Annotated in this window: 195 protein-coding genes, 4 tRNA genes, 1 other RNA gene, 1 pseudogene and 2 CRISPR repeat arrays (2 of these 203 only partly in view); of the genes and pseudogenes, 146 read left to right on the top strand and 55 right to left on the bottom strand. The window is 32.0% G+C overall.

The window, feature by feature from the left end; translation table 11 throughout:
• The 3 genes from MRU_RS03670 to MRU_RS11895 form a co-directional block, all read left to right on the top strand.
• Nucleotides 1–6,052 carry the 3' portion of a chitobiase/beta-hexosaminidase C-terminal domain-containing protein gene (locus tag MRU_RS03670; protein WP_012955525.1) on the top strand. Its footprint begins 1,676 nt before the window's first position, so the window shows 6,052 of its 7,728 coding nt (coding positions 1,677–7,728); the start codon falls outside the window, past its left edge; the stop codon is at nt 6,050–6,052.
• A 380-nt stretch (nt 6,053–6,432) separates the two neighbouring features.
• Entirely contained in the window at nt 6,433–6,999 is a 567-nt protein-coding gene (locus tag MRU_RS03675; RefSeq protein WP_012955526.1) for a hypothetical protein, read from the top strand.
• 282 nt (nt 7,000–7,281) lie between these two features.
• Entirely contained in the window at nt 7,282–7,425 is a 144-nt protein-coding gene (locus MRU_RS11895; protein WP_171776161.1) for a hypothetical protein, read from the top strand.
• A 36-nt stretch (nt 7,426–7,461) separates the two neighbouring features.
• On the opposite strand, the gene MRU_RS03680 is transcribed toward MRU_RS11895, so the two are convergent.
• Nucleotides 7,462–8,820: a hypothetical protein gene (locus MRU_RS03680; RefSeq protein ID WP_012955528.1), complete on the bottom strand. Its 1,359-nt coding sequence runs from the start codon at nt 8,818–8,820 to the stop codon at nt 7,462–7,464.
• A 296-nt stretch (nt 8,821–9,116) separates the two neighbouring features.
• On the opposite strand from MRU_RS03680, the gene MRU_RS03685 reads away from it, so the two are divergent.
• Entirely contained in the window at nt 9,117–12,908 is a 3,792-nt protein-coding gene (locus tag MRU_RS03685) for a C1 family peptidase (RefSeq protein ID WP_083777630.1), read from the top strand.
• A 406-nt stretch (nt 12,909–13,314) separates the two neighbouring features.
• Complete coding sequence (gene prf1, locus MRU_RS03690; protein ID WP_012955530.1) at nt 13,315–14,559, top strand: peptide chain release factor aRF-1; 1,245 nt, start codon at nt 13,315–13,317, stop codon at nt 14,557–14,559.
• 294 nt (nt 14,560–14,853) lie between these two features.
• Here the strand turns inward: prf1 and MRU_RS03695 are convergent, their stop codons facing one another.
• Nucleotides 14,854–15,507: a DUF655 domain-containing protein gene (locus MRU_RS03695; RefSeq protein ID WP_012955531.1), complete on the bottom strand. Its 654-nt coding sequence runs from the start codon at nt 15,505–15,507 to the stop codon at nt 14,854–14,856.
• 221 nt (nt 15,508–15,728) lie between these two features.
• Here MRU_RS03695 and MRU_RS03700 point away from each other — a divergent pair, with 221 nt between their 5' ends.
• From MRU_RS03700 to MRU_RS03730, 8 genes are all read left to right on the top strand, one after another.
• A complete protein-coding gene (locus MRU_RS03700; protein WP_012955532.1) occupies nt 15,729–16,154 on the top strand; it encodes a hypothetical protein in 426 nt (141 codons plus the stop codon).
• 209 nt (nt 16,155–16,363) lie between these two features.
• On the top strand, nt 16,364–17,167 hold the full coding sequence (locus MRU_RS03705) for a hypothetical protein (RefSeq protein WP_012955533.1): 804 nt from the start codon (nt 16,364–16,366) through the stop codon (nt 17,165–17,167).
• 341 nt (nt 17,168–17,508) lie between these two features.
• Entirely contained in the window at nt 17,509–17,988 is a 480-nt protein-coding gene (locus MRU_RS03710; RefSeq protein WP_048812405.1) for a hypothetical protein, read from the top strand.
• Nucleotides 17,989–18,106: 118 nt separating this feature from the next.
• A complete protein-coding gene (locus tag MRU_RS03715; RefSeq protein ID WP_012955535.1) occupies nt 18,107–18,529 on the top strand; it encodes a hypothetical protein in 423 nt (140 codons plus the stop codon).
• A gap of 77 nt (nt 18,530–18,606) precedes the next feature.
• On the top strand, nt 18,607–19,218 hold the full coding sequence (locus tag MRU_RS03720) for a 5-formyltetrahydrofolate cyclo-ligase (protein WP_012955536.1): 612 nt from the start codon (nt 18,607–18,609) through the stop codon (nt 19,216–19,218).
• 181 nt (nt 19,219–19,399) lie between these two features.
• Nucleotides 19,400–19,945 carry a rubrerythrin gene (rbr, locus tag MRU_RS03725; protein WP_012955537.1) on the top strand — a complete coding sequence of 182 codons (546 nt, stop codon included), beginning with the start codon at nt 19,400–19,402 and terminating at the stop codon, nt 19,943–19,945.
• Nucleotides 19,946–20,100: 155 nt separating this feature from the next.
• Nucleotides 20,101–20,259, top strand: a complete 159-nt coding sequence (locus MRU_RS11900) for a hypothetical protein (RefSeq protein WP_012955538.1) — start codon at nt 20,101–20,103, stop codon at nt 20,257–20,259.
• 52 nt (nt 20,260–20,311) lie between these two features.
• The gene (locus tag MRU_RS03730; RefSeq protein WP_012955539.1) at nt 20,312–20,740 is read left to right on the top strand and encodes an NUDIX hydrolase; all 429 of its coding nucleotides are present in this window, start codon (nt 20,312–20,314) and stop codon (nt 20,738–20,740) included.
• A gap of 86 nt (nt 20,741–20,826) precedes the next feature.
• Here MRU_RS03730 and MRU_RS03735 read toward each other — a convergent pair whose 3' ends face one another.
• Together MRU_RS03735 and MRU_RS03740 are read right to left on the bottom strand one after the other, a co-directional pair.
• Nucleotides 20,827–21,333 carry an SseB family protein gene (locus tag MRU_RS03735; protein ID WP_012955540.1) on the bottom strand — a complete coding sequence of 169 codons (507 nt, stop codon included), beginning with the start codon at nt 21,331–21,333 and terminating at the stop codon, nt 20,827–20,829.
• A gap of 43 nt (nt 21,334–21,376) precedes the next feature.
• Nucleotides 21,377–21,781: an SseB family protein gene (locus MRU_RS03740; protein ID WP_012955541.1), complete on the bottom strand. Its 405-nt coding sequence runs from the start codon at nt 21,779–21,781 to the stop codon at nt 21,377–21,379.
• A gap of 520 nt (nt 21,782–22,301) precedes the next feature.
• Between MRU_RS03740 and MRU_RS03745 the strand changes: the two genes are divergently transcribed.
• On the top strand, nt 22,302–22,781 hold the full coding sequence (locus MRU_RS03745; protein ID WP_012955542.1) for a type II toxin-antitoxin system antitoxin SocA domain-containing protein: 480 nt from the start codon (nt 22,302–22,304) through the stop codon (nt 22,779–22,781).
• A gap of 440 nt (nt 22,782–23,221) precedes the next feature.
• The gene (locus tag MRU_RS03750) at nt 23,222–23,944 is read left to right on the top strand and encodes a zinc-ribbon domain-containing protein (protein ID WP_012955543.1); all 723 of its coding nucleotides are present in this window, start codon (nt 23,222–23,224) and stop codon (nt 23,942–23,944) included.
• Nucleotides 23,945–24,255: 311 nt separating this feature from the next.
• On the opposite strand, the gene MRU_RS03755 is transcribed toward MRU_RS03750, so the two are convergent.
• The 11 genes from MRU_RS03755 to MRU_RS03805 all read right to left on the bottom strand — a co-directional run bounded on the left by MRU_RS03755 (nt 24,256) and on the right by MRU_RS03805 (nt 37,179).
• On the bottom strand, nt 24,256–25,104 hold the full coding sequence (locus tag MRU_RS03755; RefSeq protein WP_012955544.1) for an SseB family protein: 849 nt from the start codon (nt 25,102–25,104) through the stop codon (nt 24,256–24,258).
• Between the two features lie 663 nt (nt 25,105–25,767).
• Nucleotides 25,768–26,196 carry a hypothetical protein gene (locus MRU_RS03760; RefSeq protein ID WP_012955545.1) on the bottom strand — a complete coding sequence of 143 codons (429 nt, stop codon included), beginning with the start codon at nt 26,194–26,196 and terminating at the stop codon, nt 25,768–25,770.
• 674 nt (nt 26,197–26,870) lie between these two features.
• Complete coding sequence (locus tag MRU_RS03765; protein WP_012955546.1) at nt 26,871–28,316, bottom strand: ATP-binding protein; 1,446 nt, start codon at nt 28,314–28,316, stop codon at nt 26,871–26,873.
• Nucleotides 28,317–28,819: 503 nt separating this feature from the next.
• On the bottom strand, nt 28,820–29,512 hold the full coding sequence (locus tag MRU_RS03770; RefSeq protein WP_012955547.1) for a CPBP family glutamic-type intramembrane protease: 693 nt from the start codon (nt 29,510–29,512) through the stop codon (nt 28,820–28,822).
• Between the two features lie 1,161 nt (nt 29,513–30,673).
• Nucleotides 30,674–32,266 carry an ABC1 kinase family protein gene (locus MRU_RS03775; RefSeq protein ID WP_012955548.1) on the bottom strand — a complete coding sequence of 531 codons (1,593 nt, stop codon included), beginning with the start codon at nt 32,264–32,266 and terminating at the stop codon, nt 30,674–30,676.
• A gap of 167 nt (nt 32,267–32,433) precedes the next feature.
• Entirely contained in the window at nt 32,434–32,931 is a 498-nt protein-coding gene (locus MRU_RS03780; protein WP_012955549.1) for a DUF308 domain-containing protein, read from the bottom strand.
• Nucleotides 32,932–33,302: 371 nt separating this feature from the next.
• The gene (locus MRU_RS11990; RefSeq protein WP_012955550.1) at nt 33,303–34,097 is read right to left on the bottom strand and encodes a hypothetical protein; all 795 of its coding nucleotides are present in this window, start codon (nt 34,095–34,097) and stop codon (nt 33,303–33,305) included.
• Between the two features lie 56 nt (nt 34,098–34,153).
• On the bottom strand, nt 34,154–35,167 hold the full coding sequence (locus MRU_RS03790) for an ADP-ribosylglycohydrolase family protein (RefSeq protein ID WP_012955551.1): 1,014 nt from the start codon (nt 35,165–35,167) through the stop codon (nt 34,154–34,156).
• Nucleotides 35,168–35,170: 3 nt separating this feature from the next.
• Nucleotides 35,171–35,605 (bottom strand): hypothetical protein, encoded by a 435-nt coding sequence (locus tag MRU_RS03795; protein ID WP_143714300.1) that lies wholly within the window; start codon nt 35,603–35,605, stop codon nt 35,171–35,173.
• Nucleotides 35,583–36,548: a hypothetical protein gene (locus tag MRU_RS03800; protein WP_012955553.1), complete on the bottom strand. Its 966-nt coding sequence runs from the start codon at nt 36,546–36,548 to the stop codon at nt 35,583–35,585. Before MRU_RS03800 ends, MRU_RS03795 begins: the two co-directional genes overlap by 23 nt.
• A 64-nt stretch (nt 36,549–36,612) precedes the next feature.
• Nucleotides 36,613–37,179 (bottom strand): hypothetical protein, encoded by a 567-nt coding sequence (locus MRU_RS03805; RefSeq protein WP_012955554.1) that lies wholly within the window; start codon nt 37,177–37,179, stop codon nt 36,613–36,615.
• Between the two features lie 1,012 nt (nt 37,180–38,191).
• Here MRU_RS03805 and MRU_RS03810 point away from each other — a divergent pair.
• The 3 genes from MRU_RS03810 (at nt 38,192) to MRU_RS03820 (ending at nt 41,388) form a co-directional block, all read left to right on the top strand.
• Nucleotides 38,192–39,682, top strand: coding sequence for a DUF2779 domain-containing protein (locus tag MRU_RS03810; RefSeq protein ID WP_012955555.1), 1,491 nt, complete (start codon nt 38,192–38,194; stop codon nt 39,680–39,682).
• Nucleotides 39,683–39,943: 261 nt separating this feature from the next.
• On the top strand, nt 39,944–40,291 hold the full coding sequence (locus tag MRU_RS03815; protein WP_012955556.1) for a hypothetical protein: 348 nt from the start codon (nt 39,944–39,946) through the stop codon (nt 40,289–40,291).
• 341 nt (nt 40,292–40,632) lie between these two features.
• Nucleotides 40,633–41,388 (top strand): DUF4013 domain-containing protein, encoded by a 756-nt coding sequence (locus MRU_RS03820; RefSeq protein ID WP_012955557.1) that lies wholly within the window; start codon nt 40,633–40,635, stop codon nt 41,386–41,388.
• A 445-nt stretch (nt 41,389–41,833) separates the two neighbouring features.
• Here MRU_RS03820 and MRU_RS03825 read toward each other — a convergent pair whose 3' ends face one another.
• A complete protein-coding gene (locus tag MRU_RS03825) occupies nt 41,834–42,127 on the bottom strand; it encodes a hypothetical protein (protein WP_012955558.1) in 294 nt (97 codons plus the stop codon).
• Between the two features lie 605 nt (nt 42,128–42,732).
• Between MRU_RS03825 and MRU_RS03830 the strand changes: the two genes are divergently transcribed.
• Complete coding sequence (locus MRU_RS03830; protein WP_012955559.1) at nt 42,733–43,554, top strand: BRO-N domain-containing protein; 822 nt, start codon at nt 42,733–42,735, stop codon at nt 43,552–43,554.
• A 478-nt stretch (nt 43,555–44,032) separates the two neighbouring features.
• Here the strand turns inward: MRU_RS03830 and MRU_RS03835 are convergent, their stop codons facing one another.
• The gene (locus MRU_RS03835; RefSeq protein ID WP_012955560.1) at nt 44,033–44,326 is read right to left on the bottom strand and encodes a hypothetical protein; all 294 of its coding nucleotides are present in this window, start codon (nt 44,324–44,326) and stop codon (nt 44,033–44,035) included.
• Nucleotides 44,327–44,542: 216 nt separating this feature from the next.
• On the opposite strand from MRU_RS03835, the gene MRU_RS03840 reads away from it, so the two are divergent.
• Nucleotides 44,543–45,328, top strand: a complete 786-nt coding sequence (locus MRU_RS03840; protein WP_012955561.1) for a hypothetical protein — start codon at nt 44,543–44,545, stop codon at nt 45,326–45,328.
• Nucleotides 45,329–45,752: 424 nt separating this feature from the next.
• Here MRU_RS03840 and MRU_RS03845 read toward each other — a convergent pair whose 3' ends face one another.
• Nucleotides 45,753–45,983: a hypothetical protein gene (locus MRU_RS03845; protein ID WP_012955562.1), complete on the bottom strand. Its 231-nt coding sequence runs from the start codon at nt 45,981–45,983 to the stop codon at nt 45,753–45,755.
• Between the two features lie 281 nt (nt 45,984–46,264).
• Nucleotides 46,265–47,125, bottom strand: coding sequence for an SseB family protein (locus MRU_RS03850; protein WP_012955563.1), 861 nt, complete (start codon nt 47,123–47,125; stop codon nt 46,265–46,267).
• 247 nt (nt 47,126–47,372) lie between these two features.
• Here MRU_RS03850 and MRU_RS12050 point away from each other — a divergent pair, with 247 nt between their 5' ends.
• The 7 genes from MRU_RS12050 to MRU_RS03880 all read left to right on the top strand — a co-directional run bounded on the left by MRU_RS12050 (nt 47,373) and on the right by MRU_RS03880 (nt 52,433).
• On the top strand, nt 47,373–47,582 hold the full coding sequence (locus MRU_RS12050) for a hypothetical protein (protein ID WP_143714301.1): 210 nt from the start codon (nt 47,373–47,375) through the stop codon (nt 47,580–47,582).
• 35 nt (nt 47,583–47,617) lie between these two features.
• Nucleotides 47,618–47,938 (top strand): hypothetical protein, encoded by a 321-nt coding sequence (locus MRU_RS03855; RefSeq protein ID WP_012955565.1) that lies wholly within the window; start codon nt 47,618–47,620, stop codon nt 47,936–47,938.
• 427 nt (nt 47,939–48,365) lie between these two features.
• Nucleotides 48,366–49,697, top strand: a complete 1,332-nt coding sequence (locus MRU_RS03860) for a zinc ribbon domain-containing protein (RefSeq protein WP_012955566.1) — start codon at nt 48,366–48,368, stop codon at nt 49,695–49,697.
• A 1,223-nt stretch (nt 49,698–50,920) separates the two neighbouring features.
• A complete protein-coding gene (locus tag MRU_RS03865; protein WP_012955567.1) occupies nt 50,921–51,238 on the top strand; it encodes a hypothetical protein in 318 nt (105 codons plus the stop codon).
• A 60-nt stretch (nt 51,239–51,298) separates the two neighbouring features.
• Nucleotides 51,299–51,628 (top strand): hypothetical protein, encoded by a 330-nt coding sequence (locus MRU_RS03870; protein WP_048812406.1) that lies wholly within the window; start codon nt 51,299–51,301, stop codon nt 51,626–51,628.
• A 149-nt stretch (nt 51,629–51,777) separates the two neighbouring features.
• The gene (locus MRU_RS03875; RefSeq protein ID WP_048812407.1) at nt 51,778–52,089 is read left to right on the top strand and encodes a hypothetical protein; all 312 of its coding nucleotides are present in this window, start codon (nt 51,778–51,780) and stop codon (nt 52,087–52,089) included.
• A gap of 95 nt (nt 52,090–52,184) precedes the next feature.
• Nucleotides 52,185–52,433 carry a hypothetical protein gene (locus MRU_RS03880; RefSeq protein WP_012955570.1) on the top strand — a complete coding sequence of 83 codons (249 nt, stop codon included), beginning with the start codon at nt 52,185–52,187 and terminating at the stop codon, nt 52,431–52,433.
• A 324-nt stretch (nt 52,434–52,757) separates the two neighbouring features.
• Here MRU_RS03880 and MRU_RS03885 read toward each other — a convergent pair whose 3' ends face one another.
• The 6 genes from MRU_RS03885 to MRU_RS03910 form a co-directional block, all read right to left on the bottom strand.
• Nucleotides 52,758–53,396 (bottom strand): hypothetical protein, encoded by a 639-nt coding sequence (locus MRU_RS03885; protein ID WP_012955571.1) that lies wholly within the window; start codon nt 53,394–53,396, stop codon nt 52,758–52,760.
• Between the two features lie 143 nt (nt 53,397–53,539).
• A complete protein-coding gene (locus tag MRU_RS03890; protein ID WP_012955572.1) occupies nt 53,540–54,325 on the bottom strand; it encodes a 3'-5' exonuclease in 786 nt (261 codons plus the stop codon).
• A gap of 423 nt (nt 54,326–54,748) precedes the next feature.
• Nucleotides 54,749–54,830 (bottom strand) — tRNA-Leu (locus MRU_RS03895).
• 90 nt (nt 54,831–54,920) lie between these two features.
• Nucleotides 54,921–55,868 (bottom strand): alpha/beta hydrolase, encoded by a 948-nt coding sequence (locus MRU_RS03900; RefSeq protein ID WP_012955573.1) that lies wholly within the window; start codon nt 55,866–55,868, stop codon nt 54,921–54,923.
• 740 nt (nt 55,869–56,608) lie between these two features.
• Entirely contained in the window at nt 56,609–59,890 is a 3,282-nt protein-coding gene (locus MRU_RS03905; protein WP_012955574.1) for a lectin like domain-containing protein, read from the bottom strand.
• 504 nt (nt 59,891–60,394) lie between these two features.
• Nucleotides 60,395–61,540 (bottom strand): aldo/keto reductase, encoded by a 1,146-nt coding sequence (locus MRU_RS03910; RefSeq protein WP_012955575.1) that lies wholly within the window; start codon nt 61,538–61,540, stop codon nt 60,395–60,397.
• Nucleotides 61,541–61,803: 263 nt separating this feature from the next.
• Between MRU_RS03910 and MRU_RS03915 the strand changes: the two genes are divergently transcribed.
• Nucleotides 61,804–62,004, top strand: coding sequence for a histone family protein (locus MRU_RS03915; protein ID WP_012955576.1), 201 nt, complete (start codon nt 61,804–61,806; stop codon nt 62,002–62,004).
• 677 nt (nt 62,005–62,681) lie between these two features.
• Here MRU_RS03915 and MRU_RS03920 read toward each other — a convergent pair.
• From MRU_RS03920 to MRU_RS03930, 3 genes are all read right to left on the bottom strand, one after another.
• The gene (locus MRU_RS03920) at nt 62,682–64,889 is read right to left on the bottom strand and encodes an adhesin-like protein (protein ID WP_012955577.1); all 2,208 of its coding nucleotides are present in this window, start codon (nt 64,887–64,889) and stop codon (nt 62,682–62,684) included.
• 327 nt (nt 64,890–65,216) lie between these two features.
• Complete coding sequence (locus MRU_RS03925; RefSeq protein WP_012955578.1) at nt 65,217–66,623, bottom strand: gamma-glutamylcyclotransferase family protein; 1,407 nt, start codon at nt 66,621–66,623, stop codon at nt 65,217–65,219.
• Between the two features lie 177 nt (nt 66,624–66,800).
• Nucleotides 66,801–67,859, bottom strand: a complete 1,059-nt coding sequence (locus tag MRU_RS03930) for a transposase (RefSeq protein WP_012955579.1) — start codon at nt 67,857–67,859, stop codon at nt 66,801–66,803.
• 488 nt (nt 67,860–68,347) lie between these two features.
• Between MRU_RS03930 and MRU_RS03935 the strand changes: the two genes are divergently transcribed.
• A complete protein-coding gene (locus tag MRU_RS03935; RefSeq protein ID WP_012955580.1) occupies nt 68,348–70,774 on the top strand; it encodes a DEAD/DEAH box helicase family protein in 2,427 nt (808 codons plus the stop codon).
• Nucleotides 70,775–70,861: 87 nt separating this feature from the next.
• Nucleotides 70,862–71,440 carry a class I SAM-dependent methyltransferase gene (locus tag MRU_RS03940; RefSeq protein ID WP_012955581.1) on the top strand — a complete coding sequence of 193 codons (579 nt, stop codon included), beginning with the start codon at nt 70,862–70,864 and terminating at the stop codon, nt 71,438–71,440.
• A 605-nt stretch (nt 71,441–72,045) separates the two neighbouring features.
• On the opposite strand, the gene MRU_RS03945 is transcribed toward MRU_RS03940, so the two are convergent.
• The 5 genes from MRU_RS03945 to MRU_RS03965 all read right to left on the bottom strand — a co-directional run bounded on the left by MRU_RS03945 (nt 72,046) and on the right by MRU_RS03965 (nt 76,922).
• On the bottom strand, nt 72,046–72,675 hold the full coding sequence (locus tag MRU_RS03945; RefSeq protein ID WP_012955582.1) for a zinc ribbon domain-containing protein: 630 nt from the start codon (nt 72,673–72,675) through the stop codon (nt 72,046–72,048).
• Between the two features lie 426 nt (nt 72,676–73,101).
• On the bottom strand, nt 73,102–73,641 hold the full coding sequence (locus MRU_RS03950; protein ID WP_012955583.1) for an NIF family HAD-type phosphatase: 540 nt from the start codon (nt 73,639–73,641) through the stop codon (nt 73,102–73,104).
• Nucleotides 73,638–74,474, bottom strand: a complete 837-nt coding sequence (locus tag MRU_RS03955) for a hypothetical protein (protein ID WP_012955584.1) — start codon at nt 74,472–74,474, stop codon at nt 73,638–73,640. Before MRU_RS03955 ends, MRU_RS03950 begins: the two co-directional genes overlap by 4 nt.
• Before the next feature lie 67 nt (nt 74,475–74,541).
• Nucleotides 74,542–75,162 (bottom strand): hypothetical protein, encoded by a 621-nt coding sequence (locus MRU_RS03960; protein ID WP_048812409.1) that lies wholly within the window; start codon nt 75,160–75,162, stop codon nt 74,542–74,544.
• Between the two features lie 335 nt (nt 75,163–75,497).
• On the bottom strand, nt 75,498–76,922 hold the full coding sequence (locus tag MRU_RS03965) for a gamma-glutamylcyclotransferase family protein (protein ID WP_048812410.1): 1,425 nt from the start codon (nt 76,920–76,922) through the stop codon (nt 75,498–75,500).
• A 174-nt stretch (nt 76,923–77,096) separates the two neighbouring features.
• Here MRU_RS03965 and MRU_RS03970 point away from each other — a divergent pair, with 174 nt between their 5' ends.
• The gene (locus MRU_RS03970; protein ID WP_012955588.1) at nt 77,097–77,939 is read left to right on the top strand and encodes a HEPN domain-containing protein; all 843 of its coding nucleotides are present in this window, start codon (nt 77,097–77,099) and stop codon (nt 77,937–77,939) included.
• 370 nt (nt 77,940–78,309) lie between these two features.
• Here MRU_RS03970 and MRU_RS03975 read toward each other — a convergent pair whose 3' ends face one another.
• The gene (locus MRU_RS03975) at nt 78,310–78,723 is read right to left on the bottom strand and encodes a hypothetical protein (RefSeq protein WP_012955589.1); all 414 of its coding nucleotides are present in this window, start codon (nt 78,721–78,723) and stop codon (nt 78,310–78,312) included.
• Nucleotides 78,724–79,130: 407 nt separating this feature from the next.
• On the opposite strand from MRU_RS03975, the gene MRU_RS03980 reads away from it, so the two are divergent.
• The 26 genes and pseudogenes from MRU_RS03980 to xseB all read left to right on the top strand — a co-directional run bounded on the left by MRU_RS03980 (nt 79,131) and on the right by xseB (nt 113,710).
• Nucleotides 79,131–80,153 (top strand): zinc-ribbon domain-containing protein, encoded by a 1,023-nt coding sequence (locus MRU_RS03980; RefSeq protein ID WP_048812411.1) that lies wholly within the window; start codon nt 79,131–79,133, stop codon nt 80,151–80,153.
• A gap of 178 nt (nt 80,154–80,331) precedes the next feature.
• The gene (locus MRU_RS03985) at nt 80,332–81,180 is read left to right on the top strand and encodes a potassium channel family protein (RefSeq protein ID WP_012955591.1); all 849 of its coding nucleotides are present in this window, start codon (nt 80,332–80,334) and stop codon (nt 81,178–81,180) included.
• A 51-nt stretch (nt 81,181–81,231) separates the two neighbouring features.
• On the top strand, nt 81,232–82,275 hold the full coding sequence (locus MRU_RS03990; RefSeq protein ID WP_012955592.1) for a zinc-ribbon domain-containing protein: 1,044 nt from the start codon (nt 81,232–81,234) through the stop codon (nt 82,273–82,275).
• Between the two features lie 102 nt (nt 82,276–82,377).
• Nucleotides 82,378–83,055, top strand: a complete 678-nt coding sequence (locus tag MRU_RS03995; RefSeq protein WP_012955593.1) for an Ada metal-binding domain-containing protein — start codon at nt 82,378–82,380, stop codon at nt 83,053–83,055.
• A gap of 196 nt (nt 83,056–83,251) precedes the next feature.
• Nucleotides 83,252–83,983, top strand: coding sequence for a CRISPR-associated endoribonuclease Cas6 (gene cas6, locus MRU_RS04000; RefSeq protein ID WP_012955594.1), 732 nt, complete (start codon nt 83,252–83,254; stop codon nt 83,981–83,983).
• Nucleotides 83,983–86,142, top strand: a complete 2,160-nt coding sequence (locus MRU_RS04005; RefSeq protein ID WP_012955595.1) for a hypothetical protein — start codon at nt 83,983–83,985, stop codon at nt 86,140–86,142. Before cas6 ends, MRU_RS04005 begins: the two co-directional genes overlap by 1 nt.
• A gap of 1 nt (nt 86,143) precedes the next feature.
• Nucleotides 86,144–87,103, top strand: a complete 960-nt coding sequence (locus MRU_RS04010) for a type I CRISPR-associated protein Cas7 (protein ID WP_012955596.1) — start codon at nt 86,144–86,146, stop codon at nt 87,101–87,103.
• A gap of 34 nt (nt 87,104–87,137) precedes the next feature.
• Complete coding sequence (gene cas5, locus MRU_RS04015) at nt 87,138–88,001, top strand: CRISPR-associated protein Cas5 (protein ID WP_012955597.1); 864 nt, start codon at nt 87,138–87,140, stop codon at nt 87,999–88,001.
• Nucleotides 87,983–90,808, top strand: a complete 2,826-nt coding sequence (locus MRU_RS04020) for a CRISPR-associated helicase/endonuclease Cas3 (protein WP_012955598.1) — start codon at nt 87,983–87,985, stop codon at nt 90,806–90,808. The genes cas5 and MRU_RS04020 overlap by 19 nt, the downstream gene beginning before the upstream one ends.
• A gap of 8 nt (nt 90,809–90,816) precedes the next feature.
• On the top strand, nt 90,817–91,311 hold the full coding sequence (cas4, locus tag MRU_RS04025; RefSeq protein WP_143714302.1) for a CRISPR-associated protein Cas4: 495 nt from the start codon (nt 90,817–90,819) through the stop codon (nt 91,309–91,311).
• Nucleotides 91,312–91,371: 60 nt separating this feature from the next.
• Nucleotides 91,372–92,340 (top strand): type I-B CRISPR-associated endonuclease Cas1b, encoded by a 969-nt coding sequence (gene cas1b, locus MRU_RS04030; protein WP_012955600.1) that lies wholly within the window; start codon nt 91,372–91,374, stop codon nt 92,338–92,340.
• 2 nt (nt 92,341–92,342) lie between these two features.
• Nucleotides 92,343–92,573, top strand: a pseudogene (gene cas2, locus MRU_RS04035) (CRISPR-associated endonuclease Cas2); the annotation flags it as partial.
• Nucleotides 92,574–92,608: 35 nt separating this feature from the next.
• Nucleotides 92,609–95,782: a CRISPR direct-repeat array (repeat unit 30 nt; unit sequence ATTTCAATCCCAAAATGGTCTGATTTTAAC).
• A gap of 100 nt (nt 95,783–95,882) precedes the next feature.
• Nucleotides 95,883–96,637: a CRISPR direct-repeat array (repeat unit 30 nt; unit sequence ATTTCAATCCCAAAATGGTCTGATTTTAAC).
• A 1,078-nt stretch (nt 96,638–97,715) separates the two neighbouring features.
• Entirely contained in the window at nt 97,716–98,417 is a 702-nt protein-coding gene (locus tag MRU_RS04040; RefSeq protein ID WP_012955602.1) for a hypothetical protein, read from the top strand.
• A gap of 232 nt (nt 98,418–98,649) precedes the next feature.
• Complete coding sequence (locus MRU_RS04045; protein ID WP_012955603.1) at nt 98,650–98,829, top strand: double zinc ribbon domain-containing protein; 180 nt, start codon at nt 98,650–98,652, stop codon at nt 98,827–98,829.
• A 640-nt stretch (nt 98,830–99,469) separates the two neighbouring features.
• Nucleotides 99,470–99,949 carry a hypothetical protein gene (locus MRU_RS04050; RefSeq protein WP_012955604.1) on the top strand — a complete coding sequence of 160 codons (480 nt, stop codon included), beginning with the start codon at nt 99,470–99,472 and terminating at the stop codon, nt 99,947–99,949.
• A 541-nt stretch (nt 99,950–100,490) separates the two neighbouring features.
• Nucleotides 100,491–101,696, top strand: coding sequence for a hypothetical protein (locus MRU_RS04055; protein ID WP_012955605.1), 1,206 nt, complete (start codon nt 100,491–100,493; stop codon nt 101,694–101,696).
• A 36-nt stretch (nt 101,697–101,732) separates the two neighbouring features.
• Nucleotides 101,733–101,909 carry a hypothetical protein gene (locus MRU_RS11905; RefSeq protein ID WP_012955606.1) on the top strand — a complete coding sequence of 59 codons (177 nt, stop codon included), beginning with the start codon at nt 101,733–101,735 and terminating at the stop codon, nt 101,907–101,909.
• A 170-nt stretch (nt 101,910–102,079) separates the two neighbouring features.
• A complete protein-coding gene (locus MRU_RS04060) occupies nt 102,080–102,412 on the top strand; it encodes a DUF2085 domain-containing protein (RefSeq protein WP_012955607.1) in 333 nt (110 codons plus the stop codon).
• A 497-nt stretch (nt 102,413–102,909) separates the two neighbouring features.
• A complete protein-coding gene (locus MRU_RS04065; RefSeq protein ID WP_012955608.1) occupies nt 102,910–103,590 on the top strand; it encodes a TIGR00266 family protein in 681 nt (226 codons plus the stop codon).
• 648 nt (nt 103,591–104,238) lie between these two features.
• Nucleotides 104,239–104,490, top strand: a complete 252-nt coding sequence (locus MRU_RS04070; protein WP_012955609.1) for a hypothetical protein — start codon at nt 104,239–104,241, stop codon at nt 104,488–104,490.
• 145 nt (nt 104,491–104,635) lie between these two features.
• A complete protein-coding gene (locus tag MRU_RS04075; RefSeq protein ID WP_048812412.1) occupies nt 104,636–105,487 on the top strand; it encodes an ion transporter in 852 nt (283 codons plus the stop codon).
• A gap of 196 nt (nt 105,488–105,683) precedes the next feature.
• Nucleotides 105,684–106,262: a hypothetical protein gene (locus MRU_RS04080; RefSeq protein WP_012955611.1), complete on the top strand. Its 579-nt coding sequence runs from the start codon at nt 105,684–105,686 to the stop codon at nt 106,260–106,262.
• 129 nt (nt 106,263–106,391) lie between these two features.
• Nucleotides 106,392–107,804, top strand: coding sequence for a glutamate synthase-related protein (locus tag MRU_RS04085; RefSeq protein ID WP_012955612.1), 1,413 nt, complete (start codon nt 106,392–106,394; stop codon nt 107,802–107,804).
• A gap of 98 nt (nt 107,805–107,902) precedes the next feature.
• Nucleotides 107,903–111,796 carry an adhesin-like protein gene (locus MRU_RS04090; protein ID WP_012955613.1) on the top strand — a complete coding sequence of 1,298 codons (3,894 nt, stop codon included), beginning with the start codon at nt 107,903–107,905 and terminating at the stop codon, nt 111,794–111,796.
• A gap of 92 nt (nt 111,797–111,888) precedes the next feature.
• On the top strand, nt 111,889–113,415 hold the full coding sequence (gene xseA / locus MRU_RS04095) for an exodeoxyribonuclease VII large subunit (RefSeq protein WP_012955614.1): 1,527 nt from the start codon (nt 111,889–111,891) through the stop codon (nt 113,413–113,415).
• Between the two features lie 43 nt (nt 113,416–113,458).
• Nucleotides 113,459–113,710, top strand: coding sequence for an exodeoxyribonuclease VII small subunit (gene xseB, locus MRU_RS04100; protein WP_012955615.1), 252 nt, complete (start codon nt 113,459–113,461; stop codon nt 113,708–113,710).
• A gap of 155 nt (nt 113,711–113,865) precedes the next feature.
• Here the strand turns inward: xseB and MRU_RS04105 are convergent, their stop codons facing one another.
• Complete coding sequence (locus MRU_RS04105; protein WP_012955616.1) at nt 113,866–114,600, bottom strand: archaeosine tRNA-ribosyltransferase TgtA1; 735 nt, start codon at nt 114,598–114,600, stop codon at nt 113,866–113,868.
• 607 nt (nt 114,601–115,207) lie between these two features.
• Between MRU_RS04105 and MRU_RS04110 the strand changes: the two genes are divergently transcribed.
• From MRU_RS04110 to MRU_RS04155, 11 genes are all read left to right on the top strand, one after another.
• Nucleotides 115,208–115,654: a MarR family winged helix-turn-helix transcriptional regulator gene (locus tag MRU_RS04110; protein ID WP_012955617.1), complete on the top strand. Its 447-nt coding sequence runs from the start codon at nt 115,208–115,210 to the stop codon at nt 115,652–115,654.
• Between the two features lie 511 nt (nt 115,655–116,165).
• Nucleotides 116,166–117,242, top strand: a complete 1,077-nt coding sequence (hdrC, locus tag MRU_RS12055) for a CoB--CoM heterodisulfide reductase subunit C (RefSeq protein WP_012955618.1) — start codon at nt 116,166–116,168, stop codon at nt 117,240–117,242.
• 21 nt (nt 117,243–117,263) lie between these two features.
• Nucleotides 117,264–118,148 carry a CoB--CoM heterodisulfide reductase subunit B gene (gene hdrB / locus MRU_RS04120; RefSeq protein ID WP_012955619.1) on the top strand — a complete coding sequence of 295 codons (885 nt, stop codon included), beginning with the start codon at nt 117,264–117,266 and terminating at the stop codon, nt 118,146–118,148.
• Between the two features lie 458 nt (nt 118,149–118,606).
• Complete coding sequence (locus MRU_RS04125) at nt 118,607–118,876, top strand: DUF749 domain-containing protein (RefSeq protein WP_012955620.1); 270 nt, start codon at nt 118,607–118,609, stop codon at nt 118,874–118,876.
• Nucleotides 118,873–119,400: a DUF2096 domain-containing protein gene (locus MRU_RS04130; RefSeq protein WP_012955621.1), complete on the top strand. Its 528-nt coding sequence runs from the start codon at nt 118,873–118,875 to the stop codon at nt 119,398–119,400. The genes MRU_RS04125 and MRU_RS04130 overlap by 4 nt, the downstream gene beginning before the upstream one ends.
• 352 nt (nt 119,401–119,752) lie before the next feature.
• Nucleotides 119,753–120,469, top strand: coding sequence for a metallophosphoesterase family protein (locus MRU_RS04135; RefSeq protein ID WP_012955622.1), 717 nt, complete (start codon nt 119,753–119,755; stop codon nt 120,467–120,469).
• 261 nt (nt 120,470–120,730) lie between these two features.
• Entirely contained in the window at nt 120,731–121,882 is a 1,152-nt protein-coding gene (locus MRU_RS04140; RefSeq protein WP_012955623.1) for a cation diffusion facilitator family transporter, read from the top strand.
• A gap of 347 nt (nt 121,883–122,229) precedes the next feature.
• Nucleotides 122,230–123,144: a 2-phosphoglycerate kinase gene (locus MRU_RS04145; protein WP_012955624.1), complete on the top strand. Its 915-nt coding sequence runs from the start codon at nt 122,230–122,232 to the stop codon at nt 123,142–123,144.
• Complete coding sequence (locus tag MRU_RS04150) at nt 123,128–123,526, top strand: CBS domain-containing protein (protein ID WP_048812414.1); 399 nt, start codon at nt 123,128–123,130, stop codon at nt 123,524–123,526. Before MRU_RS04145 ends, MRU_RS04150 begins: the two co-directional genes overlap by 17 nt.
• A gap of 280 nt (nt 123,527–123,806) precedes the next feature.
• Nucleotides 123,807–124,120: signal recognition particle sRNA (ffs, locus tag MRU_RS11305), an RNA gene on the top strand.
• 140 nt (nt 124,121–124,260) lie between these two features.
• A tRNA-Ser gene (locus MRU_RS04155) sits at nt 124,261–124,344 on the top strand.
• Nucleotides 124,345–124,600: 256 nt separating this feature from the next.
• Here the strand turns inward: MRU_RS04155 and MRU_RS04160 are convergent.
• Nucleotides 124,601–126,619: a transglutaminase domain-containing protein gene (locus tag MRU_RS04160; RefSeq protein ID WP_048812415.1), complete on the bottom strand. Its 2,019-nt coding sequence runs from the start codon at nt 126,617–126,619 to the stop codon at nt 124,601–124,603.
• A 530-nt stretch (nt 126,620–127,149) separates the two neighbouring features.
• On the opposite strand from MRU_RS04160, the gene MRU_RS04165 reads away from it, so the two are divergent.
• The 6 genes from MRU_RS04165 (at nt 127,150) to fwdF (ending at nt 137,180) form a co-directional block, all read left to right on the top strand.
• Entirely contained in the window at nt 127,150–128,823 is a 1,674-nt protein-coding gene (locus tag MRU_RS04165) for a radical SAM protein (protein ID WP_012955627.1), read from the top strand.
• Nucleotides 128,824–129,222: 399 nt separating this feature from the next.
• On the top strand, nt 129,223–130,338 hold the full coding sequence (locus MRU_RS04170) for a pyridoxal phosphate-dependent aminotransferase (RefSeq protein WP_012955628.1): 1,116 nt from the start codon (nt 129,223–129,225) through the stop codon (nt 130,336–130,338).
• Nucleotides 130,339–130,637: 299 nt separating this feature from the next.
• The gene (locus MRU_RS04175) at nt 130,638–131,552 is read left to right on the top strand and encodes a cation diffusion facilitator family transporter (protein WP_012955629.1); all 915 of its coding nucleotides are present in this window, start codon (nt 130,638–130,640) and stop codon (nt 131,550–131,552) included.
• A gap of 1,005 nt (nt 131,553–132,557) precedes the next feature.
• On the top strand, nt 132,558–134,864 hold the full coding sequence (locus MRU_RS04180) for a transglutaminase domain-containing protein (RefSeq protein ID WP_048812416.1): 2,307 nt from the start codon (nt 132,558–132,560) through the stop codon (nt 134,862–134,864).
• A gap of 506 nt (nt 134,865–135,370) precedes the next feature.
• Nucleotides 135,371–135,823, top strand: coding sequence for a phosphopantetheine adenylyltransferase (locus MRU_RS04185; protein ID WP_012955631.1), 453 nt, complete (start codon nt 135,371–135,373; stop codon nt 135,821–135,823).
• Between the two features lie 382 nt (nt 135,824–136,205).
• Nucleotides 136,206–137,180: a tungsten-dependent formylmethanofuran dehydrogenase subunit FwdF gene (fwdF, locus tag MRU_RS04190; RefSeq protein ID WP_012955632.1), complete on the top strand. Its 975-nt coding sequence runs from the start codon at nt 136,206–136,208 to the stop codon at nt 137,178–137,180.
• A gap of 541 nt (nt 137,181–137,721) precedes the next feature.
• On the opposite strand, the gene MRU_RS04195 is transcribed toward fwdF, so the two are convergent.
• Nucleotides 137,722–138,015 carry a class III signal peptide-containing protein gene (locus tag MRU_RS04195; protein WP_048812417.1) on the bottom strand — a complete coding sequence of 98 codons (294 nt, stop codon included), beginning with the start codon at nt 138,013–138,015 and terminating at the stop codon, nt 137,722–137,724.
• The gene (locus MRU_RS04200) at nt 138,005–138,241 is read right to left on the bottom strand and encodes a class III signal peptide-containing protein (RefSeq protein WP_012955634.1); all 237 of its coding nucleotides are present in this window, start codon (nt 138,239–138,241) and stop codon (nt 138,005–138,007) included. Before MRU_RS04200 ends, MRU_RS04195 begins: the two co-directional genes overlap by 11 nt.
• Nucleotides 138,242–139,004: 763 nt before the next feature.
• Between MRU_RS04200 and MRU_RS11185 the strand changes: the two genes are divergently transcribed.
• Together MRU_RS11185 and MRU_RS04210 are read left to right on the top strand one after the other, a co-directional pair.
• The gene (locus MRU_RS11185; RefSeq protein WP_012955635.1) at nt 139,005–141,098 is read left to right on the top strand and encodes a hypothetical protein; all 2,094 of its coding nucleotides are present in this window, start codon (nt 139,005–139,007) and stop codon (nt 141,096–141,098) included.
• A 144-nt stretch (nt 141,099–141,242) separates the two neighbouring features.
• Nucleotides 141,243–141,956, top strand: a complete 714-nt coding sequence (locus tag MRU_RS04210; protein WP_012955636.1) for a metal-dependent hydrolase — start codon at nt 141,243–141,245, stop codon at nt 141,954–141,956.
• A 340-nt stretch (nt 141,957–142,296) separates the two neighbouring features.
• On the opposite strand, the gene MRU_RS04215 is transcribed toward MRU_RS04210, so the two are convergent.
• On the bottom strand, nt 142,297–142,986 hold the full coding sequence (locus MRU_RS04215) for a vWA domain-containing protein (RefSeq protein ID WP_227717050.1): 690 nt from the start codon (nt 142,984–142,986) through the stop codon (nt 142,297–142,299).
• A 127-nt stretch (nt 142,987–143,113) separates the two neighbouring features.
• Nucleotides 143,114–143,222 (bottom strand) — tRNA-OTHER (locus MRU_RS04220).
• Nucleotides 143,223–143,387: 165 nt separating this feature from the next.
• Between MRU_RS04220 and MRU_RS04225 the strand changes: the two genes are divergently transcribed.
• The gene (locus tag MRU_RS04225; RefSeq protein WP_012955638.1) at nt 143,388–144,050 is read left to right on the top strand and encodes a hypothetical protein; all 663 of its coding nucleotides are present in this window, start codon (nt 143,388–143,390) and stop codon (nt 144,048–144,050) included.
• A gap of 161 nt (nt 144,051–144,211) precedes the next feature.
• Here MRU_RS04225 and rqcH read toward each other — a convergent pair whose 3' ends face one another.
• Entirely contained in the window at nt 144,212–146,221 is a 2,010-nt protein-coding gene (rqcH, locus tag MRU_RS04230) for a ribosome rescue protein RqcH (protein ID WP_012955639.1), read from the bottom strand.
• Between the two features lie 470 nt (nt 146,222–146,691).
• Here rqcH and MRU_RS04235 point away from each other — a divergent pair, with 470 nt between their 5' ends.
• Nucleotides 146,692–146,964 (top strand): EMC6-like membrane protein, encoded by a 273-nt coding sequence (locus MRU_RS04235; RefSeq protein WP_012955640.1) that lies wholly within the window; start codon nt 146,692–146,694, stop codon nt 146,962–146,964.
• 204 nt (nt 146,965–147,168) lie between these two features.
• On the opposite strand, the gene MRU_RS04240 is transcribed toward MRU_RS04235, so the two are convergent.
• Both MRU_RS04240 and MRU_RS04245 read right to left on the bottom strand, forming a co-directional pair.
• The gene (locus tag MRU_RS04240; protein WP_012955641.1) at nt 147,169–155,808 is read right to left on the bottom strand and encodes a C1 family peptidase; all 8,640 of its coding nucleotides are present in this window, start codon (nt 155,806–155,808) and stop codon (nt 147,169–147,171) included.
• A 463-nt stretch (nt 155,809–156,271) separates the two neighbouring features.
• Nucleotides 156,272–158,089, bottom strand: coding sequence for a DUF2070 family protein (locus MRU_RS04245; RefSeq protein ID WP_012955642.1), 1,818 nt, complete (start codon nt 158,087–158,089; stop codon nt 156,272–156,274).
• 384 nt (nt 158,090–158,473) lie between these two features.
• On the opposite strand from MRU_RS04245, the gene MRU_RS04250 reads away from it, so the two are divergent.
• The 5 genes from MRU_RS04250 to MRU_RS04270 all read left to right on the top strand — a co-directional run bounded on the left by MRU_RS04250 (nt 158,474) and on the right by MRU_RS04270 (nt 171,924).
• Nucleotides 158,474–159,004 carry a FumA C-terminus/TtdB family hydratase beta subunit gene (locus MRU_RS04250; protein WP_012955643.1) on the top strand — a complete coding sequence of 177 codons (531 nt, stop codon included), beginning with the start codon at nt 158,474–158,476 and terminating at the stop codon, nt 159,002–159,004.
• A 150-nt stretch (nt 159,005–159,154) separates the two neighbouring features.
• On the top strand, nt 159,155–163,132 hold the full coding sequence (locus MRU_RS04255) for a lectin like domain-containing protein (RefSeq protein WP_012955644.1): 3,978 nt from the start codon (nt 159,155–159,157) through the stop codon (nt 163,130–163,132).
• A 587-nt stretch (nt 163,133–163,719) separates the two neighbouring features.
• On the top strand, nt 163,720–169,917 hold the full coding sequence (locus MRU_RS04260) for a lectin like domain-containing protein (RefSeq protein ID WP_012955645.1): 6,198 nt from the start codon (nt 163,720–163,722) through the stop codon (nt 169,915–169,917).
• Between the two features lie 407 nt (nt 169,918–170,324).
• Nucleotides 170,325–170,642: a hypothetical protein gene (locus tag MRU_RS04265; RefSeq protein ID WP_012955646.1), complete on the top strand. Its 318-nt coding sequence runs from the start codon at nt 170,325–170,327 to the stop codon at nt 170,640–170,642.
• Nucleotides 170,643–170,781: 139 nt separating this feature from the next.
• Nucleotides 170,782–171,924, top strand: coding sequence for a TIGR03576 family pyridoxal phosphate-dependent enzyme (locus MRU_RS04270; protein WP_012955647.1), 1,143 nt, complete (start codon nt 170,782–170,784; stop codon nt 171,922–171,924).
• Between the two features lie 328 nt (nt 171,925–172,252).
• Here the strand turns inward: MRU_RS04270 and MRU_RS04275 are convergent, their stop codons facing one another.
• The 3 genes from MRU_RS04275 to MRU_RS12140 all read right to left on the bottom strand — a co-directional run bounded on the left by MRU_RS04275 (nt 172,253) and on the right by MRU_RS12140 (nt 175,495).
• Nucleotides 172,253–173,164 (bottom strand): biotin--[acetyl-CoA-carboxylase] ligase, encoded by a 912-nt coding sequence (locus MRU_RS04275; RefSeq protein WP_012955648.1) that lies wholly within the window; start codon nt 173,162–173,164, stop codon nt 172,253–172,255.
• A 192-nt stretch (nt 173,165–173,356) separates the two neighbouring features.
• Nucleotides 173,357–174,850 carry an acetyl-CoA carboxylase biotin carboxylase subunit gene (locus tag MRU_RS04280; protein ID WP_012955649.1) on the bottom strand — a complete coding sequence of 498 codons (1,494 nt, stop codon included), beginning with the start codon at nt 174,848–174,850 and terminating at the stop codon, nt 173,357–173,359.
• Nucleotides 174,851–175,372: 522 nt separating this feature from the next.
• The gene (locus tag MRU_RS12140; protein ID WP_265101244.1) at nt 175,373–175,495 is read right to left on the bottom strand and encodes a hypothetical protein; all 123 of its coding nucleotides are present in this window, start codon (nt 175,493–175,495) and stop codon (nt 175,373–175,375) included.
• A gap of 427 nt (nt 175,496–175,922) precedes the next feature.
• On the opposite strand from MRU_RS12140, the gene MRU_RS04285 reads away from it, so the two are divergent.
• The 33 genes from MRU_RS04285 to MRU_RS04445 all read left to right on the top strand — a co-directional run bounded on the left by MRU_RS04285 (nt 175,923) and on the right by MRU_RS04445 (nt 199,883).
• Nucleotides 175,923–176,726, top strand: a complete 804-nt coding sequence (locus tag MRU_RS04285) for an METTL5 family protein (RefSeq protein ID WP_227717052.1) — start codon at nt 175,923–175,925, stop codon at nt 176,724–176,726.
• 704 nt (nt 176,727–177,430) lie between these two features.
• A complete protein-coding gene (locus MRU_RS04290) occupies nt 177,431–178,246 on the top strand; it encodes a putative RNA uridine N3 methyltransferase (protein ID WP_012955652.1) in 816 nt (271 codons plus the stop codon).
• 909 nt (nt 178,247–179,155) lie between these two features.
• Entirely contained in the window at nt 179,156–180,166 is a 1,011-nt protein-coding gene (rpl3p, locus tag MRU_RS04295) for a 50S ribosomal protein L3 (protein WP_012955653.1), read from the top strand.
• A 10-nt stretch (nt 180,167–180,176) separates the two neighbouring features.
• Entirely contained in the window at nt 180,177–180,941 is a 765-nt protein-coding gene (rpl4p, locus tag MRU_RS04300) for a 50S ribosomal protein L4 (RefSeq protein ID WP_012955654.1), read from the top strand.
• A gap of 44 nt (nt 180,942–180,985) precedes the next feature.
• On the top strand, nt 180,986–181,246 hold the full coding sequence (locus MRU_RS04305) for a 50S ribosomal protein L23 (protein ID WP_012955655.1): 261 nt from the start codon (nt 180,986–180,988) through the stop codon (nt 181,244–181,246).
• 12 nt (nt 181,247–181,258) lie between these two features.
• The gene (locus MRU_RS04310; protein WP_012955656.1) at nt 181,259–181,984 is read left to right on the top strand and encodes a 50S ribosomal protein L2; all 726 of its coding nucleotides are present in this window, start codon (nt 181,259–181,261) and stop codon (nt 181,982–181,984) included.
• A 17-nt stretch (nt 181,985–182,001) separates the two neighbouring features.
• Entirely contained in the window at nt 182,002–182,412 is a 411-nt protein-coding gene (locus MRU_RS04315; RefSeq protein WP_012955657.1) for a 30S ribosomal protein S19, read from the top strand.
• A gap of 12 nt (nt 182,413–182,424) precedes the next feature.
• A complete protein-coding gene (locus tag MRU_RS04320) occupies nt 182,425–182,892 on the top strand; it encodes a 50S ribosomal protein L22 (protein ID WP_012955658.1) in 468 nt (155 codons plus the stop codon).
• 3 nt (nt 182,893–182,895) lie between these two features.
• Nucleotides 182,896–183,651, top strand: coding sequence for a 30S ribosomal protein S3 (locus MRU_RS04325; protein WP_012955659.1), 756 nt, complete (start codon nt 182,896–182,898; stop codon nt 183,649–183,651).
• Between the two features lie 23 nt (nt 183,652–183,674).
• The gene (gene rpmC, locus MRU_RS04330; RefSeq protein ID WP_012955660.1) at nt 183,675–183,881 is read left to right on the top strand and encodes a 50S ribosomal protein L29; all 207 of its coding nucleotides are present in this window, start codon (nt 183,675–183,677) and stop codon (nt 183,879–183,881) included.
• Nucleotides 183,882–184,226 carry a stress response translation initiation inhibitor YciH gene (yciH, locus tag MRU_RS04335; RefSeq protein WP_012955661.1) on the top strand — a complete coding sequence of 115 codons (345 nt, stop codon included), beginning with the start codon at nt 183,882–183,884 and terminating at the stop codon, nt 184,224–184,226.
• A gap of 90 nt (nt 184,227–184,316) precedes the next feature.
• Nucleotides 184,317–184,652, top strand: coding sequence for a ribonuclease P protein component 1 (locus tag MRU_RS04340; protein WP_012955662.1), 336 nt, complete (start codon nt 184,317–184,319; stop codon nt 184,650–184,652).
• A 10-nt stretch (nt 184,653–184,662) separates the two neighbouring features.
• Nucleotides 184,663–184,983, top strand: coding sequence for a 30S ribosomal protein S17 (locus tag MRU_RS04345; protein WP_012955663.1), 321 nt, complete (start codon nt 184,663–184,665; stop codon nt 184,981–184,983).
• Between the two features lies 1 nt (nt 184,984).
• On the top strand, nt 184,985–185,383 hold the full coding sequence (locus MRU_RS04350; protein ID WP_012955664.1) for a 50S ribosomal protein L14: 399 nt from the start codon (nt 184,985–184,987) through the stop codon (nt 185,381–185,383).
• A gap of 13 nt (nt 185,384–185,396) precedes the next feature.
• Nucleotides 185,397–185,738 (top strand): 50S ribosomal protein L24, encoded by a 342-nt coding sequence (rplX, locus tag MRU_RS04355; protein ID WP_012955665.1) that lies wholly within the window; start codon nt 185,397–185,399, stop codon nt 185,736–185,738.
• A 1-nt stretch (nt 185,739) separates the two neighbouring features.
• Nucleotides 185,740–186,474: a 30S ribosomal protein S4e gene (locus MRU_RS04360; RefSeq protein WP_012955666.1), complete on the top strand. Its 735-nt coding sequence runs from the start codon at nt 185,740–185,742 to the stop codon at nt 186,472–186,474.
• Nucleotides 186,471–186,992: a 50S ribosomal protein L5 gene (locus tag MRU_RS04365; protein WP_012955667.1), complete on the top strand. Its 522-nt coding sequence runs from the start codon at nt 186,471–186,473 to the stop codon at nt 186,990–186,992. Before MRU_RS04360 ends, MRU_RS04365 begins: the two co-directional genes overlap by 4 nt.
• Nucleotides 186,993–187,045: 53 nt before the next feature.
• Nucleotides 187,046–187,198, top strand: a complete 153-nt coding sequence (locus MRU_RS04370) for a 30S ribosomal protein S14 (RefSeq protein ID WP_012955668.1) — start codon at nt 187,046–187,048, stop codon at nt 187,196–187,198.
• A gap of 14 nt (nt 187,199–187,212) precedes the next feature.
• Nucleotides 187,213–187,605 (top strand): 30S ribosomal protein S8, encoded by a 393-nt coding sequence (locus tag MRU_RS04375; RefSeq protein ID WP_012955669.1) that lies wholly within the window; start codon nt 187,213–187,215, stop codon nt 187,603–187,605.
• Nucleotides 187,606–187,615: 10 nt separating this feature from the next.
• The gene (locus MRU_RS04380) at nt 187,616–188,149 is read left to right on the top strand and encodes a 50S ribosomal protein L6 (RefSeq protein WP_012955670.1); all 534 of its coding nucleotides are present in this window, start codon (nt 187,616–187,618) and stop codon (nt 188,147–188,149) included.
• A 73-nt stretch (nt 188,150–188,222) separates the two neighbouring features.
• Nucleotides 188,223–188,555: a 50S ribosomal protein L32e gene (locus MRU_RS04385; RefSeq protein WP_048812419.1), complete on the top strand. Its 333-nt coding sequence runs from the start codon at nt 188,223–188,225 to the stop codon at nt 188,553–188,555.
• A gap of 547 nt (nt 188,556–189,102) precedes the next feature.
• A complete protein-coding gene (locus tag MRU_RS04390) occupies nt 189,103–189,549 on the top strand; it encodes a 50S ribosomal protein L19e (RefSeq protein ID WP_012955672.1) in 447 nt (148 codons plus the stop codon).
• Between the two features lie 11 nt (nt 189,550–189,560).
• Nucleotides 189,561–190,142, top strand: a complete 582-nt coding sequence (locus MRU_RS04395; protein WP_012955673.1) for a 50S ribosomal protein L18 — start codon at nt 189,561–189,563, stop codon at nt 190,140–190,142.
• Nucleotides 190,139–190,780, top strand: coding sequence for a 30S ribosomal protein S5 (locus MRU_RS04400; protein WP_012955674.1), 642 nt, complete (start codon nt 190,139–190,141; stop codon nt 190,778–190,780). The genes MRU_RS04395 and MRU_RS04400 overlap by 4 nt, the downstream gene beginning before the upstream one ends.
• 11 nt (nt 190,781–190,791) lie before the next feature.
• Nucleotides 190,792–191,250, top strand: a complete 459-nt coding sequence (locus tag MRU_RS04405; RefSeq protein WP_012955675.1) for a 50S ribosomal protein L30 — start codon at nt 190,792–190,794, stop codon at nt 191,248–191,250.
• 12 nt (nt 191,251–191,262) lie between these two features.
• Nucleotides 191,263–191,706, top strand: coding sequence for an uL15m family ribosomal protein (locus MRU_RS04410; protein WP_012955676.1), 444 nt, complete (start codon nt 191,263–191,265; stop codon nt 191,704–191,706).
• Nucleotides 191,707–192,306: 600 nt separating this feature from the next.
• Entirely contained in the window at nt 192,307–193,677 is a 1,371-nt protein-coding gene (secY, locus tag MRU_RS04415) for a preprotein translocase subunit SecY (protein WP_012955677.1), read from the top strand.
• A 167-nt stretch (nt 193,678–193,844) separates the two neighbouring features.
• Nucleotides 193,845–194,402 (top strand): adenylate kinase, encoded by a 558-nt coding sequence (locus MRU_RS04420; RefSeq protein WP_012955678.1) that lies wholly within the window; start codon nt 193,845–193,847, stop codon nt 194,400–194,402.
• Nucleotides 194,403–194,746: 344 nt separating this feature from the next.
• Nucleotides 194,747–195,355, top strand: coding sequence for a DUF106 domain-containing protein (locus MRU_RS04425; protein ID WP_012955679.1), 609 nt, complete (start codon nt 194,747–194,749; stop codon nt 195,353–195,355).
• Nucleotides 195,356–195,822: 467 nt separating this feature from the next.
• On the top strand, nt 195,823–196,089 hold the full coding sequence (locus MRU_RS04430) for a 50S ribosomal protein L34e (RefSeq protein WP_012955680.1): 267 nt from the start codon (nt 195,823–195,825) through the stop codon (nt 196,087–196,089).
• Complete coding sequence (gene cmk, locus MRU_RS04435; RefSeq protein ID WP_012955681.1) at nt 196,089–196,607, top strand: (d)CMP kinase; 519 nt, start codon at nt 196,089–196,091, stop codon at nt 196,605–196,607. Before MRU_RS04430 ends, cmk begins: the two co-directional genes overlap by 1 nt.
• Nucleotides 196,607–196,774: a 50S ribosomal protein L14e gene (locus MRU_RS04440; RefSeq protein WP_012955682.1), complete on the top strand. Its 168-nt coding sequence runs from the start codon at nt 196,607–196,609 to the stop codon at nt 196,772–196,774. Before cmk ends, MRU_RS04440 begins: the two co-directional genes overlap by 1 nt.
• 613 nt (nt 196,775–197,387) lie before the next feature.
• Nucleotides 197,388–199,883 (top strand): right-handed parallel beta-helix repeat-containing protein, encoded by a 2,496-nt coding sequence (locus tag MRU_RS04445; RefSeq protein WP_048812420.1) that lies wholly within the window; start codon nt 197,388–197,390, stop codon nt 199,881–199,883.
• Nucleotides 199,884–200,302: 419 nt separating this feature from the next.
• On the opposite strand, the gene MRU_RS04450 is transcribed toward MRU_RS04445, so the two are convergent.
• The 4 genes from MRU_RS04450 to cbiM all read right to left on the bottom strand — a co-directional run bounded on the left by MRU_RS04450 (nt 200,303) and on the right by cbiM (nt 203,137).
• A complete protein-coding gene (locus MRU_RS04450; protein WP_012955684.1) occupies nt 200,303–201,136 on the bottom strand; it encodes an ATP-binding cassette domain-containing protein in 834 nt (277 codons plus the stop codon).
• A gap of 1 nt (nt 201,137) precedes the next feature.
• A complete protein-coding gene (cbiQ, locus tag MRU_RS04455; RefSeq protein WP_012955685.1) occupies nt 201,138–201,830 on the bottom strand; it encodes a cobalt ECF transporter T component CbiQ in 693 nt (230 codons plus the stop codon).
• 343 nt (nt 201,831–202,173) lie between these two features.
• Nucleotides 202,174–202,461 (bottom strand): energy-coupling factor ABC transporter substrate-binding protein, encoded by a 288-nt coding sequence (locus tag MRU_RS04460; protein ID WP_012955686.1) that lies wholly within the window; start codon nt 202,459–202,461, stop codon nt 202,174–202,176.
• A 10-nt stretch (nt 202,462–202,471) separates the two neighbouring features.
• Nucleotides 202,472–203,137 (bottom strand): cobalt ECF transporter S component CbiM, encoded by a 666-nt coding sequence (gene cbiM / locus MRU_RS04465; protein WP_012955687.1) that lies wholly within the window; start codon nt 203,135–203,137, stop codon nt 202,472–202,474.
• Nucleotides 203,138–203,671: 534 nt separating this feature from the next.
• Here cbiM and cobI point away from each other — a divergent pair.
• From cobI to MRU_RS04520, 11 genes are all read left to right on the top strand, one after another.
• A complete protein-coding gene (cobI, locus tag MRU_RS04470; protein WP_012955688.1) occupies nt 203,672–204,358 on the top strand; it encodes a precorrin-2 C(20)-methyltransferase in 687 nt (228 codons plus the stop codon).
• A 74-nt stretch (nt 204,359–204,432) separates the two neighbouring features.
• Nucleotides 204,433–205,572, top strand: coding sequence for a cobalt-precorrin-5B (C(1))-methyltransferase CbiD (gene cbiD, locus MRU_RS04475; protein ID WP_012955689.1), 1,140 nt, complete (start codon nt 204,433–204,435; stop codon nt 205,570–205,572).
• Between the two features lie 119 nt (nt 205,573–205,691).
• Nucleotides 205,692–206,447, top strand: a complete 756-nt coding sequence (gene cobM, locus MRU_RS04480; protein WP_012955690.1) for a precorrin-4 C(11)-methyltransferase — start codon at nt 205,692–205,694, stop codon at nt 206,445–206,447.
• A 61-nt stretch (nt 206,448–206,508) separates the two neighbouring features.
• Entirely contained in the window at nt 206,509–207,531 is a 1,023-nt protein-coding gene (locus MRU_RS04485; RefSeq protein ID WP_012955691.1) for a cobalt-precorrin 5A hydrolase, read from the top strand.
• Between the two features lie 231 nt (nt 207,532–207,762).
• Nucleotides 207,763–208,494, top strand: coding sequence for a precorrin-3B C(17)-methyltransferase (cobJ, locus tag MRU_RS04490; RefSeq protein WP_012955692.1), 732 nt, complete (start codon nt 207,763–207,765; stop codon nt 208,492–208,494).
• Nucleotides 208,495–208,510: 16 nt separating this feature from the next.
• A complete protein-coding gene (gene cobK / locus MRU_RS04495) occupies nt 208,511–209,269 on the top strand; it encodes a precorrin-6A reductase (RefSeq protein ID WP_012955693.1) in 759 nt (252 codons plus the stop codon).
• Nucleotides 209,270–209,308: 39 nt separating this feature from the next.
• On the top strand, nt 209,309–210,496 hold the full coding sequence (locus tag MRU_RS04500; RefSeq protein WP_012955694.1) for a bifunctional cobalt-precorrin-7 (C(5))-methyltransferase/cobalt-precorrin-6B (C(15))-methyltransferase: 1,188 nt from the start codon (nt 209,309–209,311) through the stop codon (nt 210,494–210,496).
• Entirely contained in the window at nt 210,489–211,850 is a 1,362-nt protein-coding gene (locus MRU_RS04505) for a cobyrinate a,c-diamide synthase (protein ID WP_012955695.1), read from the top strand. The genes MRU_RS04500 and MRU_RS04505 overlap by 8 nt, the downstream gene beginning before the upstream one ends.
• Nucleotides 211,851–211,962: 112 nt before the next feature.
• The gene (locus MRU_RS04510; RefSeq protein ID WP_012955696.1) at nt 211,963–212,601 is read left to right on the top strand and encodes a precorrin-8X methylmutase; all 639 of its coding nucleotides are present in this window, start codon (nt 211,963–211,965) and stop codon (nt 212,599–212,601) included.
• Between the two features lie 318 nt (nt 212,602–212,919).
• Nucleotides 212,920–213,708 carry a sirohydrochlorin cobaltochelatase gene (locus tag MRU_RS04515; RefSeq protein WP_012955697.1) on the top strand — a complete coding sequence of 263 codons (789 nt, stop codon included), beginning with the start codon at nt 212,920–212,922 and terminating at the stop codon, nt 213,706–213,708.
• A gap of 141 nt (nt 213,709–213,849) precedes the next feature.
• The gene (locus MRU_RS04520; protein ID WP_012955698.1) at nt 213,850–214,242 is read left to right on the top strand and encodes a hypothetical protein; all 393 of its coding nucleotides are present in this window, start codon (nt 213,850–213,852) and stop codon (nt 214,240–214,242) included.
• A gap of 159 nt (nt 214,243–214,401) precedes the next feature.
• Here MRU_RS04520 and MRU_RS04525 read toward each other — a convergent pair whose 3' ends face one another.
• The gene (locus tag MRU_RS04525) at nt 214,402–215,070 is read right to left on the bottom strand and encodes a class I SAM-dependent methyltransferase (protein ID WP_012955699.1); all 669 of its coding nucleotides are present in this window, start codon (nt 215,068–215,070) and stop codon (nt 214,402–214,404) included.
• A gap of 230 nt (nt 215,071–215,300) precedes the next feature.
• Here MRU_RS04525 and MRU_RS04530 point away from each other — a divergent pair, with 230 nt between their 5' ends.
• A complete protein-coding gene (locus tag MRU_RS04530; protein ID WP_012955700.1) occupies nt 215,301–216,263 on the top strand; it encodes an RNA-guided pseudouridylation complex pseudouridine synthase subunit Cbf5 in 963 nt (320 codons plus the stop codon).
• A 67-nt stretch (nt 216,264–216,330) separates the two neighbouring features.
• Complete coding sequence (locus MRU_RS04535; RefSeq protein WP_012955701.1) at nt 216,331–216,513, top strand: hypothetical protein; 183 nt, start codon at nt 216,331–216,333, stop codon at nt 216,511–216,513.
• Nucleotides 216,514–216,682: 169 nt separating this feature from the next.
• Here the strand turns inward: MRU_RS04535 and MRU_RS04540 are convergent, their stop codons facing one another.
• From MRU_RS04540 to MRU_RS11910, 3 genes are all read right to left on the bottom strand, one after another.
• The gene (locus MRU_RS04540) at nt 216,683–217,234 is read right to left on the bottom strand and encodes a hypothetical protein (RefSeq protein ID WP_012955702.1); all 552 of its coding nucleotides are present in this window, start codon (nt 217,232–217,234) and stop codon (nt 216,683–216,685) included.
• Between the two features lie 125 nt (nt 217,235–217,359).
• Nucleotides 217,360–217,698, bottom strand: coding sequence for a DUF2085 domain-containing protein (locus MRU_RS04545; protein ID WP_012955703.1), 339 nt, complete (start codon nt 217,696–217,698; stop codon nt 217,360–217,362).
• Between the two features lie 58 nt (nt 217,699–217,756).
• The gene (locus tag MRU_RS11910) at nt 217,757–217,900 is read right to left on the bottom strand and encodes a hypothetical protein (RefSeq protein ID WP_012955704.1); all 144 of its coding nucleotides are present in this window, start codon (nt 217,898–217,900) and stop codon (nt 217,757–217,759) included.
• A gap of 269 nt (nt 217,901–218,169) precedes the next feature.
• Here MRU_RS11910 and MRU_RS04550 point away from each other — a divergent pair, with 269 nt between their 5' ends.
• Nucleotides 218,170–218,673 carry an SHOCT domain-containing protein gene (locus tag MRU_RS04550; protein ID WP_012955705.1) on the top strand — a complete coding sequence of 168 codons (504 nt, stop codon included), beginning with the start codon at nt 218,170–218,172 and terminating at the stop codon, nt 218,671–218,673.
• A 108-nt stretch (nt 218,674–218,781) separates the two neighbouring features.
• Here MRU_RS04550 and MRU_RS04555 read toward each other — a convergent pair whose 3' ends face one another.
• Nucleotides 218,782–219,648 (bottom strand): hypothetical protein, encoded by an 867-nt coding sequence (locus MRU_RS04555; RefSeq protein WP_012955706.1) that lies wholly within the window; start codon nt 219,646–219,648, stop codon nt 218,782–218,784.
• 363 nt (nt 219,649–220,011) lie between these two features.
• Here MRU_RS04555 and MRU_RS04560 point away from each other — a divergent pair.
• From MRU_RS04560 to amrB, 16 genes are all read left to right on the top strand, one after another.
• A tRNA-Ser gene (locus tag MRU_RS04560) sits at nt 220,012–220,095 on the top strand.
• Nucleotides 220,096–220,592: 497 nt separating this feature from the next.
• A complete protein-coding gene (locus MRU_RS04565) occupies nt 220,593–221,042 on the top strand; it encodes a 30S ribosomal protein S13 (protein ID WP_012955707.1) in 450 nt (149 codons plus the stop codon).
• Between the two features lie 128 nt (nt 221,043–221,170).
• Nucleotides 221,171–221,707 (top strand): 30S ribosomal protein S4, encoded by a 537-nt coding sequence (locus tag MRU_RS04570; protein ID WP_012955708.1) that lies wholly within the window; start codon nt 221,171–221,173, stop codon nt 221,705–221,707.
• Between the two features lie 11 nt (nt 221,708–221,718).
• Nucleotides 221,719–222,111, top strand: coding sequence for a 30S ribosomal protein S11 (locus MRU_RS04575; protein ID WP_012955709.1), 393 nt, complete (start codon nt 221,719–221,721; stop codon nt 222,109–222,111).
• A gap of 12 nt (nt 222,112–222,123) precedes the next feature.
• Nucleotides 222,124–222,972 (top strand): DNA-directed RNA polymerase subunit D, encoded by an 849-nt coding sequence (locus MRU_RS04580; RefSeq protein ID WP_012955710.1) that lies wholly within the window; start codon nt 222,124–222,126, stop codon nt 222,970–222,972.
• Nucleotides 222,973–222,974: 2 nt separating this feature from the next.
• Complete coding sequence (locus MRU_RS04585) at nt 222,975–223,340, top strand: 50S ribosomal protein L18e (protein WP_012955711.1); 366 nt, start codon at nt 222,975–222,977, stop codon at nt 223,338–223,340.
• Nucleotides 223,341–223,363: 23 nt separating this feature from the next.
• On the top strand, nt 223,364–223,789 hold the full coding sequence (locus MRU_RS04590; protein ID WP_083777666.1) for a 50S ribosomal protein L13: 426 nt from the start codon (nt 223,364–223,366) through the stop codon (nt 223,787–223,789).
• A gap of 121 nt (nt 223,790–223,910) precedes the next feature.
• Nucleotides 223,911–224,309 (top strand): 30S ribosomal protein S9, encoded by a 399-nt coding sequence (locus MRU_RS04595; RefSeq protein ID WP_012955713.1) that lies wholly within the window; start codon nt 223,911–223,913, stop codon nt 224,307–224,309.
• A gap of 270 nt (nt 224,310–224,579) precedes the next feature.
• Nucleotides 224,580–224,750 (top strand): DNA-directed RNA polymerase subunit N, encoded by a 171-nt coding sequence (locus MRU_RS04600; protein ID WP_012955714.1) that lies wholly within the window; start codon nt 224,580–224,582, stop codon nt 224,748–224,750.
• Nucleotides 224,751–225,000: 250 nt separating this feature from the next.
• Nucleotides 225,001–225,219: a DNA-directed RNA polymerase subunit K gene (locus tag MRU_RS04605; RefSeq protein WP_012955715.1), complete on the top strand. Its 219-nt coding sequence runs from the start codon at nt 225,001–225,003 to the stop codon at nt 225,217–225,219.
• A 659-nt stretch (nt 225,220–225,878) separates the two neighbouring features.
• Complete coding sequence (eno, locus tag MRU_RS04610; RefSeq protein ID WP_012955716.1) at nt 225,879–227,126, top strand: phosphopyruvate hydratase; 1,248 nt, start codon at nt 225,879–225,881, stop codon at nt 227,124–227,126.
• A gap of 402 nt (nt 227,127–227,528) precedes the next feature.
• Nucleotides 227,529–227,720, top strand: coding sequence for an indolepyruvate ferredoxin oxidoreductase subunit alpha (locus tag MRU_RS04615; RefSeq protein ID WP_012955717.1), 192 nt, complete (start codon nt 227,529–227,531; stop codon nt 227,718–227,720).
• Nucleotides 227,721–227,917: 197 nt separating this feature from the next.
• Nucleotides 227,918–228,514 carry a 30S ribosomal protein S2 gene (gene rpsB, locus MRU_RS04620; protein ID WP_012955718.1) on the top strand — a complete coding sequence of 199 codons (597 nt, stop codon included), beginning with the start codon at nt 227,918–227,920 and terminating at the stop codon, nt 228,512–228,514.
• A 532-nt stretch (nt 228,515–229,046) separates the two neighbouring features.
• Nucleotides 229,047–229,943, top strand: a complete 897-nt coding sequence (locus MRU_RS04625) for a hypothetical protein (protein WP_012955719.1) — start codon at nt 229,047–229,049, stop codon at nt 229,941–229,943.
• A gap of 129 nt (nt 229,944–230,072) precedes the next feature.
• Nucleotides 230,073–230,297: a hypothetical protein gene (locus MRU_RS04630; RefSeq protein WP_143714303.1), complete on the top strand. Its 225-nt coding sequence runs from the start codon at nt 230,073–230,075 to the stop codon at nt 230,295–230,297.
• Between the two features lie 187 nt (nt 230,298–230,484).
• Nucleotides 230,485–230,686, top strand: the beginning of a protein-coding gene (gene amrB, locus MRU_RS04635; RefSeq protein WP_012955721.1) for an AmmeMemoRadiSam system protein B. Its footprint extends 647 nt past the window's final position; 202 of the gene's 849 nt are visible here — the first part of the coding sequence; the start codon lies at nt 230,485–230,487; its stop codon lies off the right edge, out of view.

The raw sequence follows: 230,686 nt of genomic DNA on the forward strand, positions 1-230,686 counted from the left end.
CTCAGCTTGCCTAAAAGGAGAAAACAACACCCCTCTAGCAAACAAGAATGTCAAAATCACATATGCCAATAAGAACATAACTCGAACCACAAACAGCGCAGGAAATGTCTATTATGACTTTAACGAAAATGTAGGCACTTACAATGTAAACTTTAGCTTTAAAGAGAACTATTACCAAAATGCTTCAAAAACAGTCACAGTCACAGTCAATAAGATGCCAACCAGCATCACTGCAAGCAATCTAAACATTACATATCAAGACGGCAGCAGCCTAATCGCAACACTAAAGGACAGCCACGGCAACCCAATAGCCAACAAGACAGTCAATTTCAAAATGGAAACAAACAACTATAACAGAACTACAGATGCCAACGGAAGGGCAACTCTAGCATTGAATATGATTCCAGCCACATTTAATGTAAATATCACATTCTCCCACCCATCATATCAAACATCAAGCAAATCAGTAACAGTAACAGTAAACCCTATCTCCAACAGCATAATCGCCAGCAACCTAGTGGCATATGTCAACGAATCACCAACTATAGTCGCAACCTTAAAGGATGCAAACAACAATCCCTTATCAAATAAGAATCTGACATTTAACAGAACAGGCACGCTAACAAACATCTTAACCAATGCTAATGGCCAAGCCACATACAACCTGAATGGCTGCACAGGCAATTTCAATGTAAAAATCACATTCAATACAACCGGTTATGCCATAACGTCAAAGACAGTAAGCGTAAACATAAAATTCTGGCCATCCACAATCACTGCCAATGGTGCCACAACATACTTTACAGACACAGTACAGCTCTCAGCTTGCCTAAAAGGAGAAAACAACACCCCTCTAGCAAACAAGAATATTAAAATTACATACGGCAATAAGAACATAACCCGAACCACAAACAGCGCAGGAAATGTCTATTATGACTTTAACGAAAACGTAGGCACTTACAATGTCAATTTCAGTTTTAACCAAAACTATTATCAAAATGCCTCAAAAACAGTCACAGTCACAGTCAATAAGATGCCAACCAGCATCACCGCAAGCAATCTAAACATGACATATCAAGACGGCAGCAGCCTAATCGCAACACTAAAGGACGCCCACGGCAACCCAATAGCCAACAAGACAGTCAATTTCAAAATGGAAACAAACAGCTATAACAGAACTACAGATGCCAACGGAAGGGCAACTCTAACATTGAATATGATTCCAGCCACATTTAACGTAAATATCACATTCTCCCACCCATCATATCAAACATCAAGCAAATCAGTTACAGTCACTGTTAATGAGATAGCAACCAATCTTGCAGTAAGCAATCTAAATATGATCTATATGGACGGCAGTCATCTAGCCGCCACTCTAACCGATGGCAATAACAATCCTTTAGCCAATAAGACAATCATTTATACCTTAGGCAATGTAAATTATAATTACACCACTAATAATAGCGGTCAAACCAGCTTAATGATTCATTTAAATCCCGGCACTTATCAGTTTACAGTCCAGTTCAGCGAAAGTCATTACCAATCAGCTATAAAAACAGTGACAGTAACTGTAAACCCTATTTCCAATAGCATCATTGCCAACAATCTGCTTGCTTATGTCAACGAGTCCCCACATATTCTTGCAAGCCTAAAAGACAGCAACAATAATCCTATAATCAATAAGACTTTAGTATTTAACAGATCAGGCAACATAACTAACATCATAACCAATGCCAACGGCCAAGCAAGCTACAATCTTAACGGATGCACTGGCAATTTCAATGTGACAATCACATTTAATGCCACAGGCTATGCATTCAGCTCAAAAACGGTAAATGTTAACATAAAGTTCTATCCATCAATCATATCAGCTAATGGTGCAACAGACTATTATGGCAATACCATTCATCTGTCTGCATCTCTTAAAGGAGAAAATAACACTCCTCTTGCAAATAGAACTGTTCATATTTCTTATGCCAATAAGAACATTACCCGCACAACAGACAGTGCAGGCAACATCTATTATGATTTTAGAGAGATTCCAGGAATCTATAATGTCTGTTTTAATTTTAATCAGAATTATTATCAGAACGCTTCAAAAACAGTTAGCGTAGTTGTCCTTAATCCGCCATCTCCTAATGTTAATGTAAGCAGCGGTTTTTATAATGTCTCTTATTTGCTAATTAATGTGTCCTCTAATATTTCTGGAGGAATTTTATATTCTAGTTTGGATAATGGAACCACTTGGTATACTGGAGAAGACAATATCTGTTTCAATTTAACAGAAGGCAATTGGTCTGTCTGTTCTTACTATTCTTTAAATGGTTTCAATAGTTCTATTGTTTATAATAATTTTATTATTGATGGTAGTGCTCCTTTAGTTTGGGCAAGCAATGGATCTGGGTTTTATAAACGTTCTTTAGATGTTAATTTAACAAGTTTGGATATTGTAGATAAGAATCCTGTCATATATTACACTTTGGACGGTAGCTTGCCTAATAATCTAAGTGCTATTTATACTGGCCCAATACATATTACCAGTAATTATGGCCTAACAAAATTACAGTTCTATGGTGTTGATAGATTTGGACATAATAGTTCTATTGTTTGTGTGAATTATTTCCATGGAAATTATGTGGCTAATTTGAATAGTGGAAAATATTTTGATAGTGTACAAGATGCTATTGATGATATGGACACTATAAATGGTGATGTTATTGAAGTTAATAAGGATTTATCTGGAGCTTGTGATTTGAATAAAAGTGTCTATTTGCGCTCTTCATGTCTAAATAATTTTACTTGGAGTCAGCCGAATATAGTTATTCATAGCAATAATTCTGTTATTGAGGGTTTTGATTTTGATGGAAGTTCTATGCATTCTGTTATTTTAGCAGGTGTTTCTAATTGTGTTATAATGAACAATAGATTTTCCGTTGTTGAATATGGTATTTGGTCTTCCTTAAGTGGTTATAATAATGTTATTATGAACAATAATTTTTCTTCTTATGGTTTGTCAATTTCATTCATTTATTTGTCTCCTATATATGGTGGAGAGAATACTTATCTAATTAAAGATAATATTTTTAATCATTCACGATGTGGAATATGCTTAGAATCTTCTTTGAATTCTATTATTAGTGGCAATGTTTTCATAGGTTCTAATTATGGTTTAAAAATTAACGGAAACAATAATTCCGTAGTTTATAATAATTTAAGTTTTAATTCTTATGCGGTTTGTTGTTTTGGAGACGATAATACATTAATGTATAATAATATTGTTAATAATGTTTATGGAATTTATGGAGATTATTCAAACTTGACTGTAAATTTTAATCGTTTTTATAATAATAGTGCTTTCGGCCTTTATGCATCTGGAGGTCCAATTAATGCTTGTAATAATTGGTGGGGTCATAATAATCTTTCTGTAAGCGAGGATTATGGATTTGATATTTGTCTTCAAACAGACAATATTGACTATAGTAGTTACATAATTTTAAAAAATTACAAATCCTATTTTGAATTAAGAAATAATTTTATAGATAATGTTTCTTGTGTTGTTGATTTAAATTGGAATAATTTAAAGGAGTATGTGGGAGAGTTTATTGATGGGGTAAATGTTAAGTTTGTTGATATGAAAACGGGGCCTTATCCTCATTGGATTGCTATTGAATCTGGTCAAGCATTATATAAAACTTCATGTGTAAATCAGGTTAATAATGTTATTATTAGTTTGGATGATGAGATTCAAACTTTAAATTATTCCAGTTTTTCCTCTTCGGTAAGGTTTTATATAAACACTACAGGTTTCATAAGCAATAATAGCGGAAATTTGGATAATTTTGTTGCGAACGAAAATGGATCTTATTTTACTTTTGATGTTATTTTAGATCATGATGTCGATTGGGTCAGTTATGTTTGGAGAAATATTGGTGATTTTAAATCTGAATTGGACTTGATTGTTGATGGGGATATTGTTTCCACATCAGTTGTGGAGAGTTCATTTTATAGGAATAATTTAAATAATATCTCAAGCAATGTTTTTGATGCAATATTGTTATATAATGATTGGTATTATAGTCGTTTAAATTGGGCTAAGGCAGTTGTGTATGTTTATCTTTCTTTGGAGTATAATACTACTGATCTTAATGATGTTCAATACATTTATAGTAATGTTAATTGGGGATGTTTAAGTCCTGAAAGGAAGAATCAACTGTTAAACGATCATAATATTACTTTTAATGATGCATTATGGAATTTAATACAGAACTCCTATAACTTGTCAGATGAGGATGTGATTTTTATTAAAAATCATCATAAATCTTTCAATGATTCTGTTTGCGTTTCTGCTCATTATTATGGAAATGATAATGAGATAATAAATTTAAATAATATAAATAATAATACATTAGCTTATTCCGGAGGTATGGTAATTGGCTCGTGGAAGGCACCTATTATGTATGTTGATGGTTCTTATCAACATTTTATAGGTAATAACTCGGACAATAGTACGGATATTTTTACTTATTATCATAATTATGGGAATGGCAGTATTGATTGGGCTTATTCAACTAATTATGGTAATTTAACTAATGGCACTTATGATGGCTTGATGACTTTTACTTTTGCAAATGATAAAGTTAATGGCAGTGTTTTAAATCATTATTTAAGTGAGAAAAATCGTACTGATGTTAATGGCAGTCTGGTTTATTCCAATGGTTTTATGAAAGCGGCATATGGCAGCTTTCTTGAAGGTTTGTTGGTTATCTATATGGATGATTTGGTGGCAGATCTTGTTTCTTCAAGATATAATGCCTCTTGGGAAAGGGTCAGTCCTATGGTTATGAGTGTTAGAGATGACCATGGCAGGCTAGTCATGAGCGGAGAGTCTGATTTTTATTTTGGCCGTAAGCTTTTATGTGATGATGAGAATATAATCAAGAGCTTTTATTTCGCTTGTTCAAGTGTTTTCTCTTCCATTGAACATTATGTTCACCAAACTTTATTCCCAGACCGTATAGGGTATGGTGTTACAGTTGATTTGGGCCGTCTTTTAGCTGATGGTGAATGTCTTTCTATTGTTGATGAAGGTCGTTTCATTTATATCTGTCCTAATGAATCTGATGAGATTTATTATTTGTGCTTTGATAAATTGACTGGAATCTTGATGGATGCCTCCATACTTGGCAATGATGCTTATTGCTACAGTAATCAACAGACAGAATGGGCTTTTACATTAGGGGAGGAGCTGATAGATAATTGTGATTTGATTTGGGATTATTTAAATGGATTGGATGTGGATATTTGTGCTTTGAATGTTTCCACACAAGACATGTTAAAGGTTTGTTATGGATTCAATATTCTATCTGATTTGTTTACCTGTGCTTTATTGTCCGAAGTAAATATTCTAATAGAATCTATTGGTTTGGAGGAATCTTTTAATGCCATTGTTCCTTTAGTTGGAGTATTAGTTTCTTCTTTGGAGAATATTGGATCTTATGTTTTAGATGAATACCTGTCTAATCCTAAGTTTTTAAGCGGTGTTGTAGGGGGCTTATTATTTGAGGCTGGAATGATAGCTACATGTACAGGTGTAGGGGCCCCTGTAGGCTTGGCTTTAATGGGTGCTGGAACAATATGCACAGCATATAGCTCAGGATTAATAGATTATAATGACAATGATGGGATTTACTTCAACACCACTCTTGAAAATCAGGCCAATTTCGGATTTTCAATGTCCTGTAATCTTATTAGTGGAGGTATTGGGGGTTTAGCATCTTCTTCTGCTTTTAAAGCTACAGGGTCTGAAGTTATACAAATTGCAAGTAAAAATGCTGTAATAGACTCAAAAGGATTTTATACAACAACTATTTCTACTAAATATGTTGCATATGAAGGTTCAAGTAATACTGTAAGTAGATATGTGATTAATCGAATGGTAAATTCTCAAAATCCTTCTAAAAAAATCTTTATTTTAAAAGGATGTAGGAATATTTTAGATTCTTTAATGCAAGATTGTATATGGGAAGAAAGAAATAATCTTTTAATAAAGTAAGGTGTTTAAATGCATTTAAAATCTATTTTAATAATTGTTTTACTGATTTTGGCAGTTATTGTAAGTTTATATGATCGTTATGCTGCAGCTAAATATATGGGAGGTACAAATAAAAAATTACTTTTAATATCTTTTTTTATATTATTACTTGTATTAATATTAAAAAGGTTTTAATATATCAAAATTTCATCGGAATTCAAAAAAAAAGAAATTTGGGCTTAATTAATAGTTATGGTTAAATTTGTTAATGAATGTTGGAAAATAGCATAATTTTTAGAAAAAATTTCTTTATAATTCATTTTAAAGCACAATACTGTATTTTGAATTAGAAATTTTTGGATTTTTCTATCATATAATAGGATTAATTATAAATTCAAAAGATGGGAGTATTAGCTAGTGTTGCTGGAGGCATATTTTTTGAAGCAGGCATGATTGCTACTTGTACAGGTGTTGGTTTGCCTGTAGGTTTGGCTTTAATGGGTGTAGGTACAATTTGCACTGCTTATGGCTCTGGTTTATTTGGCATGACAGACACGGGCAATTTCTATTCTAATCTAACTGATGAAAATTTAGCCGATTTTGGCTTTTCAATGAGTTTAAATCTCATTGGGGGAGGGTATAGTGCAGCTGCTGCGAAATCTACATTAAGGACTGTAGGAGGTAAATCGGTTCAGATTTCCATATCTAAAGCGGCATTTGCAAGTGACCAAAGAGGTGCATACACCACTTTTCATACAATTAGTTCTAAAACATATATTCAAAAAGTTGAAAATGGTGCATTCAGTAACTGTGGAGAATACTTAATAGAACAAGAATTTGGAACAACAGTAATTGAAAATATAAGAAAATCATTAAGAGTTTTATCAATTGATTATGCTTTAAATTTTTGTTATGATTTTCTTAAAGAAAATTATATAAAGAGCTTAGATGGAGGTTTATATGTATAAGTTAATAATTTGTATTTTTTTAGTGGGTTTATTATTGTTTGGTTTATGCCAATGGCCCTATGAATGCTGCTTATGGTAGTTTTCTTGAGGGTTTGTTGGTTATCTATATGGATGATCTTGTTGCTGATGCTGCAGGGGAGCGTTATAATGTCAATTGGACACGTGTCAGCCCTATGGTCATGAGCGTTCATGATAATATAAAAGGACATATCTTACCCGGGAAGTGATTTTCATTTTGGCCGTGAGGCTTATGGCGATGAAGATGCTGTTAAAGCCTTTTATTTGGCTTGTTCGGCTAGCTTTTCACCGATTGAGCATTATGTTGGAGAGACTCTATTTCCAGGAATTAGCGATTTAGGTTCTGTGACTAGCTCTTTAGGTTATATGCTGAATCATAATTGTTTTATGTACTGCACTAAAAATTAGTTAAATGAAAAATAAATTGGCATTTCAATTATCTATTTAATAATGAAGCAAAAAGCCAAGTATAATTGCACAAGCAACTGGAATAACCAGATTCTCCAATTCCTTTGGAACGAATGTCTCAATCAGACAGACTAGAAGCCCTACAGCTATAGAAACAAATACGTTTTGAGTAAACAATAGAAGAATAATCATTGTAACAATCAATGCCACCACAGAGCTTTCTATTGACTTATTTCCATCATTTCCAAGCAAAGACTTCATAGGGAACTTATATCTCGCATATTTGATTGCCACAGGCTCTGCTATTGCTCCTACAAAGGCCACAATTATTGTAGCGATTATTGCACTTTCTATATTGAAGTAATTCATTGCCACATATATCCAAATCAGACCGCAAGCAAGTGAGAGCACTATTGATAGGTTTTCCCTTTCAAGTCCTCTGCTGATTCCCTTATACCATGAGAATGTATCTCCTGCAAATATTGTTACTAAAACGCTTACTATAGCGCTTAATATAAGAATCAAGACTGCGCTAGAGGGTCCGTAGAAGTAGAATGCTGCAAATCCGATGAAAGCCAATAGGTGGAATAGCTTTGCCCTTATAACTGATTCGATTCCTCTTTTTTCCAAAAGCCCGCATATTCCAAGAACTATAGGGCAGGCAACAAGGGCAAATATGATCCAGAAGCATTCCGCTAACGGCACAAGGCCTGGAACGCTCATTTTAAACAGGCGCATATAAAGATAGCTTTCACCAACAGTGAATACGAATCCGAATATTCCTCCCGCTATTGCCTGAGCCATTGTATGCTTTTTAAGGGTGACCCTGCTCCAGATTAGGACAGGATATAAAAGTCCAAATAATGCACCAATAGGTCCAAGAAGCATGATTAGGGCAGCTACAGGTCCGCTTAATCCTGTTGTATGTATGCTTATTTTCCATAGGCTTGTAATGAGCATGACAATGAATGTGTTTACTGCATAACATAAGAGAAGAATTGTCAGGAAGTTTGGCAATTCGAAGAAAAATGATATTACAAAGCCAATCAGGTAGGACAACACCCCTACGATAAGGGGAATGAAGCGATCTTCACGATTTGAGATGTCCTTATCTGTATTCAGCTTCTTTGCCCAGTAGATTATGATTGCCATAGGAAGGACAGATGCAAATACAAGTGAAATGATCTCGCATTTGGCAAATAGCATCCAGTCAAAGCTGAAACTACTTGAAAACGGATTTCCGTTAGATGCAAGCACAAATGAAATCAATAAAAACAAAGGAATACAAATAATCGGAGGATTTGTAAAAGTAGAGATGGCATTAGCTATCTTAAGCTTTAGAGGACTTTCCTCGTTATATTCCCTTTTAACTTCTCTTTTTATAAGTTTTGTCATTCTTTAACTCCAATTTGCACTTGTCTTAAAAACAGTTAATCTTTTTAAATCTTTTTAATATTTTTTTAATATTTTTTTAATATCTTTTTAATACTTTTTTAATATCTTGTTATATAATTATAGTCCTTTATTAATAATAATTTTTATTATTTTCTTTGACTACTTTTCTCTTTTAAAATCCTTTTATATAGTTTTCCTTTTTATATAGTTTTCCTTTTTATATAGTTTTCTATTTAACTTTTAGTATAATCTTTATATTAGATATTGAACAAATAAAAGTTTATCTTGGAGGATAAATGATGTTGAATAAAAAAATAATAATAATTTTAACATTTATTTTAATATTGTCTATTTCTTCAGCAAGTGCATCTGCAGATTCAACAGATGAAACAATCTTATCAGATGATTCTGCAGGGCTTATCAATTTAGACAATTCTAATAATAATCTTTATTTAGATGATAATCAATTTAATTTAGCTAATTCTAATTCAGATAATTCCAATAACTTTAATCTAGATGATTCTAATTCAGATAATTCTAACTTTTATCTAGATGAAGATTTAGACAATAAAATCAATGAAAATATAAAAAACACTAAAACAATCTTAAAGGAGAATAATTCATCAATTGCTTCCTTTTCAAACCTTTCACATATTCTATCAAAGGCTTCAGCAGGAGATACAATAATCTTAGAAAATGATTATAAATATGATTCTGCCTATGATAGTCAATATCAGGGAGGAATTGAAGTCAATTCCATCACAATCGACGGAAACAACCATTATATCGATGGAAATGGAGAGGCCAGAATATTCTATTTGGCTTCAGACAATATTGTCTTAAAGAACATCAAGTTTATAAACGGTTTCAATAGTCAAGGGGGAGCAATCTATGCAAAAGGAACAAATGTCAATATAACTGACTGCATATTTGAAAACAATCTTGCCCCAGATAATGGAGGTGCAATCTATGTTGAAGGAAATGCTTCAATAAAATCCGTAAAATTCATAAATAACTCTGCAGGATATGGAGGAGCAGCATATATAAACGATTCCTCCATTCTTGAAGATCTGATATTCACAGGCAATGTGGCCAATATTGAAGGGGGAGCAGTTTACATTGGAGGCTCAAGCAATATAACTAACTGTATTTTTGATGGAAACCTTGCAGATAAGGGTGCTGCAATATTTATTCCAGCTAAAGAAAGCCCTATGACTCCAAGTGAGGATGTTCCTTTTGATGAATCAGATTTAAATTCTACAGATATGGATTTAGATTCTACAGATATGGATGATAATTCTACCGATTACAATTTCACAGATATGGATGATAATTCTACCGATTACAATTTCACAGATATGGATGATAATTCCACAGACATGGACGATTACCCTGATGAAAGCGATGAAGACTTCCCAGATGGAGGAGATTATGTTTTTCCAGATTGGTGGGAAGGTGATGAATTCGAATATGATGGAATTGAATGCATAAACGTTTTCATAACTAATTCCACATTCATCAATTCAAATGATTTCTATAGGGGAGCCATCTTCTCAGAGCACGACAATAACATATCCATTGACGGATGCCTATTTGAAAACATGAGCTCCCAGTATGCTCCGGCAATCTACTGCAACGTCATGGTAAACATACTCATAAACAATACTGGCTTCAAGAATCTCCATGCAAATGGAACAGGTGGGGCAATGGCCTTTTTGGATAATGTATATGCAATAGTAGATAACTGCAGCTTCAAAAACATATCTTCCTCTAAAAACGGCGGAGCCATATTTTATGATTCAAACAGTTGGGGACACTCCTCTCCTGTATCATTAATTGTCCTTAATTCAAGCTTCTTAAATTGCTCCAGCGACTATGGGGGAGCCATAGTTGTTTTAGGAGGAGGATTCAAATCTAAAGACAGCAGCTTCATAAACAATTCTGCAAGATATGGGGCCGGAGCGGTTCATGTCTATACAGATTATGACATTTTAGTTTATGACACTGTATTTTACAACAACCGATTGAATGAGGACAATACATCATTTGGAGGAGCCCTCTTTATTGACTCTGCCGAAAAGGCGATAATAAATAACACCCGATTTGTCAATAACTCAAATGATGCAATATATGCTTATGAATCTCGAATAAAAATAAATAACAGCTATTTCGAAAACAACGATGAATATTTGCGCAGCATCTATACAGAAGGACTGATATTAGGTGATAACAAGTATAATGATGACACATTAGTTGATTTGGATTATGACCCTACATATATCATTATAGGAACAGGAGAAGGATTAAAGCTGGATTTAATAAATAACACAATAGATGTAACTACAATTCCTTCAAGCTTTTTAGCTGCAGACTGGGGCTGGATGAGCCCATTCAAGAATCAGGATTTCTCAGGAGGATGCTGGTGCTTCTCCACCTGCGCAGCGATTGAATCTGCATTGCTTAAGTCAACCCAAAAGACCTATAGCCTTTCAATGCAGAATATGCAAAAGCTCTCCACAGAGTATTCCAAATATGGAAACAACCATATTGTAGAGGCTGGATCAACAATTGTTGCTTTGCATTATGCCCTTTCCTGGATGGGAGTATTCCCAGAGGAGTATGACACCTTTGACATGATTGGAAAATTAAGCAGACAAATCTCTACAAACGAGACCATTCACATTCAGGATGCAGCATTCACCTATCCTAGAAGCATATCCTATGATATTGACCAAATAAAGCAGACTATCATGAAGTATGGAACTGTAACCAGTGATTTCTATGCTGTGAATGAGGCTCCAAACTTCAATGAAAACACTTCAGCATTCTATTGCAACGAGACTGACGGAAGGGATGCAACCCACGCTGTAGCTGTTGTAGGATGGGACGACAACTATCCGGCAAGCAATTTCTTAGTCACACCTCCAGGAGACGGTGCATGGATTATTAAAAACAGCTATGGTGAAGAAAACTATGACCATGGATATGTCTATGTGTCCTACTACGATACAGTATTCAATATTGATGGCGGAGTTGCATATCTCTTTGAAAATACTGAAAACTACACTAAAAACTACCAAACCGACATTGGAGGAGACATATTCCTAGTTAACGACAGCGATAGCTATTCCTATAAGAACAGCTACCAGTCAATAGGAGATGATTACATTAGTGCAGTTGGAACCTGTTTCAATGATGCAGATGAGGACTATACTGTAGAAATCTATGTAAACAACGTCTTAAAAACAAGCCAAAGCGGTAAATCTCCATTTAGAGGATTCCATACAATTAAACTGGAAAACCAAATCCAAGTAAAGATTGGAGACAATTTCACTGTAGTAATGAAAACACATTCAGTGCCTATAGTAAACACATCAAGAATGCATTTCAAGGCCAATGTATCATTCATAGACAATGGAACCGGATGGAAAGACGCAAGCGATGACAATGCGACAGTGCTCTTAAAGGTCTATACCATGGAGACTCTAAGGGAAAATCTTACAGACAGAATCCCTACAAGAATAGACTGCAAAAACATGACAACAACAGCTGTAGCAGCAGAGGACGGAAGAATAGGCAAGTACTTTGTAGTCTTCTTAAAAGACGAAAACGGTACAGCCCTATCTAATAAGCCAATCAAGATAGGTTTCAATGGAAGGGTCTACGACAGGACAACAGATGAGAACGGAAGCGCCAAGCTCCAAATAAACCTTGCTTATAAGGGAACCTACACATTCGCTATAGGTTTCTTAGGAGATAATGATTATTTAGGAGCATTTGAAGTAGCTAAGATAACTGTAAAAGTCCAGACTCCTAAATTAGCCACTTCAAATAAGTCTTATAAGGCAAGTGCAAAGACTAAAAGCTTGACTGCCACATTTAAGACTGCTAATGGAAAAGTTGTTGCTAATAAGAAGATCAGTTTCACTGTAAATGGCAAAACTTATAGTGCAAAGACTAATTCCAAAGGAATAGCTACTGTAAAGGTCTCCTTAAACAAGAAGGGAACTTATAGTTTTACAGTTAAGTTTGCAGGAGATAATACATTTGCTGCTGTTAGCAAGAAGGGTAAATTGACTTTAAGCTAATTTCAACCTCCACCTTTTACTGGCCTTCGGCCAGCAAAAGCTGGACCAAAATTTTTTTCTCTAGTTGGGTCAATCCAACTGCTTTTTTCTTTTTTTCTATTTTCCATTATTTTTTATATTTTAATCTCTTTCATCAATAGTTTTTTCTTGATTTCTCATTATTTTTTCACAGTTCAGCCCCAATTTCATCACTAGTTTTATAAATGAGTAATGCCATATATAATATATGTTATAAACTTTACATTATTTGTAATATATGAAATGAATTAATTATTTCAAACAGTTAACGATTTTTTATTATTTTATCAGGAAATGATTCTATTTATTTCAACGATTAACAATCATTCTTATAAAAGCCAATCGGCTAAATTATTCAATTATTTATCAATTTTATCAGGTGTTATAAATGAGTGAGGTATCCTCAAAGGAATTATATGAGTTTAAGAAGACATTAAAAGAACTCGCAGAAAAGAAAGGAAAAGGAACAGAACTTGTTTCAATGTATGTTCCTCCAGAAAAGCAATTAAGTGATATCATTAAGCAGATGAGAGACGAATTAGGACAAAGCGCTAACATCAAAAGCAAATCCACACGTAAAAACGTTCAATCAGCTATTGAAGTAATCATGCAAAGAATCCGTATGATTACAAATGAAAACAAGGATCTCCCTAACGGTTTTGTGCTCTTTGTGGGAATGATTCCTAAAGGCGGTCCCGGCACTGAAAAGATGGAAACTGTAGTAATCGAACCGCCGGAGCCTGTTCAAACCTATTGGTACATCTGTGACAGCACATTCTTCCTAGAGCCTTTGGAAGACATGATTGCTTCAAAGGAAGTCTATGGTATTGCAGTTATCGACAGAAACGAAGCAACCATAGCAACTTTAAAAGGTAAAAGAATTAAGATTACCGCTCACTTAACCAGTGGTGTTCCAGGTAAGCATAAGGCAGGGGGACAATCACAAAGAAGGTTCGACAGGGTCATCGAACAATTGGCTCATGAGTTCTTAAAGAGAATCGGCCAGCATATGGATGACGACTTCCTTCCAATCAAGGATGAATTGAAGGGAATCGTTCTTGGAGGTCCTGGATACACTAAAGAGGATTTCTACAATGGAGACTATATGCATTATGAGCTTAAGGACAAAGTCATCACAACTGTAGACACTTCCTACACTGGAGAATTTGGTATTAGGGAAACCATTGATAAGGCTTCAGGTGCATTGGAAGAGTTAGGTGTTATAAAAGAGAAAAAACTTGTCCAAAGATTCTTTAAGGAACTTAGAGATGACAACGGCCTTTATTCCTATGGTGAAAAGGAAGTTAGAACAAACCTCCAAATAGGTGCTGTAGATATTCTTCTTCTCTCTGAAGACCTTAAATCAAAAAGATTAACCTTAGATTGTCAGGCTTGTGGATTCCATGCTGAAGTAACCCAAAAGGAAGGTCAAAAAGTAGAGGATCTAACCTGTCCTCAGTGTAATGATAAGATGAAAATCACAAAAGAAGAGGATCTTATTGAAGACCTTTCAAATATTGCTGAAGACTTAGGCACTGAAGTGGAAATCATTTCAACTGAAACCGATGAAGGTATGCAGTTATATAGAGCATTTGGTGGTATAGCGGCGATTACTAGGTATAAGGTAAACTAACTCCACCTTTTACTGGCCTTCGGCCAGCAAAAGCTGGACCAAAATTCCACCTTTTACTAGCCTTCGGCTAGCAAAAGCTGGACCAAAATTCCACCTTTTACTAGCCTTCGGCTAGCAAAAGCTGGACCAAAATTCCACCTTTTACTAGCCTTCGGCTAGCAAAAGCTGGACCAAAATTTTTTTCTCTAGTTGGGCCAATCCAACTATTTTGTTTCTAGTTGGGTCATTCCAACTGTTTATCTATTTTTTTTAATTTCAATCATTAATTTATTCTTAATTTTGCTTCTTTTTAAATTATCTAATTCTTTTTCCCTCTTGTTCAACTAAGCCCTCTCTTTTTAACTTTTCAATAAAGAAACTGTCATCATCCTCAAATTCATCCAATTCAAGAACTTCCTTTTTAGATGACCTTTTAACACTTGCAAATAAATAAGTAGGTCTTCCTTTTTTTACCTTATTAAGTTCGCTTAATTCATATAATACTCTTTTTGCAATTAGGTCTTCGCTGTCGTCAATGAAGCTGATTCTATTGTCAATGTCCTCAAAGCTTTCAAAGTCGCCATTCAATTCCTTTTCTTCAATGATTTTCATTGAGTTCTTTCGGCTGATGCCTTCCAATAAGTGAAGCTGAGTTCCGTCCTTGCTTTGCTTATTGAAAAATCCTACATACTTGTTTTCATTGGCAATCACAATGCTATGAATTGCTTTTTCAGCTTCGATCTGTTCTTCATTGCTTAAGTCATCATAGCTTAATTTTTGATCGGTCTTTTTAAGTTCTTCGCTGTCTTTTGTAATCAGAATCTTATCTTGGGGCTTTAATCTCACATCTTCATTAAGCTCTATCCTTTTCAATGTAAATTTCTCGGTCCCCATGACAACTCCCATATTTACATTGTCCTTTGTTAACTTTTGAGACAATACTATGCCATAAACCTCTTTATCACTCATTATAATCAACTTTAATACTTTTTAAGTGGCTTTTTACTTTTAATATGGTGGAATATTATTCTTATCTACTATAATATTTAATTTCTTTTTATAAATAGTTTAATTAAATCCCTAATCAAATCTCTCCATAGGCGATTTAATTAAGTTTATATATCAAAATCACTAATAATATATTTTATAAAAGTTTTATAAAATTTATAAATTATTTTTTAGGTGGACAAATGACTGATTTAAACACTTGCTCTAATGAAAAGTTATCCTTTAAATATAATGACAAATGGGAATTGGAAGCAATTCCATTGGAAAACAATCCTGACTGCATTGCTACATTAAGCTATGAGGACGGCAGCCTATTGAATGTAATTGCATTCCCATCAGAGCTAGAGTCATTAGACATCTTTAAGGAAGTTGTTGAAGCAAGCTTAAGGGATGATGGGGCAGAGATAGTATCCTCTGAGATAGCAAATGTAAACAAAAGGCCTTCAATTCAGATTCATTCCAAGGTAACAACCCCTGAAATCAGCTTTCAAATGTTTTCAGTCATCTTCCTGGAGGAAGGATTCTTATACATATTTGAACTAAGGGCGGTAAGCGAAATAGTCCACGAATTCATGGAAATTGTAAAAAGCTTTGAAATCCTAGAATAATTATAATTTTCAATCTTTTTTCCTAATTTTAATTTTTTAAGCTCTTTTTTAAAAATTCAAAAAACTTTATCTTATTTTGCAATAATCATTTTAAATCTTTAAAGTTTTATCTTATTAAAGTAATAATCTTTATAAATCTTTTAATTTTAAGACAATTTTACATTTTTTAAGTAATAATCTTTATAAATCTTTAAAATATAATATTAATTATGATTATCAAGGCTGGGAAAATCAATAAAGCTAGAGGCAATATAGTTCTCACAATTGGTAAGGAAGATGTCAACAAGCACAATCTTGAAGATGGAGACTTCATTATCCTTACAAGTGATGAATATGAGGACCTAAAGGCTTCCTCTGAAATTGAAGTCTCTACAATGGAAGTAATTCCCGATGATGAGGCAGTCATCAAATTGGAATATGACCTAAAGGAAGCAAAGTCAAAGGAAAAGATCCTTTTCTCCAAGGTTGAAGAGCTTGAAAAGCTCAATTTAGAATTGACTACAGAATTATCCAAGATTGAAAAGGAGAATTATATAAATAAAACAGTATTGACAGATTCAGAATCCGGTTCTCTTCTTGAAGAAATCAAAAATGTCAACGATAAAAACGAAGAGCTGAATTCTGAAATAAAGAAATTAAACAAGGACCTAAAGGAATCCGATGAGGAAAGAATCGAACTTCTACAGGACATGAACGTATTAAAGACAAAGATGAGCTTTGATGCAGGAGAGATTTCAAGACTTAGGGAAAGGGAATCCAAATACAGAGAAGTATTGGAGATTATCCTAAAGTCAAATAAGAACATCCTTGATGAAGCGGTCAATAAGACAGTTACAGCAACCATCCATGAGATAAACAAGGAGCTGTCACAGACAGGATTAATCAGAAGAATCAGAGGACTTACAATTGTAAGAGAGCCTGAAATAAGCAAGGAGTCCATTTCCAGCAATGCATATAAACAGCTGGAAGGAGTCATTCCAGATGAATATTTCCTGGATTCTCCAGATGAATAATCAAGGGACATAGTTTAGATTAAAGACTCTAGCCTAGTTTAAATTAGTTTTTCCAGTTTATCTAAACTTTTTTTAAATTATTATTTATAATCATAATTTTAAATTATTTTTCAAGCCATAATTTAATTATTTTTTATAATCATAATTTTAAAAATCACTTGCTAATTTATTATTTATCATTTTATTTATCAATTTATTTCAAAATTTATTTATCAATTTATTTATCAATTTATTTATCAATTTATTTATCAATTTATTTATCAATTTACTTATCAATTTATTTATCAATTATCATGTTAATTTTGTAAAATAGTTTTATGGGTTATTTTAGAGGTGAAATAATGGAAGAAATCACATTTAATGAAGAAGGAATCAAATTTAAGTATTTAAGCAATTGGAGAGAACAGGCAAAAGAGTCAGTTGGCCCAAATTGCATAAAGGCATTGGTTAAGGTTGTAGAGGGCAAGCCTTCCACAATCACAGTTTATAAAAACGATGCAGGAGATGCTAAGGCTGTTGCCCAATTGGAAGAGCCTTTCAATGAATCATTCAAAAGTCAAGGTTGGAACATTGTAAAATCAGCTATTTTAAATCTCAACGGCAATCCTGTCTTTAATATTGTATCCGACGCTCAAGAAGGAGATACAATTTTAGAAAACAATACTTCTGCCATAATAAACAATGGAAAGATGTATGTATTTGAATTGATGCATTTTAAAGACTTCCCATATGCATATAATGATTATTTGTCAATCATGGACTCTCTTGAATTTGTAAACGAAGAGGAAATCGAAGAGACTGAAGAAGAATCAGAAGAATAATAATCGAAGATTTATTTTTAAAATTGAAGAGTAATTATTTTTAATTATTCTTAATTTTCTTTTTTTTTTTTAAATTGTTAGCAATTGCACTGAATTTTTTTTTATTTAAGGAGTTCTTATGTCTAATCTATTCCAAAATGACCAATTAAGTTTCAAATATCCAAAGAATTGGAAACTAGTTTCAGATGATGAAATCGAAGGCTGTTTAGCTATCTTAGATTCCGATAGCAAACACAGCAGAGTGATGATATTCAAATACCCAGAGGAAGGACTGTCATTGGAATATCTTAAAAACGCAATTGAAGACATTCCAAGAGAAGAGAGCCTAAAAGTAATATCATCCAACCTTACAATATTGGCAAACAAGGAAACCCACGAGCTTATAGCAGAAGATACAAGCCATGAGCCTCCTTTAAGAACCCATTCCCTTACAACCATCCACAATAGGGACGCTTATGGATTCAATTTCATGGGATTCGGATTGGACAATCCAGACGAAGAGGGATTCCTTTTCATGTATAGGACTCTTAAGTTTGAATAATTTCATTTATTTTAATAATTTGGCCTTCTAAACAGATTACAATTTAATTATTACTCTTATTTTTATCCAGTGATATCATGACTTTAAAAGAAGAAAAAGACAAGGTCCGAAAGTCAATCTATGACAATCTATTCAATAATGGATTTTCCAATCGACCAAATGGTGACTATGGCAAAATCCCAGACTTTAAGGGCTCAGATATTGCAGCTGAACTTTTATCTAAAACAGAAGAATGGAAATCCTCAATTACAATATTCTCTAGTCCCGACGCTGCACAAACTCCAGTTAGATATTTAGCCTTAAAGGACAATAAGAACCTTATTATGGCAAGCCCTAATCTCACACACGGCTATCTCTTCCTGGAAGGACAAAATATAAAGGAAATCGAAGAAGCTTCAACTAAGGAAGGGGCATTTAAGCACTGCAGTAAAAAGGACATATCAAACATAAATGTCGACCTTGTTGTAGAAGGCTCTGTTGGAGTGGACAGAATGGGACATAGAATAGGAAAGGGAAAAGGATTTGCAGATATGGAAATAGAAGATTTAAAGAAAAGAAACATCATTAATAATACCACACCAATTGCAACAACCATTCATCCATTGCAATTAGTGAATCACATTCCAACTGAAAGCCATGATCAAAGAATAAACATGATTGTCACAACAAGAGAGATTATAAGGGTCTAAAGGCTTATTCTATTAAGTAATTCAATCAAATAATGATGTTAGACTATTTTTATTTTAGGTTTTCCTTAATCCAAATAAATATTAGAAATATTTATTAATGTTTAAAACTAAAATATTTTTAAGTAGTAAAACTACTAATTATTCTTAATTTTATTAAGATGTATTATTTTAGGTGATTAATATGGCAGATTTAAAAGGTACTAAAACCGAAGCAAACTTAGCAGCAGCATTTGCTGGTGAGTCCCAAGCTCATACTAAATATCAATATTTCGCAAGCAAAGCTAAAAAAGAAGGATACGTACAAATCCACGACATCTTTATGGAAACTTCCAAAAACGAAAAAGAACACGCTAAAATCTGGTTCAAACTTTTACACGACGGAGAAGTTCCAGACACTATAGCTAACCTTAACGCAGCAGCTGATGGTGAAAACGAAGAATGGACTGCAATGTACAAAGAATTCGCTGAAACCGCTACCGAAGAAGGTTTCCCTGAAATCGCAGGCTTATTCACCATGGTAGGAAATATTGAAAAAGAACACGAAGAAAGATACAGAGCTTTACTCGCTAATGTTGAAGGCGAAGCTGTATTCAAAAAAGAAGCAGAAATCGAATGGAAATGTATCAACTGTGGTCACATCGTAAAAGCTCCTGAAGCTCCTTTCATTTGCCCAGTTTGTAAACATCCACAAGCTTACTTCGAAGAAAGAGCTACCAACTTCAAATAAGTTTGTTCTTTTTAATTAAACTTTAACCAGCTATTAATGATTCATTAATAGCACTTTTTTTTATTTTTTTCAATCTAACAACTATTTTTTTAAGAATTTATCTCAGATTTGCTATTTTTTATAAATATTCAGATTTTTTCAATAAGGGTGATGAAGTGTCTAAAAAAGAAGATAATTGTCAAATAGATGATTGCTCTAGTGGAACTTGTGCACCTGTCAGTCCCTTTTCAAAAGAGGGAATATTATTTTTAATTTTCATCATTGTTTTATTCATAGTTCTGTTTTTCTTATTATGGACTAATGGATTGATTTAAAGATTCAAATGATTTGGCTAAATAGAGTTAATTTATGGTTTTAGGTGAAAAAATGAGTGACATGTGGGGTCTAACAGTCAGAGGAATATGCGAATATAATGATAAGATCTTGCTTCTTAAATTAAGATCAATCTCAGCTCACGACCCATGCAAATGGGAAATTCCTGGAGGCAAGGTTAAAAAGTGCGAATACTTTGATTCTGCATTAAAAAGAGAATATAAGGAAGAAACAGGAATGGACATAAGCATTGACTCATTATACCATGTCATTCAAAAGAATTATACTGCCTGCAAGACTGGAGAAAAAATCAAATCCATACAGCTTATCATGAAAGTTTCAACAAATTCAGATGAAGTTCTCATTAGTGATGAACATGATATGTATGGTTGGTTTACAAAGGAAGAAATTAATGATATGATTAAAAATAATGAATTAACTCCTCCGGCAAAAGCAGCTTTTTGTAAAACACTATTGGTTTAATCAATCGACTTTTCAATTAAATTAAGTAGTTTTTGACATTAATATTTTTCTAAGAATTTATCTTAGGAAAAATGGTGTTAAATTATTCAGAGTTCCTTTTTCATCATCTCAATAAACTCTTCATCATTTTCTATTTCTTTCATCAGGTCTTCAAATTCCCTATCCTCATCGAATAAATCCAAGAACTCATCTACAGAGATCTTAAAGGACTTTTCGCTTTTAGGATTAATGATTATCTGGTCAAAGCTGTCTCTTATAGGCATAATTGATTCACACAGGTCCCTCATGAACAAAGATCCTACAGTTGTATTCATCTTAAGTCTTTCAATCTCATGCTCATCGGTAAAAAGAGGGATGGTTCTTTTTTTGTCCTTGCTCTCGTATGATTTCAGTCTGAAGTTTATCTCCTGATTTATATGATTGATTTCATTTAATTGAACGTCCTTTAAGTCAAGGGAATCTAGGTCCACTTGGATTGGTATGAAAAGTTCAGACTTTCTAAATTCATTTAGAAAGAGCTCATACTCTTCATCAGTCATTTCGCTCTCTTTTTTCAGCAATTCTTTTAGTCTATAATTGGAAAGCATGCTCATCTTATCACTAAGGCTTTTTTTCTTTTAATCTTATTAATTGTTATTATTCAGTTCTGCTTTTAAACTCATCATAATCTATCTTATAGCTGTCTGGACCATATGGATTAATTACAATATAATCAAAGTCCATATCAAACTGGGATAGAATAACAGATAGCTCTTTCATATTTACAGCTATTGATGTTATCTTATAATCAGCCCTTTCCATCTCATTTGAATCGGTAAAGATATAGATGTTTCTATCTCCATTTTCCTCATCAAAGAATCCAATCTGCAGGTCTAGTGTGTCTCCATCGTTTAGGTTCTCATCTTCGTTTATTGCAATCACCGGAACAAAGAGAGTTGATTTTAGAAACTCCTTATAAAAGAGATTTGGATTATTTTCAATTTTAACTCTAGATTTGGACTTTAATAATTTCTTTAGCTTCTTATTGTCAGATAGGGTCATGTTATCACATAATCATTTTAAAAAGATATTTAATTTATCTATTGACTATTTTTTCATATTATTGAATTTATTTTTCCGTTAAGTAGTTTTTTTAATCAATAGGATTCGTTTTTCAAATTAAAGAATTTTTTTAATCAATAGGATTCGTTTTTCAAATTAAAGAATTTTTTTAATTAATAGAAATTATGTATATTTTATCTAAAATAGTTTTATGAAGTAATAAGATTTCAATTTGAAATATGAAAATTAGATTAATTTAGAAAAACTTTTTATATTTAAAAACAATAATTATATTAAGGACTAATTCTAAGCAAAAAAACCTTTTTTTTAACTTATCACCCCCTTTACATATTATAAAAATAGTTTTCAAAATTTTAGATTAGTCCTTAAAGGTTACTCTAAACTTTAAAATAATTGCGCAATCTACTTTATAGAGTAACCTTTCCCTTTTTTAAACTTATTTTTATCTTGATTCTATTTTTATGGGTTTAATTGCTACTTAAAGGCCTTAGGTTATCATATGGATTTTAAAAGAGAAAAATACATCGAAGTTTTAATATACATCATTGCAAAGACTGCCAATAAGAAGAATGTTGGAAAGACAGTCCTAGCAAATATGCTTTATTTCATTGACTTTGACTATTATGAATTATATGGTGAGTCATTGACTGGAGAGACTTATTTTAAGACAATAAACGGCCTAAAGCCTAAGCATTTCGATGACACTTTAATTGATCTTATTCAAAGGGACATAATCTATTTGAAAAGGGAAGCTGATTATGACAATAAGCTGAAGAAATATTATATTGCAAGGATTCCAGACAATAAGCTTTCAAAAAAGGAATATTTTGTTATAACCGATGCATTAGATAGATTCAGTAATCTAAGCGCAAGCAAGTTCAATTATATTCTATCAAAGGACATTCCTTTTAAGAGTGCAAAAATGGATGGGCAAATCAATTATGAGTGCGTATTCCATAGATTGGAAAAAACTAATTAAATTGATATCTTTAATCCAAGTAAAATATAATTCTCTTAAGTTTTCAGTTATTTTAGGCATAAAGTTTTTATATTAAAAGAGTTAATATTAATACTGTAGAACTAATCCTATCTAAAATTTTTTTAAACCTATCAATTACATATCACCCCCTTTACATATGTTTTTTTTTTTCATAATAGGATTAGTTCTTTAAACCTTTTTTTAACTGCTTTTTTTTACAAATTATTATTTTACTAGGTCATTTGCTATTTTTTTAGCTGCTTTTTTATTAATTATTATTTTACTAGGTCATTTGCTATTTTTTTGCTGTTTTTTTATTAATTATTGTTTTGCTTGGTCATTTGCTATTTTTTAATTCAAAACTTATATTAATTAAAATCAATAAACCTTTAATCACACTTTTTTAATTATAAGTCTTTTTATAGCTAGGATGTGATTAAATGATATGTCCAAGTTGTGGAAGTGAAAATAAGGAAGGTTCTAAATTCTGTAAAAACTGTGGTGAAAGGTTAACTGATAGTTCTAGACCTACCAGCACCAATGCTAGTGCTTCATCTCAATCAAAGAGCAATAAGAATCTTTTGATTATTTGTGCAACTATAATTATCTGTGTTGCTGTTGTTGCAGGGGCTATCCTTTTTATGAGTGGCCAGTCCACTGATTATGAGGTGGCAAGCGGTGAGGCTACTAATGATCATTCATCATCTGCCTTGAATTCCTATGACAGTTCCAATTCAAATGATGAAAGTCAGGATGATTCAGCATCAGCAAGTGAAGATTCAAGCGATTCGGCCGATGAATATAATAAGAATCATAAATGGGGAAAGAGTTTCCAAGAAGCATCAGAATATTTCCCTGAAGCATCTGAAACAGTTGTTACTCATGTTTTCTATGAAGCAGACATTGACGGAAATGGCTTTTTGACTGACAACGAGTTTAAAGACTTTAAGAGCTTGGTCAGCTTCACTAGAAAGTATGCAGCAGATGTAACTAATAATGATTATGTTGACACTCCCGACCTTTGGGAGGGAGATGGAAGCGTTAGAACAAGATACTGTGCAGATCATGGTAGAATAGCAGTTGGCAGTGATGACAGGTGTCCGTACTGTGCTAAAAAAGGTCAGGACAGTAGAACCAGAAGCGGTTCAACCAGATATGTTTAATTTGTTTAATTAGTTATTTTTAACTAATTATTCTTTTATTTTTTCTAGAATTAGTTTATTTTACTTTAATTACTCTCTATTTTTATAAAATTAGTTTTTTTTATTAAATCAGTTTTAATTTTTCTAGAATTAGTTTATTTTACTTTAATTACTCTCTATTTTTCTAAAATCAGTTTATTTTACTTTAATTACTCTCTATTTTTCTAAAATCAGTTTATTTTACACTCTATCTGGCTATTTATAATCTATTGGATATTTTTCTATCCAATAAACATATAAATATCCTTATTATTAATAAACCAGAGTTATAGCTATTCATAGAATGGCTGTTTTACACATCTCCAAACGGAAGTGTCACCATCCTCATCATAATACTTTTCAAACTCAGTTCCTGGAGCTATCAAAACATCGAAATCGGTTTGTTCCTCGTTTGGATTACCTGTATATAACACTTTCTGACCTTCCATCATCATCAGCTTATGCAATATTGGAAGGTTTGCCTGGAAGTTTGGATCGGTGCTTGCCCTTAGAGGCATCTTTGCTACAAAGACTCCATCTTTTGATTCGTTTTCCATAAATTCATAGTCTGAGCGGATGAAAAACATATAATGATTGTCAAGTTCCACATAATCGTTTTTCAATTTGTCTAGAGTCTGTTCAAGGGATCCTATAAATGGATTTTTAGGTTTTTCCATAAAGAGGCTTAAGAATGTGTTTATGCTTATCATTATTGAATGTTCGGTCTGGGGATTGATTATTATTGATGAGAAGGTATCTCCAAGGCCCATGAGAATCTTTGCAAGGTCTCTCATGTTCATTACAATATGGTCTGCCTTAAGCCCTATTTCCTTTATTATCTCCTTTCGTGTGAATGCAACAATTGATCTTTCATTTTCATTGACAGTTAGTGTCATGAAGTTGAATCCAAGTGGAGGTATAGGCTTAATGACCTCTACAACCTTTTGATTGTCTACATCAAAGACTTCTTCCTTGTTCAATTGAACTAAAATGAAAAGTTGGGCTTCTTTAAGTAATTTGAAGAACTCTTCTTCATCTGCAATGGTCAGATTGTTTACTCCTAAGCTAATTATGTCTTCCAGTTCAAAGTTGTCTATTTCTATCTTTTCATTCACATTATAATTATCAATGATTTCGTTCATTCCATTCACCTTCTCATAATTATAGTTTATATTTCAAATTAAAATAGTTTTTTAATTGTTTTTACTTTTTTTTCAAATGATATCTTGAAATCGATAATGATTTGAATGACATTAAATAAACTATTGAAGAAATATCTTCAATTAAAAAATAGTTGAAATCTAAAAAATTAAAAAAAATAGTTAAAAGTTAAAAAATAGGCTTTTAATAAAGATAAAGTAAAAATTAGAAAATAATAATCATTTAATCTTTAAGATATTCTCTATTTCCTTTCAATTTCTCACAAGTCTCCATGGGGATTGATTTTAAATATGAGTATAGTTCTTAATTAATCGAAAGGTTTTTATTATATAAAACTAAATATTAAAATGAGAACTAATTCTAAAACTTTTACCCTTAAATTAGTTTTTAAACAATATATCTTTTTATTCATTTCATTTAGGATTAGTTCTTTTTCTTTTAAAAATATGTTTTTAATTCTTTTTTTATTATATCTTTAATAAATCATTTCTTATTCTTATTTTATTCATTAGCCTTTATCGAATTCTTATTTTGATTATTGCTCTTTTTTAATTATTTTCTCACTTTATCCACAAGTTTGATTATTAATTGAGAGTTAAAAAAGTTTAAATTAAAAAAAAGCAAAAGATTAATAAATTAACCTTCTACTCTCCATCATCCTCTTTTACTCTGCTGGTATGAGGAACAAAGTCACTATCCTCCCCATCGGACTCATTGAGCTTTAAAGTCTTTTCAATATCCATACCCAATGCATCACAATCTGCCTTGATTGCATTCAAGTGCACCAGGATTCTTTCCCTTTCCTGATTAATCTGCTTAATTCTGGTATACGGATAGGTTGATTCCTTTAGCATTTCATAATCAATGGTGGTGTATGGGTATTTGTTAAGTTCCTCACAAACAGCTACGAGCACATTACTTAGGAATCTGTTCATTTCAACCTTGACCCTTTCGGTAATCATCTTGTCCTTGTCAAGGTGATCTTTCATCAATCGAATGACTTCTCCCCTTGCAAAAAGTAAGTTCTCATCATCTTTAGCTCTATTTATTTTTTTATTTGGTTCATCTTGCATAATCAATTCCCCCTTAAATTAATTGGCAAGTGAATTATCCTTCCCCCTAAAAAAAGAACCGTGTTTGCGGATAATTCATTTGCTAGCGCAAAAGCCATTGAATTTCATTTCCCCCTCAACATAAAAAAAGCATTAATTTTATTATATAAATCCCCCTTTACATAAAAAAAGCAATAGTTTTTTTTCATGTTTAAACCCAATTAACTTCTACACTATTATATATGTTTTTGTAATATATAAAGGTTTCGAATAAATTAATTTTCCTATCAATATTTTGATAGGTTTAGACAAAAACTACATAAAATATTTGGTAAACTTTTAATATTTTAAAAAGCATATCTGAAAAAATTCATTTTGTATTAATTGCATCTATATATACATCACTAATTTTTTTAAACTATAATATAAAAATTATTAAATTTATAGTTTCAATCAATATTTTTATAGTTGACACTAAGTTCATTTGATTAAATTCATGTTTCATTAAATTATATGATTTAATCAAAAGAATATATTTGCCGATTTTTATGAGCTAGAAATATGTAAAAATAGAAAAAAAGAAATTAGAAAAAGGTTTTTAATTGTTTAAAAAAAGGATTAATGACGATTTTCATTGATTCTAAACTTAAATTAATATATGGGGGAGATTGGGTTCTTTAAGCCATAAAGATTATTTAAAGCATAGAGAATGTCTTAAGAGGTAAGAATATGACATTCTCTTCTATTTTAATGCTTTGAGTCTTGTTTGAAACCACAATCCCATATTCGCTTCCATGGTCCTCCATTGAATTTATAACCTGCCTTTTGCCCTTCTTGCCATAGCCCGCTTCAATAGGTATTATCCTACCATCAATGGTATTGATTAGAAAATCAGCCCTCTCCTTTTCCTCTTCATAGAAAATTCCAAAATCCTGTTTTCTTTTGTTTTTCATCATAAATAATAATGATCCAACCAGATTCTCAGTTAGTATTCCCATATATTCTCCTTTTGTTTTAGTTGCTTGGCCGGAATTTTGATAGATTGCCGCTTTCATCTGGCTTGAAAGGAAATAATATTTCCAAGGCCTTCTGTTTCTTTTTGTAATTGCTCCATGAGGCTCTATATGGAATATCATCTGTGTGCATTCCAATGCATTCAATAAATTGCCAACGGTTTTTTTAGAGATTTCCAAGTTCTTTGCCAATTTGTTATATGACAAGGTTCCAGGCTTCTGCAATGCTAAGATATTTATTAGAGAATAGGTGTTTAGCCGTGTCTGTGAGTTTACTGAAAGCACTATGTCGAGGTCCTTTTCAACTATCCTATTTTTCATATCAAGACCTAGTTGGATTATTGAAGCATGGTTTTTTCGAGCAAATGATAATGGAAATCCTCCATATTGTATATATTCGTCCCAAATCTTGTTAATATCTCTTTTGAATTTATTATAAACATTTAATTGAATGTAGCGTTCGTCTTTTATAAGATTCTCAAAATCATTGAAGAGGATTGCATTGAATATGGAATCACTTATGCCTCTTGGAATTTCACAGCCATATTTTAAATATAAGTATTCCGCAAAATTTAGGGGATAGATTTCCTTTTTAAGAGACCTTCGGGCAGAGTCCATAGAGCTTTGAAGATTCAATGCGTCAGAACCGGTGAATATTATAAATACGTTCTTATAGTCATCAAAGATTATCTTTCCTACATGATCCCAGTTTGAGGAATATTGTGATTCATCTATGAAAATAAATAATGGCCAGTTATTGAGATAGGCTTCCTCATTGATGTCCTTTATGAAAATATCAAGATATTCTAAGAGATTGAATGGTCCTTGGTCCTTCAATCGGTCTAGATCAAGGTATAATATATGATTTGAGTTAATGTTCCTTTCATTGGTCAGGTAGTCATAAAGCTGAAAGACTATTGTAGTCTTTCCCACTCCCCTAAGGCCAGGCAATATGTAGAATCTATCATCAGTGTCGTGTTCAAGAAAATTATCAATGCTTTCCTTAAGGTCATAATAATCCTTTCTAAAATTCAATCTTGTCTGATCTTTTATTATCCTGTCTGAAACTACTTTTGGAGTTGTTTTTAATATATTAAGCAGATAGTTTATTTTGAATTCATTATCCATATTTTCACCACTTTTTATGGCTTTAGCAATGTTTAAAAAAGAATTATGAGTTATTTCTTATTTTTTTTATACTGTTCTATAGTATTGGTTATTTTTTTATCCAATCTTTTATATACTATTGGTTATTTTTTTATCCAATCTTTTATATGCTATTGGTTATTTTTTTATCCAATCTTTTATATAGTGTTGGTTATTTTTTTATCCAATCTTTTATATGCTATTGGTTATTTTTTTATCCAATCTTTTATATAGTGTTGGTTATTTTTTTATCCAATCTTTTATATACTATTGGTTATTTTTTTATCCAATAATTAATATATTTTTCGAAATCTCTTATATCCTAAGGAAATCTAATGGTGTGATTAAATAATATAAATTTTTAAAACTAATAAAGTAGAAAGAATTAAAAAAAGTACTATGTGGTGGAAATAAGAAAAAGTAAGGGATAAATTAAAAAATCAACATTTATCCAATTAATATTCTAAAAAGTAATTTTTATGTCTTTATCCAAGTCCAAGCAGTAGCATTGCAAAGATAAATGCATCTGTACAATAATGGGTTATATAGGAAACAATTATATTTTTTGTCTTGATGTATGCAAAAAACTCAAAAATTGATCCAAAGCCTTGTATGAACAATGCATATATGAACATGACCCAATTGTATGCATGCAAAGATGCAAACATGGCCATAACCAATGCGACTGAAATCACCACAGACAATTTACGGTTATCTGTGTACTTGTAAAGCACCCTTAGGAAGAATATGAATGGAAGGAACTTGATGAATTCTTCCCCCATTAATGAAAAGACGCTCTTAATAAGTACTGTCCAGTCTATGCTTCCAGGATCAATGATTCCGCTGCTCACTATTCCAACAGATTCCAATATTGCTCCCATAATTATTGCATATATAAGATATCCGATAAAAAGTGCCACTGCAAGGGCAATGTCCTTGAGAGATGGCTTTCTAAATATTGCCTTATAGTCCCAGTCTAGGAAATATAATACTGGAACGATAAAGACTATGCAACATAATATTGAATATGAAAGCTTATCGCTCATTGATAAGATGGATCCAATTATAAAAACAAAGAATAAGACAAGCCAGCCCATTTTTGAAATATGGGGATTCTTTTTATAAAATGGAAAATCGTAATCCCTATCTTCAAATTTAAACCAATCTATTTCTGTCATATTATTAAGTCTCAATAAAATCTTATTTATAATTTTTGATTTATTTTAGGGATTTAGGTTTTATTTTAAGTTTTTCTTATCTTCCTTAAGTATTTTTTGCTCTTTTCTATCCCTTAGCAATCAAAAGAATCTTATATTTGGCTTTAGTTTTATTTAGTTTTTTAAATAATTTGAGTAATAATGTTTTTTCATTTTCATTTTTAGGAATTCCTCACTTCAATTAAAAGGAAAAAATTAATAAATGAGCATACGTAGGAGGAACTAATAAAAACCTGTTCCTAATAACAAAGGGAATACATATTCTTTCATGATATTAAATTACTTATTTATCTAGTTGGTGGCTAGTTCTAATATGATTAGAATTAAACCTAAGATAATATAGGCAATTGCCTCTTTGATATCGCCCATTCTTTCTCACCTCCTTTTGAAAGAAAAGACTAGGAGACTTGTCGAAGATTCCATTAGTCCTTTCATGGCGGAAAAAATTCATCTTAATGCTTCCTTTAGTATTTTTTTATTTACCAAAAAAATAAGATAAATTATTAAAAGAGGTGAAGAACTCCGAATTATACTTTATTTCTTATATAATTTATATTTTTTCCCCCATATTAAAAATAAAGCAATATTATTATAAATAGTTATATATAGTAAACCTAAATAAAAAATACTTTTTTTTAGTTATTTTATTTAAGAAATTTTTAAAATATTTATGGGCAACTATTTAAGTCTTAAAAGAAGTAAAAAGGAATTAAATTGTAAAATAAGTTTTTTTTTAAATAAAAATAGTTTTTCTAATTTATGGGTTGTTGTTTTTGCAGTTATAAATTAACTGCAAAATTAACAACAAAATAGTTTTAAGCAATGAATTTTTGCTCAAAGACTAATTGAAATCTTCGACAATTAATTTATATTATCTAAAAACTAATATATAAAATTATCTTTTTATCCATATTTTTTCATTTTAATGTGTATTTTCATCTTTAAAAGCTAAATTAAGTATTTGGTTTACTATATATTATAAATAGTAAACTCTCCTTTTAGAAATTAAATATTTAATGTGTTAAATTAGTTGCTTTTCCTATAATAAAAATAAGTATAAGTAAAATAAGTGAAAAGAGTTAAAAAAAAGAGTAGTGGAGGAATTAAATTCCTCATTTAAATTTATTTTAATACGAACTTTCTTATGCCGACAATACTTAAGATGATTGCTATTATGTAGCCTATAATTGAAATTACCGGCATGTCAAAGGCTCTTGGTCCGAATGAGACTACAGATGAACCTACAATAAGAGCGGATACTAATGCTACTATAGATACCTTGTCTGTTATGTCCACTTCGAATCTGAACTGGAGCTCCTCGTTTTCAATCTTATGGACTGTTCTTGTAAGAAGCTGAGGCAAGGCACGGAACATATGCTCATATAGAATTATGTTGCTTTTCTTGCTCTTGAGGTATCTCTTAGGATCTAGCCTTTCTCTGGCGATTCTCTTTGCGATTGGCTTGAGGGATTCGAATATGTCAATCTCTGGGTCAAGGTTGTGTGCGATTGCCTCAACCATTGAGACTCCTCTTGCCATTGTCACAAGCTCATTTGGAAGGACTACTCCATATTCCTGCATGAGTTTAAGGAGGTCTCCAAGGATGCCGTCGAAACGGTTAAGATCCACTCCGAAGTATCTTCCGAAGAGATCGTTTAGGTCTCTCTTGAGCGGCTTTGTGTCAATGTCATAGTCTAAGATGTCCATGTACATCAATTGGTTGATTACTCCGTCAATGTCCTGGTCCATAATGAGTAAGATTGCCTCTGCGAGGTTGCGTTTGAAGTCCTCGTCAAAGGTTCCCATCATACCAAGGTCAAGGTAGCACAATACATTGTCTTCCAGAATCATGATGTTTCCAGGGTGTGGGTCTCCATGGAAGAATCCGTCTATGAGAAGCTGTTGGAGATAGGAGTCAATCACTGTTTTTGCAAGGAGTTTCTTGTCAAATTCGTCTCCTTCGCTTGCATATACGTCATTCAGTTTTGCTCCTGCAATGAATTCCATTGTAAGGACCTTTGTTGTACAGTATTTAGGATAGGTTGCTGGAATGTGGACATTTGGATTGTCTACAAAGTTCATCTCAATCCTTTGCATGTTCATGAATTCGTTGTAGTAGTCGATTTCCTTGTGGATGCTGCGGTCGAACTCTTCCATCACTCCAGGGAGATTTACCTTCTTAAGCTCGCCGCTTAATCTGTCTGCACGGTTTGCAATGTATTTCATTATCCTTATGTCCAGGTCAATCTTGTCTGTGATTCCCTCTTTCTGGATCTTGACTGCAACATGCTCCCCTGTATTTAAGGTAGCTTCGTGAACCTGTCCGATAGATGCGGTTGCAAGATGCTCATGTGAGAATTCGGCAAAGAGTTCGTCAATGTCTCCTTCAAGCTCCCTTTCAACTATTGCCTTAACCTGCTCATAGCTTATTGCAGGGTTGTCGTCCTGAAGGTTGGCAAGCTCGTTTGCAATGTCTTCCCCTACCATGTCAGGCCTTGTGCTTAAGAGCTGGCCTAGTTTGATGAAGGTTGTTCCAAGTTCCTGAAGCATAAGTCTGAACTTGACTGGAACTTCGCTATCCAATAGGAGGCTCTCTTCTTCCTCATCTTTTCCGCGTATCCTGTTTTTTGCGCTTTCGCCTAAAATCTTATCAAAGCCGTATTTCTTCATCGCAGCTCTGATTTCTCCTAGACGTTCTTTTGTTTCTTTATCCATAATTATCACATTTGATTAATCTCTGCAAATAGAGTTATTGGTATTAAATATCTTATCCTTAGTAGTTTAATTACCCTAATTAATAATATTTTTATTTTAGTTAATACATTTTTCTTAGAGTAGTGTTTAATTTAAGGGTAATCATTTTCGAGCACTTTTTTATGCATTCATTCATCAATTATGCCACTTGCTAGGAAGGTTATTCCCTCCATTATCATACAGATTCCAACGATAACTGCAGTGTATAATGGCTGTGAAAGTGAGAAGAAAGCACAGATAATGCATATTATACCTAAGATTAAAGTCAATATTGCTGTGGCTCTTGATATTCCATCTATTGCTATAAAAATACCTAGCAAACCGACAAATATCAGTATAAATCCAATTATATAGAATTGATATGCAATAATGAAGGATAATGCATCCACTTTATATAGGAACATGAATCCGATTATGGCTGCTATGATTCCCAGCAATATTTTTGCTGCTGAAACTCCAGCCATCATGCTCCATATGGAGAATCCGTCGAGGATTAAGCCAATACCAAATGCTATTAGAGCTACTCCTGCAATCCATGAGACTGCTTGGGCGCTGTAAACTGGGTAGATTGCAAAGATTAAACCCAAAATGATTAATATTATTCCAATTACTTTTCTAATATCCATATTTATCCCCTAAAATATATTTTTAATATGATCTTTTTTAAAATAATTATTCATATTCTTCAAATTGTTCAGTTTTTTCAATGAATATCTAATTTTATTTTTATATGGAAAAAACATTTGAAGAAAAATATAAATAAATATTGGACAATATTATATATTTAATAAATTTGTATATATAGATTTGTAATACAATAGGGACAAATTGGGATAAATTGGGATAAATTAGGATAATTTAGTTAAGATTTTTTAAATTAGGATAAATTTGAATAGATTGGGATAATATGGTAAAAGATTGTAAAAATGGATTTAATCTTATTGCATTTAGATGTCAACTCTAATATTAAACAAATTATGGATTGGGAGGAAATAAACTAACTATCGTATCTTAATTCATTTAAAGACTTTGTAAATTCCTCCATTAAATACAATATGTCTTTAAAATACTTTGCAGTATCTTCCCGGCCTTGTTTTGTGTGAAGGGCAATCAAATATTTTAATATGCTAAACATTTCTGGATTAAAGCCCACTTGAATCTCATGCTCCTCTAAGTATTTTATATCTTCCTTTATTGAATCCCAAAAGTCTGTTCCTGTTTCAACAGTAAGATAAAATTGCATCAAATGATTATATAATTCTTTCTCTTGCTTATCATCTAAATAGGAAAAGGCAAGTGTGAGGTATGACTCTATCAATATTTTGCTGTTATAAGAGTATTTCATGATGTCTGGAGCCAATTCCTTTATTTTTTCATTCTCATTGATGGATTGGCAGTATTTGCATAATCTAAGCAGTATTATTGCAGAGACCGGATTGATCTTATTTGCAATCTTTAAATATTTCTCTTCTTTTTCCTTATCTCCCTTTTTGCCATATGCTCTTGCAAGGGTAAAATAAATCAGCTCAAGACACTCTTCCAGATTCAGTGTCTTGACTGAATCGATATCTTCAATATAAACATTAAATAGGATTTCCTCTATGGGATTTGCGAAATGGTAGTAGTCAATCGTCTTATATTGAGGATTTTGGTCCAGATAGTTCAAGATCAGTTCAATTGCCTCATCATATTTGCCATTTTTTTCTAATTTCCTAGCTTCTTCTGCAAGTTCAAAAGCATCATCATATTTGTTTTCTCTTTCTAAATCCCTAGCCTCTTTTGCAAGTCCCATAGTTTCACCTGATTATTTTTTATGTCCATCATATGAACCTTGATTCTCTTTTTATCCTAATCAATTAAAGATTGAGAAAACTTTCCAATCATATTTTCAATATAATCTAATTTGGCCAATTGAGTAATCCAATCAGCAGGAATATCTTCATAGCCATAGAAAATCCCTGCAAGGCCTCCAACTACACAGGCAGTTGTATCTGTGTCATATCCAAGATTAACTGCAGTCAGGAGGGTATCCTTATAATTCTCATTATTCAAAAGACACCAAATGCTTGCTTCAAGGGAAGAAATACAATATCCTCCGCTTTTTATTTCATCACGCGGAAGATTTTGAATATTCAATGAAAAGACTCTATCAAAATGATGCAATTCTTCCTCAAATGAGTCATCATTAAAATAATATTCCTTGGATTTGTTTATTCCAGAGGATATAAGTTCCTCTAAGTCTAAACATTTCCCATTTTCAAAATTATCTATGAATTCAAGAGCAATGTTCACATAGATTCCACAGCACATCTGGCTTCTCTTGTGTCTGTGGGTGAGTGAAGACAAATTATGAACAGCAGTCATCTTGTCTTCTTCGATAAATGAATATTTTTTGGATAAATAATAAATAAAGAATGCAATAGGTAAGATCCTCATTAAGGAGCCGTTTCCATTGTCTCTCTCGCCGATGCCTCCACATTCCAATGGCTCCCATCCGTCATCATAGTTGTAGATTCCATCCCTTGTGGCTCCCCCTATATCAAAGGAAAATCCATATGGTGTGTATTCTCCCAAATTAAGCCAATCGGAAAAGTTTCTCATAATAATTTCCCAATCGATTATATCATTTAAGCTTGTAGAATCTACATTATCTCCATTCAGACTCTTAATCAAGCCATCCATTGTTGCAAGGATAAGGCTGCTATCATCTGACCAGCTTCCAGCTGGAAGCTCAAAAGCGCCATCCCCTATCATATCAGTCACGGGGTCTATGTCACGTTCTTCACGAGGCTGGAATTGCACAGGTAATCCAAGCGCATCTCCTACAATCTGTCCCATTATTCCGTTTTTAATGCAATCCATATCTTATTTCTCCTTTATACTTTTTTCTTCTGATAATTTTTTTAAATTTTCCTCAAATCTATTTCTGGTTTTCTTAATCCTTTTCAAATGGTCAAGGTATCTTTCCTTCAATTCTGGAGGATACCCATCATAAACGTCAATGCATTCATATGAATCATCATCAATGATGCAGATGTTATGGGAACCCATTCTTGAAGCCTTCTCGACATATAATAGGACTTTTTCATCTTCAATGGCTAAAAAATATTCAATATGTCCAAAAGGCACTGTAATTATTTCCCTTTGCCTAAATAACTCTTCTCTTATCAGTTCCTCATCTTTATCAATTCCATTTCTTTCAAGAATCTCATCGTCTAATCTGCTAAATACCCTCTCATTGAAAGTTTTTTGGATCTTTGTCAAATCATACATTTCATCATCCCCTGAATCCATCTTCAAGCCCAACAATCACTCTAAGGCGATATACTGGATAATGCCTTAAACGTTCTTTTTCAAATTGTAATTTGCAAGTGTCTCCATAGATATGTGGGCTGTCATATACCCAACAGCTATGTTTATACAGGGCTTTCATAAAATTAGGCTCTATCTTTTTATAGTCCTCCAATCTTTTCTTTAATATTTCTATAAATTCATCGCTATGATATTCAAAGAACAATTCCAATACCTTCTCTTCAAATTCCTCAAAAGTCATAGGATACTTTTTATTTTCAATATTGGTGTTTTTCTCTATTAGCTTAGTTATATCTTCATCTTTTTTTAATATGTATCTTGGCCTGCCTTTTTCAAGTAGCTTATATTTAGGTTCTTTTATCATGGGATAGCCGACCCCTCCAAAAGTGACCTTGAATTTCCCTGAAAAGAGCAGTTGCCCATCCTTTGAGTAATAGTTTCCAAAACTAGGATAGTGTGGTCCATAACCTCTGCATCTTCCATAAGTCCCTTCAAATTTTAATTGGCCGTTTGAATAAAATTCCTTTCCTTCAAGCAATCCTTTACGTTCAAATACTCCTTCATGACATTTATTTCCATTTGGAAAGTAGGATGTTCCAAGACCATAGGCTATTTCCCCATAGCCTTGTTCATAGATGGTATAACCTTCATAGATTAAATTGCCATCATTAGAATATGCCTTTTTATGAATGCTGTATTTATTATAATTGATCTTATCTAAAAAGTCCTTTTCAGAGAGTATTGGTCCTGCCAAATAATTCTTTATCTTATAGTAAATTCTCTCTATGATATTGATTACAATCACATATTCCTCTTTTTCGCTACAGTTTTCAAGATCTTTTTCATATTTGAAATTATTAAATTTAAGATAATTGATTAAATGATTCTCATTTTCAGAGCTTATTTCCACTGCATAATTTCCAAATTGCATAATATCACCCCATTTGCTTATGCTATTTTAGATATTTTAAAAAGTTTATTTTTATTAAATAAGTTCAAGCTTCCTGGAGGACTACAAGGCATTTGCAGTTTACGTAATCTTTAGAAAGCAAGACTCGGCTTGTATGGTCATTGTCTGGATGAATTCCCTTATTACGTATCTCATTAACTGAGACCATTATGTTCTCATTTGAGTCATTGAGGCTTTCCCCAAAGACTACAAATGCTCTTTCTCCTAGGAACATGTCCTTTACTCTTATAAGTCCTTGTCCATTGAATGATTTTTTGACTATTCCATCATAGATTATTTTCCATTTTGCAAATTCGAGTTTTATTAGACTTTCCCTTTTAATGATGATGCATTTGCGGCCTCTGTATTCCCTGTTAAAATCTATGTTATTTTTGCCGTCCTTGCCAAGTTCAACGGTCTTCCTAAGTATCTCATCTATTTCCAAGTTCCCATCCTTGTCTTCCTTCTTGCCGTAGGATGGAAATATTACGTATAATTGGTCTCCTATATTGGAATTATGCAGACGGATTGTTCCTCTTCCTCCGTGTCCCATCTTTACTCTGCCTTCATAGATTTTTTCCTTTCTCATTTCTTTTATATTAATAGATATCATGTTTTCGCTCTCCTTTAAAATAAAGTTTTTATCCACAACCAATAGGAAAAGAGCAAGATAATATTTAAACTCTTTTATCCTTGGCCACTACAGTTTCTTATTCTTGACCGTGCAGGTTCTATCATTCTTGGCCTAGCAATCCTAAATATGGTGTATTGAAAGATTAGCTAGCCAAGAGGGTGATGATAAGAATTTATGCTGGCAGTGACAATGTTTGGTTTTTAGTGGGTTTGTATTAGTTTGTATAAAATCTAGTGTTTGGGGAAGTATGATCAAATTACATGGTGGTTGTTTTTAATCGGTACAATTACTTTTAGCATTACTCCTATATAAATCTTTCGGTTTTGTTATTACAATTTTCATTTTTTCAATTTTCTTAAAAAATTTAAATAACTAATATTAATTCATTAATCAAAAAAGCAATGCATAGAAGTTTAAGTTTACTATTTAGAATAAATAGTAAACTTATTTTCATTTAGTCTATAAATAATGAATATTATAATATAATATTAACTTTAATTAAGTATTACAAGAGATATTATTACTATCTTATATTTGTTTAAACTAATTATTTAGAGTAAATAATTATTAAATAAATCTTATAATATGAATAAACTATTATATTGGCTGTTTAAATAAAAATAATTAATATTATTCTTTTAAAAAAATTCATTAAGTCCAAATTTATGGAAAAATAATAAAATAATAAACTTTATATGAAACAAATAGAAAAAATTATTACAATTTTATTTGATGTGTTGCAGTGTTTTAAAAGTATTTAATCCACAAAATCAAGCATCTTAAAAATATATTACATATATTTTTAACCCTCTTAATATAATTGAATTTAGGTACAATATTTTTAATACTTATTAACACAACATATCAAATAATCAATCATAAAATCAATTAAATCGATACCTTTAAATACTACCAAAACAAATATGATTATGTAGAAACTTAATGGATCCAACCAATAGGTTTTCAATTTTATGTAAAGGAGGTTATATCAATGAGCAAAATACATTTATCAAAATCCAAATACTGCAAATGCGTCCAATGTGAAAAGATCCTTTGGCTCGGCAGATACAAGCCGGAGGTGGCAGCAGTTGAGGATAAGGAAACTATTTTTGAAAATGGCAGAAAGGTAGGTGAGCTTGCAAAAGGCCTCTTTGGAGAATATGAAGACATAGAATTCGACATAACTCTCACTCAAATGATAGAGAAAACCAAAAAACTGCTTGAAGAAAAACCAAATGTCATCACAGAGGCATCATTCAGCTATGAAAACAATTTCTGCAGCGTAGACATCCTAAAAAACGATGAAGATGGTGTTGAACTCTATGAAGTTAAAAGCTCCACATCAATAAAAGAGATATACCTTGATGATGTTGCGTTCCAGTACTATGTATTGTCAAGCCTTGGCCTAAACGTTAAGAAGGCTGCTCTTGTCTATGTAAACAATGAATACATAAGGGGAGAAGACTTGGACATTAGCCAATATTTTATCATAGAGGACATAACTGAGATTGCAATGGCAAAGCAGGATGAGGTAAGGGCCAATATAGAGCATATCAACAACTTTATGGAAGCTCACGATAGGGACAATGAGCCAAATATGGAAATAGGAATGCACTGTTGCAATCCTTATTCCTGTGATTTCTGGGCATATTGTACAAAAGAATTGCCAAAGCCAAATGTATTTGACATAAGCGGAATGTATAAGTCCCAGAAGTTTGAAAGCTATGCCGAAGGCAAGGTCTCATTTGAGGACTTGAGGAGTGCAAACATCAATCCAAGATATCTTGAGCAGATAGACTTTGAACTAAACGACAGAGGGCCAAAGGTAGAAAAGCAAGCCATAAAAGACTTTTTAAACTCTCTTAAGTATCCGTTGTACTTTATTGATTATGAGTCCTGCAATTATCCAATCCCCGAGCTTGAAGGAACTAAGCCATACCAGCAAATACCTTTCCAATACTCTTTGCATATAATAAAAGAAGAGGGCGCTCCATTGGAACATAAGGAGTTTCTAGGAGACATCAATGACAAAAACATCATCAGAACATTTGCAGAGCATATGATAAATGATCTCCAAGAAGACGGTAGTGTAATCGTATATAATAAGTCTTTCGAATCAGCCAGAAATAGGGAGATTGGAGAGATGTATCCAGACTTAAAGGGCCAGATGAATAGAATCAACGATAATATGGTTGATTTGATGGTTCCATTCAGGCAAAGGAACTATTATACAAAGGAAATGGAAGGCTCCTATTCAATTAAGTATGTTTTGCCGGCTTTATATCCAGATGATCCGGAGCTTGATTACGGCAATCTGCCATCAGTTCATAATGGTGGTGAGGCGTCAGATGCATTCTTGAATCTAAAGGGCAAAAGTCCAGAAGAGCAAGAGCAAACAAGAGAAGATCTGCTTAAATATTGCTGGCTAGACACATATGCCATGGTAAAAATCTGGGAGAAATTTAAAGAAGTTGCAAAATAAAAACTTTTTTAAATTCCTTTTTTCTTAGTTTTCACTATTTTTCACTTTTTTAAATTCTTTTTTTTTTGCTGTTTTTTCTACTTTTTTTATTTTTTTATTAATTTTTTTTTATTTTTTTTCAATTTCTAATTTTCCATCCATTAAATTTTTATAAGTTTCAAAAATACAAAACTTTATAAATAAGCAATCCCTTAAAACTATTGAAAAACACTCTTTTGGAGTTTTTTCAAAAAATCAATTTAAAGTAAAGGAGGAAAAGATATGAAATTAAGAAATTTGCATTTAGACTATAAAGATGAAAATGGAGATCTCCGCTATGAGCTAAGAAACGGAGCCCATTCTATGAAAGATGCAGAAGGCTTCTCTCCAGAGGAATTCTATTCATCTTTGGATAATGTAATCAGAGTATTAAGCCCAAACAATTCATTTAGACCAATTGAAGCCTACCCTAGCAATAATGGACCAAAAGCTCTATTTGGATTCTTATTTTATTTCTTAAAAGGTATGGGCTGTAAAAAGGGCTTACAAAAAGAATTCGATTATTTAGAACAGTTCATTGACTATGAAATTGATCTCTTTATGATTGTCAATTTCTTAAGAGAATTATAAATTCTAGATGAGTGGAATCATTCAATGGCCAAACAAATCGTTTGGCATCATTCATTCATAAATCTTTTATAATTCCTAAATTCTTTTTTTTTTTAATTAAAAATATAAAATAAATACTAAACACTTCTTTTATTCCAATATTTTTTTTACCTTGTAAAATTGCTTTTTAAAAAAATGTTTGAGTAATTTAATAAAAATAGACATTTCCGTTGCCAGTCCCAAAACAGGTATTGGGTAAAATTTTATAATTAATAAAAAATATAATTTATTAAGCCTAATTTTAAGGTTATATTTTTGAAAAGTTTTTTTTTCATTTAGGATTATTGATTTTGGAGGCAATCATGCCATTGGATATAATTGAGGATATATGGAAGTATACAACAAATAATAAAACATTTCTTTTAATTATTTTGGTTTTATTCTACTTGTTTTGTATGTTCATGCAAATTTTTGATGAAATGAGGATATCCTATGCACTTTATCTGTCAATGATACCTTATATTTTCATTGCAGGCTATGGAATGGCTATAACTAAAGATGTAATTGATAATGGTAAGCGATTGCCTAAAATATTAATCAAAGATGTCATTGTTTTGGGAATAAAATCAACTGTTGTTTTTATTGTATATCTTTCTGTTCAAGGGATATTTTTTTCCCTAGTATCTTATCTATGCAATTTTCCAATAATTGATGTTGAAGACCTATTGTTAGATTTTTTTGAAACAGCACCTTTATTATTTCATCATAATCTTGTAAATACGCTTATTTTTATTGTTGTTGATTTTGCAGTATTTTATTTCACCATGTTCTTCATGGAAATGGGATTAGCTAAATTAGCAGACACTGGCAGATTTTTGGATGCTTTTAATTTGATTAAGATTAAAAAGATTATTGATATAATCGGATGGAGACTATATGCGAAACATTATACAGTAATTATATTTTTATTGTGGGTTTTCTCATTGCTTATAGACGTAGAGACTCCATTTTTTGTTCTTGATTATATTTTTAAAGTATTTTTAGGTTTATTATTGTTCATTACTCAATATTGGGGCATAGGTGCAGTTTATAGAATATATAAAATTAAAACAAACTAATTATTGCCGTTTATAGAATATATAAAATTAAAACAAACTAATTATTGCCGTTTATAGAATATTAAAATGAAACAATCTAAGAATTTACATTAGATTGCTCTCCATACTTAATATATAGAAAAAAATAAAATCAAAATAAAGCAGTTTCTGATTCTGCTGCTTATCATCCTTTCAGTGAGCTGAATCAACTAATTCTGAAAGTGAGGGTGAAATTAGTTTTGAATATGATTATAAGTATGATAAAAAATACACTGTCAATGTAAGCTACAAAAAAGACACAATAAAAACAGCTGTTAAAGTCAAGTAGATAATTTATTATCTACTTCCTTTTTATTTTTTTCTTATTTTTTTATTTCTTTTTTCTTATTTTCTTCTTATTTCTTATTTTCTTCTTATTTCTCTTATCTTTCAGATATTTTAGACGTTTCCTAATATTAGGAAACATTTATAATTCAAAATTAAAGCTTACAGTTGTAAATTTCATTCCGCTATCTCTTATCTTTTTGGATTTTATCTCAACGTCTCCATATTTATTTAAGAAAGAATTGATCTCTCTTGAAACAGAGCAGTAGTTTCTTCTCTCATAAACCCTATAGCTTCCCATGAATTTTACTGTTTCCGCTCTATTTAAGACAGTTACCTTGTCCATCCTAAATGATTCATTATATTTTTCTAAGACTGAATTTACTTTCTCTACTATATCAGATTTAATCTTTTCTTTTTCTTCGCTGCTAATCATAGTGTCCTCTTCTACTTATTCTTATAATTTGATGCTTTTCTATTAGTCGTTAATAAATTTGAGTTATTTATTTTTATTTACATTTTCATATTTTATAATTATGTCAGAAAATAGCTTATAATTATTTAAATTTGGAGTTGGTTAATTTTTCACTTTAAAATCCGATTACTATTTTTCATAAAAGAGTTCTTATTGACAGTTTGCTCTTTTAGTTTCTATAGCCATAGTTTGCTAAGAAAATTTAAGAATTAATATTTTAAAACCATATTCAATTTTAGCATTTTTGCACAAAAACACATTTGTGTTTTTTCATTTTTTCACAGAATCACATTTTCATAAAATCATTTTATCGCATTTAAAATACCTTTATTAAGTTTGAAAATAAATATATGTTTGTTTGAATAAATGGAAACTTTCTCACTTTATTCAAAAAAATTAATGATGGATAGATTAGTGCTATTGTAGGAGAAGGGTATAGGATTGATAAAAAGCAGAATTATCCTAATAATGACTAGAGAGTTAATTCCTTTACTCATAAGTTTTCATTATTAAATAGATACAAAAAGTTAAAAATTGTTATTCTTTTGGATGGGGAGAGTATATATATGGCAGAAAATGAGATAAAACTATTCAATGATAAACAAATCCGTACTAAATGGGATGAAGAGATAGGAGATTATTATTTTTCAGTAATAGATGTTATAGCAGTCCTTACAGAAAGTAGCAATCCAAGTAGGTATTGGTCAGAATTAAAAAAGAAAATTTGTGAAGAACAGGGTCAACCTTTCGAAAATATCGAAAGGTTGAAACTTCCCGCTAAAGATGGTAAAATGAGATTAACCGATGTAGCTAATACTAAACAACTATTACGTATCATACAATCAGTTCCGTCACCGAAGGCAGAACCTTTTAAGCAATGGTTGGCTCAAGTGGGAAGTGAAAGACTAGATGAGATTGTTGATCCTGAATTAGGTATGGAAAGATTAAAAAGTACTTATCGCAAAAAAGGTTACAGTGAAAAATGGATTTCTCAAAGAATGAGAAGCATTGAAATTCGAGATGATTTGACTGCCGAATGGGATCGTGTAGGTGTTGAAGAAGGTTTGGAATATGCTATATTGACTAATGAAATCAGTAAGGCTTCATTTGGATTGACTACTCGTCAGCATAAAAATTATAAAGGTTTGAAGAAAGAGAGCCTTCGTGATAATATGACCAATGCAGAATTGGTTATCAATATGTTGGGGGAGTTGGCTACTACTGAGATTAGCAAGACAGAGAATCCTGGTGGATTTGAAGAGAGCAAGCATGTTGCTAAGCGTGGAGGCAATATTGCGGGCAATGCTCGTAAGGAGTTAGAAGCTAACACAGGTCGTAAGGTTCTTAGTAAGGCTAATGCGAAGGATAAGAATTTGTTAGAAAACTGAGTGAACAAGTTTTTTGAGGGATTTGTTAAAATTTTTTAGAGGAAAATAGATTCTGAATAAATAATTTTAATTCCTTATTTCTATTTTTTAAGATATTTTAACTTTTTTTATCTGGAAGTATGAATTTCTATTGGTTTTTGATGCCTAATTTTTACTAAATTTTTAAAATTTAATCTATGAATAAACTTTATATTTAGTTAGACATTTTAAAATGAGTTTAAAAAAAGATAAGGTGTCCGACGAAGATTGGACCCTCGACAACAAGGTTAAGAACCAAGCACTCTGCCATAGTGAGCCACGCTCAGTTTAAAAAAAACTTTTTAAAAGAATTATAATATTTTCCTTTACAAGATTTAACTATTTTGTTTTTTTGCTAATTTGACGAAAATTTCTATATATTATAGGGTTTGAATTGAAAATCTATTCAATCAAATATCCCTACTTATAAATAAAATAATTATTCGCAATTAAGAAACATTTATAATTCAAAATTAAAGCTTACAGTTGTAAATTTCATTCCGCTATCTCTTATCTTTTTGGATTTTATCTCAACGTCTCCATATTTATTTAAGAAAGAATTGATCTCTCTTGAAACAGAGCCGTAGTTTCTTCTCTCATAAACCCTATAGCTTCCCATGAATTTTACTGTTTCCGCTCTATTTAAGACAGTTACCTTGTCCATCCTAAAGGATTCGTTATATTTTTCTAAGACTGAATTTACTTTCTCTACTATCTCTGATTTAATCTTTTCTTTTTCTTCGATGCTTATCATGATATCCTCTTTCGTTTATTCTTATAATTGAAGTGCAAACCACAAAAGAAGTTTCGCCCATAAGTTTTAACTTACTTAGTTTAACTATTTATATTTTCATAATTTTAAATTTATCTAAAAGGAGATTAATCATTCATATCTAAGATTAAGTTTTTAACTTATTTTAAATATATTAATTATTATGCATTAGATAAGCAATTAGTGAAGGCGTTATTTATGGATAATAGAAATATACTAATCATTATTGGAATAATAGTCCTAATCGCTGCAGCAGGGATTATTCTAGTGATGTTAACATCAGAAAATTATGAAAGAATGGAGATAGTGCCAAACGGGACAAGCATAGATGTTCCATTAAACAAGACCACATATGATGGAGAATTCCAGAGCGCTAGAGTTTGGCATTGGGACAAGGGAATATTAGTCACATACAATAGCCATGAGGATAAAAACATTTTAAGAGTAAGTGAATTGGGCATTTACACTCTAAATAAAATAATAGAAACTGGAGAAAAGGAAAATATCGATGGATTTACCTCTTATGTAATAAATGCCGATGAGATATTGGAAATCGAGCTATTCGATGCCATTAAATTACATTATACCGGCAAATTCTATTGCATTCCATTAGCTAATGGAACTACCGGCGACGTTATCATAATCTGTTCCAACGACAGGGACGAGGCAGTTCATATGGCCAAATCAATCCAGTACAAGAATGTTTTTCCAGTAAATAGCGATTTCAATAACACAATTGAAACTGTGGAGAACCTGAGCGAATATCTGGAGTCAACAGTAAATGACTATGCAAACAGCACTGATTTTGACAATGCCGTTTCAACTGTGGAAAACCTAACTGGAAATCTAGAGTCATCAGCAAAGGATTATGTAAATGATGCCAATTTAAGTGATGTCAAAACAACAGTGGAAGAGAAAACTGGAATTAATATTGATGATGCTAAATCCGATTTGGAGCAATACATTGGAAAGTTGACTTCATAATGTTCAAAATGATTGTTATTAGTAGGGGATAGATATGGATATAACTCTTTAAAAATAAATTAATTATCAATACATTTATTTTAATATCAAATACACTTCATTAAATCTATACTTGTTAATTTTATTTTAATTTAATCAACCATAAATAAAGAATAATAAAAGAAAAAATTTTACATCAAAAGCAGGTGTATCTCCTCAGTTAAAATTTTCGTTTAGCCACAGTATAACGAAATTAAATAAACAAAGAGAAATTTATTAATTAGATATTAAAAATAAAAAAAGAGAACTATTAATTAGATTTTAAAAATAAAAAAAGAGAACTATTAATTAGATTTTAAAAAAAAGAAATAATTAAATTTTAAAAATAAAAAAAGAAATTTTATTATTAAACCATTGTTTAATCAAAAATATATTTTTAATATATTTAAACCTGTCCCACGGGTGGTATGGTAATTATGCCAAATGCAATTAAAAGGATATTTATTGCAATCATAGCAATACCAACAATGATTATGTATTTTCCATGTGTTTGGTAGAATGCATCTTCCTTTTTCAAGAAGTATAATAATGCTCCGACAATTATTCCGACTATTGGGAATAGTATTGCAAGAATGTATCCTATCACTACAAATATTTTGTCCATGAGTTCTGCCATTATTTTTCCTCCATAATTTTTTAGAATAATTTAATTATTCTATATTTATATTTCTAATAAGCAGTATTTAAATTTTATATAGGGCTGTATTTTTCAATGATTTTATTCTAATTCTATAAATTTTTTCTTATTTCTTCTAAAATAAGTTTCATTGATTTCGTTTCGTTAAACCACAGCATAATGAACTATAAGTCTATTAAATGAATAAAAAACTGGTTTAATAAAACCAGTCCCTTTTTTAAAATTGGGTTTAATAAAACCAGTCCCTTTTAAAAACTATCTCATTTCATGCCATCATAGAATGGCTGATTGCCGCATTTCCACACAGTTGTAAACTCATCCACCTCTTCCACCATCTCAATTTCACATCCTGGAGCCAATAATACATTAAACGGATTCTCCTCCGTAGGCTCTCCAAAGTAGACTATCCTTTTTCCCTCATCCATCAGTATTATATTCAGGTATGGGGAAACATCCTCTTCAAACTCCTTGATTGTGCTTACGCTGAATGGTATGTTTGGAACAAAGACCCCATCGACAGCTACCTCTTTCATAAAGTCCTGAGGGCCTCGGTTAAAGAATGCAGTCTTCTCCTCAAGGGCTATTGAATGGTTTTCCAGCACCTCTAGCATACGATTCATGCTTTCAAGGAATCTTTTCTCTTCCTCGCTCATCTCTCTTTTCTTAAACATATTCAAAAAGGTAAGGATAGGCATGTCGATGCCTGTTTCAGTCATCGGATTGATTGTAACTAGCTGATAAGTGTTCTCTGTCCCTTGAAGGCTATCTACAAGGTCTTCCACATGCATTACAATTACAGAGCTTCTTAGCCCCGCCTCTTCCATTATTCTATCGCTTGTAAAGAGTGGTATGGCCTTCTCTCCTCTATTATTGGTTAGGAAGTTTATATCAAAGCCGGCAGGCTCTTTGAATTCACGAACTTCCCCAACATCTCCAGATAAGATATCTTCTATCATTGATTGGGAGTAGACAACTGGAAGATAAAGCTGTGAGCTTTTGATTTCCTCTCCAAGTTCCTGAACATTTTGAGGACTAGGGTCATCCTTAAAGAGCTGTAGAAGTTCTTCAAGTCTGCTGTTGTCTACCTTTGTTGTTTCTTCAATGTCTTGACTTTCATTCATTCAATCACCTTTTACATAGTTTTATTTTAATTTAAGATTATTTCTTAATCATATTTTATATTTTTAGTCATAATTAAACAGTACAAGTACAATATTAGTTATAAAATTATTCCATATTTATCATTTTTCAAATTATTTTTCAAATTAGATTTATAGTAATTAATTTAAGATCTTTCCAAAGAAAATTCATAATATTCTTTACCACTATCTTTAATTAATATAATCATTTAAAAAGTTTTCCTATCAGTTGATAATTTTAACATTGCCAAATCAAATAGAAAGTTTTTTATCAAAGCAAAAAAATATTATAGTTGTGGCAAAAGCCACAAATAAATATCGAGGTGATTATATAACAAGATTAAATGAAACCAAGTATGTCGAATTTAATATTGGAAATGCACCAAAGGCTATGATATTTAGCCGATGCGATATTTCAAAAGGAGGAAGAGAGACTTAAAAAATAGTTTTGTTTAGGTGATGGCATAGGTAGAAATGTCCTTCCCTACTCAAATCAGGAATGAGCAAGAATTCCGTCTTGCCCTTCTGCATTTTTTAGGCGATATCAATGTGGGTCTAGTTTATACAAAGAAATTTTTCAAGGAGTTTATGGGTCTTGACAATTCTGTACGGCAGATATTGGTAAATCAGATCAAGAACGCTTTGAAAAACCCTGGTTGCGGCAAATTCATGTCTCATAATTATAAGGGTGAAAAAGCCGTTAGGGTTGATAAACGTTATAGATTGCATTTTAAATATGATAAAAAAGAAAACTTATTTGAGCTAGTATCTTTTTATAAAAAAGACTATCAATAAGTTCTTTTTTTATCTTTCCTTCTTTTTTAGCTTTTTTTTAACTTTTAAGAAAAGATTATATATTATTATTCTTATAATAGTTATTGTGAGTACTCAAAAAGTGCACGCAATATGTTGTAGAAATTATTAGTAAGAATTCATCAGAATTCTTACTTTTAGTTTTAATTAATTAAAAATTTCTTAAAAACTATTTTTCATTTAATAATTTTCAATTTCCATCCAATTCTTGTTTTTCTGTAGATAAATTTTAATCTATTTAATAAGAAGATTTATTTTTATGATTTTACTTTTCTTGCCTATATTTCGCCATTAAAAGATTTATTTCTAAACTAAAATCCTTAGGCTCTTAAATCTTCTTTATTAGAAAATTTTATATTAATCTCCAACCAAACTATAATTATCTAATTTTTATATTGTGGGTGATAATGTGTCTAATGAATGTCTAAGATGCGGCTATGCAAATGAAGATAATGAAAAATTCTGCATTAACTGCGGTGCAAAGCTTATGGAAGCTGATTCATCTATTCCAGATGATATAATTTCCTGCTATTTTTGCGGCTATAAAAACCATGAAGACAACAAGTTCTGCATCAAGTGCGGCACAAGGATTCATCATGAATTGCCCTATGAAAACGAATTGACTGAGATTTACACTAGATACGGCGATGTTGTGGATTTCAACAAAGTTTCCTACAATATTTATTATAAATACAACTTGCCTCAAGACTGCTTTCTCCTAAATAGCGAGCTTAATAACTATGAAAAGTATCATGAGGAATATGATATGGAATGTCCCTTTTGCCATCAAAACTCCTTTTCCGTTATAGACTCTGATATCTCTATAGGAAGCGTTAAAATTACAGAGTTCCATGAAGACGAGTATCATTGCAGCAGCTGCGGTTTGGAAATTAAATTATGCAAGAAAGATGATAAAAAGATTCCCGGCCGCAGATATTTGATAGCAAATATGGACAATAAGGAACATTGGATCTGGAAGAAATACGGCAAAACTCCATTGTACAAATATGAATTGGACGAAATTTTCAATGGAGGCCTTAGTGATGACGATAAGGCAAGGCTACTCAGCATACATGCGGATTATAATCGAAAAGCCATAAAAATAGTTAATAGATTCAGCATTTATGTTTCTGTAAGGTTTGCTGCAGAAATCCTATCAGAGGAGGAAAACTCTCTAAAGCCAATTGACACCACCTTCTTTTTGGATGATGACGAGGAAGCCTATTTCATGTTCACAGATATTGATTACAGCAAGCCTATGGTCCGTTATTCCACTTTTGGGCAATCCCAAGGTACCTATGATGCAGTCACTTACGGCCAATCTTTCGATAATGCATTTTCCTATTTGAATGGCAGGTCATTCTATGCCGACACAATGGGATATTTTTCCACCAGCACATACTCTTCAACCGTATCCTATGAAAAGGTCAAGGTTGTAGACAGGGGAATTCTCCTTTTAACCAATAAAAGATTGATATTCTCAGGCTCCATCCACTCACTGGATATCGACATCGACAAGATCTTGAACCTGGTTCATGACAGACAATCCCTTATGATCCATGTCAAAGGACGAAGCAACATTGTTAAATTCTCTAATCTAGATAGTAATACATTTTATTTGAATTTAGATGGCAGACAACTTAGCCTAAACTTTACAGGCTACCTCTTAAGAACCTTGATTGTCAAGTTCATGAGTCCAAAGAAAAAGAGGAATCTTTTGAAATCAAAAGGAAGCCTTTAAGCCAAAAAGAGCATTCCTCTTATTATAAGCATATGTTTTTTTAATCCGTATTTTCCTTATTTTCCTTATTCGATATTTATTTTTCTTAAATCCATATTTCTTTAAGCTAGTTATATGGGAAAAATACTCATATTATGATAGTCTCTATATAAAAAAGACTATCAATAAGTTATTTTTTCATATTTTATTCTTTTTTAGTTTTTTTTATAATTTAAAGAAATAATTTGCATTAATAATCCTTTTCTCTAATTTTTATTAATTAAATCACCATATGCTTGATTAAAATCATTGTTCCAATATTAAATCAATTTAACACTTTGAAGTCAAAATTGTTACGATATCAAAACAATTTAACACTTTGAAATCAATATTGTAGCGATATCAAATCAATTTAACATTATCGCATCAATTTTACGAAGTAAAATCAATATTGGGGCGATAAATACCGTTTAATTTATAAATAATGAACTTTAAACTAATATTGAAGGTTTTTCTTACTTAAATAAAAATTACAACATATTGTGGAGGGTTAATTATGAAGTTCGACCGGAACGAAATCATAACTATACTTCTCGAATTGGTCAAGATCATCATTTTGATGATTAAAGACTAATTCCGCACTTAGACAGTCGAATGCCAAAAAATATTAAGTTTTTTTTAATTTTTTCTTTGGTAAGCTTTTTCCTTCATCTTTTAAGAAAAGATTATATATTATTATTCTTATAATAGTTATTGTGAGTACTCAAAAAGTGCACGCAATATGTTGTAGAAATTATTAGTAAGAATTCTTCAGAATTCTTACTTTTAGTTTTTAAATTGAATCCTTTTTTTTAAATCCTTATTTTCTTGTTCAATTACTGATTTTTTTAATCATTATTTCTTTATATAATAACTATTTTTTCTCAAATTCCCTATTTCTTTAACCTAATGATAAAAATATTCATTCTAATAAATGTTCAAGGTATTTTGCATATACATTTACTGAAATATCAATCTCCTTTGGCCTCTAAAACCCCGGAGGATGAGTAAAACTATTTAAAACTAAACTATCTTATTTCTATTCAAATAATCTCCAATATAATAATCCTCCCTTTTTATTCGATTTCTTCCATAACTTTAATTTCATTCTTAAAAAATCATAAAAAATACAAAGATTTATATGTGACTATGTCCTTATACTTTTTGAAAAAGTGAAATATGTAATTTTGATTGGAGGTAAAGTTATGAATATAAGTGAAAAAATAAAAGAAATGCAAGGGGATTTAGGCAAATATCATGCTTTGGAGAAAAAAGAAGGAGAATGTGGATTGGAAAACCTGATTATGCTCATACTAAATGACGGAGGCCAATTCGGTCCGGGCAAAATCATTGGTGAAAGCAGTGAATTTTTAGACTTTATGTTTTATAAGAGACAAGGACCGATCTTCTCTCTCAGCATAAAGAAGGAACACCTTAGCGGATTTTCAATTTTCCATAAGGCAATTGATGATGAGAAACAAGCAGCAGCCAATATTGGAATCCCCAAGGCATTGTATCAATAATTGGATAATTTATTTAAAACTAGAGCTAATATTATTATATTTAATTAATTGGGTGAGGTAATGATTATGAATTTCAGTGAAAAAATCGAAGAAATCCAAGGAAAAGTCAAGAGTTACAATTCAGAGATTAAAGGCATGAAAAACATTCCATCAGAAAAGATGATTAGGGTCATGATGGCAGAAGGAGAAATACTTGAGCCATGCATGATCATTGGTGAAAGTGATGAATATATTGATCTTATGGTTGTGGATTTAGACAAGGGACCAGTTTTTACAGTTTCCATAAAAAAGGAAAGAATAGTTGGATTTGGCACTTTCCATAAGCCTTTAGATGAGTTGGCCTATCCTGAAGAAGAGCTAAATGCAGTCCCTGCTGCATTATATCTCTAACTTTTTTTTATTTTATTTATTTTTATTTTATGCCCTAAAACAATGTTTATGAACTTAATAAAAGGATTAGTAAAAAAAAATTATCGATAAAAGTTAATTAGAGGAATTTGCAAAGAAAATTGAAAAAATAAGCAATAAATCGTGATAAGATGATGCAAATAATTGAAAAAGTGGAAAAGGAACTGGAAAAGCTTGGCCTTACAGTGGATACGGTTGCAAACGATCATATCATTGAAGCATGTGTCACCAAGGTTTCATTGGAGGACAACTTAAGCAAAGTAGGAATCGATTTCGACCAAATTGAAAAGAAGCTTTATCCCTATTCAACATTTGTCATTCAAATGATTCAACATCTCGATGAAGGGGGATCCACTGAAGATATGATTAGGGCATTCCTAATCGAAGCATTAAATTATTCACTGGAATTAGGGGATGCATTTGGAATCTCTTTAGAGGAATAGATTAATATCCATTCTCTTTTGATACATCTAGTTAAATATCAATATATAAATATTAAAATCAACATACCTATGATTAATGAAAGGAGTTGTTTTTAATGAATAAACAAAACGTATTTGCTTTGATATTATTAACAATCATTCTTTTATCTGTAGTTGCTGTCAGCGGATGCATTGGAAAATCCTCTGATAATTCTGCAAGCGATTCATCTGGAGATTCCGATGATTCCAGTAATTCCATATTTCACAGTGGCTCTGACAGTGACGATGATGATAATGATGACAATAATGATAAGGACGACAAAAACGATAATGATAAAGACGATAAAGATGATGATGACGATTGAAAGCTTTAGTCTTCAAGAATCAACTTTATGCCAAAATTATCTTTAGAGATGTCTTAGGAATCATTTGCCTTAAGGCGCTCTAGATTGAGTTGCTTATCAAAATCAAATAAACTTTTCATAGCTTTTTTTTTTATTTTCGCTATTTTTTATTTATTATTTATTTACTCATTTTATTTTTTCATTTTATTTATTCATTTTATTTATTTATTTTATTTATTCATTTATTCATTTTTTCATTTAGTTTTTTTTATCTATTAATTCTTGCAAAACTTATTTTAGCTTCCAAAAGCCTATTTTAAACTAATTTAAGCTTTAAATTAATGTTTAATCATCATACAATGTATCATAATTAATAAACTCTTTTATCACATTTTTATTATCAACATCCACTCTTTCACGGTATATGCACTCACCAGAATCAAATTGGGTTTTATATACTTCAAATATTGCATAGTCTGCCTTTCCATCAAAATAGATTATGTATGGCACTTCCCCAAGATAGCAAGTTCCCATATATTGGCTGTCATTATACAATACTTTCCCATTTTTCGAATAGAAAATAACATTTGTGGCATGCTGGCCATAGCTTCTCTCTTTGTATGTAATCTGATATCCATAATCGGTAGTGATTTTTGAGTTATACTGGTTTGAATAGATGTATCGGGTAATATTCAAATCATCCACTGTCACTGAACTGGACAATGAATTAGTAATTGCTGGAATGCCAATGTTTGCAAAAACAACTATCCCAAGAACAATTAGAATTCCTATAAGGCAGTATTTTCCAAGGCTACCGTCTTCTGAGCTTTCTGCACCAGAGGAAGATCCATAGCTGCCTCCTGATGAGTATCTTGGAACATAGTCTGAAGAGCCATCATAGCCTCTTCCATACATCTTCTCTGAGTCGCTAGCTCCATAGTGATAGTCTGCATTCTGCATAAAGAAGTCATCGTCACCTATCATGTATTTTTCCCCCTATTTTTAGTTATTTTTAGTTATTTTAGTTATTATTTAATTAATTTTATTTATTTTTTAAGCCTTTTTCCCTATATTTCTTTTTTTATAAGCCTTATTTACTATTATATTATTTCCTTTTTCCCAATATATCATATCTTAGGAAGAATATTATTTGGAGAAACCATAGAATCATTATAATAATGTTTCTTATATTCTATAAATGGGAATTTCAATCCATTAATTCCATATCTTGGATTATATCCAAAGACATTTATATATTCTCCAAGGTCATCACGTTCATCCTTCAGTGACAAACAAACTTCATACAATCCTTTTGCATCACCAATCGCCCTATGGAAATTAACATTCCTTATATCATAATGCTCAACGGCATCGCTAAACTTATGGGGATAGGCCTTTCTATCCTTAAAAACGGTCATTGGATCTAGCCATTTAACATCCTCAATGATTGCCTCTGCCTCATGAGGGTAATGTCTTTTAAGCAGACCATAGGCGAATGACAAGTCAAATTGGCAATTATATGCTATCATCAATGTTCCAGAGATTAATTTTTCCTTTAAATCCTGAGCAACGTCCCCTTCACTCACTCCTTCATCTATCAGCATATCATTAGTGATTCCGGTAATTCTTGTGATTGTGGAATCTATCCTTTCTCCAATATTGATAAGCTTATCATACTCCTCTATTATTTTCCCGTCTTCAATGACAAGCATTCCAAGTTCGATTATTTTGCAGTAATTAGGATTCAATCCGGATGTTTCAGTATCAAAGAATATTATTCTATTGATTCCATGCTCCACAATTCCTTCGTCAAGGGTTTTAGAGTGTGATACAGGTTCTAAAAAGGAGTTGCATTCCGGACAAAACATCAAGTCCCTTGGAAATTCCTTTCTACATATCTTGCAATATTTCATGCCATCCCCCTTATTTTATTTTGTTTTATAAATATCGTAAACTCTGATTAAAAATAGATTAAAATTAAATAAAAACTAATTTAAATGTTTAAGCTATAGGATTTTAGATTAATATTTACCCATCGTTCTATTGTTTAATTCTATTTTCTTATAAGTATTTATTTTTTTATATTTTTATTTTCTAAAATAGTTACAAGCCTTTCGTAAAATACTTATTTAATATTTAATGAACTGAATTAAGCGGAAATTAGGTGAATAACTGAATTAAGCAGAACTTAGGTGAAAACTGGATTAAACAGAACTTAGGTGAAAACTGGATTAAACAGAACTTAGGTGAATAAATTAAACAAAAGTTTATTTAAAATGTCTTAATCATATCAATCAGTAAAATTCAGCTTTAAATTTCATCAAAAAAAATAGAAATAGAGACAAGGGGATTCGAACCCCTGAAGAACTAATCAACAGATCTTGAGTCTGCCGCGTTTGACCGCTTCGCTATGTCTCTAAATAATGCTTTTTAAGAAATCACTTTTTTTAGTATGGTGAATTGGTTAAGTGATTCCTATTTAATATTGTGTTGTCATAGTATATAAATTTAAATTGTAAAAATCTTTGTTGTTCCAATAACCGCTTTTACAAATTCTTTCTTCTTTTCATTGTGTATGCCATGGCCACAGTCAAAGTATTCAACTTCAATATTTTCAATCAGATTCATCACCTGATTTAAGTCATCATCAGTTAAGGCGCCCTGGATAATGCCATCTTCCCCTATTTTCGTATTTGCCTTTAAAAACAGGGTTTTGCACTTTATGTTTGAAAGTAGCTCAGCATAGTCTATATCACAGTTAAAGGAGTCATTATAGAAGTTCTCTCCAAAATAAGGGTCATATTCCTCCATTCCATTAAAGGCCTCTAAAACATTTTTAGGCCAAAAGCGAACCTTCAAGGGCTTATCTGGATGTTTTTCTCTGTATTTTAATGCAGATGCTCCGGATTTATTTCTAATTTTTTCTCTTGAGCTTTCAGGGAAAAAGTTCCACATATACTGATTCATGAAGTAATAATAGACAAAGTCCTTCTCCTCATCCTGATTGATGAAATTATGGCAGACTGTGGAAAGGTCATGATAGTTGTAATAGTCAAATCTTTTCTCTCCAGAGCTTGAAAAGAGAGGAGGGTCCTCCAGTATCAGATTGTCGCAAAGGTCTGATCTTGAAGAGATATAGCAGGCGATGAGCCCTCCTGAGGAATGGCCCAGTACAGATATCTTTTCATCAGTTTTTGATTTGATAAAATCAATCAAGTCATCCCCCTGACTGACTATATTGTATTTATCCCTGTTGTGGGAGCTTTTTCCATGGCCGTAGCAATCCACAAGAATCAAATGAAATCTTTTAGACAAATCCTTTACCACATCAGAATAGCTACTTGAATTTGTGCTTTGGGCATGAATTATAAGCAGTATGGGATTGTCGTTGTCAATTTCATAATAATTTATCAAATTATTGTCATTTGTCTCGTATTTAAAGTTTTCCAGTTTCATTTTTTTCCCAATTTTTTCTCTTTTATCATTTTATTTTTTTATCTTTTTCTCTTTTTATCTTTTTTTAATTTAAACTAAGTTCAATAATCCTTTTTTCTAATTTAAATTTTCGATGATTGATCAAAGTCCTTGTTTTGATATCAAATCAATTTTACAGTTTGAAGTCAATATTGTTTTGTTATTAAATCAATTTTACAGTTTGAAGTCAATATTGTAGCGATATCAAAACAATTTAACGATATCAAATCAATTTTACGAAGTAAAATCAATATTAAATCGAAATAAACCGTTTAATTTATAAATAATGGAATTTAAACTAATATTGAAGGTTTTTGTTGCTTAAATAAAAATTACAAAACAAAATATGGAGATGTCTTATGAAATTCGAACGGAACGAAATCATAACCATTTTTCTCGAATTAGTCAAAATTATCATTTTGGTTTTTAAAGACTAATTCTGAACTCAGACTGTTGAATGCCAAAAAATATTAAGTTTTTTTTAATTTTTTCTTTGGTAAACTTTTTCCTTCATCTTTTAAGAAAAGATTATATATTATAACTGTTATAATATTTATTGTGAGTACTCAAAGAGTTCACATATTTTGTTTTGTAAAAATTTAAAGTAAGAATTCATTTGAATTCTCACTTTAAGTTTTTAATTAATTCTATTTATCTAAAAAACTATTTTTATTAATTAATTGTTAATTTTGCTTTTTTTTTATTTTAAACTAAGTTCAAATCTATTTAATTGTTAATTTTGCTTTTGTTGTAACTGCAGCAAAGGTATCATCACCAGCATATTTTACAGTAAAACTATATGTTCCCTTCTTATTTAGGCTTACCTTTACAGTAGCAACTCCTTTGGAATTGCTTGTCGCTGTATAAGTTTTGCCATTGACTGTAAATGTGATCTTCTTACCGCTTACTGGATTTCCATTTCCACTCTTAAGGCTTGCATTCAATGTTTTTGTTTTTGCTGTTAATTTATATGATTTGTTTGGACTTGCAAGCTTTGGGCTTTGCTTATTAACAGTTATCTTAGCTACTTCAAATGCTCCAAGATAGTTCTCATCTCCAAGGAATCCTATGGCAAATGTGTAAGTTCCCTTATATGCGAGGTTTATTTGCAGCTTTGCGCTTCCGTTTTCATCTGTGACTCTGTCATAGACTCTTCCATTGAAACCTATTTTTATTGGCTTATTTGCTATCACTGTTCCGTTTTGGTCTTTTAATGTGACAACAAAGTACTCTCCAATTCTTCCATCTGCACTTGCTACAGCAGTGGTGGTCATGTTACTGCAATCTATCTTAGTGGATGCTCTGCTTGGACTCACTTCCTTATCCTCCTTTACGGTATATGCCTTAAGGCATACGGTCTTATTTAAAGGTGCAAGGTCACTCCAGCTTTCACCGTCAGCGCTTGCAAGGGACATTCCTTCAATATAATGCTGTCTTGAATATGCTTGGAAAGGAATGGAATTGCTTTTAAAGACGACTTTAAACACATCCCCTGCTTTTATATGGATATATTCATCTAATTTGATTGTCCTGAAACCTGCAAATTCGCTCACTCCACTTTGTGAAAGCATCTTCTCACTATTTAGATAAACATCAAAGGAATAATCGATTCCTGATTCATTGAAGTAGGTTCCTACAGCTCCGATAAACTCATCATACTTTGAAACAAACTCATTGGAATAATAGTTGTAATTGGCATCGAATCCGACCAATCCAGTTAGGTCTGTCTGATAGTTCACATGATAGTCAATGTCATTTTCGAAGATATAGGCAACTGCAGCCCTTTGAGGGACAATTGCATAATTGTCTATAGCATCAAATTTTGTGTAATCAGCAGTTGAAAAACCGGATAAGGAGTCCTTAGTTATCCAAGCAAATTTATGAAGCGGATCGTCATCACCTTCCTCTAATTCAAAATAATTATCATCCCATCCTATAAGTGAAATGAAATGGGTTCCATGACTCATAATGGCAATGTCGTCACCTTCGGTTGGTAGTTCACCATAAGGTCCGTTTATGCCTCGCTGAACAGTGACAGCGCCATATTTCAGTATGGCCCATTTTATCAATTCCACAGCGTCATCCCTTCCGGTATCTATAAACAGCACATCCTGAACATGAATTCTTTCATCCTCAAGGTCAGTGTCTGCAATCATTCCGCGGTCATCATATCCATTGTCAACAGGCAAAACCCCATACCAGCTTAATGCATAGCCTGGACCGCTATATGAAAAGCCTGTCAAGCTGTTTCTCTTGTCTCCTGAATAGAAATATTTCAATTGGAGCTTTTGAAGATAATTCTGTGAGAGGTTATATAAAACCCCTGAGGCTTTTGCAAATGAGGTTTCCAAAGAGGATATTGATGCAAATGCCCAGCAGTCAGTATTGTCTCCCTGAATTTTTGCAGAAGTTGTCCATCCCCAGTCTCTTGCGTCAAAGTGGGATGGGAGGCTGTCGACATTTATTTCATTTCCGGTCAAGTTAAGCTTTATTCCCTTGCTTTCAACTGAAACGATATAATCATGGTTGTCCATTAGGAAGATGTCATCATTTTTATCCACATTCTCAATTTTTGAATCGCTTGCAAAATCTGCATAAACTGATACTCCTCCATTGTCAAAAGTGGAATTGGAGAAATAGGCAGCTACATCATGAGCATAGATTGCATTTGCAGTTCTCTCTCGTTCCTTAAGAGCCTTATTATCAATGAACTTACAGTCATTGATTGTCAATTTTCCCTTGTCAAAGTATAATGCCCCTGCATTTTGACTTCCTTCATTGGCAGTAAAATTAGAGCCTTCAATCTTTGCATTGGTCCATGAGGAGTAGATCGCCCCTCCTTCAAAGCTGGCGCTATTGTTTTGGAAATTGGAATAGGAAATGTTTAAATAACCGCCTAAAATGGATATTGCTCCTCCAAACTTGGAGTGGCAGTCTGTGAAGTTGGAAGATTTTACAATTAAAGTTTCTACAATACCTTCAGAGCCTGAATCAAGGTCAAGATGGATTGCACCTCCATTGCTGGAAGATGAAAGATTATAAAATGTGCAATTCTCAATCAGCATGTCATTAGAGTGACGATAGACAAATGAATCTCCTTCTTCATAGGCAATAGGGAAATATTTTACAATGATTGCTCCTCCAGTGAAGTTTGAATTGGAATTGATGAATTTGGAGTTTTTAATAGAGAAATAGTCTCCCTTGTAGTTTATTATGCTTCCATGAACCCCTGTGAAATTCTCAAAGCTGGAATTTTCAATGACTAGTTGGCCCCTATTCTCTTTAATAGCAGAATCTAAACAATTTGTCCCATCAAAATTTGAATTATAAATCTCTAATTTGTTAAATGGTCCGTCGAGATAATTTGCAAATGAATTTGAATAGAAATTACAGTTGTTTATAGTCAAATTGCTAGGAAACATTATCGCAATCAATGAAAGATTTGAGGAACAATTAGTAAAGTTAACGTTATTAAAGGTCAATTGGCTGTCACTGATTACAAATAGGGATTTATTGAAATTTGTGAAAGTCAAATCATTGATGGTAATGTTTGCTTCATTGGAAAATTTAAAGTTGAAATTTGATTTGCTGCTATCTATAATATTATTATTTCCATTTATCACCAAATTTTCCATATAAAAAACCGCTGTATTCTCTTCATCACTTTCATCATGTTTATAGCTGTGAGTTAGATTAAATTCGCCGTCGCTTTTATTTAAATCTTCACAAAGCTGTTTGAAACTTGTTGATCCCCCTTCGGAAAGCTTTAAATCATCATCAGATTTCTGTAGCTCATCAGAGCAATCTGAAATAGGTTGAGCTTTTAAATTCTGATTATTATCATAGCAATTTGATGAAATAGGCTGAGCATTCAAGTCTTGATTTAATTCCACATCACTTGCATCATTAAGCATGTCAACTTGAGCATCGTTTGCTGAAACCGTTGAAATGCTGAATAAAATAAAAACGATAAATATAACTCCAAATATTGTTTTCCTCATCATTTCATAACCTCACATTAAATAAATATAGATATGTTCATTTTGTTATAAAAAACTTCACCAAAGTAAAGTAAATAGATAAATGAGTTAAATAATAAGTGAATTATCTATTTAATTATCATTGTTTTGTTTAGAGCTTGTATTTTTTCGCCCCTTCATGTAAACTTTAGGCATTATGTCTTTGCCTAGATATTGATGATTTATGTTTTAAAAAAATAGTTTAAATGAGTAATATTAGAATATCAGAAATGGAAAAATAAAAAAATAGAAAAAATTAATAAAGAAAAATAAATTTTAAAGGATTATTAATAAAGAAAAATAATTAGAATATCAGAAATAGAAAAAAATAGAAAAAAAATAGTAAAGAAAAATAAATTTTAAAGGATTATTAATAAAGAAAAATAATTAGAATATCCGAAATAGAAAAAAAATAGAAAAAAATAGTAAAGAAAAATAAATTTTAAAGGATTATTAATAAAGAAAAATAAATTTTAAAGGATTATTCAATCATTCATTCCCAAATCCATAAATTCCAGTTTCAAAGGTTTTTGCAACATCCTTTAAAACTTCAGGTATGTTGATTTTCTGCGGACATTCCTCTATGCAGATTTCACATTCGGTGCAGTCAGAGGCTATTCCAACATCTGGAAGCTTTGAATAATTCAAGTAAGCGTTTCCATGAGGGGTCCACTCATCTGTATCAAGCAGCTTATGCTTATTATAGATGTCAAAGAGCTTTGCTATATCAATATTGCTTGAACAATTGTCAACACAGTATCTGCATTTGGTACAGTCTACAGTGATGTTCTTATTAATGATTTGAGAAACCTCCTTTAGAATCTCAATCTCATCATCATTCAACGGATCAGCATTTTTAAATTCCTCAATATTCTCTTCAAGCTGTTTGCTGTTGCTTGCACCAGTGAAAACAAGGCATACGCCATCAAGATTGGCTACAAATCTCATTGCCCATGAAATGACAGATTTGTCCGGATTATAATCTTTCATAATTTTTTCTGCCTCTTGCGGAACATCTGCTAAAAATCCTCCTTTAAATGGTTCCATAATCATAACTTTCACATTATGTTTCTTTGCAACTTCCAAGCATTTTCGGGACTCGATTGCCTCATCTTCCCAGTCAAGATAGCTTATCTGAAGTAATACAAATTCCAATTCAGGATGCTTGCTTAAAATCCCATCTAAGAATTCTGAATTTCCATGTGTTGATAAGCCAATATGCTTGATAAACCCATCTTCCTTTTTCTTTTGGATAAATGAATACAAGTCAACATTCTTCCAGGCGTTTTCTGTAAATCCGCTTACATTATGCAATAGATAATAGTCAAAGTAATCCAGACCGCAATTATCCAATTGCTGCTTGAAGAGACCTTCCAATTGTGACTCCTCAGTGATTACAAATAGAGGCAATTTAGTTGAAACGGTGAAAGAGTCCCTAGGATACCTTTCGACAACTGACTTTCTTAAGCTTTCTTCCCCAATTCCTTCATGATAGACGAATGCAGTGTCAAAATGGTTGAATCCGCTTTCCATATACAAATCGACCATCTTGTTTACTTCATCATAATCGATGCTTTTAAAATCGTTTTCATCAAGAAGGGGAAGTCTCATCATTCCCATACCTAATTTTGTCATAATAACACATCTGTTTATTTGAATCTAGTTAAAACTTTTAAATCTTAGTTAAAACTTTATTGTTCTTATTATATAATGATGATTATCCGTTTTTAAGAACAGACTAAATATTTCGTAAAACTTTGGTTTTTCAAATTTCAATTTTCAAAAAATCTTGGAAATCAACTTTCCTTTCTCAATAAGTAATATAGCACTATTATGCGATACTTTTATATATTACAAATTAAAAATATTATATCAATCATGAGTATGGAGGTGAAAATGTGAGTGAAATACCAGTTGCACCAGTTGTACGTATCTTAAAAGAAGCAGGTGCAGAAAGAATTACTGATGACGCTAAAAAAGCATTTGCTGACGCAGTGGAAGCTTCCGCTGAAGAATTAGCTAAAAAAGTCATCAAAGCAGCAGCACACGCTGGCAGAAAGACCGTAACTGTAGATGACATCAAATTCGTCTGCGAATAGACTTTTTGCTTTAATCTAAAATTATTTTTAAAATTTTTTTCTATTTTTTCTATTTTTTCTATTTTTTTATCATTTATGGATTCATGGCTATGCATGGACTAACATTCTTGAATTAACTGCAGAACCTTCCGCAAATCTTTTATTGGTTCAGCTATTTCTGGTGAAGGTTTGGTAAACGTTTAAGTGGAACCAGTAAGATACTTATGGCACCTTTAACCGGCAAACTTCTATTAAGGGATTTGCCTAAATCCGACAAATAATTGGGGAAAGTTTTTAAAAATTCTTTAACAGGCTACTTTGGATATCTTTTTAATTTTTCGTATCCTGTTAGTTAAATTATTTCTTTTAAAAAAAATTTAGGGTCCATTTGAAGTTTTATCAAAGAAAAATCAAATGATATATATCTTAATAAATCAAATCTAATTCTATAATATAGTTAAAAGAGGTGCACTTAGTAAGATATCTAAGTTAATTAAGCATTATCTTTATATTATGGGAAATAGTCTTAAAAAAAAAAATTAAACCTTTACAAATAAACTTTATCTTTTTTTTTATTAATGATTAGTTCCCATTTTTACTAATTTTCTATTTTTGAGTGCTTTAATAATATGGATTTAAATAGTCTAAAAAGAGCAGCACTCCTTAAATGCAAAATTTCTATTTTGATTAATTCTAATTCAAGTATTTTTATTATTGGAGTCATTATTAATGTCACAATCAGTAATATTCATCTTGCCTTCGTTGTATATTGCTCCATCAGATTCTTCTGCTGTGTTATTGTAGAGTGTTGATTCTGTTATTATTAACTCACCCTCATAACACATTGCTTCACTGCCCCTCTGTTTTGTAATGATAGGTTCGTATCTTTCATTATGCTTCCAGTTGTATATTGCTCCACCACTAATTTGTGCTGTGTTTTTGGATAATGAGGAATTAGAAATAGTCAACTTGCCCTTGTTATATATTGCTCCACCTTTACCATAAGATGTTTTAAAAATATGAACTTTTGCTATGTTATTTGTGAGTGTAGAATCAAATAAACTTATTTCTCCTTTATTACATATTGCCCCGCCGTACCGTTCTGCAGAGTTGTTTGTGAATGTAGATTCTCTAATGCTTAAATTCCCATCATTATTTATTGCTCCACCACCGCCAAACATTTTTACTGTGTTGCTAGTGAAGATTGATTTTATAATGTCTACATTTCCCTTGCTGTGTATTGCTCCCCCGCCATCTTGTGAGAAGTTATTTAGGAATTTACAATTTTCCACTGTCAAACTACAATTCGAGTTGGTTTTTAGGGCTCCTCCTTGGTTATTCATGAGATTGTCATAATCTTTGTATAAAAATCCATTTTTAAATATTATATTTTTTAGTTTAATATTCTTTCCAGTAATTAAGAAAATTCTTGATTTCTTAGCCCCCTCAATTGTGTGTCCCTTGCCATCAATGACTAAATTGTCCATATCTAATTCAATTCCGCCCTCATAATAATCCATTTCATAATTTTCAAATCGTATGTCTTCCTCTAGGATTATTTCCCCAGTTTTGTTATCATGGATCTTTTTATCTAAATACCCAAAATCAAATTTTTCTTCTTGTGGCTTTATATCTTTGATATTTTCAGCTAGACCTTCTCCAATTATTTTACTTTCAATTTGTGGCGATAGATTTCTTATAAATATATAATCATCATTTAGTATGTTTTTTCCATTATCTTTTATTTTAAGATTATTTAATGTTAGGTTACTTTTATTTGTAATAATATTGGAATTTTTGTGTGAGGCATTGTTTTCAAAAAGGGCATTATCTATTGAACACAAGTTTCCATCATTATAAACTATGGATGCCTTTGCATTATTTTCTATAAATTTACAATTAAAAATACCTAAACTAGATAATCCATTATCCTCATAATTATCATTATATATGATATATTGTGACTCATTAGCCTTAAAAATAGTATTATATATTCTTGAGAACTCTATGTTTAAAATTATATACTTTGATTCATTACTTAAAATTTCAGAATCACTTATCCTTAAATAACCCCCATTTGATATAACTGCATCACGTCGTGCTTTAATGGCTTTATTAACAAATACTGTCCTGGCTTTATTAACAAAATTTGTCTTTGTGTCTATCTGGTTATTAATGATTCTAGATTTATTTATAGTTAATTCCCCTCCGTTATTAGATATTGCTTTATTGCCAATTCCAATGTTCTCTTTGAGGGTGGATTTTGTTATGCTTAGCTTACCAAAGAAATTAAGTATTCCTCCAGTATGTTCTGCCTTATTTTTAGCAATTACAGATTCATCTAGGGTTAATTCACCAAGATTTAATATTCCTCCGGCTAATTTTCCTTCATTATTATTAATTGAAGATTTTATTATTGTTAACTCTCCCTGATTATTTATTGCCCCAGCCTGATGAGAAAACCCATTCTTTAATGTAATGTTTTTTATCACAATATTCCTAGCATCACAAATAAATATTTCGCTTGCTCTAAGAGCATCTATTGTGTATCCATTACCATCAATAACTAGGTTATCAAGATTTAATTTAATGCCATGTCTGGATTCCTCATCCTCATTACCATAAACAATATCCGAATCCAAAATAATCTCTTTAACTCCACTATGGATTAAATTATTTAGATATGTGAAATTTCTAGTTTCATTGGATGTTGATTCATCAAGTATTTCATCATTAATGAGGTCCTCTGAATTTTGTTGTTGTTCATCTTTTTCATTAAAATTAACATAATTACTTTTACTTTCAACAGATTCAACTTTATCTATTTTTCCAGTACCATTTCGAGGTTTAACCTCTTTATTTTCACCAGAATCAAAAATTTTTTTAACATTATCAAGGAAACCCATCTAAACACGTCCCATATATATGATAAAGTATTTAATTAAACTTATTTAATATTAACCATAAAATTTCAAATCATATAATCTTATTCAAAATTTAGTTTTAGATTCCAAGTACAAAAAAGATCAAATCCGGAGAGTTTGCATGGTCTAAGCTTTGTTTAACTAGAGTTAAGTATAAACAATTTTTATAAAAAGGAATTCGGTATGTGGGATTATTATTTCCTCGGGATAGGAAGTAACAAGAAAAGAAGTGGTTCTTTAAGTTAATCTGATTAATTTATTATAGAATAATTATAATTAAAATGGGAAAATAGTTAATTAAGGAATAATCTATTCCCTAATGCAACTATTAAGATAGTCATCTATGTCCTCTTCAGACATATCAGGCCAGTTTTCCCTAATTCCTCTTTCTAAGGTCTCCAGATATTCATCAGAAGGCCTATTATATTCCCTAAGATCCTTATTGGTGACTGTAAGCATCTCAAAGCCATCCATCTCCCCTAGATTAATGATATTTTCATACCAATAGCCATTTCCATTTGGGGGGCGTCCGCCGTTCTCTTCAGCTGCAACATGCTCAAATTGCTCTCTTGTTATAAGATATGCAGTTCCCAATGCATGGCCTTCTTTCTCGGTATCCAAAAAGGACACTCCTCCTCCATGCCATGACCCAGAATAATTTCCAAAGTACATGTCGTATGGGATGTCTATGGCTCTTTTTTCAAGAGGTCTTGTAGGATCTTCGCAAGGGTATCTATAGGAGGCACTGCCTTCAAAGCATCCTCCTTCGATGTAGTAAAGGAATCTTTCTTCTAGCATGTTGCTTCCATAGGATACATACCAGACGTAATCCTTCCATGAATCTATTTTTTCAAGTCCTTCAGTGTCTTGAGCGTATTCATAGATGTAAGCCAATTCATTGCCAGTTGTAATTTCGCATTTTCTAATGTAAAGGCTTCCTTCTCCTTCAAGCATGTCTATTGAAGCCATGTCATTTTCAGGAACTTCGTAAAGTTCCCCAATGATTCTTGAATTTCCAGGTATAATTGCAGGATACCATCCTCCTACATTATACATGTCATATCCTTCAATGGCAGCTTTTCCAAGGCATATGCTGTTTTCAAGGAAGTGATGGTTGCTTTCTCCATTCATGAGTGTTCCATAAACAAACACTTTTCTAGTGCTGAAGTATTCGTTTATTTTGAGTATGTCTTCCTTGTAGTCTTCGCCCCATGTGCCTTTAAAAATTCCTTGCTCTTCGCGAGCATCAAATTCAACCATGATATTCAATATCATTTCTGTGAATTTTGAATTTAAATCAGGATGAAGATCAATGAATTCTCTAAGCCCTCCTTTCATAAAGATGTTTAAGGCGTCGATTTGTCCTTGAAGTGAATCGTATCCATGGCCAGTTAAGTTTCTGCAGCAGCATCTTTCTAATCCGTGGATTAGTGGAGTTTCTATCTTTTGTCTTAATTCAGAATCTCCTGTTAAGTATGCTTTCATAAGAATGGATGAGCAGATGTAAGTTGGCTCATGGCAGAAGTCAACCCTTGCATCTGAAGGGATTCTGTATGTGGAGAATAGCTTGAAGCTACCGTCCTTGTCCTGGAAATCTAATATGGTGTTTAGATTTTTGAAATCTCCTTCTTCAAGGATGTTTCTGAGGGCTGATTTCATTTCGTAAAGTTTTTCAATGTTAGGTTCGTTTAATCTTGTTAATTTTAAAGTGGTCATGTTATCATCTCCGTGTATTTTTTATAAAAAAAGCTTTGGTGTAATTGTTAAAGCTTGTTACAAGATATGGTGTTACTCTTGTAACATAATATATATCTTTTTCATAGTATATATACTTTTCGGTTTTTCATATAAAAAAACTATTTAAATTAAGAAAATTATAGGGGCCTGACGATTTTAGTTTTCAGATAATTGTTGTATGGTCGTTTTTGAGTAAAATCCTTGTGATATAATCAGTGCTCCCAAAAATACATTTAGATAAACGGTTTTTTCTACTGATTTTAGAGTATATTTGTGGATTTCTCTCATATTCAAGCCTTGTTTTAATAATTTGAAAAAATCTTCTATTTTGCCCCTTATTGGTTTAAATTTTTCCCATGAATCTATTTTTTTCATTAATTCCATTTTTAAACTGTTGTATAATCTTTTTTCTTTCATTATTCTCTTTGTTTTGTTAAATACGGCTAGTGGATAAGTTAAAATGTCATCCAATCGGGTTCTGCTGAATTTTTCTTTTGGAAAAATGAAAGGAATGATTTTGTATTTGCTGATTCCGATTTGGTAGTTTTTATACCTGTAATATCCTTTATCAAAGATTAATGTGTCTCCTTTTCTGATTATTCGTCTTTTTTGAAGGTTTTCTAAAATCTCTTCAAAAAGTCCTGCATCATTTGGAGCTCCAGAATGGATTAAAATGCAAACAGGATTCATAGAATCGTAATCCATCACAACAGTCGCTTTAAATCCAATATAATAACCTTTAGAGGAAGAATAACTCCATTTGAGATTAATTTTTTCCAGATGTTCTTTAGTCTTTTTATTTCTGTGGAAATTAATATCTAAGTCCACTGGGGTCGCATCAACAATAAAAGTCTTTTTTCCTCTCCTTTTAACCATATTCCTTGAGTTTAAGATTCTGTTTAATGATTTTATAAGTTTTTCAGAGTTTATTTCTGAAAAGATTTTATAAACTTGATCTGCAGTCAGAACTTCAGAAATATTAAGGAATTTGCAGAGTCTTCTATTGGATTTGAGTTCATTTAGGATGAATGGAATGTCAATTTCAAAGAACATGCTTATAAAAATGATTTTAAAAGCAAATATTGTTCTGTTTAGGTTTTTAAATCCATAGGATACCAATATTCTTTTGGATTCTCTTGAATCCATAATTTTAAATATTTCTTTCAACAAAATATAATTTGGGTCTTTATTATCTAAATTTAATCTATGCTTCATTATTATCGCCAATAATATATTTGTAAAGCATATTATTTAAATTTAACGATATTAAAGACCTATTTTTTTATATAACTAATAATACATTTGTATTTTTAGAAATTAAACTTATTTTTTAGGAGAATGAATTAAAATAAGGAAAATTCGAGGGAATTTTCACATCAAAAAATTCAGGCCCCTAAAAATATATTATAAGCATTTCTATAGGATATTCATAAAATCATGCTAAAAACTGAACATATTTCAAATGATAATTGAGTTTCTAAGTTTAGCTGTGTTGGTTGAAGACTATTAAGTCTCTTTCTCCCGAATTAAGATTAGAGAGTGTTCTAATTTATGGGACTTATTACAAAATCAAGAGATTCAAACATTTTTTAAATGAATGTCCCTATTTCCATACACAACTCCTAATCATTTTAAAATCAATAATCAATTTATAAATACTTAAAATTATAAATCATTAATTATAATTTCATTAAGAGGATACCATGAACAATGAGACAAACGCTTTCACTGGAAACAATCCAGAATTATACAATAGGCTCAAATCAAGCATAAACAATGCAGAGAGCATTGATATCATAGTTTCTTTTCTCATGGAATCTGGAGTGAAATTGATTATCAACGACTTAAAGGAAGCCATTTCCAAAGGAGTGGAAATACGCATCCTAACTGGAAACTATCTAAACATCACACAACCTCAGGCACTTTATTTATTGCGCAAGGAATTGGGATATAATTTAGACTTGCGCTTTTACAATGTTGCAAATAAAAGCTTTCACCCTAAAGCATATATATTTCACAATGAATCAGACAGTGAAATCTATATAGGCTCATCCAATCTATCCAAGGGGGCATTGACCGACTCAATCGAATGGAACTATCATTTTAAAAGGTCAAAAAACCTAGAAGACTTCGATTCCTTTTACCAAAACTTCGAAGATCTTTTTTATAATCAATCAACCATTGTTGATGACGAGGCTTTAAGGGATTATTCCAAGAAATGGACCAAGCCTAGATTCCCAGTCAAAGAGGCTGAAAGCATAGAAGAATATACACAAACCCCTAGCGAAACCCTATTTGAACCTAGAGGCCCTCAAATAGAGGCATTATATGCTCTGGAGAGAAGCCGTGAAGAGGGCTTTGACAAGGCTTTGGTAGTGGCTGCAACAGGTATTGGAAAGACATACCTTGCTGCATTCGATTCAATAAAATATAAAAAAGTCTTATTCATAGCACACAGAGAGGAAATAATAAAACAAGCAGCAAAAAGCTTTAAAAATGTTTTTCCAACCAAAACAATTGGATTCTTTTATAACCAGCATAAGCAAACAGACAAAGACATGATATTCTCCCTGGTCCAGACATTGGGAAAGAGCAGCTATCTGAACGACAGCTATTTCAAGAGAGATGAATTCGACTACATCGTCGTTGACGAGTTCCATCATGCAGTTGCAAACAATTATAAAAAGATATTGGACTATTTCAAGCCTAAATTCCTATTGGGACTTACTGCAACCCCTGAAAGATTGGACAACAGGGATGTATTTGCATTATGCGACTATAACAACGTCTATGAAATAAGACTTAAGGAAGCGATAAACAAGGGATGGCTTGTTCCATTCAGATATTATGGAATCTATGACGATACAATCGACTATTCCACAGTCAACATGAGAAACGGCAGGTATGATGAAAAAGATTTAGAGGAAAAGCTGATGATAAACCGCCGTGCCAATCTTGTCTATCACCATTTCCTGAAGTACACCTCTAAATCAGCAATAGGATTCTGCGCCTCAAGAAACCATGCAGAATATATGGCAAGCTATTTCAACGAGCATGGAATAGCTGCAGCATCTGTCTATAGCGGCGAGCAGGGAGAGCACTCCCAAAACCGCCAAAAGGCCATAGATGATTTAAGAGATGGCAAACTCAGAATCATATTCACTGTAGACATATTCAATGAAGGTCTTGATCTCCCCTCCATAGATGAGGTTCTCTTCCTAAGGCCTACACAGTCACCTACAATATTCCTTCAGCAATTGGGAAGGGGACTTAGAAAGGACAAGGGCAAAAAGTACCTCACTGTCCTTGACTTTATAGGAAACTATAAAAAGGCGAATATGGCTCCATTCCTATTGAGCGGAAAAGACTATGATTCAAGAACCCTTCTAAGGGAAGCTGTCCTTGACTTTGAATATCCTGAGGACTGTTTCATAGACTTTGATTTCCAATTGGTGGATCTCTTTAAGTATCAAGCAAAGAGTGAACTTAAGGCCAAGGATAGGGTAGTCATTGAATTCAATTCTGTAAAGACAGAATTGGACCATCGTCCAAGCAGAGTGGAACTCTTTTTGCATATGGATGATGCAATAATAGGAGCAATGAAAAGAACTCCAAAGATTAATCTCTTCAAGGATTACATGAGCTTTCTAAATGACAACAAAGAACTAATGGACGAAGAGGAAGAGTTTCTAAACAGCCCTGCACATGAGTTCTTAAAGGCCATTGAAAACACAAATATGACCAAGTCATATAAGATGCCAATATTAAGGGCATTCTATAACAATGGAAGCATAAAGATGGCCATTTCAGATGATGATGTCTATCTTGCCATGAAGGAGTTTTATGACTACGGTTCAAATGGAGTGGACATGCTTAAGGATAAAAGCTCAAGAGACTATAAGTCATGGTCAAAGAAAGACTATGTAAATCTTGCAAAGAGAAACCCAATTAAGTTCCTCAAGAAAACCCATGGAGACTTCTTCATAGACAAGGAAGGATTCGCTTTGGCATTGGCAGACAATCTAGAACAATTCATAAATCTCGACAGCTTTAAAAGACACTTTGAAGACATTATTGAATACAGAACCCTTAGCTATTATAAGGATAGATTTGAGAAAAAACAAGTATAATAAGTAAAATTTATAGAATAATTATTATAATGATATAATAAGATTAATAGGTAAATTTTAAGAACTATTAATAAATCAGTTGATATTATGAGTGAAAATTATTATGATTCCAATGCAGATGACTTTTTCAATGGAACTGTAAATGTGGACATGAGCCCCCAATATGAGGACTTTCTAAATGAAATACCTAAAAACGGCCATATCTTAGATGCAGGATGCGGTTCAGGAAGGGACACCTTGGCTTTCAAGTCATTAGGATACAAGGTAACCTCATTTGACGGCTCAATTGAAATGTGCAGGCTTGCAAGCAATCATACCGGCCAAGAGGTCCTCCATCTTCAGTTTCAAGAAATAGATTTCAAAGAGACCTTTGATGGAATCTGGGCATCAGCATCCCTTCTTCATATACCAACAAGTGAAATAGATGATGTTTTAAAAAGATTAAAAAAGAGCCTAAAGAAAGGAGGAGCTTTCTATGCCTCCTTCAAGTATGGAAGCTTTGAAGGAGAGCGCAATGGAAGGTATTTTTATGACTTAACAGACATAACTGCAAAGGAACTCTTCACAAAAAACGGATTTAATATAAAGAAGATCTGGTTTACCCAAGATGCAAGAAAAGAAAGAGAAGATGAAAAGTGGGTAAACATATTGGCAATCAAGGATTAAGAATCAGGAATAATATTCTTAATTATGCTTTTAAAAATCATATCAATTGCAAGTATTCTTAGCAAAAAATCAAAAGATTATATTCCAATATCATCAAATCTAATATTATAGTTTTATTTACTTAATTAATTTTATATTATGGGAACTAGTCTTAAAAAAAAATTAAACCTTTTCAAATAAACTTTATCTTTCTTTTTTTATTAATGATTAGTTCCCATTTTTATAATTCTTCTATTTTTGTATATTTTTTTAAGTATTGGGATTTTAATACATTTTAAAAAAGATTATAACTAATTTTCTAGCAATATAATAACGGAAGGGGTTCTAAGTTATTTTGAAAAGTTTGAAGTGATGATATTTGATAATCTACAATTCCGTGCAGATAATGTTCAACTAAGCAAGAAAGTAGGGCTTCTGACATGAAATGTCTTGCAGAAGACAGAATAATAAAGGTGAGTAATGTACATTGGAATAATAAGTTAATTGATTAGTTGGTGGATTATATAGGTGAGATGGTTGGGAAGATGGAATAGTAGACACCATAACTGGTTCTTGCAGGTTCTGACAAGACCTAGAAGAAGAGTTAAGGCATAATTTCAAGATTCTCAATATTCTCGATAGTAATTGTATTCTCCTAATGTATTTTCTTCTATTTCACGATATTCATTTCCTCCGTAAAAAACGTCAGGTTTATCATCATATGTATGATATTGAGTATTTGTTTCGGAGTTTCTATAATATTCGTTTTCTAACATTCTTTCTTTTTCTTCTTTTTCTTTTCTTATTTTGTCTTGCTCTTTTTTTTCTTTTTGAGCTTGTCTTACTCTTATAGTTATTTCAGTTTTGGTAGTGATTTTTTCATTGTTTATATCATTTATAATTTCTTTTTTAATATTTTCTTCTATTTGGAATTTATTCACATAATCTAAAAGTATTCTTTTGGGTTGTTCTATTTTTGTTTCAAATCTTCTGTTTTCTTCTCTTGGGAAATCAGTTCCACATCTTTCACAATATTTCCGGTTAATTGCATTCTCATGTCCACAGTTTGAACAGGTTTTGGTTGGTTTTTTAATAGCAGATTTTTTAAGTTCAGCGCCACACTTAGGGCAAAATTTAAATTCATTAGATTTAAATCCACATTTAGGACAAGTTAAAGGTTCTGGTTTTTCTGCACCGCAATGTGGGCAGAAAGCAAAATTATCATTATAAAATTTGTTACAATTTGGGCATATCATACTATCACTCTCTCTACTAACTAATTTTTAATCTATTTTTATTTATCTATAAATTTTATTATTTTCTCTTTAATTTTCCATCATGATTATTGAAAATGACTGTTTTTTAGGAGAAATTATTATTGGGTAGAAATGCCAAGCGGACGCCTTTGTTGAAACCGCTGAGGATGGTGCCTATGACATTGCGGGGCAGATGTCTTAAAGTATATTAAAAAGTAGGTTTTAAAAATTTAAAACAGTAAAAAAAGATAACAAGTTTATTCAAATTCAAAAACAAGAGGCAAATGATTACTTAATTTAATCTATTCTCTTCCATCTAAAATAGGATTTTCAGCTTTACAAATAGCCTTAAAGTCTTCTCTAAATTTTCCGTTACAGTTCCAACTAACAATTTTAATTTTTTCACCTACAAAACATTTAAAATAGTTATATAAAATCACTTTTCGGTCTTGCCTCTATTCCAAACCTTGCATACATTTCTCTTGTATCCTTGTTGGATTCGAGTGCAAGATATTTGCTTGAATCATCTCCATGACTTGGCAAAACTGCTTTCTTAAGCCAGTATTCCTTTAGCTCAGGAGGACGTTTGCCAAAATTCCAATAGGATTCAGAGATTTTCAAGTCAGTATTCTCTTCAATATGCTTCAATGAATCAAAAGAGGTCTTATAAGGACTTGCTGTGATTAAAATAACATAATTGTCCTTAATTTTTTCCACCAATTCATCTTCATATTGGCGTTTAAGAATCTTTTGAGGCAATTCCTCATGTCTTATTTTCCAGGAATTAGAAATGAGAGTATAGTTCAAATCCAAAAGGATGATCTTATCCTTTGGAATTTCGAGTTTATCATCTCTGATTATTTCATTTTCCTTTTCTTCTATTAGTTTCTGTCCACAGTCTAAACAATATTTTTCTTTTATGCTGTTTTTTCTTTTGCATGCAGGACATATGGTGTATTCAGTCATTTTTTATTTCTCCTTTTTTGATTATAAATTGTATTAATATTATCAATCACATCACATATATTTTCATGATTTAATGTTTCATCTTCAAGTTCATCAGTATAAAAATGTATCTTAATTGACTTTTTATTAACCCGTAAAAGACATATAGAAGATTTTTCTGCTGTAATGGAAACTCCATCAACAATATACCTTATATCTAAAATGAAATCATCATCAAATCGTTCAAATAATATATTTTCAAAATCCTTATATAATTTCTTCACTTTATCTGATTTATTCTCTAACAGTGAACATCTAGTTATTTTCAAATCCTCTGAGCTGAAATATAATTCTCTTTTAAAATTTGAATCAACCTTTTTGTATAAAGCTCGATAAATCTTATTATTGTATTTGCATAAAGATACTGTGTAAAGTTCAAAATCAAAATCAGGATCTTTTCTGTTTTTTTGTTGCTCTGAAAATTCAGGGCCAATTATTATTGCTCTTGTCTTATCAAAGTCAAATTCAACTTCTTTATCTTTACCAAATTTTTCATAATATTTTTCGATATATGCTTCTTTTTTGTCTAGTAGATTTTTATAATAACATTTAGCTTGATCTATAACACATTTATCATACTGATTTTTATATTCTATAATAACAAATGAGTTTGTTTTATTATCAAATCCTAAACCATCAATCCTTAAGGATTCTGATTTTTTACCACATTCCTCTAGTTTTTTGCAGTCAATATCATCAGCCAATCCTGGAAGTTCGAATTCTGATGTAACAAATTTTAATTCAAATAAGTATTCCAAGTGATTGTTTGTTAACTGCTGGAGATAATATTCCATTTTAAATCTTTTTTTTCACACATTAAAATCACTTCACATATGATAATTAATTCAAAATTTTAAATCATCAAAGCTCTCTGCAAAGCCTCTTATATTTTATGTAATGCCTAAACCAATGGTTTTCCACATCATCCACAAGTTTCACATACCCTTCTTCATCTTCATAGATGTAATCAACTTCCTTCAGCTTACTGATGAATGCATTGAACTCCTCATCATCAAAGTAATCCATCTTTGACTTCAATTCATCACTATATTCATTATGCCTAATATATTTTGTAATTTCATCAAGTTTATAATATAGATAAGCACATTCTATCGGATGATTTTCGCAGTCTATATTCAAAACATCGATATAGAGTTCATAATCGCAATTCCTGCAGTAATAATTATGATTCTCCAGATCAAAGCCCATTTCATCCAGTTCCATCATTTCTTCGCTAGGACATAATGTAAGCGGCATCAGTTTGCTTCCGCAGTCTGGACATACAGTATCGTTTTTGGACTTTATAAGGCTTATCCATGAGATATATAATCCATCATCATAGTATTCTGATGTATCAATGTCATATGACTTTGAGATTCTCTTGATTCCGTCAATGGCAGTAATATCTACAGGATTTTCCATTAGCATCTTCTTATAAATTTCCAATGCTTCATCATAATTTCCTAATTTAAAAAGAGACAATGCTTTAGAGTTTAAGCATCTTTATTGTTTTCATCAAATTCTAAAATCTGATTGCACAGCTCTAAGGATTTTTCATAATCCTCAGATTCGATTAATTCGTATATTTCTAAAAGTAATTTATCAATTGACATATGATGCCCCCATAATATTAGATATTCTTTGGTTATAAATAAAGGTTTCGAAACCATCTTTTGTCAATTAATCAAAACTAAAGTATCCTTTATCTTGCATTATATCTTCTTATTATATTGGGGTTAAAGGATAATCCCAATCCATCTATTCTCATTGAATAGTATACTTATTTTAAAAGAAGTAATAGTTAATTAAGGAATAATCTATTCCCTAATGCAACTATTAAGATACCTACCTATGTCCTCTTCAGACATATCAGGCCAGTTTTCCCTAATTCCTCTTTTTAAGGTCTCCAGATATTCCTCAGAAGGCTCATTTTGTTCCCTAGGCTTCTTATTGGTGACTGTAAGCATCTCAAAGCCATCCATATCTCCAAGGCTTATGATATCCTCATACCAATTGCCTGTTCCATCTGGGTAGCGTCCGCCATTCTCTTCAGCTGCAACATGCTCAAATTGCTCTCTTGTTATAAGATAGGCAGTTCCCAACGCATGGCCATCTTTCTCGGTATCCAAAAAGGACACTCCTCCTCCATGCCATGACCCAGAATAATTTCCAAAGTACATGTCATGTGGAATCTCTACTGCTCTCACTTCAACAGGGGCTGAAGTGTCTTCGCAAGGCATTCTATAAGAGGAACTTCCTTCATAGGATCCTCCTTCTATATAGCAAATGAATCTGTCATAAAGCATATTGCTTCCATAGGACACATACCAGATGTAATCCTTCCAGGAACTTATTCTATCAAGCCCTTCAGTATCCTCCAGAAATTCATAGATATAAGCCAAGGATTTAGAAGAAGTCATTTCGCATTTGCGAATGTAAAGGCTTCCTTCCCCTTCAAGCATGTCTATTCTAGCCATGTCCTCTTGAGGAACTTCGTATAGCTCTCCAATGATCATCCCATCTCCAGGTACAATTGCAGGATACCATCCCACATTATACATCTGGTAGCCTTCTACAGTGCTTGCCCCAAGGCAATTGCTGTTTTCAAGGAAATGATGGTTTGATTCTCCATTCATGAGGGTTCCGTATACAAATACTCTTCTTGTATTGAAGTATTTGTTTATCTTAAGGATGTCTTCCTTATAGTCCTCTCCCCATGGGCCAAGTAAAGCGTTCCTCAAGCTTTCAAGCATTTCAAAATTGGATCCGCAAATATTGCTAATCATTTTGGAGAATTTTCTACTCATGTCAGGATAAAGATCAATGAATTCACGAAGCCCCGCTTTCATAAAGATATTCAATGCTTCAATCTGGCCTTCAAGTGCTTCATATCCATGCCCCATAAGATTTCTCATGCAGCAGGCCTTCAATCCTCTTCTGAGAGGCCTATCTATTTTTTTAGATAATTTAGAATCTCCAATCAGATATGATTTCATTAGAATGGCTGTGCATATGTATGTTGGCATATGGCAGAAGTCCACTCTTGCATCAGATGGTATTTCGTAGCTTGTAAATAGCTTGAAGCTGCCATCGGTGTCCTGGAAATCAAGAATAGTCTCTAGATTCTTCATCCAGTTTCGAGAGCCCATATCCTCTTTTAGGAAGTCTTTAAGTTCTCCAATCATTCTGTAAAGTTCGTCAAAATCAGGTTCGTCTTGTCTAGTAAGTTTTATTTTATTCATGGTGATGCCTCCGTATGTATTTTTTTTAAAAAAAGCTTTTTTCAAGCTGCTATGAGAACTTGGTGTCATTCTCATAACATTATTTATTTGTTTTTTCTATTATATATACTTTATGGTCATCGACAAGAAATTATTTAAATCAAGAAAAATAGATAAAGATTATAGGTGATAAAGATGGTTAATTATGGTGATGATAGTTTAGAGAATCCGGATGATATTACTCTACCTTTTTTTGCATATGGGATATTTAAACCTGGAGAAATAGCATACTCTAACATTAAAAAGTATATTGGCAAGAAAAATGAAAAAACTATTAACTATGCTATGAAACAAAGGGACGGAGTTCCAATATTACTTCCTGAAGAGAATAATGGAAAAACCCATGGTTATATATTCAAATTTAATGATAATGAAAGAGCTTATGATACAATAAACCATAACCTATCAAATAAATTATATGAATGGGGCACAATTGAACAAGGAAAGATTAATGTTTTATTTGGAAAAGACCCTGATATTGGAAGTGATGATATTGGGCCGGACTTTGATCGAGAGAACTATAAAGGGAAAGATGACCCATTTTTTAAAGAAGCGCTTGCAATAAAACAATATGTCGAATCAAATGATTTCACTTCAAAAGATGATTTTTATGATTTACAGAGGTATTACATATTATTGTGGTCTGCAATTGAAAGATGCTGTAAATTAAAATACAATAAAGAGAGTGATGGTAAAAATCGTGAGGAATTTTCAAAAGAAAAGGAATTTATAGATGCATTAGACAAATGTGATGAAACAAATTATAGGGAAATCTATAAAACAGATGATTTGACTCCTAGAAAATTTGACACAGATGAACCAAAATGGTGTATAAATTATTATTATACTCTTAGATGCAATATTGTACATAGAGGCAAATCAAATGTTAATAGAGATATGGGATTGCTTTTACAAGCAACCAAGGATTTATTAAATATATTTGAACACATACTTGATGAAACATTTAAAGAAGAATAATTAAATGTTTTAATTAAAAATAAAAAAAGATTTTTCATTGGAAAAATCTTTTCTTTTGGTTTTATTTTGCTCAGTGAATTAATATCACAACAAGCAATGTTAAAACAATGGAACCAATTAAAACAAACTGATATTATGTGGAAAACCTAAAGAATGCAAAATAAAACTTAAGATACAATCAATAATAAACCACAAAAATATAATGCCAATAAATTTAAATACGAGATAGCATCCTCGTTGATAAAAACTAGCTTAATCATCTATATGGGGTTTATCAATTTGTTTTCTACAGTAACTACAAAATTCAGAACATTCCTTGATTCTCTCACCGCAAAAAGGACATCTTAAAACTGCTAAAATTAGATTCCATTTATAATGTTGTTATTGGAGTCAGATGGTTTAACTCATTAAAGTCATGTAAGTTTTCCACAACTGTTTGAGCTTCGCTAGGACCTTTAGGAGTCCAGGAATTTACGATATATTTTTTGCCATCCTTTTCAACAATCTCTAAAATACCGCAGTCATTTTCATCATCGGCATATAAATAAAGACCATTGTTTCCTTCATACTTTTCTACAACATAGTCGGTATCATTTTCAAACCAGGTTTTGTAAAGGTTTTCAGTAAACTCAAAAATTTGAATATTATGGCCTTGTCCATCTCCGAAACCACTATTGCCTAATGGTTGCAATGGGGAAGGGGCTGTGAATATATCGACAGTTCCTGCATATGCGACACTAATCAACAAGAATAAGATACATGTTCCAAGAATTATTTTTTTCATTTTGACATATCTCCCTTTTTTTTTTGTTTTGTAAAATAAGCTAAAAAGTAATTAAACCTTTTATTCACTCATTAAAACAATTTATATTCCTTCTTTTATATAATCCTTTTGATGACTACTGTTGTATATACAGTTTCAAATGCTGTTCTACTCATGCTGTTCTACTCATGGTATAATTTATATGAAAAAGGAGTAATTTCTGAGGAAAGATTTGGAAGAAAAAGGAATTATTACAACTCTTTTTAATAATTTTTAATATCATTTTTTTTTAAAAAGCATTCTGTATAATTATTCACTTATTTTATTATTTTTTATCATATTATCTAATTTTCACAATCTTAAAAAAATTATAAATATCTTAAAATTAAATATTAATTATAAAACGATTATTTATTTAGGGTGATATTTTGACTAAATTTTGTATTGAGTGTGGGTTTGAGAATCAAGATGATGCTAATTTCTGTGCAAATTGTGGCATGAATATTGATTATGACGGCCACAACAGTACCAATCCAAACAATAATTCTATAGTTGAAAACAACAATAATAATCAACTATCTCTTCAAGTTCCTCAAAAATATGAGGATTATGACATAATAGAAGAATTACAATGCTTTAATTGCAATCAACATACTTTTATCCAATTAAATAAAAAATCTCTTTTGTCAAATAAGGTGGTTTACTACTGCACTAATTGTGGAATGTCCTTTGAAAAGCAAGGCAATGGATTCAAATTAGTGGACATATCCGATAAAAGCAATCGCATGTGGGAGTTATATAACTTAAAAACCTTAACTTGGCCTGAATGGGAAAGAATAGCAAATGGAGGATTATCTGATAAGGATCAAGCTGAAAAGGATAAGCAGCTAGCCATAGAAAAACAAAAGGAATTGGAATTGCAACGCAAAAAAGATTTGGAAATTGTAGTCCAGGAATTGGCTAAAGGAGAAGTTAATTTAAAGCCAGTAAGCTCTCCAGTTATTTTGAAAAAGAATGAAACTGCTTATCTTAGTTTACCAAACATTACATTAAGCGAGCCTCGTGCCGTTAGAGTGTCTAAAAGTGGGGGTTATGGAACTTCATATAGGTTTGCTAAAGGATTCAGTGTTCATTCTGGTGTTGGGGAAAGCAGAAGCGTTTCTCATGATGAAATTATGGCAATAGATACCGGAACATTTGTCATAACAAACAAAAGAGTAATATTTGTAGGCAATAAGAAATCTGTAAATATAGATTTAAAGAAGATATTGTCCATGACTGTATATAAGGATGGCATTTCCATTCAAAGGGAAAATAAGCAGAAAATAGAATATTTCACAAAAACAAATCGTCATTCCATGGACTTTACTATTGATGGTAGGACACATTCTTTGCCTTTGGAAGGTTATTTTATAAAAGCAATAATATTAGGTCAGATTGCTAATTTATAATAATTTCTTTATGTTTTTAATAATTTATAGTAAGTGATAAAAATTAGTGGAATCGAAATTTAGTGTATTTATGATTTAATAAGAGTAAGGAATTAAATTTAGTGTAATTATGATTTTATAAGAATAAGAAATTAAATTTAGTTTATTTATAGATTTAATAAGAGCATAGGTTGTTTATATGAGAAAGGAACGTATTAAATCCTATTTGGGAATTATATTTGATCTTTTGGTAATTTTAGACTTGATTCTAATATTTATCTCTTTGCCTATACAAGGCCTTCACTTGATTGACTATGCAGGTTTTGTAAGGGCTTTTGACTTAACAATCTGTTTTCTCCTATTAATCGAATTCTTTTATGGATTATATAAATCAGATGCTAAAGCCAAATATTTCAAAGAACATTTCCTAGATTTAATCGCTTCAATACCATTCGATTTAATCGTATTTGCCTTATTCGGTTCAAGTTCCATTATACTTAATTTGGCTCGTTTCTTACGTTTGGTCAGAGTCGTCAGAGTGTTTAGGGCTGTAAATATAGTTAAAAAATATGGTTTGGAAAAGGTTATTAGGCGTACTCATGCAGATAAGATATTTATTGTCATAGCTGTTATAGTTGTCATATTCACTATTCTCTTAACTCTTTCCGGTCATGAAAACATATCCGACAGTTTTTATTTTGTTGTGATCACCTTAACCACTGTAGGCTATGGCAATGAAGGTTTTAATGAGCCTTTAGCGAAATTTGTGACATTATTTTTAATTATTGTCGGTGTATTGGTCTTCAGTACTATCACTGGTGTAACCTCATCCTTCTTTATAGATAAGATGCTGGAAGAGGGCATCAGTGTGGATGAGAACTTACATTTCATAAATCAAAAGTTAAACTTCCATGAAAGGGAAATGGAAAAAACAAGAAAAGAATTGGCTGAAATTAAAAAGGAATTGGAAAAGTCTAATGAGAATTCAGAAGAATTAAAGCAAGAAATATCTGAATTAAAAGAGTTAATTAAAGAAAATAATAAGTAAGAAGTTCTATTCTTCAGAATTAAAGAGTTATTAAAGAAAAGGTGTTCAATTATGTTTTGTCATAACTGCGGAAGTGAAATAAGTGATGATGCTAATTTCTGCGTAAATTGTGGAGCTAAGCTAATACGACTTGATGAAGAAAAAGCTCAGCCTTCCAAATCTTCCAGTAGAGGCTTATCCAACAAGAAAACAGACGAACAAAAGGAAACATCCTCCGGCAGAGGATTATTCAACAAGAAAACAGACGAACAAAAGGAAACATCCTCCGGCAGAGGATTATTCAACAAGAAAACAAAGGAACAAAAGGAAGCCATAAAGGAAATCAAGTCTTACACTAAGGGTAATTATAAGAGATTCAGGCAGATCATTCCAAGATATGGCATATTAGCAATGGAAGTTTCACATACTAAGGTTTTCAATGGAATAATCAAAACAATCAGAAAAGAAATTGAAAACGAGAATCTGACTGCCGATCAGATTGAAGGAAGAGTCTTTCAGCTTCTAACTGAAGAGTATGGAGAGCCTATGAGTCAGGAAGAAGCTGATGAATTGTTCAATCAACAAAATCTCCAAACAAAACTTGAAAATGAAAGAAAGTTGGAACAAAAGTTCGGCGTTCCATTTCAAAATAGGGTATGGTTCAAATGCACTGTTGAAGAGATGAGGCATTCCACTTTCACCAACACTAATGACAGAGACATTGTTGACGGATATGTCTTTGTTGAAGACACTTTTTTGGAGATAGTTAAGGAATCAGTTTTCTTAAAGTCAAAAATGGGGACTAGAAAAATATTCTATGACAACATTGCAAGCATAGACCATGATGCCAAAGGCAGGCTTAACTTAAGCAGCAGTCTAGAAATCTATTTAAAGTCATCTGACAGAGTTCAGCTAAAGCATGTGAACAAAGGGATGGTAGACCTTGTCACCGGCAAGTATAATGAGTATATGGAGAATAAGATTAATGACAATGCTGAAAACGTCACCAATGGCACCAATAGCAATGTTGATGAACTGATGAAATATGCGGATTTATATGAAAGAGGCTTGTTGACCCAAGAAGAGTTTGAACAGAAGAAGAAAGAGTTATTATAGTCTCTTTTAAAGGTTTTTATCGAGGATATATATTTCAATTAGACTAATTTATAATATGTTTTTTTTTAAACTTATTACTAATCTATAAAAAAGAGGGTTATTATGAAAATTAATTTAAAAAGAGTTATTTTGGGAATTATTTTGATTTTGATTTGCATTTCCTCAGCAAGTATCATTTCAGCATATAGTATTGATTCTATGGAAATTCAAGGAGGATGCATTTCAACAGGAAGCGGATTGGAAGATAAGACTTATGCAACCATTTATGTGGGGGAAGAATACACTGGAGCAGATGTTCTTATACAGATTTATTATTCCCGTGACGGTTCACAGTTAAACCCTGGAAATAAGGTTCCAAAAACTGTTGATTCTTTAGGTTGCATTGAAGTTCCTAGTGCAAATGCATTTAAATATTATCCAGACCTTGCTGAGATTAATCTATATGATTCTGATGGATATCTGATTGATTCAAGGGATGTATCCTTATCAATCCATAGCGGAGAACAAACTTTTGGAGACTTTTATGGTTCTAGTTCATCATCAAGTTCCTATTCAAGTTCTTCATCAAGCGGAAGTTCTAGTTCTTCAGGTGATGGAAGTACAACTACCTATCATAGCGGAACCTCTAATAGCTATGTTGGAAACAGTAACACTGGAAAATTCCATGCTCCCGGCTGTGATAGCGTTGATAAGATGAAGCCTTCAAATAAGGTTTATTTCTCAAGTCGTGATGAGGCAATAAGTAGGGGTTATTCCCCTTGTGGGCGTTGTAGCCCTTAAATTTATTTAAAATTTTTTTAATTTTTTCTTCTTTTTTAATATTTTTCTTTAAAATTACGAATTTCAGCTATTTTTCATATTTTTTTTAGTAGGATTAAATTTTCAAATAGAAACTTTTAATAGAAACAAAGTTTAAATTATTAATTAAGTATAATAATTTTTATACACTTTTTATTAAAGTAATTGGGGGCTGCATATGAGATTGAAAATTATATTAAAATCTAAAAAGAATAGGTTGAAGATTCCTTTTAATTATAATCATATTGTTTCTGCTATAATTTATAACAAAATTGCGGATATAAAATATGCAGAGGAATTGCATTCTTCTAATTCTTATAAATTTTTCACTTTTTCTCAATTAAATATTCATAAATTTAAAAGAATTCATTCAGGATTTTTATCTCAAAACGGCAAAATAGATTTTTTAATTTCATCACCCGATGATTATCTGATAAAAAGTTTAGTTGAAGGATTTTTAAATGATTTGACTATTAATTTCATTGGGGAAGATCTTCTTATAGAGAAAGTAGAACTTCTACCAGTTCCCGATTTTGAAGAAGAAATTAATGTAAAAACATTATCTCCCATAATATCAAGAACTAAAAAAGAAGTGGATGGTGAATTGAAAATTTGGGATTTGGCTCCCGGTGATCATTTCTTCAAAAATTTAGAAAATACTCTTATATACAAATATTTGGAGTTTAATGGATTAGAATCAAATGATAAAAATATAAAAATTTTTTCAGAAATGAGAAATGTGAAACGTAAACGAATAATTATTGAAAAAGGTGATAAACAAACGTATCATAGGGCATATATGATGGATTTAATTCTAAAAGGTGATAAAGAATTGTTAAGATTTGCTTATGATGCGGGTTTAGGTGAAAAGTCTGGACTTGGTTTTGGCATGGTTAAGGTGATTAATTAATGATATCTGATTTAGTTGATTTCGGTAAATGGTTAGTTGAAAATAACGAAGACGGTATTGGATATATGGTTAAGGAAGATGATTATCTTCTAAAAATAACTTATAATAATGAAATTGATGATTTTGTTATAGATGGTATATTTGAGAATGACAATGAAATTGTTTTAGGTTTTTATGAAAAATCTATATTTAATGATATTTTACCGACTCCTAGAGGATCATCTGATCAAAATATCACTATTGCAAATAATACTAATTTAATGGGATTTTCACCTTTTTTACTTAATTTAGATAGTGATTTTTTAGGGCGAAAAATTAAACCAGAGAATTATGATAATGAAAGTGATTATTATAAAGTCGGTTCTGAGAGATTTTTGAAAAAAAAGGCAGGGGGTAAGTTTAAATTAGAAAAAACTCTTGACAAGTTTACTCGATCATTAGATGATAATAAAAATAATAAACAATTTAATAATGATATAATTACTAAACTATTTGATAATCCCAATGAGCTTTTTTTAAAGAATATTCCTTCACAATATGAAGATATTTTTATTCAGGAATTTTTTAACAATCTTTCAAAAGAAGAATATATTAAAATTATAAATAAATTTTATAAATTCTTGGATATGAATAAAAACGACATTTTGGATAGGGTCATAAAATTTAAATTAGAAGAAAATGTTAGCAGTAGATTTTTTATAGTGGGCGTTTTTGGAGACTATAGGGATTTAATAAATGATTTATGTTTTTTATATTGTAAATTAATTAAAACCAGAAATAAACATATAGAGAATTATGATGGGGGGATTTGTTCTATCCCAAATTGTAATAATCATTCAATAACCTATCCTTCTATCCAGTTTTATGCTGCCGATAAAAAATTTTATTTTAATTATTCAAATAATATTGAAAATTCTAGTTTAAGATTATGTGATTTATGTAATAGATATATGCTTTTTGCATTTGAAAAACTTAAAGCTAATTTTAAAGGAAATATATTAGTTATCCCAAAGACTTATGACGGAGATTATAGTGAATTTTTAGAGATTATTCAGGAGGATAATGATTTTGAAGTAATTAATGAATTACTTGAAGAGAATTCTAAAAAATTTACTTATGATTTCTTAATATATACTCCTTCAAATGCTCTTTTGAAAATAGAAAAATATATTGATAATTATCAAGCTTTCCTTACTAAATTTGATGACATCAATCTATATAATTATGGAAATTTAAATTATTTGTACAATGAAGTTCTAGTTAATGATGAAAGTTCCTTAGATGAAGATAGAATTATTATTAAGATTTCTAATCTTTTTGATTTTCAAATTATTTTTAAAGAATTATTTTATGAAGTTGATGATGGGAGATTAAAATATCCTAAAATGAATTATTTTTATCAAATTTATAACAAGGAGTTAACTGGAGAGAATGGTATATTTAATGGTTTTAGTTCAAAAACAGTTAATATATTTTCAAAATATAAAGATAATATTTTCAGTTTTATTTATGAAGCGAATTTTGATGCATTAAATAAAAATATGATTAATACAATTGTTTTAAATTCATTAACCATTTTTCAAAAAAATTCTATTAAAAAATCTATTAGATTTGAAATTGTTAAAAGATTAAATTATTGGTTTATGTTTAAAAAAGAATTTTTAGGAGATACTATGTTATTAAATGAAAATGTTTTAAAGTTAAGACAAATATTTGGACATCCTAATATTACTACTGGTGAAAATAATAATGAAAAAATTGAAGTAGTCTTTGACGATGTTGAGAAAAAACAAGTTTTAGATTTAATTAAAGAGGATAATGCCATTAAATATTATTTGATAGGTCAATTAATTGCATATATTGATGATTTCAAATATAGTTCTGGCAAAAAAAGAGAGGTTTTTACTAATTTTATTACAAATGCTCATAGGAATAATATTAAAAAACTTTTTGCAACTGAAATATTACAAAAAAATGTTTTTTATATTAATCAAATGAATAAAAAAGGAAAATTTTTATTTACTATGCTAGAATCTGATTATGGGTCTTTATTTAATGAGGAAGATTTATCTTATGAAGATTATATTTTGTTGTTATTTACTGGATATTACACAACAAAATTTTTGAAAAAAAATTATGTATACAATGGAGATGAATAAAATGACTGAAGGAACACCTGTAAGAAACTATTACCAAGGAATTTACTTAACTGAAACTATAATGGGCAATCCAAATGGGGATTTTATAGATAATTCTCCAAGAAATGTTGATGGTGCGGTATTTACTACTGATAAGTGCATTAAATATAATGTTAGGAAATATATTCATGATACTTTAGAAAACTTTGGTGAAAAAGAAAATATTGTTTTCTTTTTCCCACGTCTTATTGATTCAACAAATGAAGAAGATATGAAGTTTAAAACTAGAGATCAGGTTTTCGAACATTTTAAAAATTTTGAAGAAATTTTAAAAGTATCTCCTGATGTAAGAATGTTTGGTGGAACATTTAGTGTTGATAATAATGCTAAACAAATCTATGGGCCTATACAATTAAGTTATGGTTTAGATATTAATGGAGCACAAATCATCCGTCATCAAATTGGCGCCCCATTCGCTACAAGTGAAGGAAGCCAAAAAACTGTTGGTTCTGAATCAGTTGTTGATGATGCAATTATTGCTTATGACATTACTATCAATCCGAATAATTATAAAGATTTATTATTAGAGGATGATTTAGAACTATTTAAAAAAGCATTATGGGAAGGCACTAATTTAAGAAAAACAACTAGTAAAAAGACAGATTCCAAATTATTAATTTTAATTAAATTTAAAAATGATTCTGAAAATGATAAAGTTGATGCAATAAATATGGGAGAATTGAAACAGTTAATTTCCATAAAAGGCGGCAAATCTAAAAAAATGGATGAAAATACTATTTGTTTGGATTGTGAAAATCTAGTTAAAAAAATTAAAAAGTATGAAAAGTACATTGAATGTATTGATATTTATTGTGATTCTGATGATGTTGAATTGAATTCATTAGAAATTGATGGAGAAAATTTAAAAGACACTAATATTAAAGTCAACATCTATGAACCTTTATCATTACTTTCTGATTAAAAAAGGTCTTTTCTAAGTTATAGTTTGTGATTTTATGAAAATTATTGAAGTTGATATTTGGAGTAGTTTTGGTTGTTTTAGCAAACATTTCTCCAACACTGGAGGTGTTTTGACTCATTTAATTCCTCCAAAAACATCAATTATTGGTATTATTGGAGCTATTTTAGGTTATGATGTAAATGATTATGAAGATAATGATGATGGGACAAAAACTTATAAAATTGAGTCTTTAAACAATATAAAAGTATCTATTTATCCATTATTTGAGTTTAAAACTAAAAGAGTTATATTTAATCTGGTTAGTGGGACTAATTTAGACTTGGATATTAAAAATATTAATCAAGATGTTTTAATATCCCCAAGATATAAATTATTTATTTCATTCCCTTCAGAATTAGATGAAGTTGAAGAATTATTTTTAAATAGGGTAAAAAATAATAAAACTATTTATAATTTATATATGGGGAGAAATGAATTCCCTTTGAATTTGGAGTTTGTAAGAGAAATTAATGCTGAAAAACATATATTTAGCAATGACAATTCAGATGAGTTAAAATCCATTAAAGTTTATGGCTCATTAAACAGATCTTCCATTAAATCATTAAATTTATCTTATGAAGATAATGATTCTAAAGTTGATTCTGATGCACTCAGTTTAATAAGTTCACTTTTAATTTCTAATTCTGCTGATGGTGTGAGACATTTAAAAAGTTTTCATGAGTTTACTATTAAAGATTATCCTATTAAAAGAGAAAATTTTACAGATTTTTCTTATTCTCCAGTATCTTTTTACAGTTCAAAGAAATTTGGAGAGTGTTTTTTCTCTAATTTGCAACTTAAAGATGGTGAAATTGAATTAGTTAATATTGGTGATGATAAGTGGTTATCTCTCATTTAAATTTTAATGAAAATGAGTCTGTAATTGAGATTAATAGCGATTATTTTAAAGTATATGCTCATAAAAATGAATTATTTAATGAGCATATCTCTAAAACTTTAAACATTTTTAAAACAATTAAATCAGAGAATATTTTAATCAATTTCTATGATTGGTTTAAAGATCAGGGGTATATTCATTTAACTTTTGAGGAGTTTAATTTTTTAATTGAGGAATGTGTCAGATTTCATGATGTGGGGAAGTTATCATTTAATTTTCAGTTAAAAAGATTAAATAAAAACAACCCTGCTAAAAAGAAGGAACAAATTAATGTTTTAAAAAAATTTGGATTAGATTCTATTTTGAATCAATTTGAAGGAAATCACTCCTTGTCTGGTGCATTATCTTTTTTATCAAAATATTATGATGTTTTACCAAAAAATGAATTATTTTTTCTTATTTTAGCTTATGTTATTATAGGACACCATACAAATTTAAAAGACATTGTAAGTCAGGATGATTTTTTTTATAAGGAATTTGAAGAAAATCAAGCTCTTAGCACTACTTTAAAATTTTTTGCATTGTTTTTTGGTTTAAATCAATCCACAATTAATCAGAAGTTTTTTCAAGAAATTAATGATATAGGATTTGATTTTTTAGAGAATACTATAAATCATTATGATTCTTCCTTTTCATTTTTTTATTCATACATTTATTCTTTATTAATTAGTGCAGATTCACTAGCCACTAGTGAATATAAAAACTCTACAGACCAAATTGATTATTCAAAATTTAATCATAGAATATCAGATAAGTTATTTGCCCATATGTATAAATCATTTTATAATGTTAAACATAATAGAAATCTTTTAAATGAGACATTTAATTTAAATGATATATGCCCGGAGGATATTAATGTTTTAAGGAAAGCGATGCTTTTAGAATCATCAGAAACTTTAAATAATGCTTTAATGGATGATGATAAAAAAATATTTTTCTTAAATATGCCTACTGGAGGAGGCAAAACAAATACTTCTATGAAATTAGCTTTAGATATGGTAAAAAATACTGATGCTAATCGTATTATTTATGCAATGCCTTTTATTAACATTATTGAGCAAAATTTTGATGTAATTTGTAAATCCTTTGGTTTAAATGAAGAAGAGGGGAATATACGTCAAATATATTCCGCATCTGAGACTATTTTTAATAAAAGTGATGAAGAGACATTAGAAATAATTTTATCTGATGATTTTTTTAATTATCCGGTTATTTGCACTACTTTTGTTAGTTTATTTAATCCTATAATAAAAAATAATAAAAAATATAAATATCGTTTAAATGCGTTATCTAATTCAGTAATTATTCTTGATGAAATTCAATCTTTACCTTTGAGGAATTGGGTGAGTTTATATTTTATCATTAATGAGTTATCTGAAAAATATAATATTTATTTTTTAATTATGAGTGCAACTTTACCTAGTTTTGATAAGTTAAAATTAGAAAATATTAGGGATGATGATAATTTTTTAAACTATAATAATGTTTCATTAATTAACAATCCTGAAAAGTATTTTAATCATGATTTGTTCTCAAGAACTAATATTAATGGAGGAATTAAAAAACTTGGAATAAATGATGATTGTAGTATAGATTACTTTTTAGAAATTATTAGAGAAAATTTTAGTCAAGATTATAATAAAGGACTTATCGTCTTGAATACAATTAAATCATCTAGATTGATTTATGATAAATTAAAAGACTTTTCTCAGGAATATAATTTTGATATTGACTTATTAAATTCAAGTATTTTGCCTAATAGGCGAAAAAATATTATTCATAAAATCAATCAGGAAGATTTATCAAATTATATTTTAATTAGTACCCAAAGTATTGAAGCTGGAGTGGATGTAAGTTTTGATTTTGTAATTAGGGATTTTTCGATTTTAGATTCAATAGAACAAGTTCGAGGTAGATGCAATAGGAGTAGGGAATTAAATGATAAGTTTCATGATTCTAATATTAAAGGTAATGTTTATTTAATTAATTTGGAGGATGATAATAGTAATCTTTATAAATATATTTATAAAGATGTGGAACTTAAAACAAGAATTAAAGAAACAATTAATCTTTTTAATGAAGGTTTTGAGTTAAATGATGATTTAAATTATCAATATAGTAACATATTAACTTATTATGATAATGTTTCTTTAGATATAAATGATGTGCATGATTCTATGGATCAATCATTCTTGCGTAATGATAGAAGAAATATCGTGTTTTGGAATAAAATGAAGTATTCTAAAATTCAAAAAAAGAAAGGCATTCATATTATATTAAATGATTTAAAGCAATATTCTATATTTATTCCATTAGATATTAAAATTTATGATGATTCTTTAAATTTGGATAAAACAATAGAGGATATGGATTTGAATGAGTTAAGAGAGATTTATGACGAATTTGGGAAACATTTTATTTTTTCATTGAATGAGATTTTATTTATGAAAGAAAATAGTGATTTTTTAATAGAAGGAGATTATGTTATAGGGGAGGAGGTATTAAACCATTTTCAAACTATGGTTGCTAGAGTAAAAGATGATTATAATCAAAAATTATTAGTTGAAAAGGTATTTTCATCTATTTTAAGCAATTTTATTATGAATATTTCTTTTAATAATTCCGATCTTGAGGAACAAATTAAAGAATTAGATAAAGAAAGTTATTTCTATATTTTAGAGAAGAATATGATTGGTGATTCTGAGGAGCATTTCTATTCTGAAGAATATGGTTTTAATTTTAAACCTACTATAACAAATATATTATGAGTGACTATATGAAATCAATCAATGGAACCCAAATAAACTACTATTTCATATGTAAAACCAAGCTTTGGCTATTTTCACACAATATCCAAATGGAACAGGAATCAGATAATGTTTCTTTAGGTAAACAACTCCATGAAACATCATATAAAAAAGAAAAAGAGTTTTTAATAGACAATCTAATAAATGTAGACTTTATTAAAAACAAAGACCCAATTGAAATTCATGAGGTTAAAAAGACCCAATCTATGGAAATATCTCATGAATATCAATTACTATATTATATGTACTATCTAAAGAAAGAAAAAGACATCAGCAATACAGTGGGCTATTTAAATTATCAGAACATCAGAAAACAAATTGAAATAGAACTTACTGAAGAAAAAGAAGAAGAACTGGAAACAGTTCTTAATGATATTAAAAGTATTGTCGATTCAGATGTTCCAAGTCCTAAAAAGTCACGAATTTGTCGAAAATGTGCTTATTTTGAATTTTGTTTTGCTTAAATTTATTGTATTTTTATTATTTTTAATTTATTTATTTTTTATTTTAAAGGGGGAAAATAAATGTCTAAAAAGAATTATTACTTATTATCAGAAGGTATTCTAAAAAGAAAAGAAAACACCATATACTTTGTAAATGAAAAAGGTTCAAAACCACTTCCAATAAACAAGATATACTCTATGTATGCCTATGGCCAAATAACTATTTCTTCACAAGTGATTAGTCTGTTTGCAAAAGAAGGAATTCCAATCCATTTCTTTAACTATTATGGCTACTACAATGGCAGCTTTTATCCAAGAGAATCACTGTTATCAGGCGATTTATTAATCAAGCAAGCAGAGCACAATATTGATTTTTCAAAAAGATTAAAATTAGCCAAGCTTTTTGTTGAAGGTGCGGCTAAAAACATCTTAAAAGTGCTTGCATATTATAAAATTGAAAACAATATTAAAAACACCTTAACAGAATTGAATGAATCTTCAAAAATTACAGAAGTTATGAATGTAGAAGGTCGAATCCGTGCAGAGTATTATCAGTATTTTGATGACATACTTCCAGATGAGTTTAAAATGGAAGGTAGATCAAGACAGCCCCCTACAAATATGATAAATTCGTTAATTAGCTTTGGAAATTCTATGATGTATGCTAGCGTAATTACTGAGCTGTACAATACTCAATTAAACCCTACTATCTCTTATCTTCATGAGCCCGCTGAGAGAAGATTTTCACTCGCTCTTGATTTAAGTGAAATATTTAAGCCAATTATTGTAGATAGAGTTATTTTTTATTTAGTCAATAAGAAAATGATAACTGAAAAGGACTTTAATCAAGATCTTAACTGCTGTCTTTTAAATGATAAGGGAAGAGCCACTTTTGTTAAGGAATATAATAAAAGACTTGAGACTACCATCAAACATAAAGATTTAGGCAGAAAAGTTTCTTATCAAAGGTTAATCAGACTAGAAGCTTATAAACTTAAAAAACATGTTTTTGGTATGAAAGAGTATGATCCATTTGTTATTTGGTGGTAAGTATGTATGTTATAATAGTTTATGACATTAAAGTAGAAAGAGTAAATAAGGTAAAAAGTTTCCTTAGACAACATCTTTTTTGGATACAAAATTCAGTATTTGAAGGAGAATTGACAAATAGTGAATATAAAGCAGTAACTGATGGTTTATTGAATATTATTGAAGAAGATGAAGATTCTGTTATTATTTATCAATTAATGATGGAAGAATCTTTAACAAGAAATGTTTTAGGGGTTGAAAAGGCATCAGTGGATGATGTTATTTTGTAATTTTAATCCCAAAATGGTCTGATTTTAACATCAATATCTGAATCAATATTGATATTATTCTTGAAATTTCAATCCCAAAATGGTCTGATTTTAACGCTCCAAACTTATCAGCATTTTCAGATTTATAATAAATTTCAATCCCAAAATGGTCTGATTTTAACTCATCATTTCCATCTACGATTGGTTCGTTAAAAAATTTCAATCCCAAAATGGTCTGATTTTAACTTACGAGAGTAACATTCTTCTGAAGCACAGTTGGTAAATTTCAATCCCAAAATGGTCTGATTTTAACAGGTAATAATATGAAATTACCACTACTGTTGGAGTAGATTTCAATCCCAAAATGGTCTGATTTTAACAAAACCATTCTCCAATAATATCTTCTGTGCATATTGATTTCAATCCCAAAATGGTCTGATTTTAACCACACTTTTGACACCATAATGGACTCTTTCTTGATTTCAATCCCAAAATGGTCTGATTTTAACATTCATTCCCCCTTACTAATTCTACAAGTTTAAAAATTTCAATCCCAAAATGGTCTGATTTTAACTAGAGACAGTACAACTCAATATGGATTAAATAGTGAGATTTCAATCCCAAAATGGTCTGATTTTAACAGAATCTACGAGAATTATTCTATCATAACTGGTTATATTTCAATCCCAAAATGGTCTGATTTTAACATTCTGCTGATGGATTAAGTTGCACTTTATCTGCTAAATTTCAATCCCAAAATGGTCTGATTTTAACTAATCCTAACCTTTATCGGTAACTTGATATTGCAAATTTCAATCCCAAAATGGTCTGATTTTAACCCAAAAAAAACATAAAAAAAAGACTCGGTAGTATTTCAATCCCAAAATGGTCTGATTTTAACTCATCTATGTCTGCCCCATATTGTATGATTCCGTTATTTCAATCCCAAAATGGTCTGATTTTAACTCATCTATGTCTGCCCCATATTGTATGATTCCGTTATTTCAATCCCAAAATGGTCTGATTTTAACTATTTGGTAGAGTCAAACCACATCGGACAGTCATCTATTTCAATCCCAAAATGGTCTGATTTTAACACAAAGTAGAATTAAATCTTGGTAACTGGGTAACATTTCAATCCCAAAATGGTCTGATTTTAACGTTTGACTATCACTATCGTGGATGATATTGAGCATATTTCAATCCCAAAATGGTCTGATTTTAACATAAATTATTGTTTAATAAAGAACCTGATAAGTTTAATTTCAATCCCAAAATGGTCTGATTTTAACCTTAGTCCAGTATTGGCACCTATGACTAGTGTTAATTTCAATCCCAAAATGGTCTGATTTTAACGGTGCTGAGTTATATGATGTGGAAATTGATTTTAAATTTCAATCCCAAAATGGTCTGATTTTAACCAGAAAGCGATGTTTGGAGAGTTCTTTGAAGATGCTATTTCAATCCCAAAATGGTCTGATTTTAACTATGTATGTTCCGATGATTAGTATCATTGTGTTGAAATTTCAATCCCAAAATGGTCTGATTTTAACACGGACATATAATTTATGATACAAGCAATGTATACAAATTTCAATCCCAAAATGGTCTGATTTTAACCAGCTTACAAAGAAATAATCGCTGATATCAGTAATAGATTTCAATCCCAAAATGGTCTGATTTTAACAATGACCTTATGGATAATACTAAAACAGTTAAAAAATTTCAATCCCAAAATGGTCTGATTTTAACTGTGCTAGTTAATGCTAATCCTGCTCCTTCATATATTTCAATCCCAAAATGGTCTGATTTTAACTAGAACCTTTCAAGGAAGACATAGTCTGCTATTGTAATTTCAATCCCAAAATGGTCTGATTTTAACCTTGCAGAACTGGACTTGCTCCTAGAATACAATTAATTTCAATCCCAAAATGGTCTGATTTTAACATACATATCAAAGACCCTCATATCCGAAACAATGTAATTTCAATCCCAAAATGGTCTGATTTTAACTCTTCGATTTCGTGGAATAATTGTGTGAAATCGAATTTCAATCCCAAAATGGTCTGATTTTAACATGTCACCTTGTCCTTAAGTGGTGTCTTAAGTCCTAATTTCAATCCCAAAATGGTCTGATTTTAACCAGTAGAATTCGATGCACAAAGGACAATGAGTAGATTTCAATCCCAAAATGGTCTGATTTTAACGCTCCAAACTTATCAGCATTTTCAGATTTATAATAAATTTCAATCCCAAAATGGTCTGATTTTAACTCATCATTTCCATCTACGATTGGTTCGTTAAAAAATTTCAATCCCAAAATGGTCTGATTTTAACTTACGAGAGTAACATTCTTCTGAAGCACAGTTGGTAAATTTCAATCCCAAAATGGTCTGATTTTAACGCACTTGGAACTGCCGATGGTGTCGGAAACATCTTATTTCAATCCCAAAATGGTCTGATTTTAACGAAAAGACATCATGTCAACAATTATGAATTGGAAGAATTTCAATCCCAAAATGGTCTGATTTTAACTTGATGATTTTATACATTCTTTTAGTTTAGAACGTATTTCAATCCCAAAATGGTCTGATTTTAACCCAGAGTTGATAAAAAATGTACAAAACAGTTATTAAATTTCAATCCCAAAATGGTCTGATTTTAACGCGAGGAGTGCCTAAATTCACATTCAAGCAATACTAATTTCAATCCCAAAATGGTCTGATTTTAACGACAATGAAATTAAGAAATTAAAATCATTATTGGATATTTCAATCCCAAAATGGTCTGATTTTAACCCTTACCATCGCTTCAGATTAGCAGAAACTACTGAATTTCAATCCCAAAATGGTCTGATTTTAACTCCAAGGTTGGCTACTTCAATGATACTGACTCTTTGATTTCAATCCCAAAATGGTCTGATTTTAACTTTACGTTGTCCTGTACCGCTTTCATCATCAACCATATTTCAATCCCAAAATGGTCTGATTTTAACTCGCAATAACACCGAAATTATCTAATACGAATTCATATTTCAATCCCAAAATGGTCTGATTTTAACTGCAGAAGCCCAGTTCCAAATCTTCAACTTGGACAAATTTCAATCCCAAAATGGTCTGATTTTAACTTGTAAATTTATAGGGAATAAGACTACTGAAGAAAGATTTCAATCCCAAAATGGTCTGATTTTAACCTTTAGTAAATGGGGGGGGCAAACTTTTAGTAAAATATTCAATCCCCAAAATGGGTCTGATTTTAACCTGTGTGTATAGTTGAAGTTGCAATTGTTGATATATTTCAATCCCAAAATGGTCTGATTTTAACGTGCAAGTCCTCCAATAGATTATTTCCTCCCCTATATTTCAATCCCAAAATGGTCTGATTTTAACCCATATTCTCTCACCCAAATATAAGAATAGGATTTTGATTTCAATCCCAAAATGGTCTGATTTTAACTCCTCTGGAGCATAATAATTGAATCCTAATTTTAAATTTCAATCCCAAAATGGTCTGATTTTAACAATTCAAATCCAACGATGTAATTTCCATCGCTTACATTTCAATCCCAAAATGGTCTGATTTTAACTATTTAGGATTGAAGAAATTGTTAATGATTGTATTGAATTTCAATCCCAAAATGGTCTGATTTTAACTGAAACAAGTTCAAGCCAAGTATAACACCTTTTCAAGATTTCAATCCCAAAATGGTCTGATTTTAACAAATTTATTGATATCTTATTTTTATGCCTTTTTTTAATTTCAATCCCAAAATGGTCTGATTTTAACTGTTCAGTCTCTACAATTAAGTCCTCTAGGTTTATATTTCAATCCCAAAATGGTCTGATTTTAACCCGAACCTTACTTTGAAGATGAGGAAACCTTTGAAGATAATTTCAATCCCAAAATGGTCTGATTTTAACAAACAAGAAAACACTGCAACTAGTAATATTTTCTATATTTCAATCCCAAAATGGTCTGATTTTAACTATGTTGATGCGAAATACCCTAACAGCTTCAGGATTTCAATCCCAAAATGGTCTGATTTTAACAGGCGAGAATTTTCGCCTAAATACCCCTTTTACACATTAATATTTGTCCATTTTTTAATTTAAAATTTTCGAATGGTAAAAAAGAATTTATTTAAAACAATCAACATTTAACTTAAATCTCTTAAAATTATTAAATAATAACATATTCTTATTTAAATTTTATTCAAATTATTTTTATAATGATATTTTTCATTTAGATAATTAACAAGTTTCTAAAAGTTATTTAAAACAATTTTTAAAAATTACTTAACTAAGTTTAATTATAAAAACACTTGGATCGACAGAATTCTTAACATAAAATTATATAAAAACCAAACCACAAACTATTAACAACAAAACATAAAAGGGTTAACAATATGGTCTTTTGTTCTAGCTGTGGAAAGGAAAACACCTCTGAAAGCATATTCTGCATCGGATGAGAATCCATCCTAATCAAACAAGAATGCCTCAATATAAAATCATATCACGACTTTAACGATCTTCTGACTGTTGAAAATTAAAAAGCTCTTGAAGAGCTGTCCTTCATATAATCATACCAAACAATCTTAAATCAAGGCAAGTCAAACTATGAGGAACTGCTCGAAGACATGCCAGAGCAAAAAAGACAACCCATGGACATACTCTCAAAGATTGCACTTAAAACACTTGTTTTTACAAAGATAAACTACAAGTCACGCGGAGCTGAATTAGGCAGCTATTCATTCAATCTCATAAACATAGGCAATAGATTGAACAAGGCCAATCAGATATCCGAGCTTATCCACGAGATTACAACCACATCGTTGCTGAAATATACGAGCAGGTACTTATGTATCTTCTTGAGGCAAAGACTGATGTACTAGAGGCATTCGTATGGTTTGCTATGGAATATGGGAAATTATGCACTTTATGTGACGCAACATAGTCACTTGGAGTGATGTTGATACAATGCTTGAACTTGTTTCAAATTATGGATTAGATATTGAAGAAGGTTAGGATGTTCGTGTAGAAAGCGTTGATGAAACTGCAATGAATATTATTAAATCATATATTTAATTTTAACCAAATTAAAGAGATTAAATTATAAAAAGTGATTATCATGGACGAATGGAAAGTAGGAGACCCTTCTGATTGGGGAGACCATGTTGGAGTGCCAGACATTCCCTATATGGGATACATAAATGATGATGGATATGAAGAGGACTATTCCACATTCCCTGAGGAAAATGGTGGCAGCAAGCCTAAAAGCCTGGGCTCTCCAGAGGAAGATCATGGAAAGATATTGTTAGTAAAGGCAAAGGTATATCTGAAATGGGGAAATCTTGATGGTGCCATGAGCTGCATAAATCAGGCAATAGACATATTCAAGAATAGCAGACGGATCGGTTACTATGAGAATTCATTGCATGTAAAAGGAATGATTTATGAAAAAATGGAGCAATATGCAAGAGCTCTCTTTTTTTATCACAAGGCATTTAAAGTCGGAGAATGCGTGAGCAATGCTTTTGATGACAGAAATAAATTGATTGATGGAGACAAGATAGACATCTTGAAAGAGCAGTTCAAGGATTATCGCACTGCCTATCCCTTTGGAAGTTCTTTAAAGAGGGATGATTTCATAATCTATTGGGATTTGGCATGGCGCATAAACGAGGATAGTAGCGACACTGAAAAATTGGAATTGGCATTGGAAGTGATTGGTTTTGTCAAAAGAATGGCGCCGAGTATTGAATTTGTAGGAAGGGAAAAGGAACTTTATGAAAACCTTGAAAAGGAGATTCTAGAGAAGATCAATAAATAAATGTCATTTTAATTTACTTTCCTGCGAGAATCTGACATCATATGCTAAATCACTCATTTAGATTATTGTATCTAGCAGGCACTTCTCACTAAAATTCCTAAAAAAATTAAATTTTTATTCGCTCCAAGTATCGAGTGCCTATGTTTTGGCCTCGTTAATTTGAATTCAGTGAATGATGGCTTTTAAGAGCCATTGAATCTTTAGACTAAATAAATTATGTAAGGTGATAATAATGGGAGAATGTCCTTATTGTGGTAAAGATGTGGACTTTACAGAAGTCTGTCCTCATTGCGGGGCTGATTTAAGTGAATTTGATGACCGATGTCCCTTTTGCGGAGTACTTATAAGCCGTGCAGCATTGATCTGCCCTCGCTGTGGGTCAGATGTATACGAATTTTGGTATGGTGATTAATTGGGTAGTGATTAATTGCCTTTTGCTTTTTTTTTTAATTCATTTTAAGATTTTTTTTTAGTTTATGATGGATTATAAATTCATCATTGATTTTTTTTTTATTTAGTTGCTTTCTTATAGGAATCATTTTCTTGATTTTTTTATTTAGTGCTTTCTATAGGATGCATTTTATTACCCTATTCTTCTGTTTTTTTTACTTATTTTGCATAGTTTACTATTTATTATAAATAGTTAATAGTTCGTTATTATTTTAATTTTAATGTATAATCTGCCATATTAAATCATTTTAAATGATTATTAGTTTTAAAATACTCTTTTGAGTTAAATTTATTATTTGAGGATAAATCACTATCTATAAATGATTTTTGTTGCGATTAAAAAATTTATTTGAAAGGTTGATTTATTTTTAATTGAAATTTATAGTGATTTTGTTATGTAGTTTTCATTCAACTGAAATTTATAGTGATTTTATGATATAATTTTCATTTAACTGAAAACTAAATATGCGATGAATTTAAAATTTTTCAATTTTCTCATATTTTCTTACCTTATCCCTTTTTTTAATTTTCACATTGCAAACTTTTTTATAAAGATTTATAAACCCCCTAATAAATACTACTATTAGTAAAAGGGTGTTAGCATGGATAGAAAGGACATCATAATCATAATACTCGTTCTCATAATCATATCACTATTGGCATTGGGCCTTCATAATCATCAAGTAACTGACCAAGGCACTGACCTATATCGCACTGTAAAGGTATCTCCTAGCTTTTCGCTGGATGTTCCACTCTCAAGCAACCTTACAAGGGAAAACGTCAGCGAAAACATGTATATTGTAAACGACTACCAAAACGACATTCAAATAATCTCATTCAATATGAAGAATGCCTCTAAGATGGACCTTATCGAGGACGGCTACCAATATCTCAAGAGAGAGGAGTCATATAAGTTCGGTGCAGAGGAGATCATTAAGATATCCAATCATACCGTATGGCACAATAAGGATGATGGCAGCTATATTGCATTCTTTTCACCTAACAATACAGAGGACAATATAATGCTTGTAACTCATGACAATATCACTATGGCTCGCATATTATCTAGCGCAAGGTATTGATGATTTTATATGCTTTCCATATGGAAAGCATTCTTTTACTTTTTTCATTTTTTACTCATTTTTTTTTATTTTTTTAAGCTTTAAGAATTTCTTATTAATTTTAAATATTGATAATCCTTATTTAACTCACAATCCCATTTAAGCCTTTTTAATTTCCCTATTTGTTTCATACATTACTAACTTTTTATAAATAGTTATATATGGTTAATTTTATCTATAAGCTTTTTATATAACTTAATTTTTTATAATAAGAATTCTAAATTAGTTATATTTATATAACATAAAAATAATAAGTTATTTCAGTAATTAATTTGCTCTAGCAAGTTATTCCAGAGTCAGGTCAATTTTGATTTCAAAATGTGAAATTGATTTGAACTCGTAAAATTGTTGTAATCTCGTAAAATTGATGTAAAATTGTTAAATTGATGTCATCGTGCTAAATTGATTTCATTTCGTAAATTCAAACCCTTAAAATCGGAATATTTAAATATAAGTACTTATAGACTAAATTTACAATTTAAAGATAAAAGAGGTGACAATCATGACATCTGAGATTATGATTTTAACACCAACTGCAGTGGTTTTAGCGGCGGACAGTGCAGTTACAATAAGCGATATAAAAACTTATGATGGAGCAAATAAATTATTTTACCTTAGCAATAAACCTCCAATGGGAGCATTAATATATAATCTTGCAGATTTTGTAGATATTCCAATAGAAACAATCATTAAGGAATTTAGAAGAAAGATTGATGGAAAAGAGGATTTAAGCCTTATAGAAATAAAAGATGAATTCGAAAAATATTTGCATCAGATAATTTCCAAATCAAGGTCTACTTTAAGTTTCCAAGAGCAATTGGATTATTTTATAGAATTTATTCAAGAAGAATTGTCTTATGTAGATTTTGATGAATTTAAAATTGGTTTAAAAGATGAACTTTCTGATTTTGATATTGGTCTTTTAGGCGATTTTAAAGATGAGGTTCAATCACAGATTGATTTGTATGAAGATAAATTTAGTTTAGCACTTCCAGATGATTGCAATGGTTTGGATGAAGAAGATTTTATATCGGATTTAAAAAAATTGTTTATCTGTAATATGTTTTTAATGCCTTTTATTGGCATAGCAATATCTGGCTTTGAGAAAGATGAAATGTTTCCTTCATTTATTCATTTTAAGATAAATTATTTGTATGATGAAGAATTTCTTTTAAGGGATGTTGAATTTGGATCAATAGGGGATGAGGAAGTTATATTAAAGGCATTAGCTCAAGATGATGTAATAAATACCTTTTTAAATTCTATTGATTCAAAAACCGAAAGGGCATTGGAAGATTTTTTTATAGAGTTTAAAAATTTTTTATTTAATTATATTGAATATTGTATTAAATCTAATGAGGATATTAGTGAGGAGAATGAAAATTTCTTATTAGAAAACATATCTGATATGGAATTTTCTGATGAAAAAGTTAGAAATATTTTTATTGGTTTTATAGAATGTTTGAAAGCAAAACAGAAGAAACCAATTTTAGACTCAATTTCTGTTTTGCCAAAAGGAGAATTAAGTAATTTGGCGGATTCTTTAATAGGTATCACTTCTTTAAGAAGGAAAATTGAAGATGAAGTAGAGACAGTTGGAGGACCTATAGATGTTGCTATTATTACTAAGGGTGATGGCTTTGTTTGGATTAAATGTCATGATAGTTTTGATAAGGACTTAAACCCTCAGTTTTTTGATAGTAATTGATAATTTTAATTTAGATTAATTGTTGGATGTGGATAAATGCATTATTTAGAAAAATATAAATTAAAATCTTTTAGAAGGAAACCTAAAGTTTTTAGAAGAAAATACAATCCCTTCCCTGAAGGATTTGTAGAGAATTTTGTTAGAAAAAGCTTTGGAGAAATTTTGGATTCAAAAATGGATAATTCAAATCAACTTTCAAAAGAAGATAAATGATTAATTAGGATATAATTTTCTTCTTAAATTTGAATATCCTAAAAAGATGTGGAAAAGTATTTAAATGGCGAAACTTATAGAACTATGTAGAACTTTTCTGTTTTTATTTATTGGGGTGATAATAAATTTAAGCATATTTCTTAGAAGTTCATATTAAATGGGGGGTTTAAATGAATTTATATAAGGATATATTCTATCTGGCAGGCTTTATTTGCCATCAGAAGCCAGAGAGATCATTTCACATATCCCACTGCCAATTGCCATTCTGTGCAAGATGCTGTGGAATCATCATATCTGTCATCGCTTCATTTATCCTCGCTCAGTTTGTAGCCTTTCCAATGAATGCCCTGGCTTTTCTTCTCTTTGTCCCAATGATTGTAGATGGGCTTGTGCAGAAGTATACCGATTATGAAAGCACAAATTTCAGAAGATTCATAACAGGCTTCTTATTTGGATTCGCTTATGTCTATGTATTTTACATGTTTGGATTGAACGCTTTATGATTTTGGGGGTGTATTATTAATGATAGGCACTTTTTTAATGATAATGGGAGCAATCTTCTTGCTTTTATTATGTGCTGGCTCTTGCAGCGATTAGTTAATTAGCTTTAATTTATTTTAATTAATTTTTTAATTAGTTAATTAGTTAATTAGCTTCAATTTATTTTTTAATTAATTTTTTAATTAGTTAATTAGTTAATTAGCTTCAATTCTTTTTTAATTAATTATTTAATTAGTTAATTAGATTTAATTTATTTTTTAATTAATTAATTAGCTTCAATTCTTTTTTAATTAATTATTTATTATTTAATAATTATTTAAATCAAATTCTTTTTTTATTTTTAAGCTCAGATTATTTTTTAAGCATAGCTGTTCTAATTTATCTCTTTAATCATTTTTTAACTGCAATTTTAATCTGATTTTTCAAAATAAATCAACAAATTATATAACTTAATAATTAAATAACTATAAGTATTATTATAAAAACCTAGGTGATAATTATGGAATATGAAATTCAAGGCGGAACCTTCCCTATTGTAGTCTGCACATTGCAAGAGGGAGAAACAATGAAAAACGAAACTGGCGCTATGGCATTTATGACTTCTGGAATGAAAATGGACACCAATACTGGAGGAGGCCTCCTAAAAGGTCTTGGAAGAGCATTATCTGGAGATACCATCTTCTTAAACTACTTCACTGCACAAAGGGACGGCGAGCAAGTAGGATTCTCCGCATGCAGTCCAGGCAGGATCATGCCTATAAGATTGGATGGAACCAATACAATCATAGGCCAAAAGAATGCATTCCTCGCTGCAGAAGACAGCGTTGACATTGACATACACTTTAGAAAAAGCCTTGGAGCAGGTCTCTTTGGAGGAGAAGGTTTCGTCCTTCAAAAGTTCAGCGGAACAGGAGTTGCATTCCTTGAGATTGACGGAGAAATAATCAAGAAGGAATTGGCTCCAGGTGAAAAGCTATTGATAGATCCAGGACATTTGGCTGCAATGGAAGAAAGCGTTGGATTTGACATAGAAAGGGTCAAAGGAGCTAAAAACATCCTATTCGGTGAAGGACTCTTCTTCTCAAGATTAACAGGTCCAGGTACAGTATGGCTACAGACCATGCCAATAAGCAGCTTGGCTAGAGCATTGGTTCCATACTTGCCAACCACTACTGAATAGGCTTTAAAGGCTATTATTAAATATTAAATGCTTTCGAAAGAAAGCATCTTTTTTTTATTTTTTTTTATCAGAACAAGCACTATTTTTAAATTTTTCATATAAATTAATAATCTTATTTTATTCTTATTGATTTTACTCTATTTTTAGAAATATCTATTAATTAATCATAATTTCACATAATCTCACTTAATTAAACTTATTTTTTCTCATACTCAAAATTTTACTATATATCTTAAAAATAAAAACTTCATATTTTAGTTTACTATTCATTATATATAATAAACTCTTTTCTTCGTTAGATTTACTATTTATAATGTATAGTTTACTATTTAAGCTTATTTTTTGTTTTTATAAATAGTTTACCATATAAAACCAATTTAAGGAAATATTAGTTTTCAAATGCTCTCTGATTAAGTTTATATGTCTTTAAAACAAAACAATATTCAAGCACAATTTCAGATGTCCCAAAGGAATTTTCAAGATAATTTCCTTATTTTGGTTCTATAAGAATAAAACAAATAATACTTTTTCACACGCCTCTTGGATTTGACTTTTATAAGGTAAGAAAGTTTCATAAAATTAATCTGCATACACATCCTTTATACAGATTCGGTTTGTTTTTAAAAAACAATTTTATGAGGTTAAATCATGAGAAGAATTGATGAGCTGACAATAGAAATTGATCAAACAAGCCTTGAACTTGAACAAACCAAAAAAGAACTGAGCATCCTATTCAAGGAGCTGAGGTCATTTAAAAAGAAGATTGAAAACGGTATCGAAATCGACAGAAAGGAATATGAAGACTGTGTGTTCAACAACAAGCTGCTTCAGATGAAAAGAAGACGGCTGATTACACATCTCAAATTCCTAAACAAGGAGTTCTATGAAATCCTATATTAAATTGATTTAATCTGTGCCAATATTGAAATCTTTCCCAATTATATTTGAATTGATTATAATGCCCATATTTTAAATCTTTTCAATCCAAATAAAAATATATTTAAAATAAATTATATAGATTAATATCTATAAGAAGGTGAAGATATTGAAAACTTGGATTGAAAAACTTGATATTATTCTATCAATACTGATTGTATTGGACATTTCATTTCTAACAGCTTCATTTTTGTTGGATTTGAACACAACCTATATCAATTTCATGCTTTTGTTCGATACAACATTATGTTGGATCCTTATAGTCTCATTCATCTTTAAGCTGCTTAATTCGGATGACAGAAAGGCATATATGAGGGAAAATTATCTTGATTTTTTAGCATCAATACCTATGGACCTTGTTTTGCTCCCTTTCAGTTCATTGCATATCAGCTTGATAAACATAGTGATTCTAGTAAGGTTCCTAAGGCTGTTACTGCTATTTAAGGAATCCTACAAGTATGTCAAGAAGTTTTTCAAGGCAACATCCTTTGATAAAGTCGTAGCATTATTCATAGTTATCGTAGTGGGCTCAACATTCGCATTGGAATACTTTGATCCTGCAATCCCTAACCTATACTACAGCCTATGGTTCGTATTTCAGACAATAACCACAGTAGGCTTCGGTGATGTGATTCCTGAAAGCCCTGTAGGTCAGCTGATTGCATTGGGCCTTTTGATGGTTGGGGTACTCATGTTTTCAATATTCACTGCAAGCTTTGCATACCTCTTTAACGAAAAGGTATTCCGTGAGGAAAATGAGGATTTCCATGAAAAGATAAACACAGTCAGGGAAAATCTTGCAGAAAACAAGGAAAGGGTAGAGGAAATCAGGCAAAGCACTTTATCCACAAGCGAAGAGATTGCTGAAGTTAAGGAAAAGCTAAACAAATCCGAAGAAAATATTAAAAACCTGGAAGAGCGTATAGATTACCTTATAGATATGATTGAGAAAAAGGAATAGATTTAATTTAATCAGTTATGTGCTTAATTAAAGATGGTTTTAATTATTAATTAATACTTTTAATTAATCGGATTTTTAATTATTTTATATCATTTTCACTTTCTTTTTGGATGATAAAAGACTATGTTGATGAAGGATTTTTAAATGCTGACTTAGGGATTTTAATTTTCACAAAGTATAGATTAAAGGCAGAATTATGGATTTTAATTTTCACAGAATTGCAAATGAGATTGCAAAGATACCAGATGAGAAGATAAAAGACTTGTCTTGGGAAGATAGAGTAAAGGAGCTCTTAAGCTTTAGACAATACTATAATCAATATCATGAATCATATGGCAAGGATTATTTGGACTTTTTAGAAAAAGCGAATAAGGAAGGGGACTTAGAGAAAAAGGAGGATCTAATTTACTTCTTTAAAAAGGAGACTCTAACAAAGGACATAAATCTGGACGGACTGAACTATCTGTTTGTAAACATATTCTTAAAATATGGCTTTGAATATTTGGATTATAATGATACAATAAACAATCTAAAGGACAAATATGATTTGAATTTTAAGCATGATTGGATTAGTCTCCTTTCAAAGGAGGATTTAAGTCTTTTTGAGTCAATAAATCTTTTGAATTATATTCAGCGCTCTGATTATTGGGACTATGAGCATATGCCGTTGTCATATGCAATATTCGATGGAACGATTGATAATATTTTAAAGGGCATGGAAAACAATCTTGATGAGGACAATCTAGAGCTTTTAGATGTTTTATTAAAAAAATAATCTTTTAGACTTATTTAATTGTTGGAATATTTAATTTAGAACTTTTATATGTATTATTAAAAGGTTGAATTAATGGTATTTTAGTATATAAATCATATTAAAGATAATTGTTATTATTGGAGGTCTTTTATGGCAGTTTATAAATGTAGCGTTTGCGGATATGAATATGATGAAGAGAAAGAGGGAAAGCCTTTCAGCGAATTGGAAAGATGTCCTGTTTGCAAGCAACCGGCAAGTGTTTTTGAAAAAATTAGTGATAATTCAACCGAATCAGATTCTAATTCTAATGAAATATCATCTAATAATGAAACAGCCAGTGAACTGTCTTATCCAACTGAAACTTCAAGGACAGACAGCTCTATTGCTCATATGTCAGACATACATAAGATGGCTGTGGAAGGAACTTCCATCATTGATGCGATGTCCACAAGGCTTCCAATGCCTAGCTGGGATGATATTCTAATAATGGCAAACCAGCTTAATCCATTTCCTCTTGAAGAGCATGCAGATGTGAGCACAACTACAGTTATCGGCAAGAATGCCTTAAAGCCAATGGTTCTTGAAAGCCCAATATACATCTCCCATATGTCCTTTGGAGCACTCTCCTATGAGACAAAGGTGGCTCTTGCAAAGGGTTCCGCCATGGCAAAGACTGCAATGTGCAGCGGAGAGGGAGGAATACTTCCAGATGAGATGGCAAACAGCTATAAATATATTTTTGAATATGTTCCAAACCATTATAGCCTGACTAAAGAGAATCTGATGAACTCAGATGCAATAGAGATAAAGATAGGTCAGGGAACAAAGCCTGGAATGGGAGGCCATCTTCCTGCCGAGAAGATAACTCTAGAGATAGCAGAGCTTAGGGGAAAGCCTATGGGGGAAGATGTGATAAGCCCGTCCCTATATGGGGAGATAAAATCAAAGGAAGACTTAAAAGACCTTGTAAGTCATCTAAGGAAAGAATCAGAAGGCAGACCTATTGGCGTAAAGATAGCTGCAGGAAGAATCGAGGAAGACTTGGAGTTCATTTCATATGCAGAGCCTGATTTCATTACAATAGACGGAAGGGGAGGCGCTACAGGTGCAAGCCCAAGGCTTATAAGGGATGCGACATCAGTTCCGACCATCTATGCATTGGCAAGGGCAAGAAAGTATCTAGATGAAAATAATCTGGATATTGATTTGGTGATAACAGGAGGCCTTAGAGTCTCCAGCGACTTTGCAAAGGCCCTATCCTTAGGAGCAGATGCAATAGCGATTGCAACAGGGGCATTGATTGCAGCAGGATGTCAGCAATATAGAATCTGCGGAAGCGGCAATTGTCCAGTTGGAATAGCAACACAGGATGAGGCCCTTAGAAAAAGATTGGATATGGATAAGGCTTCAAAGAGAGTATTTAATTATCTTAATGTTTCAAATGAGGAGTTAAAGACCTTTGCAAGAATCACAGGTCATGATGATGTTCATGATCTTTCTGTGGACAATCTTGCAACCTTCAATAGCGAAATATCAGATTACACAGATATTAGGCATGTATGATTAAGTTTATTGTACTGGAATTAGGCGGATGTGAATTGTTTTTGTATTTAATGCTTAGAAATTGATGAATCTGCAGATTATTGATTTGGGTGTTGTTTATGGGCTTTAAGAGATTAAAAAGACTTTTTTCATCAGATAATGATAATGAAATGGAAAAGAATGAAGAAAAAAATAAATCTGGTGAAGAAACTTTTTATGAGGAATCTGATGAAAAGGCTTTTTATACAGAATATGATGATAGTGGCTTTATTTTAGATAATAATTCTGATGATTCTTTTAACAATGGTTCTGATGATGACTTATCTTTGAATGATGGTTTAAAAGAGGATTTAAATGGTTCTGATGATAATTTATCTTTAAATAATGGTTTTGAAGAGGATTCATTTGGTTCTGATGATGATTTGACCTTAAATAACCAACCGTCCTCAAATAGAAACTTCAATTATTTAAATAATCTAATACATAGCCACCAAAATGAAATCAATCTGGACTCAGACATTGTCTTTGATAGCCAAATGGACAACACCTACCTTGAAGGAATCAATTTGGATATGGATAATCTTACAATTGACGGCAATGGACGTACAATTGACGCTCAAAAGAAATCACGCATCTTTAATGTTTTAGGAGAAAACATAAGATTCACAAACATCACCTTCAAAAACGCCTATTCTAACGAGGATGGAGGGGCCATAAGCATAGGCAATTATTCATCTGTCTATTTTGAAAACTGCCACTTCATATCCAATGATGCAGGAGAGAATGATGGAGGAGCCATATCAATTGGAGAAAATTCCATCTGCACAATTAAAGATTCTGTTTTCAAGCAAAACAAGGCCGATTCCGGAGGAGCCATAGTGAATGAGGGGACTTTAAAGATCATGAGTTCCAATTTTGAATATAACTCCTCTCAAGTCTTTGGAGGGGCAATCTACACTCATCATTCAAAAGTGGAAATTGCCTATTCTGTCTTTAAAAACAATATCTCCTCTTCAGGAGGGGGAATATATGTCCTCTTTGATTGTGACATGATTATCGAAGAGTCCCTTTTTATAGATAATGCTTCAATGTCTGAAGGGGGCGCAATGGCCAATGAATATGGCGGCAAGATTAGGATACACGAATCCCTATTTCGCAACAACCATAGCTTGATTGGCGGCGCATTATGCAATAAGGGCTCCCCAGTGGATGATGGTAAGAATTTAGTGAGTGTATCTGATTCCAAGTTTGAATATAACTCTTCAATAGAGAATAATGACACAATATATAGCACTGGCGTATTGAAGCTTGAAGGCAATACCTTCAATGAAAATGACCGTATTCTTGCCTCAAATAATCCTGAAATCATTAACTCCAAATATGTGGAAGCCACTGAAGACATTATTGACTTGGCAAAATCAATCGATTATTCGATTGCAGGGGAATCAAATCTCTTTGAATTGCTGGATTCAGACATTAGAAATTTCAATTATCTTGAAAATTTAATCCGATCTTCAGGTGGAGAGATTATATTGGATTCAGATATCATATTAGGTGATGATGAGGATTACACTGATGGAATTCGACTTTCAAATGAGAATTTAAGAATCGATGGAAACGGATATTCGATTGATGCAAAATCAAGGTCTAGAATATTCTCAATTTCACAATGCAATATCACTTTTGAAAACCTAAGATTTAAAAACGCTTATTCTGAAGGCAATGGCGGAGCAATCTATTCTGTAAACAGTTTTCTCACCTTTAAATCTTGCTCTTTTGAAAATAACTCCAGCGATAATGGAGGAGGAATCTCAACTGAAAACAGCACAAACGAGTTTAAGACATTGTCAACAGAAAACAACAGAAATGAGTTCAAGACATTGCTTTTTGAAGATTGCAGCTTTGAAAATAACTCCAGCAGGAGTGGAGGAGCCATTTCCACTGAGAACAATGATCTAATTCTTAAAACTTGCCTCTTTGATAGGAACGAATCTAACTTAGGTGCAGCCATCATCTGCCAAAACGGCAAGGTCAGATTGGATAACTGCGGATTCAAGGAAAACATTGCAAGCGACGGAGCTGCAATTTATTATTCTTCACTTCCAATAGGCACTTATATAAATGACGATTCAGTCAATTTTTTAGAGATAAATGACTCCGTTTTTGAAGCAAACAGATTAACCGGCACCAATTTGACTGTAAGCATTATAGACTGTGACTGTTCAATCAGTTTCAACTCACTGTCCTTTAAGGACAATAAGTTTGATTATGGGGATTTAATCAATCAAAAGTATTTGGAAAATAAAAATAGCATAATAAAATCCTCCAAATTCATAGGAAACGGTGGAGGAATAACCGCTTCTAACTTAAAAGTCATATCTTGTGAATTTATTGATAATCGCTCCAATGCATTCTCATCACAGGAATACTTCTATGATGGATCATCTGAAATTGAGGACTGCACTTTTAAAAACAATCATTGTGCAATCTCAAGCCATGAATCAAGCTTGAAGATTAAAGACGCAAGGTTCTATGGAAATGATTCGGCAATAATGAATAGGGGCAAAGCGTATATAAATGATTCCCGCTTTAGAGATAACTCTATGGCAATAGAGAACTCTGCAAATTCATATATGTTTGCCTCAAATCTGAATCTCTTGGATAATGCTTCCGGAGAGTCCCATGATATGATAAATCAAGGTCATTTAAGCGTTATCGATAGCGACTTTATAAATTGCAATAAGACTTTAAACCTGATTTGTCAAGAGGATAACGAAGATGCGGTTTTGGATATTGAAGGCTGCAGCTTCAAGACAGATTCAAAAAGGCCAATATCCATAAATGGAGGTTCATCTAGCATTCTATATTCCCGCTTTGAATTGGACCAGTCAAAAATTGCAATTTTCAATGATTCAAAATTGAATATTGATGCATTGAGCTTCAAGGATTATGAGGGCAATGACTTAGAGGGAAAACTGATATACAACAACGATTATCTTAAAAGCAAGACAAGGGATATTCTAGATAAGATTGACTCAAGCGAATCAGCAATTACTAAATATGCCTATGAAACACTTCCAGCGGATTGGAAAGGCTTTGACTATCTGATAAATCTAATAAAAGAATCAAATGGGGAAGTGAAGTTGGATTGCGATATCCTTATTAATGACATTGAGGAAGACTATTACGGCGGAGGAATAGAGCTCTTTGAAGACGGCTTGACAATAGACGGCCAAGGACACACAATCGATGCAGATAATCTCTCAAGGATATTCTATGTTGTAGGCAATGACATAGTCTTAAAGAATATCAAGTTCATAAATGGATTTGAGCCATTGGATCAATTGTTCAACAGAGGGGCCGGAGCTATCTATATTGTTCATGGAGCATCCTTAAAAATCGTCAATTGTGAATTTTATCAAAACAGTTCTAAGTCATTTGCAGGTGTAATCGCCAATAAGGGGGACTTGACTGTCATTGATTCCATTTTTAGGAATAACTTTTCAAATAGGGCAGGAGCATTCCTTGAATCAAGGGGAGAGTCCCATTTCATCGGATGCAGGTTTGAAGGAAACAATGCAAAAAGCGCTGGAGGAGCCATAGCGGTTTCACAAAAGGGCAAGACAATTGTTGAAAAATCATCCTTTAAGGAAAATGAGCTTAGCTTGAAAGGAAGTTCTTCAGGAGGGGCCATTTCAAATTCAGGAGAGTTGGATGTGATTGATAGTGAATTCATTAAAAATAAAAGCGCAGCTTCAGGAGGAGCCATAAATTCAAGCTCTCATGCTATCTTAAGTGTTAGGAAATCAGTATTTATTGAAAATGCCTCTTTTCTTGGAGGTGCAATCAATGCAGACAGATATGGTGATTTGATTGTGATGGATTCATGCTTTAAGGCAAATGCGGCTGCTTATAGCAGTGGAGCCATTTATGACAGCACTGATGAGTCTGGAGTTCATGGATGTGAATTTTTAACTGAAAGCGATAAGGTCAAGTATGCATTGGAGGATTGAAAAACTTATTTAAGGACTAATACAAAAACAAGAAAGTTTATAAAGGATCATGTTTATAATATGATAATTAAATTAAATACATGGGGGATGAGATGGAAGAGGAATATTTAACTGTAACTAAACTGAATTACCACATAAAAAGATTGGTTAACTCTGATTCATCACTTAAAAACGTTTATGTTCGTGGTGAACTCTCTAATTTTAAACGCTATCCCAGCGGACATTTGTATTTCACTCTTAAGGACCAAAACAGTGAAATCGGCGGGATAATGTTTAAGGGACCTGCAAGCAGACTAAAGTTTGAGCCTAAAAATGGCATGAAAGTGCTCATAAACGGCTATGTAGATGTCTATCCTAAGCAAGGAAACTATAAGATATATGCTCAAAAGCTTACAGAGGATGGAATCGGCGATTTATATATAGCATATGAACAGCTTAAGAGAAAGCTATCTGCTTTAGGCTGGTTTGATGATGAACATAAGCAGGAAATACCTAAGTTTCCAAAAAGGGTAGGTGTTGTTACAGCTTCAACCGGAGCTGCAATCAGAGATATAGTCATAACCATTAAGCGAAGATGGCCATTATGCGAAATCATTCTATTTCCTTCATTGGTTCAAGGGAATATGGCTCCAAAAAACATTATCAAGCAGATAATACTTGCAGACAATGAGTTTGATTTGGATACCCTGATCATAGGAAGAGGGGGAGGAAGCATAGAGGACCTTTGGGCCTTCAATGACGAGACCCTTGCAAAGGTGATCTTCTTTTCAAAAACTCCAATAATAAGTGCTGTAGGCCATGAGATAGATTGGACAATCTCTGATTATGTTGCAGACTTAAGGGCAGCCACACCAACTGCAGCTGCAGAGCTTGCAGTGCCTGACATTAATGAAATAGAATCAAACATTAAGAATCTGGATGATAGGCTAAACAAGGTGATTGACAAGCAGTTCAATGAAAATAAGGATTCATTTGAAAAGCTAGTCAACAGAAACCTCTTTAAAAATCCTGATTTATTATACAATAAGAAGATCATGTATCTGGATTCTGCAAAGTCCCGTTTGGCAGTATGTTCAAAGAACATGATTTATGATAATAAGATTCGGGTGTCCAATGTAAAAAGTTCTCTTATATTTAAGAATCCAAAAATGCTCTTTGAATCAAAGTCAAACAAGTATAATCAATTGAAATATAATTTAAACTCCAGCGGAAAAATATTAATTGGCAAAAAGGAAAGCAAATTGGATAAGTATAGGAATTCATTTGTCTTCAAGAGCCCAAACAGGCTGTTTGAATCCAAGGCAAATAGGTATTTTAAGGTTAGGACTAACCTTGAATACAGTTCAATAAACCTGCTGAGAGATAAGAAAGACAATCTGAATGAGATTAAAAAATCCAATCCAATTAAGAATCCTCAATCCATTTTAGAGCCTAATGAAATCAGATTGGATAAGTATATTGATAAGTTGGATGTTTTAAATCCATTGAACACTTTAAAGAGAGGTTATACTGTATCTAGAGTTGATGGAAAGGTTGTATCCAAGGCAAAGGATGTAAAAAAGGATGACATTTTGGAAGTTGAATTTGATGATGGCAATGTAAGCACTAAAGTTTTATGATAAAAGTTAATTTTTAAGTTTTATAGTTTTAAAAGGTGATATGATGGAAAATATAGAATATGTGGAAAGCAATATTGAAAATTTAAGTTTTGAAGAAAGTTTAGCAGAATTAGAAAGAATTGTAAACAGATTGGAAACTGGTGAAGTTCCTTTAGATGATGCAATTGATGAATTCAATAAGGCAATGAAGCTAGTTAAAATATGTGATGAAAAATTAAACAGCGCAGAAGAAGCCATTGCAAAAATAGTAAATGAAAACAAGGAAGTTGTTGATTTTGAAGTAGAAGAAGAATAATATTTCTATAATTCTTCTATTAAATTTTAATAATAAAAAGAGTAAAGAAGAGTAATTCTTCTTTATTTTAATCTATTTTTAATATATAAGAAGCTTTTTATCTTCTTAATTAATTCTATTTTTATAAAACAGCCAATATTAACTATTTTTTTTACCTAATACAACTGACTATACTCTAATAAGTAATCAGCATACTCCTTATCAAGTATTCTAAGAGCAGAAGCATACTGCGGACTTGTAGCGGATCTCTCTTCAACAAGATTCCTAAGGCTTCCATTTTTCATATGCTCTCTGACTTCCCTTAAAACAAAGTCAATTGTATTCTTATTATATTCCTCAAGCTCTTCTCTAGTTAAATCATATAATTCATAGACCTTTAAGTCATAGTTCTTTGTAGGGCTCATCAATACATTCAAATAGCTGTAATACTCTCCAATGTCATCAAAGAATGCATCAATTCCCATATAAGCAAGAAGAGGAATGAACTGTGCTTCAGCATGTGGGAAAATAAGTATGCTGCTTGATTTCATATTTCTTCTAAGCTCTACAATCAAGTCCACAAGGTCTCTTGGATGAAGAAGAAGGTCATCTGCATTTGCTATGATAAATCCGGAATATCCCATCTCTTCCAATTCCTTCAAGCATTTGACTCTCAAATCAATATATTTGCTTCCATGAATAACTGCAATATCCTTATCTTCATATTCCCGAGCAAGCTTTAATGTTTCATTAACGCTCCATTCAGCGATTTCCCTTTCAATGTCATAGGCTGATGATTCATCTGGAGCCATATTCAAATCAGATTCCTTTAAAATAACTGGGCTTTCCATACCATCAAGCTTGCCATATCTTCCAGGCCCGTCATGACTTTTAATTTCAAATTTAACCATATTATCATTGATTCCTTCAATTAATATAAATATTAAATAGATTTTATTTTGCTTAATTAATTATTTATCTTTATTTTATATAAAAATTAATATTGCTTTGGACTAGGTGAATTATCTTTGAAATCTTGTTTTGGCCTCTTTTTGGAAATATTGTACTTTTTATTCTACATTTCCTGAGTTTTGCTTTGCCATAATTTTATTTATCCATTAAAAAATATTTTCATTTATTCAATTTATCATTATATTTTTTGCCAAAATACTATATTTTCTAATATTTTTCTATTTTTGTTTACATAAATGCAATTTTTATAAGTATTCTTCCATATATTTTGACACTTTGATAATTTTTCCATTTTCAAACTTAACTCTATTAAGATTAAATCTTTTTTAGTTTATAAACTTTTTAGTTCTTTATTCGTTTCATACTTAACTAATTAATTTTTATATGGTTTTTAAATAAATTAGATAGCTTATTATTCCATAAGTTTTTATATAATAAAAAATAAAAATCTTAACAAGTGTGAACTTTTAGAGAGAAAAATACTCGACATAGACTATTTTTTTCAGCTATAGATAAATAAATATGAAAAAATAAAGAGGTATCTCAATGGTTGATAAAGATTTAGTGGTGCCACGATATTTAAATCAATTGATGGATATTGTAAAAAGCTATGAAATGTACATTAGGTCTAACATCAAAGATTTAGACATTACTATGGGGGAAGTACCGATTTTACTGGCTATTTATGATGATGAAGGTCTTAATCAGATAGATCTTGTTAAGAAATTCCATGTGACTGAAGCTAATATTAGTAAGACTACAAAACATTTATTGCAAAAAGGATTTATTATTAAGGAAATCGATAGTGACAACAACACTAAAAAATTATTATATGTTACAGAATTCGGTGAAGAGATCTGTAAGGAATTGATTGAATTCTATGAAGTTTGGAAGAATGAAATTATTTCCGATGTTCCAAATGAAAATCTATCAATCTTTTCACAGGTATTGGATACTTTTACAAACAATTCACAGAAATATTTTGAAAAATAGTTATTTTTAGCTATTTTTTCATTTTTTTTACTTATTTTAATATTTTCCTTATTTTCCTAATCTTATTTTTTACTTATTTTACTTATTTTCCTAATCTTATTTTTTATTTATTTTACTTATTTTTCTAATCTTATTTTTTATTTATTTTACTTATTTTTCTAATCTTATTTTTTACTTATTTTACTTATTTTTCTAATCTTATTTTTTATTTATTTTACTTATTTTAATTATTATTATGTATTTTTTTTAACTAATTTACTCATATTAACTATTTTCTTAAGACTTTTTTTTAAAATTTCACAGATTCAAACTATCAAATAATTAAAGACAGCTATAATTTAATGACAAGTTAAACACTAATTGTCCTATTAGGTTAGCCTAAAAATAAGGAAAAAGTGTAACCTAAAAGGTGACACTACAAAAATTTTACAAAACCTTTATATACTATACTATTATAACTATAATTAAGGACGTGAGGCTTACCCTATGATTGTCCTAGGTGTGTTTTTCAATGTCTGTGTTAGATCGACTTAAATCCCTAATCGATGGGGCAAAAGAGGATATCGATAGTAGTTTAACTAAAGAAGCAGAATCTATTAAGGAAGCTGCTGATTCAATGCAGACATCTTCAGAAGAGGAAATTGAGAATATATCTGATTCTGAAACTAATTCTGATGAAGAAACTTCAAAAGTAGAAGATGCTGAAGAGGAGGTAATCATTCCTATTCATGCAGAAGAAGCTGAAGATGCTCCTGAAGAGGAAGCTGAAGAAGTTCCAGAAGAAGCTGAAGAAGCTCCTGAGGAAGTTGAAGAAGCTCCTGTAGAAGAAGCTGAAGAAGAAACTGATGAAGAAGTTTCTGTTGAAGAAATTACCGAAGAGGCTCCTGAAGAAGAAGCTATTGAAGAAGTTCCTGAAGAGGAAGTTTCTTTAGAAACTGAAGAAATTATTGAAGAGCCTTCCGAAGAAGACTCAACTGAGGACGAAGAGCCTTCCGAAGAAGAAGCTTCAGAAGAAAACGAAGAGAGCGATAATATGACTTTATTAAAAGAAAATGATATATATTCAATGGATGATATTGATAAAGAATTTACCCAAAAATTCATTGATGCTGGTATTGAAACTGTAGACCACTGTTTCCAATGTGGTACTTGTGGTGGAGGATGTCCTTCCGGAAGAAGAACTCCTTACAGAGTAAGACAAATCGTAAGAAAATGTTTATTAGGACTCAGAGAAGAAGTAGTATCCGATCCTGCATTATGGATGTGTACTACCTGTTACACTTGTCAAGAAAGATGTCCTAGAAGTGTCAAAATTGTAGATATTATTAAAATGGCACGTAACGAAGCAGCTAAAGCTGGATATATGGCTGACGCACACAAAGCTACTGGTTCTTTCGTAATTAAATTCGGTCACGGTGTACCAATCAACGACAAAACCAAAGAATTAAGAAAAGCTATTGGACTTGACGAATTACCTCCAACAGTACATTCTTACCCAGATGCTTTAGAAGAAGTACAAAAAATCTGTGCAGCTTGTGAATTTGATAAATTAATCGGCTTCAACATGGAAACCGGTGAATTAGAATAGATTGATTAAGGAGTTATTATTATGGAGATTGCATATTTCTTAGGTTGTATTATGAACAACCGTTATCCTGGTATCGAAAAAGCAACTAGAATTTTATTCGATAAATTAGACATTGAATTAAAAGACATGGAAGGAGCTTCCTGTTGTCCTGCTCCTGGTGTATTCGGATCTTTCGACCAAACCACCTGGGCTACTATTGCAGCACGTAACCTTGCTATTGCAGAAGAAATGGGCGCAGACATCATGACCGAATGTAACGGATGTTTCGGTTCCTTACGTGAATGTGACCACTTATTAAAAGAAAACCCCGCTAAAAAAGATGAAATTAACGCTATCTTAGCTGAAACTACTGACAAACAATACAAAGGTGAAACCAAAGTAAGACACTTTGCAGAAATTTTATACAACGACGTAGGTCTTGACAAACTTTCTGAAATGTTCACCAAAGACTTAGGTATTAATGTAGCTGTACACTACGGATGCCACTTCTTAAAACCTACCGCTGAAGTAGGTATTGAAGAATCCGCTGAAAACCCAACCATCTTAGATGAATTAGTAGAAATCACAGGTGCTAAATCTGTAGACTACAAAAACAAGATGATGTGCTGTGGTGCTGGTGGAGGTTTAAGAGCTAGAGACATTGACGTAACCTTAAGTTACACCAAAGAAAAACTCGACGCTATGGCTGAAGCTGGTGTAGACGCTATTGTAGAAGTTTGCCCATTCTGTCACTTACAATTTGACGTAGGACAAACTGAAGTAAACGCAAAATACGGAACTGACTTCGCATTCCCTGTAATGCACTTAGCTCAATTATACGGATTAGCTATGGGATTAAGTGCTGAAGAATTAACCTTCGACGCACAATTAATCGACGCAGCTCCTGTACTTGAAAAATTAGCATAAGTAGTTTAAAACTACTTATTTTTTCTTTTTTTTATTTATTCTTATTATTTTTACTTTAATTCTATTTTTAAATGCTTTTTAAGTTATAAGCAATTTTTCTCTAATTCTATTTTTAAATGCTTTTTAAATCTTAAAGAAAGTTTTTTATCAATTTAAATTTAGTTCTATTCTTTACGAATATTATATGAATTAAAATATTTTTCTTATTTTATTTCTCCCTATGAAACTATTTTTCAGATGATCGAATTTTTAAGTTAATTTTAATATGTACAAATATTTTTATATAATAAAAATAATAGTTATATTATAAAAGATTTTTTACTATCTAATTAAATATGTTTTAGGTAAGGAAATATCCAATTAGATTAAATCTTTGTTTAAAATTTTATAAAAATTGATTTTTTTATAAAAATCATTCTTATTTAATAATGACATTATAATATATTGGAGCGATATTTATGTTTATTGCAATTTTAGGTGGAATATTTAGATTCAAAGATCTTCCAGAAGAATATGGTTCTTATGTACAGTTTAAAGCAGCTATTGAAGGAAGAGATGAAATCAAGGACAATGATGAAATAGCTATTTTAGACATTACAGGCACTGGAAGTCACCATGTTCTATTCTTAGACAGATATAATAACATTAATGAAATCAAGAAAGAATTGAGAGAAGCGGATGCAAAAGTTAATGTCACTACTTTAAAAATATTGGAAGGACATTTATGAGCGATTTGCCTATAGATCAATCTTGGTTAGTTATTGCTAACCTTTCAAATGATCTGCATAAGAGAGGAATTCAAATTCCCAAACAGATTAACAGTGATTTAGGTTTGGTAAAGTCCCAGATTGGATTTTATAAGAAAGACCCTACTCATCCAGACATGATCAATGAGATGGCAAGGGCTGAAATGTCATTGAATCAGATTCAAGGCATCTTATTGTCATTTGCTGAAAATATTGGGGAAGACTATTATAATGAATGGCTGGACAAGCTAAACAGAGCTAATCTGGGAGAGAAGATATATGAGACTCCTAGCACCCAATCCAAATTCCTTATTAATGCACCTCCAGGATTTTCCTATGCAAAGATGACTTTAAAAAAGCCACTTGCTGAAGATAGGGTACAGGAAATCGCTGAATATTATGGTCTTATTCTTGAATTCGATTCAGATGTCACTATAGCGCTATATGGTGATAAGCCTGACATTCAAGCGGCATTAAAGGAGATGGCACCTTTCTTCTCTGAATAGAAAAAACAATTGTTTTTTCTCCTTTTTATTTTTTTTACACTACTTTTTTTACTTATTTTCTTATCATTTTTAACTATTTTTACTTATAATTATTATTTCGAACTTATTTTACAAATTTACTAGTTTTATGATAGCTTATTTTACTTCTATTTTTACTCTTTATTAGCAGTATAAATAATTTTAAATTAAACTTGTTAGGAATATAAAATTAATTTATTCCATTATAACCCATTTCCACTAAAAAGATATAGTTAAATTTATAATATTTAAGGTATTATAATAAATTATAAACTATTTAATAATTTCATATTTATTGAATTGATTATTAATCAAATATTTAGGTTGTTTTATAATGAAAATTTTAGCAATTAGTGATATACACGGTAAAAGAAGTGAAAATTTAATTAATTACCTTAAAAAAGAAGACATTTCTTTAGTTTTGATTGCAGGAGACATTACAGACTTTAAATTGGAAGGTTACGATGACCCATTAGACTTCGTCAAACCATTCATTGACGAACTTGTAGAAGAAGCGGATGTAGATGTATTTGCAATTCCAGGTAACTGTGACCCTGCTGGAATATGTAATGCAATCAAGGAAAGCGGTCCGGATGAAAAGCCTGCATTCTGTTTGCATAATCAATTGATTGCTTATGAAAATGTGGTTATAATGGGTTACGGAGGATCTAACCCTACTCCATTCAACACTCCAGGTGAAATAGATGACGATAAGATCTATCTCCACGTTTATGAGCTTTTAGCTGAGTATGATTATATTGGAAACGATTCCATTCCTAGAGTAACCATCTTGCTTACCCACGCACCTCCATATGACACTAAGGCAGACACTATTGAAAGTGGAGCTCACGTAGGCAGTCAAGGTGTTAAAAAGCCTATTCATGAATTCCAGCCAAACATTAACATTTGCGGACACGTTCATGAAGCTTGCAGCATAGATAAGGTTGGCAATACAACCATTGCAAATCCAGGTATCCTTGAAGAAAATCATGCTGTCTTGATAGAAGTCAATGAAGACGCAAGCTACAATGTAGAAATCGTTGAATTATAAGTTAACTCTTGATTAAGGCTATAATTGTTTTTATTATAGCTTTAACTTTTCTTTTTTTTTAAAATCAGTTATTTAAAATTTATTTAACTCTCTTTTTATTTTAATTATTCTTCTCTATTCTGCTTTTTTTAATACAATTGTCTTAATATAAATGCTTAATTTAGTTATTTAGTAAAACTTATTTATTTTTTATATTAAGTTTATATCTATTTTTAAATTAAAATAGATTAATTTATATGGTTTAAAATTAAATTTAAAATTATGTCCTATCAAGAAAATAATGCATCTGACAAGTCTCTTCAAGATAAAGATATGAAAGCGAAGCAGCGCCAAGATAGAATTGTTAAGACAAGCATAATAGGTATTGTTGTAAATCTAATACTTGTTGCCTTCAAGGCCACAATCGGAATTCTTGTAAATTCCATTGCAATCACTTTGGATGCAGTAAACAATCTAACTGATGCCTTATCCTCCATAATAACTATTATTGGAGCTAAGCTTGCAGGCAGGGCTCCAGATAAGGAGCATCCTTACGGATACGGCCGTATTGAATATTTTGCATCTGTAATTATTGCAGCTATCGTTCTTTGGGCGGGAATCACTGCATTGATGGAATCATGGCCAAAGATCTTTAATCCTGATGTTACAAGCTATACTACAGTTTCATTAGTCATCGTTGCAGTGGCAGTTGCTGTAAAATTCATATTGGGGCGCTACGTTAAGAATGTTGGAGAGGAAATCAATTCACAGGCATTGGTTGCATCTGGAAGCGATGCGTTCTTTGATGCCATATTGTCATTTTCCACTTTGATTGCAGCTTTAGTCTCCATATTCTTCCATATTTCTCTAGAAGGGATCTTGGGAGTGATCATTTCCATTGTAATCATTAAGGCAAGTATAGATATGCTAAAGGAAACTGTTGACAGCATGATTGGAGAAAGAGTGGATTCAAAGCTTAGTCGCGATATAAAGGAGGCAATTTGTGAATTTCCTCAAGTCTATGGAGCATATGGCTTGAGCCTGCATAACTATGGTCCAGATAGCATGGAGGGTTCTGTTCATATTGAAGTGGATGACAGCCTAACAGCTTTAGAGATACATAATCTAACTCGCTTGATTTCAATGAAAATATTTAATGAGTTTTCCATAATATTGACAGTAGGAATCTATGCTAGAAATGACGATTTTAAGGATATTAGAAATGACCTTTATGAAATCACCTCCAAATATGATGAGGTCATAGAAATACATGGATTTTTAGCCTATCCTGAAGAGAAGCTGATAACCTTTGACATAATTGTGGATTTTGATGCTGACCGTGAGGAAGTTAAAGATAAGATTTTAGATGAAATCAAGTCATTGCATCCTGATTTTACTTATTGCATGATAGATGATTATGATTTGAGTGATTAACTTATATATCTTCTCTTTTTTTTAATTTTATCTTATTTTTATAACTTTAAGACAATCTTTTTATTATCATAAAATCTTGCTTTAAGGCAATCTTTTTATAGTTAAAAAATCTGGCTTTAGACAATCTTTTTATTATCCTAAAATCTTGCTTTAAGGCAATCTTTTTATAGTTAAAAAAATCAAATATAAAACTTTATAAAATGTTAAATTTAAATATTAATAATAGTTAATATACTATATTAATTAATATTTTAAAAGCTATTTTTTATATTAAATCCCTATTTGGGTTTTATTTTAATAAAAAATATTTTTTAAGAGCTTTTTTAAAAAATCTAAGAGGTGAAAATATGATTATCGTTCGCGGTTCTGTAAACAGAAAAGAGTACACCAGCCGTTTTTCAAAGGGCATTCTCTCTCGATCACTTATTCGTTCTGAATTAAGCCCAGATAAGGCATATGAATTTGCCTCTAGAATCGAAGAGGATTTGAAAAACAAGGGAGTCACTGAAATAACTACAGATGAGATTGCTGATATTGTAGTTAAGCTCCTTGATGAGGAGGAAGAAAAATCAGTCTCTGAAAGATATCTCAATTGGAGAAAGGTCCGTGAAGCTAAAGATCCTCTAATCATATTGATTGGAGGAGCATCTGGAGTTGGAACATCTTCAATGGCTTTTGAAATATCCAACAGATTGGGTATTAAGACCATGATAAGCACAGACATGATTCGCGAAGTCATGCGAAAGATTGTATCTGAAGACTTGAGCCCTGTAATTCATGAATCCTCATTTTTAGCCTATAGATCTATGAAAGTAGCTCCTCCGCCAGAGTTTGACTTTGTATTGGCTGGTTTTAAAGACCAGGTTGCAACTGTAAGCGTCGGTGTGGAGGCTGTTATCGAAAGGGCATTAAAGGAAGGAATAAGTATTATTATAGAGGGAGTGCATATAGTTCCGGGATTTATTCGAAAGGAATTGATGGAAAAGGATAATATTGTCATGTTTACATTGACCTTAAGCGATGAGGAGATGCATAAGAACAGATTCTACTCTCGTTGCGGAGACATTTGGAATAACAGGCCTCTTGAAAAGTATATGGGTAACTTTGAGGCAATCAGAAAGACAAATGCCTATCTGGAAGATCAGGCAAGAAAGGAAGGCACTCCTATAATTGACAATATTGATGTAATAACAACTGTTGACTTTATAATTGAAACATTGACTGAAACATATGGAGGAATGAAACATGTTAGAAAAGACTAAAGTAAAGGATCTGATGAGCAAGGATGTTCTTACAGTGGAATTGGATGAAGCTACTGTATTTGCATTTGAGAAACTGATGAAGCATAAGATAAGCGCAATGCCTGTTGTCGATGAAGACGGCAAGATGGTAGGAATTGTAACTGCAACCGACTTAGGACATAACTTGATTTTAGACAAGTATCAATATGGTACTAAGGTAAAGGATGTTATGGTAACTGATGTTGCATACGTTTCATCTGACTGCACAATTAAGGAAGCCATTTCTGTAATGTTTGAAAAGGCTCCTGGAGACAGCATCATCAATCAATTGCCTGTCTTGGACAATGGCGAGCTTGTTGGAATCATATCCGATGGGGACATAATTAAAATCCTTAAGGAATAATTATAGTTTTAGTCAACTATAGTTATTCTTGTTCTATTTTTTAATCCACTAATTTTTATTTCCTTTTGTTTGTTTTAATTCATTATGCTTTTTTTTTAATTTTATTATTCTTTTGGTTTGTTTTAATTCATTATGCTTTTTTTTAATTTTTATTATTCTTTTGGTTTGTTTTAATTCATTATACTGATTAACCGCCTTAAAATTCTTAAGTTTAATATAATCAAAAGTTTGGAAATCTAATTTTGTGGCATAAGTTTATATAAGAGTAAATAGATATTATATAGTGGCTAGACTGGAGGGTTAGGAGTCCTCTGTAAGCACAAATCTCCTATGGTGTGGTCGAAATTTAGGAGGCGGCTTTTGGATTTAATTAAGGCCTAAAAGGCTGATATAGAAGCTTCGTCCTGCAGGATCAATGGTGATAGAAGGATTACTGGAGGGTAATTCTTAACTGTCTTTATTGTGGGAACGTGTCAGGCCTGGAAAGGAGCAGCTCTACCATTTACAGCTGATGCTTGTAGAACCGCGAGGTGGAGTTAGTCTTTTAGATAACCTTGATTGATGAAAATTGTCCACTCCTTTATGTGCCGTTTGAATTATTTTTCTAACTGCTTTTTTAAGGAATTTATAAAAAAATTAGAGAATATTGCAGTAAAAAGAAAAAGTATATATACTAAGTTTTAACATAATAATTAATAATTGCATTTTATGTGATTACTATTTTTCATTTGTATGTCGGGATGGCCCAGCCTGGTACGGCGTCGGACTGCTAATCCGATGATCAATAGATCGCCGGGGTTCAAATCCCCGTCCCGGCGCTTTTTCAATTTTCTTATCTATTTTTGTAAATTTATTATCAATTTATTATTCTTTCACGTTTTATTAAATTTTAAGCTATTTTTAACTATTGAAAGACTATGATTTTAATTGTTTGATTTTAAAAAAAAGAAAAAAGTGATTTTAATTAATTTTCCTAAAAATAAATATTTGTATTAAATAGTAATTATCTTTTAGAGATTTAATTAATTAAAATCAAATAAAGAACTTATTTTATAAAAAGAATGTCAATAACGATTAGAAACTAATTGAACTGTATTTTCCAACTAATTTATAGCTATTCACATTCCAATTCTTTACAACACCAAATTTATTTCTATTGCTTGTCGCATCAGCTACAACCCATGTATTGCCAACCAATACTTGAGCCCAAACATGCCCTGAAACATATCCTGAAGAGAATTTACAGTTGTTTGCATTAACATATCTTGCAGGAAGTCCTGCTGCTCTGGATAATGCAACAATCAGGTGTGCATGATCAACACAGTTTCCTCCTCTGGTTTGCAGTGTTTTTAATGCACCTTTTTTAGTGTTTCTGTACTTTTCGTATCCGATATTGTCACGAACCCAATTGAAAATCTTTTCTCCTTTCTTATAATCGCTTTTAAGTTTAGAGGTAAGAGTATTTGCTAAAGTTTTAATTGCTTTGTTGGTTACTTGACAATTCTTACCAACAGCCAAATACTTTTTTAGAGATTCTCCAAGATATTTATCGTTTAATACAGAAGTACTCAGATATTTGCTATTTGAAGAACTTTTTGCAGTAGTGCTTGTGTTGTTTTTAGCACTTGTGTTGGTTTTGCTACTGCTTGTATTTACCTTCTTTGCACTGCTTGTGTTGTTTTTAGTGCTAGTAGTGTTAGTTTTCTTTGCACTGCTTGTGTTGTTTTTAGTGCTAGTAGTGTTAGTTTTCTTTGCACTGCTTGTGTTGTTTTTAGTGCTAGTAGTGTTAGTTTTCTTTGTACTGTTTGTATCTATCTTTTTTGTGCTTGTAGTGTTGGTTTTCTTTGTGCTTGTAGTGTTGGTTTTTTTAGCACTTCCAGAATTAGTGTTCTTTCCACTATTTGTATTGTCTTTAGCACTGATTTTCACATTTACAGTTGAAGAACTGCTTATTTGAACATTTACCTTGCTAGAATTAACGGTAACTGTGTTCTTTTTAGTGCCGGTTGTAGACAGAACTTTGTTAGTGGGATTCAATTTATTTTCTATATTGTTTAAAATAGATTTTATTGAATCTAAAGTGCTTTCGACTAAGCTTTTGTTATTGTTAGTGCTAGTTGCAGTAGGATTGGTCTTTTTAGTACTGGTTGTGTTGGTTTTCTTAGCACTTGTACTGTTTGTCTTAGTACTGCTTGTGTTGGTTTTTTTAGTGCTGGTACTGTTTACCTTTTTACTGCTGTCAATCTTTTGCTTCATTTTGTTTAAATCTAAGTCATTTAACTTAATGGAGCTAGGTAATTTGCCGCTTTTGTTATATTGGTCTAAGCATTTGCTAAATACCAAAATCAATTGGTTACGTGGTATATTGCCTTTAGATGATGCAATCCAATTAGGAGCTCTATGATTCTTTTCAATGAAGCTAACTGTTTTCTTAGCTACTTGTACATATTCAGTTTTATTTATAGTTCCGTTAACTGATTTACAGTCAGTATTGCTGTAATTTGTGATTAGCTTATCTTTAATTTCCACTTTTGTTTTGGAAATATTGCTTACAGCCTTAGAAACCAAATACAAATATTCCGGAGATTTGTATTTCTTTTTGCTGATTGTAATTGGTTCCTGTAGCTTAGCGTTTTTCTCAACATAAGCCATATAACTGCTTGAGCTTTTTGCTAAAGTCTGAGTGTTTATGGTAGTTGTGTTTTGAGTGGCTTTCTTAGTGCTAGAACTATTTGCTGTTGTTTTTGTAGCGGTACTTTTAGTAGTATTGCTTTTTGTAGCATTTGTTTTAGTTGTGCTTTTGCTTGTGCTTTTAGTATTGCTTGCTTTTGCAGCGCCTGTCTGTTTAACATCATTGCTTTCAGCTTTTTTCATATCTGTTAACTTAACAGTATTGGTTGTTTTCTTATTGCTTAAAGCATTTGATTTCAGGGATTTTTGACTTGAATCTTTGTGTAAATCACAATTAATCATCTCATCACTGTCAAATCCATCATTAGCGTAGTTAATATTATCCAAACTTTGAGCACAAACGCTGTTTAAAGTAAAACAGATTAGTATCATCAAAGTTAGGAAAAGGATCTTTTTCCTCATTAATAACACCTCACTTTAATTCAAATTCTATTTTACTATTATTCCTCTATTAAAAAAATCTATCTAGATTAAAAATATAAGCGTAATAAAAATTATTTTAATGCTTTATTCTTAATTTAAAGATAGATAATCATTAATTAGTCTTTTAATATTTATAAAACTATTTGAGATGCGATTTTGTGCAAAATCACACTTTCTTAGTTGTGTTTTTTCATTTTTGTGTTATTTTTCTTTTTCATTTTTTCATTTTTATTTTAATTCACTTTTGTGTTATTTTTCTTTTTCATAAAATCATTTTTTCATTTTTATGCATTTGTTTTATTTCATTTTTTCACTTTTTCATCTTTTACAAAATTACACAAAAACATTTTTGTGTTTTTGTGCAAAATCACAAAAATGCAAAAGTGAAAAATGATTAATAAACTAAAATTTATTATATTTGTATTTACAAAATTTATATTGATTTTAAAAAAGACAATTCATTTCAAGTATTCACATATTTATTTTTAAAAAACTAAAGGACCAATAGCATGTTTTATGAAAAGAATTTAATCAAGAAAAATCCATTAAGAGTGGATATAAGGTTTGGATTAGTCTATCCAAATGTATATAAAACTGCTATGAGCTCTTTAGGCTATCAAATCCTTTATAATTATGTAAATCTTAGAGAAAACACATATTGTGAAAGAATAATCTATCCCTCCTATCGCAGTTTGGAAACCAACAGCCCCTTAGGGGATTTCAACATAGTATCATTTTCCCTTCAATATGAACAGGACTATTTCAATATTTTAGAAATTCTCCGTGATGCAAATATTCCTTTAAGGAGGGCTGATAGAACTTTAGAAGACCCATTAATAATTGCAGGCGGACCATGTGCCACTGCAAATCCGCTTCCATTGTCTGACTTTATAGACATTTTTGTTGTCGGTGAAGCGGAAGCTGTCTTAAACGATCTAATAGATAACTATAATGAAAATAAAGACAAATTTACAAATAAAAACGAATTCCTATCCACTTTTTTAGACATTAAGGGCCTATATATATCTGAATTCAATAACAAAACAGATATTGCCTTGCTTGATGAGATGTCTGATGCCTACCATATAACATGTCCTATAATTACCGAAACCGATGATAAGGACCTTATTCCAGTCTTTTCAAATTCAATTCTATTGAATGTATCCAGGGCCTGCACAAGAGGATGCAGATTCTGCATGTCCAGCTATCTCTATAGGCCACTTAGGGAAACAGATCTTCAACAGTTGTTTGATATAGCAGAAGAAGCCCGTCAAAACACAGGATTGAATAAGATATCCCTAATAGGTGCAGCGGTTTCAGACTATTCCAAGGTCAATGAGCTTACTGAAGGGTTGAAGGATATGGGATTTCAGGTCTCCACACCCTCAATGAGAATAGAATCAATCACAAGGGAAACATTGGTATCGCTTAGAGAAAGCGGCCTTAAGACCTTGACAATAGCTCCTGAATCCATCTACCACCTTAGAAAAAGAATCAATAAGGACATTTCAGATGATGATGTATTCAGAGTAATCAAAGACGCTGTGGATTTAGGTTTTAATCTTAAATTGTATTTTTTAATTGGTTTGCCCTATGAGGATGAAGACGACATTAAAGAACTTGCATGTCTGATGAAGCAGATTGATTCCATGAAGTATTTAATTGATTCAAATTTAAATGAATCCATTAAAAAGGAGGAAGTTTTAACTAAACATAAGTCAAAATCCTCTGGAAAAAAATCCAAGTCAAAGCAAAGGAAAAAGGCCAGGGTTTCAATAAAGTTCAGCGTCAATCCTGTTATACCAAAGCCTCACACTCCCCTTCAATGGGAAGGCTATGACATGAAGAGAATCAAGTCAAAGATAAAATATCTTAAGAAGAACTTAAAGGGATTGGACATTAAGTTTGACAGCGGAAAGATGGGATTGATTCAATATGTCCTATCCTGTGGGGATAGGGATATTGGAGATCTTTTAGAAGAGTCATTAAATAGAAAGATAAGCATTAAGGAGTGGAAGGAAAATGCTCCAAGCTATGAGATTGGGGATAACTTACCTTGGGATTGTATTAATGTAAGTGTGAGCAAGGAGTTTTTAGAGTCTGAGTATGAGAAGATGAAAAGCGGAGAGCAGACTCCATGGTGTGAGGATGGCTATTGTTACGGTTGTGGGGCTTGTAATTAGTTTCGAATGTTTTAATCCTTGTTTGAAGTGATCTTGATTAGTTTATCCAATTCTAATCCTTATTTAAAAATTATTTTTTTTTCATTATGGTGGTTAAAAAGATTAATTTTAATTTTATTAAAAAATATATATTTTTTCATTTTGATGGTTAAAAAGATTAATTTTAATTTTATTAAAAAATATATATTTTTTCATTTTGATGGTTAAAAAGATTAATTTTAATTTTATTAAAAAATATATATTATTAAGGACAATATTATAATAGTAATAATTTTTTATAAAAATTTATTATTTGTATTGTTTGTGTGATTTATTAAAAAAATGTTTGTTTATTTATAAAAACTGTTTTAAACTAATATTGTGTGATTATATTTTTAAAAAATAAATTGTGGTGTTAAAATGTTAAATCCGGCTAAGAGAGTTGAAGCAATAGAACTGTCTCAAATTAGAAAGATGTTTGAAGTGACCAATGAGAATGCAATCAATCTGGGAATCGGCGAACCTGATTTCAATGTTCCTGAAAATATTCGAGAGGCTATGAAGAAGTCAATCGATGATGGGTTCACCAAATACACTTCAAACAAGGGAATCATCGAGCTTAGAGAATCCATTGTTGAAAAGCTATCAAAGGACAATAATATCAAGACAGATTCTGAAAACATTATAGTGACTACCGGTGCAAGCGAGGCATTGTACTGCTGTGCACAGGCCCTATTTGAAAAGGGAGACAATGTATTGGTTCCAAACCCTGGATTTCTCTCCTATTACTCTGTTGTGAATCTGGCTGAAGCAAATATTGTTGAAGTCACAACTCCAATGGAAAATGAGTTTAAGATGAAGGTTGAGGATGTTCAGGAAAAATTGGATAAGAATACCAAGGCATTGATTATAAACTCTCCATCCAACCCTACCGGTGCGGTAATGGATAAGGAGGATGTCAAGGGAATTGCAGATTTGGCAACAGACCATGACTTCTATATCATTTCAGATGAGATCTATGAAAAGATAATCTTTGGAAGAAAGAACTATTCTCCTGCTGAATATTGTGACAATGTAATTACTCTTAACGGATTTTCAAAATCCTATGCAATGACTGGCCTTAGGATAGGATATATGGCAGCAAATGAGGAGATAACTGAAAATCTCCTTAAGGTTCATCAATATTGCGTTGCCAATGCAACTTCAATTGCTCAAATGGGAGCTCTTGAAGCTCTTACAGGTCCTCAAGACTCTGTAGAAATGATGGCTAATGAGTTTTCAAGACGAAGAGACTTGATAGTCTCCAGCTTGAATGATATGGGTTATCCTACTGTTAACTGTGAAGGGGCATTTTATGTCTTCCCTAAGGTGGAAAGGCCTATGGACTTTGTAAAGAAGGCAGCAGAGGCTGGAGTCATTTCAGTTCCAGGTGCACCATTCGGAAGCCTTGGAGAGAATCATGTGAGAATGTCTTATGCTAATTCCTATGAGAATATTGAAAAGGCAATGGACATCTTAAGAGATTTGGAGTATTAGAATGCTTTATTTCTCACGATTTCAAAAAGTTTATATGTTATAATTATAAAACTAATATTTTATAGTTTTAGAATAATTTTATTAGAATTTAATATTTTTATATTAAAGGCTATATTTTATTAATTTAAAAAATTAATAATCTTATATTTAGTTAATTGAGCACAATTAATATTTATTTAATTAATAAAACACAATTAAGCACGATTTAATTAATTAAGCGCAATAATATTTATTTAATTTATTAAGCACAATTAACAATTATTTAATTAAAAAAACAATAATCAACAATATTAGATAAAATGAATAGAGAAGAACGAGATAGAATAGGAACACGTGCATCTGCAGTTGCAATTATTGGAAACATCCTCCTTACTGTATTGAACATCTCAGTGGGACTGATGTCTGGAAGTTACGCTCTTATATCCGAAGGGGCTCATACAATTTCCGATATAGCAACATCTGTAATTGCATATGTTGGATTCAAGATAGGGAGCAGGCCTGCAGATAAGGAGCATCCATTAGGCCACGGAAGAGCAGAAGCAATCTCTGGCCTTATCATAGTTGTATTCTTATCAATAGTTGCCATTGAAGTTATTCAAGGAGCTTTCCATAAGCTCTTCTTTGGAGGGGCTTTGGAAGTGCCAGATCCTATAGCAGTGGTAATGGCCTTTGTAGGTATTTTGGTTAACCTCTTCATGAGCAGCTATATCATTCGCTTGGGGAAAAAGGCTAGAAGCCCTGCGATTGTAGCAGATGGAAAGCATCAGAGGGTTGATATATTTGCATCATTGGCAATATTCATTGGAATAATGGTTTCCCAATATGGCTATCCTATGCTAGACCCAATAATAGGTATTTTCATTGGGGCATTGATTGCTAGGACTGCAGTTATTGTAGCAATAGACAATCTAAACAATATTATGGGTAAATTGCCTTCAGATGAGTTAATCAAGGAAATAAGGGATGTTGCCAATTCAGTTACTGATGTATGCAGTGCCCATGATATTAAGGTGAATTATTTTGGCTCTTATGCAACCGTTGCCCTCCATGTGGAGCTTCCGCCTGATATGAGCTTGAGGGAGGCTCATAAAATCACCCATAGGGTTCAGGATAAGATACTGGAAAATGTGGATATGGTTCAGGCAGTGCATGTTCATCCTTGCCCTGAAGGGGTGCAGTATGATCATAGTCAATTATTGGATGAGGATTCTTAAATTTATAATTTAATGTTTTTTCATCTTCATTTATTTTTTAATTTAATTTTTTTATTTTTCTTCATTTATTTTTTTAATTTAATATTTTCATCATCTTCATCTATTTTTCTATTTGAATTTCATTAAAATTCCACTCTAATTTCAAGCTAGAATTCACCTAAAATTCAACCTCATTTCAAGTTAAAATCCAACTGAAATCTGACCCTAATTTCAAGTTAAAATCCAACTGAAATCTGACCCTAATTTCAAGTTAAAATTCCACTAAAATTATATCCATTTTTACCTAATTTCACCCCTAATTTTTTCACCAATTTTCAATTTTTTTAATAAAAATTATTCATTTTTTAAAAAACAATGTATTATTCTTTATTTTTTATAAAACTCAATAAAATTGACTTAAATTTAATTTAAAAACTATATTAATACATTTAAAAGATATTTTAGCTTAATTTTAACTGGTTTTTAAAATAATTTATTGTAACTAAAAATTTTTAAATTATTTACTTAAATTATTGTTCTATTTTTAGTTAAATAATGTAAATTTGTTATTATTTTATTTATTCATTTAATATTCTATTAAATTTTAATAAAATAACTAGTTTTAAATCTTTATTGGACTTAATATTGTATAATTGCCTTTTTTTAATTTTATTTCGATTCAACTGTTTATTTGTCTATTTAATCCCATTCTTTGTTCATTTATTCAATCGGAAAATTACTATTTTTTAGATTTGAAAATATAAAAATATTAAGGTTCAGATATCAAAATCAACAATTATAATCAATTATTTTTTAAAATTTTTATGGGAAATATTTATATGCTATTAATAATTAATTATATATTAACATTAAAAAAAAATTAATCCTTAAATGGATAAAATTTCAAAAATAAAGATTTTTTTAGTGTATTGAGGTGAAAAAATTTCGTTAGTTAAAAAAACATTTATCCTAGCAATATTCTGCATGCTATTTGTCATGATAGCGGGGGTATCTGCAAGTGATATAATGGATGCATCAGATAATCCAAATAATGATGATTCTATTAATCTAGTATCTCAAGAGTCTGGTAATGATCAAATATCTAATGAAGCCATTTCAGTTTCAAATAGTCTTAGTGCTAATGATGATTCTTATAGTCCGGAATCTGAAAAGATAAGCTCTAAAATAAAGACTTCAAATAATTTAAGTGCTTCAAACAGCACAAAAACCACTACTAAGGCCGCTGCGGCTAAAACTACTAAAACTGGCACTAGTCTACAACCATCTAGCACCAGTATATATTCAGGCCAATATCTTGTCATCACATTAAAGGACAAGAATTCCAAGGCTTTAAGTGGTCAGAAGGTTTTAATTAACATTTCCAAATTCAAAAACACATATACAAAAACTACAGATTCCAAAGGCCAGGTCAAATTGGCTGTAAATCCTGTTGGAAGCTTTAAGTTAGTTGTTTCATATGCTGGAAATGGAAATTATTCCTCTTCAAAGTATTCCGGAACCCTAAAGGTTTCAAAAAGTGATACAAGTCTAACGGTTGCAAGCACTTCCGTTACTATGACTACTCCCTTAGTTGTTACATTAAAGAATAAAAAGACCAATGAGGCCTTATCCGGCAAAAAGATAAAGTTCGTTATGGATAGAGTAAGCTATTCAAGAACTACCGATGCCAAGGGTCAGGCAAAACTTAAGGTCAATATGAAATATGTCTTTAATGTCACAGTTAAATTTGACGGAACAGGCAATCTTAAATCTTCTAAGGTGACCAAGACCATTAAGCCTACCAAGATTCCGGTAAGCTTTGTCTATTCAGCAAACTCTGTGAAATATGGCCATTCCATAACAGTCAGTTTAAAAAATAATTTAAACAACAAGACTCTCTCTGGCAAAAAGATTGTAGTCAAGACTAGCGACTCTAAAAAGTCAACAACAAAGACTACAAGTTCAAAAGGAACAATCAGCGTTCCTATCAATTCTGTCGGGGATGTCACTGTAAGCCTTTCATATGCTGGAGACAGCTCCTATAAGGCTGCATCAAGCAGCAAGAAGATCAAGGGACTTAAGGATTCAAGTAAAATCACTAGCTCCACTGGTACCATTCCTGTTGGAGACAGCTATACAGTGACTTTAAAGGATTCTTCAGGTAAGGCCTTATCCAATAAGAAGATTGTCTTCACTTTCGATGGAAAGTCATACACAAAGACAACCAACTCTAAAGGACAGGCCAGCTTGGCTATCTCTAAAGGTCCTGGAACATATTCTGTAAATGTGAGTTATGGAGGAGACAGTTATCATAGCGGAAGCAAGCTAAGCAAGAATGTCAAGACATCCAATTCAATGATTAGCATTGCCAATGTGATTAAGGCTGCAACTACCTTAAGGGCTCATGTTGACTATACAAACAGGTTTAACAAGTCCTATGTGGTAACCATCAATGGATTGAAGTATTCTCCTGATGAATTTGCATATATGATGTCTCAGGCTATAGTCAAGATTAACAATGGCCAAAAAAGCGGTTATGTGACCTTCAAGAACCTTACTGGAGATTATGATTCTAAAGGATCTTCCATAAACGGCAATTTGATGAAAAAGAATTACATCAGCCTAGCCAATACACTCATTAGCAGCGTAAATAAGAACAATAAGATACCTGCTAACATATCTACCAATTTAGGCAAGATCGAAGCAAACCTTTATATCTTCGGTTTGGCTAAGGCATTGCAGTTCTATGGAGAGGAAAAATACTTGCCTAAGTATTTGATTCTTAAAAACAGTTTCATAAAAGGCTCATCCTCAACTACTGTCACTCAAAAGGCAAAGATTCTAAATTGCAAGGAGGCATTCAATGCCACTGAATTTGAGAAATACCTTAAGACAGGAGGAAAGTCTGCCCTTAACTCAGCGATTGTCGCTAAGGCAAAATCCCTAACAAAAGGATTGACCAGCGATAAGGCTAAGGCAAATGCAATATTCAAGTATGTAAGGGATAAGGTTTCCTACAGCTACTATTCAGACAGTAAGAAAGGAGCCGCTAAGACATATAAGACAAAGTCTGGTAACTGCTGTGACAAGGCAAACCTAATTGTTGCAATGTGCAGGTCTGTTGGAGTATATGCAAGATACTCACATGCTCAGGGCTGTACCTTCTCAAGCGGATTGGTTGCAGGACATGTATGGGCTCAAACATATGATAGGGCTACACAGACTTGGTATACTGCTGATGCTACAAGCTCCAGAAACAGTTTGGGAAAAATAAACAATTGGAATACTAAGAAATATAGTCAAGCAAAGAATTATGTGCTTATTCCATTCTAGCAAACTTTTAGAAAAAGTTTGATCAAAATGTTTAGTTCGTCATTTAGAACTAATTATTTTGATTAACTTTTTATTTTTCCAATTCTTGATTTATAGAATTATATTATTTGAATTAAATTAGAATAATTTTATTATTCTATCAAAATTTCTTTTTTTAAATTTTTCGTATTTTTAATTTTAAGCTTTTTTTATACTTTTATCATTTTTATAGCAATTTTAAGCTTTTTTTATACTTTTATCATTTTTATAGCAATTTTTATGAGTTTTTAATTATTATAACTTTTTTATGTAATCTTAAGAATTTTAATTTCATCTTCAATTCTTCTGACTTTTTCTTGCAATCTAATAATTTTCAAATTTCTCACATTTCTGCCTATTTTTAATCTAATTTTTCATTAAATTTATATAATTTAAAAATAAACTTTAATTGTAGGTTAATAATTTAATCAAATAATCTTAAATACTAATTTTTTTATTAATATACTAAAACTAACTGATTGATAATTATGGCAAAGTATAAGAGAGTGGCAGTTGGCGGAACTTTTGACAAGTTTCATTATGGCCATAGAAAATTAATTTCCACTGCATTTGAAATTGGGGAAAGCGTAGAGATAGGAGTAACCTCAAATCTATTTGCAAGCAATAAAGGAGATGTAGACTCCTGCAACACCCGTATGGCTAATCTTAACGCTTTTTTAAGCAAGAGCCATGACAATTTCCATATATCCCGTTTGGATGATGCTTACGGGCCAACCATTTATGATGAAAACTTTGATGCCATAGTTGTTAGTGAAGAGACTGAGCCAAATGCAATAAAGATCAATGAAATCAGGGAATCTAAAGGCATGAAGCCATTAGATATTGTTGTGGTGAGCTTTGTTTTGGCAGATGATGGAATTCCTATTTCTTCTACACGTATCCGTCAAGGTAAGATTAATCAAAAGGGTGAATTGATTTAAATTAGTTTATATTAACCCTGTAGAAACCATAATCAAATTCTTGGCATTTTCTTTTTTCACGCTTCTCTTTTTTGATTTTTATTTTAAAATTCCTTTTTGAATTGCTTTTAACAGATTTTTAAACAAAATTAATAGTAATACATATTGTCATTTTTTTATTATTCGTTCTATTTAACATATTCTTTTTTTTATTAATTAAGTTAATTATATCATCTAACTTTAAAAAACAGTAATTTTGATAATCATAATTAGGAAAATATAAGATTTTTTCATAAATTTTAAGGTTGGCCTTAAAATTAAATCGTTATGTTTATATATGCATGTCGATAAAATAAGTATAATGATAATTAAAAATAATAATAACTATTAAGTTGTGATTGTTATGATTTTTATTCAAAGAGATGGTGCAGAATCTAGAAAATTATCTTATGATAATAAAGTATGTTTGGCATGTGGTATTTGTGCAGACACATGTCCAACAGATTCCCTAGCCATTGCTGATGTTTTGGCAATTGCTAGAGGTCAAGCTGAGGGAAATAATATTGTATTGGACCAGGATACTTGCGTATTATGTGGTTTATGTTCATTTGCATGTCCATTCGGTGCATTGGAATTTGATATAGGCGGACAAGATGCAAGTGAATTGCCAAACTATCCTAAATGGACTCATGAATCCTCAATCAGTCAGGATGACTGTGAATTCTGTGGAAGATGCTACACAGCATGTCCTCAAGATGCAATCCTATTCAAAAGAGAGTTGCCAGATAGAAATGCGCTTCTAAAGGGTGAAATCTCCATAAATGAAGATGACTGTATCTATTGTCAGGTATGTGCTGAAATCTGCCCTGCAGGAGCTATAAGTCTCACTGCATCTGACGGCAAGATATTAGACACAATCGAAGTGGATGAGGATAAATGTGTATATTGTGGAGTATGTAAGAGAGCATGTCCTCAAGAGGCAATTAAGACTGTATGTTCAACTTGCATGTACAGCGATGAGATTGAAAAGATCGCTATCACCGGTGACATATTCATTACAGAAGACTGCATTAACTGTGGATGGTGTAAGGAAATCTGTCCTGTTGACGCTGCAGAAGTCACTAAACCGTTTGATGGTGAAATCTCCGTCACTGAAGAGGACTGTGTCGCTTGCGGATCCTGTATAGACATTTGTTCATGTAATGCAGTAAGCCTTCAAGACAATGTTGCTGTATTCAATCAAGACTACTGTGTCTTATGTGGAGCATGTGCAAGACTCTGTCCACAAGAAAGAATTGCTATTAATAGAACAGATATGAAATTGACTAATATTAGCTCTGCTTCCTGGAAAGCTAATTTAGAAAAGCTACTTAATTAGATATTGAATTTTATATCTTTTTTATTATTTTTTTTATTTTTTATTTTTATAGTTTTATTAGTTTTATTAGTTTTAATAGTTTTATTTGTATAAAACTGTTTATTTAGTTTTTATTTTTTGATTTTAAAGATAGTTATATTATTTTTATTTCTCATAGTTTTTAAAAATCTAAATTTAATTATTAGTTATTTCTTTTGAGGGTTTTGAACTAACTAATAATTATTTTTAAATTGCATATTTTTAGATATCTTTTTTTACTAATTTTAACCTTATAAGAATTTTATATTCAGTTTAAGACTTAAAATGGCTTTTTATCTATAAGTGTGATGGGATTATTTATAATTTTATTGTCCTAAATTAATAATCGGTGCTTTTTAAGTAATTTTATTGTCCTTAATTAATAATCGATTTTTAAAATGTTTTGTTAATCTTTTTACTTATTTTTAAAATAAATTCAGCTTTTTTAAAATATTGGCTTATTTTATTTGAAAAAAATGAATATCCAATTTAATAATTGACTTATTTTATTCTAAAAATAAATTCAGACCTTATTTAAAAGAAATAACCTGGCCTTAGTCATTGTTTGATTAAACTGGCCGTTTATCTTAGAATTAACATTAAATACATAAGTTCCACAAATAATTGTAATTACTAAAATAGAACCAATCAATAAAATCAATTCAACGCTGGCTTGTCCAGTTTCTTCTTTTAAATCTTTAAACTCCTTAATCAGTGTTTCTTTCATTCTACAGTCATCTCTTGGTTTTCTAATATTAAAATATCCAACCAACAGTTTCATTCTAGCTATTGAACTTCCAAATTTCCTATAAGACATTGCTCATATTGTCTCTGATGGAGTTGATGTCCTGAGTCGCATTCAATCCGCTGGTGTTATTGCTGAAGTAGGATCTATAGATTAAAAGACCTGCTAAGGCAATTACAATAACTCCTCCGAATAGGAGAATATATTCTGCAGCTCCTTGGCCGGAAGTTTCATCCTTCAATTGGACAAAGTTCCTTTTGATTTGCTCAAAGACAGTTTCCCTTGGAAGTCGATTCATTCCATTTCCAGATTCAAATATTTCTATTTCATTAGCGCTCATGGCTTTGATTTGATTTTTCTTAATTTCATCTAAAATATTATCACCTCAAGGCTTTTGTGCTAATAGTTTTTTTGACATTATATTTAAACTATTAGTTTTTCAGCGTTTTTTCTAGTTTAAGAGGGTCAAAATTGTTTTGATTTCGCTATAATATTGATGTGAGTTCGTAAATTTCAGTCTAATTCTCCTATGTTTTTTATTGAGTCAAATCAATATTGATGTCAAGGTGTAAAAATAAGGTTTTTCCTTATAAGGTTTTCCTTTTTGAAATTCTAGTCATACAAAAACCTTAACCTAGATAAAAATATTGACAAATCAATGGCAAAAAATAATTTCAAATAATCTCAAGTTTTGATTTCAATAAAAATATATGTATTTTTATCTAAAATTTAATCATATATTTTAAATTTTATCCATTTTTTTATCAAGTCTATTTATTTAATTATTATTTAGATTTTTAAGATATTCATAGATATTTTCTAATTTTATTAGCATTTTAGCCCTTAAAAAAACATAATTATATAAATGATTAAATCTATAGTAAATATTAATAATAGATAACATGTTATTAATTTCTTTAATTAAGGATAATTTTAATTATTTTGTTATTTTCATTTCAAAAAATATCTTTAATTTGGATTTTTTACTTTTATCTTTTTGTTTAGACAAATTAATTTATTTTCATTGTTTGATATAGTCTCAAAAATTAGGTGGGTACATATTGTCTGATTCATTAGATTTATTTACAGGAGTTTTATTGACAGCCATTGGTTTAGTTCTTATTTATGGAAGTATAATCTACCGTCTAATCGATCTAGTTTTAATATTAGGTGTTTTAGTCACCCTATTCGGTTTATACAAATTGCTTCCAGCATTCTTTATGAGATTGCTAAGTTCAAGAAAATCAAGCTCAAGGAATAAGCTTTCAAAAGCCAATGTTTCTCAAGATTCTCTTTTAAAGGCAGGAATTGAAGAGATAAACAATTTCCTTGACGGCGAAGACAATAAGGAAAATTCAAAATCTGTCTTAAGAGCTCCAAGGGAAAGCTCTCTAGATGCTCCTAATCAAATGACCTTTGAAGAATATATGAGCAAGTCAAAAACAGATTATGCAACCAATTACTCACCTAAGGAAGTAAAGCCTATCTTTAAGGATAGAGACGTTGATGAATCCAAGCAGGTTCTTAGAACAAAGCCTGTCAAAGAGGAAAAGTCTAAATTCAAGCTTCCGTCATTTAAGAGAAACTCTTCCAAAAAGCCAAAATCAAGAAATTTCGCTTTCAGAAAGGATAAGGACACAGAGCGATCTCCAGACAAGCTCTACTTTACTCCAAATTATGAAAATCCAATGATGGTAAGCCCTAAACCTAAAAAGAAATCTGAAAATAAATTAAGGCTATCTGACTCTCCAAAGAGATCTAAAGAAATCTCTGAGGCATTGGCAAGTGTTGGCACTACAGAAACAGTCTATGACAATAATGCTTCAGATGACAGCTATAGCTATATGCCTAAGGAAATGGATGATGAATTAATCGTGCCTATTGATGAGATTGATTTGGATGGCCCTCAAGAGGCTCCTATATACACTCTTTCACAGTCTGAGAACACCCTTTATAATAATGTAATTTATGATGACGTCGATTCAGACTTCTATATTACTCCAATCCATGCAGAAAGCAATGAAGACAACTCTCCTGATGAAGAAGGGGATTATGGTGAAGGAGGAGACTTATATTTAGAAGTAGAACCTGAAGACACCTCTTATGGTAATGATCTTTACATTGAAACAGAGCCTGAAGATAATTATTACGGCAATGATCTTTACATTGAAACAGAGCCTGAAGATAACTATTATGATGATGAAGACATTTATATAGAATCATATGAAGAAGAGCAGTCATATGAAGATGATGATGGCTATATAACCGTTGAAGCAAGTGATGATGACTTGCCTATTCCAAGGCCAAAGGAGATTTCAACTCCTCAAAGTCTTCCAAGACCTACTTCAATTGCTTCTACAAATCCTATTTCTAAAAAGGAAGTTGGTTCAAACTTATCCAGACCTCATAAGAAGGTTTCCACACTTCCAAGGCCAAGCGTATCTTCTAATCTGCAAAGGCCTCATAAAAAGGCAGAATCTACTGATGCAGTTTCAGTGAAAGATGAATCTAAAGCTGCAGAAGCAAGTATTGCTAAACCTAAGCCTATAGCTAAACCTAAACCTGTAGCTAAACCTAAGCCTAAAGAGGCTCCTAAATCTGATGAGCTTATATCTAAAGAGGAATTGGATCAAATCATCCAAGATCCAAAGGATAATACAATTCAAATTGATCCAAACAATCCAGAATCCTTGCCTATTCCAAAGCTCTTAAACAGTTATGTCGTATGTGAAAAAGGAATATTGACCTCTCAGGAAGCCTTTGAAGAGGTTGCAAGTCATTCCAGTCAAGAGATTTTATTGGAAGCACCTACAATTAAGGATATGGGTGAAAGATTCCTCTCAAGCATTGCTGATATTAAAACAAGAATTATCGTTCAGGAATTTGATTTAGCTGACATTTCTTATGTTCTTCTATTAAGCTCTCTTATTAAAAAAGGAGTTGAAATAAAAACATTGCCTATGGTAAATTCATTTAACTTAATCGGCGATGATTCTCATGCTTTAATCATTTCCAATAGTATGGATGAAGATGACTTTGAATATGGTGCTGTATATACTGATAAGCCTTCCATTGATAATATTAAAGAGTTATTTGAATCCTCTTGGTCAATAGCAAATGATTTGGATATTGGCAATTTAAATGAAAGCGAATAAATCTTAAATTTGTTGTAGATTTGAATTAGCAATTTAAATCAAAGCGTAAAATTGAACTAATTTTAATTATTTTATAATTTTTATTATTTTAAAAGTCTTTTTTAAAGCAAATTTTTATTGAAAAAACTAAATTAAGGTGTAAATATGGAAATTAGATGGTTAGGTCATTCTGCATTTGAAATTATAAGTGATGAAGGAGTTAAAATATTAATAGACCCATTCATAAGCAATAATCCTACTTGCCCTATTCCTGTAGAGGATTTTGAGGCAAATATCATCTGCATAACCCATGGTCACTCTGATCATTTCGGGGACGCTATGGAAATTGCAAACAATACTAATGCAACATTGGTGGCAAATCATGAAATCTCCCTCTTTTTAGGGGAACAAGGATTTGACTGTGTTGGCATGAATACTGGAGGAACCGTTTCCATTTTAGGAATCAATATAACCATGCTTGATGCAAGGCACTCCTCTTCAATCGACTTTACAGAGGAAGTCCGTCCTGGAGGAGACCCTGGAAGCTTTTTAATAACCCTTGAGGATGGAACTAAAATCTTCCATGCAGGAGATACAGGATTATTCGGCGATTTGGAAACTGTAGTGGGAAACATATTCAAGCCAGACATTGCTATGGTTCCTATAGGGGACAGATTTACCATGAATCCATTCCAAGCAGCTTTAGCAAGCATGTGGATATCTCCTAAGGCAGTTATTCCAATGCATTACAATACTTTCCCAGCTATTGAACAGGACCCTGCAGTATTTTCTAATTTTGTATATCAGCTAAATCCTAATATAGATGTAGTGATTATGAATCCGTTAGAAACTTATGCTCCAGACTTTGATAAAGAATAATTGTTCATAAGCTTGGATTTTTCTAAAAAAAGCATTTTTATTATTTTTTTATTTTTTTCTACTTTTTATTGTTTTTTAAAAAGAGTTTATTTTATCATATTTTTTCTAATTTTAATTATTTTTGTCTTCTTTTCTTAAAAATAGTTTATTTAATATTATTTTTTTAATTTTAGTTATTTTTATCTATTTTTTTTAAAAAGAGCATATTTAATATTATTTTTTTAAAAATAGTTTATATAAAAAATTTAAAAAGATAAAAGATTTAAATAGCCCAAATTATTATTCAACAGTTCTAAATCTAATATCCTTTTAAATAAATAGTTTCATTAGTTTTAAAGGCTTAATCTAAACCTCTTTTCCAATTAACTTTATCTAAAGATTCTCCACTGGAACGTAGTCTTTTTGCATAGGAAACGCTCCTATATAAAGAACCAACTCCTCTTCTGCTTTTTTCATAATTGGCAGAACGTGTGCTAGGAATTCCAAGGCTTGCAGCTTCTTCATAAGAGTCTATGTCCGCTCCAATGAATATGAAATTCCAGTTATGGCTTCTTATAAGCTTCTTAACGTCCTCTCTACTGTATTCCTTGGAATAGTTTTCAAGTCCGTCTGTAGTGATTACAAAAAGGACCTCATCGCAGACTTCCTTCTCGATTCTATTGATGGTAGTTCCAATTGCATCCAAAAGTGCAGTGCATCCGTCTGCGTAATAGTCTTCTTCTGTAAGCTCTTCAACTTCTTCAATTGGTTTTCTAGTGTATAAGACCTTATACTTATGATCAAAAAGAACAAGAGTTACACGAGTTTTCACTTCCTTTTCCTTTTCCCTTTTAATGAAAGAGTTAAATCCTCCAAGAGTGTCATCTATGATACCAAACATTGATCCGCTTTTATCTAAAAGGAAAACTATGTCCATTTCATCAATAACTATTTCTTCTTTCTCGGTTTTATTAAGCTTTGCGCTGACTTGGTCAAAGGATTCTATCTTTTCAGCGTTTTTTATTTCATCCATATTCAATTCTCTCATCATTTTCTTTTCTCCTCGTGAGTTTTTTTATTTCAATCTTTATTTTTTTCTCTTAGTGAGTTTTTTTATTTCAATCTTTATTTTTTTCTCTTAGTGAGTTTTTTTTATTTCAATCTATTATTTGTTTAAGCGGTACGGGAAGGATTTGAACCTTCGACATAGAGTTCCCAGCTATCCACTAGGGCCCTATGCTCTCGGTAAAAGTCACCGAGTGCTATACCAGGCTAGGCTACCGTACCAATAATACATAAAAATTATAATTCTAAATCCTTGTTAAAATATAGATTTGATTTATATATAAATCGGCTAAAGAAAAAACTTTATCCCATTTATAAAAATAAATCTATAAAAAAGTATTTGAAAGAATATTGATAATATTCAATTTTAATTATTGGAGGTTTTAAATGACAACTGTAGCTGAAACAGTATATAAATGTCCACTTTGTGGATTTGCACATACAACTGACTGCATGACAAGCACAAGTGCTTTTGGAGCTCCAGATTTAGATGGAAGACCTTCCCCTATGGCAAGACTAACAATCTATCTATTCATTAAGGAATGTCCAAATTGCGGCTTTACAAGCTATGGCTTTCCAGAGCATACAAGTGTCTCTAGAGAGTTCATCCAAAGCGATAATTACCTAAACTGTGATAATATTGATTTCAAAACAGAAAGGGCTAAACTGTTTTATAGGGTCTATCTAATATCAAAAGAAGAAGGGATGATGAATAGGGCACTTACAGATCTTGTCCATTGCGCTTGGGTTTGTGATGATGACGATGATGAGGAAAATTCCATCAAGCTAAGACTTCTCATAAACGACTTATTCAATGAGCTATATGACTTTAAAAGTGATGAAGAGGACTACGCCCATTTGATTAAGCTTGATTTTATGAGAAGAGGACATCTATTCGATGAGCTTATTGAAGAAGTTCGCCATAAGACCTTTAGCAAATCCTTTTATAATAAGGTTAAGGACTTTCAAATGGAAAAGGCAAAAAACAGAGATGCCGGTAAATACACCTTTGATGATATTGAAGGCTATGAAGAGTATAAATATGGTTAATGATGGGGGAATTGAATAAAAAAACAGTTTTTAATTAAAATAAGAAAAAATAAGAAAAAAATAAGTATATTGCTTGTTTGAAATTTAAAAATTAAAAAATAGTTTTTAGGTTTTAAAAGAATATAAATGATTATATTCTTTAAAACTCTTTTTTATATTAATTAGACAAAGTCACATTTACCGCTAGGCAATACCCTAACAACATCATCCAATTCAATAATATTGTCCTCATTTATTCTAGAGAGTATCTCTTTAGCTATCTTCTCTTTTTTAGTATATCCTGGCTTTATTGTAACATACTTTTCAGTATATGCCTTAAGTGCATCAACCGGGCCTGCCATAATTCTCTTTTCACCATCATAATCAACAATTCCAATTGCTATCTCTAGCTTAGCCCCTCTGATATAGTTTCTTTTTCCTCTTATTATGAATGCACCCTTCGGCACAAACTCACCTGAAACCGGGGTTTTAGAAACTTGCTCTGGCTCCACCCAATATACGTCTTGTGTTCCGTAATTTCTTGACCAAGCACTTGAAAAGGAAGCGGCAAAGATGCCTAATTCTTTAAGCAAATTGTTATTTAATTTATCGGATGAAATTTTTGCTACCACTGAAGGAGCACCATGTATATCAGCATGCAGATAAACATCATTTTGTTCTAAATATTTCTTCACAACTGCCTCATTGCTACCTGCATCACGGCCACATACTACTAATGTTCCGTCGCTTGAGACGAACCATCTCAATTTCTCATACCACTTGAGGTTTTTCTTGACTCTCTTTTGCGGAACCATGATATTTGCCATTGCCTTTTCCTTCTTCTCTTCCATGTCCTTCAATTGGGCTTTTGTGTTTTCAATAGCTATTTTTGCCCCTTTTATTTTTCGCTTAGCCTTTTTGGCCTTTTCATAGTATACTTCAGCATTGTCCGGAATAGATTTCTTTGAATCAAGGGCTATTGAAATTCCATCTATATTTAATGTGATGTTTCCGAGGGGATCCATGGATTCGAATATCTGTGCTTCAGCCATTCCAGACTTCTTTGCATCCTTTAGGGTCTTTCCTATTTCCTTCCATCCATAGTCCTTTTCCCTTGCGTCCTTTATTACATTTAATATGTTTTCCACCTGAACATAATTTGTAAATAGGAGCTCTCCTTTCTTTTGGGAATCTTCTATTGTTTTTTCAAATCCTCTTAATGTTTCTTCCTGTTTTTCAAGCCTTTTGGAGAATTTCCCTACCTTCTTGTTCCATACGGCTTCCTGGATGTCTGTGATTTCATGCTTTACCTTTGAGGAGTAGAACTCATCGCAGGCCTCATTGAAGCTGTCAAAGGATTCCTCTTCGAAGTTTTCATACTGGTGAAGTCTTATGGCCACTACATCTTCCTTGACCTTGTATTGCTTGTCTGGGTTTTGTTTTTTAAGCTCTTCGATTTCCTTTCTGTTGTTTACAATCATTGGAGTGAATTCTTTTTTCTCAAGGCCTTCAAAGACTTTCTTCAAGGCTCCATATATCTCCAGTATGTCTTCCTTTGTAAGTTCTGAGGAAAGTGTTTTCTTGTTTATCTCACAGTTAAGCATGATCTCCTCTGCATAAAGGCTTCCAAGTCCATTTTTAGCAAGGATTCTTACAATCTCATCATCTGAAGACTTGATAATTTCCTTAAACTCATCTTCAGTGATTGTCATTGGGTTTATTCCGTGTTCGATAGGGAAGACATATTCCTTTTTGCTGCTTATGTCCCTATCGCTCCATTGCTTACGCTTAAGTGGAAGGAGGATTTCGTTTTCCTCATTAAGAAGGATTATGTTTCCCTTTGCAAAGAGCTCGACGATGAGGGTGTATGTAATGTCCTTTTTCATTTTTATTTCAACTACACGGTCAAAGTTGTGCTGTTGGATGCTCACTACATTTGCACCCTTAACCCTTTTTCTAAGAAGCATAGGAAAGCTTGGAGGACTTTGTGGGTTTGCAAGAGGATATTGGCTTATGTGGATTCTTTTACCTGCCTGTATGACAAGATCCATTCTTCCTGTTCCTGCCTTGTGGAATCTCATTACCACTGTGTCTTTTGTAGGCTGGAAGGACTTGTCCACTCTTGCTCCAGCTAATAACTCATTTAATTCCTGACATATTATGTTTATGTCTACATTGGTCATTGATTTCATCATAATCACTTAATTATCGTAATTGTTTAAAATTAATTTCTCACTAATTTTTGAGAAATTCTATGATTTAGGAGAATTTTTTTTTTTTTTTTTTTTTAAATTGCTATTGAATCAAATTTTCAATTATTTCATGTCCTCAAAAATCATAAGTTTTTTTATTTTTTCATATGATATTTGTCAAAATTTTAATTTTTATAATTTTTTCATATGATATTTGTCAAAATCAGATTTTTTCTTAAGAATTTATGCAATATTTTATATATTATATAATCTTATATAATTAATAGTTATAGTTTTTTTATGATTTTAATATTGTCATAAAATATTTTTTATAATATTTTTTAATATTTTTTAATATTTTTTAATATTTTTTATAATATTTATGAATCTATAATTATATTTAAAACTTATTTCATAAAAATTTTAAAAATTATAATTTCTTTTATTTATTTTATTTTGGAGGAAAATTAATGGATACAACTGTTAAAACTGTATCAATCCATCTTGTTGCAGCAGTAGTGGCAGCTATTATCTCTACTGCCTTTACATTAGGATGGTTTGGTTTTAAAAATAACGTATTTGCGTTTGTTATTGGTGTAGTGATTCTTTATTTCATTGGACAATATTGTAAAAAGGCATTTGGCGAAGAGATAAGTGGATTTTCTACATGGCTATGGGATGGAATCCTTCCATTCGGATTTTTCTGGTTCATATTATGGACTATATTGACTAATTATTTATAATAATTAGTTTCTCTTTTTTTTATTTTTTATATTTTAATTATTGCTCTTTTTTTATTATTTTAACTTATCTTTCTAATTTTTATCTATAGTGGACTTTTTTTTATTTATTTTTCATTCATATCTTGTTTGGATACTTCTTTTTATTTTATACTAATTTTCTAGATATTCATTTTTATTTTATACTAATTTTCTAGAGATTTCTTTTTATTTTATAACTAATTTATGAGTGACTTTAGTGCTTGCATAAGTAGAACTTGCCTCGGATTGAACTGTAAATCTATAGGTTCCTTTTTTAGAAAGACTTACTTTTACGCTAGCAATACCAATGCTGTTGATTATTGCAGTGTATTTTTTACCATTTATTGTAAATATGACCTTTTTGCCGGTGATAGCATTTCCTTGGGCTGTCTTAATGCTTGCAGTTAATGTTTTTGTCTTTGCAATTGATCTATAAGTCCTATCTGATGATTTTAGTTGAGGAATTTGTTTATTTACTTTAATATTCGCAACAACAAAGCTGCCCTTATAGTCATCGTCTCCTAAGAATGCTATTGCAAAGGTGTAGCTTCCTTCATAAGCAAGGTTTATCTGCAGTTTTGCCTGACCTGATGAATCAGTGGTTCTAATGTATTTTTTACCATTAAAACCAATATAAATGGTTTTATCGGCCATAGGCTTGTAGTCTGCATCAACTAAAGTTACAACGAAGTATTTACCTATTCTGCCATCTACTTTGCTGTCAAATGCAGTTGTAATCATGTTTTGACAGAGTATATTTGTTCCTTTTCTAACAATAACCGGGTCTGTGTTATTTGTTTGATTGTTGGTTGTATTTGTATTGTTGGTTGTATTTGTATTGTTGGTTGGGTTTGTGTTGTTTGTTTCGTTGTTTATTGGTTTTGTATTATTAGTTGGATTAGTATTATTTGTTTGATTGTTTATTGGGTTAGTATTACTACTTGAATTAGTTTCATTTGTCTTATTATCACCACTAGTATTAGCTAAAACATAAATATTATGAATCTTATTTCTGCCATTATCATAGTAGGCAATATTCAATTTATAAGTTCCAGGGCTTAAATTAATGTTCAAATATGCTTTTCCATTATTATCTGTAGTTCTTATGGTCACAATCTTATTCAAATCAAATTTTATGGTTTTATTTGCTAAAGCTTTGCCATTATTCTCTAAAACAACAGTGTATGTGCTGTTTGAATGCTCATAGCATCTAAAGTCATCTGAAATAAGAGTGATTGTCTTATCTATTTCAAACTCTTCACTTTCTAATAATAGGTATTCTGGAAGATCAACGGTTAGAATGTGCTTTCCTTCCTCTAATCCATTGACCCTTATTTGTCCGGCACCTTTCTCTAAAGATACTGGATATAAGTTTTGATCTATAAGGACATCAATTTTTTCATTAAGGTCTTTAGAGAATTTAAGGTCAATTAATGCATTATCTACTAAAGTGGAAATATTGACATTGACAGAGATTTCTTCTATAACATTTATTGTTTTTGTAATGTTTGATTTGAAGAATTCATTGTCTCCATCAAATGCAATATTGATTTCGTGCATTCCAAGACCTAAATCAAGAGGGATAATTACTTTTCCATCATTATTGCTAGTTTTTATAAAACTGTTTGCATCGATTTTAATGTTTAATGCCTTATTGGCTACATTCTTCCCTTCTTCATCAGTCAAAAGAATTGTATAATCGTCCCAGTAATGATTTTTAGTTTTTATTGAGTCTGCTATGATTATTAAGTTTCTAAGATTGATTTCTATTGTCTTTTCGCCGATATTTGAAATATAATCCCTATCATTTTCAAGATGAGCAACCGCTGTATAATTATTGTTTGCTAATCCTGTGAATTTAAGAGAAGCTTTTCCATTTTCTAATTTGACATTGGAGCTTTCTCCTGCAAATATTAAGTTAACTGTTTCGTTTAGGGGTTTGTTTAATTCAATCATCACTTCTAAATCATTCATGTTTTGATTGAATTCAATGCCGATTCTTACTTTGTCCTTGACTTTCAAGTGAGCGTTAGATTCGGAAGATAAATATAAGTCATCTTCATTGAATTGGACTTTTATTGTGTAATCTCCCCCTGGAAGATAAATTGGAATGCTTGCTTTTCCTGAATTGTCTGTAATTTGATTAAATATGATATAATTCTCATTGCTCATTAAACTGTTTGAAATATTAAATAAAATCTCCTTATTGGCTATTGCAAGGCCGTAGGAATCAACTAAGCGTATTTCATATATCGCATTACTATAATCGTCTGTAGTAAAGTTTGAAGCTATTATGTCTGTTGATTCTTGGTTTAATTCAAATAGAATAGTTTTTTCTTCAAATCTGTAAAGGTCTGTGTTGTTTAGTTTGGCTGTAATGACATATTGTATCTTTTCAAGCTCATATAAGTCAAAGCTTACGAATCCATCATTAAGGTTTAAAATTTGCTCTTTTCCATTTATATCTAGAATTAATGTTTCATTAATCTTTTTGGAGCAGTTTACATTGATTGTTAGCTTGTCTGGACTGAGAACTGTGTCCATATCCAAAGTCACATTGAATTTAGGATCTGTGCTATGGGTTATATTTGACAGTACATAAATTGTATTGGTTCTGCTTCTTTCATCATCATAGTATATGATATTCAAGTCATAGACTCCTGGACTTAGATCAATGTCGATTGAAGTTTTTCCTTCGCTGTCAGTGTTCCTTAAAATGATTTGATTATTTAAGATGAATTTTATGGTCTTATTTGCTAAGACTTTGCCATTGTTGCTTAATGATACAGTGTAAGTGCTGTTTGTGTGTTCATAACAGTTAAAGTCATCTGAAGTTAAATTTATGCTTCTATCTATTGTAAACTCTTTGTTTTCAAATAATAGGTATCTGAGAACATCTATGGTGACTATGTGGTTTCCTTCATCCAATCCGTCTACAGTCAATTGGCCGGTTCCATTTTCAAATATTACATGATATGAAGTTTGGTCTATATTTACATTAAGTGTTTCATTAATCTTCTTATCTATTATAATGTCTATTGTAGCTTCATCAACTAAAGTTGAAATGGAGATGTCTGCAAATAGCTTTTCTAAAACAGTGATTGTTTTGGTTACGTTTGCTTTAAAGAACTCATTATCTCCATTAAATAGAATATTTACTTCATATTCTCCAATTCCCAAATCAAGAGGAATGACTATTTTTCCATCATTGTCGCTAGTTTCAATATAGTTTCCTTCAGCTATTCTTATATCTAAGGTTTTACCTGCTATTCCATTGCCCTCTTCATCAGTTAAAAGAATTCTATAATTGTCATAGTAACGGTTTATAGTGTTTATTGTATCTGCTTGGATTATTAATTCTCTTATATTGATTTCTATTGTTTTTTGAGCAATGTTTGAATGATAATTGGTGTCATTTTCAATATATGCAATGACTGTGTAATTATTGTTTGCTAATCCTGTGTAATTAATGGAGAATTTGCCATTGTCTAATCTGATGATAGAGCTTTCTCCTGCAAAGCTGAAGTTAACTGTTTCGTTTAGAGTTTTGTTTAATTCAATAATGACTTCCAAGTCATTGATCATTTGTTTGAATTCAATATCAATTTTAACATTTTCTTTTACTTTTAAATCTACAGTAGATTCGGAAGCTAAATATAAGTAATCTTCTTTGAATTGGACTTTTATTGTGTAATTTCCTCTAGCCAAATTAATTGGAATGCTTGCTTTTCCTGAATTGTCTGTAGTTTGATTAAATATGATATAATTCTCATTGCTCATTAAACTGTTTGAAATGTTAAATGAAATCTCTTTATTGGATATTCCAATTCCTTCGGAGTCAACTAAGGTTATTTCATATCTTTCATTGCTGTAGTCACCTGTTGTAAAGTTTGAAGCTATTATGTCTGTTGCTTCTTGGTTTAATTCAAAATTAACTGACTTGTCTTCAAATCTGTAAAGGTCGGTGTTGTTTAGTTTGGCTGTAATCACATATTCTATCTTTTCAAGCTCATATAAGTCAAAGCTTACGAATCCATCTGTAAGGTTTATAAAGTGTTGATCTCCATTTATTTCGAGAATTAAAGTTTCATTAATCTTTTTGGAGCAGTTTACATTGATTGTTAGCTTGTCTGGACTAAGAACTGTGTCCATATCAAGTGTCACATTGAATTTAGGATCTGTGCTATTGGTTATGTTGGACAATACATAGACTGTATTAATCACGCTTCTCTCATCATCATAATAAGTAATGTTCAGCTCATAGACTCCTGGGCTTAAATCAATGTCAATGCTGGCTTTTCCTTCCATATCTGTATTTCTTATGGTTGTTGTGTCATTTAGGACGAATCTTATGGTTTTATTTGCTAAGGCTTTGCCATTGTTGGTTAAAAGCACGGTATAAGTGCTGTTTGTGTGCTCATAGCAGTTAAAGTCATCAGAGCTTAGATTTATGCTTTTATCTATTTCGAACTCTTTGCTTTCAAATAATAGGTATTTGAGAAGATCTATGGTGACTATGTGGTTTCCTTCTTCCAATCCGTCTAGGATTAACTGTCCTGTTCCATTTTCAAACAATACTGGATATTCGCTTTGGTCTATGCTGATATTAAGTGTCTCATTAATCTTCTTATCGATAATGATGTCTATTGTGGCCTCATCCACTAATGTGGAAACTGTGATATTTGCAAATAGCTTTTCTAAAACGGTGATTGTTCTAGTTGCATTTGCTTTAAAGAAATCCTTATCTCCATTGAAGCTAATAATTACTTCATATTCTCCAATTCCTAAATCAAGAGGGATGATTACTTTTCCATCATTATCGCTAGTTTTATTGAAGCTTTCTTCACCTATTTTTACATTTAATGTTTTGTTGGCTACTTCATTAACTTCCTCATCAGTTAGAAGAATTGTATAATTGCCATAGTAACGGTTTGTAGTGTTTATTGTATCTGCTTGGATTATTAAGTTTCTTATATTGATTTCTATTGTTTTTTGAGCAATGTTTGAAAGATAATCAATGTCGTTTTCCAAATAAGCGATTGCTGTATAATTATTGTTGCTTAATCCTGTGAAATTAACTGAAGCTCTTCCGTTTTCTAATCTGATGATTGAGCTTTCTCCTGCAAAGCTGAAGTTAACTGTTTCGTTTAATGATCTGTTTAATTCAATAATCACTTCCAAATCATTGAAGTTCAAATTGAGATCAATGTCTAGTCTTACTTTATCCTTGACTTTTAGCTTAAGGGCAACTTCAGCTGATGAATATAGATAATTCCCTTTGGATTGGACATTTATTGTGAAATTTCCTCCTGGAAGGTTGATTGGAATCCTTGCTTTTCCATCATTGTCTGTAGTTAAATTAAATATTATATTGTTAAAATTGTTATTATTGTTGTTATTATTAGTTAAATTGCCAGATATATTAAATAAAATTTCCTTATTGGCTATTCCAATACCTTGTGAATCAACTAAACTTATCTCATAGATGGCATTGCTATAATCATCTGTTGTAAAATTTGAAGCAATTATCTCTGTAATTTCTGTATTTAATCTAAATATTGTGCTTTTCTCTTCGCAGTTATAGAACCCAGTGTCATTCAGATAGGCTCTAATTAAGTAGTCTATATCTTCAATATCGTATAAGTCGTATACAACATGGCCTTCTGAAAGGTTAAATGGGTGCTTTTCTCCATTTATCTCTAGTATTAAAGTTTCATTAATCTTTCTTGAGCTGTCTACAGTGATTGTGAGCTTGTCTTCACTTAAAAGAGTATTCAAATCAAGTGTGACATACTTTTCGGAAAGTGTTGCTGTCTCATTAGCGGAGCTTGAGAGGTATCCTGTTTTCTCAAATAATGCATAAACCTCATTTTCAATATCTGTAAAGTTCCAGCTTATGTTTGCATATCCATTGATTAAGTCTGCTATTGTTTCTGTACCGTTAATGATGAATTTTACCTGTCCGTTGTCTAGATTGAAACCGTATTCGTTAATGACGTGAGCGATTATATTCACTGGACTTATTCTATCTCCTTCATTATCTAGGCTATAATTGAATTCCAAGGTCAGGTTTGTTCCGATTTCATTTATGAAGCTGAATGACTTTAGGCAGAGTGCTGCAGATACATAATAGTGTGATCCGTAAACATCGGAGTTATATGTCCAATAAATATCATAAATGTCCAGCCAGTTAATGCCGTCATAGCTTACGAATGACTGGTTCCGATCATATAAGACCTTGTTGAAGGCAGAGCCTTCAGATACTGGAATTCCAGTTTCTCCACTTACATTTATCTTAAATATTGTCTCAAAGACATCTCCTGCTTTTAGTGGAATGAAATCATTTAGATAAATTGTACGATAGCCATATTCGCTGTTTCCGCTTTGATTATATAGCTCTTCTCCATTCACTTTTATGAAAATTGTATAGTCAGTTGTTGTCAGGAAGTATGTGGACACGGCAGCTAAGTATTCATCCTCATCTGCAGTATGCTTGGTCTTATACCATGCTGTAGAGGATGCATTATAGAAATAGTCTGTGAGTCCTGAAATGTCGTATTGGTAGTTCTTGTCAAGCTTGATTGTATCGTTTAAGACATATGCATGTCCCCAGTCCATAGACCCTAAAGGAAAGATCAAAATGTCATAATATGAAACATAGAAGTATCCATTGTCTCCCCAATTAGTATCCCAGCTGTTTTTCACTATCCATGCCCCATCTCCTTGTGGGGTGGTTTTGAAGTTGCTTTTGGAATAGCTGTCATTCCATCCGACTATTGCAACTGCATGGTTGCTGCTAGTGGCTGAAGGACAATAATATGCGGAAGTTCTATAATTGTAATAGCTGTTATCCATATAATAGCTTGTTGCAACTGCTCCGTATTTCATTATCGCTTCCTTGATTCGGTCATTGTCTGTATAGTTGTTTCTGCCTAGATACTGGATGTTTTGCACATGTATTCTGCTGTTTAGGACTGGAGAGAGGTATGATCTGTCATCTCCTGGATTGTCATCTTCAAAGACAGGCCCTAGCCATGAGGTCAAATAAGCGTTGGCGAAGTCCCCATTTCCTCCGTTATTGGTTAGCCATGGGTATCCATAATCTGAAAAGAGGACTATCAGGTTTTTCATGCTTTCCTCTGAAAGGTCAAGTGCCTCGCCTCCTGCCTTTATGATTGCTGATTCAAGGGCTGCAATTGAGGCGTATGCCCAGCAGTTTCCACCGCTTTGCTGATTCTTTATGGAAGTGACCTGATTTAAATCTATAAGACTGTAATAGCTTGGAATCTCATCGATTTCAGTTTCGTTACGATGGTATAGGGTGACATTGCCGCTTCCAATTCTCATATTGACATCCTTGCCTTCATAAAAATTAGAATAATTCTTGGCATTGTTGTTGCTGAAGCTATTGTTGAAGCGGGTGTTGGATATGGAGTTTCCTTCTGCTAAGGTATTCCATAATGAATAGATTGCTCCTCCCTTCTCTGTTGCATTGTTCTGTGTGAAATTGGACTTTGTGACCTTTAGGGAGTTTGAATTGTCGACATATAATCCTCCACCATTGTTTGCAGAGTTATTTGCAAATAGGGAGTTTTCAATGAGCAATGAGCAGTAGAATTGATAGATTGCTCCTCCATCGTATCTTGCCTTATTGTCTTTTCCTATGAATCTATTTAGGGAAACGTTGGAGTAAAGTGCGGTAATTCCACCTCCAAAGTCTGCGCTGCAATTGTAAAAGTGCAAGTCAGTGCCGTTTAATTGGGTGAATGATATGAATAGTCCTCCCCCTGCATCGTTTAGTGAAACGTCATGGATGAATTCGACATTTCTTATATTGTTTGTTAAGGTATTTTCAGAGGCAATGGCTCCTCCAAACCTTTCGGCAGTGTTGTTTATGAAGCTGGAGTTTTCTACAGTCACGTTTCCGCCGCATGCATAGATTGCTCCTCCATAATCTGCTGTATTGTTTATGAAGCTGCAGTTAATGATTATTGTAGTGTAATTTTCGTTTTGGGGTGTATATATTGCCCCTCCGAAAATATTGTTGTAAGATCTATCCCAATATCCTTTTCCACCTATGAAAATGGTGTTTCTAGCAGTTAGGTTTCCTCTATTTTGAATGTTTAATCCTTTCAATGTGATGTTTTCAAAGTTTAGGATATTGTTTGTGATAAATGCAGTTGAAGCGTAGCTTATTATTGTTCTTGAAGAGTCTGCACCAATAAAGCTTATATTATTTTTATTTATTGTAGCATCTAGGTTGTATACTCCGTTTGCAAGATAATTTATGGAGTTTTCTACAATTCTATTATTTTTAAGGGTTTTATAAGGCCTTTCTAAGCTGCCGTTACCTGTATCGTCACTAGCACTAGCATCAAAGTAGTATATGTTTACGTTACCGTCACCTACCTTGTTGGAGCCATATGTGTTTTTATCACTAGATGGGGATATATATTTATTATTTGAATTGTCTGAGAGTGAATTGCTTGAATATTCTAGGCTTGGATTGTTTGATCCGTTTTCAAATTCCCCTCTTGTCAAACCTAGTGTTTCCAAATCACTGGCATTTGAATTCATTGCTAATCTTGCCTTATTTGAATTCATATCCAAATTAGTATTATTTGAATTCATTTCTAAATTGCCAGTATTTAAATTACTCTCTAAGTTTGTATCCTTTGAATTTGCATTAATTTCAAAATTTACTGTATTTGAATCATCTAAATTATTGTGGCTATTTGATTCAATATCTGCTGCAAATCCTGCTGGAATGGCAAGCAATAGCAGTGTAAATAATGAAATTAATATGATTTTGCTATTTCGATTCAATTTATTCCCCTCATTATGAATAAAACTTTTAAAATGACTTTATAATTATAAATTTATTATTTTTTAATAATTCTTATTATTTTTTGTAATTTTTATTCAATTATTTATAATACTCTCGAATTAATACTATATTAATTATGATAATAAATTTTTATTTAATCGCTTATAAACCTTTATAATTGATTTTAATTGTTTAAACTTAATTTAGTTGAATATTTATCTAAATTTTAAAGAGGGATTTTATTAAATAAATTTAATTAATCAAAAGAATAGTTTATTTAAAATAGGGATATCAAAAAAAATAGTTCATTTAAAGCAGGGAATTAAAAGAATTTTTATTTAAAGTAGGGATATCAAAAAAAAATAATTAAAAAAAAGAGAAATTAAAAAGGGCTAATTCAAATATCAGAATAAAAAAATAGCTTGATTTAAAATTAGGATTATAAAAATCCCTTTAAATCAATTAAAATAAGTAGATCCAAATGAATACAAAGATAATTGCCATAATAAATATTAAAGGAGCAGCTATCTTACTTACAGATACGATTGAGCTGATTGTAGAGATAAGCTCTGTTGAGTTGTTAGGGCCGAATGTCTTAAGGTTTTCTATTCTTTCTGTCCTTGTTCCGGCTTCAACTGTCTCCAAGTCGTCAATCGCCTCAATGATTGATTCTCTCACATATTCAATGATCTTTTCCTTTTCTACAGTTCCCACTGGGTTGTATCCTGCTGATAAGGTGTTTACTGAATGTGTGTCTGTGGTCATGACCTCTATCTCATCAATCTCAAGATCTTCAACTGCATTGAATATGGTCTCCCTATAGCCAAGTTCCATGTTATTGGAGTCGAAAAGCACATAAGCAGTTCTTTGGCCGTCTACCTCAATGACCATTGTCTTAAGTCCGCTGTCACCGATTCCTTCATGCTTGCCAAAGCCTCCAAGGTCTGTGGAATAGCATCCTACCTTTATCTCATGCTCCAAGTCTTTTTTTTCAATCAATTTGATTGTATCCAATAGCTGGAAGAGCTCTGGGTTTCCTGGAAGCACTCCTCCCTTCTCTGCATTGAATGAGTTATGACAGTCAACAAGAATCGGATTGTCGATTTCCAACTCCTTCTGACTTTCAATCATTGTTGCAAGACCAACTGCAAACTCGATGTCATCGCTTCCGGAAGGTGCGAATGTTGATAGCATGACGCATCCATTATTGAAGAATTGGGTGCCTATGTTTGCTTTCTTATGGGAGTATCTGACGAATCTGCTTGCCTTTGATGAGTATTCCATATTTTCCAATGCGGTTCTCACTGATGACTCGATTTTAACGATCTCATCGCTTGATACAGGATTGAAGTCGTGGGTGGATGGTCCATGTGCAACCATTGCAAATGAATCAAATCTGTTTGCAAGGATTGTAGGCATATTTGAACCTCCAATGTCTCCAAGAGGTCCTGGGTGAACGCAAGGGCTAATGAACAATGCCTTAATATCTCCGTCTGGCTTTCTGAAGCTGCAGACCCCAACAAGTGTGTCAATTGCTTCTCCAGCATTGTCGAAAAGCTCTTCAATTGACTTGGAACCTTCGTTCATATGTGAAATGAAGAAACTGAGGATTTCCAAAGCTCCGAATCCTAAGTTCTTTTTCATTGGGGATTCTACAATTGAAATGAATGAATAGATTGCAAGCAAGAAGACTGCACTTGCTATTATTACCTTGAAGAAGGTTGTAAATATTCCAAGCTCAAAGACGCTTTCTAGGTTGTTTAAAAAGCTTGTGATAATCAATACTCCAATCATGAGCAATGGCTGAATGATTGCAACAAGAACGGATTTGATGAGCCTAATCCGTGTAACGCTCCATATTACAAGGATATTGAATGCAAATGCAATTACTATTCCAAAAAGAATTGAGTTTATAAACAGGTCGAAGTGGAGGATATTTCCTATGATTGTTCCTATGATGCTTATTACCCCTGCCATGGTCATTGATACAAGGGCAAGGAACATGGAATGCTTCATCTTTAGGTTTATCCCCTTTAGGGTGCTAACCCATTTCTGATCGGTTGCACCAGTGATAATAGCAGGAAGCCCATAAACTACAAATCCGAATGCACCACCGTAGAAGAAATTCTCCAAACCGCTTCCAAGGCTCATAGGCTTTACTAAAAAGAGAACTGCGCCTATGATAAAGCTCAATACGATTATCATTAGAAAAGTGCTTTTGGCTTTAGGCAATGTTCTAATGTATTTGGATAATCCTGCAACACTGCTCATACTGGACATTAATAATCATACCTTTTGTTTTTTAGTTAAATTAGTATTTAATCTTTATTTAATATTTCTTTAGTCCTTTTTGGCCATTCTTTAAATTTTATATAGTATTTGCTTAAGTTTTTCATGTGCTTACTTTACCTCTAAAAGATTAAACTTTTATATAATTTAATAAATTATTATATATTATGATTGATAAAAATAGTACTACAATTTAGCACAAAAAGACTAATTAGTTAATAAATATATTATTTTATTTACTATTCCTTTAAATCGGAAATAGTGTTTAATATTATTGATTTTACATTATTAATTATATAAAGTTTTATATATAAAAGTAACTTAATTCATTTATTATTAATTCAATTAAAATTTCAATTAAGATTAGGTGTTTCCATGATAGAATTAAAAACTCCAATTACAGATGATGACATTGATAAGCTGAAGGCTGGAGATGTTATTACAATCTCTGGACAGATTTTAACCGCTCGTGACCAGGCTCATAAAAGAATTCTAGAGCAAGGAGCTCCTTTAGATATAAAAGGTGCTGTACTCTTCCACGCAGGCCCTATTATTAAGGAAGAATCAGATGACGCCCAGACTAAATATGAGATGGTTGCTGTAGGTCCTACCACTTCAATGAGGATGAATCCATATGAGGCAGATGTCTTGGATATGGGTGCAAAAATTATTATAGGAAAGGGAGGCATGGATGATACAGTTAGAGAAGCCCTTAAAAGAAACAATGCAGTCTATGTGGTTGCAACTGGAGGCTGTGCCGCATTGTATGTGGATAAGGTAAAAGAGATTAAAGGAGTGGACTGGTTAGATCTGGGCATGCCTGAGGCCATCTGGGATTTGGATGTTGAATCATTCGGTCCTTTGATTGTAGCAATGGACAGTGATGGAAACAGTCTTTATGACTAAATAAAAACTAATTAATTGATAATTAATTAATTTATGTTTTTATGATTATTTATTTTATTAATCTAAATTGTTTCTAGAAGATCTTTCTTCTTTATAATTATTATTTAATTATGGTATTTTTTATAAAAAAGAATTTAAAGAGTTTTTAAAATGAGATTAAGATATTTTGCAATAATTAGTTTAATTCTTTTAATATTTTTAGTTCCAGTTAGTTTTGCAAGTGAAACTAATCTGGATTCAATAGAATTAAATGATTTAGCTGATTCTTCTACTGAAATAGATGATTCTACTGATTTAAATCAGGATTATAGTTCTAATCAAGATTTAAGTCTTAATCAGAATTCTGATTCTAATTTAAGCAATGAACAAGAATTATATTCTAATAAACTTAGTGAAAACTCTCTAGATTCAAATTCACAAAGTTCAAATGATTTATCAAACTCCTTATATTTGTCTTCAAATGGAGTAAGGCTAGCTGATTTGAATTCAAGCTTTGCCCAGTTCAATACAAGCCTTAACGATTCAAATACGATCTATGTAAACTCATCCTATATTGGTTCTGATGAGTTTGGAACTCAATCTAATCCATATAAGACAGTATTGGCTGGAATAAATGCTGCAACTACTGATTTAAATAATGTCTATATTGCAAATGGGGTTTATAATATAAATACAACAATAACTGTTTTAAAATCCATAAATATAATAGGAGAAAGTCTTAATGTTATATTAAATGCTTCCAACGAAAACAATATCTTATCAGTTAAAGGAAGCTCTGTAGAGGTCTCAATATTCAACCTTACATTCAGGAATGGCTATGCAAATAAGGGAGGGGCAATATATGTGGATAAATCTTCCCTAAACATTATTGGAAGCCTTTTTGATTCAAACATTGCATATGTCACAAGCGATAACGGATATGGTGGGGCTATCTACAATAATGCAGGCTTTTTAAAGCTCTATAACACCACATTCAAAAACAATAAGGTGGTAGCAGCATACAACATAGTCTCTGAAGGTTTTGGAGGTGCAATCTATAATGAGCTTGGTGAAATGACTGTTCTTAATTCTAAGTTCTATAATAACTCAATAGACATAAGAAACATATCAAAATCATCATATGGTGCTGGAGGAGCAATATTCAACCGTGCAGGATTTGTCACAATATTCAACTCAAGCATCAGCAATAATTCAATCTATACAAACTACTCACTTGGAGGGGCTATCTCCATCTGGGCAAGCCGCAATGTCTATATAATCAATTCCACAATAAACGACAACATAATTAGCGGAAGTTACGGCTTCGCTTCAGTGATTTCAAATAAGGGAACCCTCCTTCAGATAGAAAACTCCACAATCTCAAACAACAATATAAATGCAAGCTCTGTGGAGAATTCAACAATCTACAATATAAACGGCAATTTCAATCTGATAAACTCTAAGATGGAAAACAATAAGATAAAGACAATTAAGACCAATCTCCTTATGTGTCTTGAGGATCAGCTTATTGTAAACAGCAGCTTCAATCTGGCAAACGAGTTAAAAGGCCTTAATATGACTTCCTTACCTTCCCATTACGACTTAAGGGAGGAAGGATTGGTTACTGCAGTAAAGAATCAGGGAAGCTCTGGAGCTTGCTGGGCATTTGCATTCTACTCTGCAATGGAATCATATCTTTTGAAGGTGGAAAACATAAGCTATGACTTCTCTGAAAACAATATGAAAAACTGTATGGGAGACGGCAGCGAAAACAGTACCGACTGGGATGACGGCGGAGCATATGTGGTTGCACTTGCTTATCTTCTCCGTTGGAGCGGAGCGATAAACGAAACAGACGATCCATTCAATGCCCGCTCTAAAGTTTCCCCTACCAATCTAACTAGGGTCAAATACCTCACTGATGCATTATACATACCATTGCGTCTTGGAGCATTGGACAATGACCAAATCAAGACTGCTATCCTAAAGTATGGTGCTATATTTGTGCCAGTATATTCAAATATCATTAAAGCAAATTCCAAATCAGGATATTCCGATATCCAATATATCTGCAATCATGCAGTGGCAATTGTAGGTTGGGATGACAACTATTCAGCAAGCAACTTTAAGGACACTCCACCTGGAGACGGCGCTTTCATCATAAAAAACAGCTGGGGAACAAGCGGGGGAGAACAGGGATACTATTACATTTCCTATTATGACGCTTCATTTGCAGCTTCAATAGAGACATCTGCTGCAGTTGCTGTGACAAATGTTGTAAATACAACAGGTGAATACAGAAACAACTATTACTATGACACATTCGGCAATACATTTGAAACCATAGGATACAATTCAGATACAATATGGTTTGCAAATCAGTTTACTGCCATAAGTGACAATCCTTTAAATGCCTTTGGCCTTTATACCTATGGAGATTCCACATATACAGTAAACATCACTGTAAACAACAAGTCAGTTTACACATCTAGCGGAAAGATAGTGGGAGCAGGCTTCCATACAATAAAGCTAAGCAGATATGTTCCATTAACAAAGGGAGACACATTCAGAATCATAGTAAAGCTTACAACCCCTTCCACTTTATTCCCACTTGCCGTTGAGACAAACTACAGCGGATTTACCCCAAGGGCAAAGTCCGACTACAACCAGTCATTCATAAGCCCAGACGGTAAGACATGGTATGACCTTAGAAATAGCTCTAACAACAGGGCTGTAAAGTTCTATGAGGATATGTATTTCTATACATTAAAGAATGCAAGCGTTTGCCTTAAGGCATATACTGCATTTGCCGATGAATTGGAATTGAACTTATCATCAAACAGTCCTATTTACTACACGGGAGATACAATTAAACTTAATCTCACTGTCACTAACCGTGGGGATTTGGCAAGCAATTCATCTATAGCGGTTCCTTTAGACAAGTCTTATAGCATCGTGTCCTATAAGATATCTGAAAACAATGGGAATAAGTCATATGATATTCATTACAATGGTTCAAGCTTTAATATGGCTAGTGGAATTTGGTCCATTCCTTATTTGGAAAATGAGGAGTCTGTAAGCTTAATCTTAAGTCTTAAGATGAATTCAAATAATGATGTTAACATTAAAGTATCAGCAAACAGCTCTTCATGCAGCGTAAAGGACAATGTATATGCAAATATTTCTCTAAAATATAAGATTCCAAGCAAGTTTGCAAATATTCCATCCATAAATACAACTGCAAGGTCTTATGGGCTCTTAAACTTTACATTGTTGGATATAAACAATAAGCCCCTAGCAAATAAGAATGTGAATCTTTTGCTCTTAAAGTTAGATGATGAGGAAGATGAAGACTTAAGCTTAAATGATACTAATTTATATTATTCAGATTCAAGCATTTCTAATGCTTCGGTAATATCCAATCTGACCTTAAAAACCAACGGCAATGGAATTGTACAGTACAAATTGAATCTTACATTGGGAGAATACCTATTCAAGCTTGCATTTGATGAGGACAAGAATTATCAAGCTTCAGACTACAATTATTCCTTAAACATAACAAAGAGAAAGTCAACTAAGATCCTTTGTAAGGACATGGTAACCTATTCAGTCGTTGCAGAGGTGGATGGAAGAAGCGGAGAATACTTCAATGTCACATTGACAGACTGTGACGGATACGCTATGGCAGATAAGTTTATCCAAATTGGATTCAATGGAAGGATATATAACAGAACCACTGATTCCGAGGGCAAGGCAAGGCTCCAGATAAACCTTAAGAATCCAAATGCTTACACATTTGCAATCTGTTTCCTAAGCGATGATGACTATTATGCCTCATTTGAAGTGGCTAAGATAACTGTAAATAAGAAGAAAATGTCCTTGAATGTTCCGAATAAGGCTTATAAGGCCTCTGAAAAGTCAAAGATTCTAACAGCCACACTGATAGAAAACAATAAGAAGACAGTTGCAAACAAGTTATTGACTTTTACAGTCGATGGAAAGACCTATTCAGCTAAGACTAATTCAGCAGGAGTCGCTTCAGTCAAGGTAAGCTTGTCTAGCAAGAAGATTTATTCATTCACAGTCAAATTCGCTGGAGATGATTGTTATGGTTCTGCTACCAAGTCTGCGAAGGTTATTATAAAATAGGTGGATTATAGGCTTTTAAATCTTTTACACCTTTTTCTTTTTATTTTTATATTATTTTAATTTTTATTCTTTTTTTAACACCTTTTTCTTTTTATTTAAATCATTTAAATTTTTATATTTTGTAATTTTCTTCTTTTTTAGCTTTTTAACCTTTTTTAGCAATTTTTTCTTCTTTTCACCTTTTTAAGCATTTTTTGGCAATTTTTTCTTCTTTTCTGGCTACTCTCATTGCTTTTCATTTTTCAATTTTATCTAATTGTTATTACTTTTTTACCATTTTTCAGTTATTTTTTATTAACTATAATTATATAATAAAATATTTTAATTATATTAAACATAAATAAATAATAATTTAAGCATAAGAATACTTAATGAATTTTTAATTATTTTTTCAATCAAGTTTTAAAAAAGATAAAACAATTTTTATCATTTAAATTTGCTTATTTGCTTTATAAAAGTTATTATGCTTATTAATTAAAAAAATAGTTTCTTATTAGTTTTTTATTATAAATAGGAACTATATATAAATTATTTATTAAAAATAACAATTTTATGATTCATATTTTAAAAAGATAGGAGTTTTTATAATGAAATTAAAATACTTAATGTTTATTGGCTTATTATTAATAGGTCTATTAATCATCCCTATAAGTTTTGCTGGTGATGCAGACAGTTATTCTGCATATTCTGGTGATTCTATTAGTTTAGAGGATGATAATTCTTATTTAGAATCAAATACAGTTTTAAAGGATTCTAAAAATTCATTACAATCTATTGATGATGATTGTTTGATTGGAAATAGGACTTTAGATGATACAAGTTATTCTGATTCAACTAATTCAGAGGATTTAACAAATCCTGATTCAACTAATCCCGATTCTACTAATTCAGAAGATTTAACTAATCTAGAAAGTTCTGCAAATACAGACTCATCATCTGAAATCAAAACAATAACAAAGAGTCTAAATGACCAAAATACAAACATAAAAAGCTTAAATTATGATGAGTACGCAGACTACATCAATTTAAACAATCAGCTTATAAACTACGACTTTGCAATTTCAGACTCAAATACAATATTCGTAAATGCATCCTATACAGGTTCAACAGAGAATGGAAGTCAAGCAAGTCCATATAAGTCAATCTACTCTGCCTACAATTATGCATTTGGATTGTCCTCTGATACAAGAACAAATGTGTATATAGCTAAAGGGGTTTACACAGTAACAAGAAGAATGACCATCAACAAAAATCTAAATCTCATTGGAGAGGATTCCTTAAATACAATAATTGATTGCAATGGGAATGGTGCATTCTTTATTAGTCCTCGACGGTCTTATACTACAGTATATAGCCCATTGCTAAACATATTCAATCTCACATTTACAAATGGACGCTATTCCAGTGGAGGGGCAATATACATTAACGAAAGTACAGTTAACTTTGTAAATGTTATTTTTAAAAATAACCGAGCGGAAGCTTCCTATTATGGTTCAGTAGAAGGGGGAGCCCTATATAACAATAAAGGATTTGTTCGAATCTACAACTGCTTATTTGAAAATAACACTGCAAACGATACTTCAGATGCATGTGGAGGCGCAATATATAACGATATGGGTGAGATGACAATAATGGGCTCCCAATTTATAAACAACACAGCAAAAGGAGAGAATGCTGCCGGAGGAGCCATTTATGATTTTTCAGGAATTCTTGTAATCTTCAACTCAACAATCTCAAAGAGTTCACTTCTCTCCAACTATTCAATGGGAGGAGGACTTGCAAGCTGGTCAAGCCATAACATATTCATAATCAATTCCACCTTTGATTCAAATGAGGGCCATGGAAAATACGTCTTTGGCTCTGCAATTGCAAATAAGGCAATCATGATGTATATTGAAAATTCCACATTCTCAAATAACCTTGCAAATGGAACCAGCGATAAGAATGGAACATTTTTCCATTTGAATGGGGTCCTTGACTTTGACAATGTGAATTTCACAAATAACCGTGCAATAAATCCAAAAGAGGATATCTTGATTTGTCTTGAAGATCAATTTATCATATCCGAGGCATTTAGCCAAGAGGATATAGCAGAAATCCTTAGTGAAATGGAACTTAGCCAGTTGCCTTCATCCTATGACCTAAGGGACTACAATCTTGTCACTTCAGTTAAGGACCAAAAGAATTCCGGGTCCTGCTGGGCCTTTTCCACTCTTGCAGCCCTTGAATCCTATCTTTTAAAATATGAAAACACATCATATGACCTTTCCGAAAACAATATGAAGAATCTTATTGGAGCCTATGGTTTGAATGGAACCGACTGGTATGACGGTGGAAACCACTATATGTCTCTTGCATATCTCCTTCGCTGGAGCGGACCTGTAAATGAGTCTCAAGATCCATTCAACGATACAAGCCATAATTCAAGAACATTCACAAATATTGTAAAGCAGGTTGAGGATGTCTTATATGTCCCATTGCGTTTGAATTATCTAGATATCGATCAGATAAAGGCAGCTATCTTAAAATATGGCGCATTGTATACTACATTATGTTCAGATGATTCCTTTGATAATAATCCGGATTATTATTGTGATGTCATTTCAATTTCCAACCATGCCATAACCATTGTAGGTTGGAATGACAGTTATTCTGCAGATAATTTTGCTGTAAGACCTCCAGGTGACGGAGCATTCATTATCAAAAACAGTTGGGGTCCTAGTGAAGGCTATGATGGCTATTGGTACGTCTCCTATTATGACAAGACACTTGCAGGCTATGGCTATGATGCAATCGCTGCAATGGCATTTACTTCAGTTGCAAATGCCTCCACCTATAAGAACAATTATCAGTATGACACTTTAGGAAACACCTTTGAGTCAATCGGATATGGCTGCAGCACTGCATGGATTGCAAATCAGTTCACTGCTTTAAACAACAATCCATTGGCTGCATTTGGATTATATACCTATGGAAGCAGCAGCTATTTAGTAAACATTACAGTAAACGGCATTTCAAGACTTGTTCAAGAGGGAAATGTCAAAGGTGCAGGATATCATACAATCAAGCTGGATGATGTTGTTGAACTCCTTTCAGGTGACATATTCAAGATAATTGTCAAGCTAAGCACTCCAGATTCCAATTATCCTGTTGCAATAGAATCTAAAAGAAGCGACTATAGCAGTCGTGCTAATTCAAATCCTGGAGAGTCCTTCATAAGCTTTGATGGGCAAAACTGGCAGGACCTTTATGAAGTGGGAGATATCCTTAAGTTCTATATGTATATGAATAATAAGACTTTTACTGAACCTAATATCTGCTTGAAGGCCTATACTATCGGTCCATCTGATGTGCACCTTCATGCTAGGGCAAATGCAACCACTTATACACAAGGGGATACTGTAGAGATTAAGATAACCGTATCCAATGAAGGAGCTACAGTAAATGACTTGAATATCAGCATGAAGTGGAACAGTTCATTTTTCTTAAAGAGTTTCACTAAGCTTAATGGTGAATTTGATAGCACAAAAAAGATATGGCATTTTGACACATTCTCCGAAGGCCAGTCAAGCACCCTTACCCTTGTATTTACTATGAGGGGAAATAATGATGTGGCCAGCTTGTCATATGACTATAACTATTCAGGATTCAATCCAGGTGATGCCAACACTACTCAAGTATTAAATCTTTATTATGGAAGCCTCACCAAATTTGTAGAAGTCCCTAATGTCTCAACTTCAGTGAAATCCGGAGACGTTGTTGACATTCAATTGACTGACCTTCAGTCTATTGGAATTTCAGATAAGCAAATCGTTATATCCTTGTTAGAAAGCGACAACGAATATCTATTTGAGAATGTCACTTTAATAACAAATGGCAGCGGTCAGGCAGGGTTTGTATTGGATTTATTGGAAGGAAATTATGTTTTCTTAGCCTCATTTGCAGGAGATGACTCTTATATGTCATCTAACGTGACATTTAATGTTTCAGTATCAAAATCTAACACTTCAATTAGCTTGGATAATCTGGACCCTTCCAATATAACTGTATTTTCAAAATCTGGTGATGTAATCAATTTCACACTCTCTGATGGAATCAATAATCTTTCTGATAAGAATATAGTTATTTCACTCATTGAAAGCGATAATGACTATCTATTTGAGAATCTCACCTTAATTACAAATGGCAGCGGTCAGGCAGGGTTTGTATTGGATTTATTGGAAGGAAATTATGTATTTTTGGCTTCATTTGCAGAGGATGGATATTATAAGGCATCTAACTTGACATTTTATCTAAATGTTTTAAGAAGGGCTTCATCAATGGAATTTGATTCCTCTAGCCTAATTTACAATGGTTCAAATTGGATCAGCTTGTCCCAGTCAAATGATCTGATAGAATTTATCTTATCTAATCAAACCGGTCCTTTAGCAGATAAAACTATCATCTTAACAGTTGAAGATTTAAATTCAGTTGATTTGGCAGAAAATCCATTGATTTATAATCTGACTACTGGCCCAAATGGAATTGCATCATTTAATTTAAATCTAACTAAATCCAATTATGAAATCATTGCAAGCTATTTGGGAGATGAATGTTACTCTCCTTGTGAGTTTGGATTTAATTTAAGTGTTTTAAAAAGAAATGCTCCTCATATAGTTGCTGACGATATAGCAATAAACTCTTCCAATCCATATCAAGCTCATCTATTGGATGATGATTTCAATCCTATAGCAAATCAGTCCCTTTTATTTGCTTTCGCTAAAAAGGACAGTCAGGATTTATTCAATTATTCTGCAATAACTAATGAAAGAGGAATTGCAATTATCGATCTTTCAGATATTGAAAGCGGAGATTACAATCTTTTAATTGCTTTTGAATCAAATGACTTATATGATGATTCTATTTTGGAGATTGATGTTTCTGTAGTGAATGATTCTTTAAATGGCGATAATGGCACTAATGATACTGGCAATGGTACTAATGGAACAGATAACAGTTCAAAAATCAATACATTATTTAAAATAGACATGTCTGATTTAACAGTATCTGCAAATGTGGATAAGACAATTGAATTTGCTTTATTGGACGAATCATTAAATCCATTGGCGGATAAAACTCTCAATTTGACTATAGTTGATTTGGATGAAGATACTGAATTGATTACAGATTCTGATGGAATTGCTAGTTGCGTTCTTAATTTGGATGAGGGAGTTTATGAATTTGTCCTTAGTTTCAGTGGAGATGAGAATTACTCTCCATCTCGCTTGATTTTCAATCTTTCAGTTTCTAAAGCAGATAACGGTACAAGTCCTGGTGGAGATAATGGTACTAGCCCTGGTGGTGATAATGCTACTAATGGCACCGACCCTAGCGGAGGCAATGGAACTGCTCCTATAAATGATAATGGCACTAATGGAACTGATCCTAGCGGAGGCAATGGAACTAGCCCTGGTGATAACGGAACTGAATCATCTAAAATCAATACCCTATTTAAAATAGACTTGTCCAATTTGAACATCTTTGCAAATCTTGAAAAGGTCATCGAATTTGAATTATTGGATGAATCACTTAATCCTCTTTCAAATAAGACAGTTGGCTTGACCATAAGCAATTTAGATGGAGTCAGTCTGATTACAGACTCTAATGGAATTGCATCATGCCCTATTAATTTGGATGAGGGAGTTTATGAATTTGCTCTAAAATTCCTTGGAGATGACGATTACTCAGAGTCTGCAATGATTTTCAATCTTTCAGTTTCAAAACGCATTGCCCAATTATTATCCGGAGAGACTTTAATCAATCTTTCAAGTGAGAAGAGGGAATATGATGTTTATCTAGTGGATGATAAATTAAGTCCATTGGCAAATGAGACAATATTGTTTGCCTTAAGTTCAATGGATGGCCAAGTCTTGTTTAATTATGTGGTAAAGACCAATGATGAAGGTAAGGCCAGCTTGTCAGGCTTGGCTAAACTTAATGAGAGCAATTATATTGTCAAGACCGAATTTGCTTCAAATGACTTCTTTGAAGGCGCTGAACTAATTAAGACAATAACTTTAATCAAGGATGCTCCAAATGGAGATGATGCTAATGACACCAATGGCACAGGAAATCAAACTGATAATGGAACAGACACCGGAAATAAAACAGATAATGGAACAGATACAAATGGCACAAACGGTTCTGATGTTCCTGTTTCAAGGAAAGCCACAAAGATCATATATGAGGATATGGTGACCCAATCAGTTGTTCCTGATGTGGATGGAAGAATAGGAGACTATTTCTATGTCACATTAGTGGATGGAAACAACAATCCTTTGGCAAACAAGGAAGTTAAAATAGGATTTAACGGCAGAATCTATAACAGAACTACCAATGCCACTGGCGGAGTGAAATTGCAGATAAACCTTAAAATGCCATTCACTTACACCTTTGCAATCTGCTTCCTAGGTGATGATGACTATAATGCATCATTTGAAGTGGCTAAGATAACTGTAAATAAGAAGAAAATGAGTCTTACTGCTCCAAGTAAGACCTATAAGTCAACTGCCAAGACAAAAGCCTTGACAGCTACCTTAAAGGACAATAATAATAAGGCAGTTGCAAATAAGAAGATCACTTTCACTGTAAATGGAAAGACATATTCAGCTACAACAAACTCAAAAGGAGTCGCTTCCGTTAATGTGAGCTTGTCCAGTAAAAAGACCTATTCATTTACAGCCAAATTTGCAGGTGATGCTTGTTATGGTGCAGTTACAAAATCTGGAAAAATAACTATTAAATAATTCTTATTTTTCCTATTATTTTTTTCTTTAAAACTAATTTTTAATTTATATTTTCCCTTATTATTTTTTTCTTTAAAGCTAATTTTTAATTTATATTTTTCCTTTTTTTCTATTTTTCTTTTATTTTAAGTTTAGTTTTTTTTCACTAGTTTTCCCAAGTCAAATCAATTTTCCATTAATAAATTATTAAAATTATAAAGATTTATATATCATTTTTTTTAAATATCATAATAGAATTATTTTAAAAAACTTTTAGATAATTTTTAAAAAATATTTTTATTTTTATAATTGGAAAATAGATATAAATTTTCATAATTAATTCATTTGATTCTTATAAAAATTAAAATATTGATTTTATTTTACTAAAATATTTATTAGATTGATTATATTAATGAATTGGTGATAATATGGCAGATATTGGCGAAGCAGCAGAAAAGAAATTAAAATCCAGAATTAGAAAATTAAAAAAATGCAATAAGGATGAAGAGGAAAAGGTAAAGTTCTTCAATCAATTAGGTCTTTCATTCACTATCAGTTTACCTACTAAAAATCCTGAAAAGCAAGAGGACTTCATAATGCTATACACCACTCCTGAAGGACATATAGTACATGCTGAATACAGCTATTCCGAAGGAGAAGAGTTTGCTTCCATGGATATTCCTGAAAAGGATTTGAAGGTAATCATTGAATCATTCTCTGATTATGAATTGAAACTTTTAGACTAATCTTTTTTTTTTGCATTGGATAATAATTATCCAATTTTTCTTTTTTATTTATTAATTTATTTATTTAAATTGCTTATTTTTTATTTTTATTTAATTTACCATTCTAATTTAATTTTAAAGTTTATTATAGGTTTTTATCATGATTGTAAACAATTCATTAGATGAGCTTAAGAAAAGGGAATCAGCCCTTAAGATTATAAGGTCAATTGTGGAAAATGAGGGCAGATCATCTTTATATGATGTCACTGGACTTTCAGGTGGCTTCATATCAAGTGAAGAGGAGTTGGATCTCCTTGAAACCTATGTAGGTCCTGCCATCTTTGAGGATGAGCTTCAAGTTGTTGCAAAGGAGCATCTTGGCGGTGAGAAGGCACTTGCAGTAAACAGGACAAGTTCAGGCATCCTTGCAAGTATACTGTCCTTGGTGAAGGAGGGAGAGCATGTAAGTCACTTTTTAGCCCAATACCCTGCCCATCCGTCAATTCCTCGCTCATGCAATATTGTGGGGGCTGACTATGATGAATATATAGATCTAAATGAATTTAAAATAGAGGACAATACAAGTCTTGTTGTTGTTACAGGCTCTACAATGGACCATCAGGTGATAGATGAGGATACATTTAAGGAAGTAATTGATATGGCTCATGATAAGGACATTCCGGTTTTAGTTGATGATGCTTCAGGTGCAAGGCTTAGGACTGCAGTATTCAATCAAAAGAGGGCATGTGACTTAGGGGCAGACCTTGTTGTAACAAGCACAGATAAACTTATGCCAGGTCCTCGAGGTGGATTGATGGCTGGAAAAGAGGAATTGATCGATAAGGTAAAGGTCAAGGCAAACCAGTTTGGCCTTGAAGCACAGCCTCCTCTCATTTTAGCCATGGTAAATGGAATAAAAAACTATAGCGAAGACAATCTTATAAATGCAATCTCTAGAAAAGACAAGTTCTATGATATGGTTTCGAAGGACTATGAAATGTTTGAAAAAACACCAACTGGTGTTATGGTAACTGAAGATGCTCTTAAAAAACAAGTGGACGCTTTAGATATTGAAACAGAGCTATCTGAAAAGGACCTTTCTTTCCTATGGGCTATGATTTTATTGAAGGATGAAGGAATTATTACAATACCTGCTGTTGGGATGCCAGGGGCATCTGCTACAGTTCGATTTGACCTGTCCACCCAAGATGTTATTGATATGAATTTAGGTATCTTGCATGATAAGGTGGATGATTCATTTAACAAGTTTTTTAGACAGTTGTCAAGATGTGGAAAAGTCTAGGGACTTGATTTATTATTAAAAGCAGTTTTATAAGTTTCTGTAAAAAATAGCAAATATTTTTTAGTATTTTTTTAAAATACTTTTTTTTATTCTTTTTTTAAAATAGTGGTATTTATACTTATTTATTCGAATAAATTATTTTTTATCTTTTTCTAAAAATAGTAGTTTTTATACTTATTTATTCAAATAAGTTCTATTAGTTCTTTTTTTTCAAAAATAGCAGATTAAAAGAGGTAAGGGAATGAAAAAGATGAACTTTTCCATTCCCAATTTTTTCATATAGTTTGGTGAAAACAATATGAATAAAACAAATAATATTAAAAAGAACTTAAAGAGTTCTTAATTCGCCTGAAATAATTTTCTCTAAGTTTCCGTCTTGTTTTTCAATAATTAAGCTTCCTTCCTTATTGATTCCAACAACATATCCTTGAGTTGTCTTGCCCCCTGTTTGGGTAATGCTTACATATTTTCCTATGGTGTCTGAAAGGGCTCTCCATTCGCTAAGAATCTCTTCAACATCTCCATTTAAGTAGATGTCATAAATCTTTTCAAATTCATTTAAGAAGATTCCAATGAGTTCATTTTCATCTACTTTTACAGGGATTTCCTCTTCCAAGGTGGTTGTTCCTTCTCTTATGTCTTCAGAGAAGTCTTCCAATTTAAGGTTGCTGTCGATTCCAACACCTACGATAACATATTCGATTTGATTGAATGTAGCAATTACTTCAGTCAATACTCCAGATATCTTATTTCCATGGATTAAGATATCGTTAGGCCATTTGATTTTAGCGTCAACGTCAAATGAACGGATAGCTCTAGCTATTGCAACACCTGTTGCAAGTGTGATCAATCCTATCTTTGCCGGAGGGACATCTGGCCTTAAAATCATGCTCATCCATACTCCGCCGTCTGGAGCTTCCCATTTCTTGCCGGATCTTCCTCTAGCGTTTGTTTGGATTTCGGAAATCAATACAGTTCCTTCCTTTGCTCCATGGTTTGCCAAGAATTTGGAAATGCTGTTTGTAGAGAATACCTTACGGAAACATAGAATCTCTTCTCCGAGTTCTTCAGTTTCTAAAAACTCAGATATCCTTTCTTTTGTAATGTGTTCAGTTTTTCCAAATCCTAATTCCTTGATTGACTCTTCAATTGCTTCATCATTGATTGAATCAATCTTTTCAGCTTCCTCTTTGGAAATTATGTCATAGCTAACTAAGAGCTTAATCATTTCTCTTTTCATTATAATCACGGTTATAATCGTTATTTTAATTTTCAATTAGTTTTAATTGATAAGATTTAATTTTATCATTCGGATAGCTTTTATTTAAAAAATAATAATTAAAGTAAAAATTAAATTTAATCCTATTTTATTTTTTTAGATAGCAGTTATTTAAAAAAAATAATCATTAAATTTAAAAATAAATTTAAAATATTATTTCTTTTTCATCTGCTGTGCTTGTGCAGCATTGAAATAAGTTCCAACTGTTGCAGAAATTGCAGCTATCTTTTTACCAGGCATAAAAGTAGATTTCATACGATTTACTCTTTCTAAATCTTCTAAAATTACCTTTTCCATTTCCTCTTCAATTCCTTTCTTATGCTCGTCAACGAAGTGGGTGTTCAAGTCACCTGCAAGGAATGACTCATTTCTCATGATTGCCTTATGGAATGGAATTGTGGTCTTTACGCCTAAGATAATATATTCGCTCAATGCCCTTTTCATTCTATTGATTGCATCGTTTCTTGTTCTTCCGCTTGTAACCAGTTTGGAAATCATTGAGTCATAGAATGTAGGAATGGTATAGTTCATATAAACACCACTGTCCAGACGTACTCCAGGTCCTCCAGGTGATCTGTAACCTGTGATTTTTCCTGGGTTTGGAGCGAAGTCTGCAAGTGGGTTTTCAGCATTGATACGACATTCGATAGCATGTCCTGTTACTGTGATATCACTTTGACTGTATTCAAGCTCTTCTCCACAGGCTATTTTAATCTGTTGCTTGATTAAGTCAGTGTTTGTTACTATTTCAGTGATTGGGTGTTCTACTTGGATACGTGTGTTCATTTCAAGGAAGTAGTAGTCTCCATTGTCGTAAAGGAATTCCACAGTACCTGCACTGTTGTATCCGATATATTCGGCAGCCTTTACAGCGCTTTCACCCATCCTTTCCCTTAATTCTTCAGTCATGATTGGGGAAGGGGCTTCTTCTAAAAGCTTTTGGTGTCTTCTTTGGATGGAACATTCCCTGTCTCCCACATGGATGGTGTTTCCATATTCGTCTGCCAATATCTGGAATTCTATGTGTCTTGGCTTTTCAAGGTATTTTTCAATGAATACTGTAGCGTCTCCAAAGTTTTTAAGAGCAACTGACTGGGTGGCTTCAAGTGCACGGACAAGCTCTTCCTCACTATAGACTGCACGCATACCGATACCTCCGCCTCCAGCGGAAGCCTTGATGATTACAGGGTATCCGATTGCTTCAGCTATTTCCTTAGCCTCTTCAACGTCATCGATTCCTTCAGGGGTTCCTTCAATTACAGGGACTCCAGCCTCTTTCATAAGCTGTTTGGAAGTGATCTTATCTCCCATCTTTTCAATATGCTCCCCTTTAGGTCCGATTAGCTTGATGCCGTTTTTCTCACATTGTCTTCCAAGCTCTGGATTTTCAGCCAAGAATCCGTATCCTGGGTGAATGGCATCTGCTCCTGTATCAAGTGCAGCATTAATGATCTTTTCAATGTTTAAATAAGATTGGCTTGGAGATGGGTTTCCTAAAGGAACGCTTTCATCTGCATAGTTAGTGTAAAGGGAAGTTTTATCTGCATCTGAGTAGACCGCTACGCTTTTCATATCCAATTCGCGGCATGCTCTCATAATACGTATGGCAATTTCTCCCCTGTTTGCAATAAGTACTTTTTCAAACATTTTTTACCTCTTTTAATCTTTTAAAACGAATAAGTTGGTTAATTCGTTATTTATTTCATCAATCAATTTATTTAATCAATTAATTATTTAAAAATTAAGTTTTATGTAATGGATCACTTTATTAATCAAATTTAATAAGATAATAATCAAGTATAATCAAATATTAAATAATCATTGATTCATTTTATATTATATATTTATAATTATTAATATTAAATTTTATCCTAATTTTTAATCTAATTAATTTATTAATGTGTTGGATTGATTTTTAATTTAAAAAGTAGTTATTGGTTAAAAATTTTAAAAAATTATTATAATGTGGTTTTGAAAAATAGAAAATTAAAATTTAAAGTTTAAGAATTCGTAGTGAATTCTCAACTTTAAATTTACCCATAAAATGAGGGTATTGTTCAAATAATGTTATATTTTCATCTTATATAATATTATCTATGAAAGAAAAAATTACCTAAGAAAAAATATTAAAAACTACTATTTTTTTTTAGTTCAACTGCCGATTACAAATTAAGCGAACAATACCATGATGAAAATTTTCATTAATTCTAAGGAAAATTTAATCATTTCCTTTAATGTGCTTTTCACCATGTCAAATGAAGGGTTTATAACGATTTTAATACTAATCATCATATTCTTGACCTCAATTTTATGCGGATATTTTTATTCAAGCAATAAAAAACCTTCATTTTATTCTTTGTTTTCTTAATAAATAAATATATTGGTTTTTTTCACCTCATTATTGATTTAAAAGTGTTAAATTGACTTTATATCGTTAAATTGATTTCATTTCGTTAAATTGATGTGAAGTTGTAAAATTGATTTCATTTTGTAAAATTGATGTGAAGTTGTAAAATTGATTTCATTTTGTAAAATTGATGTGAGAGTGTGAAATTGATATGAAATTGAACAAAGATTATAGATTCAATATATTTTAAAAATAATAATATAAATTAATTTTATAGTAAAAATTATAATTAATAAAATTAATATCTTTAATAGAAATCAAAAAAAAATATATTTTTTCAATTTAATGATTTTTAATTATTCAAGTGTTATTATGAAAATTAGAAAAAAGAAACAGCTTGAGATGATCCTGCAAAATGTTCCATCTCATCCAAATCCAAAAGTTGAGCTTGAGCAGTACTCAACACCATCCTCTATTGCATCTGATCTTATATGGAATGCATATACATTAGGAGACATTAGCGACTTAAGCGTATTGGACCTTGGATGCGGCACTGGCATATTTGCAATTGGCTCTTGGCTTATGGGTGCAGGCTATTCATTAGGCCTTGACATTGACCCTGAATCAATCGCTCTTGGGGAAAAAACAATAATTGATTTAATTGGCCTAAATCAACCGAGTGATGTAGATGTATTTAATATTAATTTCATAGTTGGAGACATCAATCAATATAATTCAATATCCGAACTATTAAATGATAAGAGTATTCAATCTGATGAAAAATATGATAAGTTAATAGAATATTATAATAGCAATTCTCTTGGTGATGATTCTAATCTTAATAATTCCAATGATGGTTTGATGAATGGCTCTTTTGATGAGAAAGATTTCAAGTTTGCCACTTTATTCCAGAATCCTCCCTTCGGTTCTCAGGAGAGAGGAACAAGACATGCAGATAGAAAATTCATGGAATTTGCTATGGCCAGTGCTGAAGTGATATATTCATTTCATATGAAAAGCACAGAAGAGTTTGTGATTGATTATTATAATGATTTAGGTGGGGATATAAGCCATAAGTTCGTCTATAATTTCCCCCTTCCAAAGATCTATGACTTTCATAAAACTGAGTCAAGGGATGTAAAAGTAGTTGTTTTAAGGGTTGAAAACTTTAAATAAAACCATAAAGTTAATTTAAATATATTTAAAGAATATATATTCATTAATTATATAAATAAAATTCATATGGGTAATATTTTACTCTCTAAAGCTCTCAGCTATGTTCAAGTTGTTTTTTTTAGTTTTTCCCAATTTTATCATGAAATCTGTAGTTTTTTCACAAAATTTTAAAAAAATGGCCTATAATCCATTTTTTTTAAAGAATTTACTCATTTTTATACAAAACCTTTATATACTATAAAATACTTAAATATTACTAATCTATATGTCTACAATTTGTAATTTATAAGAAATTTTTAAATTTTTTATTATTTTTCATAATTTATTTTGGTATTCGACATCTGTCTAATGTTAAATATCATATTCAAAGGTTTTTTAATGATTTAGCTTGGGCTATGTCTTTACTAAAAATCTTATAGCGTATTTAAGTAATTTTAGAGTTATGTTTCTAAAAATACTTAATTTAATTAATTTAAATTATTTGAATATTTTAATATTTTTAATTATTTAATTATTTTAATTATTTAATTATTTGAATTTTTTAATAATTTGAATTACTTTTAAGATTAAATTGTGATTAGTAATAAGATTCTTTTTTAATTATTTTTTTATTTTACGCGATTATCGGTAATTTAGTGCTTTTTTTGACTAAATACTTTAATCAATGTTGCATATGGATTAAAAACTTAAAAAAAATGATAAATATGCAAAATAGTAAAGTGTCTGTCTTTATACCGAATTCATTTCTCGCTGAAACCAAGGATTTAAAGCTAAAAACCTCTAAAGTAGGTTTGATTGGCCGTGCCTTGGCTGTATTTGAAGTGGATGAAGTGGTGATTTATAAAGATCTTTCAATTCCAGACAGCGAACAGACTGATGATGGAGATTTCATTGCAGAAGTCCTCAATTATATGGACACTCCACAATACCTTAGGAAAAAGGCAATTCCTATCAAGGCAGAATTGCGTCACGTTGGAATATTGCCTCCTTTGAGAGTTCCTCATCATCCAACTGGAAAGCCTGAATTAGGTGATTACAGACAAGGATTCACTGTAAAAAGGAATAAGAAAGGTACCTTCGTAGATATAGGTATGGATAAACTGGCGTTTTGCAAAGAGCAACTTACAGTAAATAAGATTTTTTCATTTAAAATTACTAAGTTTGCTAAAGAGGTAATAGTCACACCTGATGAACCAGATGACATTTACTGGGGATTTAAGACATTATCTACAAATAAAAGTCTTAAAAATAGCTTAAAATTAGTTAATCCCGATCTTGTTGTAGAAACAACAAGGTACGCAGAAACAATCGATTCTATTTTTAATGAATTGAAAACTAAAGTGGAAAGCTCTAATCATATAGCGATTGTCTTTGGAGGCCCTTACTCATCTATAAGTGAGAATGTCGAAAGTTCCAAATGGGAAACAGTTAAAATCAATACAATCCCAAATCAGGGAACAGAGACTGTCAGGACCGAAGAGGCTGTTATTTCAACTTTAGCTATTTTCAATATACTTTAAGCCAATAGTTCATTGTTGGCTTTCGCTTTCATGCAGCGTAATGCATGATGCTTTCATGTGGCAAGACACATGATGCTTTATGTGGCATTACACATAATTTTTATAAATTCATTATAAAACATATAGATATATAGCTTTAGCTACTGTTAGCTTTAGCTTTCAAGGATTTGCTTTATAATTAGACACTATAAAGTTTATTCATTGGTTAAGAGTAGTTGCGATTTAGAATAGGCATTAGAACGAAATTAATTGGATGAATAAAGATATTTTAAAGTTCAAATAAACTTTAACTTTAAGATAGAATAATCTTTGAGAAGTAAAATAAACAAGTTTGAGCTTGTTTTTCATGTTTATCTAGCTCTATTTAGCTTTATTATGCCTGTTTAAATTTTTTGGCCCTCTACCAGTCCTGTATCCTAGGATAATTTACTAAAAGGTAGACTGTATGCCGAATCTAGATATTTAGTTAAGGAGACCTGTATGCTAAATTATTTGCCTATTATATATGAATAATAAGTTTAAACAGTGTAGAATTTTAGCGATTTGCTAAAAGAGCAAATATGGCTATTTATTCTAGATTTATTGATTTTTATGATTTGATCAATTACTTTTAGAATTAATCTTAATTCTTTTTAATTGGATTAATGTTCTTAATAATTGATTAATATATTAATTTTGCTTATTCATTGAATCGATAAATCAATCTTAAATTCGGTAAATATTGTACTCGCAATTTAAGAAAATTGAATAGATTTAGATGATAAAAAAATATTTTAAAGTTTAAATCTATGAAATTTGTAGATTTAAATGATAAATAGAGAATATTTTTTTAATTTGAATCTATTACAATCTATTAAATATAGATTAAACTGATTAATTATAGGAAATTATAAATAACGGAGGAAAAGAATGGTAAGACATCACCAACCAAGAAAAGGTTCAGTGGCATTTAGCCCTCGTAAGAGAGTTGCTAAAGAGACCCCAAGAATCAAAGCTTGGCCAAGTAATGAAGAACCAAAACTTTTGGGTCTTGCTGGATATAAGGCTGGTATGACTCATGCTATGGTTGTGGACAATGATAAAAACTCTCCATCCCATGGAATGGAAGTTTTCACTCCTGTAACCGTTTTGGAAGTACCACCCCTTGTAATTTTGGGGATAAGATCATACGAAAAAACTGCTCACGGACTTAAGGCTATCACTGAAGTAATTGCAGATAATTTGGATGAAGAGCTCTCTAGGAAAATCACCCTTCCTAAGGACTACGACCAATCCGAAGCTATTGCAAAAATACAAGATGCTTTAGAAAAGACTGAAGAGGTAAGAGTCTTAGTACACACTAATCCTAAAATGGCTAGCGTTCCTAAGAAGAAACCTGAAATCTTTGAATGTGCATTAGGCGGAAGCTCTGCAGAAGAAAAATTAAACTACGCTCTTGGAATTTTAGGTCAAGAAATCAGAGCCAGTGATATCTTTAGCGAAGGACAGTATGTAGACGCAATTGCAACCACCAAAGGAAAAGGAGTCCAAGGGGTTGTAAAGAGATGGAACATCAGAATTCAATATGGTAAGGCAATGAGAAGTGGAAAAGGTAGACACGTAGGTTCTATCGGTCCATGGTCTCCGGAAAGAACCATGTGGACTGTTGCACAAGCAGGTCAGATGGGATACCATAAGAGAACTGAATTCAATAAGAAAGTCATTAAGATTGGAGACGTATCTGAAGTTGATGCTGTTAACCCTGCTGGAGGATTCATTAGATATGGTTTAGTCAAAAACGACTATGTCCTTGTAAAAGGCTCCGTACCAGGTCCAACCAAAAGGTTAGTTATTCTCAGACAAGCTATCAGACCTAAGAAAGCTGACGATGCAGCTCCTCAAGTGAACTACATAAGCACTGCTTCAAAACAAGGTGTATAGAGGGGTTTAAATGAAAGTTAATGTTTATTCAATTCAAGGGGAAGTAAAAGAGGAAATCGAACTTCCTGCTATTTTTAATGAAGAATACAGACCTGACCTTATCAAAAGGGCTGTCCTTTCTGCTCAATCTGCAAGAATCCAACCATGGGGTAATGACCCTATGGCAGGTAAAAGAACCTCAGCAGAATCCTGGGGTTCCGGTAGAGGCGCAGCTATGGTGCCTAGGATAAAAACCGGCGCTAGAGCAGCATTCGTACCTCAAGCTATCGGCGGAAGAAAGGCACACCCTGTAAGAGCTGCTAAGAATCATCATGAAAAAATCAACAATAAGGAAAGAAGATTTGCAATCAGATCTGCTGTTGCAGCTACCGTAAATGAAGAATTGGTTGCTGGAAGAGGTCACAGAATCGAAAATCTCGAACAAGTACCTGTAATTGTTGAAGATGATTTGGAAACTGTCAAGAAAACAAGCGAAACCCGTGAAATCTTCAAGGCTTTAGGGGTTTACGATGATGTAATCAAGGCTAAAGACAGCAAAAAGATAAGAGCAGGCAGAGGAAAGACAAGAGGACGTAAATACAAATCCGGTAAAGGACCTTTAGTTGTTGTATCTGAAGACAAAGGCATTGGATTAGGTGCAAGAAACCACGCTGGTGTCGATGTTGTTGCTGTAGACAACTTAAATGCTGAATTATTAGCTCCAGGTACTCATGCGGGTAGGTTAACCATTTACACTAAGTCCGCTGTTGAAAAATTAGGAGGATTATTCCAATAAATCGAAGACAGATTTATATGGCATAGTTAAGAAGGTGGATATTTATGGATCCTTATACAATTATTGTTAAACCTCATGTAACTGAGAAGACTATGAACTTAATCGATCAAAACAACGAGCTAACCTTCGTTGTAAGAAGAACCGCTACAAAATCTCAAATCAAAAGGGCATTCGAATTCCTTTACGATGAAAAGGTTGTAAGAGTAAACACTCACATAACCTCTAAAGGATTGAAGTTAGCCTATGTCAAGCTTGCTGAAGAAGGCGAAGCTGAAGATGTAGCAGTTAAAATGGGAGTATTCTAAGGAGGATTGATTATGGGAAAACGATTAATACACCAACGTAGAGGAAGAGGAACTCCTGCTCATCGTGTAGCATCTCACAGATTCAAGGATAAAATCCAATACAGGGCTTACGATGACTTAGAGAAGGAAGGAAGCTTAAAAGGAAAAGTCGTTAAAATCATTCACGACCCTGCAAGGACCGCCCCTATTGCTCTTGTCAAATTCGAAAACGGTGAAAAGAGACATATTTTAGCTCCTGAATCAATTCAAATTGATGATGAAATCGAATGCGGTATCTCAGCTCCAATCAGCTTTGGAAACACTTTGCCACTTGCTGAAATCCCTGAAGGTACTCCTATCTACAATATTGAAAACAGACCAGGAGACGGAGGACGTTTCGTAAGATCCTCTGGAACTTACGCTTCTTTAATTACTCATGATGCAAGTCAAGCTGTTGTGGAATTACCATCTGGTGAACTCAAATCCTTCAACCCAAGATGCCGTGCAAGTATCGGTGTTGTAGCTGGTGGAGGAAGAAAAGAGAAACCTTTCCTCAAGGCAGGTGTCAGATGGCATGCTTATAAGGCTAAAGGTAAGAAGTTTATGACTGTTAGAGGAGTAGCAATGAACGCTGTAGACCACCCTCACGGTGGAGGTAACAGACAACACCCAGGTCGTCCGACCACTATCTCAAGACACGCACCACCTGGAAGAAAAGTTGGTTCAATTGCAGCTAAACGTACTGGAAAGAGAAGATAATTTAAGGAGATGTGTCATTGGCTAGAAAAATATTTAAATACAGAGGATATACTATTGAAGAATTAAAAGAAATGTCCTTAGACGAATTTATTGAACTTTTACCAGCAAGACAAAGAAGATCCTTAAAAAGAGGATTCTTACCTAGACAACAGTCTGTGTTGGATAAAATGAGAAAGATGCAAAAGATGGATAAGAAAGGTGGAAAACCGCTAGTAGTTAGAACTCACTGCAGAGACATGATCGTAATTCCTGAAATGGTAGGAACCACTTTCGGAATCTACAACGGCAGAGACTTTGTGGAAGTAACCTTCACCCCTGAAATGCTAGGCTGCTTCTTTGGTGAATTCGCACCAACCAGAGCTAGAGTTCAACACGGTGACCCAGGTATGGGTGCTACCAGATCATCTATGTTTGTGCCACTTAAATAAGGAGAGGATGATATGGCAAAAAACAAATACGCTTATAACAATCCTGATGCTGACGAATCTAAGACAGCACGTGCTATGGCAAAATCCATTAAGGTTTCTCCAAAGCATTGCGTTGAAATCTGCAGTGCAATAAGAGGCATGGATGTTGCAAAGGCAAAAGCATACTTAAATGATGTTATTGATATGAAAAAGGCTGTTCCTTTCAAAAGACACAACAGAGATGTAGGTCACAGAAAAGGAATGAAAGGCTGGGCTGCTGGAAGATACCCTGTAAAGGCTTCCAAAGCAATCTTAACTGTTATAGAAAACGCAGAAGCAAATGCTGAATACAAAGGTATGGATGTAGAAAACCTCAAGATTGAGCATATCTCTTCCCACAGAGGAATGGTAATAAGAGGAGCTAGACCAAGAGCATTCGGTAGAGTCACTCCATTCAACACTCCAACCACCCATATTCAAGTAGTTTTAGTGGAGGCTTAATTAATGATAGAAAAAGATTTCGTTACAGAAGGTCTCAGAAGAACCAGAATAGATGAATATTTAGAAAAAGAACTTGAAAGAGCAGGTTACGGTGGAATGGAAATCCAAGTAACTCCTTTAGGAACCATGGTAATTGTCTATGCAGAAAGACCTGGTATGGTAATCGGTAGAGGTGGAAAGACCGTAAGGGCAATCACCCAAAGCCTTAAGACCAAGTTTGACCTTGACAACCCACAGGTTGAAGTTAAGGAAGTTGCTGTTCCTGAACTCAACGCAAGAATCATGGCTTCCAAGATTGCCAACATGCTCCAAAGAGGAATGCACTTTAGAAGAGTGGCTTATTCCACAATCCGTAAAATCATGGGCGCTGGAGCTCAAGGAGTGGAAGTAACCATTTCCGGTAAGATCAGAGGATCAAGATCTGCTGTTGCAAAATTCACCGAGGGATACATCAAGAAATGTGGTGAACCTGCAACCAGATTCGTAACTGAAGGTTTTGCTACCGCACCTTTAAAACCTGGTGTTTTAGGTATTGTAGTTAGAATCATGCCTCCTGAAGCAACCTTACCTGATAAGGTGGATATCATTGCTCCTGTTGAAGTAGAGGAACCTGTTGTAGAAGCAGCTGAAGAAGATGTCGAAGAGATCGAAGAGGAAGTCACTGAAGAGATTGAAGAAGTCGAAGAGGACTTAGAAGAGCTTGAAGAAGAGCTTGAAGATCTCGAAGAGCTTGAAGCTGCTGAAGAAGATGTCGAATAAATGACCTTAAGTGAGTTGAAATAATGGCAATTTTAAGAAGTAAAGAAATTTGGGAAATGGAAATTGAGGACATCGAAGAAAAATTGGTGGAACTCAAAGCGGAACTCGCTAAAAACGTTTCTAAAAGTGCTGCTGCAGGTGTTAATGAAAACCCTGGTAAAATTAGAGAACTCAAAAGGACTATTGCTCGTGTTCTTACAATTATGAACCAAAAACAGAAGGAGAATTAAATGTCAAAAATCTGTGATGTATGTGGACTTCCTGAAGAGCTTTGCGTATGCGAAGAAATCGCAAGGGAAGTACAATCTGTAAAAGTTTTTACAGTAAGAAGAAGATTCGGTAAACTTATGACTATTGTCGAAGGAATAGATGAACATGATATAGATATTAAGGAGCTTACTAAAACTCTTAAAGCCAAATGTGCCTGCGGAGGCACTGCCAAGAAGGGTCAAATTGAACTTCAAGGAGATCATAAGGCAAGAGTTAAGGAAGTCTTATCTGAAATGGGATTCTCTTCTGACACTATTGAAATCAGAGACTCTGATAAGAAATACAATAAGAGGAGAAGACACTAGTCAGACTCTTAGGAGTGAGACACTAGTCAGACTCTTTTAAGGAGAAGACACTAACTAAGTTTATTATCTTTACACATACTGAGGCTTAGAATGATAAGCTCAAATAATATATTCTATCATGAATTAATTGGGTTAGAGCTTAAAGTTGTTGACAGTTCCAATCCCTCTTTGATAGGGCTTTGCGGAACTGTTATTGATGAGACTAAAAAGACTCTCTTGATTGAGGTTGAAGAAAAAGTCTTAAGTGATGACTTAGGTTCTAATCAACAAAATCATTTTAATTTAATTTATAAGGAAAAATTAATTCAGAAAGATGTTTCTGTATTTCAATTCAAGGTTCCAGATGGAACCATAGTTGAAATTGATGGTAAAATATTATTGAATCGTCCTGAAGATAGGATAAAGAAAAGATATAAAAAAATTTAATGGTGATAATATGGTTGGTCTTAATGTTAAGGAACCAGAAACTAAATGTGATGATCCTAACTGCCCTTTCCATGGTAATTTATCTGTTAGAGGACAAGTCCTTGAAGGTGTTGTTACTACTAATAAAGCAGAAAGGACTATTACTGTAGAACGTAGTTTCTACAAGTTCATTAGAAAATATGAAAGATACGAAAAAAGGAAATCAAGAATTAACGTTCACAAACCTGATTGTATTGATGTTGAAGTTGGCGACGCTGTAAAAATCGCAGAATGTAGGCCTTTAAGCAAGACTAAACACTTTGTATTAGTTGAAGTAAAGGGTGATGATTAGAATGAAACCTACTACCTCAAGCGTAACTAAGGCTTTGCCAATAGGCGCAAGACTTCAATGTGTTGATAACACCGGTGCCCGTGAAATCGAAATTATTTCCGTAAAGGGATTCAAAGGTGTTAGAAGGAGACTTGACGTAGCTGGAGTAGGCGACATGGTTGTTGCTTCAGTTAAGAAAGGAACCGCTGACATGAGAAGAGAAGTCGTCAACGCCGTTGTTGTAAGACAGAAAAAAGAATACAGACGTGCTGATGGTCTTCGTGTAAAATTCGAAGACAATGCTGCAGTTATCATTACTCCTGAAGGAGTATTGAAAGGTTCTGAAATCAGAGGACCTGTTGCTAAAGAGGCAGCTGACAAATGGCCTAGCGTAGGCAGTGCAGCAAGCATATTGATTTAAGTATGGTGATTAAATGTCAATTCAACCAAGAAAACAAAGAAAAGCTCTCTACACTGCTCCTTTACACATTCGCCGTAAAATCATGAGCGCTAACTTAAGTAAAGAATTAAGAGCAGATATTGGCAAAAGATCATTGCCAATCAAAGTAGGAGACAAAGTTCAAGTTGTTCGCGGAGACTTTAAAGGTCACGAAGGAAAAGTTGAATCTATCGACGCTAAAAGATACAAAGTTACCGTTGAAGGCGTTACATTAAACAAGCCTGATGGAAACGCTGTATTTCTTCCAATCCATCCGTCCAACTTGATGATTATTGAAGCTGATTTAAAAGACGAAAGAAGAATTAAGGAGGAATAAGATGGCAAAAATGGGATCTAGAAAGCATCTTAAAAGATACAACGCACCTAAAACCTGGCCTATCCATCCAAAAGAAGATACTTGGACAGTAAAACCTGCTCCCGGTACTCACGCAATCAATGACTCATTGCCTTTGCTTGTAATCATCCGTGATATCTTAGGTATTGCAGATAACTCAAGGGAAGCTAAAAGGCTCATCAACACTGGTAATGTATTGATTGACGGAAGAGCTAAAAAAGATTACAAATTCCCAGTAGGATTCATGGACATATTATCCATTCCTAAGACTGGTGAAAATTACAGAATACTTTTAGATACTAAAGGAAGATTAACTTTACACCCTATCTCTGCTGAAGACGCAGAGTTCAAATTAGCTAAAATCGTAAACAAATCTACCATCAAAGGCGGAAAAACTCAATTAAACCTTCACGACGGTAGAAATGTAATTGTGGAAGAAGACAACTACTCTGCATACGATGTTGTATGTCTCAACATTCCAGAACAAGAGATTAAGGAAAACTTCGAATTTGGCGAAGACGTAGTTGTACTTGTTACCGGTGGTAAACACACTGGAGAGCTTGGTAAAATCCAAGAGGTCATTGTAGACCAATCCTCTAAAGCAAATACCGTAATTATCGAAAAGGCTAATAAGGACACTTTCTTAACTTTAAAAGATTATGCATTTGTAATTGGTAAGGATGAACCTGCCATTGACTTATTGGAGGTTAATCAATGAACCCAATGAACGAAGTCGTCATAGCAAAGGCAACCATCAATATCGGTGTTGGAGAAGCTGGTGAAAAATTATCCAGAGCTATGACCCTTATTGAAAACATGACTGGTCAAACCCCTGTAAAGACCTATTCCAAAGTCACTAACCCTGAATGGGGTATAAGAAAAAGACAGCCTATTGCATGTAAGGTCACCCTCCGTGGGGAAAAGGCTGAAGATGCAATCAAAATGGTATTGGATGGTATCAACAACAGATTAAGACCAAGTCAATTTGATGCACAAGGTAACGTTTCTTTCGGTATTAGAGAACATATCGACATTCCTGGAATGAGATATGACCCTGATATTGGTATTTTTGGTATGAACCTTTCAATCACTTTTGAAAAACCTGGTTACAGAATCAAAAGAAGAAAAATCCAAAAGAAATCCATTCCAAAAAGACACAGAATCACTCCTGAAGAAACTATGAAATTTATGGAAGAGAACTTTAATGTAACTATCGCTGAGGAAGAAGAATACTAAATGATGATGATTGTTATTCGCTCAGCTTATGTTTATTAAGAATATGTATTAAGGTGATTGTTTTGCCAAGAAAATACGGAAAAGCATCCAAAAAATGTAGCCGTTGTGGAGACCACTCTGCTATCGTAAGCAGATACGGACTCAACTTATGCAGGCAATGTTTTAGAGAAATTGCTCCTAAAATAGGATTTAAAAAATACAATTAGAAAAGGTGACTATTATGACTCTTATGGATCCTCTTGCAGATGCCTTAACAAACATCAGAAATAACGAACGTCAAGTAAATGACCACTGTACTATTTCTCCAGCGTCCAAATTGATCGGACGTGTGTTAAGCACAATGCAAAAAGAGAATTATATTGGCGAATTTGAATTTATCGATGATAACAAGGCTGGAAAATTCGAAGTGGAATTGGAAGGTAACATTAATCAGTGCGGTGTAATCAAACCTCGTCATGCTGTAAAGAAAGATGAATTTGAGAAATTCGAAAAAAGATATTTACCAGCAAAGAACTTCGGTATCTTAATCGTAACCACTCCTGAAGGTATCATGACCCACAGGGAAGCTAAGGAAAGAGGTATCGGCGGACGTTTGTTGGCTTACATGTATTAGGTGATTAAATATGGTATTAGCTGCAGCTATAAGGGAAGAAATTGAAATCCCTGAAGGCGTTGAAGTTATAATTGATGATGAAATTTCTATGAAAGGCCCAAACGGCGAAATTTCTAGAAAATTCACTTACCCTAATGTGACTATTAAGAAAGAAGACGATATCCTTGTTCTTGAAACCGCTTTCCCAAAAAAGAAAGACAAATCAATGATCGGAACTACCAGAGCACATTTAAACAATATGATTAAAGGAGTAACCGAAGGTTTCACCTATCATATGAAAATCGTATACGCTCACTTTCCAATGACCGTAAAGGTCGAAGGAGATAAGGTAACCATTGACAACTTCATTGGGGAAAGACATCCTAGATCTTCAAAGATTGTAGGAGGAGCAAATGTTCAAGTAAAAGGTGATGAAGTAATCATTACCGGTGTAAACAAAGAAGACGTCGGTCAAACTATGGCTAATTTAGAACAAGCCACTAAAATCAGAGGCAAAGACCCTAGAGTATTCCAAGACGGTATCTACTTAACCAGCAGGGAATAAATAGGATTGTTTTAAATTTATTGGTGTTATTTAGTTATTAGTTATAGTAATTATAGTTATAATGGTGATTTTGATGAGTAAAGATTTTAAAAGACAGGAATATGCTCGTTATAAAAAATTAGGAACCAAATGGAGACGTCCTAGAGGTAAAACTAGTAAAATGAGAAGATACGAAGCAGGTAAACCTGCAATGCCATCAATTGGTTATCGTACTCCTAGAGCTACTAGAGGATTACATCCTTCTGGTTACAAAGATGTTCTTGTTTATAACATGAAAGATTTAGAAGCTCTTGACGCAGAAACTGAAGCTGCTAGAATCAGCGCTTCTATTGGTAAACGTAAAAAAGCATTGATGTTAGAAAAAGCATCAGAATTAGGTATAAAAGTATTAAACAGACAATTATAAATTTTTAATTTATAGAATTTTGAAAAACATTGTTTTTCATTGATAGATGATGAAACTGAAGTTTTTTCATTTCCTAAAAAATTTGTTAAGAAATTTAATTATAAAAATAAATGGCTTTAATCATTGATTCCGATGAATCAATTTTTAAATCAAAATTTGAATTAATTAAAATTATAAAATTTATAATGCTTACTACTTAGAAAATTAGGGGCGTTAAATAAAGTTGGCAAGGGATTATGGAATACGTCCTTAACCTCATGTCACAACCTATTTAACAATTTGATTCAATCAATTAATTGATCAAAGGGTTTAATAACTAAACTCTTGATTACTGGATAAATAATTAATTGTGTGTAATTTAATGAGGGGATTTATGGAAAATTCGCTTTTTAAATATATTGGCCAAAAGTCAAGCAAGGAATCCATTTTCTAAGTAAGAGCACGATAAACGATTAAATTAACAAATGAATTTAATTTATCAAAATTAAAGGGAAGCTTGAAAAATTTTGATTCAAGTTTATCAGCTAGTTAAAATGGAGGATTATTAATGAATCTTACTACACAAAGAAGATTAGCTGCTAGTATACTTAAAGTTGGAGTAAACCGTGTATGGATAGATCCAGAAGAAGTAGAAGAAGTTTCTAGAGCTATTACAAGAGACGGTGTCAAACAACTTATAGATCAAGGTATTATCAAAGCTAGACCAAAAACTGGTATTAGTAGCTACAGATCTAAAAAACTTAAAGAGCAAAAGAAGAAAGGAAAACGAAAAGGAAGAGGTAGTGTAAAAGGAGCAAAGAACGCTCGTACACCTAAAAAACAAGTTTGGATGAAAACCATCCGTGCTTTAAGAAGCGATCTTAAAGAAATGAGAGACACTGGTGAAATCGATCCTACTACCTACCGCAAATTATACAAGATGGCTAAAGGTGGAGCTTTCAGAAGTAAATCTTACATGAAAACTTACGCTAGAGACCATGACTTAATCAAATAGGAGGAATTGACATGGCAAGCGGATCAAATTATAAAGTGGCTTTCAGAAGAAGAAGAGAAGGAAAAACTGACTTTGCTGCTAGAGCTAAATTAGTGGATGTAGACAAGGCAAGATTAGTTGTAAGAATTTCCAATGCTAATTGTATTGTTCAAGTAATCAATGTAGGCCTAACCGGCGATGAGACTGTCGTATCTGCACACAGTAAGGAATTAAACAAGTTAGGCTGGAAAGGCGGAAACAAAAACACCAGCGCTGTATACTTAACCGCATACTTATGTGGTAAGAAGGCTCTTGCAGCTGGAGTTGAATACGCTATTGCAGACATTGGTTTAAAATCCCCTATTAAAGGAGCTAAAGTATTTGCAGCTGTAAAAGGTGCTGCTGATGCAGGATTAGATGTTCCTTATGGCGAATCTATCATTCCTAGTGAAGATAGAATCAATGGTGAGCACATTGCAGCATATGCAGAAAGCTTAGATGAAGATGAACTTAATAAAAAATTCTCTCAATATTTAGCAAGAGGTCTTCAACCTACTGATTTACCTCAACACTTTGAAGAGATTAAAAATAAAATTGATGAGGCTGAAGTATGAGCTTTAATATGGATGATTGGGAACCTAAAACCAATTTAGGTAAGGAAGTAAAAGCAGGTAACATTACCGATATTGATGAAATCTTTGAAAAAGGTCTCCCTATAATGGAACTTGAAATCATTGACGCATTGCTCCCTGACTTGGAAGAGGAAGTAATGGACGTAAACTTAGTTCAAAGAATGCACAAATCTGGTAGAAAAGTAAACTTTAGAGTAATCGTTGCTGTCGGTAACAGAAACGGTTACGTAGGTTTAGGACAAGGTAAAGCTAGAGAAGTAGGTCCAGCTATCAGAAAAGCAGTGGATAACGCTAAATACAATGTAATCAAAGTAAGAAGAGGCTGTGGAGACTGGGGTTGTGTCTGCGGAAGACAACACACAGTTCCATTCAAGGTAACCGGTAAGGCAAGCAGTGTAAAGGTAACCTTAAGACCTGCTCCTGCAGGTGTAGGACTTGCTATCGGTGATGTAGGTAAAACCATTCTCAGCCTTGCAGGATATAAGGACGTATGGTCCCAAGCAAGCGGCCAAACCCAAACCACTGTAAACTTTGCTAACGCTGTATTCAATGCTTTAAAAGAATCCTGTAAGATGAAAGCTTCAGAACAAGACCTTAAAAATATGGGAGTAATCCAATAAGCGGTGGTATCATGTATTTAGTTATTAGAGTAAGAGGTACTACTGGTGTTATTCAAGGCATTGCAAGTACCTTAGAAATGTTAAGACTTAACAGAATCAATCACGCTGTATTAGTTGAGGAAAACCCAAGCTACAAAGGTATGCTTCAAAAGGCAAAGGACTATATCACTTGGGGAGAAATCGATGCTGAAACTCTCACTGAAATCATTGAAAAGAGAGGAAGATTAGTTGGCGGTGCTCGTATCAGCGAAGAATACTTAGCTGAAAACACCGATTATTCCAGCTTCGAAGAATTGGCTAATGCATTACTTAACGGTGAACTTAAAGCTCAAGATATTAATATGAAACCTGTATTCCGTTTACATCCTCCAAGAAAAGGATATGAAGGAATCAGACATTCTATCAAAGAAGGCGGATCCTTAGGTTACAGAGGAGAAGATATTAATAGTCTTGCAAAGAGAATGGCTTAAGGGTGGATTAATATGATTAGAAAAGGCAAAAAAATCAACAAGATGAGAGGTTCCAGATCTAACGGTGGAGGCTCTGTCAAAAGAAGAAGAGGAGCAGGTAACAAAGGTGGTAAAGGTAAGGCTGGAGCTGGAAAGCACCACTGGTCCACCACTGTAATCGAAAACAGATATTACTTTGGTAAACACGGTTTCAAAAGACCTCAAAAGACCATCCACAGATCCTATCCTGTAAACTTAAACTTCTTGAATGATAAGGCTGAAGAGTTCTTGGAAAAAGGAATAGCAACTAAAGACGAAGACGATGTAATTGTCATTGATGTAACCGACTTAGGCTACAACAAAGTTTTAGCTACTGGCTCTCTTGACATTCCTTTAGTTGTAAAGTCTCCTGCATTCTCCGAAGCAGCTATCGAAAAAATCGAAGAAGCTGGTGGAGAAGCAGTTGAATTATTCTAGGAATATTTGGATTATTCTAAGATTGATTTATTCCATTTAGGGAAAATTCAATTTTTAAGAAGTCTAAAGCAAATTAAAAAGTTAAATAATCAATAAACATTCTTGTTTATTGTTATTTTTCATTTTTTTAATTTTCATTTTTATAAAAATTTGTTAATTTATCATTTTTATTAAAATTATTTAATATTTTCATTTTTATAAAAATTTGTTAATTTATCATTTTTATTAAAATTATTTAATATTTTCATTTTTATAAAAATTTGTTAATTTATCATTTTTATTAAAATTATTTAATTTTTTCATTTTTATTAGAATTATTCTATTTAATTGCTTTAATAATAGTATTTTATATCGAATACTTTATATTTAATGAAAATTATAATTATTATTAATCTGAAATATTATAGTATTACTGAATGTTTTATATTATGCTAACATTCAAAAGATAATTTATTCTGATGTTTTTATTCAATGATATTTTGGATCATATTTATTAAAAAAACTTAAAGAAAATTCAGTGATTGAATATAGTATTCAATTGAGAATATCTATCATATTTAATAACATGAATTTAGTAGATAATAATTTAATGGGGAAACAATGTTTTTAGAAAATTTTAAACCAATATTTCAGTTGCTTCCTGAGGTAAAGACTCCTATTCATAGGCAGGACTTTAGGGAAAAGCTTAAATGGACAGCTATAGTTTTAGTTTTATATTATTTTTTAACTCTTATTCCATTATATGGGTTGAGTCCAGCTGCAGTTGACCAATTTGCACAATTAAGAGCTGTTATGGCAGGTAGTTTCGGGTCAATTCTTACATTAGGGATTGGTCCTATTGTAACAGCGTCAATTGTATTGCAATTATTAGTCGGTGCAAAGATATTGGATTTGGACTTGACCTTACACGAACATAAGGCTATGTTTCAAAGTACTCAAAAATTATTAGCTATTATTTTCACTATATTTGAAGCAGGAGTTCTTGTATTCACAGGAAGTCTGGTTGCTATCGACCCATCTTTCTATCCAATCATGCTCTTGCAGCTTGTTATTGGAGCTATTATGATCTTATATTTGGATGAAGTAGTATCCAAATGGGGATTCGGTAGTGGTGTAGGTTTATTCATTGCTGCTGGTGTAGCAGAAACAATTATTGTAGGTACATTTAACTTCTTGCCAGCTTCCGCTGCCTCAACAACTGCTTCAGGTATTCTTCCTGCATTTATTCAATCAATAATTGGTGGAGCACCTAATTTCCAAATCTTGATTCCATTGATTGCTACCATTGTAGTGTTCTTGATAGCAGTATATGGTGAAAGTATGAGAATCGAGATTCCTATTTCCCACGGCAGAGTAAAAGGACACGGTAGAATCAGAGGGGCTGTAGGTAAATATCCTTTGAAATTCATCTATGCAAGTAACATGCCGGTTATTTTAACCAGTGCGCTTCTTGTAAACGTATCCCTTATTGCAAGTCTCTTCCAGAAATTAGGATTCCCTATATTTGGAGAAGTTTCAGGTGGAAGGGCTATCAGCGGACTTGCTTTATGGCTTACCACCCCTAACAGCATAAGCGTATTGTTTACCAATCCTTTAAGGGTTTTATTCTACGCAATTGTATTTTTAGGCTGTTGTGTACTCTTCTCATGGCTATGGGTTGAAATCAGTGGTTCCTTAAGTGCTAAGGAAGTTGCAAAGCAACTCTATAACTCTGGTATACAGATTCCAGGTTTTAGAAGTAGTAAAAGACAACTTTATACAATCATGAAAAAATATATTCCAGCTCTTACAATCCTTGGTGGTTTATTCGTAGGTATTTTGGCATTTATTGCAGACCTTACCGGAGCTTTAGGCGGAGGTACAGGTGTATTGCTTACTGTAGGTATTGTATACAAGCTCTACGAAGAGATCGCTCAAGAACAACTTATGGAAATGCATCCAATGTTAAGAAAATTCTTAGGAAACGATTAGTTCCTTTGAATTTAGTTTAAACATTTTTATAATGATAATTCTTAGGACGATTAGTTCCTTTGAATTTATTATTTTCTTTTTAAGAGTTGATTAAGAGCAAAATATTTTTTATTTTAAAATTATTTTATAAATTGATTTATTATAAATGATACTTTGGGAGGATTTAAATGAAATTAGTAGTTTTAACAGGTATTCCAGGTTCTGGAAGTACTACTGTACTTAAAAAAGCTTTAGAAGAAGTAGATTATCTTCATTTAAACTATGGAGATATAATGACTGAAATTGCTGTTGAAAAAGGTCTTGTTGAGACTAGAGACGAGTTAAGAAAATTGCCTGCAGACACTCAAAAAGAGATTCAAAAGGCAGCAGGAATTAGAATTAAAGAAAAGTCTGAAAGTGAAAATGTAATTGTAGACACTCACTGTACCATAAGCACTCCATCTGGTTTCTTACCTGGACTTCCTAAATGGGTATTGGAAGGTTTAAATCCAGATCATTTTGTTTTAATCGAAGCATATCCTGATGAAATCAGGGTTAGAAGAACAAATGATGACACTAGACAAAGAGATGCTGAATCAGCTGAAGCTATTCAATTGCATCAAGAAATGAACAGAGCAGCTTCAATGGCTTATGCCACTTTAACTGGAGCAACTGTGAAAATAGTTTATAATCATGACAATGAGCTAGATGACACTGTCGCTGGCTTAGTTGAATTTTTAAAATAATTTTTAAAATAAGAATAATATCTATATTTTTTCTTAATTTTTTAAAAAGAAATAATATCCTTATTATTTTTTCTTTTTTAAATTATTTTAATTATAATTTTTTTAAACTAGTTCCAATCAGTATTTAAAAATCATTTTAATAACAGTATTTTAAAATATTACTTTATAAATTTGTAAAAAATTTATAAACTAATAGTTTATTATACATCTATGAAAAAGTAATTTTATCAATTAAAATTATTAATAAAAGTTTATTTCATCTTTAATAAAGAGAGATAATCTTATATTTAAAAATAAGAATTATAATTTACTATTATATTTAATTAAACAATGTGAGGAATAAAATGGCGTATCAAGGTAGTTTTCTTTTAGGTATTTCCTGGCTTCAGCCAGTATTCGATGCAATGAATGCTGTCCTTAATCCTTTAGTTCAATTGGATCCAACTCCAAATAATCCTGTACTTACTGTATTTGTGATATCTGCTTTAATATCCCTTTTGACAGTTACTGCACAGAAATTATTAGTGGACCAAGACAAGATGAATGAGATGCAAGCAAATTCAAAGGCTTTGCAGAAAGAATTAAGAGAAGCTCAAAAAAGTGGAGATGCTAAACAAATAGCAAAAGTTCAAGCAAAACAAACGGATATGATGCAAGACCAGAGCGAAGTTATGAAAATGTCATTCAGACCAATGATTGTAACTATGGTTCCTATCTTATTAATATTCGATTGGATGTGGCAATCCGCTATACGTTCACTTATTGTTGTATTCCCTCCAGCTGTTTATTATTGTACTTTAACTCCAATTTTCCACTCTCTAGGACAAATGCTTTACGGCGGTAACATAACTACCATTCCATTTGGTGTAGGTTGGTTATGGTGGTATTTCATTTGTACTTTTGGAATGAGTCAAATCATTAGGAAATTTATGGGATTCAAGAACGGTTTCTAGATAAATATTAATGTTTTATTTGGATAGCCTAGTTGGTTTATTTATTTATTAATAAACTAGCATTAAAACAATATTTTATTAAATAAATTTAATTTATTTTATCATATATTTAATTTAATGATACTTATTCGCTAACATTAGATGCAGTATATTTTATATGTACATATCATCTTAGATATTTATTAATCTAAGTTATTTTCTGTTTCGAATTATTTATTTTTAAAAAATCCCAGAAAGTAACGATATCCTGTAATACTAAATTTTAGCAAGCTTGTAATGATTTGGGCATGTTAAAGTGGTGAAAGACTACTTAATTTGGGTTGTTATAAATTGCTAGGATTTTAAAATTTTACTTCAAATCTACAAGTTTAGACAATTTGCCATCTTATTAAAGGTATGATTGTCAGATTAATATTTAATCAATTTATAATTTGTAGTACTTTTAAAAAAACAAATTAGGTGAGAACATGCCTGCAAATAGATTTAGATCAAGATCATATAAAAGAACAAATACAAAGACTCCTGGTGGAGTTAATGTTTTAAGATATAAAAAGAAAAAACCATCTAAGCATGTATGTGCTGAATGTGGTGCTGTATTACATGGTGTACCAAGAGGACGTCCTTTTGAGGTCAACAAATTAGCAAAATCTAAAAAGAGACCTAACCGTCCATTTGGTGGAAACTTATGTCCTGAATGTACTCGTAAACATTTCAAACAAGAGGCAAGAAAATAATGATAATTACAATCGGTGGCGTAGCTGGCAGTGGAACCACAACAGCTGCAAAGGTATTATCTGAGAAATTAGGGGTTCCGTATATTTCAGCTGGAGCTATCTTTAGAGAGATGGCTGAAGAGCATGGGATGACTCCTGTGGAATTTGGCAAATTTGCTGAAAATAATACTGACATCGATAAAGAGATTGATAATAGACAAGCTAAACTTGCAGAGGAAGCTGATGATCTTATTATTGAAGGAAGATTGTCTGCATACTTTATTGATGCGGATTTAAAGGTTTGCTTCACCGCTCCATTAGACGTTAGAGCTAAAAGAGTATGTGAAAGGGAAAACAAGTCAGTTGAGACTGCTCGTTTGGAAATAATCGCTCGGGAAGAAAGCGAAGCTATAAGATATAGGGATATTCATAATATTGACATAAAGAACATGGATATTTATGATTTGATAATCAATACCAATAGCTTCGATCCGGAGAGCATTTCAGAAATTATTATAACAACATTAAAGGTGATATGATGGCAGCTATAGAAGTTGGTAGAAAATGTATTAAGACTGCTGGTAGAGAAGCAGGTAAAGAATGTGAAATTGTTGCAATTATTGATGAAAACTTCGTAGAAGTAAAAGGAGACGAAGTTAAAAACAGACGTTGTAACATTAACCACTTAGAACCTATTATGGAATAAGTGTGCTAATTTACTTTATTTTACATTTTTTTATTAATTTATACATTTTTACTTTTTATATATTAAAATAAAATACAATTTTTGTATATTTTGAATTCATCTTTTAGATGAGTTCTTATATTTTTTCTTTTTTTCTAATCTTTTTTTATTATTTAATTTATTCAGTTTACTTTTTTGACCTTATTATCTTTTTTATGACCTTATTATCCTTTTTTGATTTTAGTAATCCTATTTTTTATAAAAGATAAAATTGATTTAATATTGGAAATTGATTTAATATTGGATTAAACATCATTTATTTCTTTTAAAAAATTTTATCCATTGTGGAAACCTAATGCAATAATGTTGTTATTTCACCATTCCACAGAAAGTTTAAAATATAAGTGAAATTAATAGTTTAATTAAGTAAAATAAGAAAAATCATAAAGGTTTAATTTTCATAGCTAAACTTTTATTTAACGAAACAATTGTTAAGATGGTTTTGTAAACTGTTTTTATAAATTAATGTTCTAAACGGTTTTTATTTAACTAGGAATGTTGTAAACTGTTTTGATTTAACTAAGAATGCTGTAAATTGCTTTAAAAGAATAATTTTATGATTTTGGTGTTTAAGATGGGCATATTTGATAAGGTCAAGTCAGCTTTTGAATCTAGTAAAAACTTTAAATATTTAGATGATTTAATTCATAGCGGGCTGAATGAGATTGTTTTGGATGATGATATCAGCTTAAGTAAAAATGAAAAAAACAAGTATTCTAACGGCATTGAAATAGAAATTGATAATCTGGTTATTGATGGAAATGGCCATGCAATAGATGCCCAAGGAAATGGTTCTATCTTTTTATGCACTGGTAAAAATATCGTAGTAAAGAATATTCATTTTAAAAATGGAATCCATTCCAATGGAGGTGCAATAGAAAATCGTGGGGAATTAACTATAATGGATTCCACATTTGATGGAAATAATGCATCCCTTGGAGGGGCAGTTTTTAACGACGGCCCTAAACTAATGATAGCTAAATCCACAATCACTGGAAACATAGCCAAAGAGGGCGGCGGAGCAATATATAATAATGATGGCGAGGTTTATATTTCAGAATCCATGATTAACGAAAATGTCTCTAGTTTTCATCAGTATTCTGGCGGAGCAATTTATAATAAGGGCGAGTTGACTATTGAAAAATCAACACTCATTAGAAACCATGCAAGTTTTGGCGGAGCAATAGGAAATATTGGTCAGTTAAACATAATCGATTCCACAATTAGCAATAATGAATCCAGTGGTGATGGCGGTGCAATTTTTAATGATAATGCTAGCTTATCAATATCCAATTCAATGATTGAAGCTAATGTCTCAGATGGATTGGAAGGCGGAGGGGCGATATATAATAAGGAAGGCGAGCTTAACATTACTGGATCTGTCCTTAAACAAAACGAATTGGTCGGCCAAATAGGAAAAGGGGGAGCTATATATAATAATGGAGGCAATCTCAATATTGCAGGTTCATCACTTTGCAATCATTCCATAAACTTTTTTGGGGGAGCGATATATAATGATGGAGGCAAGATTAATATTGCAGAATCCAAATTCAATGAAAATTCCTCTAACAGGAATGGCGGGGCAATATATAATGAAGGTGAAGTCAATATTAGAAAGTCATCCATTAAGAAAAACAAGTCTGATGGCGGAGTAATAGAGAATATAAATGGAGATTTTAAGATATTTAATTGCGAATTTTTCTCAAACGAATCTCAAGGAAATATAATATTCAATCAAGATTCATTAGAAATTAATTACACTGATTTTAAGGATAATCGATCAAAATCTATGCTGCTTAATGATGGAGTCAAATCCAAAATGAGCCTTGTTAAAGGAGAGATTAATGGTAATGATGTTAAAGATACATTAATCCTCAATGAAGGAAATTCTTTAACCATATCTGAAACTGTTTTTGAAAATAATTTGATTCCTAATGGGGATGCCATAGTTAATTCAAGTAATTTGATATTGACAAATCCAAAGATAAATGATGATAATCAGGAAATAAGAAATCAAGGGAATCTTCTTTTAAAAAGGTCATCTCTAGATATTAAAGGCAAAATCAATGGGGAAGGAAAAATTGAAACAGATGACCATTCCAATGAAGATAAATTTGATTTTGGATATCTTGACAGCCTAATTCATGGAAGTCCCGATAAGGAAATTGTGCTGGATAAAGATATAAAACTTGAAAATTATGAAGTTGATTTTTATGAAGGGGGCATAGAACTGGATTTCGATGATTTGATTATAAATGGAAATGGCAAAACTATTGATGCTAGAGGAAAATCCCGTATTTTCACAATAAGTGGAAAAAACATCACTCTAAAGCACATTACTTTTAAAAATGGACACTCTTATAAAAATTACGACAACCCTTTAAATAATAATGGAGGGGCAATAAGAATTAATGCCAATGCAAATCTCACAATAACCGATTGTAAATTTTTAGATAATCTCTCAGAGGATTATGGTGGAGTTATATATTATAATGGCTCTGGAGACTTAGTTCTCACTGCATCAACAATGAAAGGCAATACTGCAGAAAATGATGGCGGTGCCATATTCAGTAGCGGAGAGGTGAAAATAAATAAATCTAAATTTATCAACAATAGCGGAAATAATGGCGGTGCTATTGCAATTGTAAATAGTAATGATAAAGCATCTGTCACTGAATCTATTTTTAATGAAAACGCCGCAGATTCGAAAGGAGGAGCAATCTGGTTCCATAATTCAAATATTGCATTGGCAGATTGCACTTTCAATGATAACTATGCTACTTGTGGAGCGGCAATTTACCAAGAAATAAGCAAGGGAAGCATAAGCAATTCCACTTTTAAGAGGAATTTATCATCTTATGCATATTGGCATGATGGAAAATTAGTTACTAATAAAAATCATGCTATCTTCATTGATACAGGTTCTGGATTAAATGACTTCAATCAAGATAGAGACAATATCATCAACTGTGATTTTATAGATAATAATAATAATCTTTATGCTCAGAAACATGATTTAATTAAATCTAGACTTGATGAGCACTTGGCTCTATGGAAACGCAATTTATAATTATGCTATTGTTTAATTTTCATAGTTTAACGTTTATTTATCGAAAATATAGGGCTTAATTTTCATAGTTAAACGTTTATTTATCGAAAATATAGGGCTTAATTTTCATAGTTAAACGTTTATTTATCGAAAATATAGGGCTTAATTTTATAGTTTAACGTTTATTTATCGAAAATATAGGGCTTAATTTTATAGTTTAACGTTTCTTTAATGAAATAATAATGCTTAATTTTATTGTTAAACGTTTATTTAATGAAAATAATAAGCGAAAATAAGCATAAGTTTATAAAAATAAAATTATATGTTTAAAGTTATGTGATGAATAGGTGTTTATTTAAAAATGATTTGAAGAAAGTATTAAAACAATTATTAATACTTAATTCATCAAATGTATAAAAAATTCTTGTTTTATTAAAAGATTAATTTTTATTTAATAATTCTAAGAACTTTTCCTTTGCCTCGTCAATGGTTAAAGGATAGTCATCATTCATATCATATCCTTCTTTTTCTAGTTCTTGGAATAGCTCTGTAACAATCGGAACTTCAAGATTTGCCTGTTCAAGAATTTCAGGCTGTGCAAATATTTCTTTTGGAGTTCCTTCTGCAACTAATTCCCCATCAACCAATACAAAGACCTTTTCTGCATAGGTAGGTACAAGGTTTACCTCGTGAGTTGAGATTATTACAGTGATTCCTTCATCATTAAGTTCCTTCAATAGATTGCTTAATGCTGTAACCCCTTGAGGGTCTAGCCCTGCTGTAGGCTCATCCAGAACCATTATCTCTGGTTTCATTGCAAGGATTCCTGCAATTGCAACCCTTTTCTTCTGACCTCCGCTTAGGTGGTGAGGAGCTGTCTTTTCATATCCGCTCATTCCAACCCTTGCCAATGCCTCTGTCACTCTTTTTTGAACCTCTTCCATAGGAAGCTTAAGGTTTAGCGGTCCGAATGCAACGTCCTCTTCTACAGTCGGTGCAAAGATTTGGTCATCAGGGTTTTGGAATACGATTCCTACCTTCTGTCTGAATTTAAGCAATGATTTCTTGTCATACTTTAGCTCTTCCCCTTTGATGAAGACCTGTCCCTCATCAGGTTCGTATATGCCGTTTAAATGAAGGAACAAGGTAGACTTTCCCGCACCGTTTTTTCCTAAAAGAGCAACCATTTGTCCTTCTTCGACCTTTAGGCTAACTCCCTTAAGTGCTTGATAATCCTTATTATATGAATATTTAATGTTTCTAACTTCTAACATTTTATTCCTCCTTTGGCGGTATATAAACCGGAAGCTCTCCGTCGTAGCCTCTTGAATCTAAACTGTTTTGCAATGTTTCGCTTTTTTCCAATGATCTTAAAAATATATTGCTTACAAGCGATCCTAAGCACTGCAATGAATTCCAATAGGAATTATACCCTAATCTTGTCTTCTGTGCCTTCTGCATCACATCAATCTCATTTAGGAATATGAAGATTGTATTGTACATCAAAAGCCCTATCTCAATCACTATTTTAGGAACCTTAAGTGTTTCCAAACAGTGGAAGATCTTTGCAATAGGTGTTGTAAGGGCTAGGAATCCTAGGATAGGAAAACACCCTAACACTCTGAAGAATGTGTAGAGACCGTAATGCCATGAGTCGTCGGTGACTACGATTCCAAAGAATCCTGTTTGGTAGATGACCTTTCCGCTTCCGAAGAAGAATATCAGAAATAGACATGTTATTATAAGGAATGCCATCGGAATGGTCAGGAATTTTATGTAAGAGCGGATGTTTATCTTTGCAACTCCAAGAATTATGATGGAGAATAGTATGAACATGAAAATGTCAAAGTACAGGTTGTCCAATGCCAATGTAACAATCAGTAGAATTATGGTTATAAATAATTTATAATAAGGATTTGCTTCGCTAAGTTCATTGTGATGAGCAATATAATCCATATCAAATTTCATAAAATCACTAAAGAATCATTATATTGAATAAAAATTTATAAAAAGTCTTGTTTTTTTGTTAACTGAATAAAGTTGTTATTTGGATGTTAAATTTTAAAAAGTCTTTTCCACTTTTTTAGTTAAATTCATTTTAGAATTTAAGTTATTATTTTATAAAAAGTCTTTTCCACTTTTTTAGTTAAATTCATTTTAGAATTTAAGTTATTATTTTATAAAAAGTCTTTTCCACTTTTTTAGTTAAATTCATATTTGAATTTAAGTTATTTATTTATAAAAAGTTTTGGTCTAATAAGTATAAGAATAATTTTAAGGTATAAAAAAAGAAAAAAGGGATAAAGAAGATCTATTCTTCTTTACCTTGTCCTCTCCAGTAGCCGAAGAAGTAACCAATAATGATTGCACCTATAGCTGCTTGAAGAGCGAATAATAAACTTTCTATTTCACCACTAGGTGGTTCCCATATTGATGAGAACCATGGTTTAAAACCAGATTCTTCAATAGCTTCGCCAGCTGCATCGTCTGCTCCGCCGAAGTATCCATCATCTTCACCAAGACCGCTGTACATAACTAATGGTGCTATGAAGATTATAGCACAAATGACTGCTAAAATAATTAATGTTGTTCTTTCCATATTAATCACCTTATGCTTCATTAGGAGCTAATACACCTAATTTGTCTAATAATTTTGGTTTGTAAGCTTTTAATCTGTCCCATATGATTACGGTTAAGATACCTTCACCAATAGCTAATGGTACTTGAGTTACTGCAAAGATAACTAAGAATTTTGTTAATGCGCTGCCAAAAGAAGGAGCAGGGAATGCGAAAGCTAATTGGAATGAAGTAGCCACATAAGTTAATAAGTCACCTAAGAATGCTGCAAAGAAAATTGCAATGGTTGATGAAATATTAGCTTTGATGCAAGCTTTGTATACGAGCCAAGCAACGAATGGGCCTATAATACCCATTGAGAAAATGTTTGCACCTAAAGTGGTTAATCCGCCGTGAGCAAGTAAGATTGCTTGGAACAAGAGTACGATAGTTGCAAGTACAGCAGTTACAGCAGGGCCGAATAATGCTGCACCTAATCCGTTACCACAAGGGTGAGAACAGCTTCCAGTAACGGAAGGGAGTTTTAAAGATGATAAGATGAACATGAATGCTCCACTGACAGCGAGTAATGCCTTGGAGTCAGGTGTTTCATCTACAATTTGTTTTATTTGATAGATACCGTAAGCGACAACGATGAATGATACGACGAACCATATGATACACCATGTCAAAGGTAAATATCCTTCCATAATGTGCATGTTTTATTTCCTCCAAATATTAAAATAAAAAAATATTATTTTTTAATTCACTATATCATATAATGAGCATATTTATATATGCTCAAAACATAACTTTATTAAAGTATTGCTAGATTTTTTAGTTGTTGCTATGCAATGCAACTGAAAATACTTCAATAAGTATATTTATATAATAAGTTATACTTAAACTTATTTGACAACATATAAAATTTAGTTGATTTTGATTATTTATTTTATATTAACTAAAATGAGCATATTTTTTATCAAAAATTCTTAAATTTATAATAGTGCTCTATTTAAACTTGCTTTAAAATATAATGTGTTTATTTAACTTTAAATTAAATTTAAGGCTATTTGCTATAATTAATTTAGTTATGTTTCTTATGGTTTTCTAAAATATCTAAATTTAATCATTTAGGTATTTGAAAAATTCATATAAAAACAATTTTTAGGCATTTTTAAAAATTTATTTTAAAAGCAATTTAAGCATTTTTAAAAAATTCATTTTAAGAAAATAAATTCTAGGGTATTGAAATGGAGAAAGGAAAATTATATGGTGTAAGCATTGGCCCGGGAGATCCTGAGCTAATAACTGTAAAGGCAATGAATATAATATCAAAATCCAAGTATATTGCAACTCCTCATACTGGAACAGGGGAATCCTTGGCATTGTCAATAGTGTCCCAGGCGATAGACTTGTCCAATAAGGAGATAATGCTTTTGGAGTTTCCTATGACAAAGGATAAAGATATATTGACTAAAAGCCATAATGAGGCTGCAGAAGCAATTATTAAGGTTCTTGACAGTGGAGAGGATGTTGCAATGTTGAATCTAGGTGATGTTACTATCTATTCAACTTTTGACTATACTAAGGATAAATTAGTGGAAAGAGGCTATGATGTTCAGGTTATTCCAGGTGTCACAAGCTTTTGTGCATCTGCATCTGAGCTTAAGATAGGCCTGACAACTATGAATGAGCCTTTGCATATCATTCCAGCAAGCGGAATAGACATTAAAGAAGCTCTTAAGATGCCGGGATCCAAGGTCTTCATGAAGATTGGAAGGTCAATGCCTAAGCTGATTGAAGCGATTGAGGAACTTGGTCTTCAAGACAATGTTTATGCAGTTGAAAACTGTGGTTTGGAAAATGAGAAGGTTTATAAAGGTCTAAAAGAGTTTGATGAAAAAATGGGCTATTTTACTATAGTCGTTGTTAAATAAAGGCATTAATGATTAATAAAATCATTTATTTCCTTACATTAATTTCAATTTAAAATAATCCTTTGGAGATTTTTATGCAAGATAAACGATTAGTAAACCAGCAGTTATTGCGTTGCGGATATACAACAGGAACATGTGCAGCGGCAGCTTCAAAGGCTGCAACTACCATGCTATTTGAAAAGGAGAGGGTAGATTCAGTCTCTATCACAACTCCAAATCAGACAAGCCTTAATATAGATGTTCTAAATCCACAATTAACTGATAAGAAGGCATGCTGCTGTATTCAAAAGGATAGCGGAGATGATCCAGACATTACAAATGGAATATTGGTCTCTGCAGAAGTGTCCTTAACAGAATCTAAGGGTATCAATATCGATGGAGGAAAGGGAGTTGGCAGAGTTACCAAGCCTGGTCTGGACCAGCCGGTGGGAAATGCTGCAATAAACTCAGTTCCTCGCAAGATGATTGAAGATTCCTTAAATGAATTGGCAAGGCATTATGATTACGATGGAGGATTCAATGTCATCATTTCAGTCCCTGAAGGTGAGGAGATAGGCAAGAAAACATTCAATCCGGAACTTGGAATCGTTGGAGGAATTTCCATATTGGGCACAACAGGGATAGTTGAGCCTATGAGCGCTAAGGCTCTTGCAGATTCAATCAAAGTGGAAATAAGCGTAATTGCAGCAGAGAGCAATGAGTCAATTCTAATATTTTTAGGCAATTTCGGAAAGAAATTCACCGAAGAAGAGTTAAAATTGTCTACAAGCCCTGGAATAATGTGCAGTAACTTTATAGATGTTGCTTTGGACAGTTCTGTTGAGTATGGATTTAAGAATATTCTTCTGATTGGACATATAGGCAAATTCGTTAAGCTAGGCATTGGGCTCTTCAATACACACTCCCATAATGGGGACGGCAGAATAGAAGCATTATTGTCATGTGCTTTAGAGGCGGGAGCTGATTTAGAGACCCTAAAGGCAATAAATGCTTGTGTAACCACCAATGCAGTATTGGATATCTTGTATGAAAAGGAGCTATTGGATAAGACCATGGAAATATTAAATGATAGGATTCAGCATAGAATTGATAAAAGGGTGCCTCCAGAGGCGAATATTGGCTTTATTTGCTTTGCAAATAGTGGAGAGTATGAGGGCATCCTATTTGAAAGCGATAATGCGAAAGAACTAATGACAATTTGGAAAACTGATTAAATTTATTTATTCAGTTAATATATAGGCTTAATTAATTTTCAATTATTATATTTATTATTTATCAAATTATAATCATTAAATTATCATTAAAATTATTTAAAAGTAAAAGGAGAAAAATTATGATTCATTTTGTAGGTGCAGGAAGCGGTGCTGTTGATTTAATAACTGTAAGGGGAGCTAATCTCTTAAAAGAAGCAGATGTAATAATCTATGCAGGTTCATTAGTCAATCCGGACTTATTGAATTACGCTAAAGACTCCTGTGAAATTTATGACAGTGCTAAAATGACTTTAGATGAAGTATTAGATGTTATGTTTGAGGCCGAAAAGGAAAATAAGATGACAGTTCGTTTACACACTGGCGACTCCAGTATTTATGGAGCTATCCGTGAGCAGATGGACCGTTTGGATGAGGTGGAAATTGATTATGATGTTTGTCCTGGAGTCTCAAGCTTTTGCGGTGCTGCAGCATCTTTAAAGGCAGAATATACCCTGCCTGATGTAAGCCAAAGTGTGATAATCACTCGTATGGCAGGAAGGACTCCGGTTCCCGAAAAGGAAAGCATTGCATCATTTGCAGAGCATGGAGCAACCATGGTTATTTTCTTAAGCACAGGGCTTCTTAAGGATCTCTCTAAAGAACTTGTCAAGGGAAGATACACTGAAGACACCCCTGCAGCTATTGTCTATAAGGCAACCTGGCCTGATGAGAAGATTATGCACTGTACTGTTGGAACTTTGTATGAAACCGCTAAGGAGAATAATGTTACAAAAACAGCTTTAATAATCGTTGGAGATGTTTTAGACAGTGAGTATTCCCTTTCACGCCTTTATGCCGATGACTTTTCAACAGAGTTCAGACAGGCTAAAAAATAAGAATTAAAACCAATCAAATAATCAATGCTTATTTATAGAATTTATTGCACAAGAGGTAAAAATGAAGATATCAATCATTGGATTTACAGATAATGGCATGGAAATAGCCTATAAATTATCAAATTCCCTATCAGAGGATAATAATATAAGTTTCACTAGATGTGGAAAAGGAGAGTTATCTATTTGGACAGAAGAACATTTTTCAGATAGTGATGCTCTTATATTTATAGGTGCGATAGGAATAGCCTTAAGGGCAATTGCTCCTTACATTAAGACCAAAACAAAGGATCCTGCCGTTGTTGTAGTGGATGAATTGGGACAATTCTCCATACCTATTCTATCAGGGCATATTGGTGGAGCCAATGAATTGGCACTTCAGATAGCAGATATATTAAATGCAATTCCAGTCATTACAACTGCAACTGATATAAATAATCTATTTGCAATAGATACTTGGGCAAAAAGCCAAGGATTGAAGATTTTAAATCCAGAATGCATTAAACTGGTTTCATCCAAATTGCTGAAGGGGGAAACAATTCATATAAAATCTGATTATCCTATTCAGGGAAACTTGCCCAAGAAGGTCCAAATCAATGATTTAGAAGATTCTAATAGTGATTATGATGTCATAATCAGCCATAATGATTATAGTTATATGGAGAATAAGGATATATTGTTATTAATACCTTCAATAATTACAATAGGTATTGGCTGTAGAAAGGATATAAGTTTTGATAACATTGAAAGATCCGTTTTAAATATATTGGATAAGGAGAATTATCATATACTGTCTTTAAATGCAATTGCAAGCATTGATAAGAAGGCTAATGAAAAGGGAATATTGGAATTTGCAAGGAAATACAATCTGCCATTCAATACTTATAGTGCTGAAGAGCTGAACAGTCTTGAAGGAGATTTCACAAAGTCAGAATTTGTAAAAAGCGTTGTGGAAGTGGATAATGTCTGTGAACGTTCCGCAGTCATAGAAAGCAATGGAAACTTGATTAGAAGAAAGGACACTTGTGATGGTGCGGGAGTGACTGTTGCTTTGGCAATGATTAATCCTATTCTTTCATGGGATTGATTAAATTGATTATGTTCTTATATTGGATTGATTAGGTGATCATGTTATTTTATAGGATTGATTAGGTGATCATGTTCTTTTATGGGATTGATTAGGTGATCATGTTCTTTTATGGGATTGATTAGGTTGATTATGTTTTTTTATGGGATTGATTAGATTAACCATTATCTTAAGGGGAAAATTAGAATAATGTTTATAATAATTATTTAAGTGTCTATTGGAGGAAAAATAATGAAATGTGTGTCTGTTGTAGGTATTGGTCCTGGAAATGAGTTGTATCTTAGCATTGCAGCTAAGGAAACTCTTGAAGATTCAGACTTAATTGTAGGCTATAAGAAATATGTGGAGCTAGTAGAAGAATATTTGCCTGAAAAGGAGTATCTCTACACTGGAATGACAAAGGAAGTAGATAGATGTAAAATGGCTTTGGAAAAAGCATCTGAAGGCAATTGCGTATCTGTGGTCTGCAGTGGGGATGCTGGAGTATATGGTATGGCAGGATTGGTTTATGAATTGTCTGTAGATTATCCTGATGTTGAAATTGACATTGTTCCAGGCATAAGTGCTGTCTTAAGTGGTTCTGCAGTTTTAGGAGCTCCAATAGGACATGATTTTGCAGTAATCAGTTTATCAGATCTCTTAACTCCATGGGAATTGATTGAAAAGCGCTTGGCCTTGGCTGGAGAAGGAGATTTCTGCATTTGCCTTTACAATCCTTCAAGCCATAAGAGAAAGGATTATCTTAAAAAGGCCTGTGAAATATTATTAAAACATAAAAAGGAAGACACTGTATGTGGTTATGTCAGAAACATTGGAAGAGAAGGTGAAGAATATCATATATTAAGTCTTAAAGAACTTAAAGACACTGAAGTTGACATGTTCACTACAGTCTTCATCGGAAATGCAAATACAAAGGTAATTGACAATAAGATGGTAACTCCAAGGGGATACAAGGGAGTATAGCTTAGAAGGTGTGATTATGCACAAGATTGTTTTGTTTGGAGGAACTACAGAAGGACGTTTATTGACTGAATTCCTATCTCAAAATAAGGTTCCATCCATTGTCTGTGTTGCCACTGAATATGGGGAGAAAGTCTTGGATTATGAGCCCCCAGTCATAGTTCAGCCTAAAAGATTAAAGCCTGGCCCTATGAGAAAGCTATTTCAAGAGGAGCAGACCGAGTTTGTCTTTGATGCTACACATCCTTATGCAACTGAAATAAGCAAGCACATCAAGGAAGCCTGTGATGAAATGGGCATTGAATACATCCGAGTATTGCGAGAATCCATTGAGATTGAAGGTACCACTAAAGTTTCCAGCATGGATGATTTGATTGATTATTTAAACCAAACTGAAGGTTTGATATTTTCATCTATGGGAGCTAAGGAGGCTGAAGCTTTAACCGCTCTAGAGAATTTCCCTGAAAGGGTCTATTTGCGAATGTTGCCTTCTCCCGAAGGGATTGGCCATTGCCTAGATTTGGGATATCCTATGAAAAACCTTTGCGGAATGCAGGGTCCATTTTCAAAGGAATTTAATATGGCTCAATTTAAGGAAATTGGTGCAGACATACTAGTTACTAAGGAATCAGGCAATGTTGGAGGATTTTTGGAAAAAACCGATGCAGCTAAGGAATGTGGTATGGAAGTAGTTGTTTTAAGCAGATTGCTTAATGAAGAAGGCATTAGCGTTGAAGAGGCTAAAGATGCCATAATGAGTAAATGCTTAAGGCGTTAGTGTTGATGAGGCTAAAGAGGCCATAAGGAGTAAATGCTTATGAAGGAAATCAATATTATTGGAATGGGAATGAGTGAAAAGACACTCACTCATGAAGCTTTGGAACTCATTCACCATGCAGATATCTTAATTGGTGCAAAAAGATTAATCAATGAGTTTTCTAAACTTAATAAACCTAGTTTTAATGCTTATTTATCTGATGACATATTGAAAATAATAGAAGAAACCGATGCAGAAAAAATAGCAATTCTTGTTTCAGGAGATGTTGGCTTTTACAGTGCTGCGGAAAAACTGACAGATGTCCTAAAGGACTATAATCCTAATTTAATTACCGGAATCTCTTCAGTTTCCTACTTTTTTGCAAAATGCAGTCTTCCTTGGAAGGATGCAAATCTGATAAGCTGTCATGGGATAGATACAAATATAGTTTCATCAGTTCGAAGAAACAGGTATACCTTTGCATTAACAGGCAAAAACATTCCAGAATTGCAAAATGAATTGGTTAAATATGGCTTTGGCGATTTGAAGGTTTGGGTTGGAGAGAACTTAGGTTCAGAAGACGAATTCATCAATGATTGCAGGATTGATGATTTATGCAGTAGGGAATATGGCTCATTAACTGTTTTGATTATTGACAACCCTGATTTTGATTCTAAATCAAGAACAGGCATTCCAGATGAGGAATTCATTAGGGGAAAAGTCCCAATGACAAAATCAGAGGTCCGTGCAGTATGCGCATCTAAACTCTCAATAGGTCCTGACGACATAGCTTATGACATTGGATGCGGAACAGGCTCTGTAACAATAGAAATGGCTTTATCAGCATACAATGGAAAGGTCTATGCCTTTGATAAGAAGGAAGAGGCAATTAGTCTCCTAAATGAAAACTGCATTAAATTCCATATTGATAATGTTGAAGCAATTTGCGGATTGGCGCCAGACTGCTTAAAGGGTCTTCCTACACCTGATGTGGCCTTTATTGGAGGTAGTTCTGGAAACATGGATGAAATAGTTAATTATCTCTATCAATTAAACCCAAATATGAGATTTGTCATAACTGCAATAAGCATTGAAAATGCAATGGCTGCATTGGATTCATTAAAAGATATTGGAATAGAAGCTGAAATAGTTCAGGTGGCTGTCTCTAAAGGCAAGAAAATTGCAGATTTGCATATGCTGATTGCTCAAAACCCAATATTTATCATAAGTGGTGATGCCAATGAATAGGTTCTTAATATCTGGAACAAGCAGTAATTGCGGCAAGACAACAATCACAATGGCCTTGCTTGCAGCATTTAAAAACAGAGGTCTTGATATTGCTTCATTCAAGTCAGGTCCTGATTATATTGACCCAATGTTTCATAGAAAGGTCTTTAATGTAAAGACACATAACCTTGATCCCTATTTCTGCACTGAAGAGATGCTTTGTGAGCAGTTTATTAGAAACAAAGGAAATGATTTAAGCATAATAGAGGGGGCTATGGGTTTTTATGATGGAATTGGAGTTGAAGGAAGAGCAAGCGCTTGGGAAGTTGCCAAATCCATCAAGGCTCCAGCGGTGCTCATTCTTGATGCAAAGGGAATGAGCAATTCTGCAGCTGCAATCATAAAGGGCTTTAAGGAATTCAAAGAAGACAGTATGGTTGAAGGAGTCATTTTCAATAATATTTCTCCAATGTTATATCCTCTTTTAAGAGACATTGTTGAAAGCATTGGCATAAAGGCTTATGGTTTCTTGCCTAGGAGGGAAGAATACTCAATAGGAAGCCGTAACTTAGGATTAATCACTGCAGATGAGATTCAGGACATAAAAGATAAAATAAATGGATTAAGTCAATTGGCTGAAGAGTACATTGATTTAGATGGCTTGTATGAATTGGCTAAGTCTGCTCCTGAATTAAAAACTAATGATTTTATAGGAGAAGTTTTAACTGATTCCCAAAATGAAGAAAGTGCAGATTCAAGTAATAAACCACGCATAGCAGTCTCTCGAGATAAGGCATTCTGCTTTATGTATGAAGAAAACATAGAAATACTAGAGGATTTAGGATGTGAAGTGGTCTATTTCAGTCCTTTAGAGGATAAAAAACTTCCAGATAATATTTCTGGTTTATATCTATGCGGAGGCTATCCTGAATTATATAAGGAGGAACTATCCAATAATAAGGACTTATGCTCTTCATTAAAAGAAATAATCTCTAATGGAATCCCTACAATAGCGGAATGCGGAGGATTTATGTATCTGCATGATTCCATTGAGAATGTCCCTATGGTTGGATTTATAAAGGGAAACTGCATTAAAACAGATAAATTGCAGCGCTTTGGCTATATTGAAATTAAGGCATTAAAGGATAATCTATTATGCAGTGAAAACGATAGTATCAGAGTCCATGAATTCCATTATTATGACAGTGAGAACTGTGGAGAGGATTTCATGGCAAAGAAAGCATCTAATGGCTTGGAATATCTTTGCTGTCATGGTTCGGATAGTCTTTATGCTGGTTTTCCTCATATTTATCTACCTGCAAACCCTGATTTTGCAAGATCTTTTGTTAGGAATGCTAGAAATTGGAAACATTAAACTTAAATTATTTTTTTAGATTAGATTATCTAAATTTAAATTAGATATTTTTTAGATTAATTAAATTGATTTATAGAGTAATTATTGAATAAAAACAAATCGAAGTGATAGTATGAAAATTGAATTGGAACAGGTCGAGCCTGCTGAAATTGAAAATAGGAGTATGGAAATAATAGAATCTGAATTGCCTCATGAAATTGACCCTAAATTGGCACCTATCATTAAAAGGGCAGTTCATACTGCTGCTGATTTTGATTATGTGGATAACTTATGCTTTTCAGAGGATGTTGTTGATAAGGCATTGGAAGCGATTAAAAATGGAGCTTGCATTGTCACTGATACTCAAATGGCAAAGGCAGGAATCAATAAGGCAGAGCTTAAAAAGCATGGCGGTGATGTCTTCTGCTTTATGAGTGATGATGATGTTAGGGATATGGCTAAAAAGAATCATTCAACTAGAGCTAGAGCATCTATGGATAAGGCATCACAGCTGGACAGGCCATTGATATTTGCTATTGGAAATGCTCCAACAGCTTTGATAAGGTTGTATGAATTGATTCAGGAAGGCAAGCTCAAACCAGAACTTATCATTGGAGTTCCAGTGGGTTTTGTTAATGTGGTTCAGTCAAAAGAGCTTATTATGCAATGTGATGTTCCTTATATCGTTGCTCGCGGACGCAAAGGTGGAAGCAATGTAGCAGCAGCTATTTCTAATGCATTGCTTTATATCTTAAGAGATCAAATGAAGTAATCTTAAGAGATCAAATGAAATAGTTTTATTCTTTATAGAGAATAATTTATTATTCTCAATCTTTTTTTTTAATTTATTTGTCTTTTTTTATTTATTATCAACTCTTATATAATTGATATTTTTAATATTTTTTCACTCTTTCTTTATTTTCAACTCTTTTATAATCAATATTTTTAAATATTTCTTACAATAAAGTATAATTTAGTGATTTTAAAATTTTCTTTAGTTGCTTTGATTATAAGTTCTTTAGAAAATTATAATTTAAACGATTAAATTGTTATTTAGAAATAATATTTTTTTTAAAGAAAGGATGATAATATGGTTGATAAAATTATTTTAGTGGTTAGTTTTGGTACATCTTATAACAATAACCGTGCTCTTACCATTGGAGCTATTGAAAAGGATATTGATGAGGCATTTCCAGATTATGAAATGAGAAGGGCATTTACTAGTCAAATGGTAATAAACAAGCTTAAAAGACGTGATGACTTGGATATTGACAATGTTCAAGATGCTCTTGAAAGGGCAGTGAATGATGGTGTCAAGACAGTCATTGTACAGCCAACTCATGTAATGGACGGAACTGAATATCATTTCAAAATCAAGGACACTGTAGATAAGTACATTGATAAATTTGATAATATTACAATCGCAGATCCTTTATTAATCACTGATGAAGACTTTGAAGACTTAATCAGCAGCATAACTAAAGATGATGAATCAAGTGATGAAACAGCTATTGTTTATATGGGTCATGGCTCTCCTGCTGAGTCTAATATGGTTTATACCAAATTGCAATCCATGTTAGGAGAAAAGGGATTCGATCATTATTATATAGGCACTGTAGAGGCTAAGCCTGATTATGATGATGTCTTGGCTATGGTTAAGGAAGGAGACTATAAGAAAATCATCCTAAAGCCTCTGATGGTTGTTGCTGGAGATCATGCTCAAAACGATATGGCTGGAGATGAAGATGATTCTTGGAAATCCATGTTCCAAGATGAAGGATACGATGTGGATTGTCTAATTGAAGGTCTGGCACAGTCTAAAGACATCAGGGATGTCTATATCAAGCATGTTCAAAAGGCAATTGATGATTTGAGTTAATTTTTAAATTAACTTAAATTTCTTCTTTAATTACTTCTTTAATTTCTTCTTTATTTTTATTTATGCATATAAAAGATTTATTTAGTTAAAAATCATATTTATAATTAGGATTTGACTTTCTAATTATTCTAAGGTGGTTAAATGGAACGAGAAAGTTATTATTTTTTATTATTGCTAATTGGACTTGTCATCTGTGCAGGTGTCTTTTATTTCCAATTTAACTATGCAACTCCCACATATCTGATATTCAATGCAACTGAAGTCAATGAGGGAGGCTCATTTACAGGGGTATTGAATGATGCTTATGGATTTCCGGTGGTAAATAAGACAATAACCTATCATAAGCCAGGATATGAAATGGGGACATTGGTGGATGTTCAAACGGATGACACGGGAGAGTTTGTTATAGAAAATGCCCAATACCTGCCGGATGCCGGTGAAGACAATTATTATGGTGCATTCACCTTTGCAGGGGATGGCAAATATCAAGGATGTTCCTTTGATGGAAATATAACTGTAATTCCAAAGAAATAAGTTTATAAGACTTATTTTCACTTATTTTTTTCTTATTTTAATTTTTATTTCTTATTTTAACTTATTTTTTATTTTCACTTATTTTTTTATTTTAACTTTTTTTCTTTTATTTTAATCTTAATTTGTTATTTTATCAAGTTCTTATTTAACTTATTTTACTTACTTTTTAGCAATCACACAAATCCAATATGCATCATCGCCAGTAAAAGAGTCTTTGGCTTCCTTTATAAAACATTTAACATCAGAAAAACCAGCTTTTTCTAAAGAATCCTCTAATTCTTCTTTTGAATAAATATGCATCTCTAACAATTCAATGATGCGCTGTTGACGCTTGTCATACTCATTTGGAAGAGCTTCGTTAGCAATAAAGAATATTCCATCTTTTTTTAAAATTCTATGGACTTCCTTTAGGTCATTTACAAAATCAGGCCAGAAGTAAACTGTTTCAAAGGCTGTAGCAATATTAAAAATCCCTTCTTCAAAGGGCATATCGGAAACTGAACCTTGAATTATTTCACATCTTCCATCATCAATTGATTCCCTATTCAATTCAATGGATTTCTCAACTGAAAGCTCTGAATAATCAAGACCAAAGACCTTATTGTCTGTCATTTTAAGGAATCTTTCCACATTAACTCCTCCGCCGCAGCCAATATCTAAAATAAAATCATCCTTATCAATCTCTAAATGATTTAGGCTCCACTGTGCAAGGGATTCGTGGTTTATATTCATGTTCTCAATTAGTTTCTCCCCTAATTCTCCTTTAGGCTTTCGAGCATTAAGCAATAATTCATCATCCATATAGTTTTCTTCATCTTGATTAGACATCTTATTCCTCTTGATTTAATGGTATTTTTGTATTTAATTAAATATTTGACTTTAAAATTAATTAAATTTATTTATAATAAAAATCTTAATTTATATTAGAAAGAATTTTTTAGGATTTTAAGAATCTTAAATTATCTTAGAAATGTATTTTTAAAAAATCTTAATAATTTAAAAAGTTCCATTTTATAAACTTATTTTTAAAAGCCTTTAGCTAAATTGGAGAGAAAACCATGGATGATTATTTAATTAAATCAAAATCTGAAACTAATCCTGAATATGGATGCAATCCATATGAAAGACCTATTGAAGAACATATAGCTAAAGGAATAATCAATTTAGACAAGCCTTCAGGCCCTACCTCCCACGAAGTGGACTCCTGGGTTAAAAGGATCCTCGGATGCAATAAGACAGGCCATGGGGGAACACTTGATCCTAAGGTGACTGGGGTGCTTCCTATTGGCATAGACAACGCCACAAGAGTGAGCCAACTTCTCCTTCCAGCAGGTAAGGAATATGTATGTCTTATGCATTTGCATAGGGAAATACCAGAAGATCAAGTAAAAGGGATATTCAATGAATTTACAGGCAAGATTTACCAGACACCCCCTGTTAAATCAGCTGTAAAACGTGAATTAAGGGTAAGAAATATTTATTACTCTACCATCTATGAAATAGAAGGACAGGATGTCCTCTTTAGGATAGGATGCGAAGCCGGAACATATGTCAGAACCTATTGTCATGATATCGGTGAGGCATTGGGCTGCGGAGCTCATATGGCTGAGCTTAGAAGAACTAGGGTAGGTCCATTCGATGAGCGAAACAATGACCTTGTAAACTTGCATGACCTTACAGATGCATATCATTTCTATTTGGAAGACGGAGATGAAGAGCATATTAGAAAGGCCATCCAACCAATGGAAGTGGCTAGCTCACACCTTCCTCAGATATTCATTAAAGACTCTGCAGTTGAAGCGATCTGCCATGGGGCAAAGCTTGGTGCAGGTGGAATTTGCAAATTGTCCAAGGACATTCAAAAGGGCAATCTTGTTGCAATAAAGTCTTTAAAAGGAGAACTGGTAGCTGCAGGAACTTCTCTTTTATCCTCTCAAGAGATAATGAATGCAGATTCCGGTTTGGTGGTTGATACAAATAAGGTCTTTATGGATACAGGAATCTATCCGAAAGGATGGTAAGATTTGATTGAATATATTTTTCATAATCATTTTAAGATTTAATGATTTAATTAAGTTAGGTGATAAGATGGATGATAAAGAAAAAGTAATTGAAGCATTTAAAAACTCTGAAGAACCTTTAAACGCTAAAAAAGTCAGTGAACTTTCTGGTGTTGAAAAGAAAGAAGTCGATAAAATCATGAAAGAATTAAAAAAGGATGAAACTATTGTTTCTCCAAAAAGATGTTATTGGACTCTTGCAGAAAAATAATTTCATTTAATTCTTTTTTTAATTTTTTTTAATCTATTTTTTCTTATTTTTTATTTTTAGCTATTTAATTTAATCTATTTTTTATAATTTTTCTTATTTTTTATTTTTAGCTATTTAAGTTATTCTATTTTTTAAATTTTTGCTTATTTTCATTTTAAAGATATTTAATTTACTCTATCTTTTCATAACTGTCTCCATCTACCTTATAAGTTGGTTTTAAGATTGTAAATGTTTGAATAACATCAACAAAGGATTTGACAGTTGCCTGATCTCTGTTGTTTTTGGTATATAATTCCAGATTGTATAGGTTATTATCCTTTAAAATAGAGAACTGCTCTACTTCTAGCCCTTCTTTAGTGGTATAAAAGACATCCCAAATGTCTTGGGTTTCCATCTTTTCCATAGCGGACTGTTGAATGGTGCATCCATTGGATTTTAAGTCCTTTTCAATCTCTTCCTTTAAATCGTCTATATTATCAATGAGACATGGCTGTGTTGATATTTTTACAATTGCATTGTTAGCTTTATTGAAAAGCATTATGTCTGTAAATTCATCCTCTTCGTCAATTGGCATATTCTGCCATAAAAATGGATATTCAAAGCATACATATTGATTATTGAATCCTCTTCTCATTTTGCTTAATATTTCTTCATTGCTGAATTCAGGAGTTTCATTTTTACTTAAATCAAGTTCAAATCTTTCATTATTGTTTTTTACCATGTTACCGCCTTATTTAGTTCTTTAATGTATCAATAATTTTAATAATTCTTTTTTAGATATTATTTTAAAATTGGATTAAAATTAATAATAAAATTTTAAATCATTATTTTGATGTTGGATTAATTTTAATAAATAAAATTTAAAAAGACAAAGTTTAAAACCACTTCATATATCATAATAAGCCCTACTCCTCCTAAAAGGCCTGTAATCAAACGTAGAACATTATTGCTTTCTCTCATCTCAAACAATTGGCTTGTTCCATCAATTGCACATGGAATAAGAAGCAAGATTCCAATAGCTAATGTTGTTAGAGTGTTAGGTAATGGAAAGTATTTAAATAGGATTATGCTAGCTATTCCACTTATATAAAATCCTGTACATCTTGCACATACTGGAAATTGCCGTCCCTTATAAAAGAAGCTTCTTTCAGGTCTTCTATGGCAAATATAATCAAATACGCTCATTTTTAAACTTTCCTTTAAATAATATATTTTCCTATTTTTCCTTATGGTTTAATTTTATCTATGCAACAGTTAAAAGGATTGTAAGAATCATTAAAACCATTAAAACACCACAACAGCTTTCATTCTTGCTTAAGCCATTATTCTCTTCCTCTTCAAAATAATAATTATAAATCAAATAGTCTTCAGGATCCATTCCATCCATCATCTCACCCCATATTTTGGAAATAATTTTTAATTCATGCTTAAATTTCAATTATTTAAGATAAATTTATATGTTTTTAAAATATTATATTTTATTAATGATATTTAATATTATTTAATTTTTTAATGATTATTAAAAGGATAGTTTAGTTAAAATAACTAAAAAATAAAATAATTTAATAATTTTAACGAGTAAATTAATAGGATAATAATCTAATTTAATAAATAGGATAATAATCTAATTTAATAAATAGTTCATTTGGTGGTAGTATGGCAAGAAGGGAAGAGAATACATTTGATTTTTTAGGACTTTTTACAGAAGAAATAGGCGGAAAGAAGAATAAGTCAAATGGAGCTATAAAATTTCAAAAGGATAAACTTTTCATTGAAAAAAGAAGCAGATTGAATGGAAAGCTTAAGGACAGCTATGAAATCAGTTATGATGAATTGGATAGTGAAAGCATCGATCGCCCAGCTATCAATAGGGTGGAGATTAAATTAAAGGATAAGACAATTTCATTGAAGACCTTAGACCATGAGATGTTAGATAATTTTGAAGATAAGCTTTTAGATATTGTTGAAGGTCCTAAACTTGCTGTTGAAGATTCTCCAGTTGCAAACGCTCCATACAATGCTGCAGAGATTAAATCAGATTCTAAGATTGGTGAGATAGATATTCCAGACCAGATTAGAAAGTATCATGAGCTCTATAAAGAGGGAATCATTTCAGAGGAAGAGTTTGAGAATAAGAAGAAGGAGCTTTTGGATCTATAGCTCAAGCTTTTTAAGGCCTTCGGCCTTAAAAACCTTGACCAAAAATTTTTATCCCTTTTTTTGCTTTACAACCGTCTTTATTGATTGTTAAACATTAATCAGATTCTTTTATTCATCCAATCTTCTTTCTACTTTTTCATTTAAGTCATCAATCACTAGTTTAATGTCTGGGTCTTTAGTTAGGTCATATGCTATATTAAAGTAATATAATGCTGGAACTACTTTTTTAGCCTCATCTAACTGGAATCCTAGGTTTTTGCAGATGGTGATTATTTCAATTCCTGCTTCATAAGGAAGCCCTTTTGATTTTAATTCATTTCTACATTCCTTTAAATCTGTGCTTTCAAGTGCTTCTACTGTTTCTTTATCAAAATTACTAATGATTCCATTTATTTCATCTAATTCTGTTTTGGCAAGCTCTGATTCATCATCATAATCTTTGCTGATCTTTTTTAAATGGATTGCTATTTTTAAGTTTTCATCAGCATTTTCCTCTTTGGCTATCTTTAAAAAATAGTATGATAAGTTTCTAAATGATTTTGCAAGGTCTTTTGGATAATAGGCTATTTTAAATGATTCTATGGCTAATTTATAAAATTCATTTAGTTTGTTTTCCATTTTATATAAGTCACCTAATCCGAAGTTTGCTTTAATGTTTATTGGATTATAGTTTCTTGATAATTCAAAGCTCTTTTTAGCATCGTCAATCTTATCCAATTGAATCAGAACTTCTCCATAATTGGAATATAAGCTTGAATAATCCAAAATCATAGGGATTTTCTTTTTTATCTCCTTTTGAATTAATACCTGAAACAAAAGCTCTTCAAGCAGGTTTTTAAATACATATTCTCCTTCTGTGTATTCCTTATTCAAATCAACATTGTCTTTTGCTATATTGTAGGCTGATTCGTAATCCTCTTTATCTACAAGCTCTTGAATTTCCTTAATTACTTGAGGGATTGATTTAATTTCCATATTTTCACCCTAATTAAATATGTGCAATTAAAAATATATTTATTTTTATATTTGGAATTTTCTTTTTTTCAGATAAAGTCCTAATAATATTTTTCATTTGATCCAGATTTCATCGGAATTTTGATTGTGATTTTTTGCTTAATCATTTTAACTTTTTATTTTTTTGTTTCTAATATATAAACTTTTTCGTAATTTTATTAAAAAATCTTAAATATTATTAAAATTAATATAATCTTGTGACTTGTAAATTATTCGATTTGCTATTTTTCTTAAAAAATTACTAAATTAATCAAAAACTTTATATACTATTAATTACTTATATTTTTATAGTGTTTATATTACACATTATGATTGGTTAGATATGCCGAGATAGTCTAGCCTGGTAAGGCGCGGGACTGGAAATCCCGTGAGGGAAACCTCTCCTGGGTTCAAATCCCAGTCTCGGCGTTTATTAGTATATAGCAATTTAATATAATTCTATTGGGATTATTTTAATGAACTATTAATAATAAGATGATTTTTGTATTTTTATCAATTATCATTAATTAAATCTAATTCAATAAGCTTTACGATTAGATTTAATGTTTTTCTATTTTTTTTAATTAGTTAAATCATAATCTAGCTATGGCTATAAAAGTTTATTAGTAATTTATCGAGTATTAAGTTACTCTATCTTTTAGTAAGCTGAGGTAGTTATTATTTAATTAGAATTATTAAATGTGCTTATAAACTGATATTGATGAACTCTTAGTTTAAGGGGAACGGGGATTGATTAATTAGAGATTCATTTAATGGAGTCTTTAATTCATAAAACCGCCATTCGCTTTTTGCTAAGTTTTACATTGTTGAAAAAACTGTGCTTTAAAAATAAAGCATTCGAATCCGCTAAATTTTTAATTAACGTCTCGTGGGTTCGCTCTATAAATTATATGGAGGTTACTTTAATGGAAGACGACTTTAAGCACTTAGTGCGTATATCCAGAAAGGACGTAGATGGAAACAAAACTATCGAACAAGCTTTAACTCAAATTAAAGGTGTTGGATTATCCTTATCTAGATCTATCTGTCTTACTTTAGGTTTAAATACTACCGATAAGATTGGTTACATCTCTGAAGATGATGTTACCAAAATTGAAGACCTTTTAGAAAATCCTCAAAACTACAGCATCCCTGATTGGATGTTAAACAGACGTAAGGATTACGCTACTGGAGACGACCTTCATTTGATTGAATCTGACCTTGACATGACTTTAAGGGACGATTTAAACAGAATGAAAAAGACCAGAAGTTACAAAGGAAGAAGACATGAAGTTGGTTTACCAGTTAGAGGACAAAGAACTAAATCTACTTTCAGACACAGTTCTACTGTCGGTGTAAGTCGTTCCAGAAGATAAGTTCTTTTATAAGGCTTATTAAAGAATTAAGCCTTTTTAAAAATAACTTTTTAATTTGGGACAAGGGCAAACATGAAAATTATATTTAAACTTATAAATAATTTAATCTAAATTAAGGAGATGTGATTATGGGACATCCAAGAAAAGCAAGGAAAAAGTATGATACTCCACCTCATCCTTGGAATGCAGAAAGAATTAAAACTGAAAATAAATTAATGTCTAAATACGGCTTAAAAAACAAGAAAGAAATTTGGAAAGCTGATACTTTAGTTAGAAAATACAGTAGGGAAGCAAGATACTTATTAGGGTTCTCTCAAGATCAAGTACAAGTTGAAACCGAAGAATTACTCGGACACTTGAAAAGAACCGGTATCCTCGATGAAGCTGCTCACTTAGAAAACATTTTAGACTTAACTGTAGAAGATATTTTAAGAAGAAGATTACAGACTATAGTTTTCCAAAAAGGTTTAGCTCGCACAGCTAAGGAAGCAAGAATGTTTGTAGTACACGGACACATTGCTTTAAACGGCAAAAAGATTAACTCTCCAAGTTATGTAGTAAAAAGAGGAGAAGAAGAAGCAGTTGGTTTCTACCACTCTTCCCCAGTAGCTAAACAGATTGAAGAATACAATAAGGCAGCTAGTCAAGCTGGAGAAAATCAATAAGGTGATTAACTATGGCAAAAGACGAAAAATGGGGAATAGCTAATATTTATTCATCCTTTAACAATACTATCTTGACTGTAACTGATATTACAGGAGCAGAAACCATTTGTCAATGGTCTGGTGGTAGAGTAGTACGTGCAGACAGACAGCAATCATCACCTTTTGCAGCTATGGAAGCAGCAAACAGAGCAGCTGAAGATGCAAAGGAAAAAGGATTTGTCGGATTGCACATAAGAGTAAGAGCTCCTGGTGGAAATGGTCCTAGAAGTCCAGGTCCTGGTGCACAAGCAACCATTCGTGCATTAGCAAGAGCTGGAATTAAAATTGGTAAAATTGAAGATATAACTCCTATACCTCATGATGGTACTGGAAGACCAGGCGGTAAAAGAGGAAGAAGAGTATAAGAAGGGTTTAATATGGAAATTGATGTCAAAAAACAAGATGAAAATTCTATGGTTTTCATAGTCCGTGATGCAGAAGTGCCTTTTATCAATGCAATCAGAAGAATCGCAATGATGAGAGTACCAAAATTAGCTATCGAAGATGTATTTATTGTAAAAAACGATTCTGCTATGTTTGATGAAGTGTTAGCTCACAGATTAGGATTGACTCCTTTGGTTTCTGATTTGGAATCAATTGAAGGATTAGTCATGAGAGAAGATTGTGACTGCAACCATGATGAAAATGGAAACTATGTGGATAAGGGTGAATACTGCCCTAGATGTAGCGTATCCTTTTCATTAAATGAAACCGGACCAAAAGTAGTTTATTCAAGGGATTTAAAATCTTGTGGTGACTCAAGGATTAAACCAGTATACGATACCATACCTCTTTTGAAGTTAAAAGAGGATCAAGATGTTGAATTGGAAGCTGTAGCAAAGTTAGGAATCGGAAAGGAACATGCAAAATGGGTTCCTACAACAGTTTGCGCATATAAGCAATATCCGGAAATCACTTTCAATGAAGGTGAAGATGTGGTCTATCAAGTTGCTGATGCATGCCCAAGGAATGTGTTGGATGCAAACAGGGACGATGGAGTCATTGAAGTCATTGATATTGAAAACTGTTCATTATGTAAGACTTGCGTAAGGACAGCTAAGGCAGCAGGTTCTAAATTCATCAATGTTGGATATCGTGAAAATGATTTTATTTTTAAAATTGAAACTGATGGATCAATGCCTCCTAAAGAGGTTTTATTAAAAGCTTGTGATGTTTTGGATGCTAAAACAGACGAGTTTATCACATTTAGTGAAGGAGGAAGCTAATAATGGCTAGAGAAATTAAGAAAACTAATCCTAACCTTATTGCACTTATTTACAATCTTAGAAAACAGTCTTATGAAGAAGGAGTAGCTATCTGGAAAGATGTAGCTATCAAACTTGAGAAACCTGCTAGAAACCAAGCGGAAGTAAGCCTTTCTCACATTAATAAAAATACTGTTGAAGGAGAAACTGTGGTTGTACCAGGTAAAGTCTTATCTGACGGCAAATTGGACCACAAGGTAACTATCGCAGCATTAGGATTTACTAAAAACGCTGAAGCAAAAATAGAAAAGTTCGGTTGTGAAGCTTTATCTATTGCAGAGCTTGCAGAAGCAAATCCTAAAGGTAGCAATGTTAAGATTATGTTATAAGCTAAAGGATTGGTGTTAAAATGATGATTATTAACGGTGAAGGACATATTTTAGGAAGACTTGCTAGCGTTGTCAGCAAGCAGCTTCTTGAAGGCGAAGAGATTGTAGTTCTCAACGCTGAAAAAATAATGTTAACTGGTAATAAGGATTGGGCTTACGCTAAGTACAAGCAAAGAGTGGACAGAGCAAGCATCTCTAACCCTCGTGACTTAGGTCCTAAATATCCAAGAAGACCAGAAGATATATTCAGAAGAACCGTAAGAGGTATGTTACCTATGAAAAAAGCAAAAGGTAGAAATGCTTTTAAAGGATTCAAGGCATTTGTAGGCGTACCTGAAGAGTATGCTGATGCTGAACTTTTAACCATGCCTGAAGCTGAATATAACGACATTAAAAAAGGAATGGAATTAGGAGAAATCTCTAAACTTTTAGGTGCTAAATTCGATTAGATCTATAGATTTAAATATAATTTCAATCTATAATTCTATCTTATTTAATTTAAAACATAGATTAGGGAATATTCTAATTAGGATTATTATACGAATTATTTCAAAAGATGGAGTGTAATTTATGAAAGTTGTTCATGCAAGCGGTAAGCGTAAAACAGCTATTGCAAGAGGTACCATCAGAGAAGGTACCGGTAAGGTAAGAATCAATAAGGTTCCTTTAGAACTTTATTCTCCAGAACTTGCACGTTTAAAATTAACCGAACCATTAGAATTAGCAGGAGAAGTTGCAGACAATGTGGACATCTCCATTAGAGTTAATGGTGGAGGAGTTATGGGCCAAGCTGAAGCTGCACGTATGGTAATTGCAAAAGGTTTAGTTCAATGGACTCAAGACATGGACTTGAAAGAGGTTTATACCCAATATGACAGAACCATGTTAGTAGGAGACCCAAGACGTTCCGAACCTAAGAAATACGGTGGTCCTGGAGCTAGAGCTCGTAAACAAAAAAGTTACAGATAATTGTATTTTTTATACATGATTTTGCATTTAATTAAAATAAAAAAGATCATTTTAATAATTTGAAGTCTTTTCGAATTATTTGAATTTTCTTTATTTATTTTCTTAATGTAAAATTTAAATTTCTGTATGAATTATTTTAATCGATTAAATTAATTTTAATAATTTGTTTTTATTTCAATTAATTTTTATTGATTATATAGCTGTAAAATTAAAATTGAATTATTTTCATTTGAAAATAATATTTTATATTAAAAAGGAAATGATGATTATATGATACCTATACGATGTATAAGTTGTGGAAAACCCGTTTCTGCATATTTTGATGAATATAACAGCAGATTAGCTGATGGTGAAAAGTCAAAAGATATTTTGGATGATATGGGTATTACAAGATATTGTTGTAGAAGAATGTTAATTTCTCATGTTGAAACTTGGGAATAATCAATCCTTTTTTATATTTTTTAATTATTTTATTTAGTATTGGATTATTCAAATTTCAATGAAATCATTCAAATGAATCATTTTATTTTTAAAATGATCATTAAATGAGAATTTTTATATTTCAATGGAATATTCTATATTTCATTGAAAACTTCATTCAATGATTTAGAGAAATTAATTAACTATTAAATTTTATTAATAGTTTATTATTATGCTATTGATTATTTTTATAATAATTAGGAGTTAAATAATGGCTGCAAAAAAAAGCACTGCAAAAAAATTAACAAGATTTGAAAAGGCTAGGGTTTTAGGTGCAAGAGCTATTCAGCTTTCTATGGGCGCAAAGCCTATGGAGCATAAGGAAATTGAAAAGTTCATTAAAAACTCAAAATCTCTTGATCCTATAGACATAGCTACTTTAGAACTTGAATTAGGTATTTTACCTTTAGATGTTAGACCAAAAGAATAATTTAATTATTCTTTATCTTTATTCTTTTTTTTATTTATAAAAGAAGAGTAAATAGTTTACAGAACTTTAAACTGTTATGCAAGTTTTACAGAACTTTAAACTGCAATAATAATATAGTTTTAGCAAACTTTAAAGTTAAAAAATCAATATAGCAAAAATTGCTATAAATTTATAATTAAGTATTTAAATAATAAAAAACTTAATATAATTATAAATAAATTATTTAAATCATTTATTGAATCATATTTAAAATTTATTTATTTATCTCTTAAATTAAGAATATCATATGCAATCTATAAATCAACCTTCTAGTTTTTTTATGATTATATTTAATCCATTATAGATTTTATGGTAAGACGAATTTGGCAGATTCTTTAAATAAGTAGGAAATTAATTTATTAATTTATTTAATTATTGAATTAACTTAATTAATAAAAATAATAATTAAGATTAGTTCATATTAGGTCTTAATAATTGAAATTAATTTATTTAATGAATTAGTTTGAATTAGGTCCGGATAATTATTATAATCTAATAATTTCAAAATTAGATTATCAGATGTTTAGATTAATAAATAAATGCCATTGTCTAAAATATAGTCTAAAAAAGCTTGTGCATATTATTTAGATACACTTTAATTAACCTTTAGAGGTGTTATTTTGGATAGTGTAATCGAAGATGTTCGTGTTAGAAAAATTTTAGATAGCAGAGGAAATCCTACTGTTGAAGTAGATATAATTACTTGGAACGGATTTGGAAGAGCTGCAGCTCCAAGCGGAGCAAGCACAGGTTCCAGAGAAGTTGTATCCTTCCCTGAAGGAGGGGTTGATCAGGTAATCAGTGAAGTTGAAGACTTGATTTCTTCCGAACTTATCGGAATGGCTGCTGAAGACATTGAAGACATTGATGAGGTCTTAAGAGAAATCGACGGAACTGACAATATGTCTGCAATTGGCGGAAATACAAGTGTGGCTGTTTCCATGGCTGCAGCTAAGGCAGCTGCCATGTCCTTTGGAATGCCTCTCTATAGCTTTTTAGGAGGCAATTTCGTCAGTGAAATGCCTTATCCTTTAGGCAATATGATGAATGGCGGAGCTCATGCAGGTCCAAATGCACCGGACATTCAGGAATTTCTAGTAGTTCCTATAGGTGCTAAGGATGTGGAAGAGGCTGTATTTGCCAATGTGGCTGTCCATAAGAAACTAAAAGAGCTCCTCTCTAAAAAAGACCCTGATTTCACTGGTGGAAAAGGAGATGAAGGTGGTTGGATTCCTAATATTACTAATACTCAAGCTTTAGAAATCCAGGCACAGGCATGTGAAGAGACAAGAGACGAATTAGGCATTCTAATTAGGCCTGGTTTGGATATGGCATCCTCTGAGTTTTGGGACAGTGAAAAGGAAAAATACGTATACTCCCAAGACAATATTGAAAGGGATGTTGGCGAGCAAGTGGAATATGTCAAGGACTTGATTGAAACATATAACCTGTTCTATGTTGAAGATCCTTTTGATGAGAATGATTTCGAAGGATTCCGTGAGCTCACTTCCAAGGTAGGAAACAAATGTCGCATTTGCGGTGATGACCTCTTTGTCACAAACTCAAGACTCCTTAAGAAGGGAATCGATGAAAAGGCAGCAAATGCAATTATCATAAAGCCTAATCAAATCGGCTCACTTACTGAAACCTATGCTACTGTAAAATTAGCTAAAGAAAACAATGTAATGCCTGTTGTATCCCATAGGTCTGGAGAGACTTGTGATGAGACCATTGCTCACTTGGCAGTGGCCTTTGGCGCTCCTATGATTAAAACCGGTGCAATAGGTGGAGAGAGAATAGCAAAATTAAATGAGCTTATTAGAATCGAAGCTGAATTGTCTAATCCGAAAATGGCCAGATTGTTCTAAATAGGGCTTTTGGATAGGAAAGAGTTTATCAGATTCTAAAGAAAATTCAATTTTATTATTTACTCAATATGTGATAATAAAGATTTATATTTATTATTTACTTATCTGTTTATAATAAAAATCATTAAAATCATATAATTTTAATTGTAAGTTATTGAGCGATTTTTTACAATTAAAACAAGTGTAATTTATTGGCCTTAAGAAATTTAGGCTAATAAAAAAATAGTTAAATATATTAACTTTAAAATTAAACTAAAAGTAATATTACTTTAAATGTATTTTTGTAATATTATGGTTTATTTTTAAGTTTACAGGTAATTTATTAATAGGCTAAAGCATTATTCAATGTATCAAGTTTATTAATTAAATTATAATTAATAAAAAGAAGAAAATGGTGTAAAAATGTCAACTGTAATTATTGATGCAAGCAAATGTGAAAACGCAGACTGTGGTGAATGTGTAGACATGTGTCCTATGGAAATCTTTTCCTTAGACGGAGACAAAATCGTAACTGATCATGAAGACGAATGTACTTTATGTGAAGTTTGTGTCGACATGTGCCCAAATGATTGTATTACAATTAAAGACGAATAGATTTGTTATTTAAATAGGGTTCATCAATCTTTGGATTATAAATTCATTAATTGAATTATAAGAAATTCATTAATCCTTTCGATTAGTTGAATTCTATTTATAATTTTTTTATTAAAAAATTAATTATAATTTAATTTATTCATTTAAAGACTTTATAATTTATTAATAAAACAAAAAAGATTTATATAGGTGATATAGTGTCAGATTTATTAATCCCATTAGATAACTACTTAGCTGCTGGGTTACACATTGGTACCCAACAAAAAACTCACGATATGGAAAAATATATTTTCCGTGTAAGATCAGACGGTTTATATGTTTTAGACGTACGTAAAACCGACGAAAGATTAAGAGCAGTCGCTAAATTCTTAGCAAAATACGACCCTGATGACATTTTAGTAGTGGCTACCCGTCAATACGGTCAAGCTCCTGTTAAGAAATTCGGTGAAATCACCGGTTGTAAGACCATTCCTGGCAGATTCATCCCAGGTACCTTAACCAACCCAGGATATGCTAAATTCATCGAACCTAAAGTAATCGTCGTAACTGACCCAAGATCAGACTCTCAAGCTATCTTAGAATCCAAACAAAACGGAATTCCTGTAGTTGGTCTTTGTGATACAGAAAACTTACTTGCTAATGTAGATATCTGTGTACCTTCCAACAACAAAGGTAGAAAAGCTATCGCTTTAATCTACTGGTTGCTTGCAAGACAAATCTTAAGAGAAAGAGGAATTCTTGGCGAAGACGAAGACTTAGACTTAGAGCCTTCTGACTTTGAGCTTAAGTTCTAATTCAAGCTTTTCCTGCAAGCTTTTTTGAGCCTTCGGCTCAAAAAAACTTTGACCAAAAATTTTATCACGGCTATGTGATAAAATCCTTTTTTTATTTTAAACTTTAATTCAGATTAATTTTTAGTTTTTTTCCGCTTTTTTTATAAATTTTTATTTAAATATTCTTTGGAAAAATTTTTTATATTTTTTTCAATTATCAACGAGTTTTTTCTTTAACATTGAACATTATTCATTCTGATTTTCTAAAAAAAATTTTTTATTTTCTCATAAAATCCTTATTTTTATTTTTTATCAATTATTTTCAATTATTTTAGTTAAATCTTTATTTTATTTTCTATTTTTTTCAATTTAATTAAACTAATGTATTTTCAGCACATTGTAATTTTTCTTCATTTGGTTTACTATATGTAACTATTTATTATTTTTTTAATTTTTAAGGATTATGTATAGTTATTTTTTGATTTTAATGAACATATGTTCTTTATATTGAGTATAAAAATATTTAAATAGTTTATTAAAGAAATAAAGTAATATGGATAATATAAAAGATAAGAAGATCAATGATAAAATTCAAAAGCAATTGGCTAATGAGTCAGTCAATGAGCTTTTAAGCATTACAGGTATCAAATCAAATGTTATCCAACCTTTAACAGTAGAATATGTAGATGTTGCAGACACAAGAATAGCAGATTATGTAGGATTAGAAGAAAATGACAGTATCCGTCTTTTAGAGTTTCATACCGGCGCACCTAATGAAAACTTGGATTTTAAAATGTTTGATTATTCTTCCATGATTTATAAAAAATATAGGAAGCCTGTAAATGCGGTAGCGATTTGTACAGAACGAATAAACGAGCCAGAAGGCAAACTGGAATGGGGTGATAGGAACAAATATTATTATGATATTGTTACATACAAAGATATCGATGGGGAATTAGAATTAAATATTATTAGGAACAAAAATAAATTCAATCAAAAGTTATCTTCACTGGAGATTTTTACTTTAAAAATGATTTTATACACTTCCTTTGATAAAAAACCTCATGAGATAATGTTAGATGCCTGTAAATTAACTAATGAAGCTAACTTAAATCAATACCTGTTGGATGAAATAAAAAAGTTTCAGGAATTAACTTGCAGAAAAATAATTGATGAACAATATCATAGGGGGATTGCCGACGTGATAGCGATGAAAAATACTTTGTTTTATGAAGACTTGAAGAAGAGTGAAGAAAGAGGTATACGTATTGGTGAGAAAAGAGGTATAAGTATTGGTGAGGATAAAAAGGAATTTCATATGAGAATCCATATAATTAAAAATCTGTTAGGCAAGATTTCTAATTCTGATTTAGCAAAATCTTTGGATATTTCAGAGGAAGAACTTGAAGAGTTTATTAAAGAAAATAATTTAACTCCTTCAAAGGATTGATCTTTTTTATTTTCATTTTTTATATGCCTTTTTTAAGTTTTTTTTCAATGATTTAATAATATTTTTTTTATTTTTCTTCATTTTAAAGTTTATTAGTAGAAACTTCGAATGATCAATTGGGCTGCTGAAATGAAAACTATGAAAAATACTTTGTTTTATGAAGACTTTAAGAAAAGTGAGGAGAGAAGCATCCTTATTGGTGAGGATAAAAAGGAATTTCATCTGAGAATTCATATAATTAAAAATCTGTTAGGCAAGATTTCTAATTCTGATTTAGCAAAATCTTTGAATTTTTCAGAGGAAGAACTTGAAGAGTTTATTAAAGAAAATAATTTAACTCATTCTTCCATTTAATCTTTTTTTATTTTTTTTTTATTTTTTTATTTATTAATGTCTTTTTTTAACTATTTTAATCTTTTTTTATATTTTAATTAGTTAAATTTTTACTTTTTCTATATCTGCAATCATATATCTAATTCAAATTAAACATATTTTTATATTACTAAAACAAATTTATAATTATAAAATCCAAGGTGAAAATATGATTAGAGAAGCTGTCGTTGCAGGTACATTTTATGAAAATAATGTCAAATATTTGAGAGAAAGCATTGAAGACTGTTTTACACACAGATTAGGCCCAGGAGAAATTCCAAAGCTTTCCAGAGTAAATAAGGAAAAAGAAGTAAATGCAATCATGGTTCCTCATGCAGGATATGTCTATTCAGGTCCGACAGCAGCTCACG

It is taken from the genome of Methanobrevibacter ruminantium M1, assembly GCF_000024185.1.
In the GTDB taxonomy this organism is placed as follows: domain Archaea; phylum Methanobacteriota; class Methanobacteria; order Methanobacteriales; family Methanobacteriaceae; genus Methanobrevibacter; species Methanobrevibacter ruminantium.

What these genes read in the sequence shown, in the direction of transcription:
- MRU_RS03935 (WP_012955580.1), top strand. Translation starts at nt 68,348, where the DNA reads ATGAACAATGAGACAAACGCTTTCACTGGAAACAATCCAGAATTATAC.
- cbiQ (WP_012955685.1), bottom strand. Translation starts at nt 201,830, where the DNA reads ATGAAATTTGATATGGATTATATTGCTCATCACAATGAACTTAGCGAA.
- MRU_RS04010 (WP_012955596.1), top strand. Translation starts at nt 86,144, where the DNA reads ATGACTGAAGGAACACCTGTAAGAAACTATTACCAAGGAATTTACTTA.
- MRU_RS03695 (WP_012955531.1), bottom strand. Translation starts at nt 15,507, where the DNA reads ATGAGTGATAAAGAGGTTTATGGCATAGTATTGTCTCAAAAGTTAACA.
- MRU_RS03965 (WP_048812410.1), bottom strand. Translation starts at nt 76,922, where the DNA reads ATGAATAAAATAAAACTTACTAGACAAGACGAACCTGATTTTGACGAA.
- MRU_RS03900 (WP_012955573.1), bottom strand. Translation starts at nt 55,868, where the DNA reads ATGAAACTGGAAAACTTTAAATACGAGACAAATGACAATAATTTGATA.
- MRU_RS04365 (WP_012955667.1), top strand. Translation starts at nt 186,471, where the DNA reads ATGAACCCAATGAACGAAGTCGTCATAGCAAAGGCAACCATCAATATC.
- MRU_RS04530 (WP_012955700.1), top strand. Translation starts at nt 215,301, where the DNA reads ATGGATGATTATTTAATTAAATCAAAATCTGAAACTAATCCTGAATAT.
- xseA (WP_012955614.1), top strand. Translation starts at nt 111,889, where the DNA reads ATGGAAGAGGAATATTTAACTGTAACTAAACTGAATTACCACATAAAA.
- MRU_RS04515 (WP_012955697.1), top strand. Translation starts at nt 212,920, where the DNA reads ATGGTTGATAAAATTATTTTAGTGGTTAGTTTTGGTACATCTTATAAC.
- MRU_RS04105 (WP_012955616.1), bottom strand. Translation starts at nt 114,600, where the DNA reads ATGGTTAAATTTGAAATTAAAAGTCATGACGGGCCTGGAAGATATGGC.
- cobM (WP_012955690.1), top strand. Translation starts at nt 205,692, where the DNA reads ATGATTCATTTTGTAGGTGCAGGAAGCGGTGCTGTTGATTTAATAACT.
- MRU_RS03995 (WP_012955593.1), top strand. Translation starts at nt 82,378, where the DNA reads ATGAAAATTAATTTAAAAAGAGTTATTTTGGGAATTATTTTGATTTTG.
- MRU_RS04160 (WP_048812415.1), bottom strand. Translation starts at nt 126,619, where the DNA reads ATGAGGAAAAAGATCCTTTTCCTAACTTTGATGATACTAATCTGTTTT.
- MRU_RS04150 (WP_048812414.1), top strand. Translation starts at nt 123,128, where the DNA reads ATGTTAGAAAAGACTAAAGTAAAGGATCTGATGAGCAAGGATGTTCTT.
- MRU_RS04630 (WP_143714303.1), top strand. Translation starts at nt 230,073, where the DNA reads ATGAAAACTATGAAAAATACTTTGTTTTATGAAGACTTTAAGAAAAGT.
- MRU_RS03910 (WP_012955575.1), bottom strand. Translation starts at nt 61,540, where the DNA reads ATGACAAAATTAGGTATGGGAATGATGAGACTTCCCCTTCTTGATGAA.
- MRU_RS03740 (WP_012955541.1), bottom strand. Translation starts at nt 21,781, where the DNA reads ATGACCCTATCTGACAATAAGAAGCTAAAGAAATTATTAAAGTCCAAA.
- cobK (WP_012955693.1), top strand. Translation starts at nt 208,511, where the DNA reads ATGCACAAGATTGTTTTGTTTGGAGGAACTACAGAAGGACGTTTATTG.
- MRU_RS04135 (WP_012955622.1), top strand. Translation starts at nt 119,753, where the DNA reads ATGAAAATTTTAGCAATTAGTGATATACACGGTAAAAGAAGTGAAAAT.
- MRU_RS04195 (WP_048812417.1), bottom strand. Translation starts at nt 138,015, where the DNA reads ATGTCTTATAGGAAATTTGGAAGTTCAATAGCTAGAATGAAACTGTTG.
- MRU_RS04520 (WP_012955698.1), top strand. Translation starts at nt 213,850, where the DNA reads ATGGAACGAGAAAGTTATTATTTTTTATTATTGCTAATTGGACTTGTC.
- MRU_RS04245 (WP_012955642.1), bottom strand. Translation starts at nt 158,089, where the DNA reads ATGTCCAGTATGAGCAGTGTTGCAGGATTATCCAAATACATTAGAACA.
- MRU_RS04395 (WP_012955673.1), top strand. Translation starts at nt 189,561, where the DNA reads ATGGCAAGCGGATCAAATTATAAAGTGGCTTTCAGAAGAAGAAGAGAA.
- MRU_RS04410 (WP_012955676.1), top strand. Translation starts at nt 191,263, where the DNA reads ATGATTAGAAAAGGCAAAAAAATCAACAAGATGAGAGGTTCCAGATCT.
- MRU_RS04565 (WP_012955707.1), top strand. Translation starts at nt 220,593, where the DNA reads ATGGAAGACGACTTTAAGCACTTAGTGCGTATATCCAGAAAGGACGTA.
- MRU_RS04060 (WP_012955607.1), top strand. Translation starts at nt 102,080, where the DNA reads ATGAATTTATATAAGGATATATTCTATCTGGCAGGCTTTATTTGCCAT.
- MRU_RS04180 (WP_048812416.1), top strand. Translation starts at nt 132,558, where the DNA reads ATGGATGCATCAGATAATCCAAATAATGATGATTCTATTAATCTAGTA.
- MRU_RS04590 (WP_083777666.1), top strand. Translation starts at nt 223,364, where the DNA reads ATGATTATTAACGGTGAAGGACATATTTTAGGAAGACTTGCTAGCGTT.
- MRU_RS03720 (WP_012955536.1), top strand. Translation starts at nt 18,607, where the DNA reads ATGACTTTAAAAGAAGAAAAAGACAAGGTCCGAAAGTCAATCTATGAC.
- MRU_RS04550 (WP_012955705.1), top strand. Translation starts at nt 218,170, where the DNA reads ATGGCAAGAAGGGAAGAGAATACATTTGATTTTTTAGGACTTTTTACA.
- MRU_RS04210 (WP_012955636.1), top strand. Translation starts at nt 141,243, where the DNA reads ATGGAAATTAGATGGTTAGGTCATTCTGCATTTGAAATTATAAGTGAT.
- prf1 (WP_012955530.1), top strand. Translation starts at nt 13,315, where the DNA reads ATGAGTGAGGTATCCTCAAAGGAATTATATGAGTTTAAGAAGACATTA.
- MRU_RS04615 (WP_012955717.1), top strand. Translation starts at nt 227,529, where the DNA reads ATGTCAACTGTAATTATTGATGCAAGCAAATGTGAAAACGCAGACTGT.
- MRU_RS04580 (WP_012955710.1), top strand. Translation starts at nt 222,124, where the DNA reads ATGGAAATTGATGTCAAAAAACAAGATGAAAATTCTATGGTTTTCATA.
- MRU_RS04485 (WP_012955691.1), top strand. Translation starts at nt 206,509, where the DNA reads ATGAAGATATCAATCATTGGATTTACAGATAATGGCATGGAAATAGCC.
- MRU_RS04165 (WP_012955627.1), top strand. Translation starts at nt 127,150, where the DNA reads ATGTTTTATGAAAAGAATTTAATCAAGAAAAATCCATTAAGAGTGGAT.
- MRU_RS04450 (WP_012955684.1), bottom strand. Translation starts at nt 201,136, where the DNA reads ATGTTAGAAGTTAGAAACATTAAATATTCATATAATAAGGATTATCAA.
- cobJ (WP_012955692.1), top strand. Translation starts at nt 207,763, where the DNA reads ATGAAATGTGTGTCTGTTGTAGGTATTGGTCCTGGAAATGAGTTGTAT.
- MRU_RS04595 (WP_012955713.1), top strand. Translation starts at nt 223,911, where the DNA reads ATGAAAGTTGTTCATGCAAGCGGTAAGCGTAAAACAGCTATTGCAAGA.
- MRU_RS04555 (WP_012955706.1), bottom strand. Translation starts at nt 219,648, where the DNA reads ATGGAAATTAAATCAATCCCTCAAGTAATTAAGGAAATTCAAGAGCTT.
- MRU_RS11910 (WP_012955704.1), bottom strand. Translation starts at nt 217,900, where the DNA reads ATGGATGGAATGGATCCTGAAGACTATTTGATTTATAATTATTATTTT.
- MRU_RS04385 (WP_048812419.1), top strand. Translation starts at nt 188,223, where the DNA reads ATGAGTAAAGATTTTAAAAGACAGGAATATGCTCGTTATAAAAAATTA.
- MRU_RS04360 (WP_012955666.1), top strand. Translation starts at nt 185,740, where the DNA reads ATGGCAAAAATGGGATCTAGAAAGCATCTTAAAAGATACAACGCACCT.
- MRU_RS03990 (WP_012955592.1), top strand. Translation starts at nt 81,232, where the DNA reads ATGTTTTGTCATAACTGCGGAAGTGAAATAAGTGATGATGCTAATTTC.
- MRU_RS03735 (WP_012955540.1), bottom strand. Translation starts at nt 21,333, where the DNA reads ATGAGCATGCTTTCCAATTATAGACTAAAAGAATTGCTGAAAAAAGAG.
- rplX (WP_012955665.1), top strand. Translation starts at nt 185,397, where the DNA reads ATGTCAATTCAACCAAGAAAACAAAGAAAAGCTCTCTACACTGCTCCT.
- MRU_RS04090 (WP_012955613.1), top strand. Translation starts at nt 107,903, where the DNA reads ATGGGCTTTAAGAGATTAAAAAGACTTTTTTCATCAGATAATGATAAT.
- MRU_RS03770 (WP_012955547.1), bottom strand. Translation starts at nt 29,512, where the DNA reads ATGACAGAAATAGATTGGTTTAAATTTGAAGATAGGGATTACGATTTT.
- MRU_RS04375 (WP_012955669.1), top strand. Translation starts at nt 187,213, where the DNA reads ATGACTCTTATGGATCCTCTTGCAGATGCCTTAACAAACATCAGAAAT.
- MRU_RS03905 (WP_012955574.1), bottom strand. Translation starts at nt 59,890, where the DNA reads ATGATGAGGAAAACAATATTTGGAGTTATATTTATCGTTTTTATTTTA.
- MRU_RS04505 (WP_012955695.1), top strand. Translation starts at nt 210,489, where the DNA reads ATGAATAGGTTCTTAATATCTGGAACAAGCAGTAATTGCGGCAAGACA.
- MRU_RS04085 (WP_012955612.1), top strand. Translation starts at nt 106,392, where the DNA reads ATGGCAGTTTATAAATGTAGCGTTTGCGGATATGAATATGATGAAGAG.
- rpl3p (WP_012955653.1), top strand. Translation starts at nt 179,156, where the DNA reads ATGGTAAGACATCACCAACCAAGAAAAGGTTCAGTGGCATTTAGCCCT.
- MRU_RS03925 (WP_012955578.1), bottom strand. Translation starts at nt 66,623, where the DNA reads ATGACCACTTTAAAATTAACAAGATTAAACGAACCTAACATTGAAAAA.
- MRU_RS04215 (WP_227717050.1), bottom strand. Translation starts at nt 142,986, where the DNA reads ATGATGAGAGAATTGAATATGGATGAAATAAAAAACGCTGAAAAGATA.
- MRU_RS12140 (WP_265101244.1), bottom strand. Translation starts at nt 175,495, where the DNA reads ATGATGATTAGTATTAAAATCGTTATAAACCCTTCATTTGACATGGTG.
- MRU_RS04265 (WP_012955646.1), top strand. Translation starts at nt 170,325, where the DNA reads ATGGCAGATATTGGCGAAGCAGCAGAAAAGAAATTAAAATCCAGAATT.
- MRU_RS03985 (WP_012955591.1), top strand. Translation starts at nt 80,332, where the DNA reads ATGAGAAAGGAACGTATTAAATCCTATTTGGGAATTATATTTGATCTT.
- MRU_RS03865 (WP_012955567.1), top strand. Translation starts at nt 50,921, where the DNA reads ATGAATATAAGTGAAAAAATAAAAGAAATGCAAGGGGATTTAGGCAAA.
- MRU_RS03830 (WP_012955559.1), top strand. Translation starts at nt 42,733, where the DNA reads ATGGCAGAAAATGAGATAAAACTATTCAATGATAAACAAATCCGTACT.
- MRU_RS04110 (WP_012955617.1), top strand. Translation starts at nt 115,208, where the DNA reads ATGGTTGATAAAGATTTAGTGGTGCCACGATATTTAAATCAATTGATG.
- MRU_RS04460 (WP_012955686.1), bottom strand. Translation starts at nt 202,461, where the DNA reads ATGGAAAGAACAACATTAATTATTTTAGCAGTCATTTGTGCTATAATC.
- MRU_RS04170 (WP_012955628.1), top strand. Translation starts at nt 129,223, where the DNA reads ATGTTAAATCCGGCTAAGAGAGTTGAAGCAATAGAACTGTCTCAAATT.
- MRU_RS11905 (WP_012955606.1), top strand. Translation starts at nt 101,733, where the DNA reads ATGCATTATTTAGAAAAATATAAATTAAAATCTTTTAGAAGGAAACCT.
- MRU_RS03715 (WP_012955535.1), top strand. Translation starts at nt 18,107, where the DNA reads ATGTCTAATCTATTCCAAAATGACCAATTAAGTTTCAAATATCCAAAG.
- MRU_RS04545 (WP_012955703.1), bottom strand. Translation starts at nt 217,698, where the DNA reads ATGAGCGTATTTGATTATATTTGCCATAGAAGACCTGAAAGAAGCTTC.
- MRU_RS04125 (WP_012955620.1), top strand. Translation starts at nt 118,607, where the DNA reads ATGTTTATTGCAATTTTAGGTGGAATATTTAGATTCAAAGATCTTCCA.
- MRU_RS04540 (WP_012955702.1), bottom strand. Translation starts at nt 217,234, where the DNA reads ATGGTAAAAAACAATAATGAAAGATTTGAACTTGATTTAAGTAAAAAT.
- MRU_RS04130 (WP_012955621.1), top strand. Translation starts at nt 118,873, where the DNA reads ATGAGCGATTTGCCTATAGATCAATCTTGGTTAGTTATTGCTAACCTT.
- cas5 (WP_012955597.1), top strand. Translation starts at nt 87,138, where the DNA reads ATGAAAATTATTGAAGTTGATATTTGGAGTAGTTTTGGTTGTTTTAGC.
- rqcH (WP_012955639.1), bottom strand. Translation starts at nt 146,221, where the DNA reads ATGAAATCAATGACCAATGTAGACATAAACATAATATGTCAGGAATTA.
- MRU_RS03975 (WP_012955589.1), bottom strand. Translation starts at nt 78,723, where the DNA reads ATGAAAAAAATAATTCTTGGAACATGTATCTTATTCTTGTTGATTAGT.
- MRU_RS04310 (WP_012955656.1), top strand. Translation starts at nt 181,259, where the DNA reads ATGGGAAAACGATTAATACACCAACGTAGAGGAAGAGGAACTCCTGCT.
- MRU_RS04280 (WP_012955649.1), bottom strand. Translation starts at nt 174,850, where the DNA reads ATGTTTGAAAAAGTACTTATTGCAAACAGGGGAGAAATTGCCATACGT.
- MRU_RS03765 (WP_012955546.1), bottom strand. Translation starts at nt 28,316, where the DNA reads ATGGATAATGAATTCAAAATAAACTATCTGCTTAATATATTAAAAACA.
- MRU_RS03700 (WP_012955532.1), top strand. Translation starts at nt 15,729, where the DNA reads ATGACTGATTTAAACACTTGCTCTAATGAAAAGTTATCCTTTAAATAT.
- MRU_RS04510 (WP_012955696.1), top strand. Translation starts at nt 211,963, where the DNA reads ATGAAAATTGAATTGGAACAGGTCGAGCCTGCTGAAATTGAAAATAGG.
- MRU_RS04605 (WP_012955715.1), top strand. Translation starts at nt 225,001, where the DNA reads ATGGCTGCAAAAAAAAGCACTGCAAAAAAATTAACAAGATTTGAAAAG.
- MRU_RS03825 (WP_012955558.1), bottom strand. Translation starts at nt 42,127, where the DNA reads ATGATTAGCAGCGAAGAAAAAGAAAAGATTAAATCTGATATAGTAGAG.
- MRU_RS03685 (WP_083777630.1), top strand. Translation starts at nt 9,117, where the DNA reads ATGATGTTGAATAAAAAAATAATAATAATTTTAACATTTATTTTAATA.
- MRU_RS04425 (WP_012955679.1), top strand. Translation starts at nt 194,747, where the DNA reads ATGGCGTATCAAGGTAGTTTTCTTTTAGGTATTTCCTGGCTTCAGCCA.
- hdrB (WP_012955619.1), top strand. Translation starts at nt 117,264, where the DNA reads ATGGAGATTGCATATTTCTTAGGTTGTATTATGAACAACCGTTATCCT.
- MRU_RS04185 (WP_012955631.1), top strand. Translation starts at nt 135,371, where the DNA reads ATGGCAAAGTATAAGAGAGTGGCAGTTGGCGGAACTTTTGACAAGTTT.
- MRU_RS03880 (WP_012955570.1), top strand. Translation starts at nt 52,185, where the DNA reads ATGAATAAACAAAACGTATTTGCTTTGATATTATTAACAATCATTCTT.
- MRU_RS04175 (WP_012955629.1), top strand. Translation starts at nt 130,638, where the DNA reads ATGAATAGAGAAGAACGAGATAGAATAGGAACACGTGCATCTGCAGTT.
- cas6 (WP_012955594.1), top strand. Translation starts at nt 83,252, where the DNA reads ATGAGATTGAAAATTATATTAAAATCTAAAAAGAATAGGTTGAAGATT.
- MRU_RS03920 (WP_012955577.1), bottom strand. Translation starts at nt 64,889, where the DNA reads ATGGGTTTCCTTGATAATGTTAAAAAAATTTTTGATTCTGGTGAAAAT.
- MRU_RS04070 (WP_012955609.1), top strand. Translation starts at nt 104,239, where the DNA reads ATGAGAAGAATTGATGAGCTGACAATAGAAATTGATCAAACAAGCCTT.
- MRU_RS03840 (WP_012955561.1), top strand. Translation starts at nt 44,543, where the DNA reads ATGGATAATAGAAATATACTAATCATTATTGGAATAATAGTCCTAATC.
- MRU_RS11990 (WP_012955550.1), bottom strand. Translation starts at nt 34,097, where the DNA reads ATGGGACTTGCAAAAGAGGCTAGGGATTTAGAAAGAGAAAACAAATAT.
- MRU_RS04255 (WP_012955644.1), top strand. Translation starts at nt 159,155, where the DNA reads ATGAGATTAAGATATTTTGCAATAATTAGTTTAATTCTTTTAATATTT.
- MRU_RS04080 (WP_012955611.1), top strand. Translation starts at nt 105,684, where the DNA reads ATGGATTTTAATTTTCACAGAATTGCAAATGAGATTGCAAAGATACCA.
- MRU_RS03705 (WP_012955533.1), top strand. Translation starts at nt 16,364, where the DNA reads ATGATTATCAAGGCTGGGAAAATCAATAAAGCTAGAGGCAATATAGTT.
- rpl4p (WP_012955654.1), top strand. Translation starts at nt 180,177, where the DNA reads ATGAAAGTTAATGTTTATTCAATTCAAGGGGAAGTAAAAGAGGAAATC.
- MRU_RS03870 (WP_048812406.1), top strand. Translation starts at nt 51,299, where the DNA reads ATGATTATGAATTTCAGTGAAAAAATCGAAGAAATCCAAGGAAAAGTC.
- cas4 (WP_143714302.1), top strand. Translation starts at nt 90,817, where the DNA reads ATGAAATCAATCAATGGAACCCAAATAAACTACTATTTCATATGTAAA.
- MRU_RS03850 (WP_012955563.1), bottom strand. Translation starts at nt 47,125, where the DNA reads ATGAATGAAAGTCAAGACATTGAAGAAACAACAAAGGTAGACAACAGC.
- MRU_RS04290 (WP_012955652.1), top strand. Translation starts at nt 177,431, where the DNA reads ATGCAAAATAGTAAAGTGTCTGTCTTTATACCGAATTCATTTCTCGCT.
- MRU_RS03710 (WP_048812405.1), top strand. Translation starts at nt 17,509, where the DNA reads ATGGAAGAAATCACATTTAATGAAGAAGGAATCAAATTTAAGTATTTA.
- MRU_RS03750 (WP_012955543.1), top strand. Translation starts at nt 23,222, where the DNA reads ATGATATGTCCAAGTTGTGGAAGTGAAAATAAGGAAGGTTCTAAATTC.
- MRU_RS03680 (WP_012955528.1), bottom strand. Translation starts at nt 8,820, where the DNA reads ATGACAAAACTTATAAAAAGAGAAGTTAAAAGGGAATATAACGAGGAA.
- cbiD (WP_012955689.1), top strand. Translation starts at nt 204,433, where the DNA reads ATGCAAGATAAACGATTAGTAAACCAGCAGTTATTGCGTTGCGGATAT.
- MRU_RS03815 (WP_012955556.1), top strand. Translation starts at nt 39,944, where the DNA reads ATGAAATTAAGAAATTTGCATTTAGACTATAAAGATGAAAATGGAGAT.
- MRU_RS04055 (WP_012955605.1), top strand. Translation starts at nt 100,491, where the DNA reads ATGACATCTGAGATTATGATTTTAACACCAACTGCAGTGGTTTTAGCG.
- MRU_RS03970 (WP_012955588.1), top strand. Translation starts at nt 77,097, where the DNA reads ATGGTTAATTATGGTGATGATAGTTTAGAGAATCCGGATGATATTACT.
- MRU_RS03890 (WP_012955572.1), bottom strand. Translation starts at nt 54,325, where the DNA reads ATGAAATATTGCAAGATATGTAGAAAGGAATTTCCAAGGGACTTGATG.
- MRU_RS04340 (WP_012955662.1), top strand. Translation starts at nt 184,317, where the DNA reads ATGATAAGCTCAAATAATATATTCTATCATGAATTAATTGGGTTAGAG.
- MRU_RS04225 (WP_012955638.1), top strand. Translation starts at nt 143,388, where the DNA reads ATGACAACTGTAGCTGAAACAGTATATAAATGTCCACTTTGTGGATTT.
- MRU_RS04200 (WP_012955634.1), bottom strand. Translation starts at nt 138,241, where the DNA reads ATGAATCGACTTCCAAGGGAAACTGTCTTTGAGCAAATCAAAAGGAAC.
- MRU_RS04040 (WP_012955602.1), top strand. Translation starts at nt 97,716, where the DNA reads ATGGACGAATGGAAAGTAGGAGACCCTTCTGATTGGGGAGACCATGTT.
- MRU_RS04285 (WP_227717052.1), top strand. Translation starts at nt 175,923, where the DNA reads ATGAAAATTAGAAAAAAGAAACAGCTTGAGATGATCCTGCAAAATGTT.
- MRU_RS03940 (WP_012955581.1), top strand. Translation starts at nt 70,862, where the DNA reads ATGAGTGAAAATTATTATGATTCCAATGCAGATGACTTTTTCAATGGA.
- MRU_RS03955 (WP_012955584.1), bottom strand. Translation starts at nt 74,474, where the DNA reads ATGGAATATTATCTCCAGCAGTTAACAAACAATCACTTGGAATACTTA.
- MRU_RS04305 (WP_012955655.1), top strand. Translation starts at nt 180,986, where the DNA reads ATGGATCCTTATACAATTATTGTTAAACCTCATGTAACTGAGAAGACT.
- MRU_RS04050 (WP_012955604.1), top strand. Translation starts at nt 99,470, where the DNA reads ATGGATAGAAAGGACATCATAATCATAATACTCGTTCTCATAATCATA.
- MRU_RS04390 (WP_012955672.1), top strand. Translation starts at nt 189,103, where the DNA reads ATGAATCTTACTACACAAAGAAGATTAGCTGCTAGTATACTTAAAGTT.
- cbiM (WP_012955687.1), bottom strand. Translation starts at nt 203,137, where the DNA reads ATGCACATTATGGAAGGATATTTACCTTTGACATGGTGTATCATATGG.
- hdrC (WP_012955618.1), top strand. Translation starts at nt 116,166, where the DNA reads ATGTCTGTGTTAGATCGACTTAAATCCCTAATCGATGGGGCAAAAGAG.
- MRU_RS03790 (WP_012955551.1), bottom strand. Translation starts at nt 35,167, where the DNA reads ATGGATTGCATTAAAAACGGAATAATGGGACAGATTGTAGGAGATGCG.
- MRU_RS03800 (WP_012955553.1), bottom strand. Translation starts at nt 36,548, where the DNA reads ATGCAATTTGGAAATTATGCAGTGGAAATAAGCTCTGAAAATGAGAAT.
- MRU_RS04270 (WP_012955647.1), top strand. Translation starts at nt 170,782, where the DNA reads ATGATTGTAAACAATTCATTAGATGAGCTTAAGAAAAGGGAATCAGCC.
- MRU_RS03930 (WP_012955579.1), bottom strand. Translation starts at nt 67,859, where the DNA reads ATGAAGCATAGATTAAATTTAGATAATAAAGACCCAAATTATATTTTG.
- MRU_RS04345 (WP_012955663.1), top strand. Translation starts at nt 184,663, where the DNA reads ATGGTTGGTCTTAATGTTAAGGAACCAGAAACTAAATGTGATGATCCT.
- MRU_RS03950 (WP_012955583.1), bottom strand. Translation starts at nt 73,641, where the DNA reads ATGACTGAATACACCATATGTCCTGCATGCAAAAGAAAAAACAGCATA.
- MRU_RS03845 (WP_012955562.1), bottom strand. Translation starts at nt 45,983, where the DNA reads ATGGCAGAACTCATGGACAAAATATTTGTAGTGATAGGATACATTCTT.
- MRU_RS03780 (WP_012955549.1), bottom strand. Translation starts at nt 32,931, where the DNA reads ATGGATATTAGAAAAGTAATTGGAATAATATTAATCATTTTGGGTTTA.
- MRU_RS03760 (WP_012955545.1), bottom strand. Translation starts at nt 26,196, where the DNA reads ATGCAAGATGAACCAAATAAAAAAATAAATAGAGCTAAAGATGATGAG.
- MRU_RS04045 (WP_012955603.1), top strand. Translation starts at nt 98,650, where the DNA reads ATGGGAGAATGTCCTTATTGTGGTAAAGATGTGGACTTTACAGAAGTC.
- MRU_RS04145 (WP_012955624.1), top strand. Translation starts at nt 122,230, where the DNA reads ATGATTATCGTTCGCGGTTCTGTAAACAGAAAAGAGTACACCAGCCGT.
- MRU_RS04445 (WP_048812420.1), top strand. Translation starts at nt 197,388, where the DNA reads ATGGGCATATTTGATAAGGTCAAGTCAGCTTTTGAATCTAGTAAAAAC.
- MRU_RS04235 (WP_012955640.1), top strand. Translation starts at nt 146,692, where the DNA reads ATGGATACAACTGTTAAAACTGTATCAATCCATCTTGTTGCAGCAGTA.
- MRU_RS04400 (WP_012955674.1), top strand. Translation starts at nt 190,139, where the DNA reads ATGAGCTTTAATATGGATGATTGGGAACCTAAAACCAATTTAGGTAAG.
- MRU_RS04430 (WP_012955680.1), top strand. Translation starts at nt 195,823, where the DNA reads ATGCCTGCAAATAGATTTAGATCAAGATCATATAAAAGAACAAATACA.
- MRU_RS04005 (WP_012955595.1), top strand. Translation starts at nt 83,983, where the DNA reads ATGATATCTGATTTAGTTGATTTCGGTAAATGGTTAGTTGAAAATAAC.
- MRU_RS04525 (WP_012955699.1), bottom strand. Translation starts at nt 215,070, where the DNA reads ATGTCTAATCAAGATGAAGAAAACTATATGGATGATGAATTATTGCTT.
- MRU_RS03745 (WP_012955542.1), top strand. Translation starts at nt 22,302, where the DNA reads ATGGATTTTAAAAGAGAAAAATACATCGAAGTTTTAATATACATCATT.
- MRU_RS04625 (WP_012955719.1), top strand. Translation starts at nt 229,047, where the DNA reads ATGGATAATATAAAAGATAAGAAGATCAATGATAAAATTCAAAAGCAA.
- MRU_RS04320 (WP_012955658.1), top strand. Translation starts at nt 182,425, where the DNA reads ATGGCAAAAAACAAATACGCTTATAACAATCCTGATGCTGACGAATCT.
- MRU_RS04535 (WP_012955701.1), top strand. Translation starts at nt 216,331, where the DNA reads ATGGATGATAAAGAAAAAGTAATTGAAGCATTTAAAAACTCTGAAGAA.
- MRU_RS04440 (WP_012955682.1), top strand. Translation starts at nt 196,607, where the DNA reads ATGGCAGCTATAGAAGTTGGTAGAAAATGTATTAAGACTGCTGGTAGA.
- xseB (WP_012955615.1), top strand. Translation starts at nt 113,459, where the DNA reads ATGGAAAATATAGAATATGTGGAAAGCAATATTGAAAATTTAAGTTTT.
- cmk (WP_012955681.1), top strand. Translation starts at nt 196,089, where the DNA reads ATGATAATTACAATCGGTGGCGTAGCTGGCAGTGGAACCACAACAGCT.
- MRU_RS04250 (WP_012955643.1), top strand. Translation starts at nt 158,474, where the DNA reads ATGATAGAATTAAAAACTCCAATTACAGATGATGACATTGATAAGCTG.
- MRU_RS03810 (WP_012955555.1), top strand. Translation starts at nt 38,192, where the DNA reads ATGAGCAAAATACATTTATCAAAATCCAAATACTGCAAATGCGTCCAA.
- MRU_RS03875 (WP_048812407.1), top strand. Translation starts at nt 51,778, where the DNA reads ATGATGCAAATAATTGAAAAAGTGGAAAAGGAACTGGAAAAGCTTGGC.
- yciH (WP_012955661.1), top strand. Translation starts at nt 183,882, where the DNA reads ATGTCAAAAATCTGTGATGTATGTGGACTTCCTGAAGAGCTTTGCGTA.
- MRU_RS04380 (WP_012955670.1), top strand. Translation starts at nt 187,616, where the DNA reads ATGGTATTAGCTGCAGCTATAAGGGAAGAAATTGAAATCCCTGAAGGC.
- MRU_RS04350 (WP_012955664.1), top strand. Translation starts at nt 184,985, where the DNA reads ATGAAACCTACTACCTCAAGCGTAACTAAGGCTTTGCCAATAGGCGCA.
- MRU_RS03855 (WP_012955565.1), top strand. Translation starts at nt 47,618, where the DNA reads ATGTCCTTCCCTACTCAAATCAGGAATGAGCAAGAATTCCGTCTTGCC.
- MRU_RS04420 (WP_012955678.1), top strand. Translation starts at nt 193,845, where the DNA reads ATGAAATTAGTAGTTTTAACAGGTATTCCAGGTTCTGGAAGTACTACT.
- MRU_RS04260 (WP_012955645.1), top strand. Translation starts at nt 163,720, where the DNA reads ATGAAATTAAAATACTTAATGTTTATTGGCTTATTATTAATAGGTCTA.
- MRU_RS04405 (WP_012955675.1), top strand. Translation starts at nt 190,792, where the DNA reads ATGTATTTAGTTATTAGAGTAAGAGGTACTACTGGTGTTATTCAAGGC.
- secY (WP_012955677.1), top strand. Translation starts at nt 192,307, where the DNA reads ATGTTTTTAGAAAATTTTAAACCAATATTTCAGTTGCTTCCTGAGGTA.
- MRU_RS04325 (WP_012955659.1), top strand. Translation starts at nt 182,896, where the DNA reads ATGATAGAAAAAGATTTCGTTACAGAAGGTCTCAGAAGAACCAGAATA.
- MRU_RS04140 (WP_012955623.1), top strand. Translation starts at nt 120,731, where the DNA reads ATGTCCTATCAAGAAAATAATGCATCTGACAAGTCTCTTCAAGATAAA.
- MRU_RS03835 (WP_012955560.1), bottom strand. Translation starts at nt 44,326, where the DNA reads ATGATAAGCATCGAAGAAAAAGAAAAGATTAAATCAGAGATAGTAGAG.
- MRU_RS04065 (WP_012955608.1), top strand. Translation starts at nt 102,910, where the DNA reads ATGGAATATGAAATTCAAGGCGGAACCTTCCCTATTGTAGTCTGCACA.
- MRU_RS03945 (WP_012955582.1), bottom strand. Translation starts at nt 72,675, where the DNA reads ATGATATGCCCAAATTGTAACAAATTTTATAATGATAATTTTGCTTTC.
- MRU_RS03805 (WP_012955554.1), bottom strand. Translation starts at nt 37,179, where the DNA reads ATGATATCTATTAATATAAAAGAAATGAGAAAGGAAAAAATCTATGAA.
- MRU_RS03775 (WP_012955548.1), bottom strand. Translation starts at nt 32,266, where the DNA reads ATGGATAAAGAAACAAAAGAACGTCTAGGAGAAATCAGAGCTGCGATG.
- MRU_RS04585 (WP_012955711.1), top strand. Translation starts at nt 222,975, where the DNA reads ATGGCTAGAGAAATTAAGAAAACTAATCCTAACCTTATTGCACTTATT.
- fwdF (WP_012955632.1), top strand. Translation starts at nt 136,206, where the DNA reads ATGATTTTTATTCAAAGAGATGGTGCAGAATCTAGAAAATTATCTTAT.
- MRU_RS04500 (WP_012955694.1), top strand. Translation starts at nt 209,309, where the DNA reads ATGAAGGAAATCAATATTATTGGAATGGGAATGAGTGAAAAGACACTC.
- cas1b (WP_012955600.1), top strand. Translation starts at nt 91,372, where the DNA reads ATGTCTAAAAAGAATTATTACTTATTATCAGAAGGTATTCTAAAAAGA.
- MRU_RS03675 (WP_012955526.1), top strand. Translation starts at nt 6,433, where the DNA reads ATGGGAGTATTAGCTAGTGTTGCTGGAGGCATATTTTTTGAAGCAGGC.
- MRU_RS03755 (WP_012955544.1), bottom strand. Translation starts at nt 25,104, where the DNA reads ATGAACGAAATCATTGATAATTATAATGTGAATGAAAAGATAGAAATA.
- MRU_RS04600 (WP_012955714.1), top strand. Translation starts at nt 224,580, where the DNA reads ATGATACCTATACGATGTATAAGTTGTGGAAAACCCGTTTCTGCATAT.
- MRU_RS04570 (WP_012955708.1), top strand. Translation starts at nt 221,171, where the DNA reads ATGGGACATCCAAGAAAAGCAAGGAAAAAGTATGATACTCCACCTCAT.
- rbr (WP_012955537.1), top strand. Translation starts at nt 19,400, where the DNA reads ATGGCAGATTTAAAAGGTACTAAAACCGAAGCAAACTTAGCAGCAGCA.
- rpmC (WP_012955660.1), top strand. Translation starts at nt 183,675, where the DNA reads ATGGCAATTTTAAGAAGTAAAGAAATTTGGGAAATGGAAATTGAGGAC.
- cobI (WP_012955688.1), top strand. Translation starts at nt 203,672, where the DNA reads ATGGAGAAAGGAAAATTATATGGTGTAAGCATTGGCCCGGGAGATCCT.
- MRU_RS04575 (WP_012955709.1), top strand. Translation starts at nt 221,719, where the DNA reads ATGGCAAAAGACGAAAAATGGGGAATAGCTAATATTTATTCATCCTTT.
- MRU_RS03730 (WP_012955539.1), top strand. Translation starts at nt 20,312, where the DNA reads ATGAGTGACATGTGGGGTCTAACAGTCAGAGGAATATGCGAATATAAT.
- MRU_RS04275 (WP_012955648.1), bottom strand. Translation starts at nt 173,164, where the DNA reads ATGAAAAGAGAAATGATTAAGCTCTTAGTTAGCTATGACATAATTTCC.
- MRU_RS03820 (WP_012955557.1), top strand. Translation starts at nt 40,633, where the DNA reads ATGCCATTGGATATAATTGAGGATATATGGAAGTATACAACAAATAAT.
- MRU_RS03885 (WP_012955571.1), bottom strand. Translation starts at nt 53,396, where the DNA reads ATGATAGGTGACGATGACTTCTTTATGCAGAATGCAGACTATCACTAT.